This is a genomic window from Mucilaginibacter sp. BGA-UO-ETr-C110 (assembly GCF_059567985.1).
Map to the genome: position 1 here is coordinate 2017334 of NZ_JCAQPB010000002.1, position 230686 is coordinate 2248019.

General features: G+C 41.8%; 146 protein-coding genes (2 of these 146 cut by a window edge). 53 read left to right on the top strand and 93 right to left on the bottom strand.

What is annotated here, in order from left to right; all coding sequences use genetic code 11:
* The 4 genes from AC57BQ_RS09445 to AC57BQ_RS09460 all read right to left on the bottom strand — a co-directional run.
* Nucleotides 1-146 carry the start of a RagB/SusD family nutrient uptake outer membrane protein gene (locus AC57BQ_RS09445; protein ID WP_496406029.1) on the bottom strand. It extends 1231 nt beyond the left edge of the window, so the window shows 146 of its 1377 coding nt (coding positions 1-146); it begins with the start codon at nucleotides 144-146; its stop codon lies beyond the left edge, outside the window.
* 11 nt (nucleotides 147-157) lie between these two features.
* The gene (locus AC57BQ_RS09450) at nucleotides 158-3349 is read right to left on the bottom strand and encodes a SusC/RagA family TonB-linked outer membrane protein (RefSeq protein ID WP_496406030.1); all 3192 of its coding nucleotides are present in this window, start codon (nucleotides 3347-3349) and stop codon (nucleotides 158-160) included.
* A gap of 21 nt (nucleotides 3350-3370) precedes the next feature.
* Entirely contained in the window at nucleotides 3371-4720 is a 1350-nt protein-coding gene (locus AC57BQ_RS09455; RefSeq protein WP_496406031.1) for a TlpA family protein disulfide reductase, read from the bottom strand.
* A gap of 85 nt (nucleotides 4721-4805) precedes the next feature.
* Nucleotides 4806-5105 carry a hypothetical protein gene (locus tag AC57BQ_RS09460; RefSeq protein WP_496406032.1) on the bottom strand — a complete coding sequence of 100 codons (300 nt, stop codon included), beginning with the start codon at nucleotides 5103-5105 and terminating at the stop codon, nucleotides 4806-4808.
* 645 nt (nucleotides 5106-5750) lie between these two features.
* On the opposite strand from AC57BQ_RS09460, the gene AC57BQ_RS09465 reads away from it, so the two are divergent.
* The 3 genes from AC57BQ_RS09465 (at nucleotide 5751) to AC57BQ_RS09475 (ending at nucleotide 8355) form a co-directional block, all read left to right on the top strand.
* Entirely contained in the window at nucleotides 5751-6089 is a 339-nt protein-coding gene (locus tag AC57BQ_RS09465; protein WP_496406033.1) for a helix-turn-helix domain-containing protein, read from the top strand.
* A 469-nt stretch (nucleotides 6090-6558) separates the two neighbouring features.
* Entirely contained in the window at nucleotides 6559-7158 is a 600-nt protein-coding gene (locus AC57BQ_RS09470; RefSeq protein WP_496406034.1) for a hypothetical protein, read from the top strand.
* A gap of 75 nt (nucleotides 7159-7233) precedes the next feature.
* Nucleotides 7234-8355 (top strand): S1/P1 nuclease, encoded by a 1122-nt coding sequence (locus AC57BQ_RS09475; RefSeq protein ID WP_496406035.1) that lies wholly within the window; start codon nucleotides 7234-7236, stop codon nucleotides 8353-8355.
* An 83-nt stretch (nucleotides 8356-8438) separates the two neighbouring features.
* On the opposite strand, the gene AC57BQ_RS09480 is transcribed toward AC57BQ_RS09475, so the two are convergent.
* Nucleotides 8439-8675 carry a molybdenum ABC transporter permease gene (locus AC57BQ_RS09480; RefSeq protein ID WP_496406036.1) on the bottom strand — a complete coding sequence of 79 codons (237 nt, stop codon included), beginning with the start codon at nucleotides 8673-8675 and terminating at the stop codon, nucleotides 8439-8441.
* 435 nt (nucleotides 8676-9110) lie between these two features.
* On the opposite strand from AC57BQ_RS09480, the gene AC57BQ_RS09485 reads away from it, so the two are divergent.
* Together AC57BQ_RS09485 and AC57BQ_RS09490 are read left to right on the top strand one after the other, a co-directional pair.
* Entirely contained in the window at nucleotides 9111-9293 is a 183-nt protein-coding gene (locus AC57BQ_RS09485) for a hypothetical protein (RefSeq protein ID WP_496406037.1), read from the top strand.
* Between the two features lie 19 nt (nucleotides 9294-9312).
* A complete protein-coding gene (locus AC57BQ_RS09490) occupies nucleotides 9313-9618 on the top strand; it encodes a hypothetical protein (protein ID WP_496406038.1) in 306 nt (101 codons plus the stop codon).
* 15 nt (nucleotides 9619-9633) lie between these two features.
* Here the strand turns inward: AC57BQ_RS09490 and AC57BQ_RS09495 are convergent, their stop codons facing one another.
* The gene (locus tag AC57BQ_RS09495) at nucleotides 9634-10143 is read right to left on the bottom strand and encodes a Rieske (2Fe-2S) protein (RefSeq protein WP_496406039.1); all 510 of its coding nucleotides are present in this window, start codon (nucleotides 10141-10143) and stop codon (nucleotides 9634-9636) included.
* A gap of 35 nt (nucleotides 10144-10178) precedes the next feature.
* Here AC57BQ_RS09495 and AC57BQ_RS09500 point away from each other — a divergent pair, with 35 nt between their 5' ends.
* The 4 genes from AC57BQ_RS09500 to AC57BQ_RS09515 all read left to right on the top strand — a co-directional run bounded on the left by AC57BQ_RS09500 (nucleotide 10179) and on the right by AC57BQ_RS09515 (nucleotide 16588).
* On the top strand, nucleotides 10179-10427 hold the full coding sequence (locus tag AC57BQ_RS09500; protein WP_496406040.1) for a hypothetical protein: 249 nt from the start codon (nucleotides 10179-10181) through the stop codon (nucleotides 10425-10427).
* 2 nt (nucleotides 10428-10429) lie between these two features.
* On the top strand, nucleotides 10430-11254 hold the full coding sequence (locus AC57BQ_RS09505) for an SOS response-associated peptidase (RefSeq protein WP_496406041.1): 825 nt from the start codon (nucleotides 10430-10432) through the stop codon (nucleotides 11252-11254).
* A gap of 277 nt (nucleotides 11255-11531) precedes the next feature.
* On the top strand, nucleotides 11532-14285 hold the full coding sequence (locus AC57BQ_RS09510; RefSeq protein WP_496406042.1) for a TrlF family AAA-like ATPase: 2754 nt from the start codon (nucleotides 11532-11534) through the stop codon (nucleotides 14283-14285).
* A gap of 11 nt (nucleotides 14286-14296) precedes the next feature.
* A complete protein-coding gene (locus tag AC57BQ_RS09515) occupies nucleotides 14297-16588 on the top strand; it encodes an nSTAND3 domain-containing NTPase (protein ID WP_496406043.1) in 2292 nt (763 codons plus the stop codon).
* Between the two features lie 64 nt (nucleotides 16589-16652).
* Here the strand turns inward: AC57BQ_RS09515 and AC57BQ_RS09520 are convergent, their stop codons facing one another.
* Entirely contained in the window at nucleotides 16653-17261 is a 609-nt protein-coding gene (locus tag AC57BQ_RS09520) for an alpha-ketoglutarate-dependent dioxygenase AlkB family protein (protein ID WP_496406044.1), read from the bottom strand.
* Nucleotides 17262-17478: 217 nt separating this feature from the next.
* On the opposite strand from AC57BQ_RS09520, the gene AC57BQ_RS09525 reads away from it, so the two are divergent.
* The 5 genes from AC57BQ_RS09525 (at nucleotide 17479) to AC57BQ_RS09545 (ending at nucleotide 24309) form a co-directional block, all read left to right on the top strand.
* Nucleotides 17479-18216, top strand: coding sequence for an ImuA family protein (locus tag AC57BQ_RS09525; RefSeq protein ID WP_496406045.1), 738 nt, complete (start codon nucleotides 17479-17481; stop codon nucleotides 18214-18216).
* A gap of 5 nt (nucleotides 18217-18221) precedes the next feature.
* On the top strand, nucleotides 18222-19721 hold the full coding sequence (locus AC57BQ_RS09530; protein WP_496406046.1) for a Y-family DNA polymerase: 1500 nt from the start codon (nucleotides 18222-18224) through the stop codon (nucleotides 19719-19721).
* Nucleotides 19722-19733: 12 nt separating this feature from the next.
* Nucleotides 19734-22964, top strand: coding sequence for an error-prone DNA polymerase (locus tag AC57BQ_RS09535; RefSeq protein ID WP_496406047.1), 3231 nt, complete (start codon nucleotides 19734-19736; stop codon nucleotides 22962-22964).
* A 427-nt stretch (nucleotides 22965-23391) separates the two neighbouring features.
* Nucleotides 23392-23889, top strand: coding sequence for an ankyrin repeat domain-containing protein (locus AC57BQ_RS09540; RefSeq protein ID WP_496406048.1), 498 nt, complete (start codon nucleotides 23392-23394; stop codon nucleotides 23887-23889).
* Nucleotides 23890-23895: 6 nt separating this feature from the next.
* Nucleotides 23896-24309, top strand: a complete 414-nt coding sequence (locus AC57BQ_RS09545) for a VOC family protein (protein ID WP_496406049.1) — start codon at nucleotides 23896-23898, stop codon at nucleotides 24307-24309.
* A 1-nt stretch (nucleotide 24310) separates the two neighbouring features.
* On the opposite strand, the gene AC57BQ_RS09550 is transcribed toward AC57BQ_RS09545, so the two are convergent.
* From AC57BQ_RS09550 to AC57BQ_RS09560, 3 genes are read right to left on the bottom strand one after another with little or no spacing between them, the layout of a single operon-like run.
* Complete coding sequence (locus AC57BQ_RS09550) at nucleotides 24311-24526, bottom strand: GDCCVxC domain-containing (seleno)protein (RefSeq protein WP_496406050.1); 216 nt, start codon at nucleotides 24524-24526, stop codon at nucleotides 24311-24313.
* Nucleotide 24527: 1 nt separating this feature from the next.
* The gene (merTP, locus tag AC57BQ_RS09555) at nucleotides 24528-25130 is read right to left on the bottom strand and encodes a mercuric transport protein MerTP (RefSeq protein WP_496406051.1); all 603 of its coding nucleotides are present in this window, start codon (nucleotides 25128-25130) and stop codon (nucleotides 24528-24530) included.
* Nucleotides 25127-25513, bottom strand: a complete 387-nt coding sequence (locus AC57BQ_RS09560) for an ArsR/SmtB family transcription factor (RefSeq protein ID WP_496406052.1) — start codon at nucleotides 25511-25513, stop codon at nucleotides 25127-25129. Before AC57BQ_RS09560 ends, merTP begins: the two co-directional genes overlap by 4 nt.
* Before the next feature lie 94 nt (nucleotides 25514-25607).
* Between AC57BQ_RS09560 and AC57BQ_RS09565 the strand changes: the two genes are divergently transcribed.
* Genes AC57BQ_RS09565 through AC57BQ_RS09575 form a run of 3 tightly spaced genes read left to right on the top strand, consistent with a single transcriptional unit; the run spans nucleotide 25608 to nucleotide 28869 of the window.
* Nucleotides 25608-26861: a site-specific integrase gene (locus AC57BQ_RS09565; RefSeq protein WP_496406053.1), complete on the top strand. Its 1254-nt coding sequence runs from the start codon at nucleotides 25608-25610 to the stop codon at nucleotides 26859-26861.
* Nucleotides 26845-27822 carry a tyrosine-type recombinase/integrase gene (locus tag AC57BQ_RS09570; RefSeq protein WP_496406054.1) on the top strand — a complete coding sequence of 326 codons (978 nt, stop codon included), beginning with the start codon at nucleotides 26845-26847 and terminating at the stop codon, nucleotides 27820-27822. Before AC57BQ_RS09565 ends, AC57BQ_RS09570 begins: the two co-directional genes overlap by 17 nt.
* Before the next feature lie 21 nt (nucleotides 27823-27843).
* The gene (locus tag AC57BQ_RS09575; protein WP_496406055.1) at nucleotides 27844-28869 is read left to right on the top strand and encodes a tyrosine-type recombinase/integrase; all 1026 of its coding nucleotides are present in this window, start codon (nucleotides 27844-27846) and stop codon (nucleotides 28867-28869) included.
* Nucleotides 28870-28948: 79 nt separating this feature from the next.
* On the opposite strand, the gene AC57BQ_RS09580 is transcribed toward AC57BQ_RS09575, so the two are convergent.
* The 3 genes from AC57BQ_RS09580 to AC57BQ_RS09590 form a co-directional block, all read right to left on the bottom strand.
* The gene (locus tag AC57BQ_RS09580; protein ID WP_496406056.1) at nucleotides 28949-29098 is read right to left on the bottom strand and encodes a hypothetical protein; all 150 of its coding nucleotides are present in this window, start codon (nucleotides 29096-29098) and stop codon (nucleotides 28949-28951) included.
* A gap of 55 nt (nucleotides 29099-29153) precedes the next feature.
* Nucleotides 29154-29408 carry a DUF6965 family protein gene (locus tag AC57BQ_RS09585; RefSeq protein ID WP_496406057.1) on the bottom strand — a complete coding sequence of 85 codons (255 nt, stop codon included), beginning with the start codon at nucleotides 29406-29408 and terminating at the stop codon, nucleotides 29154-29156.
* Between the two features lie 172 nt (nucleotides 29409-29580).
* A complete protein-coding gene (locus AC57BQ_RS09590) occupies nucleotides 29581-29877 on the bottom strand; it encodes a hypothetical protein (protein ID WP_496406058.1) in 297 nt (98 codons plus the stop codon).
* Nucleotides 29878-30127: 250 nt separating this feature from the next.
* Between AC57BQ_RS09590 and AC57BQ_RS09595 the strand changes: the two genes are divergently transcribed.
* The 8 genes from AC57BQ_RS09595 (at nucleotide 30128) to AC57BQ_RS09630 (ending at nucleotide 39233) form a co-directional block, all read left to right on the top strand.
* The gene (locus AC57BQ_RS09595) at nucleotides 30128-30598 is read left to right on the top strand and encodes a JAB domain-containing protein (RefSeq protein ID WP_496406059.1); all 471 of its coding nucleotides are present in this window, start codon (nucleotides 30128-30130) and stop codon (nucleotides 30596-30598) included.
* 136 nt (nucleotides 30599-30734) lie between these two features.
* Complete coding sequence (locus AC57BQ_RS09600) at nucleotides 30735-31649, top strand: DUF8464 domain-containing protein (RefSeq protein ID WP_496406060.1); 915 nt, start codon at nucleotides 30735-30737, stop codon at nucleotides 31647-31649.
* 215 nt (nucleotides 31650-31864) lie between these two features.
* Nucleotides 31865-32254 (top strand): plasmid mobilization protein, encoded by a 390-nt coding sequence (locus AC57BQ_RS09605; protein ID WP_496406061.1) that lies wholly within the window; start codon nucleotides 31865-31867, stop codon nucleotides 32252-32254.
* Nucleotides 32242-33540 (top strand): relaxase/mobilization nuclease domain-containing protein, encoded by a 1299-nt coding sequence (locus tag AC57BQ_RS09610; protein WP_496406062.1) that lies wholly within the window; start codon nucleotides 32242-32244, stop codon nucleotides 33538-33540. The genes AC57BQ_RS09605 and AC57BQ_RS09610 overlap by 13 nt, the downstream gene beginning before the upstream one ends.
* Before the next feature lie 185 nt (nucleotides 33541-33725).
* Nucleotides 33726-35705 carry a conjugal transfer protein MobC gene (gene mobC, locus AC57BQ_RS09615; RefSeq protein ID WP_496409466.1) on the top strand — a complete coding sequence of 660 codons (1980 nt, stop codon included), beginning with the start codon at nucleotides 33726-33728 and terminating at the stop codon, nucleotides 35703-35705.
* A 75-nt stretch (nucleotides 35706-35780) separates the two neighbouring features.
* Complete coding sequence (locus tag AC57BQ_RS09620) at nucleotides 35781-37175, top strand: ATP-dependent nuclease (protein ID WP_496406063.1); 1395 nt, start codon at nucleotides 35781-35783, stop codon at nucleotides 37173-37175.
* Complete coding sequence (locus AC57BQ_RS09625; RefSeq protein WP_496406064.1) at nucleotides 37150-37530, top strand: hypothetical protein; 381 nt, start codon at nucleotides 37150-37152, stop codon at nucleotides 37528-37530. The genes AC57BQ_RS09620 and AC57BQ_RS09625 overlap by 26 nt, the downstream gene beginning before the upstream one ends.
* Nucleotides 37530-39233 (top strand): UvrD-helicase domain-containing protein, encoded by a 1704-nt coding sequence (locus AC57BQ_RS09630; RefSeq protein WP_496406065.1) that lies wholly within the window; start codon nucleotides 37530-37532, stop codon nucleotides 39231-39233. Before AC57BQ_RS09625 ends, AC57BQ_RS09630 begins: the two co-directional genes overlap by 1 nt.
* Here AC57BQ_RS09630 and AC57BQ_RS09635 read toward each other — a convergent pair.
* The gene (locus AC57BQ_RS09635) at nucleotides 39169-39720 is read right to left on the bottom strand and encodes an EamA family transporter (RefSeq protein WP_496406066.1); all 552 of its coding nucleotides are present in this window, start codon (nucleotides 39718-39720) and stop codon (nucleotides 39169-39171) included. The two genes, AC57BQ_RS09630 and AC57BQ_RS09635, sit on opposite strands and share 65 nt — an antisense overlap.
* 372 nt (nucleotides 39721-40092) lie before the next feature.
* Here AC57BQ_RS09635 and AC57BQ_RS09640 point away from each other — a divergent pair, with 372 nt between their 5' ends.
* Nucleotides 40093-41820 carry a hypothetical protein gene (locus tag AC57BQ_RS09640; protein WP_496406067.1) on the top strand — a complete coding sequence of 576 codons (1728 nt, stop codon included), beginning with the start codon at nucleotides 40093-40095 and terminating at the stop codon, nucleotides 41818-41820.
* Between the two features lie 203 nt (nucleotides 41821-42023).
* On the opposite strand, the gene AC57BQ_RS09645 is transcribed toward AC57BQ_RS09640, so the two are convergent.
* Together AC57BQ_RS09645 and AC57BQ_RS09650 are read right to left on the bottom strand one after the other, a co-directional pair.
* Nucleotides 42024-42230, bottom strand: a complete 207-nt coding sequence (locus AC57BQ_RS09645; protein WP_496406068.1) for a two-component regulator propeller domain-containing protein — start codon at nucleotides 42228-42230, stop codon at nucleotides 42024-42026.
* A gap of 404 nt (nucleotides 42231-42634) precedes the next feature.
* Nucleotides 42635-43414 (bottom strand): polysaccharide deacetylase family protein, encoded by a 780-nt coding sequence (locus AC57BQ_RS09650; RefSeq protein ID WP_496406069.1) that lies wholly within the window; start codon nucleotides 43412-43414, stop codon nucleotides 42635-42637.
* Nucleotides 43415-43831: 417 nt separating this feature from the next.
* On the opposite strand from AC57BQ_RS09650, the gene AC57BQ_RS09655 reads away from it, so the two are divergent.
* Nucleotides 43832-43939, top strand: coding sequence for a hypothetical protein (locus tag AC57BQ_RS09655; RefSeq protein ID WP_496409467.1), 108 nt, complete (start codon nucleotides 43832-43834; stop codon nucleotides 43937-43939).
* 184 nt (nucleotides 43940-44123) lie between these two features.
* On the opposite strand, the gene AC57BQ_RS09660 is transcribed toward AC57BQ_RS09655, so the two are convergent.
* The 15 genes from AC57BQ_RS09660 to AC57BQ_RS09730 form a co-directional block, all read right to left on the bottom strand.
* On the bottom strand, nucleotides 44124-45317 hold the full coding sequence (locus tag AC57BQ_RS09660; protein ID WP_496406070.1) for a winged helix-turn-helix domain-containing protein: 1194 nt from the start codon (nucleotides 45315-45317) through the stop codon (nucleotides 44124-44126).
* 307 nt (nucleotides 45318-45624) lie between these two features.
* Nucleotides 45625-46143, bottom strand: a complete 519-nt coding sequence (locus AC57BQ_RS09665; RefSeq protein ID WP_496406071.1) for a group II truncated hemoglobin — start codon at nucleotides 46141-46143, stop codon at nucleotides 45625-45627.
* A gap of 56 nt (nucleotides 46144-46199) precedes the next feature.
* Nucleotides 46200-46844: an HAD family hydrolase gene (locus tag AC57BQ_RS09670; RefSeq protein ID WP_496406072.1), complete on the bottom strand. Its 645-nt coding sequence runs from the start codon at nucleotides 46842-46844 to the stop codon at nucleotides 46200-46202.
* A 349-nt stretch (nucleotides 46845-47193) separates the two neighbouring features.
* Nucleotides 47194-47571, bottom strand: coding sequence for a GH12 family glycosyl hydrolase domain-containing protein (locus AC57BQ_RS09675; protein ID WP_496409468.1), 378 nt, complete (start codon nucleotides 47569-47571; stop codon nucleotides 47194-47196).
* Nucleotides 47572-47663: 92 nt separating this feature from the next.
* A complete protein-coding gene (locus tag AC57BQ_RS09680) occupies nucleotides 47664-49151 on the bottom strand; it encodes a cellulase family glycosylhydrolase (RefSeq protein ID WP_496406073.1) in 1488 nt (495 codons plus the stop codon).
* Nucleotides 49152-49352: 201 nt separating this feature from the next.
* Complete coding sequence (locus tag AC57BQ_RS09685) at nucleotides 49353-51512, bottom strand: glycoside hydrolase family 3 C-terminal domain-containing protein (protein ID WP_496406074.1); 2160 nt, start codon at nucleotides 51510-51512, stop codon at nucleotides 49353-49355.
* Nucleotides 51513-51528: 16 nt separating this feature from the next.
* A complete protein-coding gene (locus AC57BQ_RS09690; RefSeq protein ID WP_496406075.1) occupies nucleotides 51529-51885 on the bottom strand; it encodes a hypothetical protein in 357 nt (118 codons plus the stop codon).
* Nucleotides 51886-51944: 59 nt separating this feature from the next.
* Entirely contained in the window at nucleotides 51945-53582 is a 1638-nt protein-coding gene (locus tag AC57BQ_RS09695) for an alpha-L-arabinofuranosidase family protein (RefSeq protein ID WP_496406076.1), read from the bottom strand.
* A 51-nt stretch (nucleotides 53583-53633) separates the two neighbouring features.
* Entirely contained in the window at nucleotides 53634-55355 is a 1722-nt protein-coding gene (locus AC57BQ_RS09700) for an alpha-L-arabinofuranosidase (RefSeq protein WP_496406077.1), read from the bottom strand.
* Nucleotides 55356-55410: 55 nt separating this feature from the next.
* Entirely contained in the window at nucleotides 55411-57141 is a 1731-nt protein-coding gene (locus tag AC57BQ_RS09705) for an alpha-L-arabinofuranosidase family protein (RefSeq protein ID WP_496406078.1), read from the bottom strand.
* 142 nt (nucleotides 57142-57283) lie between these two features.
* Entirely contained in the window at nucleotides 57284-58510 is a 1227-nt protein-coding gene (locus AC57BQ_RS09710) for a glycan-binding surface protein (RefSeq protein WP_496406079.1), read from the bottom strand.
* Nucleotides 58511-58550: 40 nt separating this feature from the next.
* Nucleotides 58551-60125 carry a RagB/SusD family nutrient uptake outer membrane protein gene (locus AC57BQ_RS09715; protein WP_496406080.1) on the bottom strand — a complete coding sequence of 525 codons (1575 nt, stop codon included), beginning with the start codon at nucleotides 60123-60125 and terminating at the stop codon, nucleotides 58551-58553.
* A gap of 10 nt (nucleotides 60126-60135) precedes the next feature.
* A complete protein-coding gene (locus AC57BQ_RS09720) occupies nucleotides 60136-63300 on the bottom strand; it encodes a SusC/RagA family TonB-linked outer membrane protein (RefSeq protein WP_496406081.1) in 3165 nt (1054 codons plus the stop codon).
* Between the two features lie 654 nt (nucleotides 63301-63954).
* The gene (locus AC57BQ_RS09725) at nucleotides 63955-68073 is read right to left on the bottom strand and encodes a hybrid sensor histidine kinase/response regulator transcription factor (protein ID WP_496406082.1); all 4119 of its coding nucleotides are present in this window, start codon (nucleotides 68071-68073) and stop codon (nucleotides 63955-63957) included.
* A gap of 356 nt (nucleotides 68074-68429) precedes the next feature.
* Nucleotides 68430-69269: a response regulator gene (locus AC57BQ_RS09730; protein WP_496406083.1), complete on the bottom strand. Its 840-nt coding sequence runs from the start codon at nucleotides 69267-69269 to the stop codon at nucleotides 68430-68432.
* 146 nt (nucleotides 69270-69415) lie between these two features.
* Here AC57BQ_RS09730 and AC57BQ_RS09735 point away from each other — a divergent pair, with 146 nt between their 5' ends.
* Nucleotides 69416-69883, top strand: coding sequence for a CAP domain-containing protein (locus AC57BQ_RS09735; RefSeq protein ID WP_496406084.1), 468 nt, complete (start codon nucleotides 69416-69418; stop codon nucleotides 69881-69883).
* A gap of 191 nt (nucleotides 69884-70074) precedes the next feature.
* Entirely contained in the window at nucleotides 70075-70824 is a 750-nt protein-coding gene (locus tag AC57BQ_RS09740) for a GH12 family glycosyl hydrolase domain-containing protein (RefSeq protein ID WP_496406085.1), read from the top strand.
* Between the two features lie 109 nt (nucleotides 70825-70933).
* On the opposite strand, the gene AC57BQ_RS09745 is transcribed toward AC57BQ_RS09740, so the two are convergent.
* Together AC57BQ_RS09745 and AC57BQ_RS09750 are read right to left on the bottom strand one after the other, a co-directional pair.
* On the bottom strand, nucleotides 70934-71425 hold the full coding sequence (locus AC57BQ_RS09745; RefSeq protein WP_496406086.1) for a cupin domain-containing protein: 492 nt from the start codon (nucleotides 71423-71425) through the stop codon (nucleotides 70934-70936).
* Between the two features lie 294 nt (nucleotides 71426-71719).
* A complete protein-coding gene (locus tag AC57BQ_RS09750; protein ID WP_496406087.1) occupies nucleotides 71720-74113 on the bottom strand; it encodes a glycoside hydrolase family 31 protein in 2394 nt (797 codons plus the stop codon).
* Between the two features lie 781 nt (nucleotides 74114-74894).
* Between AC57BQ_RS09750 and AC57BQ_RS09755 the strand changes: the two genes are divergently transcribed.
* From AC57BQ_RS09755 to AC57BQ_RS09815, 13 genes are all read left to right on the top strand, one after another.
* On the top strand, nucleotides 74895-77981 hold the full coding sequence (locus tag AC57BQ_RS09755; protein ID WP_496406088.1) for a SusC/RagA family TonB-linked outer membrane protein: 3087 nt from the start codon (nucleotides 74895-74897) through the stop codon (nucleotides 77979-77981).
* A gap of 27 nt (nucleotides 77982-78008) precedes the next feature.
* The gene (locus AC57BQ_RS09760) at nucleotides 78009-79652 is read left to right on the top strand and encodes a RagB/SusD family nutrient uptake outer membrane protein (RefSeq protein WP_496406089.1); all 1644 of its coding nucleotides are present in this window, start codon (nucleotides 78009-78011) and stop codon (nucleotides 79650-79652) included.
* A 266-nt stretch (nucleotides 79653-79918) separates the two neighbouring features.
* Nucleotides 79919-81595 carry a GH39 family glycosyl hydrolase gene (locus AC57BQ_RS09765; protein ID WP_496406090.1) on the top strand — a complete coding sequence of 559 codons (1677 nt, stop codon included), beginning with the start codon at nucleotides 79919-79921 and terminating at the stop codon, nucleotides 81593-81595.
* Nucleotides 81596-82221: 626 nt separating this feature from the next.
* A complete protein-coding gene (locus AC57BQ_RS09770; RefSeq protein WP_496406091.1) occupies nucleotides 82222-82797 on the top strand; it encodes an RNA polymerase sigma-70 factor in 576 nt (191 codons plus the stop codon).
* An 86-nt stretch (nucleotides 82798-82883) separates the two neighbouring features.
* Nucleotides 82884-83933, top strand: coding sequence for a FecR family protein (locus tag AC57BQ_RS09775; RefSeq protein WP_496406092.1), 1050 nt, complete (start codon nucleotides 82884-82886; stop codon nucleotides 83931-83933).
* 168 nt (nucleotides 83934-84101) lie between these two features.
* The gene (locus AC57BQ_RS09780) at nucleotides 84102-87473 is read left to right on the top strand and encodes a TonB-dependent receptor (RefSeq protein ID WP_496406093.1); all 3372 of its coding nucleotides are present in this window, start codon (nucleotides 84102-84104) and stop codon (nucleotides 87471-87473) included.
* Between the two features lie 25 nt (nucleotides 87474-87498).
* The gene (locus tag AC57BQ_RS09785; RefSeq protein WP_496406094.1) at nucleotides 87499-89010 is read left to right on the top strand and encodes a RagB/SusD family nutrient uptake outer membrane protein; all 1512 of its coding nucleotides are present in this window, start codon (nucleotides 87499-87501) and stop codon (nucleotides 89008-89010) included.
* Between the two features lie 381 nt (nucleotides 89011-89391).
* Nucleotides 89392-90384: a glycoside hydrolase family 53 protein gene (locus AC57BQ_RS09790; protein ID WP_496406095.1), complete on the top strand. Its 993-nt coding sequence runs from the start codon at nucleotides 89392-89394 to the stop codon at nucleotides 90382-90384.
* Between the two features lie 248 nt (nucleotides 90385-90632).
* Entirely contained in the window at nucleotides 90633-91991 is a 1359-nt protein-coding gene (locus AC57BQ_RS09795) for an MGH1-like glycoside hydrolase domain-containing protein (protein ID WP_496406096.1), read from the top strand.
* 53 nt (nucleotides 91992-92044) lie between these two features.
* Nucleotides 92045-94405 (top strand): alpha-L-rhamnosidase-related protein, encoded by a 2361-nt coding sequence (locus AC57BQ_RS09800; RefSeq protein ID WP_496406097.1) that lies wholly within the window; start codon nucleotides 92045-92047, stop codon nucleotides 94403-94405.
* A 43-nt stretch (nucleotides 94406-94448) separates the two neighbouring features.
* On the top strand, nucleotides 94449-94691 hold the full coding sequence (locus AC57BQ_RS09805; RefSeq protein ID WP_496406098.1) for a RidA family protein: 243 nt from the start codon (nucleotides 94449-94451) through the stop codon (nucleotides 94689-94691).
* A gap of 260 nt (nucleotides 94692-94951) precedes the next feature.
* Nucleotides 94952-95209, top strand: a complete 258-nt coding sequence (locus AC57BQ_RS09810; RefSeq protein WP_496406099.1) for a glycoside hydrolase N-terminal domain-containing protein — start codon at nucleotides 94952-94954, stop codon at nucleotides 95207-95209.
* Nucleotides 95210-95268: 59 nt separating this feature from the next.
* A complete protein-coding gene (locus tag AC57BQ_RS09815) occupies nucleotides 95269-96900 on the top strand; it encodes a glycosyl hydrolase family 95 catalytic domain-containing protein (protein WP_496406100.1) in 1632 nt (543 codons plus the stop codon).
* Between the two features lie 492 nt (nucleotides 96901-97392).
* Here the strand turns inward: AC57BQ_RS09815 and AC57BQ_RS09820 are convergent, their stop codons facing one another.
* From AC57BQ_RS09820 to AC57BQ_RS09890, 15 genes are all read right to left on the bottom strand, one after another.
* Nucleotides 97393-98967 (bottom strand): glycosyl hydrolase family 28 protein, encoded by a 1575-nt coding sequence (locus AC57BQ_RS09820; protein WP_496406101.1) that lies wholly within the window; start codon nucleotides 98965-98967, stop codon nucleotides 97393-97395.
* A 153-nt stretch (nucleotides 98968-99120) separates the two neighbouring features.
* Nucleotides 99121-103182 (bottom strand): hybrid sensor histidine kinase/response regulator, encoded by a 4062-nt coding sequence (locus AC57BQ_RS09825; protein ID WP_496406102.1) that lies wholly within the window; start codon nucleotides 103180-103182, stop codon nucleotides 99121-99123.
* Nucleotides 103183-103501: 319 nt separating this feature from the next.
* Nucleotides 103502-105337 (bottom strand): RagB/SusD family nutrient uptake outer membrane protein, encoded by a 1836-nt coding sequence (locus AC57BQ_RS09830; RefSeq protein WP_496406103.1) that lies wholly within the window; start codon nucleotides 105335-105337, stop codon nucleotides 103502-103504.
* Between the two features lie 18 nt (nucleotides 105338-105355).
* Nucleotides 105356-108673, bottom strand: a complete 3318-nt coding sequence (locus tag AC57BQ_RS09835) for a SusC/RagA family TonB-linked outer membrane protein (protein ID WP_496406104.1) — start codon at nucleotides 108671-108673, stop codon at nucleotides 105356-105358.
* Between the two features lie 280 nt (nucleotides 108674-108953).
* Complete coding sequence (locus AC57BQ_RS09840) at nucleotides 108954-110027, bottom strand: LacI family DNA-binding transcriptional regulator (protein ID WP_496406105.1); 1074 nt, start codon at nucleotides 110025-110027, stop codon at nucleotides 108954-108956.
* Between the two features lie 193 nt (nucleotides 110028-110220).
* Nucleotides 110221-113070 carry an endo-acting ulvan lysase-like protein gene (locus AC57BQ_RS09845; RefSeq protein ID WP_496406106.1) on the bottom strand — a complete coding sequence of 950 codons (2850 nt, stop codon included), beginning with the start codon at nucleotides 113068-113070 and terminating at the stop codon, nucleotides 110221-110223.
* Between the two features lie 93 nt (nucleotides 113071-113163).
* Nucleotides 113164-114237: a serine hydrolase domain-containing protein gene (locus tag AC57BQ_RS09850; RefSeq protein ID WP_496406107.1), complete on the bottom strand. Its 1074-nt coding sequence runs from the start codon at nucleotides 114235-114237 to the stop codon at nucleotides 113164-113166.
* 32 nt (nucleotides 114238-114269) lie between these two features.
* Nucleotides 114270-115502 (bottom strand): L-fucose:H+ symporter permease, encoded by a 1233-nt coding sequence (fucP, locus tag AC57BQ_RS09855; RefSeq protein ID WP_496406108.1) that lies wholly within the window; start codon nucleotides 115500-115502, stop codon nucleotides 114270-114272.
* Nucleotides 115503-115516: 14 nt separating this feature from the next.
* Entirely contained in the window at nucleotides 115517-116413 is an 897-nt protein-coding gene (locus AC57BQ_RS09860) for an ROK family protein (RefSeq protein WP_496406109.1), read from the bottom strand.
* Between the two features lie 25 nt (nucleotides 116414-116438).
* Entirely contained in the window at nucleotides 116439-118343 is a 1905-nt protein-coding gene (locus AC57BQ_RS09865) for a glycoside hydrolase family 97 protein (protein WP_496406110.1), read from the bottom strand.
* Nucleotides 118344-119597, bottom strand: coding sequence for a glycoside hydrolase family 88 protein (locus tag AC57BQ_RS09870; protein ID WP_496406111.1), 1254 nt, complete (start codon nucleotides 119595-119597; stop codon nucleotides 118344-118346). It lies immediately after the preceding gene.
* A 315-nt stretch (nucleotides 119598-119912) separates the two neighbouring features.
* Entirely contained in the window at nucleotides 119913-121427 is a 1515-nt protein-coding gene (locus AC57BQ_RS09875) for an RICIN domain-containing protein (protein WP_496406112.1), read from the bottom strand.
* A 510-nt stretch (nucleotides 121428-121937) separates the two neighbouring features.
* Nucleotides 121938-122822: an alpha-L-arabinofuranosidase C-terminal domain-containing protein gene (locus AC57BQ_RS09880; RefSeq protein WP_496406113.1), complete on the bottom strand. Its 885-nt coding sequence runs from the start codon at nucleotides 122820-122822 to the stop codon at nucleotides 121938-121940.
* A 203-nt stretch (nucleotides 122823-123025) separates the two neighbouring features.
* Nucleotides 123026-123949, bottom strand: a complete 924-nt coding sequence (locus AC57BQ_RS09885; protein ID WP_496406114.1) for a PorP/SprF family type IX secretion system membrane protein — start codon at nucleotides 123947-123949, stop codon at nucleotides 123026-123028.
* 27 nt (nucleotides 123950-123976) lie between these two features.
* Complete coding sequence (locus tag AC57BQ_RS09890; protein WP_496406115.1) at nucleotides 123977-130657, bottom strand: cellulose binding domain-containing protein; 6681 nt, start codon at nucleotides 130655-130657, stop codon at nucleotides 123977-123979.
* Between the two features lie 1297 nt (nucleotides 130658-131954).
* On the opposite strand from AC57BQ_RS09890, the gene AC57BQ_RS09895 reads away from it, so the two are divergent.
* The 6 genes from AC57BQ_RS09895 to AC57BQ_RS09920 all read left to right on the top strand — a co-directional run bounded on the left by AC57BQ_RS09895 (nucleotide 131955) and on the right by AC57BQ_RS09920 (nucleotide 148150).
* Nucleotides 131955-136085: a hybrid sensor histidine kinase/response regulator transcription factor gene (locus AC57BQ_RS09895; protein WP_496406116.1), complete on the top strand. Its 4131-nt coding sequence runs from the start codon at nucleotides 131955-131957 to the stop codon at nucleotides 136083-136085.
* Nucleotides 136086-136633: 548 nt separating this feature from the next.
* Nucleotides 136634-139453 (top strand): beta-galactosidase, encoded by a 2820-nt coding sequence (locus tag AC57BQ_RS09900; protein ID WP_496406117.1) that lies wholly within the window; start codon nucleotides 136634-136636, stop codon nucleotides 139451-139453.
* A 64-nt stretch (nucleotides 139454-139517) separates the two neighbouring features.
* The gene (locus tag AC57BQ_RS09905; RefSeq protein WP_496406118.1) at nucleotides 139518-141008 is read left to right on the top strand and encodes a hypothetical protein; all 1491 of its coding nucleotides are present in this window, start codon (nucleotides 139518-139520) and stop codon (nucleotides 141006-141008) included.
* Between the two features lie 85 nt (nucleotides 141009-141093).
* Complete coding sequence (locus tag AC57BQ_RS09910) at nucleotides 141094-143856, top strand: family 78 glycoside hydrolase catalytic domain (RefSeq protein ID WP_496406119.1); 2763 nt, start codon at nucleotides 141094-141096, stop codon at nucleotides 143854-143856.
* 683 nt (nucleotides 143857-144539) lie between these two features.
* The gene (locus tag AC57BQ_RS09915) at nucleotides 144540-146504 is read left to right on the top strand and encodes a glycoside hydrolase family 97 protein (protein ID WP_496406120.1); all 1965 of its coding nucleotides are present in this window, start codon (nucleotides 144540-144542) and stop codon (nucleotides 146502-146504) included.
* A 125-nt stretch (nucleotides 146505-146629) separates the two neighbouring features.
* The gene (locus AC57BQ_RS09920; RefSeq protein WP_496406121.1) at nucleotides 146630-148150 is read left to right on the top strand and encodes a family 43 glycosylhydrolase; all 1521 of its coding nucleotides are present in this window, start codon (nucleotides 146630-146632) and stop codon (nucleotides 148148-148150) included.
* Between the two features lie 221 nt (nucleotides 148151-148371).
* Here AC57BQ_RS09920 and AC57BQ_RS09925 read toward each other — a convergent pair whose 3' ends face one another.
* From AC57BQ_RS09925 to AC57BQ_RS09960, 8 genes are all read right to left on the bottom strand, one after another.
* Nucleotides 148372-151257 (bottom strand): TonB-dependent receptor, encoded by a 2886-nt coding sequence (locus AC57BQ_RS09925; RefSeq protein WP_496406122.1) that lies wholly within the window; start codon nucleotides 151255-151257, stop codon nucleotides 148372-148374.
* A gap of 723 nt (nucleotides 151258-151980) precedes the next feature.
* Nucleotides 151981-153168, bottom strand: coding sequence for an NAD(P)-dependent alcohol dehydrogenase (locus AC57BQ_RS09930; RefSeq protein WP_496406123.1), 1188 nt, complete (start codon nucleotides 153166-153168; stop codon nucleotides 151981-151983).
* A gap of 26 nt (nucleotides 153169-153194) precedes the next feature.
* Complete coding sequence (locus AC57BQ_RS09935) at nucleotides 153195-153593, bottom strand: DUF2255 family protein (RefSeq protein ID WP_496406124.1); 399 nt, start codon at nucleotides 153591-153593, stop codon at nucleotides 153195-153197.
* Complete coding sequence (locus AC57BQ_RS09940) at nucleotides 153590-154006, bottom strand: putative quinol monooxygenase (protein WP_496406125.1); 417 nt, start codon at nucleotides 154004-154006, stop codon at nucleotides 153590-153592. The genes AC57BQ_RS09935 and AC57BQ_RS09940 overlap by 4 nt, the downstream gene beginning before the upstream one ends.
* A gap of 18 nt (nucleotides 154007-154024) precedes the next feature.
* Nucleotides 154025-155998, bottom strand: a complete 1974-nt coding sequence (locus AC57BQ_RS09945) for a pyrroloquinoline quinone-dependent dehydrogenase (RefSeq protein WP_496406126.1) — start codon at nucleotides 155996-155998, stop codon at nucleotides 154025-154027.
* Nucleotides 155999-156025: 27 nt separating this feature from the next.
* The gene (locus AC57BQ_RS09950) at nucleotides 156026-156754 is read right to left on the bottom strand and encodes a carboxymuconolactone decarboxylase family protein (RefSeq protein WP_496406127.1); all 729 of its coding nucleotides are present in this window, start codon (nucleotides 156752-156754) and stop codon (nucleotides 156026-156028) included.
* A gap of 11 nt (nucleotides 156755-156765) precedes the next feature.
* Nucleotides 156766-157281, bottom strand: coding sequence for a (R)-mandelonitrile lyase (locus AC57BQ_RS09955; RefSeq protein WP_496406128.1), 516 nt, complete (start codon nucleotides 157279-157281; stop codon nucleotides 156766-156768).
* A gap of 10 nt (nucleotides 157282-157291) precedes the next feature.
* Entirely contained in the window at nucleotides 157292-158053 is a 762-nt protein-coding gene (locus AC57BQ_RS09960; protein ID WP_496406129.1) for a glucose 1-dehydrogenase, read from the bottom strand.
* Between the two features lie 207 nt (nucleotides 158054-158260).
* Between AC57BQ_RS09960 and AC57BQ_RS09965 the strand changes: the two genes are divergently transcribed.
* On the top strand, nucleotides 158261-159157 hold the full coding sequence (locus AC57BQ_RS09965; protein ID WP_496406130.1) for a helix-turn-helix domain-containing protein: 897 nt from the start codon (nucleotides 158261-158263) through the stop codon (nucleotides 159155-159157).
* 60 nt (nucleotides 159158-159217) lie between these two features.
* On the opposite strand, the gene AC57BQ_RS09970 is transcribed toward AC57BQ_RS09965, so the two are convergent.
* From AC57BQ_RS09970 to AC57BQ_RS10035, 14 genes are all read right to left on the bottom strand, one after another.
* Nucleotides 159218-159880, bottom strand: a complete 663-nt coding sequence (locus AC57BQ_RS09970; RefSeq protein ID WP_496406131.1) for a response regulator transcription factor — start codon at nucleotides 159878-159880, stop codon at nucleotides 159218-159220.
* On the bottom strand, nucleotides 159864-161699 hold the full coding sequence (locus AC57BQ_RS09975; RefSeq protein WP_496406132.1) for a PAS domain-containing sensor histidine kinase: 1836 nt from the start codon (nucleotides 161697-161699) through the stop codon (nucleotides 159864-159866). Before AC57BQ_RS09975 ends, AC57BQ_RS09970 begins: the two co-directional genes overlap by 17 nt.
* Nucleotides 161700-161806: 107 nt before the next feature.
* A complete protein-coding gene (gene ureC, locus AC57BQ_RS09980; protein ID WP_496406133.1) occupies nucleotides 161807-163519 on the bottom strand; it encodes an urease subunit alpha in 1713 nt (570 codons plus the stop codon).
* Between the two features lie 51 nt (nucleotides 163520-163570).
* Nucleotides 163571-164317, bottom strand: coding sequence for an urease subunit gamma (gene ureA, locus AC57BQ_RS09985; RefSeq protein WP_496406134.1), 747 nt, complete (start codon nucleotides 164315-164317; stop codon nucleotides 163571-163573).
* Nucleotides 164318-164365: 48 nt separating this feature from the next.
* Nucleotides 164366-165079: an urea ABC transporter ATP-binding subunit UrtE gene (urtE, locus tag AC57BQ_RS09990; protein ID WP_496406135.1), complete on the bottom strand. Its 714-nt coding sequence runs from the start codon at nucleotides 165077-165079 to the stop codon at nucleotides 164366-164368.
* Complete coding sequence (gene urtD, locus AC57BQ_RS09995) at nucleotides 165076-165837, bottom strand: urea ABC transporter ATP-binding protein UrtD (RefSeq protein WP_496406136.1); 762 nt, start codon at nucleotides 165835-165837, stop codon at nucleotides 165076-165078. The genes urtE and urtD overlap by 4 nt, the downstream gene beginning before the upstream one ends.
* Nucleotides 165838-165868: 31 nt before the next feature.
* Nucleotides 165869-166957, bottom strand: coding sequence for an urea ABC transporter permease subunit UrtC (gene urtC / locus AC57BQ_RS10000; RefSeq protein ID WP_496406137.1), 1089 nt, complete (start codon nucleotides 166955-166957; stop codon nucleotides 165869-165871).
* Nucleotides 166958-166975: 18 nt separating this feature from the next.
* Nucleotides 166976-168628: an urea ABC transporter permease subunit UrtB gene (gene urtB, locus AC57BQ_RS10005; RefSeq protein WP_496406138.1), complete on the bottom strand. Its 1653-nt coding sequence runs from the start codon at nucleotides 168626-168628 to the stop codon at nucleotides 166976-166978.
* Between the two features lie 65 nt (nucleotides 168629-168693).
* Nucleotides 168694-169974, bottom strand: coding sequence for an urea ABC transporter substrate-binding protein (urtA, locus tag AC57BQ_RS10010; RefSeq protein ID WP_496406139.1), 1281 nt, complete (start codon nucleotides 169972-169974; stop codon nucleotides 168694-168696).
* A 39-nt stretch (nucleotides 169975-170013) separates the two neighbouring features.
* Nucleotides 170014-171384 carry a putative porin gene (locus AC57BQ_RS10015; RefSeq protein ID WP_496406140.1) on the bottom strand — a complete coding sequence of 457 codons (1371 nt, stop codon included), beginning with the start codon at nucleotides 171382-171384 and terminating at the stop codon, nucleotides 170014-170016.
* A gap of 628 nt (nucleotides 171385-172012) precedes the next feature.
* Complete coding sequence (locus AC57BQ_RS10020) at nucleotides 172013-173065, bottom strand: glycoside hydrolase family 53 protein (protein ID WP_496406141.1); 1053 nt, start codon at nucleotides 173063-173065, stop codon at nucleotides 172013-172015.
* A 544-nt stretch (nucleotides 173066-173609) separates the two neighbouring features.
* Nucleotides 173610-175073: a RagB/SusD family nutrient uptake outer membrane protein gene (locus AC57BQ_RS10025; protein WP_496406142.1), complete on the bottom strand. Its 1464-nt coding sequence runs from the start codon at nucleotides 175071-175073 to the stop codon at nucleotides 173610-173612.
* A gap of 17 nt (nucleotides 175074-175090) precedes the next feature.
* The gene (locus AC57BQ_RS10030; RefSeq protein ID WP_496406143.1) at nucleotides 175091-178234 is read right to left on the bottom strand and encodes a SusC/RagA family TonB-linked outer membrane protein; all 3144 of its coding nucleotides are present in this window, start codon (nucleotides 178232-178234) and stop codon (nucleotides 175091-175093) included.
* Between the two features lie 187 nt (nucleotides 178235-178421).
* Nucleotides 178422-179303: an AraC family transcriptional regulator gene (locus AC57BQ_RS10035; RefSeq protein ID WP_496406144.1), complete on the bottom strand. Its 882-nt coding sequence runs from the start codon at nucleotides 179301-179303 to the stop codon at nucleotides 178422-178424.
* Between the two features lie 310 nt (nucleotides 179304-179613).
* Between AC57BQ_RS10035 and AC57BQ_RS10040 the strand changes: the two genes are divergently transcribed.
* The 3 genes from AC57BQ_RS10040 (at nucleotide 179614) to AC57BQ_RS10050 (ending at nucleotide 181988) form a co-directional block, all read left to right on the top strand.
* Nucleotides 179614-179904 (top strand): PQQ-dependent sugar dehydrogenase, encoded by a 291-nt coding sequence (locus tag AC57BQ_RS10040; RefSeq protein ID WP_496406145.1) that lies wholly within the window; start codon nucleotides 179614-179616, stop codon nucleotides 179902-179904.
* Nucleotides 179905-179943: 39 nt separating this feature from the next.
* A complete protein-coding gene (locus tag AC57BQ_RS10045) occupies nucleotides 179944-180801 on the top strand; it encodes a helix-turn-helix domain-containing protein (RefSeq protein WP_496406146.1) in 858 nt (285 codons plus the stop codon).
* 77 nt (nucleotides 180802-180878) lie between these two features.
* Nucleotides 180879-181988, top strand: coding sequence for an FAD-dependent monooxygenase (locus AC57BQ_RS10050; RefSeq protein WP_496406147.1), 1110 nt, complete (start codon nucleotides 180879-180881; stop codon nucleotides 181986-181988).
* A gap of 493 nt (nucleotides 181989-182481) precedes the next feature.
* Here the strand turns inward: AC57BQ_RS10050 and AC57BQ_RS10055 are convergent, their stop codons facing one another.
* From AC57BQ_RS10055 to AC57BQ_RS10120, 14 genes are all read right to left on the bottom strand, one after another.
* Nucleotides 182482-184485, bottom strand: coding sequence for an FAD-dependent oxidoreductase (locus tag AC57BQ_RS10055; RefSeq protein ID WP_496406148.1), 2004 nt, complete (start codon nucleotides 184483-184485; stop codon nucleotides 182482-182484).
* 108 nt (nucleotides 184486-184593) lie between these two features.
* Entirely contained in the window at nucleotides 184594-186273 is a 1680-nt protein-coding gene (locus AC57BQ_RS10060) for a RagB/SusD family nutrient uptake outer membrane protein (protein WP_496406149.1), read from the bottom strand.
* A gap of 10 nt (nucleotides 186274-186283) precedes the next feature.
* Nucleotides 186284-189607 carry a TonB-dependent receptor gene (locus AC57BQ_RS10065; protein ID WP_496406150.1) on the bottom strand — a complete coding sequence of 1108 codons (3324 nt, stop codon included), beginning with the start codon at nucleotides 189605-189607 and terminating at the stop codon, nucleotides 186284-186286.
* Nucleotides 189608-189867: 260 nt separating this feature from the next.
* Nucleotides 189868-191040 (bottom strand): FecR family protein, encoded by a 1173-nt coding sequence (locus AC57BQ_RS10070; protein WP_496406151.1) that lies wholly within the window; start codon nucleotides 191038-191040, stop codon nucleotides 189868-189870.
* A gap of 100 nt (nucleotides 191041-191140) precedes the next feature.
* Complete coding sequence (locus AC57BQ_RS10075; protein ID WP_496406152.1) at nucleotides 191141-191725, bottom strand: RNA polymerase sigma factor; 585 nt, start codon at nucleotides 191723-191725, stop codon at nucleotides 191141-191143.
* A gap of 228 nt (nucleotides 191726-191953) precedes the next feature.
* Nucleotides 191954-192943 carry a glycoside hydrolase family 43 protein gene (locus AC57BQ_RS10080; protein ID WP_496406153.1) on the bottom strand — a complete coding sequence of 330 codons (990 nt, stop codon included), beginning with the start codon at nucleotides 192941-192943 and terminating at the stop codon, nucleotides 191954-191956.
* A 7-nt stretch (nucleotides 192944-192950) separates the two neighbouring features.
* Nucleotides 192951-193967, bottom strand: coding sequence for a family 43 glycosylhydrolase (locus AC57BQ_RS10085; protein ID WP_496406154.1), 1017 nt, complete (start codon nucleotides 193965-193967; stop codon nucleotides 192951-192953).
* 10 nt (nucleotides 193968-193977) lie between these two features.
* A complete protein-coding gene (locus AC57BQ_RS10090) occupies nucleotides 193978-195960 on the bottom strand; it encodes an alpha-L-arabinofuranosidase family protein (RefSeq protein ID WP_496406155.1) in 1983 nt (660 codons plus the stop codon).
* A 39-nt stretch (nucleotides 195961-195999) separates the two neighbouring features.
* Complete coding sequence (locus tag AC57BQ_RS10095) at nucleotides 196000-197175, bottom strand: aldose epimerase family protein (RefSeq protein WP_496406156.1); 1176 nt, start codon at nucleotides 197173-197175, stop codon at nucleotides 196000-196002.
* A 589-nt stretch (nucleotides 197176-197764) separates the two neighbouring features.
* Nucleotides 197765-198892 carry a glycoside hydrolase family 43 protein gene (locus AC57BQ_RS10100; RefSeq protein WP_496406157.1) on the bottom strand — a complete coding sequence of 376 codons (1128 nt, stop codon included), beginning with the start codon at nucleotides 198890-198892 and terminating at the stop codon, nucleotides 197765-197767.
* A 10-nt stretch (nucleotides 198893-198902) separates the two neighbouring features.
* On the bottom strand, nucleotides 198903-200240 hold the full coding sequence (locus tag AC57BQ_RS10105) for a BNR repeat-containing protein (protein WP_496406158.1): 1338 nt from the start codon (nucleotides 200238-200240) through the stop codon (nucleotides 198903-198905).
* A gap of 86 nt (nucleotides 200241-200326) precedes the next feature.
* Nucleotides 200327-201946: a RagB/SusD family nutrient uptake outer membrane protein gene (locus AC57BQ_RS10110; protein ID WP_496406159.1), complete on the bottom strand. Its 1620-nt coding sequence runs from the start codon at nucleotides 201944-201946 to the stop codon at nucleotides 200327-200329.
* Between the two features lie 16 nt (nucleotides 201947-201962).
* Entirely contained in the window at nucleotides 201963-204980 is a 3018-nt protein-coding gene (locus AC57BQ_RS10115) for a SusC/RagA family TonB-linked outer membrane protein (RefSeq protein WP_496406160.1), read from the bottom strand.
* A 383-nt stretch (nucleotides 204981-205363) separates the two neighbouring features.
* Nucleotides 205364-209428, bottom strand: a complete 4065-nt coding sequence (locus AC57BQ_RS10120; RefSeq protein ID WP_496406161.1) for a hybrid sensor histidine kinase/response regulator transcription factor — start codon at nucleotides 209426-209428, stop codon at nucleotides 205364-205366.
* A 263-nt stretch (nucleotides 209429-209691) separates the two neighbouring features.
* Here AC57BQ_RS10120 and AC57BQ_RS10125 point away from each other — a divergent pair, with 263 nt between their 5' ends.
* Nucleotides 209692-210516: a glycoside hydrolase gene (locus tag AC57BQ_RS10125; protein ID WP_496406162.1), complete on the top strand. Its 825-nt coding sequence runs from the start codon at nucleotides 209692-209694 to the stop codon at nucleotides 210514-210516.
* Between the two features lie 374 nt (nucleotides 210517-210890).
* On the opposite strand, the gene AC57BQ_RS10130 is transcribed toward AC57BQ_RS10125, so the two are convergent.
* The 9 genes from AC57BQ_RS10130 to AC57BQ_RS10170 all read right to left on the bottom strand — a co-directional run.
* Entirely contained in the window at nucleotides 210891-212912 is a 2022-nt protein-coding gene (locus AC57BQ_RS10130; RefSeq protein WP_496406163.1) for an alginate lyase family protein, read from the bottom strand.
* A gap of 85 nt (nucleotides 212913-212997) precedes the next feature.
* Entirely contained in the window at nucleotides 212998-214629 is a 1632-nt protein-coding gene (locus AC57BQ_RS10135) for a hypothetical protein (RefSeq protein ID WP_496406164.1), read from the bottom strand.
* Nucleotides 214626-216287 (bottom strand): hypothetical protein, encoded by a 1662-nt coding sequence (locus AC57BQ_RS10140; protein WP_496406165.1) that lies wholly within the window; start codon nucleotides 216285-216287, stop codon nucleotides 214626-214628. The genes AC57BQ_RS10135 and AC57BQ_RS10140 overlap by 4 nt, the downstream gene beginning before the upstream one ends.
* Nucleotides 216284-217684, bottom strand: a complete 1401-nt coding sequence (locus tag AC57BQ_RS10145) for a glycosyl hydrolase family 28 protein (protein WP_496406166.1) — start codon at nucleotides 217682-217684, stop codon at nucleotides 216284-216286. The genes AC57BQ_RS10140 and AC57BQ_RS10145 overlap by 4 nt, the downstream gene beginning before the upstream one ends.
* 376 nt (nucleotides 217685-218060) lie before the next feature.
* Complete coding sequence (locus tag AC57BQ_RS10150) at nucleotides 218061-222200, bottom strand: hybrid sensor histidine kinase/response regulator (protein ID WP_496406167.1); 4140 nt, start codon at nucleotides 222198-222200, stop codon at nucleotides 218061-218063.
* Nucleotides 222201-222463: 263 nt separating this feature from the next.
* On the bottom strand, nucleotides 222464-224299 hold the full coding sequence (locus tag AC57BQ_RS10155; protein WP_496406168.1) for a RagB/SusD family nutrient uptake outer membrane protein: 1836 nt from the start codon (nucleotides 224297-224299) through the stop codon (nucleotides 222464-222466).
* Between the two features lie 18 nt (nucleotides 224300-224317).
* Nucleotides 224318-227641 carry a SusC/RagA family TonB-linked outer membrane protein gene (locus AC57BQ_RS10160; RefSeq protein ID WP_496406169.1) on the bottom strand — a complete coding sequence of 1108 codons (3324 nt, stop codon included), beginning with the start codon at nucleotides 227639-227641 and terminating at the stop codon, nucleotides 224318-224320.
* Nucleotides 227642-227921: 280 nt separating this feature from the next.
* Entirely contained in the window at nucleotides 227922-228998 is a 1077-nt protein-coding gene (locus AC57BQ_RS10165; protein WP_496406170.1) for a LacI family DNA-binding transcriptional regulator, read from the bottom strand.
* A gap of 63 nt (nucleotides 228999-229061) precedes the next feature.
* A protein-coding gene (locus tag AC57BQ_RS10170) for a glycoside hydrolase family 97 protein (RefSeq protein WP_496406171.1) crosses the window boundary here: on the bottom strand, nucleotides 229062-230686 show its 3' portion. The gene runs 283 nt beyond the window's last position; 1625 of the gene's 1908 nt are visible here — the last part of the coding sequence; the start codon falls outside the window, past its right edge; it ends in the stop codon at nucleotides 229062-229064.

Consider the following 230686-nt stretch of genomic DNA (forward strand, 5'->3'; position numbering starts at 1 on the left):
TTGTTATCCAGTAGTGCCCGGAAATCATCCAGCGTAGTGGGTACCAGCAGTGCCTTATCCGGCTTTTTGTCGAGAAAATCCTTTTTACAGGTGACAAGCAATAGCACAGTAAGTGAAATGATTAGACATGTTGTTATTTTTTTCATCCTGGTCATGGTTAATAGGTTAAACGAATGCCTCCTGCAACGCTCCGTGGAATGGGATAACTGGTTGCGAAATCGGGATCCAGGTGAGCGTGATTAGCCCGCCAAATGATACCGAGATTCGCTGCATACAGGTAAATCTGAAGACTACCTTTTTGCAGAAAGCTAAGGCTGCCTTTTGGAAAAGTATAAGTTGCGGTAACATCTTGTAGCCGCACGTGGTCTCCTTTTTCTACCAGCAGTGCCGAATAGGTATAAAAATCATCCCGCTGCACACTGGATATTGCCGGTAACGAAGGGATTGAGGTATGCTGCTCATCTCCCGGATGCTGCCAGCGCAAAGCATAATCACCGCTTTGTTGGCTTAAGCCGTTATCATTGCCATACCTGACGGAGGGTTTTCGAAAATAATAGCCCAGCTTATAACTGATATTGGCGGAAAAGCTCAGTTGTTTATAGGAAAAAGTATTCCGGAACGCGCCAAACACCACCGGTCGGGAAGGCCCATTATAAATGATATTCTGAGGAGTTGCCGAAGCAAGGATCTTAGTATAATCCTTACTGACTGCGTTATTCAGATATCCCTGGGGATCTCCTGTCTTAGGATCGAGCCCTGCCCATGGGTAACTGTAAATGGCGAAGAGCGGTCGGTCTTGCAACGGGTAAAAACCAAAATTTCCATAGGTGAGATAGCTGACGGCGTTGGAGGCCAGGTTATACTGTGTCACATTGTCAGTAATGTAACTGAACAGGAAATTCGTCGTCCAGTTAAAACTCCCGGTAATGTTCCTGCTTTCCAGGCTAAGATCCAGGCCATGTCCAAGGCTGCCTGCGGTATTACCTGTGAAGGTATTTACCCCGGTGGAAGGTGCGTATGACGTACTCCCAATCAGGTCAATCCCCTTTTTGAAGAAATACTCAAGGCTTCCTGAAAAGAGGTGATCTTGGGTGGCGAAATCAAGGCCCAGGTTGATATTGCGGATACGCTCCCAGCGCAGCTCAGGGTTAGGTGGATTGATGATCTGCGCATATGGAAGCCGGGTTGGTGAATTGCCGCCATCATTGTAGTTAGCTGTGGTATAGGCGGAAAGGCTTTTATTGATATTTCCGTTATACCCGAATGTCGCCCTCAATTTCAGGTAAGGCAGCCAACCAACCTGATAAAATCGTTCCCGGGAAATATCCCAGGCAGCGCCTGCTGACCACAACGGCACACCTTTCTGATTGGTCTTTACCCCGAACAGGTTAGACTGATCCATCCTTGCGCTGCCCGAAAGGGTTAGCCGGCCGTCGTAGGTGTAGGCTGCATTGGCATAATAGGAACGGGAATGATCGGTAGCATCGGCCTCCGAAATATTCATCGGGATCGGCTGCCCGTCATTCGGGTTATCATAATAACTATAAAGTGTTACGCCGTCAACCGCCTTACCCGTGGCATGTTCCGCATCATAACCGTATAGACGGTAAGTATCCCCCAGTACGTGCAGAGACTGGATCTCGTAACCAGCAATAGCGGATAGTTCGTGTTTATTTCCTAACCGATAGTCATAATTCAATTGTCCACGCAGATCGTGGTTTACGGAAGTGTTATTATCCAGGTCAAGTATCCCGCCCAAAGGAACTGCCCGGCTGAGGTTTCCCGCTTCATCCACCTGTGTATATTTATTGATCAGGTTACGGGCTATATATGTGTCCCCCCCCTGTAAATTGCGTCCGGAATTATCGCCCCGGTCATATTGGTAAAGAACTTGTACTTTAAACCCTACGGGCAACCGGTAGCTGATACTCGTATTTATCCGATAATCCCGAAGTGTATTGCGATTATTCCCGTCCAGAAGCTCATCAAGTGGGCGATATTCCCAGTCGACCAGGCCTTTATCTTTGGATTCCTGTAAAAATGACTCCCGGTAATCATGGGTAACTGCTAATGCATTTCCTTGCCCATCAGCAAGTGCTGCGTAAGGGTAAATAGGCGCGCCCCGGTTCCAGGTCAGTGCGTCTGGACTATTGCGGTCCGTTGCTGTCTGGATAAGGTTGATTCCCGTGCTTAGTTCCAAACGGTCATGCAGCATTTTCCAGGTATTAGATGCATTCAGGGTCAACCGATCAAGGCCGTTCCCGACCCGGTAGTCCAGGTTCTTATCCCATCCCGCCGAGAAAAAGTAGCGTTGCCCGGCAGTTCCGCCATTCAGGCTCAGGGCATACTGCTGGTTGACGCTCCGGCGATAAAAGTACCTGGAGAAATCCTTTCGGACATCGTGTTGCGCCAGAAGACCGATCTGCCTGTCGGCATCAGCGGCACTCAGCTTTCCGTCCCGTGCCGCAATCAGGAGTTCTGTTACGGGAGACAATGGCGGATGGCCATCTGCCTCTTCCAGTCCAATGAAATACCCCTGGCTGAACAGGTTCCTTTCTATGCTGATATAATCAGCGGAATTCATTTTAGATCCGTAAGTCAGGTCAGGCCGGGCACCAATAGTGACATTCGCATTCAGGGATATCTGCAAGTCCCGGTTATAGGCTCCTTTTTTGGTCGTGATGACAATTACACCGTTACCGGCCCTGGAACCCCAAATTGACGCGGCGGCGGCATCTTTCAAAACGCTGACACTCTCTACATCATTGGGGTTCAAGTTCCCTATGGGTTCATTATAAGGAAAACCATCTACGACGATCAGCGGATCGGCGTTTGAAAACAAGGTACTTTGCCCCCGGATGCTGATCTGTGTGCCTACGGCATTAAAACTCAGACCAGGAACAACATCTCGGAGACGGGAAAGGACGTCCGTACTCACACTCCGGTTCAGCAACGTGTTATCTACCTTGGCGAAAGACCCGGTTGCCCGTTCCTTTGGCAGGTCCTGATATCCGGTTGAGATAATAACTTCCCGGAGTTCTGCGGTACCACTTATAAGGATAACCAACACTGAATCTTTCATGGGCAACCGAAGTGATAACTCTTTAGTTTGATATCCCACAAAAGACACGGACATCGTATAGGACCCTGAAGGTATGTAGAGATCAAATCGACCGAAGACATCTGCCGAAGCCCGGAATGGCGCATGATGCAGCGCGATTGTCGCTCCTGCTAAGGCTTTGCCATCAGCCGTTAAAACTTTGCCCCGTAAATGGCTGCGCTCCTGTGCTTCGACTCCGGAAAATCCTAAACAAATAGTCCAACACAAAAAATATAAATACTTCATCATCAATAGTTAAAGGTTTAGGCATTAAAGTTTCTGTTCAGCAGTTACAGCATCACGAATCACCAACATCTGTATCTTGCTCGGCCGGGTAACCAACTCAAGGTCAAAGGCTTTTAAGGCGGCATTAATGGATTGTACGTTGGACAGGTTCGCCTTGAACGGCAGATCTATCCGTCCGGAATATCCAGTGAGGTCGACAACAGGAATGGGCGAATTTTGAAGGTATATTTGATCCAGCCGCATCATCAATTGTTTAAGCGTCGCATTTTGCAGCTCGCATGAAAACGGACCAATGTCTACCCGGTATTCTCCACCTTTAGTGCGTAACTTATCCAGCGTGGAAGTTCGCACCAGGGCTAGGCAGGGTGTTTCTAATTCCTCGACGCTGACATGATATTGCGGGAATTGTCGACCAAGTTCATCCCGCATGAAAGCAAAAGCTTTTCCGGTCATAGCAGGTGGCGCCAGCAGTTCATAACACCAGCCATTCCCCGCTTTCAGCCAATCAATATACCCCAGCCCGTTACGATGATAGTCCACCCGTAAAGAATCCTTCGTCAGCAATTTGATCCGCGAGTCGGAGTACCAGGTGGTTCCATCGCCATACGCCAAACGGTATAACCAAACCAGGGGTGAATTACGTACACTGAAAAGCTGGCCCTTAATCGGATCATAGGCCGAAACGCTCGTTCCGCCATGCAGGCCTGGGATATATCCCGTTAATAGCGAATGATATTTTAAAGAGGCCCCGTCTCCCCCATTGCTATTAGCCAGCAACGGCCTGGTATGATCATAGGGTATAGAAAAATCTATTTTCTCTTTCAGCAGTGTTTTTTCACTTTGGAGCATTGCCGAGATATTTCGCTCATTCACCTCCTTAAATTCAGTAAATGCACGGACCCGACCATCTGAGCCGATCCACACATAATGGGGTAATTCCCGGTGCGGGAACAATTTGGCCAATAAACGATCGCCGGTTATTTCTGGGAACATCGGGTCGCCAGGACGACGCAAGGCAGCCAATACCGGTTCCGAAACTACGGCGCTCTCGTAGGTCACCGGCAGGAACTGTACTTTGTCCCCGAACTGGCGTTGCAGGGAATTCATGACTGGCACCATCGTACGGCAAGGCGCACACCAGGTTGCCCAAAAGTCAAGTATCAATAGTTTACCCCGGAAGTCTGATAAATGAGCCTCGGTGGTTTTATAGTTTGCTATTCCAGCTATTCTTACGTCAGGAACCATATCCCCGACTTTTAAAGCATCTGCACCACTTTTGTCTAAATCAGCAGCGTTATTATAAATAGTATTTCCCTTCGCTATCACCCCAAAAAAAGCACATAGTATCCCCAGGAAGCATATTTTCAGCTTCATTTTTTTAAGTTTAATCGTAAAATAATTAGGTTAACCGTTCAACCAGGTTAGCACTAACAAATCAGTAAAAGCATTTAATGGGGAATTAGGCCTCCCCGGATGGAATGGAATCAGCTTTCGCGCAAAAGAAACATGTTTCTGTTTTCGTGTTTTGTAATGTTTGAATAGCGCCGACCAGATCAATCAGTTGATCCAATAAAAGGGCGACTTCCTCTTCTTGAACAGTTAGGTTCAATGGGCCCTTTTCGTCATTAGCGGCAAATCCCCTGAATACTTCCCATAACTTTGCACGGACGGACTCCTGATCATAGAGTTTATAGAAAACTCTGATAATCTGATCTGGTGTACGTGTAGCAAAGTCCCACAAATTAAAAACCGATCCCATTTATAATGACAATTCCTGAATTGTTATTGATGATATATCCAGTTGAACAAAAAAGAAAACGCGCGCGGCCACACAGTTTAACTATTAACTGATATGTGCGGGCGGGCGCGTGAGCAATTATGTGGGCGACTTGATTACGTTCTTAATAGGGTTTTGCAAGGCATAATGATTAACTACCCCTATTTTATCGCAAGAAAACAATAGGTATAAAACTACAACCTCTTTTTTTAAAAAAGTTCTGTAATTAATTCGCTCATTTATACTTGAAGTTATTCTCATCATCATTTATAATGAGTCTGTGATGAGAGATCCCATAGTGAAATAGCCGCGGAACCCTACCAACCAAATCTACAGGCTCTGACACCTTCTGAATTGGTACGATAGAGCCCACGGCTATAACTATGCTAATATAGCACAAAAATAACTATGGGCATTAAGCCTATCGTCTCGTTCAGAATTGAAATTGTCAGAGTTGTAGATCGAGACTCTTGATTACTGTAAATGTATTAGACTGATTTTTTAATCAAATTTCATTATACAATAATAATAAAAATATTCAAACATTCCAAATTTTGGATACACAAACCCCAAATATCGGTATTTATATAGGCTTAAATTTTCAATTTACTTCTTCAATTTTGGATAATGGATAATTTCACTGAAATAGGGAGGTACATTCAAAAACGATTAAGAGAAAAGAAAATCTCCGATGATGACGTAGCCCAAGCTCTCAACATATCTCCTAAGACAGTCCAAAAGATTTATCCATCTAAAGAAATTCCCTCAGAAAGATTATCAATTTTTTGTATTCTACTTAATGAAAACATTTTTTCTAATTTCTATGGACAAAGCGAACCCTTGAGATCAGTTTTAAATGCAGAAATTGATGAGTTGAAAAAAGAAATAGATTTATTGAAAGTACTCAATGACAAAAATGAAGAGATTATTAGTCTTCAGAGAAAAGTCATTGCGCAAAACGAATAGTATTCTAACACAAAATTACTTGACGCTGGTTTTAATCAAGAGGATTCTTTTCAAGAAACGATCTCTTGAAAGTGAACATCTGAGATTTTACAATTTTGATATTGACAATGAAACCTAAATTGTAAAATCTCGCAACTGAACGCTTGTTTTTACAGTGAAATTCAATGGTGTTTCTTTATTTCTAAGGCGGTTGATGCTACTTGATATCTCATCATGTAATTTATTATACTGATCATTAAAAGGCTAATGCTCATCAATCATTAACACGATACGATCATTCACGACCGAGATATTCTGGTTATTATCAGGTAATTCCTGTTTTAAATAAATAAGGACTTTATTTAAATATACTATTCTTTCCATTCTTTATACTATTGGTGAGTATTTCTGATTTCCCTTCTTATTGATACTAATATTATTAGCAATATATATTAAGTTTTAATTAACTTTGTATATCAGGTAATAAATAATGGCAGATAACACTACACTTATTGAAGTTAGTGCATTCTCTGGAATGGTGGGTGCATTACAGACGCAAATGATGACTGGAATTTTCGCTTACTTTAATGATAAACGAAAATATAATCATGAAGTGAGAAATCTTTACCGGGCCAAGAAAACGGAAATCGGAGAGAATTTCTATTATATGACCGGTGAGATGATGGCGGTCATTAAAAAGAACATCGGTTACTGGAAAAACTGGAACAATTCAAGAAGCGAGTACAGCCTGGAATTCTTAAACAAAGAAATGGTGAAGTTAAACACGTACATGGATAAGTTGAAAGCCGAAAACTGGAAGTTTAATCTGATCAACCTGTATTTTAGGGTGTCCATGTCCAATTCTGAAGTCATCGAATCCAACGCCAGGTCCCAGCAGCTTTATTTAAAAGTCAAAGATATCATGGACAAGATCCGGAAATCACGGTCCGGAGATCAGGACGCCCTATATCGGGAATATGCATTAGCTGTCTTTGATATGTGTTCTCAGTATGAGGATCTCTACTCAAAAATGGAACATGACGCCAATATGGTCAGGAAAGAAATACTGCAGGATTTTTCTATCAAATAACATTTAGCCCACATTTATTCCTGAATCATCTTATATTACCACGCTTAAAATATACCCGTTTGTATTAATTTAACTATGAATAAACCACTAAAACAACTATCCTTAATTTTCGTCGCTATTCTTTCTATTACCCTGATTTCATGGGGCGTTAAAGGTCACCGCACCATCGCAATTATCGCCGAAAAACATTTGAACACGCATACGGCAAACGTAGTGTTTGCCCATTTAAAAGGGGAAAACATGATCGATGCCAGTACCTGGGCAGATGAGATCAAAAACCAACCGCAATTTAAAAACACCACATCCTGGCATTTCCTAAACCTGCCTTTAGGGTTAACACACGAGCAATTCGTTGATGCTGTAGGGAAACAACCTGGAGACAATGTGTATACTGCCATTTTAAAGGCGGAAGACAATCTGAAGGATCAGACGTTAAGCATGGAACAAAAAAAAGATGCCTTAAAATTCCTGATTCATTTAATCGGAGACGCACACCAGCCAATGCATATCAGCCGGAAAGAAGATAAAGGCGGCAACACCATCCAGGTTCGCTTCGATGACAAGGGCACTAACCTGCATAGTCTTTGGGATGGAAAACTGATCGATCATGAAGGCCTGAGCGATACCGAAATGGCGAAGCAATACGACAACGCCACTCCTATCCAGGTACAGCAATGGCAAAATGATAGTCCCATGCAATGGCTTTGGGAAAGTTATCAGCTCAGCAGCCAGCTTTACGCCGACGTTGATAAGAGCAAAAACATTGACGAGGTCTATTACAAACATTACATACCGGTAATTCACCAGCGTATCGAACAGGCTGGTATCCGCCTGGCTGGTGTATTGAATAAAGTGTTTAAAGATACCCCGGTTAGTACGGGAGTTTCCGCCACTCCAGCAGCACCAGCCATAGATAAAGTAATAGCAATTACACTGGAGCAGGCTAAAAATTCGGTGGGTAAGCTGGTCATCGTACAAGGCAAAGTATTTACCAGCAAGGACATTGGTAGTATGGTATTGGTCAACCTTGGTGCGGCTTATCCAAACCAGTTACTGATCGTTGCATTCAAAGGAAAGGCAAAGCCCCTGGCCAGTCAGATAAATGATAAAACAATCAGTGTGGAGGGGACCATAGTCGAATACAAAGGAAAGCCGGAATTGATTATTACTGATCCTGAAAAATGTAAAACCAAATAGCATTGTAATATGCAAATATGTGTGATATACTACCTGCATATTTATAATCTTCTATACTTAAAAAAGCCTCTCCGGAGGCTTTTTTAATTGGAATAAACCCATAAGAAAAACTTAAATATTCCTACAATAATTAACAAAAAGCCAATCAGCTTTGCTACTCTTTCGGCAAATCGGGTAGCCGTCGCCTTTCCATATGAACTGAACACTTCAACACCTGCGGCATTTCGCCGATAGAATGCCCGGCGGTTGATCCACTGCCGGATAAACACTCCGGCGATAATCATGATAAGCCAGAGGTATTTAACAACAAAATGTGTCATAAGCCAAAGATTTTGAATGCAATATTCTTTTTAACCTTAAAAATAACGTCAGGATATAACAGGTATTACAGGATTAAGTTTGCATCGTTCCAGGAATATGAAAAGGTGGGTAAGATCGCATAGGAAAATCATGCTCGTTAAATGTTAAATATTTCAATTACAACCATTTCCAATAAACATTGTTAAACATTCATAGAACCAGAGGAAGAATTGCATAGTTTCCCTTACAGCGAAACTGTCGCAGGTGTCGAACATCACTATCGCATCACGGAAAACGGGGACAAATTTGGTATAGAAAAAGACGGTGTCGTGATCGCTGAAGTAGCACACGGTGACCATTGGAAACAGATTTACGGCAAGCCTTTAAGTAAGGAGGTGTTGGAAAGTATCTGTGATCATATTGAATCTTATTATAGTTAAAACCTAAAAACGATTATGAATAAATTTTTCCGAGCCATTATCGCTGCCTGGGGTGCAAAAAAGTTAGGTGGCGGCTGTTTGTCAACCATCGTCATCTTCGTCATTATTTATGTAGCTTTAGGTAAATGCAATAACAACAGTCACGCTGCGCCGGTTAAAAGCAAACAGCCCGTCGCGGTATGTGTGAAATCAAAATAGCTCGAATCGAATACCAGGAATGTTAAGCACATCTTATTATTTATTAGCAGATCAGGATCATGATATCATCATACATGAGGAAACTAGTCTTCGGGTTCATGTATTTAACCTCGAAAATGAAGGTTTTGCACCAACCGTTGGGGAACTACATCTCTTTGGAGATGACCATGGAACGTGGCTGGCCTTTGAAACCGAAGAATGGGCAACGGAAACATTAGCTATTTTTAGCAATGCAGTGCTTTGGTATGCTGTGGTTTTAGATTATCCTGAAATGCAAATTGCAACCGTAGACCCTCGCCCACCCTTGAAATTAAGACTAGTATAGCTGGCGAACAACGTCTTAAATAGTTGGTTCAATAATTCTTAAGGTTTTTAGATCGGCAGTCAGATTATGCAAAGGGCAAACCAATAAACCATCCTTTTCGAGCATCTCTGTGCCAAAATGCGGGCATTTACGGCCAGCGCATACTTTTCCGATATATTCCCGATACCATAGGTTGTACTGTTCGACTTGGGATAGCTGGGCAAAAGTAGGATATTTTGGTACTGCAAGTCCGGTATCCAGCCGTACGCACTTTAGTTCTTTAAACTCAATTCTTTGAAATCTATAGGGAGCGCCGCTTTCGGGGACGATCACTGCGGCGGTATACCCGCCTGAAACACTAAATTCATGAGCCATCCGCGGATGCATCTCAAACCGTCCGTCAATATGAAAATGCTTGGAAGGAAAACCAAACTGGGGATCAGCATGTAAATGGTCAAATACAGGGACATAAAAGGTTAGGCCGTCACTATTCATAGTGACCTCCGCACAAGGAATACGGTAGTATTGTCCGACTATTAGATCCATTATCAATCAAATTTAAAAATTAGTAACTTTAAATAATGAGGGAAATTGAACCGCCTTTTGAAATTGAATATGAGGGCAAAATCGCCAAGGTAAAAGAGGCAGAGATCAAGGAAAGGCGGGTATTTTATATCCAGTTTTCAGATAATCGGAAACCGCTGACCATTACCATTGGCGAGGACAGGAAAGAAGTCAAATTCTGGACTTCCATCCCGGAGGGAAGGCAACCCGAAGCAGAACAGATTGGCAAATTGATTGCCGGTTACATCAGAAGCAAAAAGAAATAGCTATGTGTTATTACAACGGTCAAAAAGTGACAAAAGCAGAGTTCATCCAGTTGAAACAACTCGAAAAAGCAATCCGAAATTATGATTTCCTGGACAAAGGGGTAATTTCGGGATTTAGCGATGTGCCGATAGCCGTATTGCTACCCAACGAGGAACAGAACAATTTTGACATCGTACAAATGGAATGGGGATTTCTGCCCGGATATATCAAAAATCGGGAAGCGGTGCAAAAATTCCGTACTGGGTATAAAGATACCCTGGGTAAATGGCATACGGGGTATACAACACAAAATGCAAAGGCTGAAAATCTTTTTATGAATGAGGCCGGAACCAAGGAGTCCATTTTTGCCGACGCTGCCCGCAAACGCAGGTGCCTGGTATTATCGACCGGTTTTTTTGAGTGGCGACATGTTACCCGCCTGAATAAGAAAACGGGCTTGCCACTCAAAGTTGCGGATAAGTACCCCTATTATATTCATGTCAAGGAGCAGGATTATTTTTATATGGCCGGGATCTGGCAGCCGTGGACCGACAAAGAAACCGGTGAACACGTGAATACGTTGGCCATTGTGACCACAGCGGCTAATAAATTGATGCAACAGGTCCACAATTCTAAAATGCGAATGCCAACAATTTTGAGTGACGAACTTGCCTGGGAATGGATGATGGGGGATCTTTCAGATGAGAGGATACAGGAAATTGCGACAACGCAATTCGAAACAGAAAAAATGGACGCTTTTACGATTACCAAGGAATTCCAGGCTTTGCTTGATCCTACTGAAAAATTTGAATATGCTGATCTGCCTTCGCTTGAATTGGCAATATAAACAGGAATTCTCTATTGTTAGACTGGTAAAAAGTCAAAGCGATTCAATTTCAAAAAGTGTTTGATATAGTCTCGTTGCTATATGTTTTGGCCAGAATAATTATAATACCATTATACGTTTAGCTGATTAGCCAGGATGATTTTTCTGTTTTATTTCCAATAGATTTCATATCAAATTCTACACTTTAAATCAGAAATTCAATTATTAGATAAGTTTCTGTAATTTGCTCGATCACAATTAAACTTTATCCAATTTCTTTACTACAACCTAAGCTATAATGAATAATAAAGGATCTGAATGGGCCAAATGGGATTTACATTTCCACACTCCTTCTTCTTACGACTACAGCAATAAAAGTATTACCAATCAACAAATAATAGATGGCCTAAGTCAACATCATATCTCAGTTGTTGCAATTACTGACCATCATGTAATCGATGTGGTGCGCATTACAGAGCTACAACAACTAGGAGTCGCTAAAGGGATCACTGTTTTACCGGGCATTGAATTCTTGGCCGAGTTACGTGGAACTGATCCAGTTCATTTTATAGCCATATTCCCTGAAAATGCAAATCTAGGGTATATATGGAAGCAAATCGAAAGTAAAACGGACATTCACCGCATGGAAAGTCAAGGCAAAAAAGTCAATGAAGTATATTGTGATCTTTTAGAAACGGTTAAGCTGATTAAGGAATTGGGCGGGATCGTTACTATCCATGCAGGCAGTAAAAATAATTCTATAGATAATATTACGAACTCATTACCGCATGGTATAGCCCAAAAAGAGGACATTGCTTCAGTTGTGGATATATTTGAGCTGGGCAAAGAAGCTGATTGTATTGGTTATAACGAGCATGTTGTTCCTTTTCTTAAAAAGAAAATCGACAGGCATTTACCGTTAATTATTTGCTCAGACAATCACTACATTGAACAATATTCGGTCAAACAAAACCTTTGGATAAAATCTGCTCCAACATTCGAAGGGTTGAAGCAAATTTTATACGAACCAGACCATCGGGTAAAGATTCAGAGTGATCAGCCCGATTTTAAAGAAGAAAAACTACTCATAAATCATATTCGGTTTATTTGTGCAGATAATAAATTTCCGACAGATCCAATTTTTCTGAATGACAATTTAAATGTAATTATCGGTGGAAAATCGTCTGGTAAGTCCATTCTGTTGTATAACATTGCTAAAACTTTGTTAGCCGACAGCGAATTCTTCAAGAAGGAGAATATTAATAATAAGTATGATTTTAGGACTGATGATCCATCATTTAATTTCGAAATCAGCACGCGTGGAGGCTTTTCACAGCTTATGTATCGGGATGCCACCGAAAACAGCATCATTCCGGAGATTAAATATATACCTCAGAATTATCTGGTCAAACTGGCGGAACCGGAGGAAAATAAAACTGGTAACGTGCTAAACAAGATTATCCGGGACCTGATCAATGAGGACAGGGACTCGCAGGCGATATATGACGAATTTCTATCCCGAGTGAGGGCAAATGATCGTAACCGGGAAGCAATGATTGACAATTTCTTTGAGATCAAAGAGCGTATTAACCAGCTTGAAGCGCAACTCAAGTTGAAGACCAACCGAGAAATCTTAGAAAAAAACATATTGGCCAATATTTCCAAGATCGAAGAAGTCAATAAAAGCATTGGTATGACACCAGAGCAAATCATCCAGTACAATGATTTGCAGACCAAATTAGAATTGAACAAATTATCCAGAACAGCGGCTAATAATGATTTTAAAAAGATTACCGACTTTAATCAGGATGCACTGAATACGACAAATAGCTTAAAAAACAAAAAACAATTATTGAGCAATTCATTGGAAAATCTCGATTTGAAAGCTTACTTCGATACTAAATATCAAGCTATTGATACGCTGGTTAAAGAAATTGAAGCAATCATGACCGACTTTGAACTGGTCAAAGACGAGAATGGTCAGAATCGCTTTAAAATATCTGGCCTCATTTCAGGAACTTTTTCAGCTATTGATACTGCCCGAACTACACTTGAGCAGGAGCTGGAGCCCTTTTTGAAAAATGAGGAGATCAAAAAACAGGTTGACGTACTGTTAAAATCAGTTGGCGACGATAAAGAATCGATGCAATCCATTAACCAGTTGAATAAGGAAATCGTTGAAAATCAAAAAGCGCTTGCTGAGGAGAAGGAAAAAATATTCCAGCTATACGAGCAGAATTATCAAAGTTATGTTGCGGTTATAGATAAGTTAAAACTGCGTACTGTCGACCTCGAAAAAGATGGCTTAAAAATAACCGGTTTTGCTGCATTTAATTTCCCTAAGTTTCGCAAAAATGTATTGGCTTTCAGTGATGGCAGAACCGCTAGTTATAATGCTTATAAAAATTGTGATAGTAAGCTAGATTCTCTGACCCCATACGTTTTGAACGATCTTTTAACAGAACTAAAAACAATGTTTGAGGGTATTGCGGAAACATCGGATTATACACTAGTTAGTAAAATGCATCCTAAAGTTGCTGCTAAAACACTGCTGGAAGACTATCTTTTTGATTACTGGCAAATCGAATATAAAAAGGATAAACTAGGTAAAATGTCCACAGGTAAAGCGAGCTTCGTCATTTTAATGCTGATCGTCGGGTTAAGCAAGTCTAAGGCACCGATCTTAATTGATCAGCCTGAAGATAACCTTGATAACCGATCTATTACCACTGACCTGGTTGAATACCTAAAAAATAAGAAATTGGAAAGGCAAATCATCCTGGTTACGCATAATGCCAATATCGTGGTAAACGCGGATGCTGAAAATGTCATCATTGCACATCAGCAAGGTCAGGGTGATGTGGAAACAGAAAGCTCATATCAGTTTGATTATATCAACGGGCCACTTGAAAATACGTTTCCGCTGATCAAAGAACAAAAAAATCTGTTAAAATCAATGGGGATCCGGGAACATATTGCGGATATAGTTGAGGGCGGAAAAGCTGCTTTCAAAAAAAGGGAAGAAAAATACGGCTTTAAGCTATTTAAATAGGATTTTCAGAAATGGTAAAATATGATCTGCATTTATTAGGGTGGCATGCTTTCCAGCAACTTTGCCTAAATATCTGTCGGGAGATACTGGGACAAACTGTAATTTCTTTTTTAGATACTAACGATGCGGGTAAGGATGGCGCATTTTCGGGTGTTTGGCAACAAAATGGTGGAGAGGATCTCAAGGGAAATTTCATAATCCAGTGTAAGTTCACCAATAGGGCCGATCACAACTTGTCATTAAGTGATCTCATAGAGGAATTTGAAAAAATACAACGGTTGGTCGAAGAAGGCGAGTGTGATTGTTATGTATTAATGACCAACGCAGGCGTTTCCGGCAGGTTCGAGTCTTCATTTAAAAAAAAGTTGACAGAACTTGGAGTAAAACAAAGCCTGCTCTTAGGCAGCACGTGGATATTTTCCCAAATTACTGAAAGCAAACGGCTACGAATGTTCGTACCAAGAGTATATGGGCTAGGTGACTTGAGCCAGATCTTAGATGAACGCGCATATGCGCAATCCAAGCAATTATTAGCCTCGATGCGTGATGATCTATCTAAAATCGTTATGACCTCCGCCTATAATAAAGCGGCTAAAGCATTAAGTGATCATGGCTTTGTGCTGATAATCGGTGAAGCTGCATCAGGGAAAACTACGATTGCCTCCATGCTAGCCATGGCCGCGCTTGATCAATGGGGATTGTCAACGATTAAACTAGATAGTCCAGAACAGATTCGCGAGAATTGGAATCCAGAAGATGCGACACAATTTTATTGGATTGATGATGCATTTGGCATGACTCAATATGAATCAAACCTTGTGACAGCTTGGAACCGTAAATTATTACAGATAAAGGCCATGCTTAAACAGGGCATAAAGATCGTGATGACCTCACGGGATTATATTTATCGGCATGCCCGTGCAGATTTGAAAGATGGGGCTTTTCCTTTATTTAATGAAAGTCAGGTGGTCATCGATGTACACAAATTGAAGAAGGAGGAAAAAGAGCAGATATTGTACAATCATTTAAAACTTGGTCAACAACCTTTGTCCTTTATTCAAGAGATCAAACCTTTTTTACCGGCCATGGCAGCGCATCATAGGTTTATTCCTGAAATGGCTAGACGCTTAGCAATGCCAGTTTTTACCCAAAATCTGCTTCTTTGTGAGTCGACTTTATTAGAATTCGTAGATAAGCAGGAAGGTCATCTGAAAGATGTGATTAAAAATTTGGATAAACATAGCAAAGCCGCACTTGCGCTGATATACATGAATAAGGGACTACTAATCAGCCCCATAGAGCTTGCAGCGGAAGAGGAAGAAGCCTTAAATCGCCTCGGTAGTGATTTGGGAAATTGCATCGTAGCCCTGGATGCGATGAAGGATAGCTTAGTACAGTTTACTTTTATTGAGGATAATTCAATATGGCGATTTAAGCACCCGACTATCAGCGACGCCTACTCCAGCATAGTGGCAAAAAGTCCAGAACAATTAGAGATATATTTACAGGGAACTGATATTGAAAAGATAATGGATCAGATAACCTGCGGCAACGTAGGAATGGAAAAAGCGATAATCGTCCCCAAAAGCATGTTCCAACTAGTGCTCGATCGTATCGCCTCATTTAAAAAATCAGAAGCCTATAAGAGCAGCCTTCTTTCGCTTTGGGGTGCCAAGCGAAAGGTTATTATTTTTTTATCAAGACGATCATCGACGGAATTTATCCGACAATACATTGAATGTAACCCAGAAATATTTGATTTGATACTCAAGCCCGCAATGAGTTTTTATTACTCATCAGAAATTGATTTAGTGATCAAATTGCACCAGGAACATTTGCTACCAGAGGAACACCGAAAAACCTTTGTTGACTATATCAGTCATTTCACAATCAATGGTGATGACCTTTATCTCTTAAAAAATGAGGAACTGCAATCGGTATTTATGAATGAGGAATTGTCTTTTGTAAAAGAAAAGGTAAAACTGCAGCTTTTATCAAATATCGATGATTTGAGAAAAAAAACCGAAAATGAATTTAGAACTTATAACAATGACAGTTCAGAAGATCACATGGAAGATTTTTTTGATAAAATGAACATTCTGCTAAACGAATTTAAAAGCGATGCGTCGATCATTAAAACGGTGGAAGACGAAATTAGCAAAGCCAAAGCCTGGGTTGAGGAAAATCATTTTAATGATGATGAAACACGGCCCGAAAGGATACTGGATTCTTCGGAAGCTCCAGTTACCGCTACTACTACCAGGAGTATATTTGACGATATTGACCAAATTCAAGCCGGATGACTTTATGCTCTCTTTTGTATATCTTATCTAAAATCATAATAATAGCTTCAATATCCTCATGAATTCAAATAACCACCCTGAAGGTAAGATTCACCCTGGCTTTCATTGGCTTGATGGATTTGGCGATCCGGTGCTCCCAGTTTTCCTGTAGCCCTCCCTTCATAAGCAGGAACGAACCGTGTTCTAGCCGCACGGAGTAGTGCTCACGGTGATCCACTTTATTCCGAATATCAAAGCTACGCACCTGCCCAAAACTCACCGAGGCGATTATGGGATTTTTACCCAACACGCTTTCCCGATCACTGTGCCAGGCTACAGAATCGTTCCCATCCCGGTAATAATTCAGCAGGACACTATTAAAGATAACACCAGCTAATGGCTCCACCAGCGATTTAATATACAAAAGTTCCTTAGTCCATGGGTTTGGGTTAGAGACCTTCCCCGACACTGAATAATCCGTACCTACATCCCCATGCCAGGAAGTTAATCTAGGCGTCAGGTATTCCTTATCCCACATTTTCTGTGTGCTTTGCTTCCAGGGTGTAGTCGTGATAAACCGCTGCAACAACAAGTCACTTTGTGTTTGGTCAATAAATCCAGCCGTGTATTCCAGCAGCTCCTGCGGCAGTCCCCTGCTCTGGCCTGCTTCTCCAAAAAAGCTTAATTGTTCCATTGAAAAAAATATTTTACAAAGTTAATGAAATACTAATATTTTTAGCATTAGTTTTGTAGTCTGTTTTTTGTCAGGCCGGGGACGTTTAAAATCAATCCCGAACCGGACCACAAAAGCTCCCCTAACAGACCATCAGGCAGGGCAGCAAGTATTGCTGTAGGCAAGATGTTTTTTGATTAACACCAACAACAATGATGAATAAATAAAACATAAGGCTATGGACAACGCGAAAAAGGATAGAATCAGTCAACTGCAAAAAGACATCCTTTTATGGGAGGGCTTTAAGCCAGGCCTGTCAGGTCAAAAGGATTTGATTGGACTGGGGCCGGTGGAAGCCGCTTTTCCCAATGGTGTATTCCCGAAAGGCGTGATTCATGAATTTATCAATACCATACCCGAACATGCAGCAGCCTGCGGCGGTTTTTTAGGTGGTCTGTTGGGGTCCCTGATGCAGGAGGGCGGCATTTGTGTGTGGATCAGTGTATCACGCCGGCTGTTCCCTGGTTCATTACAAGCTTTTGGCGTCGAGCCTGACCGCATTATCTTTTTTGACCTGAGCAACGAAAAGGAAGTTTTGTGGGTAATGGAGGAAGCACTTAAATGCGAGGGATTGGCCGCTGTGGTGGGTGAATTGAATGAAATTAGTTTCACCCAATCGCGCCGTTTGCAACTGGCGGTGGAACTCAGCCGGGTAACCGGTTTTATATTGAGAGGAGACGAACGAAAACTGAATACCACGGCCTGTGTCGCCCGTTGGAAAATTGCACCTATACCCAGTGAAACAGAAGATCAAATGCCGGGGATTGGTTTCCCGCGCTGGAAAGTAGAATTGTTAAAAGTACGAAATGGCGATCCGGGTACTTATGAGGTGGAATGGGCCGAAGACCGGTTCACACCTCTTGTTAAGAAGAATACGGCAATTGATTTACCAAAACACTTACGTCAGGTTGGATAAGCATCATGGCCGCACGTTTTATTTCAATATGGTTTCGTCATTTGACGACTGACTGGCTGACTTTGCGAAGGCCGGAATTAAAGCACCTGCCTTTTGTTTTTGTCATACCTGATCATGGCCGTCTGATCATCACAGCGGTTAGCAGTGAGGCGGAAAAGCAGGGCATCGAAACCGGGATGCGGGCCGCCGATGCCAAAGCCATTGTTCCCGGTCTGGAGGTTATCGATGACAAACCGGGGCGTAATGAAAAACTATTGAAAGCTTTGGGAGAATGGTGCATCCGGTATTCCCCGGTTGTTGCTATAGATGGTTCCGACGGGCTGGTGATGAATATCAGCGGCTGCGTTCATCTCTGGGGTGGGGAGCGGGAATATTTAAAAGAAATTGTTTCCCGTTTCAAAAGCAAAGGTTATATGGTACGGTGCGCAATCGCAGATACCGTTGGAGCCGCCTGGGCGATCTCCCGTTATGGGCAAATTACACCGATCATTCCGGAAGGTGAACAGGCTAATGCTTTATTATCCCTGCCGCCAGCCTCATTACGGCTGGAAGAAAACATATTACAGCGGCTGAGGAAACTGGGATTTTACCAAATCAAAAGCTTCATCGGTATGCCCCGGTCGGTTTTACGTCGCAGGTTTGGTGAGGCCTTGTTACTCCGGTTAGGCCAGGCGCTGGGCAGCGAAGATGAAGTGATCCTTATGCTGCAAAACCCGGTTATCTATGAAGAGCGGTTGCCATGTCTGGAACCCATCAAAACGAAAACAGGCATTGAGATCGCCATCCAGCGACTGCTTGAACAACTTTGTTTCCATTTGCGGCAGGACGGTAAAGGTTTGCGCACCGCGATATTACGGGGATACCGTATCGACGGTAAGCTGGAGCAGGTCGAGATCGGGACCAATCGTCCGACACACAGTGTAGGACACCTGTTCAAACTATTGGAACTTAAAATCGCCTCCATCACACCGGCGTTGGGTATTGAACTTTTTACATTGGAAGCGGCGAAGGTTGAAGACGTGCCGCTGACCCAGGATGCCCTATGGGCAGGTAAGCCCGGACTAGACAATCAAAGTATTGCGGAGTTCCTGGACCGCGCAGCCGGAAAGGTGGGATCCGGTAAGATTCATCGTTATCTCCCCCAACAGCATTACTGGCCGGAACGCTCCATTAAAAATGCGGCGATACAGGAAAAGCGGTTAAACAACTGGCAGATGGACAAACCCCGCCCTACCCAATTACTACCACAGCCGGAATTGATTGAAGTGTCTGCACCCGTTCCCGATTACCCACCGATGTTATTCCGGTATAAAGGCACGGTACATCATATTGAGAAAGCGGACGGCCCCGAACGTATCGAACGGGAATGGTGGCTGGACGAGGGTGAACACCGGGACTATTACCAGGTGGAAGATGAGAAAGGTCAGCGCTACTGGCTTTTCCGTTCGGGCCATTATGTGGGCAACAAACCCTATCAATGGTTTATACATGGTTTTTTTGCGTGAAGGAGGAGTGCGATGGGATATACGGAATTACAGGTAACCAGCAATTTTAGTTTTTTACGGGGTGCCTCACACCCCAATGAGCTGGCCGAACAGGCCGCGGCTTTAGGCTATACTGCGATTGCTATTACCGACAGGAATACGATGGCGGGCATCGTACGTGCGCATGTCGCTGCCAAAGCGAATAACATCCGGCTTCTTCCCGGTTGCAGGCTTGACCTGCTTGACGGCCCAAGTCTCCTGGCATTTCCAACTAATGCCGCTGCTTATGGCAGACTTTCGGCATTGTTATCTATGGGTAACCTCCGCGCGGAGAAGGGAAAATGTTTTCTTTATAAAGCCGACGTGTATGCCAATACGGAAGGAATCAAATTCGTAGTTATTCCACCGGACATGCTCAACAGGCGTTTTGATTTTGATAAAAGTTTTAAGAATTTGTTAGCGGAATACCGGAAGGAACTGGGAACCGAGCTATACATTGCTGCCAGCAGGACTTACCAGGGAGATGATCAAAAGAAACTGTTCCGAATCGCCCAGCTTGCTGAAAAGCTGTATATACCTATGGTGGCGACAAACGACGTACACTACCACGAACCCGGTCGGCGCGAGTTGCAGGATGTACTCACCTGTGTGCGTGAAAAATGCACAATACAGGAGGCCGGATTTCGCTTGCATATGAATGCAGAGCGTTATTTAAAACCCATAGAGGAAATGGAACGTATTTTCCGCCCCTACCCGGAAGCCATAGAAAACACCCGGGAGATTGCCGATGCCTGCACTTTTTCTTTGGATGAATTGAAATACGTTTACCCTGAAGAGATCAACCGGAGCGGGCGGACACCATTGGAAGAAATCACACACTTGACCTGGGAGGGTGCCCGCAACATATACGGGGAGATCATTCCAGAAAAGATCGTCAACAGCATCAACCACGAGCTCCGCTTTGTTAAAGAAATGGACTATGCGAATTATTTCCTCTTTGTAGAAGATATCGTGAGAGAAGCCCGGTCCCGTGGTATCCTTTGCCAGGGACGTGGCTCAGCCGCCAACTCGGCAGTGTGTTTTTGTTTGGGCATAACATCCGTTGACCCCACTAAATTTGATCTTTTATTCGAACGTTTTATATCCTCCGCCAGGAATGAACCGCCTGATATCGATGTGGATTTTGAGCACGAGCGCCGCGAAGAAATCATACAATACATCTATGATAAATACGGCCGTGACCGAGCGGCCATCGTAGCGACAGTTACCCAGCAACATCAGAAAGGCGCTATCCGTGATGTCGGGAAAGTGATGGGCCTATCCGTAGATACCATCAATCGCCTATCGAATTCTATTTGGGAACATACAGACGAATGGTTCGAAGGTAAATTATTGAAAGCTCAGGGCTTAAATCCGGATGATGTTAATCTCAAAAAGACATTAGAACTGACCGCGCAAATGATGGGCTTTCCCCGTCAGCTCGGCCAACATACCGGCGGTTTCGTGGTCACCCAGGGCAAACTCACCGACCTCTGCCCTATCTTGAACGCTCGCATGGAGAATCGGACCAATATCGAATGGAATAAAGATGATATCGATGCGCTCGGCTTCTTAAAGGTAGATGTTTTGGCCTTGGGTATGCTGACCTGTATCCGCAAGGCATTTGATCTTTGCAAACAACATTATGGACTAAATCTGACATTAGCCAACGTCCCGCAGGATGATCCGGTTGTATATCAAATGATCCAACTGGCTGATACACTAGGTGTTTTTCAAATCGAGAGTCGCGCACAAATGTCCATGCTGCCCCGCTTAAAACCGGTATGTTTTTACGACCTGGTGATCGAGGTCGCCATCGTACGCCCGGGTCCTATACAGGGAAATATGGTTCATCCCTACCTACGAAGACGCAATAAGGAAGAACCAATCGATTATCCATCCAAAGAACTGGAAGACATCCTGGGCAGAACCTTAGGTGTTCCTTTATTCCAGGAGCAGGCCATGAAAATCGCTATTGTCGCCGCAGGCTTTACACCAGCCGAAGCAGATGGCTTGCGTCGGAGTATGGCCACCTTTAAATTTAAGGGGCTGGTCAATCAGTATGAAAAGAAGCTTATTGACGGCATGATGGCCAAAGGTTATACAGAAGCTTTTGCCCGTCGCATTTTTAAACAGCTCGAAGGCTTCGGCAGTTACGGCTTCCCGGAAAGTCATGCTGCCAGCTTCGCGTTGTTAGTATATGTTTCCTGCTGGCTGAAATGCTATTATCCGGATGTCTTTGCCACAGCGCTACTCAATAGCATGCCTATGGGCTTTTATCAGCCGGCACAGATCGTAATTGATGCAGAAAAACATACGGTTGAGGTGCGCCCTCCAGATGTGAACTACTCTCAATGGGATAATTTCCTGGAGGAAAAATCAGGAAAATACTATGCGATCCGCCTGGGCTTCCGGCAGATTAAAGGCATACGCGAAGAGGAGATCACCAGTTTACTGAGCAACCGGAAATCCGGTTATACCAGTATTAGTCAGTTAAGTGATGCCGGTGTTTCCCAGGCTACGATCGAAAGGCTAACAGATGCCGACGCGTTCAGGTCATTGAGTCTTGATCGCAGGGAGGCTTTATGGGAAGTGCCCGCATTGAATGACAAACCTATTGCCTTGTTTGAGGGGCAGCCCTCTGAAAGCACGAAAGAACCACAAATTAAATTGCCGTTTATGAGTTTAAGTGAACACGTTGTACAGGATTATGCTTCCATCGGTTTATCAACAAAAGCGCATCCGGTCAGCTTTATACGGGATAAGTTGAATATGCTTCATATTCTACAGACGAAGACGGTCAACACTGACGTACAGATGGGACAATTGATCAAAGTAGCGGGCTTGGTATTGGTCAGGCAAAGACCGGGAACAGCTGGCGGTGTTTGTTTCATTACCATAGAAGATGAAACCGGCTTTACGAACCTGGTTGTTTTTGAAAAACTATTTGACACCTACCGTAAGGAAATATTACAGGCCAGACTCCTGATGGTGGAAGGCAGGCTCCAGCGTGAGGGTATTGTCGTTCACGTGATTGTTACACGTTGTTTCGATCTTTCTAAACTATTGCATGAGTTGGTATTGCAGAAACAGGACGACCTACCCCTGCTGACGCTGTCACGGGCAGATGAAAAAAGCGCCCCATATCCTGCGGCAAATAAGAAAAGTCAGGTGCTGGAGACTTCAGCCAATGAGGTATTTCCCAAAGGAAGGAATTTCAAGTAATCGCTTTTCAAGGATCAGATAAACAGGAAACTTAAAGATAAGGAGCTAACAGACTAATGGAGCTAAACGCATGAAACCTTGTAATTTTATTTTCAACAGGATCATAAAATACCTTTATGTAAACGTTTACATAAAAGTGTTTATGTAAAGCCTCACATTATGTAAAGGAATGAGCTTTAAACCACTTGTCAAAGCCCATTCGTGTGATTATAACTTTACATAACTTTTCAATATTTAGCCATCGTTTTATTTGCTATATAATTCAATAAGTAATATTTTTAGCTTTGAGATAAACAATGCGACGATGTTGGCAAGCCAGTTATTCAAGTTAGTTACCCAAGAGGATCTTCAGCAGCTAAGGGCTGTACTTGAGGCTGATCCAGATATTGCCAATACCGGCGTTCCATGTAGCGACGCTCAGCCGGAGATGAAAGGGCATCCCCTTCATCGGATATGCGACGTAGTATTTGCCGGAGCGATCACTGATGAAAAAGCAATTGAGATCGCAAAAGTGTTGTTGGAGTTTGGGGCAGATATCAATGGTTACAAATCATCCGGTGACCAAAACACACCACTCATAGCGGCCGCCAGTCTTCATGCTGAAAAGCTGGGAATATTCTATATTGAACAGGGAGCCGATATCTTTTATGCAGACCATGATGGAGCTACCGCGCTGCATTGGGCTGCTTTCTGCGGCCGTGATCAGCTGGTCGCTGCTCTAATCGCGAAAGGCGCAAACATCAACCAACAGGATACAACTTTCAATTCTACACCAATAGGCTGGGCAGTGCATACTTTAACTTCCGGCGACAGTGGTAACCAGCATAATCAAATAGCCTGTATTCACTTGCTTTTGAACGCCGGGGCGGATAAGGCAGTTTTGGATGCCGACACGCTCGCATACGTCAAGACATTAACGGCTTAGCAAACCATGATAGACTTCAAACAAAGCATCCCGGCTTTACCGGTCGTAAACATTGCCAAGGCAGTAGCATTTTATGAAAGTAAAATGGGTTTTAAAGCGCGTTACCAGGAGGGCGCCTTTGCCATCTTAGTTCGGAATAGCGTAGATATCCACCTTTGGGCAGCTTGTAACCAATCCTGGCGCTACAAGTTCTGGCTCGTTTTCCGGCCAATCACCTGTGGTGCGGAAAGTTTCTTAGCGGGAACCGCCAGTTGCCGCATACAGGTGACCGGGATAGATGAGCTTTATAAGGAAATGAAAGCAACGGGCGTGATCTACAATGCCGAGACCGTAGTGGAAGATCAGATTTGGGGACACCGGGATTTCCCCACACTTGACCTGCACGGCAACCTGATCACTTTTTACGAGATCGTAACTTAGTTTAGCCGCAGCAAGAAGTACCTTGCTGTATCGGCGGGCATTTCACTGTACCGTAACTGCAAAAAACACAGCAATCACCAGCCAGCGGCTTTAAGTTCGTTTTACAGGCCTCGCATTCATAGAAGTACTGGCAGGCATTCGTAGGCATTTCTTCCTCTTTCTGAAAGCCACAGTTAGGACAGGTAATTACCGAATTAAGTTGGATGGTCGCAGCCATGTTAGTTTTGTTTAATGAGGGTTGGCTGATAGCCTATTTCTTTGATCTTATGGTTAATACTGTCCGCATTGGTTTTATCAGGATCATATTGAACGATGGTTTGTGCCTTTTCAAATGAGGTGTTGGAGGAAGTTACACCGTTAAGGCTCATCAGCGAGCCGTCAATATGTTTGGTGCAATCCGCACAGCCCATGCCTTTTATATTCAGCCTGATCGACTTAAAGTTGCTTTGCAAAGCAACAGCAGTTGTTTTTGGAGGAGCCTTGTAGAATAGCGCAGAATAATAAGGAAGGGCGGTCAGTACAGCTGCAAACACAGTCACGATCAGCAGGAACTTTTTGGATTGCCAAAAGGAACGACTGGCAGGAACACAGCAATCTTTTTCTTTTTTCGGCGTAACTACCAATTGCTGGTACCAGGCAAAAGCAAATACCAGTACCGTGATACCGATCAGGTAAGGCCGGTAAGGCGCTATCCAGTTAAAATAAGTAGCGGCGCCGCTTAATCCGCCAAAGATGGCCAACAAGGGTGCGATACAGCAAAGGGAGGCGGCTATTGCGGCGATTATTCCACCGATCCAGCCCTTTTGAGTTGCTTCTTTCATGCTTTTGCTTCGGTTAATGGTTCCTGTATGATCTGGAAGAATGGTTGCAACAAGGGGATTTGCGCAGGGTTAATCGAATAGAAAACTGTTTGCCCGACTTTGCGCGAACGGATAACGCCGCCATCCTTTAGTTTACGCAGGTGCTGCGATACGGCCGGAATCGTCATGGTAAGGATATCACTTAAATCGCAGGGACACAGTTCCTGCTCCTGTCCCAACAGGAATAATATCTTTAAACGAACTTCATTGCCTGCTAAGGCCACGACCTGTGCAAGATCAGTAAAAGCCTGCTGATGTGTTTTCACGGCCTCCCGGCAGTTATTGATCTGCCCGCTGTCCGCAAATATTCGTGTGCAACTATCCATGGCAGCAAATATAAGCATTTAAGCAATTGCTTAAATACAAATATCTGTGTTCGTTGATCGATATACCATAAGAAACGTAGAAAGTATTGTAAACCAATAATCTACATTCATTATGGAAGTAAACACAGATCTACCGGCATTGATAGCCGGCACAAGCAGACTGCTTAAACGAAAGAAGTTTCGTCCGACAACCTTAGAAAGTTATCACCTGACGTGGCGGCGCATTCAGGATTACATGACCGCGCAAAACATTACGGCATTCACCAAAGATGTTGGCGAAGCCTTCATCAAAAACTGGTTTGGCGATCGTCCTTATGATGATCTGAAAATGCACGAAAAGAATTACATCTACTACACCACAGTCTTATGGTACTACCAATTAAATCACACATTGCCACCGAACATCCAAAAGAAACCCGACTTTACATTCACCGGTAAACTGGGTGCGTTGTTTAACGAGTTCCTGGTGTACAAAACCGAAACCTGTGCGCCACCAACACTGCGCTTGTACCGGTACCGCTTATACCCGCTTTATGATGACCTGCTGAGATCCAAACAAGAGATCACCACCATTGACGGGCCATATCTTGTGCGATACTTGTCAAGGCTGGATATGACACAAAAGATCAAAGAAAAGAACCGGGTGATCGAGCAGACCGGCATGTTTCTAACTTTCCTATGCGGTAAAAACATACTCACAAATAATAAACCGCTATACTGGACATCGATACTAAAGCCAAGAACCATCAAGCAGCCGAAAATGCCATCGGTTTATTCACGCGAAGAGGTGGAACGGCTCATCAATGCTATTGACAGAAGTAATGCGCCAGGCAAACGTGACTTTGCCATTGTGCTGTTGGCAGCTCGTTACGGTCTGCGCGGTTCAGATATCATGGGGCTACGGCACTGTAACCTGAACTGGCCCAGCAACAGGATAAGCATAGTACAACGGAAAACAACTAAAAAAGTGGAACTGCCGCTATCCGAAGAAGTAGGCAATGCGATCATCGATTACTTAAAGTTTGGTCGGCCGGAGGTTAATGAGCCTTATATATTCCTGGCGGCAAGACCTCCTTTTGGTAAGTTGGTCACCATTCATAAAGTGATCACCAAGCATATGCGTAAAGCTGATATAGCTTACGAAGAACGCAAACACGGCCCGCATGCTTTGCGGCACAGCCTGGCCAGTAACCTGCTCGGACTGCATGAACCTATGCCGGTTATCTCTTCCATACTCGGTCATTCCAGCACTGCATCAACCATGCCTTATCTCCGGGTAGACTTTGAACAATTGAAGCAATGTGCGTTAGAAGTTCCCTGTGTTCCATCATCTTTTTACACCAACCTTTATGAACAAGCGATATAGTTATGGCATCTATACTGAACTCATCGAACAGTATGTGGCCTACAAACAAACCCTGGGCTTTAAAATGAAAGACGTAGCAGGCAGGTTAAATGTGATACACCGCTTGCACTCGTTACCCGAAGACACTTCACAGGGGGTGCCAAAAGAGGTGTTTGATGAATGGAGTTTACCGCAGACGGAAGAATCGGATAATAACCGTTACGGAAGAATACACCTGCTGCGCCAGTTTTCTTATTACTTGCAGATTATGGGTTATAACTCCTACACGCCAAAGCTGCCTCCCCGCAAATGCAAGTTCATCCCGCATATCTTTACCAGCGACGAGATCAACCGGATCTTTGAGGCCAGCAATAAACTCATGCTAAAATCGAGAAACAAACTGGCGCAGGTTTGGGTAATGCCCGCCCTGCTCCGGATGCTCTACAGCACCGGCATTCGTATTGGCGAAGCTTTAAATCTCAAACATCGTGATGTCAACCTGGGTAAAGGCTTTCTAATGCTTCGTAACTGTAAGAACGGGCAGGATCGGATGGTACCCATGTCGGCAACACTCGTGGAAGTCTGCAAAGACCACTTCCTTTTTAAGCAAACACAATTGATGAATACAGATTCGGATGCCTACTTTTTCACTGCTTTAGGCGGCAGCCAATGTCAGCGCTGCACGATCTACGAGCACTTCCGGACGATCATGTATAAAGCTGGTATCCCGTACCGGGGACGTAAAGAAGGCCCCCGGCTGCACGATCTGCGACACACATTCTGCGTTAAGTCCCTGCTTAAAATGTCAGAAGCAGGCATAGATCTTTATTGCTCGATGCCCGTATTATCTACTTACATGGGGCATCAGCACATTAAAGCTACCAACGGATATGTTCGTTTGACCAATGAAATGTTTCCCGGCATCCTGCATAAAATCGACGCGGCTTACCGCCATGTGTTCCCGGAAACCATAACAGAATAAAAACCCATTAAAACAATCAATATGAAACCAACAGACTTTTCTAAATACCTGACCGACTATCTTACCCAATACCTGCCGCTTGAATGCGGCGTATCGCCCAACACGATCCAAACTTACAGTGTAAGCTTCATGCTACTGCTTAAATACCTTAAAGCCGAAGAAGGCATTAGCCCTGACAGATTGTATTTGAAGGATATTACTAAAGAACGGATCATTAACTTTCTCAAATGGCTGGAAAAGGAACGAAGCTGCACAGTATCAACACGAAATGCCAGACTGGCCACGCTGCATTCATTCTTTAAGTATATGCAGTACCGGGATGTTGCCGGCATGAGCGTATGGCAGGATATTCTGGCCATTCCTTTTAAAAGAACTTCTGCACCGGACATGGCTTACCTGTCTATTGATGGAATAAGGCTGCTGCTAAAACAACCGGATATGGTCACCAGGATCGGCATGCGCGACCTGGCGCTGCTGGGCTTAATGTACGACAGCGCGGCACGGGTACAGGAGATCGCTGATCTTACACCTGCCGACTTTCGCTTTGAAGGTACGGTAACAGTCAAGCTAAGCGGCAAGGGCAGCAAATCGCGTATCGTTCCGCTGTCCGAAAACCAAACAAGAAACCTGACCCGTTACATGAACGAATGTGAGCTGTTTGAGCCACATAAAAGTGTCTATCCTTTATTCAGTAACCCGCAGAACGGCAAACTATCCAGGGCGGCGTTATTAATGATCGTCAAAAAATACACGAATATGGCCCGGTTGAAAAATGCCGCCATAGTTCCGGACGGCATCGGTTGCCATTCCCTCCGGCACTCCAAAGCCATTCACATGCTGGAGGCAGGTATCAACCTTATCTATATTAGAGACTTTCTTGGTCATTCTTCGGTTACCACGACCGAGGTTTATGCTAAAGTGAGTACTCAAATGAAAGAGGACGCCTTGAAAAAAATGAATCCAACCATTGTTACTGAACGAAAATCGTCGTGGCAGAAAAACGGTGAACTGCTTGGCTGGCTAAAAGAATTGCAGCATAAATATTGAAAAGTTATGTAAAGTTCAATAGTAGAGGATGGGCTTTGAAAAGGAGTTTAAAGCTCATTCCTTTACATAATGTGTAGCTTTACATAAACACCTCTACATAAAAATGCTCCAGACTGTACAGCTGAATTTTAAGGGCGTCATGTTCTCTATCGGCCAGAAATGTTCCGCTCCATACCGCCTCGGCTTTGGCGTTTTCATCCAGGGCATTAAATACGGATAGTGTGATCATTTATCTATAGCCTATATTGTAATGGCAGGACATCTTGCAAGATATTCTTACGCTATTAACGGCTGGGGATCTCTGGCCCATCATACGGATGCTTCAACGCATTGATGATTTGTAATAGCCGATGCCTTGCGCCACCGTCCTTAGGATTACTCAACATCAGTTTTATATTACTGGGCACATATATTTTAACTTCATGTTGGGTACACGCCCTATCCAACCGGAGCGTATTCGGTAATACCGCTGTCTTAAAATATTCGATAATCTCCTCATCCGTCATGCGGCAAAGATAGCAAAGCCTGCCAAAAAACATTCCTACAGAAAGACAATTATACTTTTCCTTTGCCGAATACCGTCACCCCAATAGCATTCCTTTTAAAGGCAACTGTAATTCAGGAGAAATCATCATTTTGTTTTGAGGCACGGAGTTTGGCAACGCAGAAACAAATAAGTTTTTAGGCAGTCTGCTTCTGCGTTGTTTTGTTTTACTTGGAATGCAAGTCTTTAATTTTTGTACTTAGTTCCGTAAGACCCGCCCGCTTCAGGCATTCCTCTGAAAACTCTTTCAATTCCTCTACGGTTTCTTTGGGGATCAATTCCAGCAAGCCCTGGGTTTGCTCCTCATCTTTGGCGGTTAATCCGCGTTCAATCACACTATGTAATAATAAAACCGTCTTTCGGTTGATCTTGACATCGATCTTCACCGCTTCATTCATGCCGGGAATACACAGCAGTGTATCATAAACCCGGGCCACATCCTTCGTTGTCAGCATAAGTTTCATTTAAATTGATAATCGGTAAAGTTAGTTGCTTGCATCCTTTTGATCCTCATCGAAATATAGCGGGGATAGAGTAGCATTAATCATTACTGCAAAGTTCGGCAGCGTGCCTCGGGGCGGACAAAAAATTCCGCCATAAACACAGGCTTTTCCCCTTCTACCCCACATTTATTGCGTTGCTTTTTGCCCTTGCTCTGCACCTGCCGGTATCCCCTGCCAAATAATTTAATGCTTACCATTAAAATCAAAGATCATGGAAAATGTATGGAATTCATCAGCGTTGTCAAGAGTAGCAGAAGTGGAACTGGTTTATCGCAATTTTATCAAACCCTCAGACCGTCCACTGGTACAGGAATCCAAGACAGCTTATCAGTACTTCCTGGAATCATGGAGTGAGAACAAGATTGAATTTGTAGAACAATTCAAGATTATGCTGCTGAGCCGGGCCTGCCGGATACTGGGCATTTTAGAGATCTCTACAGGCGGTGTATCGGGTACTATAGCTGACGTCAAGTTAATCTATACCGCAGCGCTGAAAGGTAATGCATCCGGTCTGATCCTCGCCCATAACCATCCCTCCGGTAGCCTGAAACCCAGTGATGCAGATATCGCGCTGACACGCAAGATCTGCGAAGCCGGAAAGGTGTTGGATATCAAAATTGAGGACCACCTGATTATCACCACAGAAGGTTATTATTCATTTGCAGAAGAAGGGCTGTTATAACAGCTCTTCTTTTTTGCTTATTCATATTACCGGATTCACCCATCCCCGCTATAATATAGCGAGGATGGGTGAATCCGGATCTTAGCCTGTATTTTCGTTTAGAATTTCGGGAACAGTGGATTAGATAAGTGAAGAGATGGATTTCAGACAACAACAATATAATCGGAAACAAGTCAGGGATATGGACATGGTCGACTTCCTTGCGTCTTTGGGATATCAGCCCGAATACATCAAAAAGGGGATCGATCATTGGTATCTTTCGCCTTTGCGGAATGAAGGCGAAGCCAGTTTTAAAATCAACCGGAGAATGAATCGCTGGTATGATCACGGCATGGGCAAAGGCGGTAATCTTATCGACTTTGGTATCCTTTATTTTAAATGCTCGGAGGAAGAATTACTGGAGAAATTCAACAGTGACCTCTCGCTTCAGCAGCTTCCAAATCATGATGGTACAGTATGGCAGGGTAAGGAAACTCAGGAACCCAAAATCAAGATCATTGCTGAACGTGAGTTGTATGCCTATCCGCTCATTCGTTACCTGCAGGAACGGCATATAGCGCTATCCATTGCCGCCCAATTTTGTAAAGAAGTCACCTATGATTTGGATGGGCATTCCTATTACGGAATCGGATTCAAAAACAATGCTGGCGGCTTTGAGATCCGAAATCCTTATTATAAATGCAGCAGCTCACCAAAGGACATAACGACCATTGAAAACGGATCGAAAGAAGTTCATATTTTCGAAGGGTTCATGGACTTTCTATCTTTCAAAACGCTGCATCAACATGATGCTTTGAGTTCTGCTGATTGTGTCATATTAAACGGTGCAGCCATGTTTGAAAGAGCCCGTGCCGTACTATCTGCATACCCGGTTAAAATGCTCTGGCTTGACCGGGATACCACAGGTATAGCCTACACCAAGTATGCTTTGTCTTTAAAGGAAAACTACCAGGACAAAAGTAAGCTATACGTGAATTATAAGGATCTGAATGATTGGCTGAAACAAAAAGAGTTATTACCTAAAAAACAATTAAAGCCCAAAATCAGGTAAATCAGCCGATATCAGGAGAATGTCTTTTGCAACTAAATAGCTGGAGGGAGATTGCCCGTTTTGCAATTGGCAAGATGTACAATTGTTTAACAACAATTGAAATCTTGCCGCCCCCCTCCGAAGTCGGGGGCGGTTAGGAATCTGGTTTTGGATGTATGCTGCTTAGTGTGAGCTGTTGATTTTTGTGATTTTGGATTTTGTGCGGAGGATGGATAATGGGTGAGAAAGATACAGGCAGGAAGCGGATTATCGGTTTGCGCCTAACGGCTGATGAATACGGTGAATTGGAAAAGAACTGGAAGCGGTCGACAGTACGCAAGCTGAGCGAGTATGTCCGGCGGTTGTTATTCGGGAAGTCTTTTACCGTGTTTACCCGTGATCAATCCAAAGATGAACTGCTGGAAGAAATGGCTTTGCTTCGGCGTGAATTGAATGCTATCGGGGTGAACTTTAACCAGGCCGTGCACCGCTTAAATATGCTTGATCATTCACCGCAGATGCAGGAGTGGCTGCGCCGTTTTGAACGCGATAAGGAACGCTTTTTTGCAGCAGTTGAAAGCATCCAGAGCCGTTTAAAATTATTGTCTTCAGCATGGTTGCAGTGATCCACCAATCGACCAGTCTGCGCAATGTTTTAAACTACAATGAGCAGAAGGTAAAGGCAGGTTTAGCCGTCTGTTTAGAGGCGGGGTTTTACCCCGTGGATGCCGCTGATTTAAACTTTCACCAGAAGCAGCGGCGGCTGGAAATGCTGACGGAATTGAACCAGCGGACGAAGTATAACAGTGTCCATATTTCGCTCAATTTCGACCCGTCAGAAAAGCTGCCGGATGATTTATTAAAAGTTATTGCGGAGGAGTATCTGGATAAGCTTGGTTTCGCGGGTCAGCCTTATTTATTGTACCGGCATGAGGATGCGGGGCACCCGCATTTACACATCGTAACAACGAATATCCAACAGGATGGCAAAGCCATACACCTGCATAATTTAGGGAAGCGTAAATCGGAACCGGCGCGGAAAGAAATCGAAATTAAATATGGTTTAATTAAGGCCGAAGAAAGCAAGTTGCAGCGGGCTTATAAGCTGAAACCGGTCAATGCGGCACGCGTGCTTTATGGAAAATCAGAGACCAAACGCGCCATCGGTAATGTATTGCAAACAGTCCTGCCTTTATACAAATATGCTTCATTGGCGGAATTAAATGCAGTGTTACGGCAATACAATATCCTAGCAGACCGTGGCGAAGAAAACTCGCGTATTTTCCGGCACAGCGGTTTGGTTTACCGGGTGCTGGACGAAAAGGGTAACAAGGTCGGGGTGCCGATTAAGGCGAGCTTGTTTTTTAAAGATACGACACTGAAGTTTTTAGAGGGGAAGTTTGAAGCGAACAAGCTGGCAAAGGACGACCCAAAAGCAAAGCTTCGCTTAAAAAATGCGATAGACCTGTATTTGTTCGGGCGTGATAAAATCTTTGAAGGTTTGGTTGCCGCTTTGAAAAAGCAAGGAATCGATACGGTGCTTCGAAGAAATGAAGAGGGCTTGATTTATGGTGTCACCTACGTAGACCACTGGAGTAAATGTGTTTTTAACGGCAGTAATTTAGGCAAAGCTTACAGCGCCAACGCAATCCGGGAACGCTGCCTGAATACGGGGGCAGGTGAGGGGAAAAAACAAAACGGCGAATCGGAAAAAATGGGTCAGGCCGGCTACGCAAACGGGGTTAAAGGGCGTGATTTTTCGCATGATTTTGCAGGTACTGAAACCGGGAATGTGAGTGGATTAGGCTTGGCGGAGGTGCTGCTGGATGCGGGTAACGGCCAGCAGTCGATGGACTGGGAGTTGAAGCGAAAACGAAAGAAGAAAAAACGGTTGCGGATCTCGCCGGGCTAAGTTTTCTAATAATTTATGGAAGGTTTTTGTTGCCCATTTTCTCCGCGCGGAGAGGGTGGTTAGCTATTGCTGTGCCTGAATTTTGGGGTTTGGTCTGGTTGGATGATATATGATTGCAGGTGATGAATGATGTGAGGATGATTAGAAAACTCCTTGCCGAATGGCGGGATTGGGGGGATGGATTTATGCAGACGGGAGAAAACGATCAGGCGATGCGCAAGATCCTCGATATGACGAGGCTGATCAGTATAGCAGTATTGCTGCTACATTTATATGAAACATGTTACAGGGCGTTCGTCCATTGGCATTGGGTTTCGGCGTTGACCGACCGCCTGCTGGCCAACATTGTCCGGACAGGGTTATTCAGCCCCTTTCTGAAACCAAAGCTGATCGTGCTGGCTTTTATGGCCGTTGCGCTGATCGGGGTGCAAGGCAAAAAGGATGAAAAGCAGACCTCAAAATCGGCTTTTCTATACTTAATTGTGGGCCTCTTTTTTTTCCTCGTCAGCTACTTCTTTCTGTTGCTGCCGGTGAAAATGGAATGGGTGGCGCTCCTGTATATGGGCGTGACCGCTTTGGGCTACCTGCTGATGATGAGCGGCGGTACCATGCTTTCCCGCATCATCCGGGATAAGCTTACCGGCGACATCTTTAACCGCGACCAGGAGACTTTCCCACAGGAGGAACGCCTGCTGGAAAACGAGTTCTCCGTGAACCTTCCGGTAAAGTATATCCTGAAAGGTAAGGTGCGCCATGGCTGGATCAACTTTATCAATTTGTTCCGCGCACTGCTGGTGTTGGGCAGCCCGGGATCTGGAAAATCGTACTTCATTATCCGGCATGTGATCACCCAGCATATCCGCAAGGGTTTTGCCATGTTCGTTTACGATTTCAAGATGCCGGATCTGGCCGTCATCGCTTATAATACCTGGCTGAAGTATAAGCACCTCTACAAGGTCAGCCCGAAATTCTTCTCTATCAACTTTGATGATCTTTCGCGCAGTAACCGTTGTAACCCGCTTGACCCCTCGGCCATGCTTGACCTGACCGATGCTGTGGAATCGGCGCGCACGATCCTGCTGGGTTTGAACCGCGAGTGGATCAAAAAACAGGGTGACTTTTTCGTGGAATCCCCGATCAACTTCCTGACCGCGATCATCTGGTACCTGCGAAAATATAACGACGGTGAATTCTGTACGCTGCCGCATGTCATCGAGCTGATGCAGGCGGATTATGACAGCCTGTTCACCCTGCTGAGCACACAAAAAGAAATTGATGTGCTGATCAACCCCTTCATCAGCGCCTACAAGCGTGACGCCGTTGAACAGCTGGAGGGACAGATCGCCTCAGCCAAGATCACCATGGCGCGTATCGCTTCGCCCCAATTGTACTACGTTTTATCGGGTAATGAGTTCACGCTGGACATCAATAACCCAAAGGAACCGAAGATCGTCTGCATGGGCAATAATCCGCAGAAAATACAGATCTACGGCGCGGTATTATCGCTGTTCACTAACCGATTGTTGAAGATTATCAATCAAAAAGACAAGGTGAAATGTAGTTTGATTTTTGACGAATTTCCTACCCTGACGACGGATATCATACCCACAATTTCAACCGGCAGATCCAATTTAATTTCTACTTGCCTGGGCATTCAGGATGCCAGCCAGCTGCGCAAGGATTACGGCCGCGAGCAGGCAGATGTGATCATGAATATTACGGGTAACATGGCGGTCGGGCAGGTGTCCGGCGATACAGCCAAGTCCGTATCGGAAAAGATCGGCCGGATTATGCAGGACAGGGAAAGCCTTTCCATCAACCGCAGTGATACTTCCATCAGCCGCTCGAAGCAGCTGGAAGCTGCCGTTCCGCCCTCACGTATTTCCGCTTTAAGTTCGGGCGAATTCGTCGGTATGGTAGCTGATAACCCGGACTGTAAGATCGAATTAAAAGCTTTTCATTGTGAGATCGTGAATAATCATGCGGCGCTGAAAAAAGAGATTGATGCTTATGTGCATTTACCCGAGGTGAGGAAGATCAATGGTGCTATTGTTGAGCGGAATTATTTGCAGATCAAACAGGATATCCGGGATATTATTGAGCTGGAAATGGAGCGGTTGCTGAGTGACCCTGCGCTGGCGCATCTTGTTATTAGAAAAACTTGAATAATTGGAGTTTTTTAATCATTTATTTAATGATCTCGCAACCAACCATTTATACATAGTGATAAAAAGCTACATTTGATTGATAAACCAATCACACTCATGCAGATAAGGAAACTTACTATTGAAAACTTCCGCGGTATTAAAAATGCAGAAATATTATTTGACGGACATACCGTTTTAATTGGCGATAATAACGCCGGTAAATCAACGATCCTCGAAGCGATCGATTTAGTATTAGGTCCAGATCGATTAAACCGGCTTCCCATCATCGACGAACACGACTTTTACAATGGCATATACATTGATGAATTTAACGACCCTGTTGTCATCGAAGTCGAGCTAATCGTTGGTGATCTTTCAGATGAGCAACGTAGGAAATTTAGTAACAACTTGGAATTCTGGCATAAGAAAAATCAGACATTGATCGAGGAGCCGCCCGTTGAACAAATTAATAATAAAAAGGTCGAAGAAATTATCCGGGTCGGCTTTAACGGCTCATACGATAAAGAGGATGATGACTTTACAGGAGAGACTTTTTTTTGCTCACCTGTTGATGTAAAATCAAAGTTTGGGAAGTTTGATAAAAGAGACTGTGGATTTCTTTATTTGCGGGCATTACGCACCGGCTCACGTGCATTAAGCCTGGAAAGAGGGTCACTACTTGATATCATCCTCCGCATCCAGAAACTTAGGCCGCAGATGTGGGAAAACATACTTAACCAACTCAGAAAAACAGAAGTAAAGTCAGGAGAAGACGATGAGGTGAACACGATATTGTCCAACGTTCAAAAGGCGCTTAAAGAATTCGTACCTACCGACTGGGGGTCAGAGCCGCATCTGAAAGTGTCCAACCTGACACGAGAGCATCTGCGAAAAACATTGGTGGTATTTATGTCAACAGGTTCAGATGGGCATTTTGTTCCTTTCAATCATCAGGGAACAGGGACAATTAATACGATGGTATTAGCATTATTGTCTATGATCGCCGAATTAAAGCAGAGTGTGATTTTTGCTATGGAAGAACCTGAGATCGCCATACCGCCATACACGCAAAAGCGGATTATTAATAGCATCCGTGGTAAATCTGCACAAGCGATTTTCACCTCGCACTCGCCTTTCGTACTGGAGGAATTTGAGCCGAAACACATTACTTTGATTGACCGGGATCAGGGAGAAATGACAGGAACCCCGATAGAGTTTCCATCATCCATTAAACCGAAAGCGTATAGCAAAGAGTTTAGGATGCGATTTGCAGAGGCATTACTTGCTAAACGCATCTTGATAACTGAGGGTAGTACAGAAGCATCAGCTTATTCAGCGGCGGCGCGACACCTTTCTACGTTAGATCCGGACACCTACCAGTCGCTTGAAGCGATGGGGGTGGCCATTTTTAATGCGGAATCCGAAAACAACATCCCGATTTTTGGAGAGTTCTTCCGTAGCCTTGGCAAAGAAACCTTTGCAGTATAATGACAAACAAAGCAAGGCTGCCAACCGTACGGCAATTGAGGAAAACGTTGACAATTGTTTTGAATCTAAACATAAAGGCTTTGAAGGCTTGATTATAGCAGAAACTGATCGTGAAGTTCTCCTGGATTATGTTCAAGATCTCTATGACAACGGCGATTGGCCAACGCATATCGAGGTGGAGGAAGACGTACGCGAAATGGACGATGATGATTTTGACGATGCACTTTTGAATTACCTGACGTGGCAAAAGGCTTCTGGCAGCTGCTCAGAAATCATATCCCTTTGCGATATTGACGAGGTACCCAAAACCTTGAAAGAACAGATAGCAGAAATTACAGAGCTTATTGAATCATAATGGAACTTTGTGATAAAAGGAAAGCGCTACTTAAAGCTGATGGCCCTATGCTCGTCATGGGTGGCCCCGGCGCGGGCAAAACCACGATATCTTTGTTGAAAGCAAATTGGCTGATTGAAAACGCTAAATTGTTGCCTGGGCAAAAAGTACTTTTTCTTTCGTTCGCAAGATCGACAATCACCAATATTCAGAAAACTACCAAGGCCCTTATACCTGACAAAAACCGCAAACTTATTGAGATTAATACTTATCACGGATTCATCTGGCGTTTGCTGCAAAACTACTCTTATCTGATCAACGGCCAGCGACGGATTTCGCTACTGACACCGCATATTGCCGGGGCGCACCTCGCGGAATTAGATGGGCCTGAAATGCGTGGCCAAAAACTCGAAGAATTATATGCGGACAGTGGATTGCTGTCTTTTGACCTGTTTGCCAAGTATGCTGCGGAATTGTTCAATAGATCGGATCGAATACTACGGATTATAACAGATACCTACCCTGTTATCATAGTCGATGAATTTCAGGATACCGATAGCAATGAGTGGGAATTTATTAAAGCACTCGGCAAGCGCAGCATAATAATTGCACTAGCCGATCCGGAACAAAGGATTTATGATTTTCGTGGCGCTAGCGTTAAACGAATAGCAGAATACATTGAGCAATTTACGCCAACTGTTTTTGATTTTGAACAGGAAAATAACCGTAGTAGCGGAAAAGATATTACCACTTTCGGAAATGATTTGCTGTTGGGTAAGAATAAAGGCAAAGTTTACAAGGACGTTGTAGTTAATAAATACGCATTCAACCGTGACGAGCCTAACAAAATGTTAAAACTAAATATTTTTACTGCTATCAAACGGTTGAAATCTGGAGTAGGTAACGACTGGTCTATAGTAGTGTTGGTGCGGTCAAAACGGATGATGTTTTCGGTATCTGGATACTTGTCGAGCCAAACCAGTCTACCCCCAATATTTCATGAAGTTGCTATCGATCCGAATGGGCCTTCGTTGGCGGGGGTTATAATTGCAGGCTTACTCGAACCGGTGCAGTTCAATCAACTGCCCATTACTGCAAATGATGTGATTAATCATATCCGGGGGCGTTCCGGCGAAAAAGTAGCGGCAGCTTCTATCCAGTTTGTCAATGCCATTAGCAATTACCTAAAGACCGGAAAGGTCACTGGTAGTAAAAGGGTACTGTTTTTAAAAGAATTGGCTCAAATAATCGAACAACGAAAAGCTTTGAAATTTAGTGGCGTTCCCGAAGCGGATTGGTTGGCGGTACGAAAACTCTTTCAAGATTGTGAAAGTGAATTTCTTAAACATATTTATGATGACGCAAAATACTTACGTTTGTTGAACAAAGGAGCATTACTCAGCGAAAGACTTTCGGAAAAATGGCGCACGTCGCAGAGTTATGATGGAGCAAAGTCAACCATCGAAGATGCGTTATTGCAGGAACATTTTATAGCAGCGCAAACATCATATAAAGGTGTTCATATCATGACGCTGCACAAGTCAAAGGGCAAAGAGTTTGATGAAGTCTTAATTTGGGAGGACTATCATAATCCGTTGGTGCATCCGGATTCTACAGCGAAGCAGTTAGACGAATCGCGTTATCTATTAAGAGTCGGTGCTACCAGGGCAAGGGAGAAAACCACTTTTTTAACGGTTGCTTCCCAACCATGTATACTGCTTTAACCATTATAACCACCGGATGTGCATGAACAGATGATGATTCAGCAGGCGCGAAATGTGCGAACAACGCGATTCCTGTAAATCCCAAAAGCAGGCCAGTGATGATCCATTTGCTGGAAAAGTAAGCCCGCCAGCGCTGGCGGTCGAGCAGTACGAAGAACAAAGGCTCGGTTGCCACCACCACTGCAGCAAAGCCAGAGTTGATATATTGCTCCCCAACCACCACGAGACCCGAACCGCCGCTTAGCATTAAAATGCCGCTGATGATCAATACTTTCAGGTCACCCTTTTCCGGCCATGCCAGCTTCTTAAATCCTATCCAGCCAACGAGGATCAAACCTGCAGTCAGGTATCTTAAAGCCGAAATAGTAAAAGGCTTAAATCCCTTTAAAGCATATGCAATGGCCAGGTAGGTGGTGCCCCAGATAAAGTATACCGCTGTAAAGGCAAGTAGCAGCAACAACATAGAAGGCTTTTTAGAACTTTTCATTTTCATCGTTACCGTTAAAACTAATTTTGATGGCATTAATATATAAAACATCGACATCTTTTATAGAAGTTGACGCCGAATTAGAATAGTATTTTAGAACTTACAACCTATGCTTGTGTTCGATAACATAACTATACGCGATGAAGTTTTAAGCGTATCAATATCACTGCAACACTTGATTCGGGATAGTGCAGGATGCTGTACATGAATTTAATTAATAATATAGCTTTAATTATAAAATCCGTTATTTAGTCTTCGGGAACAGCGTGTAAATGTATTAAGCATCTAAAATGTCACGTCTTGTGAGTTAAGCCAAATAGTGACGAAATAGATGGCGATAAATAACTTTAAAAAACTGCAATCACATACAGAATGATAAAGATAAATGATGTCAATTTTGCAAAAATTGGATTACTAGCCTCTCAGATCTTTTTAAGCATAATTTGTGTAGTTCATTTGTTGGTTACGGTCACCTACCTTTTACATGGCGCACTCTCCGCATATTTGTTTCCGGTGTCAGTCCTGACTGCGATTGGTTTGAACTTTTTGTTCGCCAACCGACTTAAAATAGAAAAAAGATTATTAGGGATCGCAACATTGCTCTGCCTTCTGTTATTTACAGGTGCGCTAATGATAGCTGGATTTTATTTTGATCTTTCTTGGGACGGTCAGTGGTATCAGCAGGCCGCTGTTTACAATCTTGCTGATACCTGGAACCCGTTATTCAAACCATTGGAGACGCCTGATGCAATGAACAATTCGTCTGTTTTACATTTCCCTAAAAATACATGGTATTTCGCTGCTGCTGTCATGCGTTCATTTGGAACAGTAGAGATGGGCAAAGCTTATAATGTAATAGCGCTTTTTGCAGCATTTGGAGTTGTTTATTCTTTTTGCCGTAATTTTAGTATACCGGTATGGCGATCTGTATTTTTTACTATCTTGGTTTTACTGAATCCGGTTGTTTGGAGCGAATTGACCAGTTATCTTAACGACGGCGATCTGTATTTATTCCTGGTGATCTACCTGAGCGCGGTGATTTCCTGGCTGCATGACCCGAAATCTATCTATGCCTTAGTTGCTGTGATGGCGGTCTGTTGCCTGTTAAATATCAAGTTTACCGGACTCGTCTTTTTTTTGATTTCGTCTTTTTTTGTCTTTATCTATATCCTTATTCGAAAACGACATTTGGTTAAGCCGTTCCTGCTATCTCATTTAATATCCGGTTTAACGGCAGTATGCATATTTGGTTTCAACCCCTACATTACCAACATGATTAACCGGGGTCATCCTCTATACCCATTGATGGGTTCGAAACAGTTCCCCGGTGTATTTGATAAAGGAGGCGATGATAATGAAGCTTATGAGACGCCGTTAAACATGAAAGGTAAAAGCCTTCCCATAAGGTTAATCTATGCCAACTTCGGCAATCCAGGCAATGCGCCATATAATGACGAGGATAGTGCCCGGTTAATCAATCCGCTTAGATCGAGCCTTAAATCGTGGAGTGCCTATCAATTTCATGAAACAAGAGTAAGTGGGTTTGGACCTTATTTTGGTGTACTCCTGGTATTAATAGCTATTACTCTTCCTGTACTTTTAATTGGGCTGAAAGGGTTTCGATTGGCTGTTTTAGTTTTTTTCGTCGGTCTTTGCAGTTGTCTGTCGCTCAGTAAGCATTTTTGGTGGCCTCGTTTCTTCCCAATGCTTTGGCTGGCACCTTTACTGCCATTATTTTTGTTGTGGACAAGTCATGCTGGCCGTCTAATAAACAATGGCAATTGGCAAGGCATAATCATAAAGAGCTATACCTGGTTATTAGCGGCATTAATTGCGATCAATGGCCTCATTGTTGCCGTTGTTCATATGCAATGGGAAACAACCTCGTCTATTATGTTAAGAAGCGAACTGCAACATATCCGTGACATGAAGCGGCCAATTGAAGTGGATTACGGTTGGTTTAAACGCTCTATGGAAGAGAAATTGAATCACTGGAATATTAGATATATTCCAGCTTCACTGGGTGCAGACAAGGGCGCCAGCAAATTGACAAGCGTTGTAAAAGGTTACCCCAACCAAGTCTTGTACAGATTGAAATAAGTCATCAGAAATAAAACTTAGGTTAGCGTTCAGGTCGGCAAACACCTATTTGGTTAACTGATATCGGGCCGAGAAATCCACACCCTCGCGTTTGGTTTTACCACCCGGTGCAATGTCACCATCATCAGTATAAATAAACTCCTGCTGTAGATACAGGTACCATAAGGCCGCATTGATATATAAATGCGGTATTGGTTTCTAGTTTAACCCCAAATCAGCTCCATACGCGGCGGGCAATGTTTGCAATCCGTTATTTCATAGCGATTGAGGCCGTCAGTTGTACCAAACCAGATAAAGCCGTTATTGTCCTGGAAGATGGTTTCCGTGCTGCTTTGCGATAATCCCTGCTCACTATTTATACGCTTAAACTTAGTTACTGAAGTTTGCGCAATAGCCGTTGCCTGTAACAAAAGCTATAATAAAAACAGCCTCAATGTCCGGGTAAACACGATTTTAAGTTTAATTCAATAGTCTGACCATCGATCTGACGATCTATATTAAGTTTAAATTTAGGATTAATTACTTTGCATAAAGATGAAATAATTATAAAAACAAATAGAAATACGGAACATCCACAACTTAACACGTACCATAATTTCATTTTGCTGATTTACTTTCAATCCACTATCGCTCCAAGCTAATCATGATATTACTCCTAACTGGTTAAGTTAAATGTATCAACTCTAAAATGATTAACCTTGTTGATGGCGTCTGGTCATGCTTTGATGTAAAATGGGAATTGCTACCATTCTTCTGCAGGTGGGTATTCAAACATCAATGCGTTAGCCTCTGTTTTCAAAAGGCGCGGTTGGTCTTAATTATTTTTAGCTCCCATTGAGCTATCCATAGCTTGCTGAAACGTCATAACCTCTACTTCATCCCGGTGTTGCTGTAAATAATTGAGTAGTTGTTGGTGCGCCAATGCTGGTGTAGTTAAATAGTCACCGCCTACACCATGAAACATGAAAATTCCCAAGCCACCTTTTTGCTGTGCCTTTTTAACAAAAGCAATGAGGTCGTCGCCGGTAATCGAATCTGCTGGTATTCCCCATGATGGCACCTGTAATGGGTCAAGGTTTTTAAAATCAGTTATCACAGCATCTGGGCCTCCACCTATCCGTGCATATTTTACCAATCCCGATTTTCGTAACGAATCCACATAATTTACACCACCTACCGCAATTTCGGTACAAGGGTAAGCATAGGTATGAATCATTACCCCGTCAACCGCGTAAAGCAGGTTGTTCATCTCGGCAATTTCGCGCAGCATGGTATATACTGAATAATTAGCCGAATTATTAGCCGGGTTGCCTTTTACGGACGACATAAGACAAGGATGATAAAGCGTATGGTTGGCCAGTTCATGTCCATTTTTGCTTACTGTCCGCCACCTCGGTATGGTTATCTGATTGATATTGCCCATTAAAAAGAAAGTGCCTTTAAGGTGTGCTGCATCCAACTGAGGGATAGCTATATCCAACTGGGAGGCCAGGGCATCATCATAGGTAAGTACAATAATAGCTTTTTTACTTTTACTCTGCTGCCCATAAGCGGTAAAGTTTAACATTAAAAAAAGCAGAACAAGTTTTTTCATACACAGCTTATTAATATAACCCAAACCTAGCATTTCAAATAGTTTTACACAATATTTTTTGCAGACCTATCTGGTCCATATCAGATCAATCCACGTTAACATTCAAACACCATCGCTTTTTCTCAAACAATTCGAGGCTGCTGCGGTTACCACAACATAAATAAGTTTTTTTCTTACCATTTGTTAAGTGGTGCACTGAAAGTGGACATTCCGAGGCCATTGATCACTACGTTCCGGAATTGCGATCCGTTAGTCCTGCAACACTTTGAACATATCAATTCATTGATTAATAATTGCCATTTTTTAAATTGATAACACAATTCGGTGCGCCAAATAGCACGGAATCCCCTGGTCACACCTTAAGGAATATCCAAAGAATGTGATATTCCAGATAACGCAGCCAAAGTATGGTTATCTATACTCGAAAGTAGTTATATTATATTTTTCCTGCAGCCCTATCATCAAACCTTCAATAGGCGTATGATCAAAAACCCTAAATTATATTTTATGATACCGGACTATTGAATCATTTGTTAGGAATAAGAACTGCTGAAGAACTGGAGGAGAACAGATTGAAGGGCACATATTTGAATATGATACTCGCTGAATATCCAAAAAAAATCATCACTTATACCTGAAGTATTTCTGCTATAAAGAAATTCCGTAGGACGCACAGCCGGGTGGGGCCGTCTAAATCATCATCGCGCTGTTAGCAGAAGCCTTTGTTGATAGCATGCAGGTAGGCTTCATGATTCGATCGCTTAAAGATGATATCCCGGCACTGGTTGAATTGCACAAAAGTTTTCAGCACTTCTATCAGTTTTTCGATGATGATTTCGTTAAGTTCAACCAGTTCGAAATGCAGGTTATGGACAATCAATAGTTTTTGTTTACGATCTGCTTTGGCATCCATGCGAGCAACAAAGATATCACCTATCAATATTGGCAAAGAAAAGTATCCATACTTTCGCTTGGCTGCTGGTACAAAACATTCGATCTGATAGTCGAAATTAAAGAAATCTCTTAACCGATGCCGAAAGACATTCAGGATATCGAAGGGTGAAAGGATGAAAGCCTCGCCCGACAGCTCAATTTCTGTTTTTTGTTCAGGTAACATGTAAAGGACAGCACTTTTCAGTCCTTCCACAATAACCGTTTTTATTTCACCAGCTTCAACCATCTTTTGCAATTCTTTTTTGACCAAATTACCCTTTACATAACGGGCGCGCCAGGCTATTTCTTTCGAATAAGCGATTCCCAGCGCACCTAAGGTGCGCTGGATCACATAGCGCGCGAACTCCTCTGGAGTAGGCATCGTTTGGTTTATATCCACGGGAACGAGGTTGAAAGGTAGATCATAGATTTTATGAAATGTTTTAGTGCGGCTGATCATCAGTTGTCCGCTCAGGTACAGCTGTTCGAGCGCTACTTTAGCAGGGCGCCAATCCCACCAGCCTGAACTTGCCTCCAAGCGGTCATTCTCAAAATCCCCGACCATCAGCGGGCCTTCGCGCTCCACACGGTTCAGTACCTGTTTCATCAAGTCGAGCTCCGGCTTGGTCGGCAGTTTCCGCTGCCTTGCAAAAGCCTCCTTGATGGGCAACGAAAAACGAAAGTCGTGCATGGGTAGATAGCCAGCATCAGAGGTGAAGTATTCAAAAATGCGCCCCTCTTCGGTTAATTCCGCCAGCCATTCAGGCTCGTAGTCAGGCACGCGTGTAGCCATGACGTGGTGATGGGCCCGCTCTACCACATAATTGGTATCCAACTGCACAAAACCAAGATGGTCGATCAACCGGTAAACAGCCTCTACGCCCGTCCCAAACTGCGCCTGCCTGGCCAGACCGGCCGCCTCCAGAATGATATGCCGGGCCTGAGATTTGGAAAGAGCTATTGGTTCCATCAAGCCCAAATAAATAAATATTTTTTCATTAGTGTGCAGCCACAATTTATTGTTAACATGTTATTCATGCATGGTGTACTTGCAATATTTTGCTAGTGGTATGTCAACCACAAGTTAATGTATAGTCTTAAGTTGGGTTGACTCAATTGACAAAAAGATGGGTGTATATGGTTTACACCTTTCATGATTAAAATGCATTTAAATTATTGATAATCAATTAATTGAATTTTATTTTCAAAAAAAAGTGTAAACCATGTTTTTTGTATAAATATTATTGGCTAAACGTCAATTCACAAATGATACGACACTATTCTTTATTGGGTTTATGCTCAAATAATGAACCAACGATTTCATAAGGTCCTTTAACTTCCCCCCAGCCCCAGGCCGGGATATGATGATTTTGATTAACAGGATTGTCGGCTAGTTGTGAATTGATCACAGCAACCCTGCTACCCCATTCAATATGCCCAACAAAAGTTGACCGAAATTCCGGATCGTCCGGCATTCCGATTTCGTCAGCACTCGCCAGTAAAAGATCCGCCCATCGTTTGCGTTGCTGCTCCGTTAAATGCTTTCCGATATGCTTACCTACCATGTGACTCAAGGCGTCCTCTCCATATTGCGCACTATACAACTTCGGCCCTTTCAATACTTCAACTAAAAAATGTGCCACATGCCGGGAATGCTCAGGTGACATATGTCTGAAGACCGGTTCCAAAAGATCGTCTTTCAAAACCTTTCCATAAAATACATCAGTAAGTTTTTCAAAAACATCTACACCTCCTGCCCATGCGGAAGGACTGGGGATTTCCTTTTTATTTTTCATTTGTACTGATTTTATTTTAGCTTAATTTACCTTTATTTTCACACTTTTTAATTCTGCTATACAGAAAGATTCAGAGAAAATAGTTCGGAAAAGTTCCCTATGTGATGTTGTGCAATATGTGCCTTGGTTATTCCACTTCTTAGGATTTGGACGGTGGTCATTTTTAACTCATTACCAGCAGCTATTTCATTATCCGCGCTGTCACCAACTATCATAACTTCATCACTTTTGAGCATATATTTATACTGTATATATTGAAAAATCCGAAGCTTGCCTTTAAATCCAGATTCATCATCGTCATGAATAAAAATTTCATTAAAATCATTCGCTATCCGCAGGTTATTGATCTTAGACATCTGGAAATTAGAATCACCTGATGTTACCAAAAACCGCATTCCTTCCATTTCTTTTAAATAACCATAGTCATCATAAGTAGTCAGCTGATCATTTATTTCAATAGCGGACAATGCAGAGAGAGCTGCATTGATCATCAATTTAGAAAAGTTGTATTTCCTTGCGACTTCCCTTATTGAAAGTCTATAACAATCAGTTAGCGCATTTGTCAGTTGTTCATCAGATAATTTATGATCATTTGCATCTTTAATGGCCTGCAAAACAGGACTAACTATTTCCATTTTTATTAAATGAGTTGGAAAAATTGTATTATCCAGATCATAAATTATTGCTTTAAACTTACTCATAGAACGATGAAATAAAATATCAGAGAAACAAAATGAACATTATTTTTTTGTCAATCAATAAAACCTAATAAATAGACTGATCAAAACGTACATTAATGTAAATCTCATACCTTACAATTGCATAAGGAAACATAAACCTCCATATATTTCCCTCTATATCTTTTTATCTGACTCGGTTAAATAAGGTAGGTAAAAAATATTCTTAGAGCCATAAGTCGATACCGTTAGGGATTCTATGGATAGCCCAGGCCGAAGGCAACGGCCGAATAAACAATTGCGCATACGATAAGTGTATTGGTTCTATTTTATCCTGTTCAACGATCTGCAGATCCATATAATTGTTTATTTACTAACTAATTCGAAAGATTAAATAAACTTCAATGCAAAAACCTCCAGAAATCAATCCAGAAGCTTTTAGAAGACTGCGTTTAGGTATAGTATATTGAGCTGAAATACTAAAGCTTGCACAGCCAAAGTCTTTCCCGAAGCCGTCTGTATTTGTTATTTCCCATCCGAACTGTATATACTGAAGAAAGAGGTTACTATACCATCCTTTACTTTGTATCCAAAATAAAATAGCTTTGATATCAATAGTACCCGAACTGGTAGTGCTTGTCCGTACGAAGGAAAACACACGACTATTGTTGCTTCCCGGCCCTTTGTACACATTCCAGGTATGGCCGCCATTAGCACAAACAAGAGGAAATACCTCCAGTCTCTTTAAAATGTCCTATCAAAAAAAGCTCTTGCCCGGTGGCGAGCAAGAGCTTTGATTTCATCAACAGTTATGGCCTTTGCGGCCGTTTATATTAACAATAGTTAATTAAGCTGAGTTAGCGTAAATTGTTGGTTAGCAGAAGTTAAACTACAGCCGTACTGTACAACAGGTGTACCATCGGCAGTCGACGCACCCTGAACATCAAGGCATTTGCCGCTGAGTGCCGATTTGATATTATAGTTACTTCCGTTAGCCACGATCTGCCATTTTTGATTGGTGCCGCCGCCGTATACCCATTGAATAATGGACGCGTTGTCAGCGGTAGAAGCACCACTAACATCAAATCCCTTGCTCGAAGCACTAACCGGTGAAATACGGTAATATCCGCTACCCACATCAGTAATGATGAATTGTTGATTAGTTCCGCCGGAGTATGTCCATTGTTGTACAAGGGCACCATCCGCAGTGGAAGCAGCGGTAATATCAAGCGATTTGCCGCTGTGAACCGGTGTGATGCGATATGTTTTACCGGAAACAATACTACCGCTAGTGCTGGAGCCGGCATATCCAATTAATTTATTACGTATATAGTTACCAGTTTCGCTTAACTGCGATGTGGTCCAGCCGCCACTTGTCGACGCACCGGGTAATAACATGGAACACAGTTCCCCTGCTTTGTCGGTTACCGACCAGTTGACCCAGCTTATCCTGTTGCTTTCCAAAAAGCTTAACCAGGCCTCCCATTCCGTATAATTGATAGAGCCGCTACCCGATGCCTCGGTGCCGCTGCTTTCTGTTACGAATATCGGGATATTCTTGCCGATGGCATAGGAGCAATCGTCCCTTAGCCATTGGCCGTGGCTGGCCGCGTAATAATGTACCGAGTACATGATGTTTGAATAGCCGGTTATTGGTGAATCGGCGACATCACGTATATCCTGATCCCAGCTGGGGCATCCTACAATAATAATATTGTCGGGATCATATTGCCGTATGGCAGCAATAACAGCCTGCGCGTAAGATTTTACCTGCGGCCATGTTACGGTGTTGTCGGGCTCATTAATGATTTCGTACAATACATGTGGATTACTGCCAAACTGCTGCGCCATCGATGTGAAGAATGTTACAGCCTGGCTTTGCAACAAGGGTGAGGCATGCCAGTCAATGATAACGTAAGTGCCCTTGGCAATGGCTGCGTTCACAACTGTTGTGAGCAGTGTTAGCTGGGTAGGATCATTAAGGTATCCTGGGGTCACATCCACACTCATGGATGCCCTGACCACATCTATCTTAAAATCATCGGTAAGCCAGTTTACTATATTGGCGTTCCAAAATTGCGGCCACCAGCCGCTCCAGCCCTCACTGAGTCCGCGCAAGCTAATGGTCGCGTTGCCTTGGCTTTTCAGATACCGGCCCGATACGGAGAGTTGTCCGTACTTTGCCACAGCCGATCCAGCCGGGGCAGCCATTGTGCTTAGTTTTGTTGATGCGTTGTTTTCATTTGACTGGATCATGTTTGCCGATTTTTTACAGGCAAAAATGAGCATGCAGAAGAAAACTGCAGTTAATAATAATGTGATTTTTTTCATAATTAGTTTGTTTTTAATGGTTAATTGGTTGATGAAATTATATTAAAGCAGCCAGGCGGCTGATGGTTGGTGCATAGCAGAATTGTTGATGCAGGAGGGTGTTTTTTTCATAAATGTTTTATATAGGTAAGGGATGACAGAATTGATTTTTGGCTACAAAATCAGCTTAAACAAAGTCATTTAACCTGATTTTGATTTGACTTATTCAATAATGTGAATAGTCGCCGTCTGCTTGATATCTTTGGATGAGGAGGCGACCAGGATCTTATATTCACCAGGTTCTACCACCCATTTATGTAATTGATCATCAAAATAAGCAAGGGCATTTACGTTGATATTCAATGAAACCACCGCCGTATTTGTTGGCTTAATCATGATCTTTTTAAATGCCTTGAGCTCTTTTTCAGGTCTTGACACTTTGGAGTTTATTTTGCTGATGTAGAATTGGGCAACTTCCTTTCCCGGAAGATGGCCCGTATTTTTTATTTTAACTGATAAGGTTATCGTTTCACCCGGTTTATAATTCTTTTTACCGGTAACGAGATTGGCATAAGCAAAGTCGGTGTATGATAATCCATACCCAAAACTATAAAGCGGGTCGATCTTTTTGGTATCATACCAGCGGTAACCTACCAATATCCCTTCCTTGTAATGGGCAGTCGTATCTGCACCCGGATAGGTATCCAGCGCAAATGCCGGCGAGTTATGCAGGGAAACCGGGAAGGTAAAAGGTAATTTACCCGAGGGGTTAATGATGCCTTTTAATACGTCAGCCAGTGCAGCCCCGGCTTCTGATCCATTAAACCATGACCAAACGATGGTATGGTTTGACTTTTTTATTTTATTTAAGTCGTATGGGGCTCCGGCCATGAGTACAAGGATCGTTTTGGCATTAGCAGCAGTCACAGCATCTATCAACGTTTGTTCTCCGAATGGCAGTTCCAGGGTTTTACGATCATGGCCTTCGCTTTCATATTCCCGGTTTGAGCCAATACACAAAATAGCGACATCGCTTGTTTTCGCAAGGGCCACCGCCTCATTGATTAAAGCCTGATCGGGTTTATCGTAACCGGCGTTCTGGGCATCAGTCCTGCTGGCCAGAAAGTTCGCCTTATAGCCTTGCACGAATTTAATGTCAGCAGTTTTACCGAATCGTGATTTGATGCCTTCCAATGCGGTAAGCTCCTGTTTAGCCTTCACCCCTGCCCCAAAACCTCCGGAAGCAAAAGTGCGCATGGCATTATCCCCGATTACGGCAATACTTTTAATTTTGTTGGTTTGCAAGGGCAGTACATGAGCGTCATTTTTTAACAGAACAATAGACTCCGACGCGATGTCATACGCAGCTTGGTTATGTGCAGTTGTACCGATAGATCCTTTGGGGTGATTTGTACTCAGGGAGGTATGGTACATCAGCCATAAAATCCGCCTCACTTTATCATTAATCGTCCCCTCCGAAACTTTACCCGCTTTAACCGCAGCAAGCAGCGGTTTGGCAAAATACCATTGATCATATGGACCGGCAGATCCCATTTCAATGTCAAGCCCATGATTTGCCGCGGCAACGGTATGATGAACACCAGCCCAGTCTGATATAACTACTCCTTTAAAACCCCACTCTTTTTTTAATACCTTGTTAAGTAAGAAATCATTTTCGGAACACCAGTAACCGTTTACCTTATTATAAGCCGACATGACGGTATAGGCGTTGCCCTGCTCCACAGCTGCCTTAAATGCCGGCAAATAAATTTCCCGCAGAGCCCTTTCGTCGATTACCGCGTTTACATTATCCCGGTTAACTTCCTGATTATTTGCAGCAAAATGCTTGATACATGCCGCCACGTTCTGGCTTTGGATCCCCTTTACCGCCTGGACAGCCAACTGGCCATTTAAATACGGATCTTCGGAATAATACTCATAAGTACGGCCACATAGCGGCATTCTGCAAATATTAAACGCAGGTGCAAGCATGACATTTTTTTTCCGGGCATTAGCCTCTTCGCCAATGACCACACCATATTTATGAGCCATTGCCGGGTTCCAGGTAGCCGCTATAGCCGAGCCACTGGGTAAAAATGTGGCAGAATCCGTTGTCCAGTTGGCCGAATTCCAATCAAAGCGTTTTATTTCTTCGCGAACCCCCAATGGGCCATCATCACATGTCAGTTCCGGAATCCCTAAACGCTTTACCCCTCCGGAGGAAAATAAGGCATTGCCATGCAGCATCTCAATTTTCTCTTCCAGCGTCATTTTCCTGATGATGCCATTGATCTTTGCATTAAGGGATGCGTTACCTTTGTTTTGTGCCGAAACTCCGTTGAACAGAAAAAGTGCAATAAGACAGTTTATTATATATTTCATAAATGTTGATTTAATTTTACATGTGACTTATATGGCATCCGTTATCCGCAGCTGTAATTTCAAACGTTTGTTCTTTTAACCCGGGCGACGCTGCTTTTAAAATTATCTTCCCGGGCTGCCCGGTTGACTGAACAATAACCTGGGCATACCCATTAAATAGTTTTCGTTTATGGGGGGATGGAGGATAAACTAACTCGATCAAACCCGGATCGGTATTAACACCGACCCAGATATTCGCTTTACGCAATGGCGTAGCTACTATGGCTATGATATTTTTTCCTGGGTGCAGCAACCCGGCTTTCAGTTTAAATTCATACTTTTCCTTATGCTCCTCAATCTGGTGCGCTATTTCTTTGCCATTAAGATTGCCCATACATCATTGTTTTTAATGTTAAGAGCAACAGGACACACAAAACTCTTTTTATTGCTGGCTTATTTTTCATTGTCGATTAAGATGTATTGAACAGCATATGCCGGTGAATGAATGCTTATGCCACTTTTGATTGCTGCCGAAAATGGTTTTATGGATTCAATATCAGGAGGTCCACCGGCGGCATATCTTCCCCCTTTGCTGTTTACAAAGACTTTTTGGGAAAATTCGCCGTTATCATCCCCACCGGTAAGCGTATATAAGTAGAACTGTTTGCCGGACCTGTAGCCCTCTAACTTTATATTGATGACCTGGCTATCTATCCCTTTATTTACTACAACCAACCCCACCTGCCCGGAACTAAATTTTGAAGCATAGACTAAAACGTCCTTGCTCCCGGTAACGCGGGCATCTATCACATAGTCACCAAAAAACTTTTGGAAATAATACATATAATAATACGCTGGCCGGGGATTCCATAGCGGTATGCCAGGCTCATCGCCCTTACTAAACATACCATGATCATTGCCCTCACTATAGCCGTTCGCCAGATCCCACCTGCTGGCCATTCCATAATTATTCTTAGCCAGTTCCCCAAGCACGATCGCTGCATGTATACCATTGATATAGGAACAGGCCTGCTTGGACCCCGACGCGAAAATATTCCATTCCGTTAAGGCAACCGGTTTTAGATCCACATGGCAATCAATGGCCAACTGATGCATGTAAGCCATTATTTTAGTGGTTTCGGTCGTTGCCGTATTTAGTATCACCGGGGCAGATGAATTTTGGTTATAAGGTGTGTAATAGCTGTGTACAATAAAGAAGTCAGCGGCATTACGGGCCATTTTAAAAAAGCCCATATTCCAGTTTTTCTCTATCTCCCCCTCCCATGATTTTTCCTTCGGGGTTTCGATAATAACAGCGCCGATATATATGGTTGCGCCTATCTGCTTAGCAGCGGCTTTCATGGAATCAACAAACACCTTAAAGTGTGCCCCATATAATTGCCCCGTGATATACCGGGGCTGGTGATCTTTATTTTTAGTAGTATCAATCTGGAAACCGGCCTGCCAGGTGCCATAATTTTCATTCCCCACCTCCCAGAATTGGGTTCTCCCCTGATCATGTCGCACCCATTCCGCAGCTAAATGGGCCGCCTTCTGAACCGGGTTGGGGTCTGTACTATAACGGGCATAACCGTAATTCACGCAAATGATACCAGTGCTATTGGTCTGCGTTAAAGTGGCATAATAATTATTCAGCGACAAGGTGTTTACCTTTTCATCCCTGCCATACCAAAACTGCTCTCGTTTTTTCTCCCGGTTATCTCCGTATAGAATAGTATCGGGTACATCGGACGGTTTCTCACCGGGAGCGGCATTCCAGAAAAACACGTTGCTCAGGTTGCCTCCCGGGTACCGTAATACCTGCGGTTTCAGCGTTTTGATACCATTCAAAAGAGCAGGCTGACCAATAATGTTGGTCATATAAGGATTCGTATTGTTCCCATAAATATACTTTGATACCTTACCCCTCTCTTTGCCCACATCAACGCTGATCACTATGCTTGCGGCAGCCGTTGGCTGATTGTATTTGATATAATCCTTAGGAATATCAGCTATTTTGGTTTGACCATTATAAAGAAAAAAGCCTTGTGTATCTTGTGCATAAGACTGATTTACAATGAATAATATCATTATATTAAATAATTTTATTTTTATATTCATATCCTAATTTTTGCCTTATTATTATTTTCCATCAGCCACTAAAAATATAACAGAACGGGGCGGTGCCGAAACTTTTATCCCTCCACTAAGTGTTGATGATACAGCCGTAAGCGTTTGATAACCCGAAGGGCCGCCAACTGTGCTAATATCCGGGCCATTTCCATTTACATAAACCTTTTGCGAAAATTCTCCATTATCGGTACCGCCAACCAGTGTGTAATAATAATATCGCGTTCCCGGGACAAAATTTGTGATGTTAACCTTTACGATTTGGCTGGCGGTGCCTTTATTTACAATAACTACACCAGCTTCGCCCGAGGTAAACGACGACGCATAGCTTGCAACATCAACACTGTTTTGTACTGAAGAACTAATCATCCTGTCGCCAAAATATTTTTGGAAATAATACATGTAATAAAATGCAGGTCGCGGTGTAAAATCAGTTACACTGGGTTCTCCTATACTAAACATGCCCTGATCATCACCGCCGTTCCATGCATTTGAAAGATCCCAACGGCTTGCCATACCGAATTGATTTTTAAGCAATTCGCCTAACACCATCGTAGCATGCATCCCTGCTATAAACGATACCATTTGTTTCTGCCCTACCGCAAAAATATTCCATTCGGTTAACGCAATAGGTTTTAAAGAAACGCCGCCCTGCGTTGTGGTGGTATTCATCCAATCCATAATCGCCTTTGGCTCGGTAATTGCCGTATTAAGGATAACAGCCGCGGTTTCATTGTCCTGCCCGGTAAAATAATCGTGTACAATATAAAAATCGGGAGAATCGCCCGCCGAGGCAAACAAGCCGCTATTCCATGTTTTGTCGGAAGCGACCCAAGCATTTACCGGGTTCGTACCTATCAACTGGGCACCGATTTTTATTTGTGAGCCAACCTCTGTAGCCGCTTTACGCATCGAATCGGCAAATACTTTAAAGTGAGTTCCATATAACGCTCCTGAAATGATCTGCGGCTGGCCGTCCTTATTTTTTGTTAAATCTATTTTATAGCTTGCCTCCCAGGGGCCGCCGCTTTCGTTGCCAATCTCCCAATATTTGGTACGCCCTTTATCGTATCGTACCCAATTAGCAGCAAGGTGGGCCGCTACTTGATCGGGATGGGCACTTGTACCATAACGCGCATAAGCATAATTAATGGTTATTATACCTGTGCTGTTGGTTTGTTGTAAAGCTGCATAATAGTTGTCTAATGATAGTGTCCAGTCAGCGGGATTGTTGCCTACCCAATAGTTGGTCGCAACTTTGTTTCCGTTCGTATCATATAAACTATCAGGGATATCGGCCGGAACCTGCCCGTTCCAAAAGTACACATCTGAAATACTGCCCCCGGGAGCACGGAGAATATTAGGCGATAAATTTTTTATATTTTTTATTAAACCCGGAGCGGAAACCAATTGCCCCGTGTACGGGTTGGTATTATTGCCAAAAAGATATTTTGGCAACTTTGTAATTACAGTACTATAATCAACATTTATAGTTACAGTGGCATCGCCAGAAGGTGCAGCAACCGTTGAATAAAGCGGAGCCACAAAAGTTTTAGGGGCCCAGTCATTGAGGAAGAAGCCTTCGGACTTAGCTATTGCCGGGTCTTTTTGGGAGATAACCGAAACCGTGGTATCAGCGTTAACAGGCATCGTTTTAGGGCTGTCTTTCTTGCTACAAGCCGCCAGGGCAAGCAAAGAGATAGAACAATACTTAATAGGCGTCGATAATTTCATGTATTTAATTTTTGAGAAGAATTTTAAATTGAAAAATATTGGATTGAAATTGCAGTTAAGTTACTTTTTGTTTTTTGCCGTCAGCCACCAGGAAAATAACAGATCTGGGAGGTGCTGAAACTTTTATCCCTTCAGCTAAGGTCGATGACACGGCAGTAAGTGTTTGGTAATGCGACGGGCCTCCTATGGTGCTCATATCTGGCCCGTTTCCGTTGATGTAAACCTTTTCGGAAAACTCTCCGTTGTCAGTACCGCCAACCAGGGTGTAATAGTAATATCGGGTACCCGGAACAAAATTGGCGATATTGACGCTTACAATTTGGCTTGCGGTGCCTTTATTTACAATAACCACACCAGCTTCGCCCGAAGTAAACGTAGAAGCGTAAGCTACTATGTCACCAACGTTTTGAGCCAATACCGTGCTGCTGTTTTGAACAGTAGCACTAACCATCCGGTCACCGAAATATTTCTGAAAGTAATACATGTGGTAAAAAGCGGGGTGGGGAGTATTGTCGGGAACACCAGGCTCACCCGTACTAAATATGCCCTGATCATCTCCGGTTGTGCCCCATCCGTTTGCCAGGTCCCAGCGGCAGGCCATCCCAAACTGGTTTTTAAGTAATTCGCCTAAAACCAAATCGGCGTGCAAGCCTGCAACATTCGATACCATCTGCCGACTACCCATTGCAGCAATATTCCACTCGGTTAGCGCGATAGGTTTCAAGGAAACTGATCCTCTGGTAGTGGTAGTATTCATCCAATCCATAACAGTCTTTGTTTCAGTGGCAGCAGTGTTAAGTATAATGGCTGCTGTTTCATTATCCTGTCTGGTAAAGTAATCGTGTACGATATAAAAATCGGGGTAATCGCCAGCCGAGGCAAACAAACCTTTGTTCCATGTTCTGTCGGGAAAGTTCCATGAGTTTACCGGGTTTGTTCCTATAACCTGGGCCCCTATTTTTATTTGTGAACCCACTTCTGTAGCGGCTTTGCGCATCGAGTCAGCAAATACTTTAAAATGCTGTCCATATAATGCGCCCGATATGATCATCGGCTGGCCGTCTTTATTTTGGCTTACATCTATGTTAAAACCTGCCTGCCATGGGCCGCCACTTTCGTTCCCTATTTCCCAGAACTTGGTGCGCCCGTTATCGTGCCGTACCCAATTTGCTGCCAGATGTGCCGCTACCTGATCCGGATGGGCACTCGTGCCGTACCGGGCATAGCCATAATTTATAGTTATGATGCCAGCGCTATTTGTTTGCTGCAATAATGTATAATAATTAGCCAACGAAAACTGTCTACCTGGTACGTTGTTCCCAAGCCAATATTCTGCTGCAACTGTATTGCCGTTCGAGTCATATAAATTAGCGGGGATGTCGGCTGGCAGTACGTCATCCCAAAAATAAACGCTCGAAATATTGCCCCCAGGAAACCGGAGTACATTAGGCGATAAATTTTTTATATTGTTTATTAATCCGGGTGCGGTACGCAGTTGCCCTACATAGGCTGCGGCATTATTACCAAACAGATATTTTGGCACTTTGGTAATTACTGTACTATAGTCAATATTGATGGTTACAGTCGTATTACCCGAAGGTTCGGCAACCACTGAATAAAGTGGGGCCACAAAAGTTTTAGCGACCCAATCATCCAGGAAGAAACCTTCAGATTTTGCAATTGCTGGATCTTTTACAGGTGTCACACCGTTTTTACTACTATTTTTACATGCAACCAGAATAGTAACGCAAATCAAGCCATAAAGATATTTGCTGGTAATGTTCATATATAAACTAGGTATTTAGCAAAAATGTCCGCCTGTTAAAAGGGTAAGTCATTTATCTGTATTGATAAATTTTCAAACTCTAAATAATGCCGGGACCTAAATTCAAGGCCCAGACATTAACTTAATCAACAGTAATTATCTTTTATTTAATTTTTACTACCCGAATGTTATCAATAGCTGCTTTAAAGGCTGTAACGGTGGTCAAACCATCATTAATATACCAAACATTCATACCAGTCTTGCCAGTTGTACCAACTAAATCTGATATAGATGCAACTGGAGTGCCGGTGCCGTTATTGGTTAAAAAGCTTGACAACGGAATAGTCACAGTTATCCAACCGGTTGTAATAAAAGGTGTTATTTTACCTGCGCTGTTTATCCAGGGCCTGTACCGTGCTATATAATCAAAGCTCCCATTTGCCGCTACGAAAATCGAGCCGGCAGTCCAGGGAGTAGATTTGGGAACAGATAATTCAAACTTTACAGCATAACTGGATAAACTGCTGTCAATATTTGCAACCGGAACCCATTGGGCTGCATTCATGTTAACTCCCCGTCCACCATTGTACCAGGCATAGTCATTTGCAGTAAGGTTACTTGCAGTCAAGACATTATAGTAGCCGATATTACCGGGAAAATCAGCAGAACTATTTTCTGTATCTGAACCCCATGGATATCCATTTATGGAGTCCCAGTTTTGAAATACGCCATCAACGAAGTCATGAACGTTATAAACGGTAGAAGCTGAACCAGACTTTGTTGTAACATTTACAATACCGCCGGTTTGCGTAACGCTGGCAGGTACTGCCAGGCTAATAGAGGTTCCATCGCTTGAGGGCGTGTAATTAGTAATTGCAATACCCGCATAGGATACACTTTTTACAAAGAAAAAGTTAAATCCATTAATTTTAACTGAATCGCCCGGACTTGCATCTTCATTAGAGACCCCGGAAATTGTTGGCGCAGGGGCCACAATTGAAAAGGAAAACGTTGTTTGGCCGTGCGTGGTTACATAGGTTATCGTATTAAGTTGTTTTGCTGGTATGATAGGAAAAGCGATAACCTCGGGAATTAAGGCAATCGCGCTGGTATCGGAAAACCAGGCATCATTAAAGGAACCAGCCACCCCATCAAAATTAATTTGCAGGGCTCCTTTTAAATTGCGACCGGAAATAACGACCCATTGCCCTGTTCCGACTTTGCTTAAAAGTGAATCTCCGGGACTGGCAACGTAGTTACGGATACGGGTAATAACGGGAGCGCCTGTACCATATGTTTGATCTTTTTTACAGCCGGACTGCGTAGTATATATTATCGCGATGAGTACAAGCAATAAATAGTTATTGACCTTATAAAGTAGCTTTTTCATGATTTATCTTTAAGAATTATTAAATGATTCTAAATGTCTGCTAATAATAAGCTACTGGTTCCTCCAATAACTTGGGATCCGCTGTCTGGTCATTGGCCGGTATAGGCAAGGTGAATGTCGCTTTGGTCGCCGGTGTAATAATCAAACCATTGGTTACCAGCGTTTTTGTACCTGTACCGGGATCATAGGTAAATTGTTGCCTGACTTGCTTATTGAGTGCGTCTATTGCCCCCTGAGGGTTATAGTAGGAAAGCCGCACCAGATCAAACCAATACTGGCCTTCAAATGCCAGTTCAACTCTTCGCTCATTCCAAAGGCTTGAAGTGGTAATGCTGGTTACCGGATCAACCCCCGCCCTTGTTCTTATAGCATTAAAATACTTTAAAGCCTCACCGTTCGAAGTTGAAGCATTATTACCCAATAATGCCTCTACGTATATCAGGTATACATCCCCTAATCGCAATACCGCATTATGCTCAATAGAGGACCAAAGGTCCATGGTTGGCGAATTGTTATCAGCAGCAGTACCAACAACGTGCTTTTTAACATTTACCCCTGTAGCCGTATAACCGCCACCTGCGGCATTCAGCTCGGGATAATGTTCGCCGGTGAGCATATAAGTGGCCTTACGCCGGACGGAATCCTGTGGCGTGTATAAGTTAGCCAAATCAATAGTCGGGCCGATTGCTCCTCCCCATCCGCCACCTCCGGTAATTATGCTGCTACTGGGCGCAAATTGAGCCTGTATACCATTTCCACCACCATAACCTACGCCGGGTGCCCATTGAAATGCGAACAGCGACTCGGGATTGTCGTTATATTGTGTTCTGAAAAGATTATAGTAACTGGGCAAAAGGGCCAATCCACTGGTATTACAAACACTGCCCGCATAATATGCAGCACTATCCAAATCGGTCTGGTTACGGGATCCGCTTTGTCCCAAACCTGCCCGGGTTAAATATACTTTGGCCAGCAAGCCCTGGGCTGACCAGGTGGTTACACGCCCAGGTTGATCTGATTTAGGAAGATTGGCAGCTGCGTACCTTAGATCATTGATGATGAACTTATAAACATCAGTCAGCTTATTGCGCGGCACTAAAGGGTTAGCTATCAGTTTGTCATTATCTTCAATAATAGGTACTGCCCCCCATAACTGGGCTATATAGAAATAAGATGTGGCCCGTATAAACCTGAGTTCCCCAAGCGCCCCGGTTTTACTTTTGACAGATACACTATCGGAAAGTTTGGTATTAATGGCCTTAATATTGATGTTGCAATGGGCCACAATATCATAAAAGGATTGCCATGAAGTTGTGATATAAGAATTTTGGCTGGTGATCGAAAATGTAGTGAATTGAACCAGATCAGCATTATAAGGCTGCAGCATATTACCGCTCATAATGTCGCCAATGCCCAATAAGGGAAAATTGTTCCAGTTAAACCAGGGTTGAGCATACAGGGCAGCTGTAGCAAGCCTCAGATCAGAGCCGCTTTTATAAAAATTATCAGTAGTTAATCCGGTTAACGGAGGACGGCTCAGGAAATCCTTTTTGCAGCTGCTTATCACCATGAGGGTGACTAACAATAAGCATATATTTAATTTAATCAGTTTCATAATCTTGATTTTAATTATTTAGCGATACGTTAAGACCAACTGTATAAACACGCGGCTGCGCATAATAGCCGTTATCAATACCTGCGGCTAAAGGGTTCCATGAACCGATCTCAGGATCATAGCCTGTATACTTAGTTATGGTAAATACATTGGTGACATTGACGTAAACGCGTAACGATTTCAGGTGAATTCTATTTAAAAGGCTGTTCGAAAAGCTATAACCCAAGGCAATACTCTTGCACTTCAGAAAAGAGCCACTTTCAATATATCTATCAGAAAAACGCTGATTATCATTGCCACTGCTCTGACTTATCCGGGTAATATTGGTACCTGGATTAGTGATATATACATTGTTAATATCAGATGCAGAACCTGTGGGATCTATCAGCCCAATTTTGGCGTAATTAATCACATCCGCGAAGTAGCCAAAATTTTGGTTGGGGTTATTTCCGTTAACCTTTAACTGGTTATAAATTTTATTGCCATAATTACCAGCCATAAAAACATTCAGATCCAGGCTTTTATAAGAAAATGAGTTATTGATTCCATATTGAAATTTGGGCAAAGGTGACCCTAAAAAGGTTTGATCATTCGCGTCAATTTTGCCGTCCTTATTAATGTCCTTAAAAATAACATCACCTACCCAAACCCCTCCGGAACCTGGTGTAATAGGTATTGATCCATTCCCGTTTTGGGACAAGGCAGGATATTTGGTAAAATCAGCCGCGTTCTTATAAATACCCAATGCTTGGTAACCATAAAACTCGCCGATGGAGCGGCCCACAATAGTTTTGGTAACACTACCATAAATGGCCGGAGTACCATCGGCTAAGGCCAAAACTTTGTTTTTGTTTTGTGAGAACGTCAGGTTCGTCCTCCAGTTAAAATCTTTAGATCTGATGTTGACTGTTGACAAAGAAAACTCAATGCCTTTATTACTAACGGACCCAATATTAACATAAGGGGCCTGAACCGCTCCCGGCGAATATCCTCCGCTTGGAAACGTACCCGAATAAAAAGGTTCGGTAAGGCTTAATAACAAGTTAGATGTTTTACGGTAATAGGCATCAACGGTAAACGTTATTCTACTGTTTAAAATACTGGCATCCAAACCCACGTTATAAGATTTTGTAGTTTCCCATTTAATATCCGGGTTACCGGTTGTGGCCGTTAACTGCGAATTACCTGATAAACCGGTTGCTACCGTAGTTAAAGTTGAACCGTAAGCATACTCAGAGATATTCTGATTGTTTACCAAACCATAACCCAGCCTGAGTTTTAAATCGTTAATCGCTTTTACATCTTTCAAAAGCGCTTCATGATTAACTTTCCATGCCAGCGCGCCAGAATACGTGGTATTCCACCTGTTGGCTGGCGCAAATTTTGAAGATCCATCATGGCGCACTGTGGCTGTTAGCAGGTACTTATCATCATAAGTGAAGTTTACCCGGCCGAAATAAGCCTCCAGTGCCCCTTGCCCTTTAGTACCCGTATTGGTTGCAGTAGTTCCATCGCCACTGCTGATGGTTTGTACATTATTACTCGCGAAATTGGTTCTTGTAGCCGAAACGCTGTTGCTTTTTGTCAATTGAGCCTCGTGTCCTGCCGTTACATTAATGTAATATTTGCGGTTAAATGTGTGATTGTACGTTAAGTAATTGGTAATTGCATTATAAAAGTTTTGCGCGCTTGTAGACGTTCCTGAATTTGTTGTTTTAGTATACGCCCCCATAGTATAAGTAGGGTTAAAATAATCCTCCGTAGCAAAATCAAAATTTCCGGAAACCTCATTGCGTAAACTAAGATCCTTTGTAAATTGAATCTCGGCGTAAGCATTGCCGAATAGCTGATACCTGCTTTTAAAGTCTTTTACAATCGTAGCTATGGCAAACGGATTTGTTCCTATCGCTCCGTATATATTAGGATCATTACCGCCCCAGGTGCCATCAGGATTCACCACATTGACGTCGGGGGTCTGATTCAGGGCCTGCAGAATTACCCCGGTATTCGTTGTTGCCACATTTTCAGCGACGTGGGCCAATTGAATATTGGTACCTATTCTTAACCAATCAGTTGTTTTGTTATCAATATTTGCTTTGACAGAAGTTCGCTTGAAATCAGAACCTAAAGCGATACCTTCCTGTGAAAAATAAGTGCCTGATATATAATATTTAGTACGGGCATCACCGCCGCTAACGGCAACATTGTGATTTAGCATAGGAGCAGTCCGGTACAACGCTTTTTGCCAGTTAGTGCCTACACCCAGATACTGAGGGTTCGCAAATTGTGGCCTCAGATCATAGCCAATTATATTCCCCTTTTCATTCATAAATGTGGCATACTGCCGCAAATTCATCACATCATAATACTTGGGTAGTTTTTGCCAGCCTTCATATCCGTCATAGCTTACCAGGGGCGGCCCTGAAACTCCCTTTTTGGTGGTGATAATAACTACGCCGTTGGATGCCTGCGAGCCGTATATAGCCGTTGCGGATGCATCTTTCAATACGTCAATAGAAGCAATATCTGAAGGATTGATACTAGACAAGGGATTCGTGCCATTACCAGGGATGGGTGATTGAGCATTAGGCGGAATCTGTATCCCGTCAATGACGTAAAGCGGCGGCGAACCGGTAAAACCACCAAGTCCACGTATTTGTACATTCACATCGCCGCCGGGCTGACCGGAAACCTGTTGTACAACCACTCCTGCAACCCGTCCCTGTAAAGCCTGATCAATTGTTGTTGGTTGTGTTTTTACAATATCCGCCGCGGTTACAGAAGATACAGAACCGGTAAGGTCGCCCCGTTTTTTGGTACCATATCCAATAACCACTACCTCATTTAAATCACTGGTTGACGGTTTAAGCGCTACATTGATGGTGGTATTCTGTCCAATATATATTTGTTGCGTGCTATAACTTACAAAGCTAAAGATCAATACATCGCTGGGCTTTGCGCTGATGGTGTAACTACCATCTATTCCAGATACCGTACCTGTTGACGAATCCTTAATTCTAACATTTACTCCGGGTAGTGGCTTGGAATTATCAGCACTGGTTATTTTTCCGGTAATACTATGGGTTTGGGCATAGCAGGTAAAGGAAAGAAATATCAACGTAAAGAAAATCCAGCAACGCTTTCCGGTCACTTTTCTTTTTAATTTCTTCTTCATTTTTTAAATAGCTAAATTTTAGGGTTGGTAAATAATTGATTCATAAAAATTGGTCTTGTTTGATTAATTCGTTGATTGATACTTCCGGGTATCACTGCAGTGCCTGATGACCTGTACTTTAATGGAGAAAAAAACAGGCATATCTATCCCAGGAGTTATTGTATATCTTGTAAATCAGTATAAGATGGATATTCAAAAACCCTGTTAGTCATGCAGTAAAACCCACAGACGATATCAAGTCCCGGAAATAAGAATGGAGATAGTAATTATTGATTCATAATCATTTTAATAATTTCGTTAATTAATTGGTTGAGAAAAAATGCGTTGTGCACGCCGTATAATTGGTTGTTTATAATGGGAGGCAAGTTACTTATACACAGGAATAAATGATGGATAAATTGTTGCAGTTTGGGGGTAAATTAGTTACAGTCAAATATTTTCAAATACTTAATTATCAGATACTTAAAAACAATATACAAAAAAATAGCATTTTGAATCATTCATAAATCCCCTCTTTATTTGCGACGTTAATTTAATATAAAATTCACCATGTGCCGATCTGGATCCGTATAACTTAATCCGGTAAATTTGAAGACCTGTATAAGGAATGAGCGTAAATTTCAAATACGACGTGCGTAGGGCATCCTGGCCGATCTATTTATTCTTTTTTAACTCATTCAGGTAGTCAGAAGGCAGCATAGAAAACTCCGATTTAAAAGCCTTTGCAAAGTATTTAGGGTTATTATAACCCACCTGGTAGGCAACCTCAGCAATGGTGAATTGATTCATTTCCAATAACTGCATTGCTCTTTTAAGACGAATCGATTTTATAAATTCAATGGGGGCTTTTCCTAAAAGGTTAAAGACTTTTCTGTATAAGGCCACACGACTCATATTTACTTCCCGGCTTAACATTTCGACAGAAAAATCAGCATTAGCCATATTGGCCTCAATAACAGCCAAGGCCTTTTTCATAAATTTCATATCCGGGCCCTCAATAACCACTGCGGAGGGCTCGACCTCAATTTGTTTCTGATAAGTTTCTTTTGTTGACTGTTGATATTTAAGCAGATTTTTGATCTTAAAATGCAATACCTCGAAATTGAACGGTTTGATCATATAATCGTTAGCGCCGGTTTCCAGGCCAATCAGCTCCTGTTCTCCAGCGGTAAAAGCAGTGAGCAATATAAACGGAATATGTTCTGTACGTTTATCGCTGCGTATTTTTTTACAAAAATCAATGCCGTTAACTTCCGGCATATTAATATCACTCAATATTAAATTGGGATGCAGGGATAAGGCTTTTTGCCAGCCGTCCTTTCCGTTGGCCGCTTCCATCACATTATATCGGCGATTTAGAACTTCTTTGAGGTAATTTCTAAACTCAGGATTATCTTCCACAATTAAAATGGTTATCCTTTTATCCTTCTTCTCATAAGATATAGGCTCTGCCTTTATTAATTGAAAGGATTGTTGCGGGACACTGGCTTCATTACTATTTAATTCCCTGGAAAGTTTTAATGGCAATCGTACGATAAACAAGCTCCCTTTCTCGGGCTCGCTTTCTACCGAAATAACTCCGCCCATCAGATTCACAAACTCTTTCGTTATCGCCAAACCAATGCCACTACCCTGATTGATTATAGAAGCCGGCATGATGTTCTGAAAAAAGCGCTCGAATATCTTATCGTGCTTTTCTGCCGGGATGCCGATGCCGGTGTCTTTTACCTGTATCTCCAATAATGTCATATCCGAGATATTTGATTCAAGCAATTTAACGGTAACATTTACACATCCGGATTCATGCGTAAATTTCAACGCGTTAGAGACCAGGTTAAAGAGTATCCGCTCGATCTTATCTTCATCAAAAAACGCTATGCATGAATCTGTTTCACATTCAAAACTAAATCTGATCAGTTTTTTATCGGCGAGCGTACTAAACAGATCGCAGGTGTCCCTGATGTTTTTTATGATATCAGCTTCCTTTAAATCTATTTTAAATTTTTGCAGAGATAATTTACTAAAGTCAAGCAACTGATTAATCATATTTAGTAAACGCTTACTATTTTGATAGATCATTTGCAGTCTACGGTGATTACTTTTATCATCCCCCTCCTTCAGCATACATTCCACAGGCGCCAATATTAACGATATGGGTGTTCTGAACTCATGGCTTACATTCGTAAAAAATTCGATCTTCATTAAATCCAGTTCATGCATGCGGCGGGCTTCCTCCCGTTCACGTTCAAGTTCAAACTTCGCTTCTATCCTCTTTATTCCCCGCTGCCTGATGTACCACAAGGAGGTTAAACATGTTAATACATATAATAAATAAGCAAAACTTGTTTTCCAGAAAGGTGGCTGTATCCTGATGGGTAAAGTTATCGGCAGGCTCGTTATGCGACCATTGTTACTGACTGCCCTAACCTTAAATACATAGTTACCCGGATCGATGTTGGTATAGGTAGCTTTCCTGGTTTTATCATCATTTCTGATCCATGCCTTATCAAAACCATCTAATTTATATTCCAGTTTAATTTTCCCTGAATTAAAAAAATCAAGATCGGCAAAGCCTATTGAAAAAGAATTCTCATTATATCGGAGTGTCAGGTCGCTCGTTTCCGTTATTGATTTAGAGAGGACAACATGTCCGTTAACCAATTCTCCCGGATTAAGACTTTTATTAAACATCTGAAAGTCTACTAAAGCAGGTTTAGGTGCACTTTCAAGATAACCGATATTTTCAGGTAAAAACATATTAAATCCTTTCGCTCCGCCAAAAATCATTTCTCCTCTCTTTGTTTTTAATGCCGCGTTTACATTAAATTCTCTTCCCTGTAGACCATCAGTTTCATCAAAACTCTTAAATCGATACCTATAGCCTCCATTAAATGGGGTTAAAGTAATGTTGCATAAGCCCTTAGGTGTGCTTAACCACATGGTATGATTATTATCTTCAAGCGTATTCAGCACCATATTATCCGGAAGTCCGTTTTCTTTTGAAAGAACCGAGAATTTGTTCCTGGCCGGATCAAATATATTAAGCCCTTCCAGCGTACTGATCCACATTAAACCACGGCTATCCTGATTGATACTCGTCACATTATTCATGTTCAGGCTATTGGGATTTCTATCTTCATGGAGATAATGTATAAAACGTCCATTATTTTTTAGCAATACGTCAACGCCATAATAACTTCCAAACCAAATATTCCCGCCCCGATCTTCAAAGATGGATGAAATAAAAGCAGAGTGGACAGAGTTTGGCAGGAACGGTTTATAATGCTTAAATATAATTCTGCCCCGGTCCAGCATATTCAAACCCCCAGTGAAAGCTCCTATCCACAATCGATTATCGGAATCCTCCAGGATTGACCATACCCTGTCATCTGATATCGTAGTACTGTCCCGATCATTATGCCTGTAGTGTGTAAATGTTCTGCCATCAAAACAGTCAAGTCCGCCAAAATAAGTACCTATCCATAATTTTTTCTGGTGGTCAATACACAAGCTAATGATCACATCATTGCTTAAACTATTCGTATTTCCCGCTTCATGTTTGTATTGAGTATATCTACCCGTTTTCCGGTTGAAATAAGCTAATCCGCCGCCATTGGTGCCGATCCATAAATTACCCTTATCATCCTCCACAAATTTATTGACGTCCTCAAAGCTTAAACTATTAGGATCTGACGCAAAGTGCCGGTAAACGGGGAACTTAATGATGTTTTTATGATAATAACTGATACCCCGCTTATAAGTACCAAACCACATAATTCCCTTATTATCCTTATAGACTACTCCACTATTTTGCGCGATAGATTTGCTGTCATCTTCCCGGTTTAATAAATAACGTACACTGAAATCCTTTTTATCTACCAGGTTAATACCGCCATGATCCGTAGCTACCCAAATAATACCTTTATCGTCTTGTACTATGTTATTGATAATATTGGTATTTAGCCTTGTAGCAGGGGTTGTTTTATCCAAATGCACAAACTTATGTTTATCCGGGCTAAAATAATAAACCCCTAATGGACTGTTTTTTGCATATAGCCACAAATCATTATCCTGGTCAACCGTAAGTGAATAGTTGTAATCTGCAGCAACCGTGGCTTTGTTTAACAGATCGGTACGAAAGGTAACTTTTTGCTGCTTGGTGTTAAACTTTTCAAGGATCCCATCATGGTATATAAGCCACATATTACCTTGTTTATCTTCATCAATACCCATGACAATGTCACCATACAAGGACTTATTGAATGTATGCGAGAAGTGCTTGGTTTGGCGTCTGATCGGGTCATATTTATAAACACCATCATTGAAGTATAGAAACCAGTAATTGCCTTTGCTATCCTTTTTTACCAAACTCAACCCGTAATTGGGCAGGTGTAGGGATTGTTCTTCAGGTAGGAGATCATGTACAAACTTTTCGGTCAGGGGATCATAAATATTAAAACCGTTCCTGGTTTCAATCCATAGTTTATTCTCCGGGCCTTCACAAATATTAACGATACAATCATCATTAAGGGAATGAGGATTACCCGTATCGCGCTTAAATACCTTAAAGGAATAGCCATTATATTTATTAAGACCGGACATGGTACCAAACCACATAAATCCCCGCTTATCTTTATAGATACAGTTGACCTGATTGTTTGACAGTCCCTTATCAATATCAAGATTCAAGAACTGGTATTGACCATGCTGTGCAAAAAGACTTTTGCATGCAAAAACAATAATAACAGAAACTACAAATAGCTTTGAGTGCATATTTTAAGTGTAAATAAAACAGGTAATAATGGCAACGCTAATATACTCTTAATATCCTTAAAAATTTCGCATCTATTTCAACATCTATAAATTGTGGTTTATACACGTATTAATTCCATGATATCCATTATACGCTCAAAATTTAGACGTGGGTGGGTTGAAAGTTTCCATTTGTCAAAAAAAGAGAACCTCCATTTATTAAAATTTTAAAATTATTGATATTTTGAACTGTTCACTATATCACCAGCATTATTCGTAATCGGTTACTAAGGCCACTTATTAACAGACAGGTCTCTTTATTATTCCAATTCATTTATTTGCTTTTTAACCTCAGCAACTGAAGCGAACGTCGGGCACTAGTATTTTTTCTCCTTATTTAAAAGGATATACCCGGTTGGCGAAATTTTAAAGTAACGGCTAAAGGAAGATGAGAAATAAGCCCCGGAATTGAAACCTACGGCATAAGCGATCTCCGAAATATTGTAATCACTGATCATCAGTAGTTCGGCTGCTTTATTTAGCCGAGTAATCCGAATAAACTCTTTAACTGAAAAACCTGTTATAGCTTTTATTTTGCGGTAAGTTTGGGCTCTGCTCATACCCAAGGCCAAGGCAAAGTCTGTTGCTTCGAAAATCGAATTATTTAGGTTTAGATCAATAATTTCATAGGCTTTTTTTAAGAGCAGATCATCACTGTAGACAGATATAGGTTTGACCGTCACGCGATGTGGTTCATTTAAAAATTTATGCAACCATAACCGCCTTGTTTTAACCAAATTACCTACCCGCGCTCTTAAAATGCTAAAACTAAAAGGTTTAGTTACATAATCATCGGCACCATTTTCTAAGCCGTTAAGCAATCCATTTTCGTCGTTATAACCGGTAATCAGCACAATGGGTATGTGGCTGGTGCGCTCATCGTCTTTTAATAGTTTACACAGTTTTATACCATTAATACCTGGCATTTGTATATCACTTATAATAATATCAGGCAAAGCGGTGATGGTTTTTTCAAACCCAATCAAGCCATTTTCCGAATCAATAACACGATAATCATGCTCAAATACATCCTTGATTTCCATCCGCATATCATAATTATCTTCAATAACATGTACTAAAGGTTTTAACTCATTATGTGGTATTTTCAATAAAGAGTTATCCCGTAAAACGGAATTCATATTACTTTGATCGGTCATAGTTAGGTTTACAGGCAGAACGCCTGGTCGTTTATAAAGATAAAGATATTTTTAGGTGTATTAAATACAATTATATTGGAAAATAATTTTTAATTTTTCAATCCGGTTTCAATCATCGCAACGAAACAACCTAATTATCAGTTTTTATGAAAAAAATCATCGAGTTCAGCATACTATTATGCCTTATTTTTTGTGGCTGCAAAAAAGATCAGGTTCCAGCAGAGAATATACAACAGGAAATGCTCACTGCGGTTAATACGTTAAGAACCACCGGTTGCACCTGCGGTACTATGTACATGCCACCGGTACCAGTTGTTAAGTGGAACGTCAAGCTCCAGATCGCTGCCGCAGCACACGCGAAAGATATGACTGTTAATCATTACTTTGATCATATAGCCCCTAATGGCTCGTCTCCTATACAAAGAGCTCAGGAGGCCGGTTATACAGGCATGTACATCGGCGAAAATATTGGCAGCGGTTATAATAATGTTCAACAGGTCATGGATGCCTGGAGAAATAGTGAAGACCACTGCAAGGCTATGATGGATAGTTTATATGTAGAATTAGGGGCAGCCCGATATAATACGATTTGGGTTCAGGAATTCGGGAAATAAATGGAGGTAAATTATGCAGTAACTATCGAATATTAAAATCATCAACGTGGCATATATATTCTCACAATTAAATATTATTTTAAAATTATTTTGATATGAGATATTAGTATAAACAATTGAGCAATAAGTGAAAGCCCTTGGGATAATTATAGGTTTAATTTGGATAAACCAAATAAACAAAATCTAAAATTATGAAAAAAGTATTCTTATGCTCCATTTTAGCATTGGCGATGGCATCATGTCAAAAAGAAGCCAAAACCCCTGTTCCGGTTTCTGCTAATGCAGAAGTAAAGGCTAACTGGTCATCATCTGACCAATGGGCTACGTGGAATGCCGGCAGCGGTTACTATATTGAAAACGATATTTGGGGAAGCGGCCCTGGCCCGCAAACCATTTGGGCAAACACTTACAGCAACTGGGGCGTATGGGCCAACCATCCCAATACCAGTGGAGTAAAATCATACCCTAATGTAGATTACCCAGTTAACAGAACGTTTAGTACCTTGAATACAGTTACCAGCAGCTTTAATGTAACAGTGCCCAGCACTGGTGCATACGAAAGCACCTATGATATCTGGTGCAATAATTATGCTTATGAAATTATGATATGGGAAAACTGGAAGGGCGGTGTCAATCCAATTGCCGTCGGCTATAATGGCGATGGAAGTCCAATATCTACTTATACGAATGTAACACCGACTTCCGGGGGGCCAACATATACGGTCTATAGAGGCTCAAACGGATCAAATACAGTGTATTCCTTCTTAGATAATAGCCAAAAAACATCTGGAACCGTTAATATCAAGGATATCCTGAATTTTATACAGAGCAAAGGGGTAACCTTTACAACATTAGATAAGGTACAGTTCGGATTTGAGCTTACTTCATCATCCGGAGGACTTAATTTTTATTCAAACAGCTATTCGGCAACAGTTAACTAACCCTGAAAACTATTTTTAAAACAAAAATGACTGCCTCTAAAGCAGTCATTTTTGTTGGGTACTTTAATAGACATGGTCTAAGCTTTCAAGTACAATAGTTAAAAAATGGTCAATCTAAATAGTTAGCCGGGTACAATTTCTGACCATATTTTTCAGCAAGCCGCATAATCCTTTTTAGCTCTTCTTCATGCCAAACCGGTGGAGGTAAAAATGTGCCTGCTTCAACGGAGACACCTATCTCTTCAAAAAACTCATCAAGGCCCGCCGGTATCACCGTACATAACAGATGTGCCATTTTATCACTGTTATTCTTAAAGGAATGCACCTCACCGCCTTTGGGAATGTTTACAAAAGAACCTCGTTTTGCTGCGTATTTACCAGCTTCTGTTTTAAAATCGATATTGCCATCCACCACATAAAACATCTCCTCTATGTTGGCATGTGCATGCGGCCCCGGCCCACCTCCTGGTGGTACAAGCATATCAATAACAGCATAGGCTCCCTGGGTTTGTTTGCCCGAAATTATTACACGGTAAGTATCACCTACCACCGAGAGATGTTTACCTTCGCTCTCATTCACGGTTATTATATTGTCTGTCATAACAATTAGTTTTATAGTTAATTATTAAATATGTTTAAAATCGTTTATGGAAGCATAGGGTAATCAGTATAACCTTTTTCACCGGGTATATACAGCCTGGTAAAATCTATCTGATTTAATAACGTATTTTTTTCAATCCGGTTTACAAAATCAGGTGATGCTTGCCGGCAGTATGATAAAATGCCCCGTAAGCTGTGTTTCTTTTTCTACCTGTTCCTTAAACAATCTTGTAAATTCCTGTAAATATTTTTAATATCATCCATCAAACGACTAAACATACATTTGGACACTTCTCTATAGCTTTATATTAATTATTTTCCCTTCATATTGAACTAACTTATCGGCTTTTGCTGTAATTCCCACATTAGCACCTTGCTGCTCATTAACCAACACTACATTAAATGTATGTTTTTTTAGCATTCCAGGGAATTTACCATGGGTATCAGAAATAGTTAAATTGCGATTTTTATCATTCCATGATAAAATAAAAGTAGCATAGGCTCCTTTTTCATAGTCATAGTTATCATTTTCATCCTCATAAAACTTAAATCTCCCATCTGCCCCAGGATAAATACGAAGCTCAATTGGGCTACCGGATTTTTCCGTTGCATATTCAATATCGGGTCCCATTGGTATTATTGAACCTGCTTTTACGTATAATGGCATAGTATCAATAGGCGAAGCGGAATCTAATGTTTGCCCGCCATTATATTTTTTGCCAGTCCAGAAATCATACCATTGGGCAGATGCCGGTAAATATACGCTGCGGGTAGTTTTGCCGGCTGCAGCATTGGTGCCTGTATATAATTGTTCCGTAACGGGATTTACCAGGAATGCCGGCCCAAACATATATTGATCAGGAATACTGTAAACTTTTGGATCGTTCCTAAAGTCGAAGCTGAGTGCACGCATTATGGTATAATTATCTTTAGTTACCCTCCCAGCCAGCGAGTAAATATAGGGTAATAAGCGGTATCGCAATTTATCATAAGTTAACAGAATGGTTTTGGTTTTAGCATCCCAGTTATTAGAGAATAATGCTCTTTCTCCTTTGCCATGGATACGGAATATTGGGCAAAATGTACCAAACTGAAACCAGCGGGTAAATAGCTCCCGGTTTTCAGGCTTTGACCAATCAGCTGCTTGCCAGTTCAGATGATACCCACCAATATCAGATGTCCAGTAAGGCATACCGGAGGCACAGGCATTGATACCCTGAGGTACCTGTATTTTGAAAGATGCAAACGTACAACTAATATCAGATGACCATAAGGTTGTGGCATTGCGTTGCTGCCCGGCAAAAGCCTGCCTTACCAGGAAAAATGCACGCTTGCCGGGAATATCATTCCTCCATCCTTTATAAATGCCCTTGGTATGTTCTAAAGAAAAAGTGTTAAAATAATCTATTCCCCGGCCGCTGTAAAAGGTATCCTTACGGCGTTCATCAAGCAGGGTGCCATTATCCGGCTCGCACTGGTCAACCCACCAGGCATCCCAGCCATAACGTTTCACCAAACTATCACGGGCCTGTTCCCAGTATAAATCCCTGGCTTTGGGGTTATGGGCATCGTAGTAAGTATCAAATGTATGTGTAACCACATTATCCCAGGTAATATTGGTTAAATAGCCTTTACTTTTAAGTGCATCAAAATTATGGGTTCCTTTACCAAATACCGGCCATATAGAGATCATGGCATGTAAGTTTGCCTTATGCAGTTCATCAACTAATGATTTTGGATCAGGGTATCTTTCCGGGTTCATGATGTGGGAACCGATAGGCAAGGGGTCCCAATAGTACCAGTCTTGTACAATGGCATCAACCGGGATGTGGTTATAACGATAATTATCTTTCACTTTTAATATTTCCTGCTGGCTCATATACCTGTCCTGTGATTGAAAAAGGCCGAATGACCATTTAGGAAACATGGGAGCCTTACCGGTCGTTGTACGGTAAAGATCAATGATATGATCAAAATCAGGTCCGTAAAAAAAGTAGTAATCGACCTGTTTACCACTCTCCGATATATATTTGAATTTGGTGTTATCAGCTTCGGCTCCATAAAAGTTGGATGCCGAATAATTATCCCACAGTAAACCATAGCCTTTGGTTGATAATAAAACAGGGATAGCACCTGTCATGTACTTAATGGCCATGTCCTGGTTACGGCCCTTATAATTAATAGACAAAGAATCAACCGGATGGCAACCCAGGCCAAATAGAGCCTCATCCTGAGGCGAGTTAAATTGCGTGGTGCAGTTATAAGTATTTATGCCGGCAATAGTTGCTGCCAGCATGGTTTTATTATCAGTCTTATCTTCTGATGTAATTATTTTTCCGGCCATTGTGGTATAAGCAATGGCCTGGGTTATTCTATTAACCACAACTTTTAATATGCCGGTGTTAATCACTACATTTCCACCAGACTCTGTTACGGTAAAACCAACATGGGATGTCCACTTATTATTCACAACCAGCGAGGGCGATTGTGAAAACGATTTCAAAATAGTGTATTTCACTTCGATAATATCGTCACGGCATACTTTTATCTTCATTAGTCCCTTATCCAGTGAAAAACGAACCCCATCAGCTTCCTGTTTATAGGATATGATATTCGCGTTAACATTTTCAGCATTTAGCCAAAAACCGGCCAGTAGTATTAAAAACAGGATTAGTTTTTGTTTTAGCATAATTTGAGTTTGTATAATTTATATCAATTGGTGCGCATGGCATTTTATTTATTAAGTTCCACCGTAAACCCCACCGTACAATTTGGTATCGCCGGTGATAATACATAGCAGGTCCATCGTGCCCATCACTATCTTTCTAGCACTCTCGTTAATTATTATTACAGATGTGGAATTTGTTTATAAGGAGGCTAAACTATGCGGTTTTATTGGTTTGCGACTTCCTGTTATGTTTAAATATAGGTAGCGAAATGTTAACCTCAGCTGCGTAGCAGAGGCATTTTTATGTTTTCCAGTTTGTTTATATCGGGTTGCCCCGTTAAGGCTATAATTCTGTAATATCCTTATTTATCGCTAAAACCAAAACGCCTGATTATAAATCGTTTGCCTATCTACAGATAAAGATTTATTTGATATCCAGTTCATTTATCTCTTGCCTTTTCACATGATAAAAAGGAATAAATCTGCAACATATGAATACCTATTTATTAACAAAATATACCTATCACGCAAATCGCTTAAGATTATTTTTGATCGTCAAAATACTGATCCAATAGGCCAATAAATCAATTTACTCTTTTACAACGGACGAAAGGCGTTAGATTCCATTCTGCGATCGATTGTAATTCTTTATAGCTTTTTATTAGTGTTAATATAACAATTAATTACCCTCAAAATCAAATTAATAAACTTCAAACCATCAATTATGAGAATGAAAATTACTAACCTGACAAGGCTGTTAAGGCCAGCCAAATTACGGCACCTGCTTCTGCTACTGGTGTCTATGAGTACATTATCTAGTACGGCACAAACCACCGCTGTTAAAGGGGTAGTAACGTCGTCAGACGATGGTCGTCCCCTACCCGGTGTTACCGTAGTAGAAAAAGGAAAGCAAAATGGGATTATTACCCAGGGGGACGGCTCCTACTCCCTAAGCGTATCAGGAGATGCAACCCTCGTGTTTTCGTTTATCGGCTTTGGTAAACAGGAGATCAAAGTAAGCGGCCGCAGCCTGATTAACGTTAAACTACAATCGGATAACCAGGCGCTTAACGAGGTCGTGGTGATTGGTTATGGATCGGCAAGAAAAAAAGATCTGGTTGGTTCAGTGAATGTAGTAGCCGCAAAAGATGCCGGGGCCAATACCTCAACCAGTGCATCCCAATTATTGATCGGCAAAGCCCCGGGTGTACAGGTAGTCAATACCAATGGCCTGCCTGGCTCAAATGCCCAGATCATTGTGCGGGGTACCGGCTCCTTTACCAGTGTTGACCCCCTATACGTAATCGATGGTATACAGGGTGATGGAAACCTATTTAATACGATTAGCCCGAATGACATTGAAAATATCACCGTATTAAAAGATGCCGCCTCCATAGCCATCTATGGTGTTGCCGGGGCAAACGGAGTTGTCATTATCACTACCAAAAAAGGTAAAAAGGGTACGACACAGGTGTCCTTTAACTCGCAGGTGGGTTCTTCATCAGCCTGGAAACAGCTTGATCTGCTCAAAGCCAACGACTATGTTAACCTGATCAAAGATATTGTCGCAACGAACAAAGGCACTTTACCGGCAAAATTTAATACGCCGGATGTGCTTGTTGACCGTGTAGACTGGCAAAAAGCCATATTCAAGACAGCGCTGAGCACTCAAAATGATGTTAATGTGAGCGGCGGCAGTGACAAGGTTTTATACAATATGTCATTGGGCTATAATACGCAGGACGCTATTGTAAAAGACTATAACTTCAGAAGACTGAACAGCCGTTTTTCATTGGATGAAAAGCTTGGCCGATTTCATTTCGGGCAAAGCCTGAGTGTACGGTACACGACCACTAAAGGGCAGGCGGCAAGCATTGTAAATGCCATAACCTATGCTCCGTACAAGCCGATTTATGATCCGACTGTTTTGGGTGGGTATTCCATCGTTACCAACGTTGATGATAACAGCAACGTACCGAACCCGCTACAGAATTTAGGCGTTCAGACGCTAAGCAGTAATGACCTGGTACTATATCCACAGGTATTTGGAGAAGTAAATATCTTACCAGGATTAACGCTAAGATCACAGCTGGCGGCAGTATACGGCAATACCACCAATGACTCTTATCAGATACCTTTTGTGGGGTCAAACAACTTAGGTAATACCCGTCAGGCGGGCAGAATCTTCAACACTTACTCTAATTATACATTTGAAAACTACCTGTCCTTTAACCGCACCTTTGGCAAACACAATATATCAGCCACTGTGGGTACCAGCTATATTGACGCCGGAACAAGGAAAATTCTGAATGTGTTGGGCACGGGTATGTTAACCGATAATGTACAGGATATCGGGGTTGCACCCACTATTGCCAGCCAGGGTAATTCTAGCGACTATTATACGCAGTTTGGCCGTGCCATTTCTTACTATGGACGCGTGATATACACCTTTAATGATCGTTATATATTATCAGCCAGTATCCGCCGCGATGGCTCCTCTAATTTTGGCCCCCAAAACCGTTATGGTAATTTCCCGGGTGCAGGCTTTGCCTGGCGATTTATTGACGAGGATTTTATCAAATCAACATTCCCATTTCTTAGCGACGGTAAACTGCGTGTAGGATATGGTCGCAGCGGTAACAATAAATTTGGATTAACCAACACCCAGGTATTTGCTTTTGCGGGTAATCCGGCAGGTAACCTGGTATATTCATCAGGGCAAAATGAAACTTTTGTCACCGGAGCAACCGTCGCCTCTATCGCTAACCCATTGCTCAAATGGGAGCAAACCGCGCAAACCGATGCCGGTATTGATCTGGGTTTCCTGAACAACAGGTTAACAATCACAGCCGATTATTATAACCGAAAGAGTACTGGTTTGCTGGTCGCTATTCCAATACCAACCAGTTTGGGCATCGGGGGCTTAAGCGGGATCGGCAGCACTGAAGTAGTCAACGCAGCCAATGTACAGAACAGGGGTATTGAACTGCAGATAAGCTATCAGGCCAAAATTAATAATGACCTTGGTTTTAACATCAGTGCCAATGGCGCATATAATAAAAATAAGACACTATCACTTGGCGCACAGTCTCCAACACCCATTATATCAGGGGTATTTGACAATCTAAATGGTATTACCTTAACCAAACCGGGCATACCCGTTGGTGCTTTCTATGGCTACCGGGTTGATCACGTTGCTAAGGATCAGGCCGAAATAGACGCGTTAAACGCGGTCGCCAGTCAAAAATCCGGTGGAAAAACGACCGTTTATCAACCGGGTCTGCTACCGGGCGATTTTATATTTAAAGACCTGAACGGTGACGGTGTAGTTGATGATAAAGATCAACAGGTATTAGGCAGTTCTATGCCTAAATATATATTTGGTTTTAACGCAGGTGTTACCTATAAAAATTTCGATTTGAACATCGTTATTTCCGGTGTTGCTGGTGTACAATTGGTAAACTCGTTAAAATTCTTTACCGAAAATGCCTCAACCGGGCATAACGCGACTACCGCTATCCTTGGTCGTTGGGAAAAACCCGGTGATGTGGCAACATTGCCCAGGGCTGCACAAAGTGTGACCTCAACGGGTAATTTAAGGCCTTCTGATTTTTTTGTAGAAAACGGCTCCTACCTGCGTGCTCGCAACATAACACTGGGTTATACCTTCACTAAGACCGCCCTCAAATCCTTCTCCGGCAATGTATTAAGCAGGCTAAGGATCTATATAGCCGCGCAGAACCTCTTTACCATAACCGGTTATAAGGGATATGATCCGGAAGTGAGCGCTCAGGGTAGCAATGGCGATTACATATTTAACCGCGGTATTGATGACGGACAGATTCCACAACCGCGTACATTTCTGGCAGGAGTACAAGTTGGATTTTAACTACAGTAAAACATTAACGATACGAACATGAAAAAATATATAAAATATCTGATAGCCATAGGTATAACTATTATGGCAGGAGGATGTAAAAAAGACTTGAACCTGGTAAATAAAAGCGCTTATACCTATGATACCTTTTTTACCAGCGATGCGGCGATTAACCAGGGTGTAATAGCCAGTTATGCCACCTTTTTACATACAGGTTTGTGGGCCAGGGAGTGGTACTATATTTTTGATTTAATGGGTTATGATGCCAAAAATGACGCGGCACTACAGGGAGATTTACTGGGACTTGCACAGTACAATTTTTCTGCAAACCAGCCTCAGCTGGATGCGATGTGGGCATCGTTGTACCGGTTGATCCTGCGATCAAACGTGGTGATCAACCGTGCGCAGGCCTGGACTCCTGCCAATACTACCGAACAAGGCCATCAGAAGCAATATATCGCCGAAGCTAAGTTTTTGCGTGCTTACGCCTATTTTAACCTGGTTAATTTATATGGACGTGTACCGCTGCGTACGGATTATCAACCGCAACCTACTTCTGATCAAATTAATCTGCCACGTACCCCCGTTGCTGATATATGGGCATTTGTAGAAAAAGACCTGAAAGATGCCGAAACCGATCTTCCTCTCTCCTACGCAACTACCGATTATGGTCGGGCTACTAAAGGTGCCGCTACAGCATTGCTGGGTAAATCATATCTGTATGAGAAAAAATGGACCGATGCCGTTACGGAGCTGACTAAATTAACGCTGCCCCCTTTTACGTATGCATTAGCACCTCAGTATAGTGATCTGTTTGATGATCCTAACCAGGATGATCCAGGCAAAAACCCGGAAACAATCTTACAGGTAATGAACCAGGCATGGACTGACTGGGGCATTGGTAACCAATATTATCTATTTGGAGGACAGGAAGTATGGGGAGGAAAGGCAACACACTCTGCGCGCGCCCAGGAATATGGCTTTAATGACTGGAGCAATACATTTATTACGACAACTGCTGTAAAAGCATTCACTTATCCGAATCCGCAAACCAACGCCACTTATGTGGATCCGCGTGCTGCTTATACCTTTTACGGGGATGCCGCCAGTGGAGGGCAAACAGCCTATTGTCAGTCATGCGCTATCAGTTCAAGTATCCCCAAAGTACCCATTCCGTATCCTTATAAATATGATGCCAATGGCAATCTTATAACAGCGACCACCGGTTACCATTGGTTAAAATATGAATATTATAATAAAGTAGAATCCTTTGGAGGCCCGCAAAGTGGTATCAATGGCCAGGTAATACGCTATGCCGATGTATTATTAATGCTGGCCGAGGCGTACATCCAACAGGGGAATACGGGTGATCAGCCACTGGCATTGATTAACCAGGTGCGCAGCAGACCCAGTGTAAATGCCCCACTGTACCCTTCGTTAGGTGGTCAGTCGCAAGCCATGACCATATTGATGCGGGAAAGACAATTGGAATTGACTGGCGAACAATCCCGCTATTTCGATTTAATACGCTGGGGTATAGCCAAGCAGACCATTAATACAGAAAGACAGGCAGAAGATGGCACACAGCCATTTCAGGATAAAAATATTTTATTACCGATTCCTATATCTGAAAAAAATGCTAACCCAAATGTAGCCAAGGACGTTAGCAGCGACTGGAATTAGCACAGTAATATTCTTAATAAAAAGGCGGCGATCAAATGTGATTGCTGCCCCCTACATCTATTGAAAACAGCTGGTTTTTAACCCTGCATGATCTGATTAAATTGGATCATGCACGGGAAAAAACTATCCGGAAATTTGTTCATTCGATACCGAATGTCGAAGGATGTTCCTCCGGGCAATTTCTACAGACAGGACAAGCGTTCCTGAATACTTATTCTAATTAAAACTAATTAACGATCATGAGAATTTCGTTTTTTTTAACTCTTTTGCCCTGCACTGTATTATTGATATTATCGCTTCCCGGCGCCGGGCAGGAAAAAATTCCGCCGGTATCCGTGAAGGTGAATTTAATGCAAAGCCAGGAGACTCTAGCACCGGTATGGGAATTTTTTGGATATGATGAAGCCAATTATACCTATATGAAAGACGGACGTAAGTTATTGAGCGAACTTGCCGCATTGAGCCCGGTAAGGGTAAATATAAGGACTCACAATATGCTCACCTCAGGCAATGGAATCCCTGGTTTAAAATGGAGTTCAACTAACGCTTACACAGAAGATGAAAATGGAAAACCTGTTTATAACTGGAAAATCGTAGACAGTGTTTTTGATACCTATATTCAACGCGGCATGAAACCGCTTGTAGAAGTCGGATTTATGCCTGAAGCCTTGTCCACCACACCGGGTTCTGTTACCAAGCCCGCGACTACGGATAAGAGCAATAAACATTATTCCGGATGGGCTTATCCACCAGAAGATTATAAAAAATGGGCAGAGTTAGTTTATCAATGGGTAAGGCATTCTATCCAGCGATACGGTAAGACAGAGGTAGCAGGATGGTACTGGGAAGTATGGAACGAACCTGATTTAAGTTTTTATTGGAAAGGCACACCGGAGGAGTACAACAAATTGTATGATTACGCGGCTGATGCGATTAAACGAGCGCTACCTACGGCAAAAGTAGGTGGCCCTGAAACCACCAGTCCCGATGGCAAATCCGGAGGTGAGTATATACGCCAATTTTTAACCCATGTGGTTAGCGGTATTAACAATGCTACCGGCAAAAGAGGCGTGCCTCTTGATTTCATCTCCTTTCATGCCAAGGGCTCGCCCAAACTTGTCGATGGTGTGGTTTGGATGAATATGGGCAACCAACTAAGAAGCATTGACAAAGGATTTGAAATCGTTTCCTCCATCCCCACGCTAAAAAATGTACCGATCATCATAGGAGAATCAGATCCGGAAGGCTGTGCCGCATGCTCAGAAGACTTACATCCAGAGAATGCCTACCGCAACGGCACCATGTATGCTGTTTATACCGCTGCCTCCATGTCACGTACCTACGATCTCGCCAAAAAAAGAGGCGTTAATCTGGCGGGCGTTGTTACCTGGGGTTTCGAGTTTGAAGACCAGCCCTACTTTAAAGGATTTAGGGATCTGGCAACTAATGGAATTGACAAACCTGTATTAAATGTCTTCAGAATGCTGGGTATGATGCAGGGTAACCGGGTTGCGACAGAATCCACCTCTAGGCAAGACTATATCACCATCCGGGACTCCAGCGTCAGGGGTCAAGAACCCGATGTGAATACTTTAGCCACTAAAGGTCCCCATTCTGCGACGGTTATGGTATGGAACTATCATGACAAAAATGATATTAATGTCCGACCGACCCCCATCTCGGTTACGGTAAAAGGGCTTCCACAACAAAGCGTTTTATTGACCCGATATATTATTGACCAGGATAACAGTAATACATTCACGACATGGAAAAAAATGGGTTCTCCAAAGACTCCTACAGTGGAAGAGTATAAATTACTGGAAGCCGCAGGTCAGTTAAAAGAGGCTTATTCTCCGCAATATATCACTCCTGTCAACGGTGAAATGAAAGTTGATTTTGATCTGCAAAGACAAGGAATTACTTTATTAAAAATCGTTTGGTAAACTTATTTGAAAAATGAGATTAGTCGTCAGAAAATGAAAATATTTCACACAGCTATCCAAATCGTCCTTGCTTAACGAATAAATATAGGATATGCGCTTGATCTTAGGGTCAAAGTGCTTAATGCATCGAAAGGTTACAATAAGTAGGTGTATAAAAACATTTAGCGCTGATGATTTAGGGTAAATGGGATCAGAAACGGTGCGAAAATAGTATCCTGGGCATGTCGCATAGATTCCGGGGAATGTATTTTAGCGGCCAGGGTAACATGAGGACAATATATTGAGACAAGACAGTACAGGATGCGCTCCGAAAGTATTCTACTATTTTTGTTATAACCAATTTGACGTCAAAAACCATAGGGTTTTAGCCTGTCTTTCTTTTTAAGTTCAGTAAATATGTATCTAAAGTTTTTAAAGACAATTTCCTTTATGATCACTTTTTGCATATTCGAAATTGCGGGATTATCAGGGATGTTTTCACCATTAAGGATACAAGAAAAATGCATAGCAGCGTCATTTTTCATTCCACCTTTTGGTTTACTTTTTAAACAATAGTAAGACAAATTCTATATGATAACATCAATGTATAAACTAAAAAGTCGCATAACAATTTCTTAAATAATTCCATGAAAAGCGAAGGTGGTCATGCTGATTCAATTGTCATAATGAACTTGAAAAACAGTGATGGCATCGCCATGATCATGCTTTATGAACGATACTGGAAAAAGTTATACTTGTCTGCTTACAAAATATTGAAAGACGAAGAATCCTGCAAGGATATCGTACAGGATGTTTTAATAAAGATATGGAGTCACAGGGCGCAATTAAACATCACCACAAGTCTTTATAACTACATGGCGGCGGCAGTCCGCTACGAAGTATATCGCAGGATAAGAGATGGCAAACGCTATGAGCCGATTATGGACGAAATCTTTAACGCACTTCCCCTGTCAGCTGATGATAACTCGTTGGAACAAAAAGAATTGGAACATCAAATTGCGTCGTTCGTAAGTGCACTTCCTCCAAAGTGCAAAGAAATATACATCCTGAGCAGAAACGAGCTTTTGTCGCATAAAGAGATCGCCGAAAAGCTGGCAATTTCCACCAAAACGGTTCGAAATCATTTGACGCGGGCATTACACGAATTGCGCGTCAATATTCAACATTTATATTTTTTGATCTTCCTCCTGCTATTTAAATAAACAATAGGAAAAATAATTTTTTTCCAGGCTAGGACATACCCCTCCCTTTTTACTCTTTACAATATCCTAATAATAAAGAGCTAATTGTGATCAGAAAAGAATTCATAAAATTATTGGACAGGTATTTAGCAGGCAATGCTTCCGAGAAGGAAAAAGAACTGTTAACAAAAATATACCGGGAGTTGGAAGATAATCATGTTGTGGACGATGAACAATTGGCGCACATTGATTTACTTGAAACAGAAGTTCTCAATAAATTAAAGCGTTCGTTAAATGATCCCGAAGATTTTTCCGAAAAACAACATGTATATAGTCGTAATTCCATTCAGAAAAAAATATGGCCCTTGGTAGCGGCCAGCTTTCTTGTAGGAATTATAATTACATGTTCCTATTGGTTATACCAGCACAATCCAGATGATTTCATCAGCGAGGTCGCCAAAAGAGATCCCCAGAATTTTATCACCTATTTTAACCAAACAAAAGGCGACAAGAAAATTATTCTTTCCGATGGCAGCTATATTATTTTAAACAGCGGCGGAAAAGTTGGTTATGCCCGGAAGTTTTCTGCTAACAAGCGGGAAATATATTTAATAGGTTCCGGCTTCTTCCAGGTGACCAAGGATCACACAAAACCTTTCTTAGTTTATACCGAGCGATTGGTGACCAAAGTTTTGGGAACCAGCTTTCTTGTTAACAATGCCCATAACGATACCTCCGCAACCGTAACAGTCAAAACAGGAAAAGTATCTGTTTTCAAAAAATCCAATTTCGTTACTCAAAATGAGGCGCCCAATCTGAATGACGGCATCATTATTACGCCAAACCAGTTGGTTGCCTTAAATAAACAGCAGCAACTGGTTAAAAAAATCACTAAAAACCCGGATATTCTTCAAAAAAACAAAGCCAATTATTTTGATTTTGAAGCTACGCCGGCAGCCGTTGTTTTCAAAAAGCTGGAACAGGCGTACGGCATTAAGATTATCTATGACAGCGAAAAACTGCGGACGTGTTCGGTCACCGCTCAAATGGGGGATGAAACTTTCGACAAAAAACTCATGCTGATATGTAGCGCCATCGATGCTCATTACGAAGCCAGTAACGGTAATATCATTATTTCATCGGATGGCTGCAATTAACCAATTAAGAAATTAAAAGAAAGGGAGAAACATGAAAATAAAATGACGCTTATAAAAAAAGACAGCTAATGAACCAACATTAACTGCCTTAAGAAGAACCGCAATTCCGATCAAAAAAGTTGCGGATAGTTTAATCCAATTACGAACCGAATCAAACCAAGTAAAAATATGAAAAAAGGATTACCTTTTTCATTAGCTATTGCTATAATGAAAATTTCGATTATACCTGCTATTATTTTGATGTTTGCTCTTTGTGCCCATGCAGGGATCTCTGCCGGACAGGAAGTGCTTAATAGAAAAATAACCGTGGATATTAAAAACCGGGATGTAACCTATGCTTTTGATAAGTTATCCCACGAGGCTCATGTGAAATTTATTTACAGTCCCGAGGTTATTAAGGCCAGAAGAAAGTTAACGCTGAATGAAAACAACAAAGAATTGCACCTCATTTTAGATAAGTTATTCAAGTCCCTTGACCTGAAATATGAATATGTCAATGATTATATTTTAGTGACAAAGAGAAAGAATGAAACAGGTATTACCGCACAACCAGACTCTTCAATTCAGCCTGATCAGGAAACTAAATCCGTTAAGGGAACAGTAAAAGATGCAAAGGGCGAAGCATTGACTGGTGTGAGTGTTTTAGAAAAAGGCACACATAATGCAACAACTACAGATGCTGGCGGTAAATTTCAGATCAGCGTTACGGACGAGAAGGCGGTATTAATATTTACTTACATAGGCTTCACCGCTCAGGAGGTACCTGTTGGAAGTAACATCTTCCTCGATATTAAATTAGTTGAGGAGTCCAAGGCCCTGAATGAGGTGGTGGTCGTGGCTTACGGTACCAGTACCCGCAAAAACAACACTGGTGCTGTTCAAAGTTTGAATGCAAAGGAACTGCAGGACCAACCAGTTGCCCAGCTGACGCAGAAACTTCAGGGACAGTTATCTGGTGTGCAGATCTCCCAAACTACCGGAACACCGGGGGCGGGAATGTCGGTTCGGATCAGGGGCGCCGGCTCCATTTCAGCTGGCACCAATCCTTTATACGTTGTAGATGGTTTACCTATCGAAGGAGATATCAGTAATATCAACCCGGATGAAATTGAAAATATTTCTATTCTGAAAGATGCCGCGGCTACTGCTTTATATGGCTCACGGGCCACCAATGGCGTGGTATTACTAACGACAAAACATGCGAAAAAAGGACAGTCTACTGTCAGTCTGAATGCGTATGCCGGGGTACAGTCGCTTCCACAAAAAGGCAGGCCAGATATGATGAACGCAAGAGAGTTTGCCCAATATCAAAAAGAAATTGCAGAACAAAAAGGGCAGACAGTTGACCCAGCTTATGCCAATCCATCCCAATATGGAGAAGGCACAAATTGGTACGATATTTTATTCAGGACTGCGCAGATCCAGAATTACAGCGTTACGGTTGCCAGCAGTAAAGACAAAACAAATTCCAGCGTCACCGTAGGGTATTTTAACCAGGACGGCGTGCTACTCAATTCAAATTATAAAAGGTACTCAGTCCGGTCAAATACCGATTACCAGTTGAATGATTTCATCAAAATTGGCTTCAATGTGGCCCCTTCCGTATCTGTCTCACATTCTCCGCAGGCCGATGGTGTTTGGTATAATCAGCCGAGTATTATAGAGGGAGCTATATTAACCACACCTTTGGCACCATATAAAAATGCGGATGGCTCTATACCATTGACGGCAACAGGTCCCGGGCTTTTCCCTAATCCGAACTGGTATAATGTTTTAAATGTCGTAAAACGGGCCACTACAGTTAACCGGGTATTATCAAATGCTTACGTAGAAGTGACTCCAATAAAGGGCCTGACCTATAAATCATCGATCAACATTGATTTAAATCAAACACTTTTCAATAATTTCAACCCTTCTACTGCGGGTAAGCTATTTGCAGCTCCGCCACAACCGATCACAGCCGTCAACCAGAACCAGTTATATTACACCTGGTTAACAGAAAACATCCTGTCCTACAAGAAAGATCTGGGGCAGCATCACTTTGATGTCCTGGGTGGTTTTACAGCGCAGAAATACCGACTGCAATCAAGTTATACCAACGCTTCAGATTTTCCCGATGACCTGGTGCAAACTTTGAATGCCGCGAAAACCACCATAACAACTAGCGATGTTCAGGAATGGTCTTTGGTGTCGTATATCGGCAGGTTGAATTATGATTTTGCGGGCAAATACCTGGTATCCGGTTCGATCAGAAGGGATGGGTCCTCGCGATTTGGCTCAGACACCAAATACGGGAATTTTCCATCAGCATCAGCAGGCTGGATCGTCAGCAAAGAAAAGTTCATGGAAAAAATCCCGCTGGTCTCTTTTTTTAAACTCCGCGGAAGTTATGGAAGCACCGGTAACAATAACATCGGGAATTATACGCAATATGCCAATGTGAGTTCCACAAACTATGTGCTTGATGGTAGTGTGGTCAGCGGAAGAAGTGCCACAAGTTTGGCCAACAACCAGTTGGGCTGGGAAAAGTCGACGACAGTGGATATCGGAGCTGAGCTCGGCTTTCTGAATGATCGGATTTCTTTCACATACGACTATTATAACCGAAATACCAATAATTTGCTTTATTCCGTCGATGTCCCCAGTTCATCCGGTTTCAGTAGTCTGATCACCAATATCGGCAAGATCAATTTCTGGGGCCATGAATTTTCAGTAACCACCCAAAATATGGTGGATAAATTTAAATGGAGCACGAATTTTAATATTTCCTTTAACAGGAATAAGGTATTGCAATTGGGTACGGCCAATGCAGCTATATATGGAGACAATACCATTACAGAAGTTGGCAAGCCTATAGGTCAACTCTATGGTTTTGTATTCGAGGGACTAAACTATACGCAGACTGATCTCCAAAACAATCCACAATACATTGGAGCCGCTGTAGGAACAGCCAGGTTTAAAGATGTAAATGGCGACGGAACGGTCACCTTTGACGACAAAGACAAGACTATTATCGGGGACCCGACACCCAAATTTGTATACGGTATCACGAATAATTTCTCTTACAAAAATTTCGATCTCTCCATAGTGATGGCCGGGCAATACGGCGATCAAATTGCCAATCGGATGTTGGAATTCGCGGGTAACATCGACGGCGTGTTTAATGTTTACAAAGCGGTCGCAAGACGCTGGAAATCCCCGTCCGACCCAGGAGATGGCTTTTACGGCTCTGCGGGATCTGGCGTATCCGGTTTTGACCGGACGTTTAGCACGAGATATATCAATGGCGCCAGCTTTCTGACCGTGAAAAATGTAACATTCGGATACACCTTACCTTTAAAAGAGAATAAATACCTGCGTTCGATCCGGTTCTTTGCCAGTGGCCAACAGCTATTTGTATTTACTAAATATCCGGGGATCAATCCTGAAGTTGGCGGAACCAACAACGGCGATCAAGCATCAGTTTTGAACCTGGGGCTTGATTATGCCACCTATCCGGTTCCAAGAACCTTCACTTTTGGCGCGAACTTTAATTTTTAAGATTGATATTAATATAAAACCAATCATGAGAAAATATATCATCACAGCTTCGGTAGTATTATTAACCTTTACCGGTTGCAAGAAAGATTTCCTGAATTTAACTCCAATCAGCAATATAAGTGCTACCAACTTTTACAAAACGGAAAGCGATTTCACCCAAGCTAATATAGGGGCTTATGCTGCCTTAAGAGGCGTCTATGGCAACACGGACCGTCCGGGTTATGGTGCCTGGATCATGGGCGAAATGAGGTCCGATAATACAGTCTTTATCTTTAACACGAGAGACGGAGGGCAGCTTGGGCGTGCTGATGTTGATGAGTTTATAGATAACACCTCACAGATTGCAACGCAATCAAAGTATACCAATGATTATGTGATCATCGGACGGGCGAACCAGATACTAAAAAGTCTGGAAAGTGCAACGTTTACGGAAAGCTCCAGGAATATTTTTAAGGGAGAGGCTTTATTTTTAAGGGCCCTCGCCTATTTTGACCTTGTACAGTATTTCGGTGACGTACCTTTACAACTGACACCTGTAACAAGCTATGAAGAAACACTGACTCCCCGTACCGCCAAAGCCACCGTTTATAACCAGATCCTGGCTGATGCAACGACAGCAGCAACCTTATTGCCAGCCAAATCAGCTCAACAGGTCGGGAGAGCTACCTCAGGCGCTGCAAATATGTTGTTGGCTAACGTTTACATGGTCACCAAGGAGTGGGCCAAAGCAGAAACAATTCTGAAAACTATGATCAGTTCGGGCGCCTACAGCCTGGTAAGCGATTATGCACAGGTTTTTAGCCCGGCCAACAAAAACAATTCCGAATCCATATTTGAGATCCAATACAGCGATAATACTTCTGCGGGGGTTTATAGCGTTTTTGCCTATCTCTTTCTACCGACCCTGGATGATCCCGGCGTAATTCCAGGCTTCCCGAGTAGCGCAACGAATGGAGCCGGCGGTGGCTGGAACACGCCTACACCTGATTTGATTGCTGCCTATGAAACAGGCGATGCAAGAAAGGCGGCTACCATTGCAACGGTTACAATCGGCAGCGTTACCTATCCTTATTTAAAGAAATATGTACACGGAGCAGCAGTATTCCCGATAACCAACGATAACTGGCCGGTTTATCGTTACGCGGAAGTTTTATTATTTTTGGCGGAGGCGTTAAATGAACAGGGAAAGACGGGTGAAGCAATTCCGTATATCACCCAGGTGAGAGCAAGAGCCGGCTTAACGGCGATCACGGTTACAGATCAGGCTTCTGTAAGGTTAGCTGTAGAGCACGAACGCCAGGTAGAATTTGCCGGTGAAAACAAGCGTTGGCTCGATTTGGTACGGACAGACAGGGCAATTTCGGTCATGAATGCTCAAGGATTGAAGGTAAAAGCTAACCCTGCAGCCTATTACTATCCACAAGGTATAGTGCCGTCTCCTGTATCATACAATGTGCAGGCCTTCAGGTTGATCTTCCCAATACCGAACAGGGAAATAACCCTTAATCCCAAACTCATACAAAATCCGGGATATTAAAAAAGTAAGGGATAAGCTCCGAGAAAGTGAATGCTTACAAACCAAATAGATGGGATGATTTGGTTTTAAGCCAAATTAAATCTTGTCCTGATGAAAGAATGGTAAGTAAAGCGGTGTATCAAAGCTATCTGTACACCGCTTGCTTTATTCCCGATTTAGCAACCACCTGGATTTTAAACCCAAATCTAACGGCGACTTAGCCTTTTATTTTAAATAAGCTCATTCGCGCAAAAGATTAGTATGAACGAACAACACGGGCTTCTATAACGCTTAATTTAACTTAGACAAACCAACAATTAAATTTTTATGAAAACTTTATTCTGTGCAGGTGCTTTAGCACTTGCTTTAACTTGTGGGTGTACAAAAGAAAAATTCGCATCAATGGCAAAACCTGATTCGGCAAGCAATGATGCAAAAACGTTAAAAGTTGATGCAACGTCAACGTTTGCTTACGGAGCCGACGTTAGCTGGCTCCCCCAGATGGAGGCTAATGGTTATATCTTTAAAAACAGCAGTGGTGTGCAGGAAGATTGCCTGACAATATTAAAAGAGAAGGGTATTAATGCGGTAAGATTGCGTACCTGGGTCAATCCATCCTCTGATCCTGCAAATGGGCATTGCAGCGAAACCGAAACCGTTGCGATGGCGAAACGATGTAAAGCCGCGGGTTTAAGGGTTTTAATTGATTTTCATTTTGGTGATACCTGGAATAGTGTGGGCAGCCAGGTTCCGCCAGCTGCATGGGCGAGCATGACCTACACCCAAATGCAATCGGCTATGTATAATTATGTATATCATTTTATGAATGATTTGAAATACAATGGTGTTACACCAGACTGGGTGCAAATAGGCAATGAAGAAAACCTGGGTATTTGCGGTTATACTGGCAGCATTGCCCATAACCCAGTACAAATGACGGGTTTATTAAATGCAGCTTATGACATGGTAAAAGAAGTGTTCCCATCAACGCTCGTCATCATTCATCTGGCTCAACCACAAAATCTTACCAGCATTGAATCATGGTTCGATACCTATCAGGCCAATGGCGGCAAATGGGACATATGTGGTTTTTCATCATATGCAAGTAAAACTGATGCACCTAATATTGCGCCAAATTTTGCCACGATACAGGCCCGGTATGGTAAACCTGTAATGGTTGTAGAGGTCGGAGGAGCTGAAACAAAGGCCGCTGATACAAAATCGGTTATCACCACCTATATTAATTATCTGCAAAATAACCTGCCCAGCGGTACCGGGTTAGGTGTGTTTTATTGGGAACCCGAAGGTTATTCACCATTTACATCCTATACTTTGGGAGCCTGGGACCCAACAACAAAACAACCAACCGCCGCTTTAGATGCATTTATTCATTAAAACCGTTAGGTGTTCATTCAACAGGTTGGATATTTCGGGAGACTTAACCATGTAATTCCGTCCTCCGGGTTCATGTAATTGTTGGAGGTGTATCATTAAATTGGTTCTATGTGTAAGAATCAACCTGAATAAAAACACCAACTGGTTTCAAGCTAATCCGTTCGACCAACTACCAAAGACAGTGCATGATGCACGCTTAAAGCTTATTGTTTACATTTAAACTTCTACAACCGATCGTATAAACCAATATGAGAAAAAACATAATCGTCTTTATGCTGATCTTTTCTACAGGATCATCATTCGCACAGCTGCCCGACAGCGTCGCCGAAAATATAAGAGTGATTAAAAAATACGTATTTCAGGACTATAAACAAATGCTCAAACAACCAACCGGCGTCTTGCATTACCCTTTTATCACGCCAGGAAGCAAATCCTATGCGAGCGTCCTTTGGGATTGGGATTCCTGGTTAAGTGATATCGCCCTTCAACAGATATTGCAGGATGCAGGAACGGCAAGTGATAAGCGTGATGCTTTGCCTTATGAGCAGGGCTGCGTCCTCAATTATCTGGCATATACAGATTCTGACGGATACATGCCGATTGAAATCGATATGGATTCAGATCCGGCTAAAATCAAGCCTGCAGATATTTACAGCACGAACATGCATAAACCCGTAATCGCGCAACATGCCGCGTTTTTGACCAAACTCAATAATGGCGATGCGGAATGGTTACGTGAAAGATTTGGTTTTATGCAGGCCTTTATTAGAAATTACCAGACCCATCACCGAAATCAGGAAACGGGGCTTTTCTTTTGGCAGGATGATCTGGCAATCGGCGTAGACAATGATCCCTCCACCTTTTTTCGGCCAAAGCGCAGTTCGGCTTCCATTTTCCTGAATTGTTTGATGTATAAGGAATTGAAAGCGATGGCTTATTTGTCGGAGTGCCTGAAGCTGAAAGATGCCGGTACTCATTATGAACAGGATGCTGAAGCGCTAAAGGCTGCTATCCAGCATAACTGCTGGGATGAAAAAGATGGCTTTTATTATTCCGTTGACCTGAACCTGCGGCCCATTACCAATGAACCGTCAATTGTTTTCGGGCATCCATTTGTCCTGCATCAGGGGATGCCCCGCACCTACTCCGGTTTGATCCAACGCATAGGCGTATGGTCTGGCTTTATGGCCATGTGGGCAGGCGTAGCTACACCCGAACAGGCCAAAAGAATGGTTGCTGAGAACTATCTCGACAAACGTACGTTCAATGCTCAATATGGCATCCGCACCTTATCTAAACTAGAAAAAATGTATAGCCTCAAAGCCAGCAGTAACCCATCCAACTGGTGGGGTCCGATATGGGGTATATCCAATTATATGACCTACCGCGGTTTGCTAAAATACGGCTATAAAAAAGAGGCGACAGCATTAGCCTGCAAGACCATTATGTTGTTTGGCAACGATTTCAAAAAAGAAGGTGCTTTGCATGAATATTATGATCCCGATACCGGCGCACCTATCATGAATAAAGGCTTCCAAAACTGGAATTATTTGGTCCTGAATATGATCGATCAACTAACGGGCCAAAAAACCATTGGAGAGTTTTGATGATGGATATTACTAATTGGCCGAATAAGATAAAAGTCAATAAATCAGCTCTGTTGATCATTATAATGATATTTTGTGGCACAACGGCCATGTGCCAGCCAGAGTCAATAATCAATCCTGATCTGCTGAATAAAAGATGGGCGGCCCAATGGATAACCTGTCCCAATATCTCTTTACAGGATTATGTCGTCCTTAATTTTAGAAAAGCATTTAACCTGAATAAAAAGCCAGAAAGCTTTATTATTCACATTTCCGGTGATAATCGTTACAAGTTGTTTGTTAATGGCCATGAGGTATGCAACGGCCCGGCCAGAGGTGACCTTGCTCATTGGCGATATGAAACTATTGATATTGCTGACAAATTGGTCGGGGGCAAAAATGTCCTGGCAGCGGTAGTATGGAATTTGGGTGAATTTATACCAGCTGCCCAAATAACAAATAAAACGGCTTTTATTCTGCAGGGAGACGGTGCCGTTGAAAGTATCGTAAACACCGATGACAATTGGAAAGTATATAAAAATGAAGCTTATCAAGCACCAGAAAAGCGGGCACTCCAGACCGTCGTGGGACAGGGGGAACGGGTGTACGGGCCAAAATATCCTTATGGCTGGGAAAGCATAAGTTATGATGACACAGACTGGAAATCTCCCAGGATATTAAGTCATGGTTTCCCTTATGGGAAGTCTGAAGGTTGGGACTGGATGTTGGTTCCAAGAAATATTCCCTTTTTGGAGCACCGGTTTCAACGGGTAAATGCTATTGTACGGATGGAAAACATACAGATTGATCAAAAGTTCCTGGCAGGCAGAGCCCCGGTACATATCCCCGCTCACCAAAAAGCCACTATCCTGTTCGATCAGCAAAATCTTACCACAGCATATCCGGATCTGATCATCAGCGGAGGAAAAAATGCAGTAATCACGATAGGTTATGCAGAAGCACTGACTGATCATCACGGTGAAAAAGGTAACCGTAACGAAGCATTCGGAAGAACGCTACACAGTGACTTTTATGATACTTTCACAGCGGATGGCGGACAAAACAGGCACTTTGAAACTTTATGGTTCAGGACTTTTCGCTACCTGGAACTTACTGTTGCCACCAATGACGACCCGCTTACCATCCAGGATATTGGTTCCTATTTCACAGCCTATCCTTTTCATGAAAATGCTTATTTTAAAAGCAACGACACCACCCTGTCTAAGATCTGGGATATAGGCTGGCATACCGCCCGGCTTTGCGCGGGCGAAACTTATTATGATTGCCCATATTATGAACAATATCAATATATTGCCGACACACGTATCCAGGCACTTATTTCGCTGTCCATTTCCGGGGATGACAAGTTAATGCGCAATGCAATTGAGCAGTTCCAGCAATCCATATTACCCATGGGATTAACACAAAGCAGATACCCAAGTTCCCGGGCACAGATCATTCCGCCCTTTTCATTATTCTGGATTAGTATGGTTCATGATCACTGGATGTACAGGGATGATCCTAAATTCATCAAACAGCAGATAAATGGTGTTCTCAATGTCCTGGATTGGTACCAACAACATGTTTCGGCAAATGGAATGCTTGGGCCAATGGACTGGTGGAATTTTGTAGACTGGTCATTTGGGCCGTATAGTTTGGAAAAACCCGTGGGTGGCACGCCGAAAGGCGCTATTGATGGAAATTCGTCGATCCTGACCTTGCAATATGCCTATACCCTAGAACAGGCCGCTGACCTTTTGGAATCTACGGGAGGCCGAAACCAGGCAAAGTTATATCGTACGCACGCCGGGGCCTTGGTACAAAAAACAAAAGCGCTTTGCTGGAATAAACAAAAAGGGTTGATAGCCGATTCCCCGGAGCAGGATAGCTATAGCCAGCACGCAAACATTATGGCAATATTAGCTGGAATGTTTGATATAGCCGAAGAAAGGGAAATCATCAATAAGGTATTACATGAACCCAAACTTACCCAGGCCACATTATATTTTAAATTTTACCTGGCGCAGGCCATGAATAAAGCAGGTTTGGGAGATCAATACCTTGACCAATTACAACCCTGGAAGGATATGATCAGTTTGGGATTGACAACATTCGCAGAAACTCCTGAACCTACCCGCTCAGATTGCCATGCCTGGAGTGCGAGCCCTAATCATGACCTGCTGACAACGGTTTGCGGTATATCTCCCGGTAGCCCGGGTTTTAAAACCGTAAAAATAGCACCTCATTTAGGCAAACTGAAATTTATAAAGGCAAAAATGCCACACCCCTATGGGGATATATTAATCTCTCTGAAAAAAAAGAATGATGAGGAACTGGAAGGTGAGATTATTTTGCCGCAAAACCTTACCGGGGTATTCATTTGGAAAGGAACAAGGTTACCTCTTCATTCAGGCAAACAATTAATAAGATTGTAGCAAATTTAATTAAACAGAGTGAGAACGCTTAAATAAAGTAAACATGTCAATTATTAAACACAACCCAGCCGGGGTGTTCCCGCCTTACCGCAGTTATAGTCATGCTGTTGAGATTAAAGGCAATTCAAACCTATTGATCATAAGCGAACTCAACGGTTACCTAGCCGATGGACAAACCATGCCAGAAACATTTGAAGAACAGGGTGAAATAATATGGCAGCATATTGGCACCATTCTCCAGTCGGCTCAAATGGATTATCAAAACATAGTTTCTATTCGCACCTAGCTGGCCGACCCACCTTCAATTGCGCATCAGGTAAATGGGCAATAATCAGCCCGCCTCAACGGTAGTTTGCTGCCAGTTATTAGACCCTAAATGGAAATTGGAAGTTGAAGCGATGGTCGCGAAGTAAAATCGAATTTATTTATTTAAGTAATATTAGTATTATAGCCAAAGGAAGATCCTTGCGGAAATATGAGGGTTTCTAAAAAGATCAAACCATCTTCGTCAGACTCCCAAGTTGCTTTAATTTAACAGCCAAGATAATGATAATAAAGAAATTCGTGTTGACAGTTTTATTAGGATTTCCGTTAACCGCGGTTTGCCAGTGCGATCTGAAACTATGGAATCAGCAACCTGCTACTACCTGGACGGAAGCCTTGCCTTTAGGTAACGGGCGTTTAGGAGCCATGGTGTTTGGCGGCATTAAAATGGAATTACTCCAGTTAAATGAAAGGACTTTAGGGACAGGTGGCCCGGCCCGGGCAAATGTGAACCCCAATGCTTATTCCACCTGTTATTAACACGGGAAGCATTATTCAAAGAGGAAGACTATACCAAGGCTGAAAGCTATGTTAAAAAGATGCAGGGTTATTTTTCCGATTCCTATCTGCCATTGGGCGATCTGGTGCTTACGCAAGATTTCGCGGATACAACTACTACCACTTATTACCGTGACCTGGATATTAAGGATGCTATAACAACCACAGGTTTCACCATTGCCGGAACAGTATACACGAGGCAAATGTTCAGCTCTGCACCGGATCAGGTTATAGTGATGCATCTTACTTCCAATAAAGCAGGTCAATTAAACTTCAAAATAAGGTCTGCGTCGCAACTGCTTCATCGTGCGATAGTTGTCAGTAGTAATGAAATGGGGTTCAAAGGGAAAGCGCCATCACACATCGAGCCTGATTATATCCAATCAAATCATCCGATAACCCAAACGGATACCCTGGGATGCCGCGGCATGCGTTTTGAACTGTTGATCAAAGCAACAAGCCATGAGGGTGCAATCAGTTCGGATTCGAGCGGTATCACCGTAAAGAACGCGACCGAGGTTACCGACTATCTATTCGCAGCGACCAGCTTCAACGGTTTTGATAAATGTCCCGATTCGGAAGGAAAAGACGAGGACAAGCTGGCTAAGGAATATTTGAACGCAGCCACCAAAAAAAGTTGGCAAACCTTATTAGCCGCACACTTAGCCGATTATCATCGCTACTTTAATCGGGTTTCGTTTCACCTCGCGGCACCCGCTATCAATAATAACGCAACGCTACCTACGGATCAGCGCCTGCTAGGATATACCAAAGGCGTTAAAGACCCTGCATTGGAAATGTTGTATTTTCAGTATGGCCGCTACCTGTTGATTTCCAGTTCACGGCCGGGCGGCGTAAATGCCAATTTACAGGAAATCTGGCACAAAGAGATCAGGCCGCTCTGGAGCTCTAATTATACCTCTAATATCAACGCAGAAATGAATTACTGGCTCGCGGAGGGAACCAATCTTTCAGAAATGGCGTTGCCCTTTATCAATTTTATTAAAAATGTGGCGATCACCGGTAAAGTTACAGCTACACAGTTTTATCATGCGCGGGGCTGGGCGGTTCATCATAACAGCGACATATGGGCGTTGTCAAACCCAGTGGGTGACATGGGAAGCGGTACACCGGCAGCCGCAAACTGGGCTATGGGTTCGCCCTGGCTATCGCAACACCTCTGGTGGCATTACGAGTTTACAAAAGATAAAAAATACCTGCATGATACCGCTTATCCTTTGATGAAGAGCGCGGCACAGTTTTGTATGGACTGGCTGGTGAATTATAAGGGATACCTGGTCACCGCGCCATCGGTATCCCCCGAAAACATTTTTTTTGACGATAAACATCAGCGGAATAGCGTATCCATTGCTACCACAATGGATATGTCGATCATCCGGGATTTGTTTATCAATGTGATCACCGCGTCTGAGATTCATGGCGAAGATAAGGCTTTCCGCGATACCCTCATTGCCAAAATAGCCAAATTGTTTCCCCTCCAGATCGGCAAAAAAGGGAATATACAGGAATGGTATAAGGATTGGGAAGACCCCGACCCTGTGATACCAGTAGCCACACCAATAGGAGTGCCTTTTATGCCGACTGTAGCACCGATTATTGGCTCATCGTTCTTAATATCTACCACCTTGCCGATAATGGTTTACTGCGCATAACTCTGCGCAAATAGAAAGACGAGCAGGAAATTTACCGTAAAGAATTTCCATTTTTTGTAAAAGTCAAAATTTCTCATGTCGGTTAATTAGGTTTATATTGATGGTTAATTAATTGGTAAAAGAAGTGCCAACTAAATTATGAATTATGTCAAAAAAAACACAAGCTGTTGACTCTGCGGGTGCTTACTTGCACTGTTTTCTCTAATTTTATTCATTTGCATTGATAGCTGATTATGACCTGTTCCCAAGTACTAGAGATATCTTAGAAAGCAAGATTCTTTTAAACAGCTCACAAATATTCTTTCAGTATAGTTAAAATGGTCTAATGAAAACCAATCATTAGTTGTAAAATATCACTTAATGCTCTTGTATTATCCATGTGGTCCGGAACGTCCTTAATTGGTAGCGGCCATTACTATAACGTGTTCTTTGCATCTGCATATTAATGAACAGTAAGCATGCAGCCTACTAAGAAAGTATGCCTGGATACCTTTACTTAGAACCAGGGTTATCAGTAGACTTTGCAGGCGTTTGAATAAACTGGAGACCTTTTACATGTTCACCAACCCATATATTAGCCATATCACCTGTTTTATAAAAACCGGGCTTGCCAGACATATTATCTGCAATTACCTGCCCATTTATCCTAAGGTTTTCAAAAAGTACATTTTTGATGCCCCGCGTTTCGTCGTAACCTGAAATGACTGAAAGATTAGCTTTGATTCCATTATAGGTTATATCTTTAAAATATATATTTTCGATTCCGCTGCCAGGAGAGGTATTATACTTTTGATTGTACATGACTCGGATATTCACTAACTGCCCCTTTCGGATATCATCAATACGAATATTGTTGAAAGTAATATCCCTCAATAAATTACTGTCGCCTGCGTTTAAGGCCATACAACCCTGATAATCTATTTGATTTTCATGCTGCTCAAGTATATCGACATTTATAAATTTAATTTTCTCCAACGTGTCTGGATGTGGTGTATCACCATGAGTACCGATAAGTAAAGGGTGAGCGATATCTGCCCAAAGGATTGAGTTTTTAACCGTAATATTTTTTGTATTCCCGTAATACTCCCAACGGTGTCCATATATGGCCACACAATCATCAGAATTTCGCATGTAGACCTGGTTGATAAGAATATCTGAACTACAAAACACATCTATTCCATCGGCATTTCCTTCCGAACTAAATGATTTAATATTACTGATGCTTATACCGGTTGATTGTCCGATGAGTATGCTATATTTATGCGGCAGTACAACAGGCCCATTTACTTCTACGTTTTTGGCGTATTCTATAGTAATCTGATCATTACGTCCGCCCTGTTCTTGGTGTGCCACTGAATCAGCCTTATCTGCCTGGTTTATTAATGGTAACTGCGTTAATATACCATGACCCACGATATGAACATTTTTAACTCTGCTTACCAGTAATTGACCTTGAACAATAGCCCCTCCGTCAATGTAAACTGTTTTGTTGGATGGGATTTTTAATATACCTATTTGATGAAATCCGGGGCCGTAATAAATAACATCAGGATTGGCCTTTGATGGCTTTTTTGTTTCAATTGGATTGGCAAACAGTTGAAGATTATGAAAGATATCGTCATTAACCTCTATGGAAATATTACGGGGTTCTGTTAAAGAAAAAACAATAGTATTTCCCACAATCTTAGGAATAATTCCATAAGCAGATGGCCTTATTTTAACCTGTTGGATAGGGCCTTTTTGATAAGTAACCGTTACCTCAACCTTACCTGAAAAGTCGAAATATCCAAAGGCAGTATGTTGAACTGTATTTGTAGTGCCAACCACTTCAGTTACTGAAGCGGTATAGGCAGGTATCGGTAATTCCTGATGCCCGGATTCTTTTACCGTGATCTTAAAGTCCTTATTTAAAACAACACCTTCGGGTGCTTTGTAGGTAATCAGTTCTGCATTAGCATAAAGGCAGGTATTAAAGATCAGTAAAATAAACAGTAAGTTTTTTTTCATTAGTTTTAATTTTACACAAAAAATAGGCTTTGAAGATTCCTGGAAAAATTCAGTTCTCATAATTGCCTTAAAGGGTTTTTAACAGCTTATAATTGGTAATATATCTGTCTTCCAGAATATTTACAGTGCTAAATTGCTTTGAAAAAAAAACAATAATGGGTGGTAATTGGGTCAAAAAAAGGGGGTATATAGCGTAATCATGTCGGCAAAACACTAACGCTTATTTCTTGAATAGGAAATACTGGTGTTTAAATTGTCTTTGTTGATAAATGCCTTCCTGTATTTACGTATGAAATCCGACGGATTCATTTCAAAAAGCCTGTTAAACTGCTCACGGAAGTATCTGATATCCTGAAACCCAATCCTAAACGCGATCTCTTTGATTTGCAAATCGGTCTGGATCATTAATTCGGCACCCTTTCTCAACCTTATATACCTGATGAATTCTGTACTGGACAAGCCAGAAATTGATTTGATCTTCCTGAATAGTTTAGATCTACTCATGCCAATTTCATCGGTAAACGTTTTTAAAGAAAAGCTCTCATCTTCTAAATGGCTTTCAATAATCCGGATGCATTTAGCTAAAAACTCGCTGTATTCGGCAGGGATCTTCAAGCTATTATTCTTAAGCGTAATTTCGTTAAAGAAATAATTTTTAAGGGTGCTCCTGCCTTTCAACATGCTTTTTATGCGTGCAATCAGCAGATCACTTTCAAAAGGCTTAGTAATATAATCATCAGCCCCACATTCTATGCCCTTCAGTTTAATCTCAGGCGACGAGCTTCCGGTTAATAGTATAATAGGAATATGGCTAAATGAAGGTGATTCCTTCATCTTTGAGCAAAACTCAACACCATTTACACCATTCATGATAACATCACAAACTATAATATCCGGTTCACATTCCAAAACGGTTTTAAAACCCGCTTCTGTGTTCCCGGCTTCATGGATAATAAATTCATCCTGCAATAAGTGTTTCACGTAACGCCTTACTTCTACATCATCATCAATCAGCAAAATAATGGGTTTCTTATTGACCACATCATCCATGATTTCGTTAATATGTGTGGTAGACGTCATCAAGTAGCTTTCGGCAGTTTCAAGCGGCTCTGTAATAAGTTCCTGCAACAGCGGGTGGGTAAGTTTGCTTTGATTCTCCGGCTCCTCCAGAATATCGGTAAGCATGTGATCATTTATCTTGGGTAAGGATATTTTAAATGTGGTACCCTTTCCTAATACACTCGTATAGGATAATTTACCCTGATGCAGTTCCATATATGTTTTTGCCAGGAAAAGTCCGATCCCAAAACCACTTTCGTTTATTTTATCTGCATCCTGATTGAGCCGGTAAAATTTTTCGAATAATTTTTCTCCGGTATCCTCTGCAATCCCATAACCGCTATCTTTTACTAATACTTCAATAAACTCATCATCCTTCTCCATCCGGACACTGATGGAACCATGTTCAGGTGTATATTTTATAGCATTTGACAAGAGATTAAACAGCACGATTTCAAGTTTTTCCCTATCCGCATAAACCTTGATATTGCTGTCATGACAAAGGAACTGATAATCAATTTTCTTGGCTTTTACCTGATTATTAAAACAAAGGAAAACTTCATAACAAACATCCTTCAGGTTTAGTATGGATGCATTCAGATCAGCCACTTCATTTTCGGAGCTCCGGAATAATAACAACTGATCAACCAAACTTAGCAAACGGCGCGAATTGCGGTACACTGCACTAATATCTATCAAATCAATATTGGTTCCGTTGCTATGCAACAGATCTTTAATCGGGTTAACGATAAGGGTTAAAGGGGCTCTCAATTCATGTGATACATTTGTAAAAAAAGCGATCTTTTTTTCATTCAACTCCTTAGCAAATTTTACTTCATATTTTAATTGGGTTTGTTTTTTATGGTAAAAAAGGTAACCATAAATTGCTGCTACAATACAACTTAAGTATAAACAATAAGCCCACCACGTGCGGTACCATGGCGGCAGAACATGTATGGTCAATGAAATTTCTTCTGACATCCAGCGACCTTCGGCATTGGTGCACTTTACTCTGAATGTATAATTCCCCTCGTCCAGGTGGGTATAATTGGCAGAACGTGTATTTCCTGAATGAGTCCAGCCACGATCCCAGCCTTCCATATAATAGGCATACTTAATTTTATCAGGTGCAGTATACTCCAATGCGGTAAAATCAAAGGAAAATATTGCCTTATCATAAGGTATTTCTATTGTTTTGATATTATCCGCAAAAATTTTCCGGACCCAATCCGCATTTTTCTCTAAGGCCTGATTATTGACAGTTATTCCAGATAACACCAGTTTAGGAGTACTGTTAATGTCTGTGATTTTTTCAGGATAGAAAATATTAATACCTTCTATACCTCCAAACACCAGTTCACCTGTATTCAGAACAGCCTTAGAATTGTAGTGAAACTGGTTACTTTGCAGTCCATCACTTTTGTAATAATTTTTAAAGGTTTTGGTACGTGGATTAAACTTTGATAAGCCATTAAAGGTACTTAGCCACAGATCGCCCTCCTTATCTTCCAATATATTTAATATAGAATTATTACATAGCCCGTCTTCGGTAGTATACCGTGCAACAATAGCAGATTTGGCACGATCAAACAGCACCAATCCTCCTCCCTCTGTACCTATCCAGAAATTATGCCTGCGGTCTTCATATATGTTACGCAAATAATACCCCAATTCAAAAAATTGATGCTTTTTGCTTTTCCGATCTATCTGGACTAATTGGGTAAGTGTTCCTGCCCAACATCTTCCTTCAGTATCAAGGGTAAGGCTCCACAGATCCGAAAGATTAGTGTCAAATGCGATAAAACGGTTGCTTTTCTTATCAAAAGTATAAAGGGCACCATTTATACCATCCCCTTTCATTGTTCCCACCCAAATATGCCCGTCCTGGTCCCGGCACATGGTGGAAACAACCCTATTTTCCGTATTGGATAATGGATTTATGCATTTATACCGCTGGAATGTATGTGTTGCCCTGTTATACCTGTTTATACCATTAAAAAAGGTACCCGCCCAGATATTTTTCTCATCATCTCTGATGATATTGGTTACAAAGTTATCGCTAAGCGAATTGGTGTTTCCCGTTTCATTTTTAAGCTGACTGAAAGTATTTGTTTTCCGGTTCCATATCACAATGCCCGCACCTTCTGTACCTATCCACAGATCGTCATTAATATCCTGATAAAGCGCATACATTGCTCTTTTAGGTAAAGAACGCTGATCTGCCGGATCATGGCTAAGTGTTTTAAACCGCCCTTTTTGTGGGTCAATGATATTTACTCCTCCATTTAGAATACCGATCCAAAACCGGTTATCCTTATCTTTATATATTGTGTAGGCAGCATCATTTGAAAGTGGGCTGGCCCCGTTGTCGGTCCTCAGGTAACTAACCTTTTGTGTTAGCGTATTGTAAATATTTACCCCCCCGCCATTGATGGTCATCCATAGCTGTCCCTGCTTATCCAGTACCATGTCTGATACTTTACTAAAGGTCAGTTTCCCTTTAGCTTGATCAAGCACCTTGGTCATTACTCCTGCCTCATCCTGATAAAAAAACAAGCCCTCACCTGTTCCAATCCAGATATTACCGTTCTGATCGGGTTCAATGCAATAAGCATTTCTGACTACGGAACTAACGATACTTAATTTATGGCTATCGCTACTGAGCATACAAAGCCCAACTTGTGGTATAAATACCCATATCCGCCCCCTATTATCAGGTTTAATAGTCTGAACATCATAATCCCATAGTTGAGCCTTACCATTATTGATAGGGATTGGTACAGCCTGCTTTGTCGATTTGTCTTTAAAAAGCAAACCTTTACCCAACGTTCCCAGCAACATGTTACCTTTTTGGTCAGACTTGATGACCCGCACACCAACCGTTATTTCCTCACTTTGGCCACTTTCCCGGGATATATAATTGACCGTTGAAAACTTGCCCGAAAGATTATTGTATATACATGCTCCTCCATGAGTACCTATCCACATATTAGATTGCTCATCCTCGGTTATTGAAAATATGTAATTATTGATCAGCGAGCCGGGATCTTTGAATTTATTTCGGAAAATCTTAAAACTGTAACCGTCATACCTGTTGAGACCATCATATGTCCCGAACCATAAAAAACCTTTATGATCCTGATAAATACACCTCACGGAATTATTAGATAAACCCTGATCAATACCGATGTATGACAATGGCTGACACTCCGACATTTTCACATTGCATAAAATAAAGGAAAACAGTATGACAAGTTTGCTATACTTCATGTTTGCAAAAATTATTGTCCTAAGTACACTTAATTGGTTAACACAAATATGCGCGAATAATTTTAACATTTCCGTTAAATTATCAGGAACAATTATTCAATTTACTGGTATGATATAAAACTAATAAAACAGGATAAGATCATCGATAATCGTCGCCAATAAAAAACAACCATAAAGCATCAGAAAAAAAGCAATGCATCCTTAATAAATTCAAATAAAAGCTATAATAACCACCTAAAGGCAGCTATTATAGCTTTACCAGCTGTTACCAGCCGGGATTTTGGACAAGTTTAGGGTTTAAAGAAAGTTGTTGTGCCGGTATAGGATAAAGATAATTCTTCTCGCTAAACTGCCTTACCGTTTGATCGGTGATCAGGCAGCCATTAGCATCCTTTGGATTGGTAGGCACCGGGTTAAGAGGATCGGGGCCGAGTTGTGCCTGTGTACCTGTATATTTAGTACCAAGAGGCCAGGGGCTTACAAATTCAGCCAAATTCCCATAAGCTGTACCGCCCACATTGCTCACCAGGTCAATGGCGGCGCTATGCCATCGCTTGATATCATCAAACCTGAAATCTTCGTCAAACAGCTCAATAGCACGCTCCCGTCTGATCTCTGTTCTCATATCCAGACCGTTCATGCCTGCAAAGCTATTACTTAATGGAGGCATGGCTTTATTAACACGTAAACGTACCAGGTTTAATGATTTATTCAGATCAGCATCGCCAATGGAACCATTACGTTCATAAACCGCTTCAGCATAATTTAATAATACCTCTGCATACCTGATCACCGGGTAGTCTTCCGACTCAAATTTATCAGCTACCGGGCGCTCCGAAATCCATTTTTGACCCCCATAACCGGCAGGTCTTACTACCTGCTCGGCGGTTGCCCGGTCAGCAGCATCATTCGTCCAGTTAACCCTGCCATTAAGCAAACCAAACCAGTAGTATTGATAAGGCACTTTAATGGTATAGCCCATCCGGCTATCCCGGTTCTGATACTCTGAAGTATATGTTTGATATCCCTGGAATAATGGCGATTTTTCTACCGGCAGCCCATCAGTACATAAGAACATATTGGCAAATTTTCTGTTTACCCCGGTACCATTACGTGCGGAACGGCTGATGTTTACACCAGCTACTTTTATAACATCATCATATCTTACCGCCAATACATACTCATGATTAGCCGCTTTGGTAACACCAGCCGGGTTAGATTTTGGATTCTCTAAAATAAATAGATATTTCTGGGCCGAATCACCTAAGATGGTACTATTCCCTCCCAGCGCGTTGGATGCGGGTGTTCCAAACAGTGCATATTGATTACTGGCAATAGCAGCATTAGATGCGGCGACTGCTTTGTCAAGCAATCCATTATACCTTGTCGCATCCCCACTTCTGAACTTTTGCCAGGTACCTTCATAAAGGCATACTCTTGATAAAAAGGCCTGTGCCGCCATCTGTGAAACTCTGCCATAATCTCCGGAATTAGCAGAAATAGATACCGGTAAACCAGGTATAGCAGCCTGCAGATCGGCTATAATTAAATCAGCCACCGCGTCCCTGGTAGCTCTTGCTCCGTATAATTCAGGTGATGTGGGGTCAAGTAGGGTTGTTACAATGGGCACTCCCCCATATTGTTGCAACAGATCAAAATAAACATATGCCCTGAAAAACTTTGCCTCGGCCACAAACTGGGCAATACCAGCCTGATCTGTATATGATGCAGCTTTAGTGAGCAAATAATTAGTTGCTCTTATCCTGGCATAATCTGTTGTCCAATTACCGGCATTACCCTGGCCAGGTTCTGTAGTCGGTACGCTATTCGTGCCAGCGCCAAAGCTTCCGCCACCGCCGGTTAAATCAGACCGGCCATCGGAATGCGGGGCATCAGTAACTCCCAGCAATGTTGTAAAGTTTTTAAGGTAACCATAATACTGATTGGCAAAGGTTTTAAAATCAGCAGGGGTTTTAAAATAAGCCACATCAGAAAGCTGATCAAGCGGGGTTAGGTTCAGGGACTTATTACAGCCGTACTGGCTTATGGTAAATAGTATTGCTATCAATACCAATATATATTTTTTGCTATTCTTTTTCATTTTCGTTGATAATTAAAATTAGAAAGTAACATTAGCTCCAAGGGTTACATACCGGTAAAAGGGGAACCTTTCATTTCCGGCTACCGTTCTTGTTACTTCAGGATCCCATCCATCATGAATTTTTGTTAGCTCCCATAAATCACTTCCGGAAAAGTAAATGCGAAGGCCCTTGATAGCCCCGCTTTTTTCAAGCCATTTTTTCGGGAGTGTATATCCGACCACCAGGTTTTTTAAACGGATGTAAGCACCATTTTCAACAGACCAGGAAGATATCTGGTAGTTATAAGTATTAATACCATTGTTTTGTGCTGAGTGCAAATTAGGGAAATAAGCATCCGGGGTACTTGGCGACCATGTATTACCAACATAGGCATCACTTTGCCCCTGATAAATGGATTTATAAGGAACCCGCATATTGCCTGATCTGAAGATCGTTCTTTTAGCAACTCCCTGAAAAATGGTGTAAAAGTCAAATCCGTTCCATTGCAATCCCAGGTTTAAGCCAAAGCTATATCTTGGATCGTTGCTACCCAAATACACCAGGTCGCCAGGATTTGTGGTACTGGTGCCTATACTTAATTTACCATCACCGTTTACGTCTTTAAAGGTATTATCACCCGGGCGAAGACCGGAAACCTGACCAGCCGGATTAGCCAACGGGCTTGGAACCGGTAAGCCTATATTATTGGTACTGCCTGCAGGTGCATATTTGGCATTATAAGCATCAACCTGTGCCTGGGTTTGCAGGCGACCATCATATTTTAAACCAAAGTAAGAGTTTAAAGGATATCCCTCCACTGTTGGATTAAAGCCGGCACCCAAAACATTGGCCCCGCCATAATGAACCAGTTTATTCTGATTATCGGTTATTGTTCCGGTAATACTATAGGATACACTACCAACTTTTGACTTCCAGGTCAAACTACCTTCATAACCCCACGATTTCAGATCACCGATATTAGAAGCAGGGGCACCGGCTCCTAAAACACCCGGATAGGTTTGCCCCAACAACATGTTGACGTTTTCATTTCGATAGATGTCAAAACTACCGGTTAAGTGATTATTAAGGAACCCAAAATCCAGGCCTATATTTTTCTTTTTTACGGTTTCCCAGGTCCTGTTTAAGGATACCAAATTTCCTGCTGTGGTTACCGTAGTTGCCGTACCCGAACCAAGCAGAGCACCACCTGAGCTTACAGCTAACGACTGAATATAATCATACAACCCTATTCCACCCTGGTTACCCGTTGTTCCATAAGAAACCCGCAGTTTAAGTTCATCTACCACTTTTTGGCTCTTCATGAAGCTTTCGTCAATAATACGCCAGCCACCTTGTACACTACCGAAAAACTTCCACCTGTTGTCTGCGATGAATTTGGAAGACCCATCATATCGCCCTATAGCCTCTAATAAATACTTACCCTTGTAGGCATAGGTTGCCCTGCCAAAATATGAACCTAATGCATAATGGTTCTGAGTTTCTCCATTGGTTACATAACCGGCGATTCCATTATTTAAACCAAGCCCTAAGGATGGAATATTATCATTACTCAGGTTATATGTCCTGGTGAGAAAAGAGTTAAATTCATCTCTTTCATAAGAGCTACCGAGCATTACACCAACATCATGTACCTTATCAAAGGTATTATTATAAGCTACCCTGCCAATCAGGTTATAAAAAGGCTCTGTGGTATTCATCCTTTGGTACCAGGTATTGTTAACATTATCATTCCCTCCGGAGGATGGTAATGTTTGCACCAGGATATTACCAGCATAATTAAAATATTGAACCTGCTTTTGTTGTATCCGGCTATCCTGGAACCAGGTATTGTAGCCTGCTACACCGGTAAAAGTTAAGTGTTTAGCAAAATTATAAGTAAGTGTACTGTTAAGCAGGACCCTGGTATTAACCTCCAGGTTGGCACCACCATCCCTGGCTGCTCCTGCAGCACTGAAAACAGTTCCCCATGCATAAGGCTGGCCTTGTGAAGTGAAGGCCGGCATACCTGGTTGCGCATATTCACTAAGCGCACTATAACCGTTATAACTATACAGTGATGGTTGCTGTATACTGTTTCTTTCTAATGATATATTGGTTTCCAGTTTAACCTTCTCACTAAAAGTATAATCATTATTAAACCGCAAATTGTATCGCTGGTTTCCGTTGGTTCCCCATCGGAGTTGGCTCCCATCATTTAAGTAGCCTAATGACACCCGATAACCTTCTTTTTCTGTCCTGCCAGAAAAACTTAAGTTATGCTGGGTTGAAGTTGCATTTTGCCACAATATTTTTTGCTGGTTAGTATCAAAAAAGGTAAAATCCTTTACATCGCCAAAAGACGGCAATGGTACACCATTGTATAACACTCCATTAGCAGAACCGGTATAGCCGGGTAGTTTGGTAATATCAATATAACCTGAAGCTGGCGGATTAGTGGCCAGCGCAGCTAACTGGTACCATAAGTAACTGGTAGGCGCTACACCATAATTATCATTCGTTAATGCCTGCATTAACCCTTCGCCCCATTGCTTATCTTTAATAAGGGTTGGCTGCAAACCAAGTATCTTTCTGGATACAGAACCATCATATTGAACAACCATTTTACCTGCTTTTGCTTTTTTAGTAGTGATCAGTACGACACCAAAAGCCGCTCTTGCCCCATATATAGATGCAGAAGCATCTTTCAAAACTGAGATGTTATCTATATCATTCGGATTGATGGAATTTAATTCAGCGTTACTAGACAAAGCAACCCCATCTAATATAATCAGGGGATCCTGTCCATTGGTAGATGTCGCCCCCCTAATCTGGAAATTCCAGTTTTCTCTTCCCGGTTGTGCCGAAGTACGCGTTACCACTACTCCGGCTACTTGTCCCTGTAATGCAGCCAATGGATTATTAATTGGCCCCCTGTCTTCAAAAACCTTGGCTGATACGGTAGCTATGGCTCCTGTAAGTGTAGCTTTTCGCTGTGTACCATAACCCACCACAACTACCTCACTTAAATCACTGCTGTTAGAGGCTATGGTGATAGTCATTGAAGCATCCAGGTCAGCCACAACCTCCTTGCTTATATAGCCAATGTAACTGATCTGCAAAACAGCTCCAGGCGATGCTTTAAGTTTAAAAATACCAGAGACATCAGTTACTGCTCCGATTTGAGTACCCTTAATTTTTATAGTTGCTCCGATAATCGTTTCATGGGTTTTGGCGTCGATCAACTTCCCTGTTACCATCTTGTCCTGCGCCATGGAGTTCAGGCAGAACAACAAGGAAAGAAAAAGCGTAATTGTAGCCGCTTTGTACCTTGATAGCAAAGTAAAATTTTTCATCATAATTAGTTTAAATTAAAAATTGGTTACTAAATTGATTTATTGACCGATACATGAGGTACCTATATCAATAGTTGTTTATAATTTGGCTGCTAATGTATAGTGTAGAAAAAAAATAAAAAGGGGTGTATGGGGTCAAACAGCGGGGGTAAATCAATAAAAACACCCTCTTTTTCATCAAATGACCAGATAAAGGATATTTGCCTCTGCTTCATAGAAAAAATCAATTTGATGGGCATTTTATAAGGGAAAAAGAGGATATGGCTTTTTAATATTTGTTCGCTCAGAACTTATTTTTTATCAGTCTTTTAACCCAGGAATCGTTGTTTATCCTTGTTTGGGGTAAGGAAGAGTCCCTGATCATGAGGGAGGTAGGAATGACCACTGTTTTAACTGGCTTTTTGATCCTGGGACCGGAAATACTTTTTAACATCAAATGAATTACCTGCTCTGATATAGCCTTGATCGGTTGGGATATGGCAGTAATTGATGGTGTAAATAATTTAAAAAGAAAGTGGTCATCAAACACTATAATTCCTATATCTTCAGGAATACGGCGCTTTAAAAGTTTTAAAGTCTCCAATCCACTTTCGGCAAGGTAATTGGTGGCAAAAAACAATGCATCGATCTCTTGGTTGCCAATCAGGAAATCCTGAATCTCCTGGATACAGTTTTCCCTTTTATCATGATAAGCTATTTTTTTTAGCAAGTATGGCTTTTTAGCTTCATCTAAAGCCTTCATATAACCAGCTTTTCTGTCAAGCATTTGTGTTTGCTCAGAAAGTAGAGTGATCATTGCTATATTATTGTAACCGTTATCAATTAAATGTTTAACAGCATTATAACTACTCACCAGGTTGTCAACCACCACATTGCTAATTTCTAATCCGGGCAATACTCTGTCAAATAACAGCACAAAAAAACCATCATCCCGCAATTCCTTTAATTCCGGTTCAATACCGGGCGGTGGCGCTATGATATAACCATCTACATGCCTTATACGATACATCTCGATCAGATCTTTTGCTTTTTGCGTATCATTTTCAGTGCTGCTGTACAATATCTTGTACCCTTTTTTATAAGCAATTTCTTCCATCATACGGGCAATGGCCGAAAAAAAGGGATCTGAGATATCTTCCACCAGCATCCCTATCATTTTTGTTTTACCGGTACGTAAACCCTGGGCAAAATGGTTGGGGCGATAGCCAATCTCATCAATATAAGCCAATACCTTTTTCTCTAAGCTTGCACTAATATTTTTTTCGCGTGCCTTGCCATTGATCACAAAGGATACAGAGGTTTTAGAAATATTCAGTTCTTTGGCAATATCATTAATGGTGATTTTCCTTTTCATCATTATATTTGGATTTTAGATAATCCGGATAAGTAACCGGATTATATCATTTGGCCTAAATTAGACTTCACCTCACAGAAAAAAGAGGGAGAGTGGGGTCAAATAAAGGGGGATGAAAATTTCACATAATGAATTAGCTTACTGTTTTAAGGCTAATGACTATAAAATACCGTAAAAAAGATCAATAATTTACGACCTATTTACTTGTAATAGTAATAGATGTTATTGGAGATTCAGGCATATTGAACTCAACTTCGTGTTTTCCGGATATCGTTTTTCTGTTTCCATTGATAACCTGAACCACCCCGTCAATCTGCATTTTAAGTGATACTTTTTGAGTGGATAGATAAACATCCGGAATCTGGAGCTTTACTTTTTGATTCGATGTGAAAAATAATTGCCCTGACTGGATGGATAATATCGCTGAACAGGGTGAATTACCACCATCCAAACTATATCCTCCCTTCTGCAATTTATACCCATTCCCTAAAAACAAATAGTCAAAGTTTCCTTTATTTTCCCGCACTATTGCATATAAACCCTTAAATTTCAGATCATGGTATACAACTGTTTTATCCGCTTGATCACTCATAATATAATCGTTCAAACCATTTTTACTCTGTACTTGTATCCCAACAAATGTACTATCACTATCAATGGGTATAAAAGAGGTGATATTATTTACCGAACTCCCATTTACGCCGTTGGCTGGTTCATAAACAGCTGCGAATGGCCGGCTCCAGGCCTCGCCATCCTGACGTATAACAATGGTGAGTAATGGCATATTGGCTATACTGTCAGGTATCATTTCATTGCCACGCCAGGAACGTGATGGCGGTGCTTTTACACTGAATATTTCCCTGCCGGGATAACCCTTCATCCACATATTCATGGTAACTTCAGGTTTCCCGGGAATTTGAAGATCGAATCTGGCTTTAAAATCATTACCAGACCTGACAGACATTTTATCCCACCAGTAATCATAACCCATCAATTCCTCATTTGCAAAGGTAAGTTTGTCAGTAGGATTTAAGTTTAAAAGTTTGTTTGAAGCATCGGTAAGTGTTACCTGCTGGCCCAGGTTATGATAAATATAATCATGATGCTTATCTCCGCCGGTTTTCTTTTTCGAACGGAAAATATCTACATAATACCCCGAAGTATCACTGGTACGAATGATGCTCATCAAGCGGTTCTGGTCGGCATTAGTTTCGGGTTCCAGGAAATAAACATCAGAATAGGTAATACCCGGAAAGTAACCATCTATACGCCCTGATTGCGGATAACAGGCTTTTAATTGCAGCGGATGGTTGCTTTTCATCGTTGGATAAGATGAAATACCATCCACCACAACGGCATTGTGCGCCGGAAACTGGGAGTAGTACTCGGCATAATCGCTTTGAAAATAACTCCCTCCTATTCCACCTTCAGGTGCCAATATAACACCCTTACCATAAAGCTCCATGGCTATACCGTTGGCATGTGCATGATTGCCTGACGAACCTGCCTGAGAAACCATCAGCCCATTCTGTACATCTACCCCGTTACGCTGTACAAACCAGCTTACATTGGGCGACCAGAACGTGGCCGTTAAATAATCCGCCACTTTACCCGGTTTTATTGCTTCTGAAAGTTTTAAAGGAGGGTTACCAAATAACGAATTAAAACTTGTGGATTTCACCTCTTCCCGGTTCTTTTCGTGCCCAATACCCTGTATCGTTTTTAGCATCCGGGTAAACGTTTCTTCCTGTGCTGTTTTGTGATATAGCCGGGCATTACGGATCATGTCCTCTATGCCCCGCGTTGGTAGGCGTCCATAATGCGTATCGCCAAAACCAACGCTATAGCCGTTAGGGTAAAGGTATTGGGCCTGCGCTAATACCGCCTTAGGCAAAATAGGCATTTGCGGCAGGAAGTCGGTTTTCAGGGTCCTGTCAAACAAATTAACAAAACCGGTAAAATCACCCAAAACGTTCACCGAATACCCTGGGCATTCTGACCATATGGCTGTATTGGGGTCATACCCTTTTCGCAGCAAATCTGTTAGCGCCCATTGGCGGGTATAGGTTTTATTCAGTATCTGGTCAAGGTAATACTGGCAGCCGCGGCCATCCTTGTACAATTTATTGTCATCTAATACTAAGGCAATGTTTGATACAAAACGTGCTTCTATCAAATCCCAGTTGTTAAACGGAACGCCGTTTTTGATGATAATATCTGCCCATTTTTTAAAAGCATCAGTATAAATGGGTATCTTATTTTTATGATTCTTATCAATATATCCGTACAGAAAATCGTAACAGGCGGTAAGCGGTTCCAGCACATCTTCATGTATTACCTCAAATGCCGACAAGCCAACCAATGTTTGATCGTGCCCGTGATTCAGGTCAACCGGTTCATTCCGGTAATACACACCAGTCAGATAGGTATTGAAAAGATCATAAGCAAATTTGCCATACTTTTCATCGCCGGTATACCAATAGATCATGGCAGCGTCCCTTGCTTTATTGATGATGCCTATATTGATGGATTCGATGATGCGGCCGGTTTTTGATTGTTCCACCCATTCCCAGGGCGTACCGGGCGCTGTTTTGTTTTGCAGGTATATTTTACCTCCCTGATCCATATAGGGTTTAATATCTTCCAGCCTGGGTGTGAGATACGCCGTTGCTACATCTCTTGTTCCGGTAAAACGAACTGTTGGTACCGGGGCTTTGCCAGTTGCATAGGCATAAATGCCATTCTTGATATATACATCGGTAGAATGCTCCTTCCAGTACATCTGTAACCTCGACACGATCCATGTACTATCAGTTTGATGGCGAATGACATAAGGCGCTATATTCTTTTCAATAGTTTCATAGGTATTTTTTGCCCAGCTTTCATCATTAATCAATGCTTTTAAATCCTGTTTGCCGGTTTTGGCATTAGTCAATAAGCGGGGATGCGCTGGATCAATATAATCAGGAATTTTAATATCCTGTGCATTTGAAGCAGCAGCTAAAAAACTTAATGTAAGTACCAGCAATAATGTTTTTATGCTCATCAATTTTCAATATTATAATTTATTATAAGGTTCACGCTTACCGAGGCACCAAAGTTTACATGTTGTGTTATAAAAAAATTCATGCTCCTCATTTTAAGGTTTAGCCTGATGCTTTATACAGGGGTATGCGGCATCCAATGCATCCCTTACCAGCAAGGGTAATACCGGGCTTGCCAGAAACGGGTTAAAGCCATTTTTCATAGCTGCAACGCGGGCCAGAAAGAAGGCATAAACATGATATTTCTTATCTATCCAGGGGTATGCGCCCGCCCAACTTGGGCTGCTGATGAGCATTGGATTTCCCTTAGCATCCACTTCCTCGCGCCACTCGCCTAAACCATAAATATCTTTGCGAGATGTTGCGCGTGCCCTTTCAACAAACTCACCAGGGGGGATTTTTGCTTCACCAATTTGGTTGGCTTGCATTTCATGTATAGATTTTACAGATAATATACGTTTGCCCTCAAACATCCCATCATGGCTTATCATGCTCAGGAAATTAGCGTAGTCCTGTAAGCCTGTCCTGGCCCCGCCGCCAAGCATGGGGCTTTGTCCATCAACTTTGCTCACCGGTGTAAAATGGGTTAGGGTCATGTGCAAGGGGATGGCTATTTTTTCCTGGAACATTGTTTCCCAATCCTGCCCGGTTGCCAGTTCGGCCATACGCCCGGCTACCTGCATGGCCAGGCCTCCATATTTAAATTTTGTTCCCGGTAAAGTATCAGCAGGTAAATCAACAATGTGTGCAACTGATTCTTTTAATGTTTGATAATTATCTGGATGACTGCCCCGGAGCTGGTAATCCGGGAACCCGGCAGTATGTGAAAGCAATTGGCGCAACGTGGCATTGCCCTTGGTATCCTTAAATTCTGGCAGCCATTTGCTCACCTTATCATCCCATGAAAGCTTGCCTTCATCAACCACGGCGGCAATGGTTGCCGCTGCCAGCCACTTGCCGGCTGATGCAATGTAAGCAACTGACCCGGGTGCATAAGTTCCAAAATATTTCTGGTGTATAATCTGCTTGTTTTTAACAATAATAACGGATGCTCCTTTATAGTAGCCGCTATCTACCCAACCCGTAATTTTCTTGTCCAGGCGGGAAAAATCATATACTGGTTTAACAACTGCCTGTTGTGCCCGTGCAAACTGACTGCATGTAGCCATGCTTAAACTTAATATGTATAATTGGAAGCGCATTAGTGCTTTACCTTATAAAACTTAGCGCCAAACAAAAAGATCACTATATAACAAACTATTGGCAAGTAATAAGCTTTGGCTACATCATGGTTAGCGATCTGTCCCATCAGCAGCGGGAAGAATGCTCCACCAACCACTCCCATGGAAATAAAAGATGAGGCTTGCTGAGTGTGGCTGCCCAGGTTTTTTAAACCTAAACTGAATATGGTTGGGAACATGATACTGAAAAAGAAATTAACCATCATTAACGCGATATAGGATGGCCAGCCTAAACCTTGTGCCACAATAAGGCACATTAAAACATTCCCTAACGCGAAGGCGCCAAGTAATTTATTGGGAGCTATAAACCGCATCAGGTAAGTTCCAACAATACGACCGGCAGCCATCATGGCCATAAAAATGCTCATGTAATTTACCGCTGTTTGGCTACTTAACTTCATTACATCATGGCCATAATTAATAAAAAAGGCCCAGGTACCTCCTTGCGCGGCAACATTAAAAAACTGGGCAACTACTGCCCAAACAAAATGTTTATGCTGATATAGTTTTTTGGAGGGAGCGGTATCCACATTAACCGCGTCGGGATCTACTGCTGCAACTTCGGTATTAGGGTCTGTTAATGCCGGGATTTTTAAAAACAGGAAAGCAACCGCTATCAACAGGATCACGCAACCAATGCCTACATATAATGATTTTACGGAAGTAAGGTCAGTAGAGTGCTCAGAAGTAGTACGGAACAGAAAATACGAACCGATGGCAGGTCCTATAATGGTACCTACCGCGTTAAATGATTGGGAAAAGTTGAGCCGCTGATCACTGGTACGCTGATCTCCCAGAGCTGCTGCAAAGGGGTGCGCCACCGTTTCAAGCGTTGCCATACCGCAACCTAAAATAAACAGGGCGATCCTGAAAAAATTGAACGATGCCGCGTTTGCTGCTGGCACAAATAAAAAAGTCCCGGTAGCAAACAGGATCAGGCCTAAAATAACGCCGGGCTTGTATCCAAATTTCTTTAAAAAATAACCCGCCGGGATACTCATTATAAAGTAAGCGCCAAATACAGATAACTGGATTAATCCTGATTGCGACTTGGATAAATTTAAAACATTTTGAAAATGCTTGTTCAACACGTCGCTCATTGACAGTAACAATCCCCACATTAAAAAAAGGGAGGTGACGAAAACAAATGTCACGATAAATTTCTTCTCGGTAAAAGCTGGTTTATTGGTCATCGGATTTTATTTTGTTATAAAGGTATTCGTCGTGCATTAGAATTTGTGTGAAAAAGATCGGCAACTCCTATAAGAGCTGCATATTCACCTAATTGTCCAATTTTCAGCGTGGTCATGTTTAACCGCCCTGACACTATCCGCAGAAAAAACTTTGACGCTTTGGCAATATTACCACAAATAATCAGAACCTCAGGTTTGAAATGCAGAACAGGTTCCAGTAAAAAGTCGCCCATATTGGCAGCAAACTCATTAAATATTGCTTTGGCTATTGGATTATGATCTGCCATTAAAGCCAACTCCTTGACACCTGTAACGGAAAGACCTGTTAATTCATGATACCGTTTTAAAAACCATCGGGTAGACAAATGATCATCAGCAATGCTGTCCTTATAAGGTTCGCTGCCTAAATTTAAATCTTTGGTAATACCGTTCAAACTCCGGGCAGAGCCCAATCCGGTGCCCAATGTTATCCCAATAATACGAGCTGTCCCTTTGCCGGCGCCGGCTGCCACTTCCCCGGCTATAGCGGCTTCTGCGTCATTCCTGAATTTGAAGATCTCGATAGGCAACTGCAGCATTTCTGCAAGCTGTTGTTTGACATTCATTCCGTAGATCGACTCGTATTTACTAAGCCCGGTTATATAAGAAACACCTGTTTCATAGTCAAAAGGTCCGGGCATAGCTATGCCAACTCCCGAAATAACTACCTCAGTTTTCCTCTGCGTTTGAGACAAGGCTTCTGCCCATGAATTCAATATATCCCGTGCACTTCCTTTGCTGCTGAACCCAACGCGGGAAATACTGTCCTCCATAATACTGTTTTTTTCTCCGTCATATATGGCCGACGTAATATGCGTTCCACCGATGTCGGCCGTTAAAATAAATGAACCGGATAATTTATCAATTTGCATTTATACGCTTATATTATTTATGTTATCAGTTCTGTGCCTCATCCGTAATATAAATCGCCTGCCCCCCTGAAGCCTTCAAGTTAAAGTCCAGGATAGTTGACGCATCAACTTTTTGATGGGTTATTTTCACATGTGTGGCTGTCTTAACAGATGGATCATCCGAATAAATACTGGCCATATATTTTTTCCCTTTTGATAAAAATTTTAGTGGTAGATGTAATCTGCGGGCCTCATTATTAGTGATAGTTCCCACAAACCACTCCGTTCCTTTACGCCTGGCAGTAGTAATATACTGTCCGGGCATACCTTGAATCACCCTCGTTTCGTCCCAGGTAGCAGGAATTTTACTCCAGAACTCCAATTCAGGTTCCTGGTGATATTGTGATGGATTATCGTACCAGAATAAAGTTTGAATGGGGCTATAGTAAATGGCAGCTAATGCCAGCTGATGAGCATGGGTTGTTTTTATCCGGTTATCAAAATAACAGATCGTATAATCAGCGGGGCCTGCTATATACCTGGTAAAAGGTAAAATAGTATTGTGGGTGGCATCCGGCATTTCTTCGTTACCCCGTATACCTTCGGCCGTCATTAGATTTGGCCATGTGCGCTGTTCGCCAGTAAGGCGCCAGTCGTCATGAATATTGACCATCATCCGGCTGGCGGCAGCCTGCTGTATGGCCTTCTCCATCCAGGTGGTCCAGCGGTGCGATCCAACCTGCACAAAACCAAATTTAACGCCTTTTATTCCCCATTTACTATATACAGCAAACATGCTGTCGCTTTGTGCCAGCAGCGCTTGCTGGTTAACATAAAGCCAAACCCCTATTCCCTTATCCTTAGCATACTGAATAATACCCGGTAAATCAAAATCAGGTATAGCAACTTTTGTAGCATCAGAGTTAAAGCTGAAGGCTGGCCCGTACCATTTCCAGTCAAATAATATATACTGCAGGTTCTGTTGAGCCGCAAAATCAATATTGGCTTTTGCGTCTGCAGTGGTTTGCAACATCACCCGCATAATTTTGCCTGGTTTTATCCAATCAGTATTGCCGGTTATTTTGCTTTGCTCGTTTAGATTAAGTATTAAATAGTCATGCTCAATTAAATCGCCTGGTTTTTCTGCCACCATGATTACCCGCCAGGGAGTATACACGGGCGATATCAGTTGGGCCTCGCCAAACATTGACGTAATAATGGTATTGCACTTATTTGTGCTTAATTTAAATTTAGTGCGAGCATAATCTACCATTTGTGCTTCGGCAAGTGTTGCAAACAAGCCGTTTGGTAGCTCCAATGTTAAGGGGCGTTCGCTTTCTCCGGGCCAGTTAAATAGCGGTAGTTTATAATAAGGCGCTTGTGCCCAGTTTGCAAACCAGGCTTGTGAGCCTGCGGGTAAGCTAAATTCTGTATTTTCAGCTGTTACATTATAATAAGTTCCCTTTACATTCTCAGGGAAGAGGTAGCGTATAGCCACACCTTCATTATAAACCCTGAGTTGCACCTGCATTACATATATCGGGTTATCGTCTTTTACCAGTGTTACATCTGCTTCGTTATAATGATCCCTGATCTGGCTGCTTTCGCCATTTACCGGTTTCCAGGTGGTATCATGCGTTACTGTTTTAATATTCTTTATTTCCAGGTTTTCGCACCAGTCTTTATGTTGATCTATCTTTAGGGCCATCGCCTTTTCTGAAAGCTGGTTATCCATTTGTATATTCAGGGCCGATTCTTTTATCACCTCCTTACCCTTATAGCTCACTTCGTAATACATCATCCGTTTGTGATCACTAAGTGATTTTTGATGAAATTTCAGCATCAGGTTTCGATCTGGTGATTGTAGATTAATAGAAGAGCCTTTTACCGTGTTTTGTCCTTTAGCAGCTAAGGCGATAAATGAAACGATAAGCAATAGAAAATATCTCATTTAACGTGATTTATGAAGATTAGAAACTTTTATATGTTGTAATTTCTGTAGCCGAAGTAAAGCTTCCAGATAATAATAGTCAGCATAAATGATCGATGCATCTATCTCGGTCCCCGCAGGGTGATGCCCGGTAGAATGCAACAAAAAAGCATCATTTATACTACGGCTCTGGTATGTTGATGTGGAAAGTGTTTGCAGCATAGCCCCAGCCTTTTGGCGATAAATCCGGGCCCTGGATTTATCCCTTGTAAAGGTGGATAGTTCCAATAATGCTGAAGCAGTTACGCATGCGGCCGAAGCATCTTTAGCAGCATTTGGTATAGCCGGATCATCAAAATCCCAATAGGGTATCAGATCAACGGGTAAACGGCTCAAATATACATCGGCTACTTTTTGTGCAAAATCTAAAAACTCTGGTTTGCGGGTTTCGCGGTAGCACATGGTAAAACCATATATGGCCCATGATTGCCCCCTTGCCCACATACTGTTATCCGCATAACCCTGATGAGTTACCCCTTTTATTTTTTTTCCGGTAACCGTATCGTATACCACCACATGATAAGAAGTATAATCGGGTCTGAAATGATTATGCATGGTAGTTTCGGCGTGTTTAACCGCGATATCATATAAACCCCTGCTGCCGCCATTTTTTGAAGCCCAGAATAACAGTTCCAGGTTAATCATATTGTCAATAATGGTATTATGGGGCCAACCCATTTTTTTCACCATTCCAGGCCATGATAAAATAGTACCCACCTTGGGATTGAATAACGTAGCCAATGAATCTGCCGATCTTAATATCACCTGCTTATATTCCGGATTATTAGTTAGCCGGTATCCGTTGCCAAAGCTGTTAAATACCATAAAACCCAGATCATGATCAAACCCACTATGTTCAGAAAGTGGCTTTAACTCCTGTGCAAATTTATCCGCAGCTGTTTTCCATTTTTCATCATGGGTGCCTTCATATAAATACCATAAAATCCCGGGCCAGAAACCACTGCACCAATCCTGATAGTTTACATATCGCCAGTCTGTTTTACCTTTATCTATACTACGGGGCAGGTTATTACCGCTTACAGGAATAGCATTAAACGTTTTTTCGGCCTGTGCTGCACAATAATTTATATTCGGCAATACCTGTAAACTGCTTTGTGCATCTGCCTCAAACCCCACACTCAAGATGATCACAAAAATGAATGCTATGGCTGACTTTACGATATTAGAATGGGCTTTCAAATAATTGACTTTCATAATTTTACTATCATTTCTCCTTGCCTTGCCATGTTTCCTCACATACATCCCTGTTATTAATCTTATATAAAATGTTTACCTTATAACAGGGGTCAGATTAATAGTTACTAAAAGGATTTAATGATATATGCAAAAGCATTCCTGGAAAGATCGTTTATAATTGCGTTTCGAAAGTAGAGCAAAACGAAGATTCGCAAGGGGGTTTAATGGGTCAAATAAGGGGGATGGTTTAAATAAAAACGGCATGGACGTATAGCCATGCCGTTTTGTTTATTAAAAATAGGTTTTCTATTCTTTTTTACCGCAACAGGTATATCAGGGCGCAATGGTCCATTGCTGGTTGTTACTGCTGTTGCTTGGCCAGAATTGCATAGCAGATCCATCAGTAGTGCCACCTCCTGAATCCAGGCATTTGCCGCTGGTACGGTTAACAATCTTATAGTAGGAACCTACAGGAATGATTGTCCATTGCTGATTGGTGCTACTCCCGCTTGCCCATTGTGCAACTGTTGAGCCATCGGCAGTATGGTCATAACTATCCAGACATTTGCTGCCGGTTACACAGGCCAATTTGTAGAAACCGCCACTATAAGTTATTGCCCATTTCTGGTTATTGCTGCCGCTTGAAGCCCATTGCGCCACATTTGCGCCGTTGGTTGTTGAACCCAAATTATCCAGGTATTTTCCGCTGGCGCGATTGATCAATTTATACGTACCATTGGCTATTGGCTGTGCCCCTATGGAGTAGGTTAAGGTACCAAATCCCAACTGATCGTATCCGCCGCTATTTGGTCCATAATCGCCGCCACCACCTTCCGGTCGCACATTAGCAGCATACTGGCCGCTATAGGTTGTTCCGGTAATACCATGTGATTGCTGATAATTATAGATCAGCTCCCAGCTTGGGCGGATGTCCCCTCTTCCACCTTCCGCAATCACCGTTTGTGTTTGTGCTGCGCAATTTTGACCATTACCCCAGTTGTATGTGGTGAAAGGTACCGTGTTTCCAAGATTATAGCTGGCTGTATATTCGCAAACTGCCAATGCTTTATTATTTTCATAGGCAAATAGATCCTGACCCTGGTTATAAGCCATTTGGCAGAAAGCACCTAACAGCGCAATATCCAGGCACTGATGCCCCTGATCACGGCCCGACTCCTGCCCTTGTCCTAACAGACCTGAATTATACAAGAACGGCACTGCATGATCAATTGACCCATTCCCTGCACCGTTTTTGAAATAGGTTATTGCTTCATTAAACTTATTGGTGTCATCGCATAATATACCTATAGAAAGAATTGATGCCATACTGCATAGATCCCAGTTTGCCCAATAATTAGTAATACAGGCTCCATTATGGTTTACCAAAAAATCATGGTTCATGGGATAAAATACGGTAAGCATCATATTTTTAAAATTGGTAAAGTCTGTAGCCGACCAACCACTGTAGTCGCGCATAATCTCGGCAGCATTAGCAAACTCGTAGCCATAGATACCTGCAGCCAACCACCTGTCTGCAGATCCGCCGATGGATTTCAAAGAAGATGCCCAGGCTTTCATGATGGCCACCGCCTTATTTCCGCAGGCTACATCACCATTGATCTTCCAACGTAAAGCATTTTGATAGGCAGCGGCGATGTCATTATACAGTTTTGCATAGTTTTGTGGCCAACCAGAACCCCGGTAAACTGTATCAGCAGGCCCCTGCATAGAATAAGTTGATGCAGAGTGAGAGTTAGCTGTAAGTTTGTTCCATCCAGAAAGCCAGGGATCTGTACCTGCGCTAACCATGGTTTGCATCCTGATAAAATCTGCCTGGCTGTGCAGCATGCCGGGATGAATAAACCCTGCGGTTGCATTTACTGCCAATTTGGAGACCGGTGCAGGCGAACCATTCGCTGTTATAAGCGAAGACGACTTTTTACACCCCAACGTAAAGATTAGTGATAAACAACTAAGAAAAATTAGAATTTTTGGCTTCATTTCTTTAAAAATTTAGGTTAAAATATAAATTGGTTAATTGGTTACAGCATGTGATACTTATCAAAACACAAAACCAAATTCAATTACCTCACCAAGAATTAGTTAATAATTAAACAAAATGTAGCCAGGATAATAGATTAGATTTTCGTATTGACTATTAGGTAATAATTGTAAGTCAAACTTATGGTAAATAATAAATAGCCGTGAGGGGCTAATAGACCATTAAAGGGGGTATAATCAACTAAAAACAGATTTCACAAATGCTATCAGTCTTAGTTTTTTATTCGAGCAACTATAAAAAATCTCAGCGGAATATGCTATTACATCTTAATCTCATTACAAACCAGGTCGATAGTCTTAATGGGTTACTCCACGATCGGTGCTAGCTTTCATTCTGATAATGGTCAATGAATATGGAGTAATCTCATAAAAGAAAGATTTCCGGACTACAAAATCTGACGTTTCAGGAATAACATTAACAGGATCTGTAAAACTATTCTCAGCAACAGGCGCCCCTGTCAGAATAGTGCGACTTGCTTTTGGATCAATCTGATCAAAACCTGCAAGGTTTACTTTGACTTGTGTGGATGCAGGGCCGGCATTTACCAGTTTCAGGATAAGATCTCCTGTTTTACTATCTTTTACAAATGATGTAGCCAACGTAGAATCCCGGTTCACTTTCTGATCAGGAAACGAAACAATATCTGCATAATAACGATCACCCTGATTGGTAGAGAACAGCTGTTGTACATAATAATTAACAGTTGGGGCTACAGCTGTATTTGAAAAATAGATCAGATTTGGATTCCAGGAGGTATGGTTCTGGCGTGCAATAAGCGGTGCGTATGATTCCATTTTCACAACATCTCCATTACGTTCAAGAGCGGTCATATAAACCGCTTCGGCAAGCGCGTTAAATAATTTATTACCCTTAGAAGCGTACTCCCCTATGTAAACTTTTGATTTTGAACGATCATAAGTATCATACCGTAGATTATTCAGGTGCCCAACATTAATTACCGGGTTAACCCGGTAATTAATGTTGGGCGTATCTTTATATTTCCATACCTGACCATCCTTTGATTCTGCTATCCCGATTTTAGTACCATGCACCCATTCAACAGCGGTTGAATCATTTAACGTGGCGCGGCAATTGGTATAAAACATCCACCACATTTTTTGCTGTTTGTTGTAGATTAATACCGGATCAGCAGCTCCGTGCTCCACAGGATCATCAAACAAAGGCTTAGCTATTATTCTTGTCTAAGCTGACAACTTGGTGGATATGGTTGCGATCAACAATAAGCAGGTATATATAAATTTGTTCATAAAATTTATTGTTCTTCATTTATGCTAAAAAGGGGTTCAATTACACGTTCATTATTTTTTATTAATAACTTGATTTCATTTGATACTTCAGATTTATTAAATATCTGAAATATTAATTACAACAGCTTTGGATCAGATGCCCCCCTGCCAAAACGGTAACTCAGGGATATTTCATGAGTGGCGTTATTAAAGGTTCCTAAATTGGTTGATGATGTACCAAACTGATAACCATAGCCCACATGAAATGCATTAATGTTTAAAGTAAGTATCCCTGACATTTCTTTATCCGTACAATAATTTAAACCAAGTCCCAATACCCCTTTCATATAAAAAATACCGGATATGTCTGCAGTAAGTGGTACCCCGCTTGCATAGGAAACCAGCGTTGCCGGTTTAAATTTTATATCCTCATTTACGTTGGTTATCAGTGCCCCTGAAAAATAATAATGGTTCCTGAAATTGGTATTATCCTGTACAGATGCTGTCCCCAGGCTGGTTATGGTTAGTTCGGGTACTGATAGGCCAAGGTAATACCAGTCAGTGTAATACATTACGCCAAACCCCATATTAGGTTTAGTTCCCCTAACATCATTCCTGAAAGTTGGATCAGCGGCATCCAGAGAGGAGTAATTGGCGGTATAATTCCGCAAACCGGCATTTATTGATACTGCTAAAATACTTCTTGAATCTAACTGTATCCCTTTAGCAAAATAGACATTTGCTTCGGTCTGGCGTTCTATCGCGATCTGGTCATTAAATACAATGAGCCCTACCGAACCATTGATTGACTCGATGGGCAGGTTACCGGTGATCAGATAGGTTACCGGCGCTCCGTCTACACCTACCCATTGTCTGCGTACCAGGGTATTAATTGACCCGGCCTTATCCAGCAAAGAATAAGCCGGATTAAATGGTGTCAGATTATCCATATACTGCGTATAACTAAAGGCTTGCTGCTGGGCAACCGCGCTTGTTCCTGTTACCAGGAATAAAAGAAACAAGCTTAATACAACCATCAGCGATTTAAATTTCTTGATCATGCATCCACTTAAAATCATATGGCTCAATTAGTATTTTAGTATGATGTAACCTGTTTTATACTTATTCCCTTCTTCTGTCTGATATTCCAGTGAGTAAAAATAGGTGCCCGCTTGTTGCATGGCCCCGTTTATATTGGAATGCCCGTCAAATACTTTTGAGCCGTTGTCATACCCTTTTGTTTCAAATATTTTAACGCCGTTGCGGTTCATGACCGTTAATTTATTGTTGGGATATGCCGTTAATCCATCAATGATCAGGTAATCATTAATGCCATCCCCATTCGGTGAAAGCCCCTGGTGTACCACTATCCCGTCAATATTTACATTCGAGGGGGTAACAGCGGCTACCGCGGACTTCTTTAATGCCAATGTTCCTAACGAAGGTTCAGTACCATAAATTAGTTGCCCTTTGTAATAAACAGTAATGCGGTTATTCTCTTTCATCATATCTTTCGGCAGGTATGAATGATCATTCAATTCATTAAAGTTTGACCAATCTGATTTGGAAATACGATATTGAATATTACCCGATGTACTCAACGGATAAAGTGTCCCCGCTGAAGCATTTATCGCTACCTCAAAATAAGTATCGGCACCATTAAGTACAGGACTAACTTTTACAAAGTTGCCGCTTACCTTGGAATTGCCCTGTTTGGCAAAATCAATCCAGTAATTCAGACTTTGTGTCCCTTCTTCTGTAAACCAATATCGCGCGGTAATATCCCCAAAAGCCAAAGGGATATTACCTGTATTATTAATGGTTAGGTAAGTACTGATGGTATTGCTGTTGGTTTGCTGATTTTGGTTCTGGTAAGAAACATTCAGGCTGGTAAGGGCCGGCACAACAGTGGGTTCAGTTCCCCAAATCAGCACACCATTCCGGTAAAGTGTGATGTGGTTATTATTGACGTAACTGCTGGTATTGCTTTGATATGAATAATCATCTGCCTCGTTCAGAATTGCCCAGTCCTGATTGGCAAACCTGGTTTGTATTGGGCCGGTACTGCTGTTGCCTGCCAGATTACCTGCTGCGGAAAAACTGTATTCAATATACCCCAATGCACTATTTCGTGGCTGCACTAAGGGAACATATTTCAGGCTTACATTATTATTCCCTAACTGAGCATAATCAACCCAGGTGTTGATGCCTGCATAATTATCAGCAGTAAACCAGTAACGCATAGTTAATTCGTTGTAAGCTACTCCTGCAGAATCGGCATTCATAATGTTTACATAAGGACGAATGATATTGTTTGTCATTTGGCCATTATCGCCATCCTGGTATTTTATCTGCAGGTTCAATGGGGCAACCTTCAATGTCCGGCTTATGGGAGTTGCCGCTGTATACTGATCGTTACCCGTTTGAGATGCGATGACCGTACTTGTTCCGGTACCTTTAATATGTATTTTACCGTTAACTATTGTAGCCACTGTAGTATCTGAACTCATATAGCTTACTGGCAAATTGGAACTTGCGGTAGCATTAATAGCAAAATCCGGATCGCCCATTACTTTCTGAGCTATCGGATTAAAGGCTATCATTTGATCACCCAAAAGACCATCAGCAATTTCTGACGCGCTGAGAGCCCTGCTATAGATCTTAAATGCGTCAATTGAACCTTTAAACATTGGATCGGCAGAAAACTGCGATTTGCCTAAATAATTAAAGCTCGTAGCACCCAGCGCCGAAGGCATAATAGTGATACCTGTGGTAGACGCTACGGCGGCGCCATTAATATACATGGTACAGGTATTGCCTGATCTGGTTATTGCAAGGTTAGTCCAGGTGTTTAGCGGGAAGGTGTAATTAAAGTTAAGGTTCTGTTCTGCTTCCGCCCCATTTTTAATCGCATAACGTACAATGGATTTCCCGCTTGTTACACCTGCCTGAACCGATAAGAACATATACTGGGTAGTATTTGACCCCAAATTAAATACACGCATCCAGGTAGAAATAGCATCCATCCTGACCCAGGCAGAAATAGTAAAATCATTCAGCGTACTCATAATGCCCGATGGAAGCGAGGCATAAGCATTGGCTGTTCCATCCAACAGGAGTGATTGACCGTATTTACCGGTACCGCGGCTAGCTGTAGCCGCCAGCGTGGCATGATTTGCGCCCCAGGCGTCAATTCCCCTAGTTCCGCTCTGCTCATCAAATTTATAATAATCTTTCTGGCCAATATTTGGTTTTGCAAGTACTTCTGCACTATTTGGGCTTTCAACAGTACCGTCAAGGGAAGTAATCACATAAAAATAGGTGCTTCCGTTAGTCACGTTTACATCTGTGTATTGTGTAGTACTAACATTTCCAACAGTGATATAAGGCCCTCCGGAAGTAGTGGAGCGTTTAACGTTATAAGTAAAATTTGAGATCGGGGGCCATTCTATAACGTTTTTAGCATCTCCCGCCGCAACCAGTAACCCGCTAACAATATTGCTTTGAACAGTTAAAACCAGGGTTACTGTACTCGTGGTATTTCCGTTTGACGCGGTTAGGGTAACCGGGAAAACACCAGTTTGGGTTGGGGCGCCTGAAATAACTCCCGTACCTGTATTAACACTCAATCCATCCGGAAGCCCGCTTGCCGAAAAGTTATTGGGCGATTTGATTGCCCCAATGGTATAGGTGAAAGACTTTCCAACAACAACGGTATCAGCCAATGCACTGGTAATGGTGACAGGCAAAGTACGGTCGTCCAGCAGCTGAATATCATTACCCGTCCCGCCTTTGTAGGTTATGCGAAAACTGTAATCACCCACCGTAATTAAAGCCATTTCAGGCAGGTCTTTAAAGGTTCCGGCAATAGCCGCGCTGCCTGTATTATCAATAATGGTATAAGACGTACCGGATGGTAACGCGCCCGCAATGCCTGTTACCGATAATTTAGGATAATTAACCAGGCTCGCACTGGTAACCGTTGTTTTATCACCGGTGGCATTGCCCATGTCAATCTCAGCATTGTATGTAGCATCAGATTTTAAGGTTAAAGGTCCGGTTATCAAAGAGCCGATAGCCTGGTTACCAGGCTCAAGTATCGCGCCCGCGCCACTCCCGGTTCCAATGGTGACTGACATTGTACCTTTACCTGTTCCACCAAATGAGCCGGCCTCTACAGTAAGAGAGCTGTTAAAAACTCCCGATGCCGGATCATTATTTAACAGAAATTTTCCGCCCTTGATTGTGGTTGTGCCGCTATATGAGTTATTTCCAGTAAAAATAAGTACGCCGGTGCCCACTTTTTCTACATTCATAGAACCTGACATAATGCCGCCAAAGGTTGTACTAAGGTTTAATGCTCCAATGCTGATTATAGGACTGCCCCCGGCATCTGTCCGGATCGCCCCTCTCCCGGTAAGTGCCCCAAAACTGATGGTTCCCGTAGCGAAGAGTATGCCCTGGCAGTCATTTCCGTTGGCATCCAGGTTCCAGTAGGCCTTGGCACTGCCCGATTCGGGGACTTCAAAACGCACCCTGTTGTTACCGCTACGTAATTTGGATACAAAAGTGCCGGTAAAATTACTGTTATCGCCAAAAAGGTGTAAGCCCGCATAAACGTTTCCATCCTGTATAATGGTGCCGCTACCCAAAAGCTTGCCCCGCAGGTTTATTGCATTACTGGTTTGATAAAAATAACTGGTTTTACCGGCAGCTATCTCAAAATCATTATAAAAGGTTGCATCACCATTCGCAGAGAACAATGCCCCACCGTTCATAATGATCTTACCCGTACCAAGCGGGCCGGATGTTGGAACTGAAGGCGTCCCGGTACCAATGCCCGATACCTCCATGCCATATACAGGGGGCCAGCTTTGCCCGTTGCCGTTTAGTGTGGTGGTACCGGTGTAAGTATTGTTTCCTGATATGTATAGATATCCTACACCATTTTTAAGCAAACTTCCGTTTCCGCTTATCCCTCCGGTGAGCGATACTGTACCGCTGCTTACCGTGTTCACATTGAGCAAAGTATCCAGCACAACGGGCATGCTCAGGGTATGTAAGGTTGTGGCATTGTTTACCAGGTCATTCTTTAAATGAAGCGTATCGCCGGATATAGTATAACTGTTCGCGCCCGCGTTAAATTGCATCCGCGAAACCGCCAGCCCTTTAATATCATTAGTCAAAACAGTATCTGCCGATGCATTGAACGTAATAATGGCCGGGCTTGCCGGAATAGCATTTTCCAGCCAGTTGGAAGCCCATTTTAATGAATCCGTTTCGGTCGCCGGTTTCCAGGTATAAGAACCAGACCCGGGAACCCCGAATGCCTCGATCGAATTCGCGCTTTCTTTGGTTTGCCCCACTGACGAAACCACGTAATAATAAGGGCTTCCGTTGCTTACATTCACATCAGCGTAACTGGTACCCGGTACATTGGCTATGGTTGTATAAGGACCGCCACTAACGGTGCTTCTTTTTACATTGTATGTTGCTGCTCCCGAGGCAGTCTTCCAGCTTAAATCAATCTCTTTATTTTTATTGACAACCACCGGCTGATTTGGTGTCTCTGGCGGAACCCATGCAAAAACCACATTTGAGTTCCCGCTCTCTAACCTTCCGGCCAGAGCTGTAACAACATAATAATTGTTAACCTCGGGCACTGGCGATGCATCAATATAAGAGGTATTGGTTATGCTATCTTGAATGGTGTCAAAGGGGCCACTTGCCGAAAGTGAGCGCTTTACACTATAACCGCTTGTGTTTGCTATTACAGGCCATGCAATACTAATGTTTGAAACATTGATTACCGTTGCGGTAACACCCGCCGGTGCTGCCGGAGCCGTGTTACTGGTTACGTTAATAACCAGGTTAGCCGTTCCCGTACCATTAGCATTAGTAGCCTGTAAACCTACTACACTTTGCCCTATAGCTGTTGGGATGCCTGTAATAACACCCGCAAGCGTATCAATACTTAAACCGGCAGGTAAATCTGTAGCATTATATTTTGTGGCATTGCCGGTTACTACAATAGTATAATTGAATGTATTACCAACTGTTCCGCCTGCCGAGGTTGCACTGGTTATAAGAGGCGAACCTGTAGGAGATGTATTGCTAACAGATACATGGCTAAGCGTAGCTGTGTTTAAAGTCGAAGCGTTATTAGAAATGGTATAAAAACCAATGTAAGTGTTGGCTGGAAGCGTAATAATATACAATGCATTATTTGTCCAGTTGATACCGTCCTGCGAATGATAAGTAAATATCCGGCTACCCACCCGCTCAATTTTTAACCACCAGGGCGCTTTAGGCTGGGAATGTGCATAGGAAGTCCGGGCAGTTTCACCATTTGAGTATGGGTATACACCACCGCTTGAGCCGAGACCTAAAGCCACGTATTTAGCTGTAGTGGCGAGCGACTCCCGGATCATTACTCCAGTAGTGGCAGAGGCAAGTGCACTGCTTTCTACTTTTATAACGATGCCCGCATCCCCACTAATTTGCTTAAAAGCAAAATTATTAGCATTCGCTACCGAATTTCCTGCACCATTTATGGTCCAGATGCCATTATTAAAGGATGCACGCCCCGAAATGCCTGTATTCCCAATATCCAGATCGGTCAATTGACTCACTGGCTGTACAAGATCAGCTGGATAAATAATCGGCCTTAAAGATGTGGCATGCGAAGTGTCGGCGGACTTTAAATAGAGAAATGACGGGCTGCCTTCTCCCACCAGCATTCTGATCTTTTCAGTATAAGGAGTAGGAATCCCTTTGCGGAGCTCATAAGCTCCTTTTATAATATTGTTAAAAGGGCTCTGATGTGTATAGCCTGGTGGTAGTCCCCATGTAGTCCAGTATGCGGAGTATCCTCCAAAAGGAATAAAGCTAACCGTATTAGGAGCCTGGCTATACTGTCCATATAACTCCCCGATTGCCAGCAGGCGGTTATTAAACTCGGCAAACAAATCTATTCCTTGTTTCCAGGCTACTTCGGCACTCCATCCAAGCGCTGAAATCTCAACAAACCAATGGTCATCCCGCCCGGTATCGCCAACCTGTCCGTTGGGCAAACTGGACCTCAAACCACCACCTGCATCCATACGATACACCTCAATGGCTTGCTGCCACAACACAGGATCACTTAAGTAAGCGGCAATTCCTATTGCTATTTCCAATTGAAGGGCACCCTTGTTATTATCCCTCAAAGGGTTTGGAACATAAGAGGTGGGATACAGAACGTTCCTGAAATAATTATTGACATGTACGTCATTTGCAGCAGACCAGCCTGGAAAAGTACTCCTGAGAATATCAGCGCCTGATACAAAATAAGGTGCCCGGTCTCCTATATCAAGCATACTTTCTTCGCCCCCCCAGGTAGTATTCGTTACTGCCCAGGCGTCCAGCATATTAGTAGCTTTCCGGGCGAATGTCGAGTCGCCCGTAAAAACATACATGAAAGCCAGGTTATGAATAGCTATCATATCATCCAGCCATGCCGGGTTGTTTAAATTTGGGGCACGGGTTACCGTGGCGAAAGGTCCTTTCATTACGTAACCAAGTGATGAATGCGAATCACTTTTCAGCGCGTTATATCCGGTAAGCCAGGGTTCTTTGGTGATATTGGCCTTTAGCTGGTCCAGGTCTGCCCGTGTAAAAGGAACCCCTGGATGTACAAAGACCTGGGCATCTGCCTGATATATCCAGCCGGCATTAAAAAGAAATACAACGAGAATTGCTTCGAAAAAACGGGTAAATTTTCTTTTCATACTTTTATATTAGCGCCCATTAGGCATAGGTTAAATGATTCAGCATGAATACTTGTCAAAACATAAAAACGACTTCTATTACCTCGCAAGGAACCAGCAAGTGTTCAGACAAAATGTAGACAAGGTTGCAAAACTGATTTTGGCGTTGACTATTAGATTATAATTGTTAGCCAAACATATAAGAAATAACAAATAACGATAAGGGGCTATTAGACCATTTAAGGGGGGTAATCATTTACAATTCAGGCAACTTATAATTTGTGTAAGCACTTTTCTATTAGTTTCGTATATGACAACAAGGGATTCACCCTGCCAAAACTGTTAAAAAGTCCTTATAACTATTTCATCATTATTTTAGGATAGGAGAAATACTTAAACTGCTTTCGTTAATTTCCAATATTCAACAGACTTATTACCTTAACTCGGCTCCTTGATAATAAACAGCAGGGTGATTAATATCACTATAATTTATCTCTGCCCATTGTTATTGGATAAGAATATTTCCAGATTTCATTCGCAAAGGCAAATAGTCCCCCATATTTGGCACATTTGCCCCTTCTATATTGACTTATTAGGATTTACCTTCGACCAGAAATAAGATAAACCTTAATGGGATTCCTGGTGTAGCATCTTCTGGGACCGCGATCACCCTATCTGGCAAACCTGAGGATACTAACACCATTATCGAGCCCGAGAAAATCATACCCGTTACCACCGCCGTCAATGATATCAATACAAATTTTGATTATACATTTTCTGCTAACTCGATAACCGTTTTACGGTTAAATGTAAAAAATAAAAAATGAGGCCTTCTTGATATTCATAATCCGATAGCTGACGAATAGACCAAATGACCAGCTACTAGTTTAAGTATAACAAGAGACACCCTGAGGTATGCGTGGACCGATAAAAGTGAAGGTCCAATGTTTAATTTCAATATTAATTTACAACAGGTAAGATATTCATAAATGTATCTGGGATGAATTTATTCAGATTTAGGATCAAAAAAAATAGACAAGAAAGGTTGAATATCGATCTACCGCCTACATTGTTCTCATTACATAACACACTGAACTTTTTGCGTACACGGTGTCTTCCGCGGTTTCTGCTCTAAGGTTATAAAAATGGTGGATTAAATGATTGAGGCCTGTAAACAACCTATTAATTGTCTTTATGATGTCGTTCCGATGTTTTTGACATGCTGTCATTCCTTTTTGGATAGTTTCGCTTATATTTATCACTTTTAAACGTACCCATTGTTTAATGGTACCTGTTTTCCAGTTAAAGTCAAGAGATAATGTTTACTTGTAATATAAGGCTATGGTTGTTCCTGCTGCTATTGCCTGACCTGCTTCGTGCACAGATTCCCAATTTCAAATTCAAGCATATAACCAATGAGCAGGGCTTATCCCAAAGCACTACAGAAATCATTTTTCAGGATAGCAAGGGTTTTATGTGGTTTGGAACAACTGACGGCTTAAACCGGTATGACGGTCATCAAATTGTAGTTTATAAAAAATTACCGGGACAAAATACCAGTCTTAGTGACAATATCATTCATGCCATATATGAGGACTACCAGCACAACTTATGGATCGGAACATCCAACGGTCTAAATCGGTTTAACCCGGTTCTGAATAACTTTACCAGATTCAGTCATCATAATAAATACACTGATATCAATGGTGATCATATTACGGGAATTAAAGAGGATGACAAGCATAGGCTTTGGGTAAGTACAAATTGGGGTGGGTTAAGCCTGGTGGATCCCGCAACTAATCATTTTAAGGATTTCTACCCTGATGTTAAACAAGGTGCACCTGTTTTAGATCATAGTGTAAACTGTATATTCAATGGTCATGACGGTAAATTATGGATAGGTACCTGGAATGGATTGCAAATATTCGATCCCGAAAAAGAACGGTTTCTGCATCTGACACCATTTTATAGTCAGTTTACCCAGAACATCATTACTATTCAGGCAGACAAAACCGGCCATATTTGGTTGGGCACAGATCCGGCCGGATTAATGATGATTGACCAGAAGCAACTCAAGATAAAAGTTTTTAAACATGATGATAAGGTCGCTTCAAGTCTTGGGAGCAATAGAATAATCAGTATGCTGTCGACGAGAACCGGAAAATTGTATATCGGCACCGTCAATGGCGGATTAAATTTATTTGATCCAAAAGACCAGGCCTTTACACGTTATGTAAATGACCCCACGAATCCGTCCAGCTTATCTCAGATAACGATATCTGCCATCTATGAAGACAATCAGGAAAATCTCTGGATAGGAACTCATCGAGGTGGCATCAATCTGTATTCGCCCGGTGACCAGAAATTTAGTTTGTTTAGAAAGTCAAACGCTGAAAATAGTCTAAGCTATAATGATGTAAAATCCTTTTGCGAGGACAGTAATGGGAATATCTGGATAGGCACCGATGGCGGTGGATTGAATCATTTTGAACGCAACACAGGCTCTTTTAAACATTATCGGTTCAATGCTTATAATACAAAGAGCATAGGATCAGATGAAGTCATGAGCATTATGGAAGACCATGATGGAAAAATATGGATTGGAACCTTTGATGGCGGCCTTAATTTATTCAATCCGCAGCATGGCACGTTTAAACGATATTTAAATGATCCGTTAAATAACCACTCCATCTCCTCCAACCTCGTCATGCAGGTATTTGAAGACCATTTAAATAATTTATGGGTCTGCACCTATCTGGGAGGGCTCAATCTGTTTGATAGAAAAACACAAACGTTTAAAAGATTTGGACAAGGCAATACGCCCGAAACCCAGTTGCTGGGTAATAAAGTAATGTCCATGAGAGAAGATCAGGATGGCAATTTGTGGATCGCAACAGAGGATGCCGGGCTGAACTTTTACAATGGAAAAACCGGCAAATTCAAACATTATCTTAATAATGCCAGGAATACGGATTTAGTATTTACCTTTATTGATAGTTATAAACGAATATGGGTCGCCAAAAAAGGGCTCTACCTGTTTGACCCCAAAAGTCAAAACTTTAATTTGTATACGACCAAAGCCGGCCTTTCTACTGAATACATCAAAGGGATAACAGAAGGCAAACCGGGTGAGCTATGGATTTCCACTTCTAACGGGTTGACAAGATTCAACACCGTTGATCAGACCTTCAAAAAATTCAACTCCAATGACGGCCTTCAGGGACTGGAATTCGAGTCTAATGCGTATATGAAGTCTAAAAGCGGTGAGATGTATTTTGGCGGCGTAAATGGCTTCAACAAATTCTTCCCGGATTCCATCAGGTTAAATAAATTTATCCCTCCTGTTTATATCACAGGTTTTCAAATATTTAATAAACAAGTTGTTCCGGGCCGGCAATCACCGCTTAAAACAGATATTGTCATAACCCGGGATGTTGCTTTGAACTACAAGCAATCCAGTATTGCATTCGACTTTGCAGCCCTTAATTATAATTCGGCTGATAATAACTTGTATGCCTATAAATTAGAACCTTTTGATAAAGACTGGAACTATGTAAACACCGAGCATAAGGCCTCTTACACGAACCTTGATCCTGGGAAGTATATTTTTCATGTGAAGGCATCTAATAATGACGGGGTCTGGAATAATACAGGTGCCGTTTTAAATATCAGCATAAATCCGCCGTTCTGGGCGACATGGTGGTTCAGACTGCTGGCATTCTGCTTGTTTATCTTTGGAGTTTATTCGTTCTATGAATTTAGAAAAAAACGGGCAGTTAAAAATCTGGAAGAACAGAAACGCGAAGAATTGCATCAAATACAGCTCCAGTTCTTTACCAATATATCACATGAGTTCCGGACACCGCTCACACTGATTCTGGGCCCAGTTGAATCTTTAAAACAGGATGACACCCGGCCTGCTTACCTTCCTTATTATAACATCATTCAAAGAAATGCGTTAAGGCTCTTAGGACTGATTAACGAGCTGATGGATTTCAGGAAAGTCAATGCGGGCGTTTTAAAACTGAAGGTAAAACCCAATTATTCAACTGACTTTTTACGCGAAATTGGATCGGAATTCAGTAGTCTCGCCATTGAAAAACGCATCTCCTTCGAGATCCAAAGCGCGCCCGATCAACGGGAATTATGGTTTGATCGCAACATCATTGAAAAAATAGTTTTCAATTTACTGAACAACTCATTTAAATATACCATGGAAAGCGGGAGGATCACTCTAAGTATTTTTTATTCCATAATGGAATTCACGCCCTCTTTTGAAAATGAACTGGTAATCAAAAATAAGTTTTCCGCGACCGATCATTTTTTCATTCATGTTGCGGACAGCGGGATCGGAATATCTAAAGATACTATCAAACATCTTTTTGAACGTTATTACCGGATCAATGATGCCCATCTTGGGTCGGGCATTGGTTTGGCTTTTGTTAAAAGCTTGACAGATCTGCATAAAGGGGACATTTTTGTCTACAGTGAAAAACTAAAGGGAACGGAAATCATCATTGCGATACCGTTGAGTAAAAACAATTATCACAAAGACGAACTGTGGGATCAGGATGAACCAGGTACGGTGTTGCTCGAAAGTGTGCTCCATAAAAGCGATTTGATGAAGGGTACCGTACAGCCCAGCCTACTCAAGGATAATAACCCTGCCTTGCCCAAAACCCAGGAAGAACATATTTTAATTGTAGATGATAATGCTGAGCTGCGAAATTATCTTCATGCGGCATTGGATAAGCATTATGTCATTTCAGAGGCAGAAAATGGCCGTGATGGTGTGACCATGGCACGGGAGGTTTTCCCCGATCTCATCATAAGCGATGTATTAATGCCGGATATGAATGGTCTTGAATTTTGTACCATTATTAAAAATGATATTGACACCAGCCATATTCCGTTTATGATGCTTACAGCAAAAGATGCTATGGAGTCGAGGATAGAAGGTGTTAACTCCGGGGCAGATATTTACTTTTCCAAACCTTTCAGCCTCGAATTATTGTTATTAACGATCCGGAATGTTTTTGAACAGCAGCATAAGTTAAAGACTTATTATGCCAGGGACTATTATGCTGAGGCAAAAGAGCTCGTGCATTCCACCAAAGACCGGGAATTCATAGACAATCTGGTCACTATTCTGGAAAAACACCTGACAAACACAGATTTAGACATCGATCTTATTGCCCAGGAAATTGGTATGAGCCATTCAAAACTATATCAGAAGATCAGAAAGATCACAGGACAATCCATTATAGAATTTATCAGAAGTTTCAGGTTAAAAAAGGCGGTCCAAATACTAACCCATGAAGATGTTAATATAAACGAGGTCATGTACCGTATAGGGATACAGACACAATCCTATTTTACCAAATCCTTTAAAAAAGAATTTGGTAAAACGCCAACCCAGTTTTTGCAGGAAATCAAAAAATCAGGATAATTATTTATTGATAATTTCTCATGTGACCGTTCACCGACCATTTTTATTATTTTAATCACTTGCTAAAGCACAGGTGGCAATCCGGGATTTTCGCTATTTTCCCGGATCTTTTCCCGGGAGGACGCTCCTCCCTGCCCCTTTTAGGCCGTCTCCGGCATTATGTAATTATGGCCCATCATGTTAACGAAATAGGCCGCTGTTTCATAAGTGCATAAACCAAATATGTTAGGGTAGGAAAAATGTGAAATCGTACTATTCTTTTACGAAAAAGCACAAATAAAATTCTCGTTAATGTACCTTCTTTGTTTTTGTAAACCTGGCAAAACTATAATGAAATAACAGTTTTCAGATCGCTTTTTACTTTCTGCGCATTTATAATTTGCTTCGCACCTGCTGGTCCGAATGCTACAATAGATGTCGTCAGTTAGTGATAAAATTAATTATGGGGTTATTGCCTAAAGTTTTCGCCACATACAAATATTTATACCTGACCAAGCACGGGCCATCAGTCTGCCATGAGTAAGCTGCTGACTAAATGCAACTTTGATATGAAAAATATTTTTTTTAGCCTTCTTTTCTCCTTGTTAATTCTACAAAACAGTAAAGCGCAGCAGCGTTATCTGTTCAACGCCTCCGGCACAGATCTTGACATCCGAACCGGACAATTAAAAATGGGAAATGCAGGCCCGGCGGGAAAGGAGATCAGGATCAATAACTATTTCATGTCGTTAGGTGGAAAACCCATCATTCCTGTTATGGGAGAAATGCATTATTCCCGCATTCCCCGGGAACAATGGGAAGACGTAATACTTAAAATGAAAGCATGCGGTATAAATATTATCGCTTGTTATGTGATTTGGATACATCATGAAGAAGTAGAAGGCCGGTTTGAATGGAGTGGCGACAAGGATTTAAAAGCATTCATTGAACTATGTAAAAAGCACGATATGTGGGTTTATCCGAGGATCGGTCCCTGGTGTCATGCAGAGGTTAGAAACGGAGGAACACCGGATTGGCTATTGGGTAAAAAAGGTGTCCAGGAGCGCACCATCAATTCAGTATATCAGCACTATACCGACGAGTGGTATCGCCAGATCTCCTTACAACTGAAGGGCTTGTTTTACAAAGATGGCGGGCCTGTCATTGGGGTACAATTGGAAAATGAATATGGTTACGGAAAAGCCGGAGAGCCATACATCATGTGGCTCAAGCAAACCGCTTTAAAATATGGGATAGATGTTCCGATGTACACCGTAACGGGTTGGGGTAATGGTTCAGTACCTCCCTATGAAGTGATACCCTTATGGGGAGCATACCCGGATGAGCCCTGGGCTACCAGACTAACCAGCACCACAGATTGCCAGAATTTCAAGTTCACATCCTTTCGCGATAATGAAAAAATAGGGAACGACGTTCAAAAAAATAAAGGAGCATATATTGATTATAACGCTTACCCCTATTTTACCTGTGAAATGGGTGTCGGAATAGAAAACACGGACCATAGACGGCTGCTGATTAATAAAATCGATGGACTTGGACTTGTCCTGGCGAAACTCGGCTCAGGTAGTAATCTTCCGGGGTATTACATGTTCGCGGGAGGCTCAAATCCCCATGGTTTACTCACTTCAATGGAAGAAAATAAGGAAACAGGATCCTACAATACCAACCCGGTAATATCCTACGATTTCCAGGCTGCAGTCAGAGAAACAGGTGAGTTAAATGAATCCTATTTTGAAATTAAGAAGTTACATTACTTCTTGAATGAATTTGGTGACCGCCTGGCACTAATGAAACCGGTATTTCCCGTCAAAGCCGGCAATATGCAGGTAGCTGTGAGAGCGTCATCCAACTCAGCCTTTTTGTTTGGCATGAATTACTGTCGTCACGAGGCCGGGGTTTCACAACACGGTGTACAGTTTGAGGTCAGACTAAAAAAAGAAACAGTCGTTTTTCCTGAAAAACCAATGAATATGCCAGACAGTGCTATGTTCATCTGGCCTGTCAATTTCAATATGGACAACCTGCTTTTAAAGTATGGCACTGTCCAACCATTATGTCATATAAAAGATAAGGATCTTCATCAATGGTTTTTTATCCAGGATGCGTTACCTAACCCTGAAATGTGCTTTAGTGATCAAAACATTCAATCGCTGACAACAAGTGCAGGTAACATTAAGCATAGTAATGGACGTTATCTTATCGATGATCTAAAACCAGGAACGGCTTGTGTTATCGATATAAGAACTAACCAAAACATTCATCATCAAATTATTATCCTTTCTAAACAGGAAGCGAAACAGGTCTGGTTATTTAAAAACGAGCAACGTAAGTACCTTTATATCAGCAATGCAGGACTGTACGCATTTGGAGATAGCTTACATATTTTTGGATCAGAGAACCATTTTTCAATCAAAGTTTTAAGACCGTCAGCTGGTTTCAGAGGTCTGGAAGATACTGCCGGTCCCGAAAGTTTGTTTAGCATTTATGAGATGGATATCCCTAAAGAGATACCCGTTATTAATCTACAACCTGTGCCCCCGCTGGATAGCGCAGCCTGGCTTAAAACATCGGTCGCAATATTGAATGGTGAGTATAAATTAAATCATAAATTCTTTGCGAAGACATTTAATTTGGTTAATCCCTCCGCGATAAAATCCGCTGAATTGATATATTTTTCAGATAGCAAGCCCGAATTCCGTATAAATGGATTGACAGTCAACCAGAAAATCACTACCGGTAAATTAGCCCGGCTGGATCTGACCGGATATTTGAAGAATGGATCCAACACCCTAATGGTCTCCTTTGTCGACGAAGCCGGGGAAAAGGTTTTAGGGGCCAACCTTAAAGTTTTATATGAAAATTACGACAGGATCAACTTTCTCACTGATAGCTCCTGGCTAACCACTGAACGATATACTTTTCCCAAAGATACGGAGATTCCAGGCTCGTTTGAAAAACCTCAGATTGTTGCAGGACGAGAGTCACTAATTGCTCTTCAGGGAAGTCCAAATGAATACCGATTAGCTATTAGCAATTATAAGAGTGAAAACTTGAATGATGCCATTATAACTGTCGGTTACGCAGGAGATCAAGCAAGGCTTTACAAACAAGGTTTATTGTGTGCAGATGATTTTTATAATGGCAGTGAATGGAGAATAAGTTTAAATCGTATCCGGTCAGATGGTAAACAGGATTTAAACATCATCGTCTACCCTTTCGCACCTGATAAAAGGACGTTCTTTGATATCCCTGTTGTGAAGGAAGAAATACAAAAGGGACTCATTCAGGGTGTGAGAATTATTCCGCAATATAAAGCGACCCTTCAATTACTTCCGGAAAAAAACATACAGATGCAGCGTCCAAATTAATGAATTGTATGCGTCGGTGCATTAAGTTAACTATTAAGTCATTTACTCAGTCAAAATTTAAAAGATGAGAGACTTTAAAATGATGGTTAAGGCAGTTTTGCCTTGTGGTTATTTTATATTTTTACAATATGGTTTGGAAGCGTGTAAAAAGACGGCGATAGCAAACATGCTAACAATATCGACCATCCATACAGTAACCATCAATTACAGTTCACCCTTAAACAGCAATGGGAGCCCGCTGTTATTTGGTGGTTCAAATGAGCCCAGCCGGGTACACTACGAAAGTGTTTATCCCCAGTTAAAGGCAGCCGGGGTAAAATTTCAACGAGGGACTATTCATGTTGACCAATTGTTTGCTGCAAAATTTGCAAACATTACGCTGGCGGATTACCAAAACAACGTCAATGATGTCCGGAATCCGAATAACTGGGATTGGTCTGCCTTATCCTGGGCGGACAACGCAAAAGCTCAGGGATTTACCACTATGGCAAACCTATTTTCTGCACCGGCATGGTTGACTTACAATAAGAATGTTTCCGGTGTACCTAAGAACTGGGCTGTTTGGCAGGATATCGTTGGCAAAATCATTCAACGCTATGCTGCAAAACTCGATTATATCGAGATCTTAAACGAACCTGTTGCAGGAAACTTTATCACCCTGGGCAGCAGCCCTTACACAGACAAACCCGTGGCTGCCAAAGACATTTATTATTACACCGCCCTTGGGATCAGGAAAGTTAATAAAACCATAACTATAGGCGGAGACGCGGACGATAAACAGGGCGGAGATTTCGGAGCATTAGGCACTATTTTGCGGGATGCCAGACTTGCTCCAAATATGATTCAATTTGTATCCTACCATATCTATAACCCTAACCCTCCTGATGCCGATCAATATGGTGCAATGCTCAGTTTGCTGACTAATACCGGCCATCCTGGATTACCTGTTTTTATAACTGAATATAACCACAACTATGAGGCCGGGACGACAGATGCCCACGTTATTGGAAATACAGCGGTGACATTTATGGGAAATACCCTTTTGGGTTTCATGACGCAGCCGCAAATAAAGGGTGCCGCGATATACGCCCTTTTACCCAGCAATGCCATACTGGATTCCCAGGAAGATTGCGAAGGATGTACCCATATTGCACAAGGATTTTATAACTGGGATGGATCGTCCGCCACATTGGTTAAGCAGTCACGTGCAATCCGGTTATTAAGCTTAAGTATGGGATTGGGTGCTGGCCCCTATAAAACCTATGCTTCCGGTAATCCAGGAATTTCCCGTGCCCTGGGGGCTATTAATTCAAATCAACATGTGGTCGCGCTGTTAAACAATGAATCAGGTATCGCAAACACCGTTAATCTTATCTTAAATAATACTGGGGCTTCTGGCGATCATACGGTTAAAATTTATATAGCCGATACAGAGACGAATGATGGCGACACGCCAGTGGCCACTCTGATCAATCAGCCAATTACGGGTGGAACAATGATCTTGCCTCATATTACACTACCGGCAAATGCATTGGTTGGTGTTATTATTCTTTGAAAATAATTTTATTTGAACCCTGAAGCATTTATCAGGAATGTTTCGGTATTTTAACCATGTTTCGACATCTCAACCTTGATAACCAATGACTAAGCTAACTAAATCCTGTCTTTCTTTAATTATTTTGAGTTTTATTGGATTTCCCCTGAGCTATGCTCAATTGCGGGTAGAGACTATACTATGTGAAAATAAGCAACATCCCTTAGGCGTGTCAACAGCTAATTTTCATTTCGGCTGGGAACTAAGTGCTAAAGATCAGTCTGAAACTCAAAACGCATACCAGATAGGAATAGCTTCCTCTCAGGCAAAGCTAACAGTCAATGAGTTTGACGTATGGAACAGCGAGAAAATTTCAGAGAACAACAGCATCATGGTCCCCTATCGCGGAAATGAATTAAAACCAGCAACGGTATATTTCTGGAAAGTGAAGGTTTGGGATAAAAAAGGTCTGCCTTCAACCTGGAGTGAGGTTGGTTCTTTTTGCACCGGTTTGGAGAATGCGGATGACTGGCAAAATGCCAAATGGATAGGTTACGAAGATCTTCCAGATTCCATGCGGGTTGTACCGGGTATACATGCCCCTTATGCTAGCCAGATGAAGGATAAGGCACTGCAAAGACCTATAAGCCCATTACTTAGGAAAGATTTCAGAATTAGTAAAAAGATTGCCAGCGTTTTGGTTTTTATAAGTGGTCTTGGCCATTATGAATTGAGTGTTAACGGAGTAAAAGGGGGTAACGCGTTTTTAGCTCCTGGCTGGACTTATTATGATAAAACATGTCTTTATAACGTGCTCGATATAACATCCATGGTTAGGCAAGGCACAAATAGTATTGGTGTCATTCTGGGAAACGGTTTTTATAACATTAACCGGGAACGGTATTTTAAACTGGTGGATGCGTTTGGCATGCCTAAACTGTTATCCCGCATTAAAATAAGCTATGAGGACGGAACAACCGAAGACCTGATCAGCGATAACAGTTGGAAAACAACCCCCTCTCCTATAACTTTCAACAGCATTTATGCGGGAGAAGATTATGATGCTAGAATGGAGCTGGCCGGTTGGAATCAACCCAGCTTTAATGACAGGAACTGGAAAAATGCGGAATTAGTAAAAGCACCTTTGGGTAAACTGATTTCCGATCTGGATCATCCTGTAGCCATTATGGATTCTTTCAGTGTCGTAAAGATCCAGGAACCCAAACCCATGGTTTTCGTTTATGATTTTGGTCAAAATGCATCGGGCATACCAGAAATAAAAATAAAGGGACATCGCGGGCAAACAGTGAAATTGATACCGTCTGAAATATTGAATAAGGAAAATCTGGCCAATCAGGCCGCGACAGGGGAACCTTATTACCTGTCCTATACCTTAAAAGGTGATAGCATAGAAACCTGGCATCCGCGATTTACTTATTATGGATTACGTTATATGCAGGTAGAGGGGGCCAAACCTACTGGTTATGCCGGCGGACCTTTACCGGAAATCATTAGTCTGAAGTTTTTACACACGCGAAACTCCTCCCCTGCTAATGGAACTTTCGCCTGTTCCAACGAACTTTTTAACAGAATTTATACGCTCATCAACTGGGCTATAAAAAGTAACTTGCAAAGTGTGGCGACAGATTGTCCGCACCGGGAAAAACTCAGCTGGCTCGAACAAGATTACCTGATGGGTGCATCGATCCATTTCAATTTCGATAATTATGGTTTGTACCGTAAACTGGTAAACGACCTGATTGATGCGCAAACGCCGGAGGGCTTCATTCCGGATATTGCTCCTGAATTTGTAAAATTTCAAGATGGGTTTCTGGATTCACCGGAATGGGGAAGTACGGGCGTTATTATGCCTTGGTTACTATATTCCTGGTATCATGACACAGCTGTTGTTCAAAAAGCTTATCCGATGATGAAAAAATATGTACAGTACCTGCAAAGCCGGTCCGACCATCAAATTTTATCGTATGGCCTTGGCGACTGGTTTGACTATGGCCCAGGCAGGCCGGGAGAGGCACAACTCACGCCGAAAGCACTTACTGCCACAGCCATATATTATTATGATGTCGTTTTGCTGGGTAAGATGGCTGCTATTTTAAACCAGAAAGCAGATGTTGTTAAATACGGCCTTCAGGCAAAAGAAATTAAGGCAGCTTTTAACGCAAAATTCTTTGATAAAAACAATGCGGTTTACTCAACAGGCAGCCAGACAGCCATGGCCATGCCTTTAAGTGTTGGATTAGTTGATACACTATACAGAAGTGCTGTTTTGAAGAATCTTTGCGATTCGATTACATCTCATAATTATAAATTGACTGCAGGTGACATCGGGTTCCATTTCCTGGTGGATGCTTTGGATAAAGGGGGAAAATCTGAGATTATCTACAAGATGAATAACCGGGATGATGTTCCGGGTTACGGTTATCAATTAAAGAAAGGTGCAACTGCGTTGACAGAATCATGGCCGGCGCTCCAGGAAGTATCGAATAACCACCTGATGCTTGGACACGTTATGGAATGGTTTTACAGCGGCCTTGCGGGGATCGACCAGGAAAGTAGTTCAGTTGGTTTTAAAACGTTAAGGATCAGACCGCAGCCGGTCGGCGATATCAATTCAGCCAGCGGCAGTTTTCATTCCCCCTATGGCTGGATAAAAACCTCATGGCAAAAATCCGGCAGCAAATTTACATTGACCGTAACTATACCGGTCAATGTAAATGCGAATGTTTACTTGCCGGTTGTCAATAATTCAAAGGTATATGAAAATGAAAAACTAATAAAACCCGATCATATCAATGGGGCGGCGATGATCAAATGTGGTTCAGGCAATTACAGGTTTGAAGTAAAATGACGCTTTTAGCAAATAATTTTTTTTCAAATATTCGTTAACATTTGATGCCCTATTTTGAGTCAAATACACCTCTATTATTATAGTATCTATTCGTGTTGCTATCCCACCATGTAACGATATTTGAACACCAAAAATCAATTTGTTCATGAAAATCGAATTTACGTTTATTGCTACCTCTTTGTCGGTAATTCCGGGTGGCGTTTTTTATTCCTGTCGAAGCGACAAAAGCAGATCCGACTTGACGGGAATAAAGCCCCTGATCTACCAATCAGTAGAAAGTGTATGAAAATCTTAAACAATATTTAAAACCTTACCATCCCTGAGAAAGATGGTGAGCCAAGATCAAACATGAGGCTGATCTGGATTTAGTTGATGTTATTGATTTAATCGGTAACTGCGCGTTCCGGAGGTGAGATGCCGGAACGCTTTTTATTCTCTTAAAAGAGCACCGCCCAGCCAATACATCCTTGGATATAATATGAATGTAAAAGCGATAAAAACTGATTCTAATAGCGGGCGGCGCATCGTATGAGCTTGGTTAATTATCGAAAATTGGAATATTGAAAAAATAAAGCTCCGGGATAAATGGTATTTTTTATCGGCCAAACGGACCTATAAGTTTGTAAAACCTAACCATAAGCTTTGCTTAACACCACCTTTATAAATTATAACTAACACAAAACATGAATCTTATCTACAAATTTACAGGTTGCTTTATCCTGTTTTTTGCATTATCAAACCGACTTATCGCTCAGAACAAGGCAATTGATCTAACCTCTCCTAACGGCAAAATAAAAGTATCCGTTTCCCTGGGCGATAAAATATATTACTCGATATCGGATAACAAGCAAGATCTGTTAACAGGGAATCATTTGGCGCTGGTACTAAAAGATGATACGCTTGGCAAGAAGCCCGAATTGAGATCGGTAAAGGAAAGTGAAGGCGTAGAAATTATAAAGCCCTACGTATCCTTAAAGTTCTCATCTGTTAAAAGCAATTACAACGACCTGTTAATGACCTTCAAAGGAGATTACGCAGTAGAATTTCGCGCTTTTGATGATGGTATTGCCTATCGTTTTATTACCAGTAAAAAAGGCAATGTAGAAATAATGAACGAGGATTTCTCCATCAATTTCCCCTACGATTACCTGTTGCATTTACAACAGAATAATGGATTTAGAACCGCTTATGAAGAGCCTTACCAACAGATTGAATCTACCAACTGGAAGCCGGGTGATAAAATGGCAAACCTCCCTGCTTTAATTGATACCAAAAAGCAATACAAAATATTGGTCAGTGAATCTGATCTTTCTGATTACCCAGGCCTGTTTCTTAAAGGCACCGGAAATAACGGCGTAGAAGGTATTTTTCCAAAAGCGCCACTTGAGTTTGGGCCGGATGGCGACCGTAGCCAGAAAATCTTAAGATCGTCTGATTGCATCGCTAAAACAGCCGGCAGCCGGAATTTTCCATGGCGCTATTTTGTTATTACACAGGATGACAGGCAGCTCATCGAAAATACCATGACCTTAAAGCTGGCGGAAAAAAGTGCGATTGCTGATCCATCGTGGATCAAACCGGGCCAGGCCAGCTGGGAATGGTGGAATGACGCAGCACCTTACGGACCGGATGTAAATTTTGTGTCTGGCTATAACTTGGATACCTATAAATATTATATAGACTTTGCCTCAAAATATGGTATTAAATATATTGTTATGGACGAAGGCTGGGCAAAAAGTACAGCTGACCCCTATACACCAAATCCTAAGGTTGACGTAAAGGAACTGATCCGTTATGGTAAAGCCAAGAATGTGGATATCATACTTTGGCTAACCTGGCTGACGGTGCACGATAACATGGGCTTATTTAAGACTTTTCATGACTGGGGCGTTAAGGGGGTTAAGATTGATTTTATGGAGCGCTCTGATCAATGGATGGTTAACTATTATGAAGACGTTGTAAAAGAGGCTGCTAAATATCAAATACTGGTTGATTTCCACGGTGCTTTTAAGCCTGCCGGCTTGGAGTATAAATACCCAAACCTCATATCATACGAAGGGGTGCGGGGATTGGAGCAAATGGGCGGTTGTTATCCTGATAACAGCATCTACCTCCCGTTTATGCGTAATGCGGTTGGACCTATGGATTTTACCCCGGGTGCTATGATCAATATGCAGCCTGAAGTTTACAAAGCAGAACGGCCCAATGCAGCGGCTGTGGGTACCCGTGTTAACCAGCTTGCATTGTATGTAATATTCGAAAGCGGTGTACAAATGTTGGCTGATAACCCGAGCCTTTATTACCGTAACCCGGATTGCACCGAATTTATAACCAGTGTACCAACAACCTGGGATGAAACCAGAGCATTGGTAGCTAAAGTTGGCGAGATGGCTGTGGTAGCCAAACGCAAAGGTGAAAAATGGTTTATCGGTGGCATAACAAATGGCAAAGAAAAAACAAGGGAAATAGAACTGAACTTTGACTTTTTAGAGAAAGGCAAAACTTATCATATGACTTATTTTGAGGATGGTATAAACTCAGACCGACAAGCAATGGATTACCGGCGTAAAAACACGGAGGTTAAGGCTGGCGATAAAATAACCATTAAAATGGTCCGCAACGGAGGCTGGGCGGCAGTCCTTAAATAAAATACACAATCGACATAATGTCCCCAAGCAACTCGCTATCAATCAGAACAATATCCTTTCAATCAAAATAAACCAGGCAAACTAAAGAAGATCAATTAAATCCACTCACATTTATTACACTTATCATGAATAAGATAAAAAATATAACTATAACGGTCAGCTTAGTTTTGCTGGCATTTTTAGCTCATGCGCAATACCAGACAAAAAGCAACTCAAAAGGAAGTGCTTACTATTTAAACCCCATTTTTGCCGGTGACTATGCGGATCCCAGCATCATGCGTGATGGGGACGATTATTACATGGTACATTCATCCTTTGAATATTATCCAGGCCTGTTGATCTGGCATTCAAAGGACCTGATCAACTGGATGCCGGTTACCCATGCCCTGCATAAATATATAGGCTCGGTTTGGGCACCCAGTTTGGTCAAGTTTAAGAACAAATTCTACATCTATTTTCCAGCCGGCAATACTAATTATGTAGTTACTGCCGATTCTATCAACGGCCCATGGAGCGATCCGGTTGACTTGAAGATCGGCTTTATAGATCCTGGACACTTTACCGATGCGGCAGGTAAGCGCTATCTATATTTCAGTAATGGGGGTTATGCTCCTTTAGCGGATGACGGGCTTTCCATAACGGGAGATATTAAATCCGCTTACCAAGGCTGGAAAATTCCAAGAGAGTGGTCAATAGAGTGTTTTTGTATGGAGGGGCCAAAAATGGCAAAAAGGGGAGATTATTATTACCTCACGGTTGCAGAAGGCGGAACGGCCGGCCCAGCGACAAGTCATATGGTAATTTCTGCACGTTCTAAAACACCTTTTGGTCCCTGGGAAAATTCACCGTATAATCCTATCATCAGGACAAAGGAAAGTTCAGAGAAATGGTGGTCTAAAGGACACGGCACTCTATTGCAAGGCCCAAATGCCAAATGGTGGATGATCTTTCATGCTTATGAAAACGGCTATTATCATATGGGCCGCCAAACATTGCTGGAACCAGTGGAATGGACAAAAGAGGGCTGGTTTACCATACCTAAAGGCATCAAAACTGATGCACCGATCTTGAAGCCTAACAAGGGCGCTGCAGCAAATAACTTTTCATTAAATGATGATTTTAGCAGTCATGATTTAAAACTACAATGGCAATTCTTTGGAGAATACGACACTACGCGGTTTCGTCTATCTGATACCAGCTTGACAATAAAAGGGAAAGGGAGTTCAGTTGCTAATTGCTCACCTTTACTTTGTATTCCCTCAAACCACTCCTACACAGCACAAGTGGAATTAACAGTTGAAGGAAATGCAACCGGAGGATTGGTGCTTTTTTATAATAACAAGTATTATTCGGGTATTTTAGCAGATAAGCAAGATATTCTGACCAATCTCAGGGAGTGGCAGTTCCCTACCGAAAAAGGTGTAATAAAAAGCCATGTATTTTTGAAGATCAAGAACATCAAAAACACGGTTGATATGTATTATAGCACTAACGGACAAAAGTGGATTAAAATAGAAAACTCGGTCGAGGTCACCGGTTATAATCATAATGTATTGGGTGGCTTCCTGAGCTTACGTCTTGGATTATGTGCAGTAGGTGATGGAACAGTCAAATTCAAGAATTTTATTTACAAACCAATAAACTAAAGGGTAGTGAACAAATATAAGGACTGAAGTTCTTTACAAAAATGAGGCTGCCTCACTTTTGAGACAGCCTCATTTGATAACAAAAGAAGGATAAAAATCGAACCGCTTATAAATAATTTGTAATCGTTAGCGGATAACTCTAAATTCTATAATGCTTGATCATATGGTTCCTATTTTTTAATCAATAAGGTCCGGTTCCTTCAGTCGATAGTAGAAACCTGTTAAAAATGGAACGCCACTTTGGTAAATATCCGCATGCCGTTAAAGCCCATCTGTACGGCTTCAAACGGCCCTCCTGATTCGCTGTCACCAAAAGAACTGGTGCCTCTTGGATTAACCGATCCCGCTACAACATTTGTATCGGGATGTACATTAAACAGGTTGTCTACGCCGGCGGTCCAGGATACGGTACTGTTTATTTTGTAAGACACATATACGTCAGTAGTTACCTTAGGCTTAAAGTCAAATATTTCCTTTACCACTCCACTTCCATTATCTAAAGTTACATAAGGAAAATAGGGATCAGCAGCACCCGCTGGGGCATTTGCCTCACCAAAACCTAATTCCTTCACATCACCAAAATAGGTAAAGCGGGTACCTATAGCAAATTTGCTTACCCCGTACTCCGTATTCAGGGTAAACTTGGCTCTGGGGGCACTTGCTTTCAGGAAATATTGCTCCCTGTCTGAAAAGAAAGTGGCGCTATCTGAGGGAGAACCCTTAAAAGTAGAAGGGATATTAATTTTATTGATGGTTAAATTCTGAATGTTTCCTGCTAATAAGACCGAAAAATGGTTTTTACCCCAGCGTTTTTTATAATCTAACACCATATCAACACCAGTATTGGTGGTATTAACCGCGTTTGCAAAAAATTGCGCGGCGCTAATTCCATCCTTTAACAGTAAGTTATTTAAAAGCGGGCCTAATGTTGCATCGCCCTGGTAATACAGGCCGGAGATAACTATCCTGTTTCTTATTTTTATAGTATATCCATCCACAGTTACCGTAAAACCGCTCGCTGGTTGCCAGGCAAAACCTACACTATAATTATCAGAGGTTTCCTGCTTAAGCTTGGGAATACCTGCTGCTGTTGCAATATCTGAATAATTGGGAACAAGTTTGGTATATATCAGGTTACCACCAACAACGCTTGTATTGGTATTACTGAAGTTAATTTGTTGCAAGCTGGGTGCTCGGAACCCGGTACTCGCGGAGCCGCGGAGATTAAAATTATCGGTAATTTTATAACGCGTTGCAAACTTGTATGTACCCACAGAACCAAAATCTGAATAATGTTCAAAGCGGGCCGCTCCATCAATAAGCCATTTATCGGTTACATCAAGCGTTCCTTCAGCATAAGCAGCTTCATTAGATCGCTGGGCCTTTACCGCATCACTTGGCTGATAACCAGGATAGCCTTGTGATCCTGAAGCTTTTGATGTCCCGTCCGGTAATGTAGCTCCCCCGTTTATATAGGAATTGGGTTCACCCGCGTAAAGGTGATAGCGTTCATACCGGTACTCGGCACCAAAAGAAAGCTGCAAACCATGAGCAACCTTATCAAAGTGCTTGGTTATATCTGCATTGGCAGTGTTTTGAAGAAAGTTAAATCCTCCGTCATTAAAACGGGTTTGTATTGGCTGACCCGGCACATAAGGCAATGATGCATTGAAGGTTTTTTCGCCCCAGTAATGAAAATCATTTCTGCCCAGGTTATTGCTGATATCCCAATCCCAGTTGCCCGATGTGGTACCTCTGAGCCCAATAGCAGCGGAAAGATCCTGGATATAAACATCCTCTTCGGGATTGTAATAGACGTTGTTGGGCCCGATTGATCCGTCAGGGTAACCCAACACCTTCATGATACCCGGTACAAAGATCAGGTTACCGGCTGCATCTGTCGGGAATTTTGTGGGATTGGCACGAAGACCATCATCAAAGTTCCAGCTCCTGGTATAAGCGTAAACATTGGAGTGTTTGTAATTATACCCACCAAAGGAATAAAAGGTTGTTTGTGTACCCTTTAGAGGAATGTCCATGTTATACATCCCCCCGCCTGTTACAACAGATCCATCGCCAAAGGCCCTGCGCTCCCGGCTAACGGGTTGTGCATCGGGGTTTGTTCGCCAGTTGGTATCCGGTATAGCCCTGAAAGTTTTACCCTGGTTAAAATAGTTGGCTCCAAAATTTACAAAACCTCCGTTTTTACCGATCGGCAAACCATAATTTGCGCCAAGGGTAAATGTTTGCCCGTCAAATTGCTTCCCGGTATAATAAGCGGAGGGGTCTACACTATTCAAGGTATTGTATTTATGATCATTATACCCGCTAAACCCGCCGGTAACATTCAAATGGTTTACATCTTTTTTCAAAACAATATTGATCACCCCCGCAATGGCATCAGACCCGTATTGTGCCGAGGCACCGTCACGCAATATTTCAATGCGATCTATAGCTGCTTCAGGTATCGCGTTTAAGTCGGTACCGCTGTTGCCGCGCCCGCGGGTGCCCACCTCATTGACAAAGGCGGACAGGTGACGGCGTTTCCCGTTAATCAACACTAATGTCTGATCAAAACCCAGGCCGCGCAAACTGGCAAAGTCAATCGCATCAGATCCATCGCCACCACTTTGTTTATTGTAGTTAAAGGAAGGTACGGCCTGATTGAGCTGGCTCATCAGGTCCGGTTTTGCGGTTGTCGCATCAACCTGGTTCATCTTAATCACATCGACGGGCACTGCCGATTCAATTTTAGTACGGGCTGCACCACGGTTACCCACTACGATTACTTCTTTCAGCGCTTCGGAAGAAGGGCTCAGTTCCATGTCCAGTACCCTGCTTTCGCCGTCGGAAAGCTGTACAGTTTCGATCTTCGTTTCAAACCCCACAGCCGAAAAGCTTATTTTATAAGAACCTGTTTTTAAAGTAAGGCTGTATTTACCATCAACGTCGGTGATGGTACCCGTGCCAGATGGCGTTACCCGAACACTACCTGCGTGTATAGGTTTACCCGAACCGGACACCGTGCCTGTTAACTTTTGCGCAAAAACCGGGGAGCAGCACAACAGCAGTGCCCCCAGGATGAAAGAGTGTAGTTTTGAATTCATGTTTGTTTGATTGGTATGAAAAATTTATGTTGATTATCCTAAAATATAGTCATTTTATATCAAAATTTCCATATCATCATTAAAACATGATTCTATATACTGAATTATTAATATTTTTTACACTTTAATAAAATTTTATTAAAAAAATAAGTTAAAAATGTTAATTTCTATAATCAAATTAAAATTATTGTAAATATTACACAAAAAACTAAACCATTAAAACCTAAATAGTTAGATAAATTAATCTTAAAAAATATTTTTACATGTCACTTTGCGATTATTTAACCTTAAAGAAGAAATATTTTTATAAATATCAAAGCAATAACTAATAAATAGTGTACATGATACACTATTATGATCTGATCATAATTTTCAAGAATATATGAGGTTATTTAATAAAGATCAGGTAAGATTCGAAGAATAGTTAATTGTAGCGGCTCTAAGATCATTACGGTTTAAGGCATTGAAAATTTGGTCTTGATTCGTAGCTTTTATGGTTTATCTATTCTACAGATAATCTTATTCAGCATGTTAAAAACCGGGTTAGCATATAAAAGTAAAGCCCAACGCTGTCGTCGGACTTGTTATAGATTTATTACTTACTGCCTACATGTTACATGTGTGCGTCAGCAAAGGAGAATAAAATAGACCCGTTTCATTTTATCGGGGACTTGAACTTATTTATAGTAATTGGTTAGCTCCGGTAAACACCAAGAATTACGTTCAAATAATCGACACATCAATAACATAGCGATACCTCGCTTCTTTGTTTACTACTTTATCCCAGACAGCATTGATCTCCTTAGCGTCAACAATTTGTATTTGCGGATAAATTCCGTTCAATGCACAGAAATCCATCACTTCCTGCGTTTCCGGGATACCGCCAATCAATGAACCATTATAATTTACCCGGCTAAAAATAAAGTTACCGTTATTGATAGTTAATTTTCCTCCGATCGGTTGTCCCACTTGTGTAAAGCTTCCATATGGCTTTACACAGGATGCGTAATCGGAAACATTATAATCATAGGGAATAGTGGAGATCATATAGTCCAGTTTTCCAAAATAAGGCTGCAGCTTTTCCATTGAATCGACAATAATTACCTCCTTTGCGCCAAAAGACAAAATATCCTGACGCTTACTTTCACTGGTTGTAAAAGCATAAATTTCTGCGCCTTTAGCCACAGCGAGTTTTACCGCTAAGTGCCCTAATCCGCCGATGCCGGCAACACCGACCTTGTCTCCTTTTTTAAATTGGGCCCTTGTCAACGGAGAATAGGTTGTAATACCGGCGCAAAGCAGGGGTGCCGCTTGCTGAAGGCTGATGTTTTCAGGGATTTTAATGGCAAAGTGCTCTTTCACTATAATATTATTGGAATAACCTCCCTGGGTAATCCCAGTCGGGGAAGTCTTTTCAGTACTTCCATATGTAAACAGGGTGGCATGGTTGTCGCAATGATGTTCTTCACCGTTTTTACAGCTCGTACATACCATACAACTATCGACCATACAGCCCACCCCGGCTTTATCACCCACTTTGAATTTAGTCACGTTTTTACCGACCGCTGCGACAATGCCTGCGATCTCATGACCCGGAACCTGAGGGTAAGGCTGATCGCCCCAATGCCCCCTGATCTGATGAATATCAGAGTGGCAGATACCAGAGAATTTAATATCGATCAAAATATCGTTATCGCCTACTGGTCTGCGTTCAAAGTGCCATAAACTTAATTTTCCTGCCTTATTACGCCCGGCATAACCTTTGGATGAAATGTTTTTTGTCATGGTATTTTCTTCATGATTTTTTGCGAAAAGCGGCGTGCTTCCTCCCGGCAGTAGAAATCCAGCTCCTACCGTCGCTGATTGCTTAATGAATTTTCTTCTGGATGCACTATTATCTTTTGATTCCATTTGAATTGGTTTTTAAATAGTACAGTTTAACTATCCCTGGGTATGATCCTTATTGTAGCAGATTGTGCCCGGCTGCTGATCATATCAGCCAGATACGGACTGCCCCTGTATTTCTTTTTATAGGATTCATCTATGTAATGGTCAATATTGAGATCATAAACCGGTTCAAAGTTCACATCCTTCACCATACCCGCGGCTTTTATATGCCCGGCTTTCTGCTTCAGAGCTGCCTTGTGCCATCTTGATGCAATGCCGCTATAGGCACGCACATATAAATCACCACGTACAATTACTGCCCAGACCCATGTTGGTGTACCGTAGGTCTCACGATCTTCACGGAAGGGCGAGATATGCAGATCGTCCGCCTGATCTATTCGTGTTAATTCATCTGTTGTGAATTGTTTTTTTATTGTTACGTTCATCATCTACTATTTTCTATGGACTCTGATTTGAACTCCAGAGCAATCGGCTCTACCTCAATTAGTTCAAGTGACTTAATCATCTTCCATGTCCTATTCTTATATTTTAAAAAATGTGGCGTTTTTAAGTGTGTCTGATAAGCACTATCGCTGGCGTATACTTCAAATACGGTGACCTTTGTCGGATCTGCCCTATTATATACAGCTTGCAGGGCAAATACACCCGGTTCTACCCTTATCGCGGCCTTTATCTCTTCGGCCAATGCCGCCCTATACACTTCGAGACAGGCGGGATAAACCTCGATTTTGGCTATTCTCACTAACCGGTTATCTTGTTTTACATGGGCTGCCTTATAACTTAAAATGAGCATAATGAGGCAACAGACAGATATTATTATCAATGAGTGCTTCGCTCTCATTGAGATTTCTTTTTAAAATCAATCCAAACCAAATACAATCAGTTCAGGCGGCAGATTAGCCCCACCGGTCGCTACCGCAATATATTGCTTGCCATTGAGCATGTAAGTCATCGGAGCGGCTGTTGCATTTCGGGGCAAAGCAATCTCACCAATGTACTGGCCTGTTGCTTTATTGTAAGCAACTATTTTGGGGTCTACCACCTGAAATTTCAATCCGGATGTCGTCCCCATTTTTGTACCTGTTTCTATCCTACCAATTTCTTCTCGCTGCGTACTGCCTTCCTGTGCTACAAAAAAGAGTGTCTTAGTCAACAAGATATGGCTGCGGGCCGCGCGCCCAGTTGGCGGCAGATTTAGCTTTTTCAAGGCGGGAACGGTTAAAGCCAGATCTCCCATCGGTGCCACCCACTTATGCTCCCCTGTGTTCATATCTATAGCTGTTAGGCGTCCATATGGTGGTTTCCATAGCGGAATGCCATCCATCGTTTCCATCGCCACAGTTTTCCCCTGGTACCCAAGTGTTGCTATCGAGGCCTTTTCCAGCGTGACCACGTGAGGAATTGTATTAGATGGTACGTACAGTATAGCTGTTTCCGGGTCGAATGCCGCCCCCGCCCAGCTTGCCCCTCCGGCTATGCCAGGCATTAAAATCGTAGGTTTTTCCAAAGAAGGTGGTGTGAATAACGGGCCATAATTATACTTTTTCAGTATATCTACAGCGGATTCGTGCATAGCAGGTGTAAAGTCTACAAGTTCATTTTCCGTTATGCCCTGCCGGTCGACAGGAGCGGGTTTCGTAGGAAATGGCTGGGTGGGTGAAGATTTTTCACCCGGAACCGTTGATTGCGGTACCGATCGCTCTACAATATCCCAGACAGGTTTGCCTGTAATACGATCAAACACGTAAACAAAACCTTGCTTACTCGCCTGCGCCACCGCTTTGATCGGTTTTCCGTTTACCGTAATATCGATCAGATTAGGAGCGGCCGGCGGATCATAATCCCATAATCCGTGATGTACTAACTGGAAATGCCAGATACATTTTCCGCTGCGGGCATCGAGCGCCACTAGGCTCTCGCCAAAAAGCCCTGAACCATGTCTTCGTCCGCCATAACTATCATTGGAGGGCGTGCTGAATGGCAGGTAAACATATCCCAGTCCTTCATCGGCACTGATCGGTGCCCAAACGTTAGCGCTGCCTGTTGTCTGCCAGGAATCGTCCTCCCATGTGTCGTTTCCAAACTCCCCTTTTTGCGGAACAGCACTAAACAGCCACAATTGCTTACCAGTGCGTACGTCAAAACCGCGAACAGAGCCAGGCGGCATAGCGGTAACCAAAGGAACGTCGTGTACCTTGGTGCCCACGACCACAACGTCCTTACAAACAATGGGTGCCGAGGAAACACCATAAAGCTTTCTTTCAACAGCACGTCCTAATCCCTGGGTAAGATCAATGCGCCCCGCATTGCCAAAGGAGGATATGGGCTTGCCGGTAATGGCGTTCAACGCGATCAGGTAGCCATCCCCTGTCCCCAACAGGATACGTTTATCGGAGCCATTTTCCCAGTAAGCAACTCCCCGATGCACAAAGCCGTTATTAGAAGGCGTTCCATTCTTCCAGGTTTCCGGATCATAGACCCACTTTGTCTTGCCCGTTCCTGCATCCACAGCCGCTACCTGGGATAGCGAAGAGCTGATATACAGTATACCATTTATCATTAAGGGCGTACATTCCCAAACCCAGCTTTTGATATCCGGGTGGATACGGGTGATATCTTGTTCTACGGAACGCCAGGTCCAGGCGATATGAAGCTGATTGAAATTGGTTGAATCGATCTGGTTGAGTGGTGAATATTGTGTACTGGCTTTATCAGCCCCATAACTCGGCCATCCGGTATCAGCGCTGAGCATTTTTGTTACCTGGGTTTGGCCTGTCAACACGTGACCGATCATCATCGCCAAAAACAGGATTAGCCGGACTTGTTTATACATTGCTTCCATAGGTTAAATGATATTTTGCTATTTTTTGACAGTCAGCACTTTATCCAACACCGATCTCGCGATATCCCCTTTCTTGATATCCACGGCATCATGAATGATCTTAAAAACTTCTGACAACTGTACTGCGGTAAGTCCGGTATTCATCGCTATACTGATATGCGCCTGCAATTGGGATTCGACCCCGCTCATACTGGCCAAAGCAGAAACAGTGATTAGTTCGCGCTGCTGGTAAGTCAAGACATCACGACTAAATATATCAGCGAACAAATGTTCTTTCAAAAAGATATCGATGGCGGGCGCAAATGCGTTAGCTCCCACAGGAGTTTTTTCCTCTTTGCCGGTCAGCACTTGCAAAGTTTTTTTTCCAGTTTGATATTTATGCATGTCATTAACTGGCGAAGCATCTTTACCTTCTGTATCCTGTTTGCCTTTTGCCTTACGGTCCTCAAGGACCGACATGAAAGTAGTAATTCCGTTCAAACTTCTCGGGAAACCGCAATACGCATAAAGCTGTACCAATATTTCCTTGATCTCGTTGACAGTAAGTCCGGCATCCAGTCCGGCATTCAGCTGAATCTTTAGTTTCATCAAGTCTCCAGCAGCGGTCAATGCCGAAATGTTGACGATACTTTGCTGCTGTACAGTCAAAGATTGACCCAGATTTCTGTGATCTTGTGCATTCATCATATGTACGCCCATCATTAAAATGAAGATTAGCAGCCCTTTGACAAAATGGTTTCTGCTCATGTCTTTTGTCTTTATTGTTTATTCGCTTCCTGATATTCTGCCTCAGATACCGGCTTCAGCCATACTACATTTTCATCACCTTTATAGTTGGTAATGGCAATGTGAACAAATTTGCTGTGGGCATCAGCTCCATGCCAATGCTCTATATTCGCCGGAATATTGACCACATCCCCTTTTTTCAGGGCACGTGCAGGTTTGCCTTTTTCCTGATAAAATCCTTGACCTTCAGTGACGATCAATACCTGACCTTTGGGATGGGTGTGCCAGATGGTCCTTGCGCCTGGCTCAAACGTTACGCTCCCCAGCGCGAATTCATTGTTTTTATCTTTAGCGAGTAAAGGATGTATAAAGGCAGAGCCTGTAAAGTAATCAGCCGGCGCTTTGTCTCCTTTTGCAAAGAGTGTATCATTTTCAGTTGTTATCATCGTTTTTTGTTGTTGAGGTTTTGCTTTATTGTTAACGGGGGCGATCATGAAGATCATTCCGACCGACAGCAACAATAGCGTCAATTTGATCATTAATTTCATAGACTTCGTTTTACTGAATGCTATATCCACCATCAACCACTAAGGTATGGCCGACCACCATGCTGGCCGCATCGCTGCAAAGCCAAATGACAGCACTGGCTATTTCATCAGGACGACCTAAACGCCCCACAGGTACCTGTTGCAGCATCCCGTCGAGCGCTTCTTTTTGGCCAGCCGCAATCATTTTGTCAGACATAGCCGTCTGAAAAAGGCCCGGGCAAATGCTATTGATCCGGATGTCCTGTGAAGCATACTCCAAGGCGGCGCTTTTAGTTAAACCGATAACACCATGTTTGGCACCGTGATAGGTTCCCCGCTGCGCACCACCCAGGATCCCCCCGATTGAAGAGCAGTTTACTATAGCACCGTTACCCTGTTTACGCATTTGCTGTAACTCATATTTCATACAGCTCCAAACACCACGATAGTTAATACCGGTAACCCGGTCGAAGTCGTCTCTGGTTTGATCTGCAGCCCCTGTCAGCTCATTCTGGACACCTGCATTATTATAGGCAGCATCCAAACGGCCAAAAACAGCGACGGTTTTACTGATCATATCTTCAACCTGCCTGTCATCAGACACATCACACGTGATAGCCAGTGTCCTGTACCCTTCCATTGCCAATTTTTCTGCCGTCAATTGAACTGCTTTTTCATCCCAGTCCGCTAAGACAACTGCCGCGCCGGCTTCTGCAAATGCTCTCGCTGTTGCTAATCCCAATCCTGAAGCGGCTCCTGTAACCAGCGCTATTTTCCCTTCCATTATTTTCATCTTTTTAGTCTTTTTGATTGATAGTTTTGTTTCAAAACCTGAATGACGTTCAACATCCAAAAGTTTATACACAAAGGTCCGGCTGTATTGGTTAAAAATTCTTATACAGGTTACAGGTTTACCTACCATTTTTACAGGTTAAGTCTCTGAAATTTATTCGGTGCCGAATAACTGTTAAATTTGGATCAGTTTCAATGCAAAAATGTTATGGAAAAGATTTCGAAGATAGATACAGTAAGTGAGCATGATAAATTTTATCACCAGGAAAATTTGCATCCCTTAGTCAGTGTGATCGACTTTACCGGCACAACACCGGTAGAATATGCTTCCAAAATGAACTTTGGGTTCTATGCCATCTATTTAAAGGATGTGCAATGTGGCGACATCAAATATGGCCGCCACACTTATGATTATCAGGACCGAACCCTGGTCTTTGTCGCTCCCGGCCAGGTCATCAATGTGAATATCAATCAGGACTATAAGCCGCAAGGCTTTGCGCTCCTTTTTCATCCCGACCTGATCCACGGCACAGCCCTCGGAAGACATATGGATGATTATACCTTTTTCTCCTATGAAACAAGGGAGGCCCTTCATTTATCGGAGAAGGAAAGAAAAATTGTGTTGGATTGTTTTGCAAAGATCAAATACGAATTAGAGCAGGGAACTGATAAACATAGCAAGACATTAATCGCTTCAAACATTGAATTATTTCTTAATTACTGCGTTCGTTTTTACGACCGGCAGTTCATTACCAGAAACGATGCTAATAAAGGTAACCTGGAGAAGTTTGAGAACTTGTTAAATGATTATTTTCAATCAGAGAAACCACAGACGAAAGGGTTGCCGCCTGTTAGCTATTGTGCGGAGCAATTATACCTTTCTCCCAATTACTTCGGGGATATGGTAAAAAAAGAAACGGGAAAAACCGCGATGGAATATATCCAATTAAAAGTCATGGACATGGCCAAAGAAAGGATACTGGATGTGAATAAGTCCATAAGTGAAATTGCCTATGAGTTGGGCTTTAAATACCCTCAGCATTTTACGAGGGCATTCAAGAAAAATACGGGCTACACTCCTCTTGATTACCGAAAGCTCAATTAAGAGCGATATGCAAAGTGCTATCCCTCTTTAAAGAGACAATATTAGAGCTACTCAGGTTTCTTACTTTAACAAATCAGTATCCTTGCAGTAAGTAAGTACTTCATCCATATTATTGGCTTTGAATTTACGCAGAATATTTAACCGGTGAGCCTCTATGGTGCGTACACTAATATTTAAAGACTCAGCGACTTCTTTCGTGCTGAGGTTTTTATCGATCATTTTTAAAATCTGCTGTTCCCTGTTCGACAGGGATATTTCTGTATGAGAGGCAGCAATATGACCGGATGTTTTTTGAATTTCTATATATTTCTTTACCAGCACGTCAGTTACATCACCAATAAAGTAAAATTTGCCGTTAAATACCGTCCTGATGGCATTTAAGAATATTTTATTACTGGTGTCTTTTAAGATATATCCGCTGGCACCCATTTCCAATGCACTAACCACATAGTCAGGGTTATCATATAAACTAAAAAAAAGGATCCTGCTTTTTGGCTGTTGCTTTAATATAACCTGGCTGGTCTCGACGCCATTGATGCCGGGCATCCGTATATCCATGATAATAACATCCGGGGTGATTGACGCCAAGGCTTGTAAAGCTGTTTCTCCGTCCCCGGCTTCACCAACTACCTCCATGTCATCTTCGCCATTCACCAGCTGTCTTAAGCCATTTCTGAATATCTCATGGTCATCTACTAAAAAAACTTTAATGCTCGCGTTCATGTGCCAAAGGTATTTCTAATTGAATAATTGTGCCATGTCCGGGTTCGGTAACGATGTTAAAAGTACCGCTTAAAAGTTCTGTCCGCTCCTTCATGCCCCGTATGCCATTCATTTTTTTTGCCAAATTCTTTAAGTGTAACTGCCGGATATCAAAATGAAAACCCTTTCCATTGTCTTTGACCATTAAATTTAAGTAGTCGCCGGAGGTGTCGATATATATCTCCACTTTGGATGCCTCCGAATGTTTAATAACATTATTCAGACCTTCCTGTAATATCCGGTAAACACTTATTTTTAGCTCCCTCGGCAAGGGGGTTTGCTGTATGTTTTCGTCTAACAGGAATTCGAGTTTCTTATCGAAATCCTGGCAAGTTTTTACCAGATCCTCAACAGCCGAACGAAGCCCAAAATCTTCTAATACACTGGGCAAGAGATCTGAGCATATCCTGCGGGTTTCTGCGATCAGGTTGGCAAGCATGCCGTTTACCACGACAATTTCAGGATCGGTGGTATCTGTTCTGTCTTCAATCTGTTCCAGCTTCATTCGTACACTGGTCAGCATCATGCCTATTCCGTCATGTATTTCTGCGGCTATTCTTTTCCGTTCTTTTTCCTGACCGTTAATAATGGCGTATGATTTAATTTTTTGTTCAATACCATGTCTTACCAATTTCTCCTCGGTCAATTTTTTGTTCTCTTGCTCCGTATTTTTCCGGTTGGTAATATCATTGCCGATTACCAAATACTGGTAAAGACTCCCGGAATTATCAAACACGGGTATTAAAGTAACATCCAGCCAAAATCCGGTTCCATCCTTGGCATAGTCAAAAATTTCATCCTGCCATACTTCATGATTTTTTTGTACATCCCGAATGTGATCATAAATTACACTTTCCTTGCCGCCCATATTGTTATAGAAAACAGGTTTGTTCCGGAGTTCAGACATGGTGTATTTGGTTACGTGGCAATATTTATCATTGGCATAAATGATCTTGCCTTCAGGGTCTGTCTTAACCAGGTAAGTTGCTTTGTCAAGGGCAAAATTGATTTCCCGCAATTCATTATATGATTTTTCTTTACTTTCATTAGCCACCTGCAATTTATAGGTTAATTGCTTAGCTTCTTCCTCTGATGAAACCAAGCCGATAACTACTTTTTTGATGTGGATAGCTAAGGGATAAAAAATAAAACCCGCCTCCAATACCAGTGTTACCAATAGTATGGCAAGAACCAGGTAATCGATTTGTTTTAGCTGGTTGATCCTTTCCTTTGAAAAGTTATCGTATTCAAAAACGATCAGATCCATTCCCAATAAATAGGATTGTTCGTAATTAAGTATAGTTTTTACGTAGGGCCGGATCAGTTCGGGACGGAAATTTTTTGTAGTATCCAGGATAGTGGCAATATGTTCAGCCGCTGTGATGATCTCTTTTCTCGGGTGACTGATCAGATCAAACATCTGATTGATCTCTTCCATGTTCTCGGTGGGCAGGTTCAGAAATTTGCTGCCGGATTCGAGGCCTTCCTGTGCTTTTTCCCACTGTTTCAGCGTATTGACAAATTCTTTACGGCTGCTTTCGTAGGCATAACCATTTTCTAAAAGCAAGGCCGACTTGGTTACGATCTGGCTATACGTACGTAGTCTGGCGGCGAAATTGATCACATGGGAATCATCCATAGACCGGCTCAGGTGAAGTTGTACCCTGACCTGGCTTGCAATAGATAATAAGGCGATAAAAGTTAATGCAATGCCATAACGTATGGTGAAATGCTTGAATAATTTGCGGTCCTGGGATATGATGGCTAAATTATTATTCATTTCTTCAAAAAGGGGAGTTTAAGGCTAAAGTAAAGATTTTGGATGACAATCATTCGCTGTAATGAAGCGAGAAGCCCGCAATCCTGTCCGGAATGCGGGCGATCAAACTAAAACAAGCTATATAACTGGGCTAACGGCACTTTCCTAGCCGGATCACACGTTACCAGCACATCATCGGCGGTAACTTCATATGTTTTCGGATCAACTTTTATTTTCGGCTGGGCAGTGTTCAAAATCATATCCTGCTTGGTAATGTTCCGGGTATTTTTAACGGGAATGATCATTTTATTTAACCCATATTGCTGTACATTTTCTACAGACGCTTTGGATACCAATGCCAACGAGGTGGCACCCACCGCCTTACCAAGCGCACCGTACATAGGGCGGGAAATCGTGGGTTCCGGTGTGGAAATTGATCCGTTGGGGTCGCCCATTTGCGCCTGTACAATTACACCACCCTTAATAACCAATTCGGGTTTGCTTCCAAAAAACTTGGGGTTCCAGATCACCATATCCGCCAATTTTCCGGGCTCTAATGAACCTACTACATGGCTGCATCCATGTGTAATTGCCGGATTGATGGTGTATTTGGCAATGTATCTTTTCACCCGGTAGTTATCCGCTCCGGTGGCAGCATCCTCAGCTAATGCGCCACGCTGTTCCTTCATTTTATGCGCGATCTGCCAGGTACGGCAAACCACTTCGCCGATTCGCCCCATGGCCTGAGAATCTGATGAGAACATGGATATGGCACCCATATCATGCAATACATCTTCGGCGGCTATGGTTTGCTGCCGGATACGGCTTGACGCGAAAGCAACATCTTCTTCAATGCTCTTGTCCAGGTGATGGCATACCATGAGCATATCCAGATGCTCGTCAACCGTATTGATGGTATATGGGTTGGTTGGCGAGGTAGAAGAGGGAAGAACGTTGGCCTCACTGAGCATGGTGATGGTATCTGGTGCATGACCTCCGCCTGCGCCTTCAATATGATAACAATGTATCGTGCGGTTTTTAAATGCTTTGATGGAATCCTCTACATAGCAGCTTTCATTCAGTGAATCAGTATGGATACATACCTGCACATCATAATGGTCTGCAATGGTTAAGCAGTTGTCAATAGCCGAGGCAGATGATGCCCAGTCTTCGTGCAGTTTCAGCGTCATCACCCCAGCCATAATCTGTGCCTCCAGTTCTTTTGGCCCGGATGAGCTTCCTTTTCCCAGAAAACCGATGTTCAAAGGAACGGTATCTGTGGCCTGGAGCATCATTTTGATATAGGTGGCATTAGGTGTAATGGTTGTTGCCAATGTGCCTGTTGTGGGCCCTGTACCACCACCTATCAGGGTAGTAATACCCGAAGCCAGGGCCTCCTGTGATTGCTGCGGACAAATAAAGTGCACGTGCGAGTCAACACCACCAGCAGTAACGATCAGCCCTTCACCAGAGATCAGTTCGGTATTGGCACCAATCACCAGGTCAGGATCAACGCCATCCATGATATGCGGATTACCCCCTTTCCCAATGGCTTTGATGTAATTGTTTTTAATACCGATGTCTGCTTTATAAATGCCGCTGTGGTCAACGATCAAAACGTTTGTAATGATCAGGTCAAGCACTTCTTCCGGGGAAAATCCAACCGCCTGTCCCATCCCGTCCCGAACGGATTTTCCACCGCCGAAAATACATTCATCCCCGTAAGACGTTAAATCTTTTTCAACTTTAATGAGCAGGTTGGTATCGCCCAGGCGTATAATATCGCCGGTTGTAACGCCAAAATGCTTTGCATATTCTGTTTTTGATATATTGTAGGCCATTTTTTAGTGATTTAATGGTTCAGTAAATGTTTTAATAAAAGAGTTGTCCGGTTAATCGATAAAGCCCCGTTCTTTCAGGGTATTGGTAATTTCAGGTATGCGCCCTGCTATGGCGCCATTGATCAGCGCATTAGCTCCGTATACCTTTTTTTCGCCCGCGATCTCTACCAGGTTTACCGTGACTTTCTCCAGCGGTTTAATGCGGATGGCATTGCCTGAAGGAATATCCAGCCGGTAACCTATAGTGGGTATCCTGTCAAATTTTAATACTTTGTTGGTTTCTACAAAAGGATAGTGAGAGCCAATCTGCACAGAACGATCCCCCGTGTTTTCCACTTCAATCGTTAGCGTTTTCCTGCCGGCATTTAATTCAATATCTCCTGCTGCAATAAAGACTTCACCCGGTTTGGTCTCGCTGCCATTGTCTATCAATAGCTTATTGGTTAGCCTGGTTAAACCAGAACCATACAGTGCCAGGCCGTTATTGATCCCTGTTTCACAGATCGGTTGGTGAACACTCACCAGTTTGGTACCGTCAGGAAAGGTCCCTTCTACCTGAACCGTATCCAGTAATGCCGGCACGCCCTCCATCACATCATCATACCCCAGGATATGTTTGCCTTTTTCCATCAGACCGGCAACTGTGGCTCCCTCCCGTATAAACTCCAGCAACTGTGTGGCGATAAGCGCTATGGTTTCCGGGTAATTCAATAATATCCCCCTCGCGTAACGCTTCTGGGCTACAAAACCGGCATTATGCAACACCAGTTTTTCTATTTCTTTAGGTGATAGTTTCATTTTCTTCTTTTGTTGTTTTTATAAAGATTTATTAGATGGTTCATTTTATTATACCGCAATATGATCCTGTAATTCGTTGAAATCAAAAGATGCCGCGTCTCCTTCTTTGATCATTTTCCCCCTGTCCATGAAGTAGAAATAGTCTGTTACGTGTTTTGCAAAATCAATTTTTTGTTCAACGAGCAATACGGAGATCCCTTTTTCTTCTACCAGTTTTCGTAATATATTTCCTATTTCAATCGCAATAGAGGGTTGAATGCCCTCAGTAGGTTCATCCAGCAACAAAAGAGAAGGTCCACTGATCAGAGCGCGTCCTATGGCCAGTTGTTGTTGCTGCCCGCCACTCAGGTTACCTCCCAGACGTTTTCGGAATTCTTTCAAAACAGGAAACAGGATATATATATCCTCTTCTGAAATTTTGGCTTTATAATCAGGTGATGCTTCCAGTCCTAATTTCAGATTTTCATGCACGCTCAGTTTAGGAAGGATTTCCCGGCCTTGCGGAACATAACCTATACCGGCCCTGGCAATTTTATAAGAGGGCAGATTAGTGATGGATTGCTCCCCGAGCAAAATTTCGCCTTCCTTAACTTTTACCAGACCCATAATTGTTTTCAGCAGAGTGGTTTTCCCCACACCGTTCCGGCCCATAACCGTAGTTACAGTGCCTTTGGCTACAGATAGTTCAGTACCCCATAAAATGGTACTCTCGCCATAAGAGGCCTGCAATTTGTTGACGGATAAAATCACCTCGTTCTTCATACCGATAATATTTCCAATTGTGCATTAGCCCTGCCGAGATAACAGTCTATAACCCTTTGGTCATTTCTGACTTCCTCAAAAGCGCCTTCCATTAAAAGTTTGCCATTAACCAGTACACTGACCAGTTTATTGGCGATCTGTTTTACAAAGTGCATGTCGTGTTCTATGACGATCACGCCATGCTGTTTGGATAGTTCGAGAAGCAATTCACCGGTCTTTTCTGTTTCTTTGTCAGACATGCCCGCTGCCGGTTCATCGATCAATAACAGCCGGGGATCTTGTAATACTACGATGGCTATTTCCAGCCATTGTTTTTGTCCGTGCGATAGTGAACCGGCCAATTGATGCAATACGTTGGAAAGCCCCACTCTTTTTGCCATCGCATGAATTTTATCGGTAAAAGCTGGTGATACTTTGAAGAACAGGGAGGTAAATACTCCCTTTTTCATTTTGGCTGCAATGCTCATATTATCAAATACCGTTAGACTGGGAAATACAGAAGGCTTTTGGAATTTCCTGCCGATGCCCAGCTCCGCTATTTCTACCTCGGTAAGGCCGTTGGTGGGCTTTCCGTTAAATTTGATCTCTCCGGTATTGGGTTTGGTCTTGCCGCACAGAATATCCATAAAGGTTGATTTACCGGCCCCGTTAGGCCCGATGATCACCCGTAATTCTTTGTCTTCCAGGTTGAAATGCTTTAAATCAAGCGCCCGGACACCACCGAATGAAACCGCGAGGTTATTTACTTCAAGTAACATGATCGTTAAAATTTTATGCGTTATCAGATCGTTAAGACACAACTCTAAGCCCGGCCGGTTTCCTTTTCAGGATCGTACCTATTTTATCCCCAATGGTTTCAAATAATCCAAGAAAGCCTTTTTGAAAATATAATACCGTTAATACATACAGCAGCCCGAGTATAAACAACCATCCTTCCGGAAAAAGGCTGGTGCAAACGCTGTAAAGGCAGTTCACTAATAAGGTGCCTATAATGGCCCCTTTGAGTTTCCCCCTTCCGCCTAATGCCACCCACATCAGCATCTCTACAGAAGCGGTTACGCTCATCCGGCCTGGTGTAATGATCCCTGTCTGTGGAACATAGAGCATACCTGCCAGGCCACCCAGTAGAGCGGCTACCACAAAAACCATGAGTTTGTAATTTAAGACCCGATAGGAGGTATAACCAACCCTTGATTCGCTGTCGCGGATGGCCTGCAATATTTTGCCGAATTTGGACTGAACCATTTTCCGGCAACCGGCATAGGCAAGGCAAAGCATAGCTAAAGAAACCAGGTATAAGCCAAGCTTAACCGGGGAGGCATTTAAATCATACCCCAGTACTGTTTTAAAGTTGGTCAGTCCGTTTGTGCCGCCGAGTTTGGTTTCATTTCTAAGGAACAGCAAGTACATGCCAAGTGCAAGCGCCTGGGTAATAATAGCCATATACACGCCTTTGATCCGGCTTCTGAAAATAAAGAAACCGATGATCAAAGCAATCAGTGCGGGTATGACCAGGCAAAGCAGCAGTGTTGGCACAAAGCCATGAAAAGGTTCCCAGAACGCAGGTAAGGAAGTAATGTTATTCCAGGCCATAAAATCAGGAAGCTTTTGCCCCTGTAGGGCAGTTGCGGTTAACAATAAGTGCATCCCTATACAGTAACCGCCCAAGCAAAAAAACAAAGCCTGGCACATGGACATGATCCCGGTAAATCCCCAGATCAGGTCTATCCCCAATGCTGCAATAGCAAAGCAGAAATACCGTCCCCATAAGGAAACTGTATTGACAGAAACAAAACCCATGATATTACCCACAGGCAACGCTACTGCAAAAAACAGGATAAAAAGAAGGTTAACCAATTGTGGTGATTTAATTTGCATGATATGAAATTTTATAAATTAATCCTCTGCTGATCTGCCTTTGTCGGGGAAAAGCCCCTTGGGTTTAAACTGCATAAAAATCATAATGCCCAAGAGGATCAGGACCTTGCCGTACACCGCTTCAAAAAATGCTTCCAATACTTTTGAAAACACGCCTATCCCGAGGCCTGCAACTATGGTTCCCACCAATTTGCCGACTCCGCCTGTGACAACCACCAGGAAGGAATCAACGATATAGGTTTGTCCCATATCAGGAACCACGTTGCCGATCAGGGTCATGGCGCAGCCCGCTAAGCCGGCTAAGCCGGAGCCAATGAAAAAAGTAATAGCATCTACGCGCCGGGTATCAATACCCAAACAGGCGCTCATACTGCGGTTTTGTGTTACGGCTCTTATCTGCATACCGAGCCGGGTACGAAACAGCACCCAATAGATCACGCTTACAGCTGCGATGGTTAGCACGATAACGAACAGGCGGCTATAAGGTAAAACCAAATGGGGTGATATTTGCCAGCCACCGGACAATATGCCAGGGAGCTTGACCGCCGTAAGATCACCAAAAAGGGTGCGGGCCAGCTGGATCAGGATCAGACTGACTCCCCAGGTTGCCAGTAAACTTTCCAGCGGTTTGGCGTATAAACGACGGATAACCAGTCTCTCCAGCAACAGCCCTGCGGCACCCGCAACGATAAACGAAACAGGTAAGGCGGCCAGGTAAAACCAATCTGTGTTTTGGATATGCAGTACATTGTTAAATAACATTTCCACGCTGTAGGTTGCATAAGCGCCTATCATCAGGAACTCGCCATGCGCCATATTGATAATTCCTGCTAAGCCATAAACGATAGCTAAGCCGAGCGATATCAGGATTAAAATACTGCCCAGGCTTAAACCGCTGAACAAATTCTGCATCCGTTGTAGCAAGGCATAATGGTTGTCTAATTCGGCTGCTTTTTGCTTTGCATATAAACGCAATTGCTGCGGCCGCTCTTTTTGTTTGCCATAAGCTGCCAATACACCGGTCGCGTTATCTCCGTCGTTAGCACTTAGTGAATCCATCAATGATCGCGCTTTGGTGATATCGGCGGTATTGTTCAAAAGCATTGTATAATATGCTTCTTTACCTGCACGCAAAACATTGGGATTTGTTTCCGTTTTCAATGCACCTGAAAGTATGTTTAGCAGGGAAGAATCAGCCGTAATTTGCAATTGACCATAAGCCATCATCCGTTTCTGATCATCGGCGTTAAATATATTCAGCCAGTTGGCAACGGGTATCAACTGAAGGCGGTTAACCCGGCTTATGTCTACCTGTTTTAAACCTGATGAACTGAGCAGGACTGGTTTTCCCTCGGCATTCAGCAATATCCGGTGTATGGGATATAGCTCATACACCGGAAAGCTTTCTTCTTCAGATTTTCTGTTGCCTGTCGTAACCGCTTTCCCATCCAAAATATATAGCGCGCTATTGTTTATAGCTTCCAGGAACGGAAACGAGGACACTTGTTTTAAGGCCACGAGACGCTGGATAGCATGTGATCGCATTTCTTCCTGTTGCGGGTGCAGTACCTGTTGGATATAAACCCCTGTACTGTCCGTAGACGCATGGGCCGAAAAAAACACAGCGCAGCACAGTATCATACAACATATTATTCTTTTTCCGTTTCTCATTTCCGTGCTTTTTATTTTGTGATAGAAATTATACTTCAACAACATACAATCTTGAATAAAAACAATTATTTTTTAGCATTGTCCAGCTTGAAGAATGGCTGTGGGATGATCAGACCTTTTGATTTCCAGATCACGTTGAACTGTCCGTCGGGCTTGATTTCGCCGATCATCGCTGTTTTTTCCAGGTGATTGATCTGATCATCCATTTTTACCGGGCCCGCGGGTGAATCAAAGGTTAAACCATGCAAAGCTTCAACAACCTTGGCTACATCAAATGACTTTGCTTTTTCAGCCGCTTTTGCCCATAGGTAAACATCGGTGTATGCCCAGCAAATTGGATCGTCAGTAACTCTTTTTGAGCCACCTGGGAGGTTATGTTTTGCGCAATAAGCTTTGAAATTGGCTACGAATTTTTTATTCTCAGGCACATCGATGGACTGGTAATAATTCCATGCTGCTAAATGACCTACTAAAAATTCTGTATCCATTGCCCTTAATTCATCTTCGGCCACAGAGAAGGCCATAATAGGGCAGGTGGCAGCAGTTAATCCCTGGTTAGCAAATTCTTTGTAGAAAGGGATATTAGAATCACCATTGATAGTAGACAATACACAAGCTTTACCGACTACGGCAAACTTCTTTATTTTAGAAACAATAGTCTGGTAGTCCTGGTGATGGAAAGGGGTATATTCCTCTATGATGTTTTCTTTAGGAATGCCTTTAGAAAGTAAATAAGCTTTCAGGATCTTATTAGCTGTTCTGGGGAAAACATAATCAGTGCCCAATAAATAAAACCGTTTATAACCACCGCCCTCGGCACTCATTAAATAATCCGCGGCCGGGATCAGCTGCTGATTGGGTACCGCACCTGAATAAATGATGTTTTTAGAGCTTTCCTCACCTTCATATTGCACCGGGTAAAAAAGCAAGCCGTTGTTTTGTTCGAAAACAGGTAGAACAGATTTGCGGGAAACAGAAGTCCAGCAGCCAAATACGGCCGATACTTTTTTATCGATCAAAAGTTCTTTTGATTTCTCTGCGAACAGATCCCAATCAGAAGCCGGGTCAACGATCACCGGCTCAATTTTTTTACCAAGCACGCCACCCGCTGCATTGATCTCATCGACCGCCATTTGAACAGCATCTTTTAAAGATACTTCAGAAATAGCCATGGTGCCGCTTAGCGAATGCAGCACACCAATTTTAACCGTACTGCCAGAGGTATCTTTGCTGTTGGTGCCGGCACTTCCTTTTTTATTGTTTGAATTGCAGGCAGTGAGCAACAGTAGGGAAGCGCTAAGCAAAACCATTGCTTTTTTTAGGGGGAAAGAAAATCTTGTAGTCATTATTTCAATTTTATGAGTGAATAAACTGTTTAGAATGAGTTAAAAAATGAAGAACTGTAGTTGCAGCCAAACCTGGCCGTAAGATCTTTTATCAAAGTCGCCTGCAGGTATGGCTACATTATAAGCCCGTGAATTATAGGAAAGCTTCAGGTTGGTACCTAAATCATTAAAGAAATAATTGATCCCAACACCGTAAACCTTATTGGAGTTTAATTTATTAAACCGGTCAACAGCTACGGTTCCGGTCTGTTGAGCTTTTGCTGATACATCCTGGTTTTCAAATTTTACCCAGGGTTGCAGTTTCGCCGTTTTAAAGTAGTAACCCAATTCCAGGAATTGCACGGTTTGCGCGGGAATTAGCGTGGCGAATGAATATTTGTTACCGACATTGGTGCCTCCGGTCATATATTGAAAAGCGCCGTTTAATGTAATTGATCCGGTTTTAGAAACAGGCTCATCTAAAAACACATCAGTGCTAAAGTTATAATAGGAAGCTTGTGTATCAAATCCGGCTCCCCATGTCAGCGTTTTTCCTTTGCCTAAGTTGGTTCCGGCATAATAGTAGTCTTTTTCCGTGTCCAGGAAATTATAAGCAAAACGCCCAACATACCTGAGCGGTCCTTTGCCGTCAACATTTCGACCGGTAAATACACCGACACGATATTCAAACTTATTGTTGAATATAAAGCCACGGGCGTTAACACCGAGGTCTCTGCCAAAATTACCCTGAAGCGGGCTGTTAGCGAATAAATTATAGGGATATTGAAAATAAGAAAAATCATTGGCCATTAAAGCAGCCGCACCCTGTAAACCGTTTCTGTTGTCAGATACCAGTTGCTGCCCGGCTACCAGCTGAAAAGCGTCAGAGAAACTGTATTGATATTGCGCATCCAGTATAATAGGAGATACTTTTACATTTTTGGTGCCATCCGCATTGGGGCCGCCAATAGCAGATGGCAGATCGGTTTCCAGAAAGAAACTGCCTTTCCTGGAAAGCTGGCCGCCAACCAATACGCGGGCACGATAAAGTGTGAAGCCCCGGTTCCATGATTTTGGGGAAGCAGCGGTTTGAGGGTTGGAGTAACCATCCTGTTCACCGAAGGCAAACATATGCACGATCGATCCCACCTGGATCGTAGGTTTAAAAGGCAAACTGTCGTTTAATACCGTTTTTTTATTGATGCTCAATATAGAGTACTTACGTACCTTGGCGAAATTAGGGTATTCGAGCAAAAGATTATGATCTCCAGTCGCATCTTCTGTGCCTGCAGCACTAATAGCAGGGGTAGTTATAGAAGAATCCTTTTTAGCGACAGACAATGGGGTATTAACCCTTAAGGAGTGCTCTTGGGCTTGAACGAGTTTCGCAAAAAACAAAGCGGTGGAAAAAAGTAAAAATTTTAATTTCATAATCAATTGTTTAATTTATACCTACGTAATTTTATGTAATATTCAAAAATACGTAAGTAGTTGATAAATTGAAAGAAATTTCAAACTTTTACTAAATCCATTGAAATTAAATAGACAAATAGTGATAAAAAATGATTATTTTAAATAAAACACCTAAAAAATATTTTTATATCAATTAAATTTTAGTGTGAAATTTAAAATCAATGCTTATACACACATATTTAAGTATGTAAATAAAGAGTTTAACATCAAATTACCCGATCTGTGAAATAAAAAAGAAAAAAATCAATAAATGATATCAATTAATGAAAAATAAACATACTTAGCAAAACAAAATATTAAAAAAAAAGAACTTATAGACTTAATAGTCATTTTCGACGTCTTTGTTTAGTAGCTTGTTCCGGATAACGTTGACATTCCTTAGTATCAATAATTTGTGTTTAGGGCAGTTTTTAAAAATTCATTACTTCTTATTTTTCCAAGATGCCGCTCATTAATATACTATTGTAATTTTATTGGTTGATCGTCCGTTTTCATTAATAGACCGTATTTCGATTGGTTTTTTGAGGGATAGTAACAAGAAAGGCAGGATAAATGATATTTATCCTGCCTTTTAGCCAGCATTTCGTTAAAATGCGGTCAACGCCACGGTTGGCTTACCTGTGGGATCAAAAGCGCCCATTCCGTAACCCTGCCAATTATTATAGGCTTCCGGTTCCCAATAAAATACACCGAGCCCGTTTCCACCAGATACCGATTTTACTTTAGTAATCAAATCGCTCAAAAATGATTTACAAGTAGTGGCGGCTGATTCGCTCATTCCAGCTTCGCATATCATCACCTGTTTGCCATACCTGGAAACCATATCATTCATATTGGTAAGGCACTGGCTGTTGTAAGTTGACCAATTGCTGGTTGAAGGGTATAATGACATGCCGATAACATCCCAGCTCGCACCATTTGCTTTGAGGCCATCAAACAGCCATCTGTAGGTTGTGTTATCGTAGCCATTAGCCAAGTGTACAATAACTTTTGCTGATGGAAAAATCGCCTTAGTTGCATTATAACCACAATTAACCAGCCAGGCATAGTTTTTCATATTAGCCGAAGCCTGTCCATCCTGCCAAAGCATACCATTGTTTGTCTCATTGCCAACCTGTACCCATAAAGGTGTTATACCGTTTGATTTCAAAGTATTGAGTGTATTATAGGTATAGTTAAAAGTTGCATTCATTAAGTCCGTAAAATTCAAACTGGCCCAGGCCGAAGGCTTAGTTTGACTTCCTGGGTCAGCCCAGGTATCGCTATAGTGAAAGTCTATCATAATGCTCATACCAGCATTTCTGGCCCTAATAGCTTTTGCCACCACGTCGGCGGTATTATTCCATCCTGACGAGGGGTTGACCCAAGCCCGGAGCCGTATTGCATTGATGCCGTATCCGCTTAATATGGTGAACAGGTCTTGCTGGGTACCACCGCTGTTATAAAATTTAAGGCCCGATGCCTCCATCTGGGTTAACCAACTGACATCGGCACCGTTAGCAAATGATGTGCTCGCATTGGTTGAAATACGCGTTACTGAACTTGATAAATTGGCATTTACAGGTTTAACTGCACTTTCTTTGCAACCTAAATTTAGGCCAAGCAAGAGCATGGAAGAAAGAATAATGTTCTTTTTCATAATTTATAAATTGGTTTTTTAAATTGGTTTATTGTCTTTTTTGGAGATCTTCTTACTGACGTTTCATTAACTTATATAGTAATAAAAAATATAACACAATACTTTTCAAAAAATATCCAACGATATAGTAGGTTCATCTACGCCATTAAAAACCCAAAAATCATAGCATTGCCAATTATAAGCTTCCCCTCCTACTGAAACGCCGAATCCATTCCAAATCCGGAATTATAACATCGGTCTAAAGAGCGTTCCAAACACCTATTTATAATTGTGCAAGATTATCATCAGTTTAGCAAAAGATTTGAAGTCCAGTCATCAGGTTAAACCTGATGACTGGAATCATCACACATGTCGATATGGTAGAAAACGAATATCATTTTCAAACGGGCATTCGTCCTTACTGCTTTTACTAGTAAAACATTGGTATTACGCCGTATTAAATGAATAACCCAGGCATGTAAAGCGCTGGGTAAAACCCTTGCTTTTTATTAAAACAAAGAGATCTTTCTGATTATCATTTCTCTCATAAAATCACTTAAAAATGTTAATTATAACCTGGGTTCTGTGTAAGTCCTGGATTATTCTGAATTGCGCTGGTCGGGAAAGGATAAACTAAATATTTATCACTGGCTGTTGAGCCGATTACTTTTGATACCCATGGTAAAAAAGTTTTTGCTCTGATCATGTCGGTCCTGCCAAACCCTTCAACAAATAATTCCCATCTGCGTTCGGAAAAGATATGGTTTCGCACCGAACCTTGGGTTGATGATTCTTGGGCATTGAGCGGTCCGAGGCCTGCCCTTTGCCGAATTTGATTTATCAGTATAACAGCAGCAGATGTATTCCCCAATTCATTCTGCGCTTCAGCTTTCATCAGTAATATGTCGGCATAACGTATGATTGGCTGATCGTTTCCTCCAAAGGAACCGTTGGATTTTGGGTCCAGCGGATATTTGGTAACAATCGGTGTAGAATTTGTAGCGGTTCCCCCACTCTTTGTAGTATAACTATAAGATATTTGACTTCTTCTTTGATCATCCGACTCAAATGAATTGTAAAAGTCGTAGGTTACCGTCCAGTCACCCCAATTTACCTGCGCTGCATTGGGGAAAAACATATCTCCCGGCCTTGACCAATAGTCATTCAATATAAATACTGCGGTAGTCGTAGAGGCGTCGTGCCTGATACTGTATACCATTTCAGCATTATTTTTATTGTTTACATCGAAAATGCTGCTATAGGGAGTAACCAAACCTAACCCTGCCGCAGCGGCGCTGTTGATGACCAGATCACACGCATCGGAGGTTTTTTGCCAGCGCGCGGTGTTCGTATCCCAATTTAAATACAGCCTTGCGAGCAGACCTGCTGCAGCCTGTTTTGACGGGAGTGAATAATTCGAGGCAATGCTTGCATCATTCTTGTTTGGTAAAAGTTTTTCAGCATCCAATAAGTCCGACTCCACCTGGGCCCTGATTTGGTCCCTTGTACTTTGGGGAATTGATGTTCTGGTGTCCTGCGGAGACAATACAAGTGGCACACCACCAAATTCGTTTTGAAGAAAATAATAATTAAATGCTCTCAGAAATTTGGCCTGCCCTTCATATTGCGCCTGCTGAGCCGCAGTAAGGTTTATCCTCTTCATACGATCCAAAATAAGATTTGAAGTATAAATAGAATTCCAAACCTGAGGATAAACGCCCCAGGAAAAAAAGTCAGGATAATTGGTTTGCCATTGAGAGAAATTATTCATTTCACCTGCATTATTTGCGCCCCCGGACCAATAATCAGTAGATGCGTCTTCCATTTCCATAAAGAAAGTCGTGTAATATGAAAACGGTGCGTCAACGTAACTTAAACCGGCATTAAACGCCTGCGTTAAATCAGCCGCGCTGGTCCATAACAGCGGGTCATTCACCTGGCCATATTGCTTTTCTACTAAATCCTTTTTACAAGAGAATGTTATCGGGATCAGTAAAATCATTGATAATATGATTTTAAAATATTTCATCTGATTATTTTATTTCGTTAAAAATTAACATTTAGGTTAAACGTCAGCGTATGATTGTACGGATAAAGATTATACTGGGAATCAACTACTTGAACATCAGGATTTAAACCTTTAAACTTGGTTATTGTAAAAATATTGGTCATACCTAATCCAAGTTTGATGTCGTTTATTCCATGGATTATATTTTTAGGAAGGCTATAGGAAAGTATCACTTCCTTTAATCTTATATAAGATCCATTTTGAAGGTATTTATCGCTTGCCGCGAGTTGCTGACTTAAAGGCCGCAATTTCGAATCCTCGGTGGTAGATGGATTAGTGGGTGTCCACCGATTCAAGACGTCTGTTGATAGGTTATTGAAATAACCGGCACTTGGGTTATCAAGTACCAATTGGGTTTGGCTATAAACCTTGTTTCCATAAACGTCTTGTACAAAAACATTAAGCTGAAATTGCTTGTAATTAAATTTATTGGAAAAGCCAAAAGTAACGGAAGGGTCAGCATTCCCGGCATAATATCTATCTGCATCGGTCAGCTGCCCATCTCCATTTGCGTCTCGAAATTTAGGATCGCCGGGGATTGCACCATATTTCGCTGCTTCTGTTGCTTCATTTTGTTGCCAAACTCCTTCGTAATGAAATAAATTGAATGAATTATATTGGTGTCCGGCCTCCCTTTGTATGATATAAGGGTATTGCGTATTCCCAATATAAATATTATTGGTTTTCACCACGTCACCACCCAGGTTAACAATCATATTTTTGTTATATGCAAAATTGAAGGAAGGGCTGTACGAGATTCCTGAACCTAAAATATTGGGAACGTACAGGGATAATGTGGCTTCAACGCCCTTGTTTTGAACTTTACCCTGATTTACCAGAATGATATTATAACCCGTTTCTAAAGGCACGTTCTTTTGCAACAATAGCTGATCAGAATTCTTAATGTAATAATCGACTGTTAATGACACGTTTTTCACACCAAAATCAAGGCCGAAGTTTAATGTTTTCACACGTTCCCATTGCAAATCGGGATTTGGCACGTAATTTCCTACCCTGGACAAAGTTGTTCCACCAGCATAACTCCCATATTGGTAATTTAGATTGGTCAGGCCGCTTGGAATGTTATTATTACCAGCCACACCATAACCGGCTCGTAGCTTTAAGCTTTGTATAGCGGTCACATCCTTCATGAAATTTTCTTTATCAATTCTCCAGGCCACTGCTCCTGACGGGAAATAACCAATTTTATGATCAGGGCCAAACTGCGTTGCTCCATCAGCACGAAAGTTAATGGTTGCCAAATATTTACCGTCGTAACTGTAATTGAATCTTCCGAAGACTGATTGAGAACTGCTGGTATAATATGAGGTTGATGGTTGCGAAACGATTGATGATCCAAGCAATGAATAATAACCGATGTTTGGGTTCGCAAAATTAGTCCCCTGTCCGAAAATATCGCGGTAAAACCTGGATTGCAAGCTCGCTCCTATCAGTAAGGAGAAAGTGTTTTTTGTTGCCACCGTTTTGGTATAATTCGCAAACAATTCCGCAAGGTTATTTCCAAAACTTCTGTAACTCGCACTTGCACTATTTTGAGTAGGATCAGGAATACCGCTACTGGTCCATGTGGACATTTTGTTATAAAACTGCTGATAGTCATATTTTGTCACACCGAGGTTCGCATTCACTGATAAACCGGGCAAAATATTATATTTTCCGGCCACTCCGATGTAAGTTGTTCCCTGAATCCAAAAATTGCTTGTTGATATTGGCGCAAATAATGGATTAACTCTAAATTGTTGGTTTGGAAACGGATTAGCAGTAAAGGATCCGTCAGCATTATAAATAGCTTGAGCAGGATTAGATATGACCGCGCCGAAATAATCATTTGATCGTTGGTCGTCTTTTTCATGGGTGTAAGATAAAAATACGTCAAATGAAAATTTACTATCATCATAGCCCACCCTAGCCTTACCAAATTCCCTCGTGTATTGTACCGGGGCAATATTACCAAACTGATTAAAGTAGCTTCCTTCCAGCGAATAATTGATGAATCCGTTATGACCAGAGAGCGAAAGTTCGTGACCCTGGTTCAATGCAGATGTTTTTTTCATTACTTCTGATTGCCAGTTAGTCCCTACCCCTGTTTTTGAAATAGAATCAACCTGAGCCTGCGTGTAAGGAAAAGCTGGAGGGTTAAGTTTATTATTGGGATCATCCGCCAGTTGCCGATAGAAATTTAAATATTGACTGGGGTTCAAAACAGCAATCTGCTTAGCCCCAAAGGTTGTCCCGACTTTAACACTATAGTTAATGCTCATCTTACTCGACTTACCTTTTTTCGTTGTTACTAAAATAACGCCATTCGCTCCTCTTGTACCATAAATCGCGGTAGAGCTGGCATCTTTAAGTATCGTGATCGATTCGATTTCATCCGGTGGGATCGCATTCAGATCGCGCATTTTCGAAATGGGGAATCCATCTACCAATACCAATGGGTCAGCGCTGTTCCCGACCAATGGGTTATATAAAGGATTGGGATTATTTGCATCAGGCCGTGCGGTAGTAGCAATGTTTAAAGATCCGTTCCCCCTTATCAGTATCTTTGGATCTGATCCCGGGTCTCCGTCATGTTGATTGATAGTCAAACCCGCAACCCGACCGTCAAGCATTTGCGCAACATTTAGATTAGCGGAACCTTGATTTAGCTCTGAAGGTTTCACAACGGTTATCGCACCGGTCAAATCACTTTTTTTAGAAGTTCCATACCCTACTACAACTACCTCATTTAAGCTTCGCTGATCCGGATGTAAAATGACATTTAAGTTTTTTTGTCCATTGATCGCTTGGTCCTGGGTGACAAATCCCATAAATGAAAATCGAAGTATGCTGTTCGGACCAGATACCGATATTGAATAAACCCCTCTTTGATCGGTCACTGTTCTCGATGTCCCGTTTTTAATTTGAATAGATACCCCAGGCAGGGTCAGTCCTGTTGAATCTTTAACCATACCAGTAACGGTTGATTCTTGTGCAACGGCCCCAAATGAGCAAAAAAATAAAACAAAGAGCACAATGAATATTGTTTTCACGTTGGGTGTGACAATAGAATGGCGTACCATTTCTTGGTCCACAATTAATTTTTGTAGCGTTTTCCTCATACTCGCTGGGTTTAATAGATTTATAATTAAGTTTTATTGAGGTAATAGATCCCTCATATAATTGGATGGTACTAAATTACTTACAGGTTTAATTAAGCAATTATGGTTTTTGATATATTAAGTATGCTTTTTGATTTTAACAAATGCGCGTTCAATCTTTATATTATTGGTCAATTTAAAAGCATAATTACTTTGTCATTAACCTTCGGAACTCAATTGGTGAAAGACCGGTCTTTTCCTTGAATAGCGCTGAAAAATAATTACAGGATTCAAAGTTCATTTCGTAAGATATTTCTTTGATGGACTTTGTATTGATGACCAATAACTCCTTAGCCCATTCGATCTTCAATTGGATCTGGTATTGCACAGGTGCAATTCCGGTATATTCTTTAAATATTTTTCTAAATCTCGAATAACTTATTTTTAGCTCGTCTGCTATATACTGGGGGGATATGTCATTTTTAATATTTGACCTGATCATCATACAGGCATGATTTACGATACTTTGTTCATCCCCCGCGGCATATAAATTGTGTTTGGCATATGCATGAAGCTGCCCTAAAATATACATGGTAGCTCCGCATATCATGGGTTGATAGCCTGGGTCTTTATTTCTGGCAGCATCAATGATCTGCTTGTAAAGATTTAAAATGGTTTCATTATACCCTATTTTAATCACAGGATTGTCCGGGCTGAAAAAGTCCTTTGAAATAAGGTTATTAATTACCGAGCCGTTAAATCCTACCCAATACTCTTTCCAACCGGTTTTAATATCCGGGCGGAACCTGTGCGTTTCTCCCGGAAATATCAAAATCACCGAACCCGGTTGAATAATGAGGTTCCCGGTACGTTGAGAATTATAAACGCCATTACCACCAGATATATAATAGATCATTTGATAATCCTGTAAGACCCTACCCTTGTCCCAATTATAATAATGATGCGATGGATGGTTTTTGTCTGGATAACTAACGTTAGCCGCTGATTCATAATATCCCGCATTTAGGATTTGCAATCCACAGTCTATATCATCTGATGAACCCGGCAAATATTTATAGTAATTGTTCATGAATAAAACAGTCATTAATCGACACCTGTTGAGAAGTCAAATAATGGATTAATGCCTGAAATTAATTGGCACGTTTTCACAAAAAATTATGTCAAATTCACATATTTATGAGGTTTAGTAAGAAATATGAATGGTGATAGAAACTTTAGAAGAAATTCGATCTAAAAATCAGAAAAAACGGTGTGTACGTTTTTTCTGATTCCTTATTAAATATCTCAATTGCGTTGCGGCATCTTTTAAATCACGCTCTGCCAACTTCGAGCGTGCGTCGTAAATGCAAGAAAATGCGATTCCAACAGAAAGGGGGCTTTTGAGTATCGCCCTACATCCCAAATTTAAGACCAATAGAAAATTCTATGTATTTTACAGCAGACCATCCGCCGAAAAATCGGATCATACCGGTGTAGTAGCCGAAAACAAACTAACAGCCGGTTCAGCTACGGTTGACCCTAATAGTGGGCGCATCATATTGACTATTGAGGAACCGGAATCAAATCATAATGGCGGTTGTGTCAAATTTGGCCCTGATGGCTATTTATACGTCTCTATATCAATTGGATCGGAATTCTTGAAAGCGATCCCCCCTACCGATAGAGAATAATGTGTTTGATTGCCTATCTTTGCCTAGAAAGAGCAAAATATGCCTAAAAAATCCGGTAAAATCCCTGTTAATAGTTTCGGTAGCGAACCTGGTGAGGGTATTACTATTGACCGGGTTTCTTTTGAAACTTTGCCGCCTTTGGGTGATTGGGAACAGCCTGAACGGCACGACCGGCATTCTTTTTTTCTGCTGGAACTGGGGACAGTCAGGATGGAAATTGATTTTAAGGTATATGACATCCATTCTCCTGCGCTGATCTATATGCATCCCGACCAGGTACACCGGATCATTGATTACAACAGGGTCACCGTTTATGCCTGGGCTTTGGATAATGAGCACCTTGATCCTGATCTCTTAAAGCTGCTCGAAGAGATTGCCCCTGCCGTCCCTTTATCACTTGATGAAGAGCGGTTTAATTTGCTTTCGGAGACCGCTTCTTTATTGATGAAATTCTGGCAAAGAAAAAATGCGCCGCTGTATCATTCATTACTGAATGAGCAGGGAAATGCACTCGTTGCACTCGTGATCTCAATTTTCTACGAAAACACCGGCCCATCCGAACAACAGAGCAGGCAGGAACAGATCACCAGGACTTTCCGGCAGCACCTGGCGCTGAGTTTTGCCGAGAAAAAACGCCCGGCCGATTACGCGGAAGCCCTACATATCTCCATTCCCTATCTCAACGAATGCGTCAAAAACGCAACCGGGAAACCGGTATCATGGCACATCCAAGAACGGGTTATTTTGGAAGCCAAGCGCCAGCTTTACCATTCCAGGCAGTCGTTAAAAGTGATAGCCGCATCGTTGGGCTACGACGATTACCCTTATTTTTCCAGGTTGTTTACCAAGGTTGCCGGTATGTCACCTGTTACCTTCAGAAAGAGAAACCTCGATTAGTCCAAGTTTATCGCTGTATATGCCTATTTAGTGAATTTCCTTCACCGTTCCTTTGCATCAACAAAAATCTAATTGAAATGGGAACAGATTATAAAAACGTAATGATATCCGGTGCCAGCTTTGCCGGGCTTTCAACAGCGTACTGGATGAACAAGTTCGGTTACCAGGTAACTATCGTAGAAATTGCGCCGGCTTTAAAAAAAGGCGGCACCCCGGTGAATATATTAGGAAAGACCATCCACGTGCTGCATAACATGGGGCTGTTTGAAAAGATCTACACCAACAGACTCCGTATGGAAAAAGTGGAGTTCAAGAATTCAAAAGATGTTACCCAGCTTACAGAATTTCACGAGCACCGTGAACAGGAAGAATATGAGGTAGAAAGAGATTTCATACTTGAATTGATGCATGAATCGATCAGGGATAAGGTTGAGATCATTTATGGCGAGACCATCACCGGGTTAAGTGAAAATGATGGGCAAATGCAGGTCACCTTTAAAAAGAGTGCGACCAGGCCTTTTAATCTGGTGTTCGGTTGCGACGGTATCCATTCCGTTGTACGCAACCTGTGGTTTGGCCCGGAAAAGGAATTTTCCCTTTTTCTGCAGGCCTATTTTTCCATCACTATCGTCGATAAACTGCTCATTCCGGAAAATACCACCCAGCTATACAGCGAGGTCGGGAAGACGGTCATGCTGAACGCCTATAATGGGAAAACAGATATTTGCTTTGCTTATCATTCCGAAAATGAAGTACCGTACGATTACCGGAACGAAGCGCAGATGCGTAATATGATCACCGAACAATATAAAAATTCCGGTTGGCGCTGCCAGGAATTGCTGGAAGAGGTTAGCCGATCCAATTCCTTTTACTTTGATAAACTTTGCCAGATGAAAATGCCGTCCTGGACAACGGGCCGTGTTGCGCTGGTTGGTGACGCAGGTTACTGCCCTTCACCTGCCGCAGGCCGGGGCGGTTCATTAGCAATTGATGGTGCGGCCGCACTGGCTGATTCCTTCGGAAAGTATAACGGAAATTATGAGGTGGCTTTTCAGGATTACAACAGCAGCTTACGCCCTTTTATCGAGCAGATACAATCAGAGGTCGTAGATTTTGGCCTTGATGTACTTATCCCCAAAACTGAAGAAGCGGTTATTAAACGAAATAAAGAGGGTTATAACTTTTAAAGGAATCAAAGCCTGAAAAAGCAGATATTCATAAAATGGCCTTCCAGGTGCTTAAAATAAGTTTCAGGCAGATTCTCATGTTCTTCAATATCGCCATAACAGCCAATAAAAAACAATAAGAAAAATATCGAAATCTTCTTATCTTTATACTAAGAAAACGATTTACAGTTATAGGGGCTTGGGATTATTTAAACCAAAGCAGTTGATAGCTGATGATATAGATCGGAATAGCGGGTGATTTTGTTCGTTTTTGCTGTATTTTCAATATCGTGGCAAAATCGTGGCAATGGGATTTTTACAATTTATAACAAACTATTTAACAGATAGTTATATATAAAAGTTCCAAACCCTAGCTCTCCGCATCAAAATATAAAGCCTCGTAAATTAATTTACGAGGCTTTTTTATGATGGGGTATTCAATAGGTTATCATTAAATTGATACCCTGATAATATCAAAGCTGTTATTAATTCAAATTGTCATCACACCCTAAAATCACCGCACAGGCACAAAAAGCACCGCATCGGCCACAATTACGCCATCGGCATTTTTATTGGAGATCTCTACATAAGCTTTCTTTTCCTGCGATAAATTATATAGCCCTAATGAAAGCCATTCTCCTGATGTTTGTCCTTCTACCCTCAAATCAGCTTGATTAATTACCTTTTCTGTTGTCTTTTCTCCGTCGTGTATGGTGATATATGTTTTTGAGGAAGGATCCTTAACTTTAGGAAAATAGGCATAAACCTGGTATGCACCATTTTTTAAAATTTGCGGAATAAATTTGACTGATTTAGCTGTTTCTCCTTTGGAATCATCAATAAGATAGGTTGGGCCATAGCCTCCGGACTTTTCAATTTTCCAGTCACCTGTTATTTGACTATCCTCGTTATCAACCAACACCTCCGGAGTGCTTTCATCGGCAAGGGGATTATTCTTGAGTATACCCTGTATTTCCTTGACACTAACCTGTTGAACCGCTATTTTTTTATCAATTGCCTGGCAGGCGGCTACGGCCGAAGATTGGCCTAACACCATGAATACCGGCTCCATACGAATGGAACCGTACGCTATATGGGTTGCAGACAAACATACCGGCACAAACAAATTAGCGGCTTCTTTTTGTTTGGGGATTATAGCCCGGTATGAAACAGCATAAGGCGCAAACCCATGTACCTGAACATCACCTTCATTTTTCACCATCCCGTTCACTACCAATCTTTCGCAATTATGTGAATCCATGCCATATGCGGCCATCCCTACACCATCATCAACCACTTCTTTTCCCTGGCAGTGATGCTGGGTCATCACCAGTTCTCCGATCATTCTGCGGGCCTCCCTGATATAAAGCTGAGTTGTCCAGTTACCGCTATCCGTATATTCATCTTTGGGATAACCCCATTGCTTCATTTCGTTCCTGATGTTCTCGGGTATGCGGCTATCATTTCCAATAAAATAAAGGAAGCCTTTGGTATAATCTTCATGTTCCTTCCATATTTTGGCTCTTGTATTATAATCAGCCTCGGGATATTCCCAGTTCATCCCGATCATATCAGTCGAGAAACCTTCCCTGTTATTAATGTCCGTTTTACCGTTAGGCATCTTACTGATAATAAAAACATCAAAAATTGTTTTCCAGGGTTGTTTCTCTTTTAAACGGATAAGTAACTCATACTTCTGAGGATCATAATTTGCGGGCCTTGAAATTGGGATCCGGTTCTCTGGCACATTGGTTAACGTAATGCGAAAATTGTAAGCCTGTACTTTTTTATCCCCGGCACCATTTGCTTGTAATACTTCCTTACTTATACCCCACAACAAACCACTTTTAGGGTCGCCCGGTACTTTATAGGGATCAACACCATCCAGAAACTGGTGTTGATCCAACAATTCAACCCCGTTTATAGTTTCATCATACTGACTGTTAGCCTCCCGCCCTACCGCATAAGAAACACCCGAACAAGCCATCAGATCCCCCTCATAAGTACAATCAATAAATACTTTAGCACGGATGGTTTTATTGGTAGCAACCGATGGCCTATAGCTATTCTCCAAGGTAATTTCTTTGAGCTGATTCCCATCTTTTTTTACTTTGATAAGCCTGTTCCCAAACAAAACAGAAAAGTGGGCTCGTTTTACATAGTCATTAAAAATATCTTCAGCTACCTTGGGCTCAAATATCCATTGTTCAAATTTTCCATAATGCGTGCCTATACGGCGGTAAAAATCTCTCGCTAAACCGGTCACTACATATTTATTCCCAATATCTGTATAACCAAGGCCTCCCGAGCTCATGCCTCCCAAATGTTTTCCCGGTTCAATCAAGATCACTGTTTTTCCCATTTTTTTTGCCGTGTAAGCAGCAATTACACCTGCGGAAGTTCCTCCATATACACAAATATCAGCACTGATTACTTTGCTGTTTTGTGCATTAGCAGGTAATACAGCAACAAAACGGACTATTAATATTGCCAGGATGATCGCTTTAATGTTTTTCATAATTGTTTATTTAAACGTTTCAATTTCAGAAAAAGACCTGCCGCCAGTAGAAGCAGGTCTTAGGTGACAGTAATTTAGGTTTAGTAATTTTTCAATAATGTCCTATATCTAATAACCCGGGTTTTGAACAATTGCGGGGTCAGTTACCGTTTCAATATTAGGGATTGGCCAAAGGTAATCCCTATTAGCATTAAAATTCCTGACCTCAACCACCCGCATATCTGCCTTATTGGGCACATTACTATAATTTGCAATTCCGTTAGCATCAATTGAAGGGGCATTGGCTAACAGCCCTCGCGGTATCCTTCCATAAAGAGGGCCCTTCATTACCTGGTCTGCAATTTTCCATCGCCGTATATCAAAAAGCCGGAAGCCTTCTGTTGCAAATTCATACAAACGTTCTTTGCGAACAACGGAACGAAGTTGGGCCTGGGATTGGCCAGGTTGAATTGCCGGCATATTTACACCTGAACGCTGCCTGATGCTGTTGATAGCATCATAAACAGACTGATCAATTTCTCCTTTTTCTATTTTGGCCTCGGCATATATCAGCAGCACCTCAGCATATCGTACCAGTATGACATTTAATTCTGAATTTGCTGGATCGGCTTTGTCTGTTAAATCTACGTACTTACGCCAGCAATACCCCGTTGCAGTAGCAAAAGCATTTATAGCTTCCTGGTTGGGCACTCTTGTTGCCGGCGATGTATTATAATTCCAGCATTGAAGGCTGTCTTTATGTGTCTCAAATTGATAATTGTAAAAAACAGACCCGGGTAAGGCAATGGTAAAGCCAAGCCTGGGGTCGCGGTTAGCAAAAGGTTTAGCAGGGTTATAAAGCGGCGACTTATCAATAGTTAGGCCATCGGTACATTCAAAAGCATCTACTAAAGATTGTGATGGTAGCTTATTGGAGTAACCCAAGCCGTTTCGCGATAAGTAGCTTTTAGCGGTAGATTGCGTTATCGCGGCAGATTTCAGGTATTGTAAAGCAAGGATGATCTCCTTTGAAGTTTGACCGTTATAAGTAAATAAATCGGCAAAATTATTATGGAGGCTATAAGTGTTCAGATCCATTACAGCCTTGGCTGCCATTATAGCAACATCCCATTGGCCATTATATAATGCCGCTCTGGCCTTTATGGCCAAGGCCGCACCTTTTGTTGCACGCCCTGCATCACTTGCACCGTAACTTACCGGAAGATCATTAGCTGCAGCATCCAACTCGTTGAGCACAAATGTTAATACATCCGCTTTTGAACTTCTGGGAAGCTGTGCATTGTTTATAGACAACATGGTTGTAACCAATGGCACCCCGCCAAAAAGTTCTATTAAATTCTGATAAGCATAGGCTCGTACAAAACGTGCCTCGGCAATTGACCTGGTATATATAGCCGGTGTGGTTTTATCCTTTACCTTAGCAACATTGTCTAATATAAAATTACATCTTCCTATGGAGGTATAGAACTGGGTCCATATTGTTTGTGTGTAGGCGTTATTGCTATCCTGATTTCCCTGGCCTAATGATTGCAGGCCATCCACATTCCGGTTCCAACCAATATCGGTAGCCTCGTCAAGCGAGGTAACAATAGGCATATTAACATCGAAATTGATCTTTAAAGTTGGGTAAATTCCGTTTACAGCTAAAATCAGTTCATCCTGATTGGTAAAAAAGTTTTGATCAGATGGCCCTGACAATGGAGATTTATCTAAATAACCTTTGCTGCATGCCGAAGTAATGAGGATGAGGCAAATTACCAGTATCCTCAGTTTTATATTCTTTTTCATCTTTTAAGTCTTAAAAATTAACATTTAAACCAAAGCTGTAAACTTTTACCTGAGGATATGAATTAACCGTACCAACAGGCGATTCCACATCGTAACCCTTCCAGAAATTATCCGAAGTAAAAAGATTAGAACCATTGACAAACATGCGCATGCTCCTGACACCTATTTTACTGGTTAAGGATACTGGAAAAGTATAACCTACCTGCAGATTTTTTAATCGCAGATAAGAGGCATCTTTCATCCAAAAGCTTGAGTTTTGTTCATTGTTCGATCCGCCGAAAGCAAGACGCGGAAATTTAGCATTGGGATTATCCGGGGTCCAGCGGTCTTTATTTTGTTCAAGGATAGTTCCACCAAACTGCCCCGTGCTAAACGGCATTATACCAGGCCCATATAAGTATCCGTTAGCCTTCCCTACACCTTGCAAAAAGATACTGATATCAAACCCCTTAAATGAACCAGTAATGTTTGATGCATAAGTGTACCGGGGAATGGTACTTCCCAGCACAACTTTATCTTTTTCGTTTATTATTCCGTCGTTGTTTTGATCCTTGTATTTGATATCCCCGGCTGCAACCGTACCAAACTGCGTGGCATGACCTGCAACGTCTGCGGCATCCTTAAAATAGCCCTCTGCCTGATATCCGTAAATAGAATTAACAGCATAACCTTCCCTGTTTACAGTAAGGCCAGGTAAACTTATCCCATGCATATCGATCACCTTATTTTGAACATCAGAAAGGTTTAAATTAACACTGTATTTAAAAGCGTTTATATTCCCTTTATACCCAATACCTAACTCCCATCCTTTATTCTTAACTACTCCCGCATTTTGAAACGGAGCATTTAATCCTATAATTAATGGAATATCCAAAAGGAGTAAAATATTGCTTGTTTTTCTGGTGTAATAGTCAGCAGTTATCGTTAAATGGGAGAACAAAGTCATATCAATACCAATGTCAGACATTTCTGTGCTTTCCCAAGTGATATCGCTATTGGCTAAACTATTAAGGGAAGCCGTATTTACAACTTGTTTCCCAAAAACAGATGTTCCTAAAACAACAGCTGTTACAGAGGGATAAGTTCCGATATTCTGATTTCCTAAGCGGCCCCAGGAAAGCCTGAGCTTCAGTTCATCAATTGTATTTTTTAGGGGCTCCATAAAACTCTCCTGTGATATGCGCCAGCCAGCAGAAACCGAAGGAAAGAAAGCATACTTATGGCCTTTAGCAAAGCGGGAAGACCCGTCATAACGACCATTTACCTCAATTAAATACTTTTGCTTATAATCATAGTTTATCCTTCCGAAGTAAGAACGTAAGGCCCATGCCTCGGATGTACCTGCTGTTTGCTGATTTGCAGTAGAACCCGCATTGATAACCGGGTAATCGGGCAATATATAAGTATCGCGATAGGCGCTTGTATAATCATTATGATAATCTTCTTGCGAGGCGCCTAAAAGCATCTTCAGATCATGTGCTCCGAATGTTTTATTGAAGGTAAGCATAGCCCTCAGCGTATTATAAAAAGACCGGCTGCTACTTTCAGTAAGCGTTGTTAAAGCCGGGGTTTTAAAACTGGGTGTACCATCCGGAAGGTAGGTTTGAATAGCTTTATTAAAGTTCTTTCCGATAGATTCTGCATATTTGGGGCCAACATTAACTTCGGCTTTTAGCCATTCAACCGGGCTGTAAAGAAGGGTTGCATTTAAAGTGGCAAAGGGGGCTGTGGTCTTATTTGTACCACCATCCTTAGTTTGGGCAATAGGATTAAGGCCATTCCAGCCTACGCCCCAACTACCATTTGAATTAACACCTAATTGGTTGGCCGGAATACCATTTATATAGTTAAAGATGTTTCCAGAACCAACTCCAGGTTCCTTAGTTACAGCGTTAATTATTTGAAGATCGAATTTTGCGCTAAATTTCTTTGAAAAAGTAACATCAGTATTATTACGTATGGTATAACGTTTAAAATCAGAGTTCTCAATAATTCCTTTTTGATTAAAGTAGCCTACTGAAGTAAGCAAGCGAACTTTTTCTGAACCCCCGTTTACGGTTAAAAATTGGCTTTGCTGGAAACCGGAACCAATTAACACTTCTTTTTGCCAATCTGTATTTGGATATTGATCGGTACTTCCACCATTCTGAGCCCGATATTGTTGAATCAAATCATCAGAATAAAGTTGAGTTCTCCCTACATTAACATAAGCTTCATTCAGCAGCAGCATGTGATCCAGCGCATTTACAGTCTTTGGCATATTGGTTGGTTTTTGCCAGCCAGCATAACTATTATAGCTTATACCTATTTGTTTCCCGCCACGTTTGGTTGTTACCAAAATAACACCGTTTGCCGCTCTGGAACCGTAAATAGATGCCGAAGCTGCATCTTTTAATATAGATACTGATTCAATCAAATTGGGGTCAATGTTATTCATCGAACCCTCTATCCCATCAATTAAGACTAAAGGATCAGCAGTTTTTCCAGTTGTTTCTATTGTTCCAACGCCCCTGATCCGGATCGTGCCGGCATCCCCTCCGGGTCTTCCTGAACTTTGGGTTACAGTAACTCCTGGCGCCACACCCTGTAAGGATGCGGAGGTTTGCCCTACCGGCCTTATTTTAAGATCATCTCCTGAAACAGACGAAACAGCACCTGTAAGGTTCACTTTCTTTTGCGTTCCATAGCCCACTACCACTACTTCATTCAATCCCTTTGATTCGGGTTTTAGTTGAACATCAATCGTAGTTTGTCCGTTAACAGCAACTTCCTGCATTATATAACCAATACTGGTAAAAACAAGCGTTCCATTGTTGTCAGAAAGGGTTAGCGAATACTTACCTGTTACATCGGTAACAGTGCCAATAGTGGAGCCTTTCAATTTGACACTTACTCCCGGTAGTCCTCCCTTTTCATCAGTTACGGTACCGCTTATCTTAATTGCAGGAGCCGGAAGCGGGGCTTGATTTTCTTCAGCATTCTTTCGTTTTAAAACAATGGTTTGCCTGATGATCTTATAGGTGAGGGGTTGATCTTTAAAACATTGCTTTAAAACTTCCTCAATAGATGCATTGGTTACCACTACACTAATTCTTTCATTTTGAGGAATATCCTTACTGTTGTATAAAAAATAATACCCGCTTTGGTTTTCTATTAACTGTAAAACTTTTTCAATAGAAACTTTATTTTCCCGAAGCGTTATGGTTTGACTAAAACTGGATGCACTTACCTGAGTAAGTACGGTAAACATAATAATGGCAATTAACTTCATAGCCAATATAGTTTTGGCAAGTTGCGGCCGGGCCGGCAACAATGCCTTATTAATAAATTTCATACCTTTGAAATGTTGGGTTTAAGGGTTAGCTATCAATTTTCACGATTGGTTTATAATTGTAAACTCAGCACCAACCGGGAATGTGGGCAAACGCTTCCCGGTTTCTTTATTTACAAGAATTTACATACTTTGAATACATTACCTTGGTAATGTTTGGGGTGGGTTAGTATATCTTCTTCATAGTTGGTTAATTTAAGTGAATAAATGGTTGAAAATTTTTGGTATTAGTATCATGCCACCATCCCATCTGGTTGATCATATTACTGTGTTATAATGATATTTTTCTCTTCTATTTTAAAATGTATGCCGGTATAGCTTAGCATACTTAAAATTTCGGAGGCATTTACATTTCGTGATATTTTACCTGTGATCTGCACATGAGGCATTTTTCCCTCATATTTTACATCTACATCATACCATCTTGAAATTTGTCGCATTACCGCTTCAATTTCCGTGTTTTTAAAGAGAAACACGCCGCTTTTCCAGGCGGTTACTGCATTAACATCAACATTATCGGCAATCTTTATATCACCAGCATCTGCTAACTGTGCCTGCTGGCCTGGTTTTAATATATTATTCGCATGTCCGCTAAGTACTTTTACCGATCCCTCCAGCAAGGTTACTTCGTTAGCAGCTTCATTATGGTAAGCCATAATGTTAAAATGGGTTCCCAGAACCTGAACAAGCCCCTTGTCATATTTAACTATAAAAGGGATATGCATTTTAGAAACCTCAAAATAAACCTCACCTGAAATATCCACCTCTCTCTTATTTGGACTAAATGCCACCGGAAAACTAATAGAAGAAGAAGCATTTAACCAGGCCTTGCTCCCATCGGGTAATACGACCTGATATTGCCCACCCCGCGGTGTTGTGATTTTATTTATTTCAGTATCAGCTCTGTCAGGATTGTCAGATTTTGCAGAGTAGATGATTTGACCAGCCTTTGTTTTATGAACTACCATATCACCCTGGTTAGCTAAAACACCATCGTTGGCGGTATCCAATATGATAGTGGAACCATTACCTAAGGTAAGTACCGCCTTGTTTGTACCCGGACGAACATCTGCCGGCACCGTATTTTTAGCTGTTTGAGGAACGGTTCTTACGCTTTTATTTAAATAGAAATAGATTCCAAAGCTTAAAAACAATATAAAAGAGGCGGCAATGGCAATTTTACTCCATAAATATATGACGCCCCCCGCGGGTGATTTACTCTTCAGGATCTTATTTAACTCTTCATTAGCCTTGATATCATCTGGAACAAGGGCATCCTTATCCAATTTGTTAAAAGCCTGAGCCATTAACTCCGACAACTCTTCGTCACTGAATTTATTCAGCAACAGGAACAGTTCTTTCTTTTCATTATCAGTAATCGTTTTTTCATAAAAACGATTAAACAAATAAGAAACTCTTTCTTTGTTGGCTTTCATTATGATTCAAAAAATAAAGAAGAAGTCAGGTATATGTTAATTGGTTTTTAACTTTCTTATATACAAGACGCAGACCGGCGAGCAAAAGGGGGTACTGAAATTATTTTTTTATTAAAAAAAGCAGGAGCACAATAAAATTGACCTTTTTTTTAACATATAAGGTTATGGCAGCTGTGGCCAACTGCAAATATGTTTTAACTGTTTCTCTTGAAATTCCCAGCTGACCGGCTATTTCCACATATTTCAAATGTTCATGGCGGCTAAGGAGATAAACTTTTTTCTGCTGGGGAGGAAGTTGATCAATGGCTTCGTCTAACAATCCATAATAATTATTAACACTACCATCTAAATCCTCTTCCTTGAATGTTTGGCCCTCTTCGCTCTCCCACTTTTGATGTAATATGGTCTGCCTGATATGTTTTCGTAAAAAATCAATGGTATAGTTTTTTGAAAGTATAAAAAGATACCCTTTGAAATTATTTATCCCTGCTAAAATTTCACGGTTATTCCATATTTTTAAAAATACATCCTGTACAATTTCATCGGCCAATTCACTCGATTCTGTTAAACGGTAAACATGGGTACGCAATAATTGATGATAAGTAATATATAAATGCCTGAAAGCGCGCTCATTCCCTGTCGATACAAGTTTAACCAATTCTATTTCACTAAGGGAGTCGGGCATTAATGGATTAATTTATTACTAAATTAAAGTTATCATATTTTTCATTAAATTAATTACCTGTACGGATATAACTGGAGGCTATGCAAAGTCCAGGAACTTTCTTTTCATTAGGCAGCTCACAACCAGTTTAATCCAAAATGCAAACTTATGTACTTTGCTATATAATTAATCTACATAGAAGCAGCTGATGGGCATATTTTTACTTCAGAAGAGTGTCCTTCTGTATTATCACTTAACTGCTTTAATCCCTTCACTGGTCATGATTACCCTTTTAATACTACCATCGGTGTTGTAATATAAATAGTCAATGCAAACCGATCGGTGGAAACTGCCTGCATCGGCAGCTAAAGCGCCATTATGATATATAAAATAGGTTTTGCCCTTAAAATCAATAATAGCCTGGTGATTGGTGTTGGAGTTGCCGGCCAATTCATTGATAATCCCTTTATAAATCCATGGGCCATTAATGCTCCTGCTCATGGCATAGGCTATTTTCTCGGGGAACTCATAGGCATATGACAAGTAGTACCAACCATTACGCTGGTGTACCCACGGAGCTTCGGTATAATGCGGTAAAGTAATGGTGCTTATAGGGCCATCAAGCTCAGTCATATTGCTTTTGAGCTTGGCATAATAGCAAATACCGTTGCCCCAAAACAGGTAGGCTTGCCCGTCTTTATCAATAATAACCGTTGGGTCAATATCATCCCATGAATGTTTTATGGCTTTAGTCATATCATTGGTGACTAATGCAGATCCACGGGCATCCTTAAATGGCCCGGTTGGGCTGTCAGCTACGGCTACTCCTATGGCTTTGCCCGGAATAGTTGCATGTTCAACAGCTACATACCAATAAAATTTACCATTACGCTCAATCACTTGCGAAGCCCAGGCATCGGCCTTGGCCCAGGCAAAATATTTAACATTTAACGGCGACGGGTGTTCTGTCCAGTTCACCATATCTGTTGACGAAAAGCAGGTCCAGTTATGCATCACATATCCGTTTTTACCGGTTGGGGCTTCATCATGTCCGGTGTACAGGTAAACCTTATCCTTATAGACCATAGCAGCCGGATCAGCAGTAAACTTATGCCTGATTATTGGGTTTCCGGTAGAGTGGATAAGCGTATCTGGCTTTATAAAGGCTGCTTTGGCAGGCGTTATAAAACTCCCGGCTAATAAAGCAAACAATACACCTGTTACTTTTACTTTTTTCATCTGATTTTTATTTACTGGGAACTAATGCCACAACAGGCCATCCGTTTTCCCATTTCAGTTTTTCAATTCTTAATTTTGATATACCCCTATCGGCGGCATCATAACCGTGGAAGATGATATAATCCCCACCATCAAAGGTGCTCACTCCATTATGCCCTACGCCGTACCAATTTTTATCTCCTGCCAACAAGACAGAGCCGCCACCTTTATTCATGTCTAACCCATCCCCATCCAGGTATGGCCCCCTTAAACTTTTGGAGCGACCGACGATCATTTTATAGGTACTTTTTGGTCCCTTGCAACAATAGTCGATCGAGGCAAACATGTAAAAGTATTTATCATGTTTAAAAATAAAGGGGGCTTCGATAGCATTGCCCCCTGCATCAGCTGGATTACCATCAACCGGGGGTAGACTTTCTGACACATGCTTCCGGCGGGTAGCGATAGTAGGTATATGGCTGATATCTTCTGCAATACTTAATCTGTCTCTATTTAGCTTAACCAGCTTCAACCCATCCCAAAATGAGCCGAATACCATGTAAGGCGTACCATCCTTATCTGTAATTAAATTAGGATCAATAGCATTCCAGTTGGTTTTGCCGGGGATAGATTGGATGATCTTGCCGTGATCAACCCATTTATACGATGGATCATCAGTATGCAAAGTGGTATTGGTTGTTAGCCCAATGGCCGAGGTATTTTTACCAAAAGCCGATACCGAATAAAACAGATAATACAGCCCATTATAATAAGAAATATCAGGTGCCCAGATATGGTTTTTAAAACCCGGAATAGTATCAATCGCCCATTGGGGTGCGTTTTCAAAAATTGGTTTTTCGGCTTTCCAATGCATCCTGTCTGCAGACGACCACATGGCTATGCCCCTCCCGGTACAAAAAATATAATACAGGCTATCCTGCTTTATCATTACTGGATCATGTACTGATATACCAGTCATTAATTCCTGAGCCTGCAAATGAAGACTCAGGAATAATAAAGCGGCGGCTATGAAAATATTTTTCAATGCACTGCTGCTATTTATTTTTCAATCTTACTATATTAAAGGAATAAGGCTCTGCATTCAACTTAAGCACCTTCCCATCAACCTTAACGATACCTTGAACAGGACTTATTGCCTGCGGATTTGTCAATGAATTTTCCGCATCTTTTTTATCGCTCCTTAAGGTGATTAACTTAGCCTCCTTTTGATATCCTTTTGCCCCATTAATAGAAAAGCTTACATTTTGGGCTGTAGCGCCGCTGTTAACAAACTTAATGATCAGTTCGTTGGTGTTTTTGTCAAGACCCGCGGTTGCATAACAACCATCCTGCCCGGCTACTGCCTCATTATTTAGCAAAAGCGGTACAACATCCGTTCCTTTATTTAGGGAGAATAGCTGCTGCACATAATAGTTAGGTGTTCCGTACGAATTCAGGTTATCAAACCAAATAAGGTCTGGTGTCCACTGCCAGCCCTCCACATGGGCAAATAAAGGGGCATAAGAAGCCATGTTAACCACATCGGCATTACGCTCCAGACCGGTCATGAAAGCCGCCTCGGCCAGTGCACATTCCCAGGTATTTTTGTTCTCCGGACTACCTGTTCTTACACTCTGGGCAGCATATTCACCAGCGAATATCTTCGGTCCTTTTCGGTCATAATTATCATAGCGTTTGGCATTATCCAGGAACCATTTGGGCGATGCGTAATAATGCTCATCTAAAATATCAGCATTTAAACTACGAAAGGTTTTATTTAAAAGGTCAAACTCCGGCCCTTTGGGGAAAGGCCCCAGGGCTGATATAATTTTTATATCAGGATATTTGGCTTTAATAACTTTGGTGAAAACTTTCCAACGTTCAATATATTGTTCGCCCCATTGCTCGTTGCCTACACCCAGCATTTTAAGATTAAAAGGCGCGGGATGACCAAGATCAGTACGCAATTTACCCCATTTGGTACTGGCATCGCCATTGGCAAACTCAATCAGATCCAATGCATCCTGCAGATATGGATCAAGATCTTTCACCGCAACCATTTCGGCAGTATTAAACTGGCAGGCCATACCACAATTTAATATAGGTAATGGCGAAGCGCCAATATCTTCGGCTGTTAAAAAATATTCCATAAAGCCCAGGCCAAAGGTTTGGTAATAATCAGGCGTTAGGCGGTGCTTAAATTCAGTGTTCCAGCGATTAATGATAGTTTCGCGTTTATCAATATCGCCAATACTTTTTTTCCATTGATAACGGTTGTTCAACTCCCGGCCTTCCACAATACAGCCGCCGGGGAAACGTAAAAATCCTGGTTTCAGATCGGCCAGTTTTTGTACCAGGTCGGCACGTAAACCACCGGGACGGTTTTTCCAGGTATGCTCAGGGAACAAGGATATCATATCCATATCTATAATTCCCTTGCCACTCAGCCACACATATAACTGTGCTTTTTGTACAGTGGCCGTAGCTTTAAATTTCACACTGTACCGTTTCCATTCCTTGTCGGTTGGTACCAGTTCGGCATTGCCAATAATTGCTCCATCAGTACCATGCAGTTCGATGGATAGTTTTACGTCGTTTTCAGATTCCTGTTTTGCGTATAATGAAAAACTATATTCTTCACCCTTCTTAATACCCATCCCTCGGAAACCTTCGTTTGATAAGCCATAGTAACCTACCTCTGATTTCATATTTACCTTGATAATATGCGAATTCTCGGGTCTTTCGGTACTCCGGTTAATTACTTCAATAGTACCCTCACCTCCATCTTTTTTCTGCTCCGTCCACGCGGCCAAGGGTTCGGCAAATTCAAACGAACGGTTTTTTACCAGTTCAGCATATACCCCGCCATCCGCAGCCATGTTGATATCCTCAAAGAATATTCCGTACATGGTTGGCTGTATTTTAGCCTTTACTTGGTTGGCGGCTATTGTATAATTTGTATTTTTTGATTGACCATGTGCAACAGTAAAAATTCCTGTAACAGCACAGATCATTAAAAAAGCATTTTTAATTTTCATCGGTTTACTTTATAGTTCTTATAAAATACCTGTACATCATTATTTATTGGAGAATTTATAGGTGGTGATGGTATGATATGTTTCACCTGGCTTTAAAACAGTTGATGCAAAAGCAGGCTGATTTGGCGCATCCGGAAAATGCTGGGTTTCCATACAAAAAGCTGAACGGGGACCATACGCCTTGCCACCTTTTCCGTCATTGGTTGCACCAGTTAAAAAGTTGCCCGAGTAAAATTGCAGCCCTGGCTCCTCGGTAAAAACCTCCATCATAATCCCGGTTGCAGCACTGCTAACAATGGCTACCGGTGTATTGATATCATGATGGTTCAATACAAAATTATGATCATACCCCTTGCCATTTTTCAATTGCTCATCAGTTGCTTCAATATCTGTACCTATAGCTTTAAATTTGGTAAAATCAAATGGTGTCCCTTTAACCGATTGTAATTTACCAGTAGGGATCAGTGTGGTATCAACAGGCAAAAACGCATCAGCATTGATCTGAACCTGGTTATCTAAAATGGTTTTGCTGCCAGCCCCGTTTAAGTTAAAGTAAGCGTGATTGGTTAAATTAACGATGGTTTTTTTATCTGTAGTAGCTTTGTATTCAATTTTAAGTGCGTTGTCATCACTCAGGGTATACAATACCGTAACCGACAGGTTGCCTGGGTAACCGCCTTCGCCATCTTTGGATTGGTAGGTAAGTTCTAGTTCCTGTGCGTTTGGCTGTTTAGCCGAAAACACTTTAGAATAAAATCCATTAAAACCGCCATGCAAGGTATTTACACCGTCGTTGATATCCAACTGATAGGTTTTACCATCCAAACTGAATTTACCTTTAGCAATACGGTTGCCGTAACGGCCAATAATGGCCCCAAAAAATGGCTCTTTTGGTTTCTGATAACCCTTTAAAGAGTCGTACCCTAAAATTACATCAGTAGGTTTACCGCTTTTGTCCGATACAACAAGGCTAACCAGCCTGCCGCCATAGTTGGTGATCAAAACGGTGGTATTGTTTTTATTTGTTAGAGTGAACAGGCCCACTTTTTTCCCCTGGACATCAGCATTAAAACTGGTAGAATCTGGCAATTTTTGTTCTGCTGATGTAGTTGTATCTTGTGCAGCTGTATTGTTTGCAGTTGGTTTACTCTTACATGCATTAAACAGCACCATAGTGCAGCTTATCATTAATAAAAAATTCTGGTTTCTTTTCATAATCTGGTTGCTTGCTTAAAATTGGTTTAACTGATTATCAATATCTTTTAATGCGCATTTACTCCTATTGCCAGAATTTCGGTTAAAGCACGACAATCAGTAGTAGTGTTACTATAATAAAATAAAGGCCAAGGTTGATGGTTCAATCTTAAACATGATTTTATCAAGCACAAAAGGCATTCATAATAACGAAACGAGCAGAATCTGATTCATAATCTATACCGATCATTAAATTGTTTTTTGCTCATAAATTACAATTGATTGTTAAAAGAACACTTATTTTTTTATAAAAAGAAATTTTTACTCTTTTTTTATAATTTGTTCTAAAATATATCAATTTAATTCTTTTAAAAAATGCATATCAGGTAACGGTGATAATCTACCCAACCCCTATGCAAACTCAATAAAATTAGTGTAATTTGAACATTTATTTAATATCTGGTTGGGAACCTAATCACCCCTTCTCTAAAAAAGAAGAGCTTAAATAAAGGCCCAGGTATCAAATGATAAAGGGCCTTATAAAAATATGACATGTATAGCTAATTAAAGTTGTCATAAAACATTACGACTGCTTTTAAGCCTTTTTATATTACTTTTTAAACGCATCCAGACTCCAGCTATCTACCCAGTTTATCTCTATATCATCACCTTTAAAACTGATGGGCAGCCACAAATACCGGCCATCAATAGCATCTTTCGGTGTCCATTTATCAGCCATAAAAATGAAAGCATCTTTTTTGCCGGCAACGGGTACAACATGCGTGCTTTGACCGCCATAAGTAATATCACTGTTAGCGCCCTTACAGGGATTACCATGATACGTCCATGGGCCCCATATATTGGGAGCCGAAAACCACCGTGCCGCATTTGGGTCCCAACCGGTACAGCCTGAACCGATCATATAATATATACCGTTACGTTTAAATAAAGCTGGGGCCTCTGTTTGCTGCCCTATATATACCCTGATAAATTTGCCTGTATGACCTGTATAATCGTCAGTCAACTCAGCCAGATCCAATGTAAAATTCTCTTCGGACGAAAAAACATGGTAAGCTTTGCCATTATCATCAACAAAAACGGTCATATCGCGTGCCATTTGCCCGCCTGGCAGGTCGCGGCAAAAAAAACCGTCGCTTTTATTAGTCGGGCTGGCACAATTCACCTTCTCGCTTTCTAATGCAGTAGCCGGGTAAAAAGGCATCTGTGCGGGATTTGGGCGGTAGCTTTTAATAAATTGGTAAGGGCCCGTTACTTTATCGCTTATGGCAACACCGGCACGTGCAGCACTGTAGCCTTTGCCCAACAATTCCAGATGAAACCACATCACATATTTTTTGGTGAGTTTATTATAAACCACCTTAGGGCGCTCCAAAATACAGCCTTTGGCAATATCGTTTTGAGGATCATCAGAAACACGCAATGCAATACCCTCATCTTTCCAGTTGTAAAGATCTTTTGAAGAATAACAATGTACGCCCACCATAGCCCGATTACCTGCACCACCAGCAATTTTGTGCTCCCCAAACCAATAATAAGTACCTTTTTGGTAAAGTATCCCACCGCCATGCGCGTTAATATGTACGCCCTTATTATCAGGCCATAACTGCCCGGGGTGAAATTCTTTTTGCTGGGCCCTGCTATATTGACCAATACCTATCATTACCACCACCAGTAAGAGGGCTAACCATTTTCGTTTTTTATAAAAAGCTATTATCATACTCTAAAGTTTACTTTATTCTTTTATCCGTTTTGGTGGGCTTCCATTCCAATACCTGTACTGGTTGGGGCGGAATATTGGCCCGGCCTTCGCCATCAATCTGTACTACTTTTTGTACAAACAGATCAAGTACTTTTTTATCCTGCCATAGCTCTGTATCGTATGTTGGTTCCCAAGCCCCTACATTTACTGCTAACAGATCACTCACCTGCCATTTATTACTATTCAGATCATTGGTTATAGCTACAGAGACCTTGTCGCCACGCTCCGCGTCACGAAAGATCAAGGCTGCTGACATGCGTTTCCCCTGGTTCCAGGCAATGATCTGCGGGCGCGATATAGGGATGTTTTTTGTTCCTCCTCCACCAAGACTAAAAGCAGTTTTACGAAAACCCAGGTTACTTACCTGCCATTTACCGGCGTTATTATAAATCAAATGGTATTGCGGTACGGTTTGCCCCTCTTCGCGCCAGTAAGTGGCAATAAAAGGATGGCCCTCATCATCAGCAAACATGGATGTTTGGTTAATCAGTTCGCTTTTTTGAGGTATTTTACAAGCGTACTCAGCCGAAGCCGCTGTTATGGGTAAAACATATTTCTCGCTGCTCGACCTTTCCCAGGTAAGTCCACCATCTGTTGAGCGGGCGTAGCACATATCATGATTGCTGGCTACATCGGGGCTTTCGCGCCACACCCATGACAGGTGTATAATACCACGTTTATCAATGACCATTTGCCAGTAGGCATTACGGCTACCCTCACCATCAATTAAACCATCCTGTACTCTGCTCCATTTTTTAGTTGTTGTATAGTAGCGGTTCAGCATCAGGTTACCATTGCCCGAAGCACCATCACGGTACAGGAATAACAGATCGCCGCCGGGTAGTTTATAAAATTCCGGGTAGGATACCTTGTTTTCTTTATAGCCGGTCATTGATTGCTTTGCTGACAGTTCAAGACTGCCCGGCGATATACCTACGGCATAGTTTAAGGGTTGGTTATGGTGTCCCCATGTTACATGCAGATAACCTGCCCCATCAACCATAATACAAATGGCTTTATGTGCGTCGGTGACGTCGCCTTGATAAGGCGTGCGCAGAATCTGCCACTGATTAAACCCATTCGGTCTTTTGGCCAGTACCACAAACTGATCATTATCATAATAGGCCGCATACTGTTCGCCTTTATAAGTTATCAGCGAATTTTTACGAAAAATAACCGTATTGACCGAGTTATTTGCCCAACCCATGCCAATGGTTGTAGTTTTAACCGGAATAAGCTGTGCATAACCTGGCAGTATATGGTAAAAAATAACAAAAAGAAGCAAACAGCATTTACGTATAGTCATCAAAAGCCCCATCGATAAAAATGTATTACACCGGTATAAAGTAGTAAATAAGGGCTTACATTCAAGCCCTTATTTATTAAAAAAACCTAATATCCAGGATTTTGCTCTAAAACAGCATCCTTATTTAATTGAATTTCAGATAGTGGGATAGGCAAGAGTAAGTTTTTAGCTGCCAAACCGGTTGTTGGATGCTGTACATCATTTGAATTAAGGCGCAAGGAGCGTTCAACCAAAGTACCTGTACGCATTAATGTCATCCGGCGATTTTCTTCGCCAATCAGCTCTCGGGCACGCTCATCCAAAACAAAATTAAGGGTCATTTGATCAAATGTAACCAGTGCGGCATTTGCCCTTGTTCTGAGTACATTTATCGATGTTGCAGCGTCGGCGGTTTTGCCTTGCTTTACCTGTGCTTCGGCCAGTAACAGGTAGGTTTCTCCTAAACGCATCATCATAAAATCCTTGATCATGGCATATCCAAAAACATCATTTGGATCATAAGCGCCCCATTTGGTTGTGCTAGGGCATATTTTATACAAGGTATCCGGACCCGTAAATGGCACTTGTTGGCCAAAAGTAGCGGGTTTAGTAACATCATTATAATAATACCGGCGACGTATACTGTACTGCGAGTTCCGCATATCACCCGTTGGATAAAGGCCATACAACACCCAGTTACTTAACCTAAGCCTACCAATACTACGGCCACCCAAACTGTCGCAAATCACCAGGCCACTAATGTTATAATAAGCAGCCCCCCATACCCGGCGCTGTTGCGCAGCATCAGTATTACCACCTACTACCGAGCTTGGATTTTCCTGCTCAAGCACCCATATAGCTTCGGAATTTCCCTGGGCGCGTCTTTCGTTCCCGTAAACAAACATATCAGAATAATAATCGCCTGCTCCGCCTGCCCTTACACCATACCGGGCTTTAATCAGGCTAAATTTACCGCTGTTAATAACGGCCTGGGCCTGCTGTTCGGCCAGATCATTTTTACCCATGCGTAAATAAACCTCGGCTAATAGTTGCATAGCCATATACTTGTTGGCACGGCCAACAGGTTTACCCTGTGAATTTAGTTTGCCTGTACCCGCTGTAAGATCAGCCAGGTTGCTGATGGCAAACGTAAGATCGCTTACGATTTGTGCATTTACAGCATCAAGAGATGCACGTACAAAATCTGTTTTGGGCGCGGTAAGTGTATGTACAACCAAGGGCACCTTGCCAAAAAGCGTAACCAGGTTATTGTAAGCATATGCTCTGAAAAACTTTGCTTCGGCATCAGCTGCATTTTTCCCTACAGCGCCAATTTTTGCTGAGGGACTTTCTACACCGTCAATAATGATATTGGCATTGTTTATCATTGAATAATATTTGCCCCATATATATGATGCGGCCCCATCAGTTGAGGTTAGTTGGGCATAATTGTAATAAGGCACTTCAATACCCTGTTGATTGGCGGTGGCATTGGCTACATCTGTACCAACCTGCCATACACTTGGCCAGCCCTGGGCACTGGAATAAGTGAGGATAGTGCTTTCATAATTGTATAAACCTACCAATGCGGCTTCAAACCCTAAGGAGTCTGTAAGTGTTAATGGAGTATAAGTTGAATATGGCTTTTCATCAAGATAGCTTTTTTTGCATGACGCAAAAGCAATTACCACTGATACAGCAAATAATATAATTGAATACTTTTTCATGTCTTTTGATTTAGCTTTACTTTAATGAAATGTTTGCACCCAAAACAAATGTGCGGGTTACCGGATAGTTATTTGTCCAATCGGCGGTAAATGCTGACTGGTTAGCTCCGGAATTTGATGTTCCCCTGGTATAAAAAGTTTGCTCCGGATCCCAGCCTATCCATTTGGTAAAGGTGTGCAGGTTACGGCCGCTTACATAAAAAGTTAAACTGGCTACATTTATTTTATCAAGCAGACTTTGCGGTACTACATAGCTAAAGGTAACATCCTTAATACGGGTAAAGCTGGCATCACGCGGATAGCCATAGCCCCTGGTATTGGTATACGATAACGATTGGAATGAATTGGTGGGATTTGTTGCCGACCAGTACCCGATAGCTGCGGGTGTATTTCTGCGGCCCGATTCATCCGCGTAGTTTAAATCAGCATTATTCTTAAGCATGCCCTGCGCCGTTTGTATAAACACACTCAGGTTGAAGTTTTTGTAGTGAAATGTATTGGTTATCCCCCCGGTCCACTTGGGTGAAGTTTGGCCTTGTATTACCCTGTCATCAGCAGTAATTTTACCATCACCGTTAGTATCAGCAAATTTAAGGTCGCCAGGTTTTGCGCCGGGGTCTTGTTTTGAGGCATCTTCGCCCGTTTGCCAAACGCCGGTCATTTTATAATCATAAATAACTCCGATAGGTTTTCCGATGAACCACCTGTTTCCCAGATCATCTTTTCCGTCGCCATACAATTCAACAATTTTATTCTTGTTAGTGGCGTAAACAAAGGTGCTTTCCCATCTAAAATTCTTACCGTCAAGATTGCGGGTGTTCAGCGTAACCTCAATGCCTTTATTGGCGGTTTTACCAATATTATCCAGTACTGATGAGTACCCGGTAATAGAGGGTAAGCTTCTGTTTAACAATAAGCCAAAAGTATGAGTCGAATAGGCATCCACAGCGCCATTTATCCGGTTCTTTAACAGCGAGAAATCAACACCAATATTTGCACCCTGGGTAGTTTCCCAATGCAGGTTGGTATTACCCAGGTTACTGGCCAACACGCCAATAGTACTAACACCATTAAAAGGTGAACGTACGGTGCCATCGGTTGTGATGGTTCTGTAAACAGACACAGCCTCATTACCTGACCGTCCGTATGACCCTCTTAATTTTAAGCTATTTACAATAGTTGAGTTTTTAAGGAATGACTCATTGCTGATGTTCCATCCAACTGCAGCAGAAGGGAACCAGCCATATTTAGTGGTGCTGGCACCAAACACCGACGAGCCATCGCGGCGGGCAGTAAGCGTGAACAGATAGCGGCTATCATAAGAATAATTGATACGTCCCATTTGCGAATTAAGCGCATACCTATCTGAATATGATGACGAAGTTTGCGTAGCTCCAGCACCTAGGTTATTGTATGACAATTCATCATTCACGAAACCGGTGGCTGTACCTGTAGTGGTGAAGTACCTGCGGCGCTGTGCACTGTATAAACCTGTAAAGTCAAAATGGTGTTTGTTAATATCCTTAGTATAGGTTAAAATATTCTCTATCGTGTAGCTGTTAGTTTCGGAACTTGATGCGCTGGCAGCCCCAAGCGGTGTATTGGCTAAACGACCGCTATAGCTGGCATTACGTGTTGGGAGATAGGTGTAACCAGTGTTTAAACGATATTTTAATCCTTTTAACACACCGCCAAATTTCAATTCGGCATAGCCATTACCATTAAGATTTACACTGCGGTTAAGCTGATCTGTAACCAGGCCCAGTAAAGGGTTGGTATATAACAGCTCAGGGTTCATAGGGTAAATTGTATAAGTACCATCGGCATTGTACTCATTACCATAAGGACTCATGGCGGTAGCGAACAACAAATTAGCACGACCTCCATCGTAGTTGTTATTGGCATAGTACAAGGATGTTCCTATGGTAAGATAGTCTGTTACATTAACGTCAAGATTTGAACGTATGCTTATCCTGTTATACTGATAGCCTTTTACCACCCCTTTTTGTTTCAGGTAATCGCCCGATATATAGTATTTAACATCCGGGCTGCCACCTGAAATGCTTACATTATGATCCTGCATAACGCCTTGTTGGGTGGCTTCTTTTACCCAATCAATTGTTTTGCCGGCATTATAGTTAGGTAGCTCAGACGCGTTAGGTACAGGACTGGTTTGTGTTTGACCGGTTTGTTTTAAATAATCAGCATACTTTTGGATATAAGAAGTTGGGTCCCGGGGCTCCAGTATGTGGGCCAGATCCTCAGTACCTGCATAGCCGTTATACCTGATAACAGGTTTGCCGCCACTGCCCCGTTTGGTGGTGATCAGGATTACCCCGTTTGAACCGTTGGTACCATAAATGGCCACCGCCGAAGCATCCTTCAATATTTCCATGGAGGCAATATCATTAGGGTTGATATCATTTAATGAACCACCCGTTTTGGAGAGCGGGATACCATCAACAACTACATATGGCCCTGAGCCTGCGGTAATGGAGTTTTGCCCTCTGACAAGCGCTGCTGGCTGGCTGCCGGGTACAGAGGATGTTGTGGTAATATTAACCCCTGCTACTGCCCCTTCAAGAGCCTGCAGCACATTGGTTACCGGCAATTGCGACAAACGCGCTTTTGGTACTGATGCTACCGAACCGGTTACGTCTGACCGTTTTTGGGTACCATAACCTACCACCACAACTTCATTAAGCTGCTTACCATTTTCCTTGAGCACAACTTCAACAACAGTATTGCTTTTGCTAACCTGTATGGTTTTGGTCGTCATACTTACAAATGATATGTTTAGTGTGGCACCATCATTTACTTCGATCTTAAAAACACCATTTACATCGGTAACGGTAGCCTGGCTGGTACCTGCTACCTTAATGGTAGCACCCGGTAACACATTGCCGGAGGCATCTTTTACAAGGCCTTTAATATTAATTTTTGTTTGCGCATAGGTTAACTGACTTATGCTTGTGAGCATTATCATCAATAACCACATGGTGTAACGAGTTAAATAAGTAAATTTTATTTTCATAATTTTTAGGGTTAAATAAGTTTAATAATGATTTGGATAATAGATAAGTGTTAACCTGACAGGTTTAATATCCAGCGAGACAAAATCCCGCTATTGGTTTTTGAACATTTCATACTGATGGCTTAGTTTATAATTGTTTTAGAAGAATAGTAAAAGCTGATACTATTGCTAACCGGTTGAAACTAAATAAGCGTTATTTACCGTTGTGCGAGGGGGGTAAAACTATAAATTGTGGGGGTTAAAATACCTATTTTAAGCATTTTTAGCATTTTTGGTAAGAATTCAAGAAAAATAAGTGTTAAAAGAACCTTTATTTTTTTATTGTCATAGTTTCTGCTATCCTTCAAAATCAATAAACATTAGGCAGCAGAATAAGCCATTAATTATTTGACCGGGTTTTCCTTAACAAATTCACTCATCCGGTAAGAGGTTTGAAAATTTGCCCGGTGCTTTTTTATAAACTCGGAGGGGTTTACACAAAACTGTTTGTTAAACTGTTCGCGAAAATATTTCATATCGCTAAACCCAACCTGAAAGGCGGCTTCGTTAACGTTACAATTGGTATGGATCAAAAGCTCAGCGGCTTTACGCAGGCGCACAAACCTGATAAAATTATTAACAGATTGTCCGGTAATGCCTTTAATTCTTTTAAAAAGTGTTGAATAACTTATACTCATCTCATTTGCTAATACATCAACATCAAAAACCTCATCGGTAAAATTCTGTTCAATAACTGCGATGCAATTGTTTAAGAAATCCTTATGCTCCTGAGATATCTGGCGTGTTGCATTTTTTTGGGTAATTTCTTTATAAAAATATTTTTGCAGTTCGGTTTTGCTTCGTAAAACACTTTTAACACGGGCTATAAGTAACTCTTTTTCAAATGGTTTTCGCAAAAAGTCAATTGCGCCTTCCTCTATACTTTTTACCATAATATCAGGGGTAGCATCACCGGTTAGCAGAATAACAGGAATATGGTTAATGGCCGGATCCTCCTTTACCATCTTACATAATTCCAACCCATCGATGCCATCCATCACAATATCGCTAATGACCACATCCGGCACGTGCTTTTTTATCAGATCAAAACCAACTGTACCATTATCAGCTTCAAAAACAGTGTAATCAGGCGTAAATATCTTCCTGATATAGCTTCTCATCTGATCATTATCATCAATGATGATAACAGAATGCTTGTCTGAAATGAATAACTCAAGCTTATTAATCCCCTCCTCCTGAACAATGGCATCTTTGTTATCATGATCTATAAATTCATTAACATAAGTATAATCAGGTGTAATATCTTCCACCAACTGCTCATTAGCAAAGTGATTTTTTCCTTTTGGTAAACTCAGTACAAAAGTGGTTCCGCCGTTTACATTGTTTGAATAACTGATATTGCCTTGATGTATTTCAATAAAAACCTTTACCAGGTATAAACCTATGCCGAAGCCTGTTCTGAAGTAGTTTTTATCTTTGATCTGATAAAATTTATCAAATAATTTATCGCCTATATCTGTATTTATACCAATGCCATTATCGGTGATTTTAAAATACACCAGCTCTTCATCTTCCTGAATTATAATATTGATGATTCCATGGTCGGGCGTAAACTTAATAGCATTAGATATTAGGTTAAACAGGGCAATTTCTATTTTTTCAAGATCGGCGTATACATCTATCTGGTCACAGGAGCTGTGAACAGTATAATTTATCTTTTTAACCCGGGCCTGATGAATAAAGCAGGCAAATACCTCATTACATAAACTTACAAAGTTTAATTTACTTACTTTTAGCTGTGTGTTTTCACTCTCTGTTTTCCTGAAAAGCAGCAGGTGATCAACCAAACCCAGCAGGCGGCGGGCATTGCGGTAAATAATATTCAACTCATCGACATTGCCTTTATTTTGATTGAGCAGATCTTTAATGGGACTAATAATTAAAGTTAGCGGTGTTCTGAACTCATGCGAAACGTTTGTAAAAAATGATAGTTTCTTTTCATTAAGCTCTTTTTCTTTTTCTACCTTAAGGTTGGCAATCTCAATTTCAAATTGAAGCTTTGCCTGCCTTACGCGGTATGTCCAGAAGGCATATACAATTGCCGAAATAATAAGTGCATACAATATATAGGCCCACCATGTACGGGACCATGGCGGCATAATAGTTACCTTAATTACGATCTGTTCGGTCGTCCAATTCCCTTTTGTATCAGTTGCTTTAATTCTAAGTGTATAATCTCCTTCATTTAAACGGGTATAATATGCCGTTTTCATTTTGCCTACATAATTCCAACCGTGATCCCATCCTTCCAGATAATAAGCATAATCAATTTTATCAGGAAAAGAGTATTCAAGCGCTGTATAATCAATGGTTAAAGTTGCCTGGTCATAAGGTAATGTAATTTTTTTGAGGTTAACTATGGGTTGATATCCTGTATGTGAACTATTGCCCTCAATATCAATGTTATTTATTTTCAATCCGGTTAAACGAAGACCGGGCTGATGGTTTCTGATCTTAATGCTATCCGGATTAAAAAGATTAAAACCATTAATACCGCCAAAAAGCATTTTGCCCGATTGAAGTTTTAGAGCCGCATTATAATTAAACTGGTGACTCTGCAAGCCGTCTGATACATTAAAGTTGGTAAACCTGTCATTCAGGGGCGAGTATTGTGTTAACCCGTTATAGGTACTACACCACAAATCGTTGTTATCATCAACCAGGATGTTAAGTACGGAATTGCTGGGCAGGCCATTAATTTGCGTATATCTTTTGTAGGTATTGTGATCAGGGTTATATAACAAAAGTCCGCCGCCCTCTGTTCCAACCCATAACCGATGTAGTTTGTCTCCTATGATAGATCGTATGGCGTATCCAATAGTAAAATATTGATGCCTTTTATTCAGGGTGTCAATTTTAATTAAATGAGTGTAATCACCAGCCCAAAGCCTTCCCTCCTGATCTTCATATAATGAATGTATATCAACCAGGTTTTTATCAAACAGTTCAAACCTATCGGCTTTCCGGTTGTATAGATACAAAGCCCCTCCCCGTGTGGTTCCGGCCCACAAACGGTGGTGTGAATCTTCATATAACTTCCATAAATTTTTATCGGCTGTTTTAGTGTAAGTATTATAACAGGTATAGTGCTTAAAACGCCTGGTTGATTTGTTAAATGCATCAATGCCACCGCTAAATGTGGCTACCCATATATTATCATCATAGGTTTTAATAATGCTGACAATAAAATTGCTGCTCAATGAACCCTGTTCCTGATTGTGTATATAGTGGCTATATACATTATTTTTAGTGTTCCAATAGCTTAACCCTCCCCCATCTGTTCCGATCCAGATATTATGCAGCTCATCCTCGCAAAAAGAAAGTATAAAATTATTGATGACGGTATTTTTGTTAAAAGGGTCATGGCTATACTGATCAAAAGGTTTGTTTTCAGTATCTACTATATTAACCCCTCCACGTAATGTGGCTATCCACTTTCTTGATTCTTTATCCTGATAAACTGCGTTTACGGCGCCACTACGTAAAGATCCTTTTTCTTCGCCGGTTACTATATAGCTTAGTTTATTGGTGTTGATATTTAAAATATTCAACCCTCCTCCATTGGTGGCTATCCATAAATTTGCTTTTTCATCGAGGCTTAAATTAAAGATGTTATCACTGGTAAGTTTACGATAAGGCGGATTAAACCTGTTAATTTCCCGGGTATTGATATTACAGATATATAACCCGTTTTCAGTTCCTATCCAAATATGATCATGCCCGTCATCGATTAGGCAACTGGCAAATTGGAGTTGCCCGTTGAATTCGGTAATGCTGTTTTTTTGTATATCATACAGACATAACCCAACATCCTTTACAAACACCCATAGACCTTTATTGGCTATCGCAAGAGCTTGTATATTATAATTATACTTTTTATTCAAAGCAACCTGCTTGTATAAATTTAGCTTTTTATTATAAACCAACAGCCCCATTTCGTCAGCGGCAACATAAACATGACCAGCATTATCGGCAATAACTGCATTTACATTAGCTGTTATTTTTATTTTTTGAATACGCTGCCCTGGCTGATAATATTCGGGATAGAAGTAAGCATCGGCATAATTATAATATACCAGGCCCTTCTGTGTCCCAACCAATATTTTATTACCGGTACCTCCTATAGCTGTAATGTGATTATTGGCTAATGACCTTGAATTTCCCCATATATTTCTGAAAATCTTAAACTGATCACCGTCATACCGGTTCAATCCGTCATAAGTCCCCATCCACATAAACCCATATTGATCCTGGTAAATACAGGTAACTGCATTGTTCGATAAGCCATTCTCGATACCCAAATACCTAATGGGTTGATTAATCAATACCGCTTGGGCCGAATAGTATAACAAAATAAAACAGGCACAAATGAATGTTCTGCTTTTCAATATAAATTTTGCCCAATAAAACATTTCATCTTAGTAAATAATTAGTCTATCAAATTTATCAAATGTTTGGTGGACTATATTACTATATATTACCCCTATCAAAATTTACTCTCTGGTTTCGAAAACTCAAAACCTCCATAAACAGCCCCCTATAAAAGGCTGATTTGCCCCCTACTAAGCCGTTTTTTTTACCCTTCATTTGTCTTACCAATTAATAAGGAATACCAGGGAAGCAAACCAATTACCTTACAAGAAATCTTATTATGAAAAAATTAATTCACATGCTCACAGCTCTGTTCTTGTTTGCCATGTTTTTGGCATGCAAAAAAGAAGCTACACATCAGATTGCAAATGCTGATCAATCTTCATCAACCACTTTAAAGACGAATGCCGTTTCGTGGGTAAATGTTATTCCGGCTAATTCATTTAACTCCTTTAGTACCTATTGGAACAATTTGTATCCATGGGGATCAGATCATAATGGATCAGCCCGCATGCGTGCCGAAAATATCTCGGTATCAGGAGGCGTACTTACTTTAACCAGCGCTCCAAGCGGCAGCGTTGGTAACAGTTCATCATCCCCTTACCTCGCCATTCATTATTATTCGGGCACTATTTATGCAAAAACAGTACCTGTTGTTGACGATTCATGGCCTAAATGGCATTTTAAGGGAGAGTTCCAATGCCCTTCACAAACGGGTACCTGGCCCGCGTTTTGGGTGACTGGAGCTACCAGTTGGCCACCCGAAAGCGATTTTATGGAATTTAAGGGAAGTACAACATGCTGGACAAATACCTACAAAAATGCCAGCGGCGGGTGGTCAAGTGTGGGTACAACAATCTCCAGCCCGGCCAACTGGCATACTTACTCAGTGTATATGACAAAAACCAATGCAACAGATGTTTCGATAGAATACTGGATTGATGGTTCATTAAAAAGTACGCAAACCGGGGCCAACTTTGTAGGTAAGGGTTTGAATATTATTATTGACTATCAAATGGAGGGCTCATCAGGCACACCTGGCCCAACAGGAACTACTTCTATGTCGGCAAGAAACGTTATTGTTGAAAAGAGCGCCACATTATAACAACCATATTAATTCACTTTGCTTCCCCTGTATTCCTTACAAACTATACAAATGGCTCTTATATCAACTTCATAAAAACAACTGAAAAACAAAAGCGACCCTAACAGTATTATTAGGGTCGCTTTTATTCCAGAGGCTGAGTTTAGACCTAGGTGTCTCTGACTAACGGTTGCAAATGAACTGCCGGGTTTGGATAGAAAATTATAATTACTTCAGTCAAAAGGCTGGTACTTTAATCTTTTATGATTGGACATGTATAGGAACCAATTTCTTCAGATCATCTATAAGGGCGTTCGAAAACTGTAGCCTTTAGTCACTTAAAAGGTATCCGGATCAGAATATTTCCTTCTGCTAAACAGGAAACAGTAGCATAATCATTGTTTTAAATCCACAAGATCAAAACTAACAGTAGTAGATATGGTCGCCAAACCGGATGAAGCGGCTAAGCCGACTAATACCTGATTTTTCAGCGAACAGGTAATAGAACCTATTTTTGTCCACTTTCTACCGTCAACGGAAGAATAAGCGGAGAATTCATCTCCCCTCCTCAGTAAACGAAGCCAGCAGTACCCTGTTAGGCGGCCAAATGTCACCATAGGTGCCAAAAGTTCAGGGCCTGTTACCATAGTTTTTCCTTGATTATCAGTCGCTACCCTGGATAGCAATGTGGTATACCAATGTGGGGCTTCTACTTGCCCGGATGATACTGGTTTAATAATACATGCTACCTCTGGTACATTATCCGCCAATCCTTCGCGTATAACCAGTCCAAAACTGGTAAATTGTGAGCTGAGCTGTGGAACATACCGAGCTGTAATCACCCCGTTGCCATTCAAAGTTGTATATACAAATTTAAACTGATCGCGGACACTGTCTAACCCCAGCCCTCCAGCCATTATAGTAAATTGCTGGCCATTAAAGCTTGCCCTGCCCTTTCGCCCTCCTTCATTTCCAATATCTGCCTGTTGCCAATTAGCCGGAAGACCCGTTGTAATGCTAACCGGATAAGCATTTGTACTTTCACCCGATTTATTGAATGCAGAAACAGTATAATAATAGGTCCGGTTATTCACTACTTTATGATCACGATATATGGCATTGTTCAGCTTACTGGCTACAATTGTATAAGGTCCATTTTTCCTTTCAGATCTTTTTATGGTATAATAATCCGTTCCGGTTGCGACTACCCAGGTTATGGTATTACCATCTTTTAATGATGTTTGGGCTAATAAACCAGCTGGAGCAGTGGGGATGGCATTAGTATCGTTTCCAGTATCTGTTGCTGTTACTCTGGAGTAAAGCAGTGTACCAAATCCTACATGATCCGCACCGGGAAGTCCCTGCTGTTCCGGCCTCATCTTTTCTGCTGCCTGCTGGGTATAGGGTGCGGCTAAACCCATACGATTTACGTAGTGATTATATATCTGTTCATATATAGCCCTAAGTCGTCCCCTACCTTCGGCTGACAATTGTTGATGCAAATATTTGCCTGTCTTGTCCATTTCCGGTAAATAAGGAACATCTTGCCCCAGGTTATATTTCGCGGTAAATTCAAATCCTTTTAATAAACGGTTATCAGCATAGGCATACAGGTTTAGTCCCTGGTGCCATGCAATTTCAGCGCAATCGCCCAAATGGGCTATACCCAGTTGGGTATGGCTTTGATCCCGTCCGCTTTCCTGGCATTGCCCAGCTTCATTAATAATATAATTAACCAAGCTACCATCGCCTGCGCCATTAATATAATAGTGTAGAGCCCGCTCGAATATGGGGCGGTCATTGCAAAAAACACCGATAGCCATCATGGTTTTCATGGCGGCAGCATCCCAGTTACCATTGGCAAAAGGTGCAAAATCTTTTATAATCGGATAAATAACTTCCCGAAAATGTTTCTCTGTATTTCCAATATCAGCCGTGGACCAACCTGAATGTGTATAACGCAGTATCTCGGCAGCATTCACCATTTTAAACGGGCCGAGCCCTGCCATCAAGACCGCATCTCGCCCTGTGATTGATTTTAATCTGGATGACCATGCATTAACAATTTCAATTGCTTTGTCTGCATACTCTTGTTGGCCTGTGAGCGCCCACATCAATGCATTCTGATAAGCAGCATTAGCATCCGCATCGTAAGCGCCCTGTCCGACAGTTGGGTTTCTGCCAATCATTTCCATAGGTTCTTGAATAGAATAGGAACTTTGTGACTGTGGATGTGCCTGAAAAACCAAGAAGCCGCTATATATAGGTTCCTGTTTTTCTTTTATTGCCGTTTTCATCCGCTCTATATCACGCCTGCTTTGGAGTAATCCCGGATGTATGAACGACTGCGCTTTTACTTCCTGGTAGATGAATAAAAAGACACATAGAAATAAACATACTCCTTTTGTATAATTCATATTTTTTTGAAGCTATTGTGTTTTATAAAACATTGATCATTAAAACCATTTTGCTTTCCGATAAAATGCCTATAAGTATTTACCATTACCTGATGATATAAAAAGTTTGCTCTACGGGCTCTGCAGATTGGCACAAAGGTTCTCTTATCCTCCCCCACTGGTAGGCGACAACCTTAACCTTTACAGGATATTTACTGTTAACTGGTATAGTCGTAAATTTAATGATACCATTTTCTACATATGCAGGCCCCGAGATAATATAGTAATCCACCGGTAATCCCGAATCTGACGTCGCCTGTAAAGCCAGCTTTTTTATATTATATTTCACATCCCGTAGCTGAGGAAATGTTATTTTCTGGGGCTTACCAACAGTTAATCTGGAAGGTATGATCATTTTACCGGGCTGTACTGCATGGCGGTATTCCGCATCGCCGGCATTTTCTTCTTGTATCCAAAGTTCACTATCCATTCCCCCGCGATCAAATTGCAATTTGAAGGAAGATGGGCTGGTTTGTACGGCGGGGCCAGCAATCACCCTAAAATTAATCGGACCTGGTGCATGCCCGAGCTTTTGACCTGCACCTATAAGTTCAGGGGGCTTTTCAGGTAAAAAGCCTCCTTTTAGCCGAAATGAAACACCGTCGTCTTCCGGTTCAAACTTTAAAGCAGCATAGCCTAGTTTGGCCACGGGTAATAACTGACCGTCCTGTATAAACGTCAGCATCTGCCTTTTCCGTTTTACACGATCACCTTCAAACTTTATTGCGACCACAGCTGTTTCCTGATCAAAAAACCAGTAACCACCGGCGCTTCCACCCATAAATAATTTATAGGGGGCGGTCTTAAATTCGTCCTTTTCCATACCACCTGTACCTGTTAACCAACCGGATGATTTATCAACCGATTTCAAAGCGGTTTCGCCCGGCCCTGGCAGGCGGTACCGGCATGCCTTGCGGATATACAGTGCAATAAATTTTGCCAGATGTGCTGACCAGTCAAAATGACCACCACCCGGATCAATCACAACCCCAACCAGGTTATCGTCATTGTGTGCCCGCAAGACTAAGGCAGATTGCTTTATCACCGGCCAATAAAAATCGCGGTCACTCGGTTTGGTTGCCGGATCAGGTACTCGGTATTGCGGCCACTCTGTGGTTTCTCCTACAACATAACAAAGCGGAATATCTTTAAACCTCAAGGAGTCGGGTAACGGTATCGTTTTAATAGGAATGGAGGCAATAGTACGTTCAGGCAGTACGTTGGCAAAGGTCCATGCAAAATGCCCGTTAGCAGAATGCCCCATGGGTATAACCGGAGCATTTTCCAGTTCCGGATAGCCAGACTCCCGGGCCAGATCATTCATCATTTGCTGAAAGACTTTTTCCATGCCCGGTTTCATATCGGCTGTAAAGGATTGATCACCTCTTTGAGCAGGCCCAACCCAGATGATACCCAAACCGGTTTCTGTAGCTGTTTGACGTATTAGCGGGTCCTCCAACCAACTACGTTCCAACAAATTAGCCAGCGATACGATCACTCCTTTTACTTGTTTACAATCCGGCGGGATCCATAGATAAGCACTGCGGGTGCCCACCTTTACACTATACTGGTAAACATGATTTTCGGGATTATCCTGGGCTTTGCAAATAACCGTAACAAAAACAGCCAGTAAAAGCAAGATAAGCTGACGGGGCTTGGAATGGATCAATGTTATCATTTGTTAATCCAAAATACGCGCTCAACCGGATCTGCGGTTTGCAGCTTGGGTTCATTACTATTACCATATTGCCAGGCTATTACCGTTACTTTTACCGGAAACCTGCTACGTGGTGGTATCGTGGTGAGGTTCAAACTATCGCCTATGATTTCTGCAGGTCCATCCTGCACATAAAAGCCCACAGGAACATTTGCATCTGATACTGCATTCAGTTTTATCCCCTTTTTATTGGGGCGCTGATTTGGTATTTCCGAAAAGATAATATGTTGTTCTTTACCCTGCGTATTTCTGGGCGGAATGGCCATTAAAGCCTGCTGCACTGCGGGTTTATATTCGTCATCGCCCGGATGGCTGGCCGAAAACCATAATTCATAACTATGAGGAGATTCATAGAATCCCTTTTGAGGGTAAACCCGGAATGTGGAATCATTGATTTTAACAAAGGGCCCGGTAATACGATCAACCGTAATAGGAAAACTGCTTTTCGTATGACCGATAGACGATCCAGCTGGCATTCGTGTCCAAGCTGCTGGTCTTGGACTACCACCAGGAACCGTATCATAGAAAGTGGTGTGCAGTTTAAAAGTGATACCATCAGCCTCCGGTTCAAACTTAAGATTAAACTGCTGATGAACATTATGCTGCTCCAGCAGTCTACCATGCTGTGTATAACCGATCAATTGTGGCTTTTTGTTACGGTAGCGGGCGTGGTAAGCTACAGTTGCAGAAGCCAGTTCCTGATCAAAGTACCAGAAAGCCTGTGCCCGGTCTCCCTGATATTGATCAACTGGTGCCGGGGCTACTACAGGTGCCTGGTCAAAGCGCCATTTATCAACCAACCAGCCGGTTTTTATAGGGTTAATTGGCGTTAGTTTGGGTGCTTTTCCTTCAGCGGTATTTTGGGGCATCCGGTATTGCAGAACTTTTTTTAAATAAAGTGCAATATAAGTCGCTTTAGTATCAGAACTTGCAAAATGAAATTCTGCAGGGCAGGCTAACATACTCAGCGGCATTAAAGGATGAGCCTGTCTTTCCTTTAATCCTTCTGCTGACCAGGTATCTGCTGCTTCATATTCACCCATTGTTTCCAGACAAGGGATATAATCAATATTTCTGTCGCCCCAAATATCAGGAACAAAGGAAATGTGCCTAAAATACGGCCATTGCCCGCTTACCGAGATCGCGGCCAAGGCTCTTTCCGGATTCCACACGGCCATGTAATAGGGGTTGCTTGCTGCGGCCGAATGCCCCATGCCAACAAAAGGTATATAGTTTAGTTCTGAATATCCTGATATCTGAGCCAGATCATGCATGATATGATTGAGCGTTTCGCCAGCACCCTGATCAAAATGGAATAAAAGATCATATGCCGGGCTTACCCAAACTTCGGCCAAACCAAGTTTTCCCATTTCCTTTCTGAAACCTGGGTTTTCCAATATGGACTGTTCTTCCATATTATTTTGTGCGAAGAGGAATGCCTTTACTTTTTTGCAATCCGGAGGGATCCACAAAAATGCCCTTGCCTTACCATCGTTTTCTTTGGCATCTTTTATGGGCACAGACCATTGCCATACCGCATTCTGTGCAAGAACGGTCGTATCCGATAATAAACAAATATGCAGTATGCTTAGGAAAACATACACTTGATACTTTTTCATTTTGAACCGGGACTATCAGTGGGATTCACAGGCGTTTGAATGAACCGGAGGTCTTCCACATGTTCACCGACTAATATATTAGCCATATCTCCTGTTTTATAAAAACCGGGCTTACCCGGCATATTATCCGCAATTATCTTTCCATTGATCCGGAGGTTCTCAAAAAGTACATTTTTGATTTTTCTTGTTTCGTCATAACCCGAAATAACAGATAGATTGGCCCTATTCCCATTATAGGTTATGTTTTTTAAATATATATTTTCAATTCCTTTACCCGGAGAGGTGTTGTAATAGTGATTATACATGACACGCATATTCACCAATTGCCCTTTCCGGATATCATCAACACGAATATTGTCGAAGGTAATATCTCTCAATAAATTACTATCCCCGGCATCTAAGGCCATACAACCCTGGTAGTCGATTTGGTTTTCATGCTGGTCAAGAATATCCACATTGATAAATTTGATTTTTTCTAACGTGTCGGGGTGTGACGTGTCTCCGTGGGTACCGATAAGTATAGGATGGGCAACATCCGCCCAAAGGGTTGAGTTTTGAACGGTAATATTTCTTGTGTTTCCATAATAATCCCAACGATGTCCATATATCGCCACACAATCATCAGAATTTCTCATATAAACCTGATTGATAAGAATATCAGAACTGCAGAAAACATCTATCCCATCAGCGTTCCCTTCTGAACTAAACGATTTGATATTACTAATGTTCACACCTGTTGATTGCCCAATGAGTATGCTATATTTATGCGGCAGTACAACAAGCCCATCTACTCTCACATTTTTAGCGTACTCAATAGTGATTTGGTCATTACGCCCTAGCTGTTCCTTTTTAGGCCCATTTGGAGCAGTCTTGTCTGCCCAATTTATTAATGGCATCTGCGTTAATATACCACGGCCCATGATGTGTACATTCTCAACCCTGCTTACCAGTAATTGTCCCTGAACAATAGCTCCGCCGTCAATGTAAACTGTTTTGTTGGAGGGAATTTTTAATATACCGATTTGATGAAATCCGGGGCCATAATAAATAACATCCGGATTGGCCTTTGATGGCTTTTCTGTTTCGATTGGATTGGCAAACAACTGGAGATTATGAAAGATGTTATCATTAACTTCTATTGAAATATTACGGGGTTCTGTTAAAGAAAAAACAATGGTATTTCCTACGATCTTAGGAGTAATTCCATAAACAGATGGCCTTATCTTAACACTTTGGATAGGCCCTTTTGGATAAGTAACAGTTACCTCTACCTTACCTGAAAAATCAAAATATCCAAAAGAGGATTGCTGTACTATATTATTAGCGTCACTTACTTCTTTCACTGACGCAGTATAAACTGGCACAACCTGTTCTTGATGGCCAACCTCTTTTACCATGATCTTAAAATCCTTGCCTAAAATAGTCCCCTCGGGAGCTTTGTAGGTGATCAATCCCGCGTTAACATAAAAACAGACATTTAAAATAATTAAAACAAGCAGAAATATTTTCTTCATTGGTTGGTGATATAAATCTTAATAATCCAGACAAGCTGTTATTTGCCTTCCCCTAGACCCAATTAATGGGTCGTAAGAATATCCCCTTTTTCGGGATATCCACACCGCTAAATTGCTTTGAAAAAAAAACAATAGAGGGTGGTTATTGGGTCAAATGAAGGGGGAATATTGTATTGAACAATTCTATTGTCATAAACTCTTTGGTTGATGTAAAATACAAACATAAAAATCAGATGCCAGCAAATCACTTTACGTCAGGTTAATGATCTGTTGACGGAGAAGTACTATGTTTATTCCTTGAATAGGGAATACTGGTGTTTAAATTGTCTTTATTGATAAATGTCTTTCTGTATTTTCGGATGAAATCTGATGGGTTCATTTCAAATAGTCTGTTAAACTGCTCCCGGAAGTATTTGATGTCCTGGAATCCAATCCGGAATGCAATCTCTTTGATCTGTAAATCGGTCTGGATCATTAATTCTGCAGCCTTCCTCAATCTGATATACCTGATGAATTCTGTACTGGATAAACCTGAGATCGATTTGATCTTCCTAAATAGTTTGGATCTGCTCATCCCAATTTCATCTGTAAATGTCTTTAAAGAAAAACTTTCATCTTCTAAATGGCTTTCAATGATGCGAATACACTTAGCCAAAAACTCACTGTATTCAGCGGGGATTTTTAAACTGTTATTTTTGAGCGTGATCTCATTAAAGAAATAATTTTTAAGTGTGCTTCGCCCTTTTAACATACTTTTAATACGTGCTATTAGCAGATCACTTTCAAATGGCTTGGTAATATAATCATCGGCCCCGCATTCTATGCCTTTAAGTTTAATCTCTGGCGACGAACTTCCGGTCAGTAATATAATTGGAATATGACTAAATGAAGGAGATTCCTTCATCTTTGAGCAAAACTCAACACCGTTAACACCATTCATGATCACGTCACAAACGATAATATCCGGTTCACAGTCCAACACGTTTTTAAAACCAGCTTCTGTATTCCCTGCCTCATGAATAATAAATTCATCCTGCAATAATTGTCGGATGTAACGTCTGACTTCCGCGTCATCATCGATCAACAAGATTACCGGTTTTTTATTGACCACATCATTCATGATTCCATCTATATGTGCAGTAGACGCCATCAGATAGCTATCGCTTATTTCAACAGGCTCTGTAATCAATTCCTGTATCAGCGGATAGGTTATTTTACTTTGATCCTCCTGTCCTTTCTGCGTATCATTAAACAAACGTGCACTTATTTTAGGTAAGCATATTTTGAATGTAGTACCCTTTCCTAATACACTGGTGTAGGATAATTTACCCTGATGCAATTCCAAATATGTTTTCGCCAGGAAAAGACCGATCCCAAATCCGCTTTCTTTTATCTTATCTGTGTCCTGGTTTAACCGGTAAAACTTTTCAAATAACTTTTCGCCCATATCTTCAGCAATTCCATAACCGCTGTCTTTTACCAATATTTCAATAAATTCCTCCCCCTTGTCTACCCGAATATTGATGGAACCACATTCTGGTGTATATTTTATAGCATTCGATAAAAGATTAAACAACACAATTTCGAGCTTTTCTCTATCCGCGTATACCTTGATGTTATTATCATGGCAAATGAACTGATAATCAATTTTTTTGGCTTTCACCTGGTTGTTAAAACAAAGGAAAACTTCATAACAAACATCTTTCAGATTGAGTACAGAGGGATTCAGATCAGCCACCTCTTTTTCAGAGCTCCTGAATAGTAACAACTGATCCACCAAACTCAGCAAACGTCGTGAATTACGGTATACTGCGCTGATATCTATTAAATCGATGTTGGCCCCATTGCTATGCAGCAGGTCTTTGATGGGGTTAACAATAAGTGTAAGAGGGGTTCTCAATTCATGTGATATATTTGTAAAAAAGGCAATTTTCTTTTCATTCATTTCTTTTACAAACTTCACTTCATACTGCAATTGGGTTTGCTTTTTATGATAAAAAAGATAGGCGTAAATACCAGCCATTATGCAGCCTAAATACAGGCAATAGGCCCACCAGGTCCTGTACCAGGGTGGTAGTACATGTATCTTCAACGAGATTTGCCCTGGCATCCAACGGCCTTCAGCGTTGGTACACTTTACCCTGAATGTATAGTTCCCTTCATCAAGATGGGTATAATTAGCAGAACGTACATGCTCGGAATAAGTCCAGCCACGATCCCAGCCTTCCATATAATAAGCGTATTTAATCTTGTCAGGCGCAGTGTATTCTAATGCTGTAAAATCAAAAGCGAAAACAGCTTTATCATAAGGTATGGTTATTTTTTTAATGACGTCAACAGAAACTTCCTGAACCCAATCTGCATTTTTCTCTAATGCCTGGTTATTGACAGTTATTCCCGATAATACAAGTTTGGGATTGCTGTTAATATCGGTGACATTTTCGGGATGGAAAATATTAATACCCTCTATGCCTCCGAATACCAATTCTCCTGTGTTCAGAATGGCCTTCGAATTATAATGAAACTGGTTACTTTGCAATCCATCGCTTTTATAGTAATTTTTAAAGGTTTTAGTGTTCGGATTAAATTTAGATAATCCATTAAAAGTACTTAGCCACAGATCCCCATTATTATCTTCCAATATATTCAATACAGCATTATTACATAAACCATCCTCAGTAGTATACCTTGCAACAATAACAGATTTGGCGCGATCAAATAATACCAATCCCCCACCTTCAGTTCCGATCCAAAAATTATGTTTACGATCCTCATAAATGTTGCGTAAATAATACCCCAGTTCAAAAAAACGATGCCTTTTATTTTTTCTGTCTATTTGGACCAGTTGCGTAAGTGTACCGGCCCAAAGTCTTCCCTCATGATCAGGGGTAAGACTCCATAGATCCGAAAGATTAGTGTCAAATGCCATAAAACGATTACCCTTTTTATCAAAGGTATAGAGGGCGCCATTGATCCCGTCACCTTTTAGGGTCCCAACCCAAATATGGCCATCCTGATCCTGGCACATGGTGGAAACCACCTTGTTTTCAGTATTAGACAAAGGGTTGATACATTTAAATCGTTCGAAAGTATGTGTTGACCTGTTATACCTGTTTACCCCGTTAAAAAAGGTACCTGCCCAGATATTTTTCTCGTCATCTCTGATGATATTGGTTACAAAATTATCGCTAAGCGAACTCACGTTTCCGGTTTCATTTTTAAGCTGACTGAAAACATTCGCTTTCCGGTTCCATACCGCAATACCTGCACCCTCTGTACCTATCCACAGATCGTCATTAATATCCTCGTAAAGCGCGTACATTGCTCTTTTAGGTAAGGAACGTTGATCTGCAGGGTCATGGCTAAGGGTTTTAAAGCGTCCTTTCTGTGGATCGATGACGTTAACACCTCCATTAAGAATGCCGATCCAGAACCGGTTGTCCTTATCCTGATATATCGTATAGGCAGCATCGTTAGAAAGTGGGCTGATCCCATTATCCGTCTTTAAATAACTTACCTTCTGCGTTAGCGTATTGTAAATATTTACCCCCCCGCCATTAATGGCCATCCATAACTGCCCTTGCTTATCCAGTACCATGTCTGATACTTTACTAAAAATCAGTTTTCCTTTACCCTGGTCAAGCACCTTGGTCATTACTCCAGCTTTATCCTGATAAAAAAACAAGCCCTCGCCTGTTCCTATCCAAATATTACCGTCCGGATCAGGTTCAATAGAATAAGCATTTCTGACTGCAGAACTAACAATATTTAATTTATGGCTGTCACTGCTGAGCATACAAAGCCCAACTTGCGGTATAAATACCCATATCCGTCCCTTATTGTCAGGTTTAATAGCCTGAACATCATAATCCCATAACTGGGTCTTTCCCTTACCAATAGGGACCGTCACAGCCTGCTGTGCAGATTTGTCTTTAAAAAGCAGCCCTTTACCCAATGTCCCCAGCAGCATGTTGCCTTTTTGATCTGACTTGATAACCCGCACCCCAACCGTTATTTCCTTGCTCTGCCCCCCTTGCCGGGATATGTAATTAAGCGTTGAAAATTTGCCCGAAAGATTATTGTATATACATGCTCCTCCATGAGTACCTATCCACATATTGGATTGCTCATCCTCGGTTATTGAAAATATGTAATTATTAATGAGCGAACCGGGATCTTTGAATTTATTCCGGAAAATCTTAAAGCTGTAACCATCATATCTATTGAGGCCATCATATGTTCCGAACCATAAAAACCCTTTTTTATCCTGATAAATACACCTAACGGAATTATTAGATAAGCCCTGGTCAATACCGATGTATGACAATGGCTGGCACTCCGCCATCTTCACATTGCATAAAATAAAAGAAAACAGTATTAAAAGTTTGTTATACTTCATGTTCGCGAAAATTATTGTTCTTAATACACTTAATTGGCTAACACAAATATCCATGAATAATTTTAACATTTCAGTTAAATTAATCTGGAGCAATTATGAAATTACAGGTGTAGTATAAAGATAATCAAACCAGATAAGCATCAATAACCATCGCTAATAAAAGGTAACCATAAATTAGCAGAAATAGCTATAAAACTAATCACATGTCCAATTTAAAAGCTATAATAACCACCTAAAGACAGTTATTATAGCTTTTTCAGCTATTACCAGCCAGGATTTTGGACAAGTTTTGGGTTTAACGAAAGTTGTTGTGCCGGTATAGGATAAAGATAATTCTTCTCACTAAACTGTCTTGCTGTTTGATCAGTGATCAAACAACCATTTGCATCTTTTGGATTAGTTGGTATAGGGTTTATAGGATCTGGTCCGAGTTGTGCCTGTGTACCCGTATATTTAGTACCAAGGGGCCATGGGCTAACAAACTGGGCCAAATTCCCATAAGCTGTACCACCTATATTACTCACCAGATCAATAGCGGCACTATGCCAGCGTTTGATATCATCAAACCTGAAATCCTCGTCAAACAACTCAATGGCACGCTCACGTCTGATCTCAGTCCTCATATCGAGGCCGTTCATGCCTACAAAGCTATTACTTAAAGGCGGCATAGCGCTATTGACACGCAAACGCACCAGGTTCAATGATTTATTCAGATCGGCATCACCAATGGAGCCGTTGCGTTCATAAACTGCTTCTGCATAATTCAACAATACCTCAGCATATCTGATCACAGGGTAATCTTCTGATTCAAATTTATCAGCTACCGGGCGTTCCGAGATCCATTTTTGACCTCCATAACCAGCCGGCCTCACCACTTGCTCTGCGGTTGCCCTGTCAGCTGCGTCATTCGTCCAGTTAACCCTGCCATTAAGCAGACCAAACCAATAGTATTGATAAGGCACTTTAATTGTATAGCGCATCCGGCTATCCCGATTCTGATACTCTGAAGTATATGTTTGATACCCCTGAAACAATGGCGACTTTTCTATAGGCAGGCCATCGGTACATAAGAACATGTTGGCAAATTTTCTGTTTACCCCGCTACCGTTACGTGCAGAACGACTAATGTTTACTCCCGCTACTTTTATAACGTCATCATACCTGACCGCCAATACATATTCATGGTTAGCTGCTTTGGTGACCCCAGCCGGATTTGATTTAGGATTTTCTAAAATAAACAGGTATTTCTGGGCTGAATCGCCTAAGATAGTACTGTTGCCGCCCAATGCATTGGATGCTGGTGTTCCAAACAATGCATACTGATTACTGGCAATAACAGCATTTGATGCAACGATAGCTTTGTCCAATAATCCATTATACCTTGTCGCATCCCCACTCCTGAATTTTTGCCAGGTACCTTCATAAAGGCATACCCTCGATAAAAAAGCCTGTGCCGCCATCTGCGTAACCCTGCCATAATCGGCAGAATTTGCAGCGATAGACGCTGGCAAACTGGGTATAGCAGCTTGAAGATCGGCAATAATTAAATCAGCTACCGCATCTCTGGTTGCCCTTGCTCCATATAATTCAGGTGATGTGGGGTCAAGTAAAGTAGTTACAATCGGAACTCCGCCATATTGTTGCAACAGATCAAAATAAACGTATGCCCTGAAAAACTTTGCCTCGGCCACAAACTGTGCAATACCAGCCTGGTCTGCATATGAGGCGGCTTTAGTGAGCAGGTAATTAGTTGCCCGGATCCTGGTATAATCTGTTGTCCAATTACCGGCATTACCCTGGCCGGGTTCAGTTGTCGGTACGCTATTCGTGCCTGCGCCAAAGCTTCCGCCACCGCCTGTTAAATCAGATCGGCCATCAGAGTGTGGGGCGTCAGTAACCCCCAGCAATGTGGTAAAGTTTTTCAGGTAACCATAATACTGATTGGCAAAGGTTTTAAAATCAGCAGGTGTTTTAAAAAATGCCGGATCATTAAGTTGATCAAGGGGTTTTAAGTTCAGGGACTTATTACAGCCATACTGGGTTATGGTAAATAGCGACACTATCAATACCAATATATATTTTTTACTATTCTTTTTCATTTTCGTTGATTATTAAAATTAGAAAGTAACATTAGCACCAAGTGTTACATACCTAAAGAATGGATACCTTTCGTTTCCACTAACGGTTCTTGTTACTTCAGGATCCCATCCATCATGAATTTTTGTTAGCTCCCATAAATCACTTCCGGAAAAGTAAACTCGAAGTCCCTTGATAGCTCCGCTTTTCTCAAGCCATTTTTTGGGAAGCGTATATCCGACCACCAGGTTTTTTAGACGTATATAAGCACCATTTTCAACAGACCAGGAAGATACCTGGTAGTTATAAGTATTAATACCATTGTTCTGTGCTGAGTGCAAATTAGGAAAATAAGCATCTGGGGTGCTTGGCGACCATGTATTGCCAACATAGGCATCACTTTGTCCCTGGTAAATTGATTTATAAGGAACCCGCATATTGCCTGACCTGAAGATCGTTCTTTTGGCAACTCCCTGAAAAATGGAGTAAAAGTCAAACCCCTTCCACTGTAATCCCAAATTTAAGCCAAAACTATACCTCGGATCGTTGCTGCCCAGATACACCAGATCGCCAGGATTAGTAGTACTTGTTCCTATGCTTAATTTACCATCACCATTTACATCTTTGAAAGTATTATCTCCCGGACGAAGACCAGAAACTTGCCCAGCCGGATTGGCTAAAGGGCTTGGAACAGGTAAACTTATATTATTAGTACTACCCACAGGTGCGTATTTGGCGTTATAAGCATCAACCTGTGCCTGGTTTTGCAAGCGGCCATCATATTTCAAACCAAAATAAGAGTTTAAGGGATATCCCTCCACTGTTGGATTAAAGCCAGCGCCCAATACATTGGCCCCGCCATAATGGACCAGCTTATTTTGGTTATCGGTTATTGTCCCGGTAACACTATAGGAAACACTACCTATTTTCGATTTCCAGGTCAAGCTGCCTTCATAACCCCATGATTTCAGATCACCGATATTAGAAGCAGGAGCGCCGGCTCCTAAAACACCGGGATAGGTTTGCCCCAACAACATATTGGTATTTTCATTGCGATAGATATCAAAACTACCCGTTAAGTGATTATGCAGAAAGCCAAAATCAAGACCAATATTTTTCTTTTTTACGGTTTCCCAGGTTCTGTTTAAGGATACCAGGTTTCCTGATGTTGTTACTGTAGTTGCTGTACCCGAACCGAGCAGAGCACCTCCTGAACTTACAACTAATGACTGAATATAGTCATACAACCCTATGCCACCCTGGTTACCCGTTGTTCCATAAGAAACCCGCAGTTTAAGTTCATCAACCACCTTTTGATTTTTCATGAAATTTTCGTCAATGATCCGCCAGCCGCCTTGTATGCTACCGAAAAACTTCCATCTATTGTCTGCAATGAATTTGGAAGACCCATCATACCGTCCTATGGCCTCCAATAAATATTTACCTTTATAGGCGTAAGTTGCCCTGCCAAAATATGAACCCAACGCATAATGGTTCTGAGTTTCCCCATTGGTTACGTAACCGGCGGTTCCATTACTTAGACCAAGCCCCAATGAAGGAATAGCATCATTACTCAAGTTATATGTCCTGGTTACAAAAGAATTAAATTCATCCCTTTCATAAGAGCTACCGATCATTAAACCGACATCATGTATCTTATTAAAGGTATTATTATAAGCTACCCTTCCAATTAGGTTATAAAAAGGCTCTGTTGTATTCATCCTTTGATACCAGGTGTTGTTAACATTATCATTCCCTCCTGAGGATGGTAAGGTTTGCACCAAGATATTACCGGCATAATTATAATATTGAACCTGCTTTTGTTGTATCCTACTATCCTGGAACCAGGTATTATAACCTGCCACACCAGTAAAGGTTAAGTGTTTGGCAAAATTATAGGTAAGTGTACTATTAAGCAGCGCCCTGGTATTCACTTCCAAATTAGCCCCTCCATCCCTGTCTGCGGCAGCCGCGCTGAAAACTGTTCCCCAGGCGTAGGGCTGACCTTGTGAAGTAAAGGCAGGCATACCTGGTTGCGCATACTCACTAAGCGAGCTATAACCATTATAGCTATACAGAGATGGTTGCTGTATGTTGTTTCTTTCCAATGATATATTGGTTTCCAGCTTAACCTTATCACTAAAGGTATAATCATTATTAAAGCGCAAATTGTATCGCTGGTTTCCGTTGGTTCCCCATCGTAGTTGGCTCCCATCATTTAAGTAGCCTAATGATACCCGGTAGCCTTCTTTTTCGGTTCTGCCAGAAAAGCTTAAGTTATGCTGTGTTGAAGTCGCATTCTGCCATAAGATCTTTTGCTGGTTAGTATCAAAAAAGGTAAAATCCTTAACATCTCCAAATGACGGGAGCGGTACCCCATTGTATAATACACCGTTAGCAGAACCGGTATAACCAGGCAGTTTAGTAATATCAATATAACCTGAAGCAGGTGGATTGGCAGCCAGAGCAGCTAATTGATACCACAGATAACTGGTTGGCGCTATACCATAATTATCGTTCGTCAATGCCTGCATTAGTCCTTCGCCCCATTGTTTGTCATTGATAAGGGTCGGCTGCAAACCCAGGATCTTTCTGGAAACAGAGCCATCATATTGAATTACCATTTTACCAGCCTTCGCTTTTTTAGTGGTAATCAGTACGACACCAAAAGCAGCCCTTGCCCCATATATAGATGCGGAAGCGTCTTTCAAAACAGATATATTGTCAATATCATTCGGATTGATGGAATTCAATTCGGCATTGCTGGACAAAGCAACCCCATCTAATATAATCAGGGGGTCCTGTCCATTAGTAGATGTTGCTCCCCTGATCTGAAAATTCCAATTTTCTCTTCCCGGCTGTGCCGAAGTGCGAGTTACCACAACTCCCGGCACTTGGCCCTGTAAAGCCGACAATGGATTGTTGATTGGCCCCCTGTCTTCAAAAACTTTGGATGATACCGTGGCTACCGCTCCTGTAAGCGTAGCTTTTCTCTGTGTACCATAACCAACCACCACCACTTCACTTAAGTCACTGTTATTAGCGGTTAAGGTAATGGTCATGAGTTTGGGTTTGTCCTCGTCAACTACCACTTCCTTACTCAAATAACCGATATAGCTGATTTGCAAAACTGCTCCGGGTGCAGCTTTGATCTTAAAAGCACCCGTTACATCGGTTATTGTTCCTTTTTGACTGCCTTTGATTTTTATAGTTGCCCCGATGATGGTTTCACGGGTTTTAGCATCGATCAGCTTCCCCGTTACCATCTTATCCTGCGCCATGGAGTTCAGGCAAAACAACAAGGAAAGAAAAAGCGTAATTGTAGCAGCTTTGTACCTTGATAGCAAAGTAAAATTTTTCATCATAAATTAGTTTAAATTAAAAATTGGTTACTAAATTGATTTATTGACCAATCCAAGTGGTACCGGTATCAATAGTTGTTTATAATTGGCTGCTAATGTATAGCGTAGAAAAAAAATAAAAAGGGGTGTAGGGGGTCAAACAGCGGGGGGTAAATCAATAAAAACACCCTCTTTTCCACCAAATGATCAGGTAACTGGTATTTGCCCCTTCTTATTAAAAAAAATCAATTTGAAAGGGCTTTTACAAGGGAAAAAGAAGAGTAATTTTTTAATATTTATTAGCTCAGAACTTATTTCTGACAAGTCTTTTGACCCAGGAATCGTTGTTTATTTTTGTTTGTGGTAACGAAGAATCCCTGATCATGAGCGATGTGGGAATAACCACCGTTTTAATCGTTTTTTTTATCTTGGGCCCTCCAGAAATGCTTTTCAACATCAAATGAATTACTTGTTCTGATATCTCCTTGATCGGCTGGGCTATGGCAGTAATGGATGGCGTAAATAGTTTAAAAAGATAATGATCATCAAACACTACAATTGCTATATCTTCAGGAATACGACGCTTTAAAAGCTTTAACGTTTCCAATCCACTTTCAGCAAGGTAATTGGTAGCAAAAAACAGCGCGTCGATCTCCTGATTACCTATCAAGAAATCCTGGATTTCCTTAATACAATTTTCTCTTTTATCATGATAAGCTATTTGTTTTAATAAATAAGGCTTTTTCACTTCATCTAATGCTTTCATATAACCTGATCGCCTGTCAAGCATTTGTGTTTGATCAGAGAATAAGGTGATCATTGCTATATTATTGTAGCCGTTATCGATTAAATGTTTAACGGCTTTATAACTGCTTTCCAGGTTATCTACTACCACATTGGTAATTTCCAGCCCGGCCAGGGTTCTGTCAAATAGCAATACAAAAAATCCATCTTCCCTCAACTCCTTTAATTCCGATTCAATACCTGGCGGAGGTGCAATAATATAACCATCTACATGTCTGATACGATACATCTCAATCAAATCCTTTGCTTTTTGCGTATCATTTTCGGTGCTGCTGTAAAGGATCTTGTACCCTTTTTTATAAGCAATTTCTTCCATCATGCGGGCAATGGCAGAAAAAAAGGGATCTGATATATCTTCCACCAGCATCCCGATCATTTTTGTTTTACCAGTACGTAAACCCTGGGCAAAATGATTGGGGCGATAGCCGATCTCCTCAATGTAGGCTAATATCTTTTTCTCTAAACCCGTACTGATGTTTTTTTCACGCGCTTTGCCATTGATAACAAAGGATACCGAGGTTTTAGATATCTGTAGTTCTCTGGCAATGTCATTGATGGTGATGTTTCTCTTGATCATTATGCCGTTAAAATAAATGAACCAGATAATTTATCAATTTGCATTTATGTTATGTTTTGTGTGTTATCTGTTCTGCGTTTCATCGGTAATATAAATCGCCTGGCCCCCTGAGCCCTTTAAATTAATATTCAATACCGTTGAGGCATCTACTTTTTGATGGGTTATTTTCACATGTGCGGCTGTCTTAACATATTGATCATCTGAATAAATACTGGCTATATATTTCTTCCCTTTTGATAAAAAATTTAGCGGTAGTTGTAATGTGCGGGCCTCATTATTTGTGATGGTTCCCACAAACCACTTTGTCCCTTTGCGACGGGCGGTGCTAATGTATTGACCGGGCACACCTTGTATCACCCTTGTTTCATCCCAGGTGGTAGGTATTTTGCTCCAGAACTCCAGTTCAGGCTCCTGGTGATATTGCGATGGATTATCGTACCAAAATAAAGTTTGAATGGGGCTATAATAAATGGCAGCCAAAGCCAACTGGTGAGCATGAGTGGTTTTTATCCGGCTATCAAAATAACAGATCGTATAATCAGCCGGACCTGCTATATACCGGGTAAAAGGCAAAATAGTATTGTGGGTGGCATCTGGCATTTCTTCGTTACCCCTTATACCTTCGGCTGTCATCAGGTTTGGCCATGTGCGCTGTTCGCCAGTAAGACGCCAGTCATCATGAATATTAACCATCATCTTGTTGGCTGCTGCCTGCTGTATAGCCTTCTCTACCCAGGTGGTCCAGCGGTGTGATCCCACCTGCACAAAACCAAATTTGATGCCTTTTACCCCCCATTTGCTATATACTGCAAACAGGCTGTCGCTTTGAGCCAGCAGTGCCTGCTGGTTAACATAAAGCCAAACCCCTATTCCTTTATTTTTACCATACTGAATAATTCCGAGTAAATCAAAATCAGGTATGGCAACCTTTGTGGCATCGGAATCAAAGCTGAAAGCCGGTCCGTACCATTTCCAGTCAAATAATATATATTGCAGGTTCTGTTGGGCAGCAAAATCAATATTGGCTTTTGCATCTGCCGTAGTTTGTGTCATCACCCGCATAATTTTACCGGGTTTTATCCAATCGGTATTGCCGGTTATTTTGCTTTGCTCATTCAAATTAAGTATCAAATAGTTGTGCTCAATTAAATCACCCGGTTTTTCTGCCACCATGATTACCCGCCAGGGAGTATACACAGGTGATATCAGTTGAGCTTCGCCAAACATTGATGTAATAATAGTATTGGGCTTATTGGTGCTTAACTTAAATTTGGTACGTGCATAATCTACCATCTGTGCTTCGGTAAGTGTTGCAAATAAGCCATTTGGCAGCTCAAGGGTTAAAGGACGCTCGCTTTCACCGGGCCAGCTTAATAACGGTAATTTGTAATAAGGTGCCTGTGCCCAGTTAGCAAACCAGGCTTGTGTACCTGAGGGTAAGCTAAATTCTGTATTTTCCACAGTCACGTTATAATAGGTTCCCTTTACATTCTCGGGGAAGAAATAGCGTATAGCTACACCTTCATTATAAACCCGAAGCTGCACCTGCACCACATATATCGGGTTATCGTCTTTTACCAGTGTGACATCTACTTCATTGTAATGATCCCTTATCTGACTACTTTCACCATTTACCGGTTTCCAGGTGGTATCATGAGTTAATGTTTTGATATCTTTTATTTCCAGAT

Bases quoted from the DNA above. Each gene is read 5' to 3' on its own strand.
- AC57BQ_RS09570 (WP_496406054.1), top strand. From the start codon at position 26,845: ATGAACAAGCGATATAGTTATGGCATCTATACTGAACTCATCGAACAG.
- AC57BQ_RS09825 (WP_496406102.1), bottom strand. From the start codon at position 103,182: ATGTCGGAGTGTCAGCCATTGTCATACATCGGTATTGATCAGGGTTTA.
- AC57BQ_RS09685 (WP_496406074.1), bottom strand. From the start codon at position 51,512: ATGAAATATATAATAAACTGTCTTATTGCACTTTTTCTGTTCAACGGA.
- AC57BQ_RS09850 (WP_496406107.1), bottom strand. From the start codon at position 114,237: ATGGCTACATGCAGTCAGTTTGCACGGGCACAACAGGCAGTTGTTAAA.
- AC57BQ_RS09545 (WP_496406049.1), top strand. From the start codon at position 23,896: ATGATAGACTTCAAACAAAGCATCCCGGCTTTACCGGTCGTAAACATT.
- AC57BQ_RS09500 (WP_496406040.1), top strand. From the start codon at position 10,179: ATGAGGGAAATTGAACCGCCTTTTGAAATTGAATATGAGGGCAAAATC.
- AC57BQ_RS09900 (WP_496406117.1), top strand. From the start codon at position 136,634: ATGAAAAATATTTTTTTTAGCCTTCTTTTCTCCTTGTTAATTCTACAA.
- AC57BQ_RS09460 (WP_496406032.1), bottom strand. From the start codon at position 5,105: ATGGGATCGGTTTTTAATTTGTGGGACTTTGCTACACGTACACCAGAT.
- AC57BQ_RS10065 (WP_496406150.1), bottom strand. From the start codon at position 189,607: ATGAAATTTATTAATAAGGCATTGTTGCCGGCCCGGCCGCAACTTGCC.
- AC57BQ_RS10090 (WP_496406155.1), bottom strand. From the start codon at position 195,960: ATGAAAATTAAAAATGCTTTTTTAATGATCTGTGCTGTTACAGGAATT.
- AC57BQ_RS09935 (WP_496406124.1), bottom strand. From the start codon at position 153,593: ATGATGAACGTAACAATAAAAAAACAATTCACAACAGATGAATTAACA.
- AC57BQ_RS09515 (WP_496406043.1), top strand. From the start codon at position 14,297: ATGGTAAAATATGATCTGCATTTATTAGGGTGGCATGCTTTCCAGCAA.
- AC57BQ_RS09525 (WP_496406045.1), top strand. From the start codon at position 17,479: ATGGACAACGCGAAAAAGGATAGAATCAGTCAACTGCAAAAAGACATC.
- AC57BQ_RS09760 (WP_496406089.1), top strand. From the start codon at position 78,009: ATGAAAAAATATATAAAATATCTGATAGCCATAGGTATAACTATTATG.
- AC57BQ_RS09715 (WP_496406080.1), bottom strand. From the start codon at position 60,125: ATGAAACTGATTAAATTAAATATATGCTTATTGTTAGTCACCCTCATG.
- AC57BQ_RS09970 (WP_496406131.1), bottom strand. From the start codon at position 159,880: ATGAACGCGAGCATTAAAGTTTTTTTAGTAGATGACCATGAGATATTC.
- merTP (WP_496406051.1), bottom strand. From the start codon at position 25,130: ATGAAAGAAGCAACTCAAAAGGGCTGGATCGGTGGAATAATCGCCGCA.
- AC57BQ_RS09635 (WP_496406066.1), bottom strand. From the start codon at position 39,720: ATGAAAAGTTCTAAAAAGCCTTCTATGTTGTTGCTGCTACTTGCCTTT.
- AC57BQ_RS09730 (WP_496406083.1), bottom strand. From the start codon at position 69,269: ATGACCGATCAAAGTAATATGAATTCCGTTTTACGGGATAACTCTTTA.
- AC57BQ_RS10165 (WP_496406170.1), bottom strand. From the start codon at position 228,998: ATGATCAAGAGAAACATCACCATCAATGACATTGCCAGAGAACTACAG.
- AC57BQ_RS09475 (WP_496406035.1), top strand. From the start codon at position 7,234: ATGAATAAACCACTAAAACAACTATCCTTAATTTTCGTCGCTATTCTT.
- fucP (WP_496406108.1), bottom strand. From the start codon at position 115,502: ATGACCAATAAACCAGCTTTTACCGAGAAGAAATTTATCGTGACATTT.
- AC57BQ_RS09670 (WP_496406072.1), bottom strand. From the start codon at position 46,844: ATGAGTAAGTTTAAAGCAATAATTTATGATCTGGATAATACAATTTTT.
- AC57BQ_RS09910 (WP_496406119.1), top strand. From the start codon at position 141,094: ATGACTAAGCTAACTAAATCCTGTCTTTCTTTAATTATTTTGAGTTTT.
- AC57BQ_RS09945 (WP_496406126.1), bottom strand. From the start codon at position 155,998: ATGTATAAACAAGTCCGGCTAATCCTGTTTTTGGCGATGATGATCGGT.
- AC57BQ_RS09580 (WP_496406056.1), bottom strand. From the start codon at position 29,098: ATGATCACACTATCCGTATTTAATGCCCTGGATGAAAACGCCAAAGCC.
- AC57BQ_RS10055 (WP_496406148.1), bottom strand. From the start codon at position 184,485: ATGAAAAACATTAAAGCGATCATCCTGGCAATATTAATAGTCCGTTTT.
- AC57BQ_RS09805 (WP_496406098.1), top strand. From the start codon at position 94,449: ATGTCAATTATTAAACACAACCCAGCCGGGGTGTTCCCGCCTTACCGC.
- AC57BQ_RS09490 (WP_496406038.1), top strand. From the start codon at position 9,313: ATGTTAAGCACATCTTATTATTTATTAGCAGATCAGGATCATGATATC.
- AC57BQ_RS09845 (WP_496406106.1), bottom strand. From the start codon at position 113,070: ATGAGCATAAAAACATTATTGCTGGTACTTACATTAAGTTTTTTAGCT.
- AC57BQ_RS09665 (WP_496406071.1), bottom strand. From the start codon at position 46,143: ATGAAAAATAAAAAGGAAATCCCCAGTCCTTCCGCATGGGCAGGAGGT.
- AC57BQ_RS09595 (WP_496406059.1), top strand. From the start codon at position 30,128: ATGGAAAATGTATGGAATTCATCAGCGTTGTCAAGAGTAGCAGAAGTG.
- AC57BQ_RS09510 (WP_496406042.1), top strand. From the start codon at position 11,532: ATGAATAATAAAGGATCTGAATGGGCCAAATGGGATTTACATTTCCAC.
- AC57BQ_RS09470 (WP_496406034.1), top strand. From the start codon at position 6,559: ATGGCAGATAACACTACACTTATTGAAGTTAGTGCATTCTCTGGAATG.
- AC57BQ_RS09885 (WP_496406114.1), bottom strand. From the start codon at position 123,949: ATGATCAAGAAATTTAAATCGCTGATGGTTGTATTAAGCTTGTTTCTT.
- AC57BQ_RS10070 (WP_496406151.1), bottom strand. From the start codon at position 191,040: ATGAAAGCCAACAAAGAAAGAGTTTCTTATTTGTTTAATCGTTTTTAT.
- AC57BQ_RS09735 (WP_496406084.1), top strand. From the start codon at position 69,416: ATGAAAAAAATCATCGAGTTCAGCATACTATTATGCCTTATTTTTTGT.
- AC57BQ_RS10110 (WP_496406159.1), bottom strand. From the start codon at position 201,946: ATGAAAAAGTATTCAATTATATTATTTGCTGTATCAGTGGTAATTGCT.
- AC57BQ_RS09520 (WP_496406044.1), bottom strand. From the start codon at position 17,261: ATGGAACAATTAAGCTTTTTTGGAGAAGCAGGCCAGAGCAGGGGACTG.
- AC57BQ_RS09690 (WP_496406075.1), bottom strand. From the start codon at position 51,885: ATGGGCAATCTTAATGGCAAAGAAATAGCGCACCAGATTGAGGAGCAT.
- AC57BQ_RS09740 (WP_496406085.1), top strand. From the start codon at position 70,075: ATGAAAAAAGTATTCTTATGCTCCATTTTAGCATTGGCGATGGCATCA.
- ureA (WP_496406134.1), bottom strand. From the start codon at position 164,317: ATGAAACTATCACCTAAAGAAATAGAAAAACTGGTGTTGCATAATGCC.
- AC57BQ_RS09495 (WP_496406039.1), bottom strand. From the start codon at position 10,143: ATGGATCTAATAGTCGGACAATACTACCGTATTCCTTGTGCGGAGGTC.
- AC57BQ_RS09680 (WP_496406073.1), bottom strand. From the start codon at position 49,151: ATGAAAAAAATCACATTATTATTAACTGCAGTTTTCTTCTGCATGCTC.
- AC57BQ_RS09785 (WP_496406094.1), top strand. From the start codon at position 87,499: ATGAGAAAATATATCATCACAGCTTCGGTAGTATTATTAACCTTTACC.
- AC57BQ_RS10100 (WP_496406157.1), bottom strand. From the start codon at position 198,892: ATGATAATAGCTTTTTATAAAAAACGAAAATGGTTAGCCCTCTTACTG.
- AC57BQ_RS09720 (WP_496406081.1), bottom strand. From the start codon at position 63,300: ATGAAGAAGAAATTAAAAAGAAAAGTGACCGGAAAGCGTTGCTGGATT.
- AC57BQ_RS09865 (WP_496406110.1), bottom strand. From the start codon at position 118,343: ATGAGATATTTTCTATTGCTTATCGTTTCATTTATCGCCTTAGCTGCT.
- AC57BQ_RS09915 (WP_496406120.1), top strand. From the start codon at position 144,540: ATGAATCTTATCTACAAATTTACAGGTTGCTTTATCCTGTTTTTTGCA.
- AC57BQ_RS09930 (WP_496406123.1), bottom strand. From the start codon at position 153,168: ATGGAATCAAAAGATAATAGTGCATCCAGAAGAAAATTCATTAAGCAA.
- AC57BQ_RS09875 (WP_496406112.1), bottom strand. From the start codon at position 121,427: ATGCTGCACAGCCAGGCAGATTTTATCAGGATGCAAACCATGGTTAGC.
- AC57BQ_RS09890 (WP_496406115.1), bottom strand. From the start codon at position 130,657: ATGAAAAGAAAATTTACCCGTTTTTTCGAAGCAATTCTCGTTGTATTT.
- urtC (WP_496406137.1), bottom strand. From the start codon at position 166,957: ATGCAAATTAAATCACCACAATTGGTTAACCTTCTTTTTATCCTGTTT.
- AC57BQ_RS10130 (WP_496406163.1), bottom strand. From the start codon at position 212,912: ATGAATTATACAAAAGGAGTATGTTTATTTCTATGTGTCTTTTTATTC.
- AC57BQ_RS09955 (WP_496406128.1), bottom strand. From the start codon at position 157,281: ATGAAATTAATGATCAAATTGACGCTATTGTTGCTGTCGGTCGGAATG.
- AC57BQ_RS10145 (WP_496406166.1), bottom strand. From the start codon at position 217,684: ATGGTAAAAGAGGTTGGCCATCAAGAACAGGTTGTGCCAGTTTATACT.
- AC57BQ_RS09700 (WP_496406077.1), bottom strand. From the start codon at position 55,355: ATGAAATTATCGACGCCTATTAAGTATTGTTCTATCTCTTTGCTTGCC.
- AC57BQ_RS10135 (WP_496406164.1), bottom strand. From the start codon at position 214,629: ATGATAACATTGATCCATTCCAAGCCCCGTCAGCTTATCTTGCTTTTA.
- AC57BQ_RS09925 (WP_496406122.1), bottom strand. From the start codon at position 151,257: ATGAATTCAAAACTACACTCTTTCATCCTGGGGGCACTGCTGTTGTGC.
- AC57BQ_RS09840 (WP_496406105.1), bottom strand. From the start codon at position 110,027: ATGATGAAAAGGAAAATCACCATTAATGATATTGCCAAAGAACTGAAT.
- AC57BQ_RS09975 (WP_496406132.1), bottom strand. From the start codon at position 161,699: ATGAATAATAATTTAGCCATCATATCCCAGGACCGCAAATTATTCAAG.
- AC57BQ_RS09600 (WP_496406060.1), top strand. From the start codon at position 30,735: ATGGATTTCAGACAACAACAATATAATCGGAAACAAGTCAGGGATATG.
- AC57BQ_RS09950 (WP_496406127.1), bottom strand. From the start codon at position 156,754: ATGAGCAGAAACCATTTTGTCAAAGGGCTGCTAATCTTCATTTTAATG.
- AC57BQ_RS09630 (WP_496406065.1), top strand. From the start codon at position 37,530: ATGGAACTTTGTGATAAAAGGAAAGCGCTACTTAAAGCTGATGGCCCT.
- AC57BQ_RS09710 (WP_496406079.1), bottom strand. From the start codon at position 58,510: ATGAAAAAGCTACTTTATAAGGTCAATAACTATTTATTGCTTGTACTC.
- AC57BQ_RS09810 (WP_496406099.1), top strand. From the start codon at position 94,952: ATGATAATAAAGAAATTCGTGTTGACAGTTTTATTAGGATTTCCGTTA.
- urtA (WP_496406139.1), bottom strand. From the start codon at position 169,974: ATGACTACAAGATTTTCTTTCCCCCTAAAAAAAGCAATGGTTTTGCTT.
- ureC (WP_496406133.1), bottom strand. From the start codon at position 163,519: ATGGCCTACAATATATCAAAAACAGAATATGCAAAGCATTTTGGCGTT.
- AC57BQ_RS09770 (WP_496406091.1), top strand. From the start codon at position 82,222: ATGAAAAGCGAAGGTGGTCATGCTGATTCAATTGTCATAATGAACTTG.
- AC57BQ_RS09835 (WP_496406104.1), bottom strand. From the start codon at position 108,673: ATGATGAAAAATTTTACTTTGCTATCAAGGTACAAAGCGGCTACAATT.
- AC57BQ_RS10125 (WP_496406162.1), top strand. From the start codon at position 209,692: ATGAAAAAATTAATTCACATGCTCACAGCTCTGTTCTTGTTTGCCATG.
- AC57BQ_RS09830 (WP_496406103.1), bottom strand. From the start codon at position 105,337: ATGAAAAAGAATAGCAAAAAATATATATTGGTATTGATAGCAATACTA.
- AC57BQ_RS09725 (WP_496406082.1), bottom strand. From the start codon at position 68,073: ATGCACTCAAAGCTATTTGTAGTTTCTGTTATTATTGTTTTTGCATGC.
- AC57BQ_RS10035 (WP_496406144.1), bottom strand. From the start codon at position 179,303: ATGAACAATTACTATAAATATTTGCCGGGTTCATCAGATGATATAGAC.
- AC57BQ_RS09660 (WP_496406070.1), bottom strand. From the start codon at position 45,317: ATGGAACCAATAGCTCTTTCCAAATCTCAGGCCCGGCATATCATTCTG.
- AC57BQ_RS09610 (WP_496406062.1), top strand. From the start codon at position 32,242: ATGGTTGCAGTGATCCACCAATCGACCAGTCTGCGCAATGTTTTAAAC.
- AC57BQ_RS10075 (WP_496406152.1), bottom strand. From the start codon at position 191,725: ATGCCCGACTCCCTTAGTGAAATAGAATTGGTTAAACTTGTATCGACA.
- AC57BQ_RS09540 (WP_496406048.1), top strand. From the start codon at position 23,392: ATGAAAGGGCATCCCCTTCATCGGATATGCGACGTAGTATTTGCCGGA.
- AC57BQ_RS09485 (WP_496406037.1), top strand. From the start codon at position 9,111: ATGAATAAATTTTTCCGAGCCATTATCGCTGCCTGGGGTGCAAAAAAG.
- AC57BQ_RS09575 (WP_496406055.1), top strand. From the start codon at position 27,844: ATGAAACCAACAGACTTTTCTAAATACCTGACCGACTATCTTACCCAA.
- AC57BQ_RS09755 (WP_496406088.1), top strand. From the start codon at position 74,895: ATGAGTACATTATCTAGTACGGCACAAACCACCGCTGTTAAAGGGGTA.
- AC57BQ_RS09535 (WP_496406047.1), top strand. From the start codon at position 19,734: ATGGGATATACGGAATTACAGGTAACCAGCAATTTTAGTTTTTTACGG.
- AC57BQ_RS10025 (WP_496406142.1), bottom strand. From the start codon at position 175,073: ATGAAATATTTTAAAATCATATTATCAATGATTTTACTGATCCCGATA.
- AC57BQ_RS09820 (WP_496406101.1), bottom strand. From the start codon at position 98,967: ATGAGAACTGAATTTTTCCAGGAATCTTCAAAGCCTATTTTTTGTGTA.
- AC57BQ_RS09795 (WP_496406096.1), top strand. From the start codon at position 90,633: ATGAGAAAAAACATAATCGTCTTTATGCTGATCTTTTCTACAGGATCA.
- AC57BQ_RS09605 (WP_496406061.1), top strand. From the start codon at position 31,865: ATGGGTGAGAAAGATACAGGCAGGAAGCGGATTATCGGTTTGCGCCTA.
- AC57BQ_RS09940 (WP_496406125.1), bottom strand. From the start codon at position 154,006: ATGAGAGCGAAGCACTCATTGATAATAATATCTGTCTGTTGCCTCATT.
- AC57BQ_RS09960 (WP_496406129.1), bottom strand. From the start codon at position 158,053: ATGAAAATAATGGAAGGGAAAATAGCGCTGGTTACAGGAGCCGCTTCA.
- AC57BQ_RS10020 (WP_496406141.1), bottom strand. From the start codon at position 173,065: ATGAAAAAGAACATTATTCTTTCTTCCATGCTCTTGCTTGGCCTAAAT.
- AC57BQ_RS10115 (WP_496406160.1), bottom strand. From the start codon at position 204,980: ATGAAAATAAAATTTACTTATTTAACTCGTTACACCATGTGGTTATTG.
- AC57BQ_RS09505 (WP_496406041.1), top strand. From the start codon at position 10,430: ATGTGTTATTACAACGGTCAAAAAGTGACAAAAGCAGAGTTCATCCAG.
- AC57BQ_RS09640 (WP_496406067.1), top strand. From the start codon at position 40,093: ATGATAAAGATAAATGATGTCAATTTTGCAAAAATTGGATTACTAGCC.
- AC57BQ_RS10155 (WP_496406168.1), bottom strand. From the start codon at position 224,299: ATGAAAAAGAATAGTAAAAAATATATATTGGTATTGATAGTGTCGCTA.
- AC57BQ_RS10015 (WP_496406140.1), bottom strand. From the start codon at position 171,384: ATGAAATTAAAATTTTTACTTTTTTCCACCGCTTTGTTTTTTGCGAAA.
- AC57BQ_RS10140 (WP_496406165.1), bottom strand. From the start codon at position 216,287: ATGAAAAAGTATCAAGTGTATGTTTTCCTAAGCATACTGCATATTTGT.
- AC57BQ_RS10045 (WP_496406146.1), top strand. From the start codon at position 179,944: ATGCCTAAAAAATCCGGTAAAATCCCTGTTAATAGTTTCGGTAGCGAA.
- AC57BQ_RS09965 (WP_496406130.1), top strand. From the start codon at position 158,261: ATGGAAAAGATTTCGAAGATAGATACAGTAAGTGAGCATGATAAATTT.
- AC57BQ_RS10060 (WP_496406149.1), bottom strand. From the start codon at position 186,273: ATGAAAAAGAATATAAAACTGAGGATACTGGTAATTTGCCTCATCCTC.
- AC57BQ_RS09790 (WP_496406095.1), top strand. From the start codon at position 89,392: ATGGCAAAACCTGATTCGGCAAGCAATGATGCAAAAACGTTAAAAGTT.
- AC57BQ_RS09465 (WP_496406033.1), top strand. From the start codon at position 5,751: ATGGATAATTTCACTGAAATAGGGAGGTACATTCAAAAACGATTAAGA.
- AC57BQ_RS10030 (WP_496406143.1), bottom strand. From the start codon at position 178,234: ATGAGGAAAACGCTACAAAAATTAATTGTGGACCAAGAAATGGTACGC.
- AC57BQ_RS09455 (WP_496406031.1), bottom strand. From the start codon at position 4,720: ATGAAGCTGAAAATATGCTTCCTGGGGATACTATGTGCTTTTTTTGGG.
- AC57BQ_RS09695 (WP_496406076.1), bottom strand. From the start codon at position 53,582: ATGATATTATTCATTGTAAATCAGTCTTATGCACAAGATACACAAGGC.
- AC57BQ_RS09550 (WP_496406050.1), bottom strand. From the start codon at position 24,526: ATGGCTGCGACCATCCAACTTAATTCGGTAATTACCTGTCCTAACTGT.
- AC57BQ_RS09650 (WP_496406069.1), bottom strand. From the start codon at position 43,414: ATGAAAAAACTTGTTCTGCTTTTTTTAATGTTAAACTTTACCGCTTAT.
- AC57BQ_RS09905 (WP_496406118.1), top strand. From the start codon at position 139,518: ATGAGAGACTTTAAAATGATGGTTAAGGCAGTTTTGCCTTGTGGTTAT.
- AC57BQ_RS10080 (WP_496406153.1), bottom strand. From the start codon at position 192,943: ATGAAAAAAGTAAAAGTAACAGGTGTATTGTTTGCTTTATTAGCCGGG.
- AC57BQ_RS10050 (WP_496406147.1), top strand. From the start codon at position 180,879: ATGGGAACAGATTATAAAAACGTAATGATATCCGGTGCCAGCTTTGCC.
- urtD (WP_496406136.1), bottom strand. From the start codon at position 165,837: ATGTTACTTGAAGTAAATAACCTCGCGGTTTCATTCGGTGGTGTCCGG.
- AC57BQ_RS09920 (WP_496406121.1), top strand. From the start codon at position 146,630: ATGAATAAGATAAAAAATATAACTATAACGGTCAGCTTAGTTTTGCTG.
- urtE (WP_496406135.1), bottom strand. From the start codon at position 165,079: ATGAAGAACGAGGTGATTTTATCCGTCAACAAATTGCAGGCCTCTTAT.
- AC57BQ_RS09705 (WP_496406078.1), bottom strand. From the start codon at position 57,141: ATGAACATTACCAGCAAATATCTTTATGGCTTGATTTGCGTTACTATT.
- AC57BQ_RS09870 (WP_496406111.1), bottom strand. From the start codon at position 119,597: ATGAAAGTCAATTATTTGAAAGCCCATTCTAATATCGTAAAGTCAGCC.
- AC57BQ_RS09450 (WP_496406030.1), bottom strand. From the start codon at position 3,349: ATGATGAAGTATTTATATTTTTTGTGTTGGACTATTTGTTTAGGATTT.
- AC57BQ_RS09585 (WP_496406057.1), bottom strand. From the start codon at position 29,408: ATGTTTTTTGGCAGGCTTTGCTATCTTTGCCGCATGACGGATGAGGAG.
- urtB (WP_496406138.1), bottom strand. From the start codon at position 168,628: ATGAGAAACGGAAAAAGAATAATATGTTGTATGATACTGTGCTGCGCT.
- AC57BQ_RS09745 (WP_496406086.1), bottom strand. From the start codon at position 71,425: ATGACAGACAATATAATAACCGTGAATGAGAGCGAAGGTAAACATCTC.
- AC57BQ_RS09860 (WP_496406109.1), bottom strand. From the start codon at position 116,413: ATGCAAATTGATAAATTATCCGGTTCATTTATTTTAACGGCCGACATC.
- AC57BQ_RS10150 (WP_496406167.1), bottom strand. From the start codon at position 222,200: ATGAAGTATAACAAACTTTTAATACTGTTTTCTTTTATTTTATGCAAT.
- AC57BQ_RS09480 (WP_496406036.1), bottom strand. From the start codon at position 8,675: ATGACACATTTTGTTGTTAAATACCTCTGGCTTATCATGATTATCGCC.
- AC57BQ_RS09530 (WP_496406046.1), top strand. From the start codon at position 18,222: ATGGCCGCACGTTTTATTTCAATATGGTTTCGTCATTTGACGACTGAC.
- AC57BQ_RS09560 (WP_496406052.1), bottom strand. From the start codon at position 25,513: ATGCTTATATTTGCTGCCATGGATAGTTGCACACGAATATTTGCGGAC.
- AC57BQ_RS10105 (WP_496406158.1), bottom strand. From the start codon at position 200,240: ATGACTATACGTAAATGCTGTTTGCTTCTTTTTGTTATTTTTTACCAT.
- AC57BQ_RS09565 (WP_496406053.1), top strand. From the start codon at position 25,608: ATGGAAGTAAACACAGATCTACCGGCATTGATAGCCGGCACAAGCAGA.
- AC57BQ_RS09815 (WP_496406100.1), top strand. From the start codon at position 95,269: ATGCAGGGTTATTTTTCCGATTCCTATCTGCCATTGGGCGATCTGGTG.
- AC57BQ_RS09750 (WP_496406087.1), bottom strand. From the start codon at position 74,113: ATGCTAAAACAAAAACTAATCCTGTTTTTAATACTACTGGCCGGTTTT.
- AC57BQ_RS10160 (WP_496406169.1), bottom strand. From the start codon at position 227,641: ATGATGAAAAATTTTACTTTGCTATCAAGGTACAAAGCTGCTACAATT.
- AC57BQ_RS09780 (WP_496406093.1), top strand. From the start codon at position 84,102: ATGAAAAAAGGATTACCTTTTTCATTAGCTATTGCTATAATGAAAATT.
- AC57BQ_RS09590 (WP_496406058.1), bottom strand. From the start codon at position 29,877: ATGAAACTTATGCTGACAACGAAGGATGTGGCCCGGGTTTATGATACA.
- mobC (WP_496409466.1), top strand. From the start codon at position 33,726: ATGCAGACGGGAGAAAACGATCAGGCGATGCGCAAGATCCTCGATATG.
- AC57BQ_RS10095 (WP_496406156.1), bottom strand. From the start codon at position 197,175: ATGAAAAGAAACCAGAATTTTTTATTAATGATAAGCTGCACTATGGTG.
- AC57BQ_RS09895 (WP_496406116.1), top strand. From the start codon at position 131,955: ATGTTTACTTGTAATATAAGGCTATGGTTGTTCCTGCTGCTATTGCCT.